The organism is Pseudomonas sp. R3.Fl (assembly GCF_023516765.1).
Lineage (GTDB): Bacteria > Pseudomonadota > Gammaproteobacteria > Pseudomonadales > Pseudomonadaceae > Pseudomonas > Pseudomonas citronellolis.
Genome location: NZ_JAMGSO010000001.1, coordinates 680,934 through 911,619, shown reverse-complemented (window position 1 = coordinate 911,619; position 230,686 = coordinate 680,934). Strand labels below are relative to the sequence as shown.

General features: G+C 68.7%; 166 protein-coding genes, 1 other RNA gene and 1 pseudogene (2 of these 168 only partly in view). 93 read left to right on the top strand and 75 right to left on the bottom strand.

The genetic code is table 11. The annotated features are described in order from the left end of the window. From xdhB to M8R19_RS03625, 3 genes are all read right to left on the bottom strand, one after another. On the bottom strand, positions 1-1,648 hold the 5' portion of the coding sequence (gene xdhB, locus M8R19_RS03635) for a xanthine dehydrogenase molybdopterin binding subunit (protein WP_249917049.1). It extends 743 nt beyond the left edge of the window; 1,648 of the gene's 2,391 nt are visible here — the first part of the coding sequence; the start codon lies at positions 1,646-1,648; its stop codon lies beyond the left edge, outside the window. Further along, positions 1,641-3,104: a xanthine dehydrogenase small subunit gene (gene xdhA, locus M8R19_RS03630; protein ID WP_249917048.1), complete on the bottom strand. Its 1,464-nt coding sequence runs from the start codon at positions 3,102-3,104 to the stop codon at positions 1,641-1,643. Before xdhA ends, xdhB begins: the two co-directional genes overlap by 8 nt. A 546-nt stretch (positions 3,105-3,650) precedes the next feature. Continuing rightward, positions 3,651-4,784, bottom strand: a complete 1,134-nt coding sequence (locus tag M8R19_RS03625; RefSeq protein ID WP_249917047.1) for an alkane 1-monooxygenase — start codon at positions 4,782-4,784, stop codon at positions 3,651-3,653. A gap of 173 nt (positions 4,785-4,957) precedes the next feature. On the opposite strand from M8R19_RS03625, the gene M8R19_RS03620 reads away from it, so the two are divergent. From M8R19_RS03620 to M8R19_RS03595, 6 genes are all read left to right on the top strand, one after another. Next, positions 4,958-5,617, top strand: coding sequence for a GntR family transcriptional regulator (locus M8R19_RS03620; RefSeq protein WP_116424961.1), 660 nt, complete (start codon positions 4,958-4,960; stop codon positions 5,615-5,617). 10 nt (positions 5,618-5,627) lie between these two features. Continuing rightward, a complete protein-coding gene (smc, locus tag M8R19_RS03615; RefSeq protein ID WP_249917046.1) occupies positions 5,628-9,116 on the top strand; it encodes a chromosome segregation protein SMC in 3,489 nt (1,162 codons plus the stop codon). 300 nt (positions 9,117-9,416) lie between these two features. Further along, positions 9,417-10,313: a cell division protein ZipA gene (gene zipA, locus M8R19_RS03610; protein WP_249917045.1), complete on the top strand. Its 897-nt coding sequence runs from the start codon at positions 9,417-9,419 to the stop codon at positions 10,311-10,313. Positions 10,314-10,423: 110 nt separating this feature from the next. After that, a complete protein-coding gene (gene ligA / locus M8R19_RS03605; protein WP_249917044.1) occupies positions 10,424-12,808 on the top strand; it encodes an NAD-dependent DNA ligase LigA in 2,385 nt (794 codons plus the stop codon). Between the two features lie 33 nt (positions 12,809-12,841). Further along, positions 12,842-13,120, top strand: coding sequence for an HU family DNA-binding protein (locus M8R19_RS03600; protein ID WP_009619418.1), 279 nt, complete (start codon positions 12,842-12,844; stop codon positions 13,118-13,120). A gap of 12 nt (positions 13,121-13,132) precedes the next feature. Beyond that, positions 13,133-13,510 (top strand): cbb3-type cytochrome c oxidase subunit 3, encoded by a 378-nt coding sequence (locus tag M8R19_RS03595; protein WP_058489175.1) that lies wholly within the window; start codon positions 13,133-13,135, stop codon positions 13,508-13,510. A gap of 41 nt (positions 13,511-13,551) precedes the next feature. Here the strand turns inward: M8R19_RS03595 and M8R19_RS03590 are convergent, their stop codons facing one another. Then, positions 13,552-13,926, bottom strand: a complete 375-nt coding sequence (locus M8R19_RS03590; RefSeq protein ID WP_074982582.1) for a fimbrial protein — start codon at positions 13,924-13,926, stop codon at positions 13,552-13,554. A gap of 234 nt (positions 13,927-14,160) precedes the next feature. On the opposite strand from M8R19_RS03590, the gene ffs reads away from it, so the two are divergent. The 15 genes from ffs (at position 14,161) to M8R19_RS03510 (ending at position 60,098) form a co-directional block, all read left to right on the top strand. Beyond that, positions 14,161-14,257, top strand: an RNA gene (gene ffs, locus M8R19_RS03585) — signal recognition particle sRNA small type. A gap of 193 nt (positions 14,258-14,450) precedes the next feature. After that, on the top strand, positions 14,451-15,212 hold the full coding sequence (locus M8R19_RS03580) for a response regulator (protein ID WP_307660539.1): 762 nt from the start codon (positions 14,451-14,453) through the stop codon (positions 15,210-15,212). A 337-nt stretch (positions 15,213-15,549) separates the two neighbouring features. Further along, positions 15,550-27,384, top strand: a complete 11,835-nt coding sequence (locus M8R19_RS03575; protein WP_249917043.1) for an Ig-like domain-containing protein — start codon at positions 15,550-15,552, stop codon at positions 27,382-27,384. A gap of 289 nt (positions 27,385-27,673) precedes the next feature. Then, positions 27,674-30,742: an Ig-like domain-containing protein gene (locus tag M8R19_RS03570; RefSeq protein ID WP_249917042.1), complete on the top strand. Its 3,069-nt coding sequence runs from the start codon at positions 27,674-27,676 to the stop codon at positions 30,740-30,742. A 1,140-nt stretch (positions 30,743-31,882) separates the two neighbouring features. Continuing rightward, positions 31,883-42,025 carry an Ig-like domain-containing protein gene (locus tag M8R19_RS03565; protein ID WP_283939438.1) on the top strand — a complete coding sequence of 3,381 codons (10,143 nt, stop codon included), beginning with the start codon at positions 31,883-31,885 and terminating at the stop codon, positions 42,023-42,025. 1,309 nt (positions 42,026-43,334) lie between these two features. Further along, positions 43,335-47,423: a VCBS repeat-containing protein gene (locus M8R19_RS03555; RefSeq protein ID WP_249917041.1), complete on the top strand. Its 4,089-nt coding sequence runs from the start codon at positions 43,335-43,337 to the stop codon at positions 47,421-47,423. 290 nt (positions 47,424-47,713) lie between these two features. Beyond that, positions 47,714-48,970 carry an HlyD family secretion protein gene (locus M8R19_RS03550; RefSeq protein ID WP_249920131.1) on the top strand — a complete coding sequence of 419 codons (1,257 nt, stop codon included), beginning with the start codon at positions 47,714-47,716 and terminating at the stop codon, positions 48,968-48,970. 13 nt (positions 48,971-48,983) lie between these two features. Beyond that, the gene (locus M8R19_RS03545) at positions 48,984-51,128 is read left to right on the top strand and encodes a peptidase domain-containing ABC transporter (protein ID WP_074985396.1); all 2,145 of its coding nucleotides are present in this window, start codon (positions 48,984-48,986) and stop codon (positions 51,126-51,128) included. After that, positions 51,125-52,534, top strand: a complete 1,410-nt coding sequence (locus M8R19_RS03540) for a TolC family protein (RefSeq protein WP_249917040.1) — start codon at positions 51,125-51,127, stop codon at positions 52,532-52,534. Before M8R19_RS03545 ends, M8R19_RS03540 begins: the two co-directional genes overlap by 4 nt. A 352-nt stretch (positions 52,535-52,886) precedes the next feature. After that, positions 52,887-53,279 (top strand): hypothetical protein, encoded by a 393-nt coding sequence (locus M8R19_RS03535; protein ID WP_249917039.1) that lies wholly within the window; start codon positions 52,887-52,889, stop codon positions 53,277-53,279. A 120-nt stretch (positions 53,280-53,399) separates the two neighbouring features. Continuing rightward, positions 53,400-53,717 (top strand): hypothetical protein, encoded by a 318-nt coding sequence (locus M8R19_RS03530; protein ID WP_249917038.1) that lies wholly within the window; start codon positions 53,400-53,402, stop codon positions 53,715-53,717. Positions 53,718-54,011: 294 nt separating this feature from the next. After that, positions 54,012-55,424 carry a TolC family outer membrane protein gene (locus M8R19_RS03525; RefSeq protein ID WP_249917037.1) on the top strand — a complete coding sequence of 471 codons (1,413 nt, stop codon included), beginning with the start codon at positions 54,012-54,014 and terminating at the stop codon, positions 55,422-55,424. Then, positions 55,421-57,586, top strand: a complete 2,166-nt coding sequence (locus tag M8R19_RS03520) for a type I secretion system permease/ATPase (RefSeq protein ID WP_249917036.1) — start codon at positions 55,421-55,423, stop codon at positions 57,584-57,586. The genes M8R19_RS03525 and M8R19_RS03520 overlap by 4 nt, the downstream gene beginning before the upstream one ends. Before the next feature lie 53 nt (positions 57,587-57,639). Then, on the top strand, positions 57,640-58,839 hold the full coding sequence (locus M8R19_RS03515) for an HlyD family type I secretion periplasmic adaptor subunit (RefSeq protein WP_249917035.1): 1,200 nt from the start codon (positions 57,640-57,642) through the stop codon (positions 58,837-58,839). 11 nt (positions 58,840-58,850) lie between these two features. Further along, positions 58,851-60,098, top strand: a complete 1,248-nt coding sequence (locus M8R19_RS03510) for a tetratricopeptide repeat protein (protein ID WP_249917034.1) — start codon at positions 58,851-58,853, stop codon at positions 60,096-60,098. A gap of 190 nt (positions 60,099-60,288) precedes the next feature. Here the strand turns inward: M8R19_RS03510 and M8R19_RS03505 are convergent, their stop codons facing one another. Continuing rightward, a complete protein-coding gene (locus tag M8R19_RS03505) occupies positions 60,289-61,011 on the bottom strand; it encodes a substrate-binding periplasmic protein (protein WP_074985376.1) in 723 nt (240 codons plus the stop codon). A gap of 140 nt (positions 61,012-61,151) precedes the next feature. Here M8R19_RS03505 and dnaX point away from each other — a divergent pair, with 140 nt between their 5' ends. The 4 genes from dnaX to M8R19_RS03485 all read left to right on the top strand — a co-directional run bounded on the left by dnaX (position 61,152) and on the right by M8R19_RS03485 (position 65,768). Then, entirely contained in the window at positions 61,152-63,251 is a 2,100-nt protein-coding gene (dnaX, locus tag M8R19_RS03500; RefSeq protein WP_249917033.1) for a DNA polymerase III subunit gamma/tau, read from the top strand. A gap of 43 nt (positions 63,252-63,294) precedes the next feature. After that, complete coding sequence (locus M8R19_RS03495) at positions 63,295-63,621, top strand: YbaB/EbfC family nucleoid-associated protein (RefSeq protein WP_009619439.1); 327 nt, start codon at positions 63,295-63,297, stop codon at positions 63,619-63,621. Between the two features lie 296 nt (positions 63,622-63,917). Beyond that, on the top strand, positions 63,918-64,514 hold the full coding sequence (gene recR / locus M8R19_RS03490; RefSeq protein ID WP_074985372.1) for a recombination mediator RecR: 597 nt from the start codon (positions 63,918-63,920) through the stop codon (positions 64,512-64,514). A gap of 105 nt (positions 64,515-64,619) precedes the next feature. Continuing rightward, positions 64,620-65,768: an acyl-CoA dehydrogenase family protein gene (locus M8R19_RS03485; RefSeq protein ID WP_249917032.1), complete on the top strand. Its 1,149-nt coding sequence runs from the start codon at positions 64,620-64,622 to the stop codon at positions 65,766-65,768. A gap of 413 nt (positions 65,769-66,181) precedes the next feature. On the opposite strand, the gene M8R19_RS03480 is transcribed toward M8R19_RS03485, so the two are convergent. Next, positions 66,182-67,066 carry an SDR family NAD(P)-dependent oxidoreductase gene (locus M8R19_RS03480; RefSeq protein WP_249917031.1) on the bottom strand — a complete coding sequence of 295 codons (885 nt, stop codon included), beginning with the start codon at positions 67,064-67,066 and terminating at the stop codon, positions 66,182-66,184. Then, positions 67,063-68,647, bottom strand: a pseudogene (locus M8R19_RS03475) (flavin-containing monooxygenase). Before M8R19_RS03475 ends, M8R19_RS03480 begins: the two are co-directional and overlap by 4 nt. Positions 68,648-68,725: 78 nt before the next feature. Between M8R19_RS03475 and M8R19_RS03470 the strand changes: the two are divergent. Continuing rightward, positions 68,726-69,415 (top strand): TetR family transcriptional regulator, encoded by a 690-nt coding sequence (locus M8R19_RS03470; protein WP_009619444.1) that lies wholly within the window; start codon positions 68,726-68,728, stop codon positions 69,413-69,415. Between the two features lie 173 nt (positions 69,416-69,588). On the opposite strand, the gene M8R19_RS03465 is transcribed toward M8R19_RS03470, so the two are convergent. Together M8R19_RS03465 and M8R19_RS03460 are read right to left on the bottom strand one after the other, a co-directional pair. Continuing rightward, positions 69,589-70,419: a metal-dependent hydrolase gene (locus M8R19_RS03465; RefSeq protein WP_249917030.1), complete on the bottom strand. Its 831-nt coding sequence runs from the start codon at positions 70,417-70,419 to the stop codon at positions 69,589-69,591. A 453-nt stretch (positions 70,420-70,872) separates the two neighbouring features. Continuing rightward, entirely contained in the window at positions 70,873-71,802 is a 930-nt protein-coding gene (locus M8R19_RS03460; RefSeq protein WP_249917029.1) for a LysR family transcriptional regulator, read from the bottom strand. A gap of 166 nt (positions 71,803-71,968) precedes the next feature. Between M8R19_RS03460 and M8R19_RS03455 the strand changes: the two genes are divergently transcribed. Beyond that, positions 71,969-73,177 (top strand): acyl-CoA dehydrogenase, encoded by a 1,209-nt coding sequence (locus tag M8R19_RS03455; RefSeq protein WP_058489189.1) that lies wholly within the window; start codon positions 71,969-71,971, stop codon positions 73,175-73,177. A 630-nt stretch (positions 73,178-73,807) separates the two neighbouring features. Here the strand turns inward: M8R19_RS03455 and M8R19_RS03450 are convergent. Next, on the bottom strand, positions 73,808-75,922 hold the full coding sequence (locus M8R19_RS03450) for a putative bifunctional diguanylate cyclase/phosphodiesterase (RefSeq protein ID WP_249917028.1): 2,115 nt from the start codon (positions 75,920-75,922) through the stop codon (positions 73,808-73,810). A 34-nt stretch (positions 75,923-75,956) separates the two neighbouring features. Next, positions 75,957-77,588 carry a methyl-accepting chemotaxis protein gene (locus M8R19_RS03445; RefSeq protein ID WP_249917027.1) on the bottom strand — a complete coding sequence of 544 codons (1,632 nt, stop codon included), beginning with the start codon at positions 77,586-77,588 and terminating at the stop codon, positions 75,957-75,959. A 220-nt stretch (positions 77,589-77,808) separates the two neighbouring features. Here M8R19_RS03445 and M8R19_RS03440 point away from each other — a divergent pair, with 220 nt between their 5' ends. Then, complete coding sequence (locus M8R19_RS03440; protein ID WP_074985353.1) at positions 77,809-78,156, top strand: helix-turn-helix domain-containing protein; 348 nt, start codon at positions 77,809-77,811, stop codon at positions 78,154-78,156. Positions 78,157-78,193: 37 nt separating this feature from the next. Here M8R19_RS03440 and M8R19_RS03435 read toward each other — a convergent pair whose 3' ends face one another. From M8R19_RS03435 to M8R19_RS03425, 3 genes are all read right to left on the bottom strand, one after another. Next, positions 78,194-78,379 (bottom strand): hypothetical protein, encoded by a 186-nt coding sequence (locus M8R19_RS03435; RefSeq protein ID WP_009619452.1) that lies wholly within the window; start codon positions 78,377-78,379, stop codon positions 78,194-78,196. Then, positions 78,348-79,388, bottom strand: a complete 1,041-nt coding sequence (locus M8R19_RS03430) for a TerC family protein (RefSeq protein ID WP_074985351.1) — start codon at positions 79,386-79,388, stop codon at positions 78,348-78,350. The genes M8R19_RS03435 and M8R19_RS03430 overlap by 32 nt, the downstream gene beginning before the upstream one ends. 198 nt (positions 79,389-79,586) lie before the next feature. Continuing rightward, the gene (locus M8R19_RS03425; RefSeq protein WP_249917026.1) at positions 79,587-80,966 is read right to left on the bottom strand and encodes a substrate-binding domain-containing protein; all 1,380 of its coding nucleotides are present in this window, start codon (positions 80,964-80,966) and stop codon (positions 79,587-79,589) included. 166 nt (positions 80,967-81,132) lie between these two features. Here M8R19_RS03425 and M8R19_RS03420 point away from each other — a divergent pair, with 166 nt between their 5' ends. After that, complete coding sequence (locus M8R19_RS03420) at positions 81,133-84,729, top strand: ATP-binding protein (protein WP_249917025.1); 3,597 nt, start codon at positions 81,133-81,135, stop codon at positions 84,727-84,729. Here M8R19_RS03420 and xthA read toward each other — a convergent pair whose 3' ends face one another. Beyond that, on the bottom strand, positions 84,730-85,542 hold the full coding sequence (xthA, locus tag M8R19_RS03415) for an exodeoxyribonuclease III (RefSeq protein WP_061561339.1): 813 nt from the start codon (positions 85,540-85,542) through the stop codon (positions 84,730-84,732). A 149-nt stretch (positions 85,543-85,691) separates the two neighbouring features. Between xthA and M8R19_RS03410 the strand changes: the two genes are divergently transcribed. From M8R19_RS03410 to mgtA, 4 genes are all read left to right on the top strand, one after another. Further along, a complete protein-coding gene (locus M8R19_RS03410; protein ID WP_061561340.1) occupies positions 85,692-86,339 on the top strand; it encodes a GNAT family N-acetyltransferase in 648 nt (215 codons plus the stop codon). 115 nt (positions 86,340-86,454) lie between these two features. Continuing rightward, positions 86,455-88,152, top strand: coding sequence for an autotransporter assembly complex protein TamA (locus M8R19_RS03405; protein WP_249917024.1), 1,698 nt, complete (start codon positions 86,455-86,457; stop codon positions 88,150-88,152). After that, positions 88,149-91,814, top strand: a complete 3,666-nt coding sequence (locus tag M8R19_RS03400) for a translocation/assembly module TamB domain-containing protein (RefSeq protein ID WP_249917023.1) — start codon at positions 88,149-88,151, stop codon at positions 91,812-91,814. The genes M8R19_RS03405 and M8R19_RS03400 overlap by 4 nt, the downstream gene beginning before the upstream one ends. A gap of 221 nt (positions 91,815-92,035) precedes the next feature. Next, positions 92,036-94,756 carry a magnesium-translocating P-type ATPase gene (gene mgtA, locus M8R19_RS03395; RefSeq protein ID WP_249917022.1) on the top strand — a complete coding sequence of 907 codons (2,721 nt, stop codon included), beginning with the start codon at positions 92,036-92,038 and terminating at the stop codon, positions 94,754-94,756. Positions 94,757-95,211: 455 nt separating this feature from the next. On the opposite strand, the gene M8R19_RS03390 is transcribed toward mgtA, so the two are convergent. The 4 genes from M8R19_RS03390 to ssuD form a co-directional block, all read right to left on the bottom strand. Then, positions 95,212-96,222 (bottom strand): alpha/beta hydrolase family protein, encoded by a 1,011-nt coding sequence (locus M8R19_RS03390; protein WP_074985336.1) that lies wholly within the window; start codon positions 96,220-96,222, stop codon positions 95,212-95,214. A 200-nt stretch (positions 96,223-96,422) separates the two neighbouring features. Beyond that, the gene (locus tag M8R19_RS03385; RefSeq protein ID WP_249917021.1) at positions 96,423-98,012 is read right to left on the bottom strand and encodes an ABC-F family ATPase; all 1,590 of its coding nucleotides are present in this window, start codon (positions 98,010-98,012) and stop codon (positions 96,423-96,425) included. A 260-nt stretch (positions 98,013-98,272) separates the two neighbouring features. Continuing rightward, on the bottom strand, positions 98,273-99,802 hold the full coding sequence (locus M8R19_RS03380; protein WP_249917020.1) for an FAD-dependent oxidoreductase: 1,530 nt from the start codon (positions 99,800-99,802) through the stop codon (positions 98,273-98,275). Positions 99,803-99,888: 86 nt separating this feature from the next. Then, the gene (gene ssuD / locus M8R19_RS03375) at positions 99,889-101,025 is read right to left on the bottom strand and encodes an FMNH2-dependent alkanesulfonate monooxygenase (protein WP_249917019.1); all 1,137 of its coding nucleotides are present in this window, start codon (positions 101,023-101,025) and stop codon (positions 99,889-99,891) included. A gap of 879 nt (positions 101,026-101,904) precedes the next feature. Between ssuD and M8R19_RS03370 the strand changes: the two genes are divergently transcribed. Then, positions 101,905-102,408, top strand: coding sequence for a hypothetical protein (locus tag M8R19_RS03370; protein WP_009619475.1), 504 nt, complete (start codon positions 101,905-101,907; stop codon positions 102,406-102,408). Positions 102,409-102,476: 68 nt separating this feature from the next. Here the strand turns inward: M8R19_RS03370 and M8R19_RS03365 are convergent, their stop codons facing one another. Next, a complete protein-coding gene (locus tag M8R19_RS03365; RefSeq protein ID WP_249920130.1) occupies positions 102,477-103,100 on the bottom strand; it encodes a helix-turn-helix domain-containing protein in 624 nt (207 codons plus the stop codon). 8 nt (positions 103,101-103,108) lie between these two features. Then, positions 103,109-103,270 carry a hypothetical protein gene (locus M8R19_RS03360; RefSeq protein ID WP_249917018.1) on the bottom strand — a complete coding sequence of 54 codons (162 nt, stop codon included), beginning with the start codon at positions 103,268-103,270 and terminating at the stop codon, positions 103,109-103,111. A 237-nt stretch (positions 103,271-103,507) separates the two neighbouring features. Here M8R19_RS03360 and M8R19_RS03355 point away from each other — a divergent pair, with 237 nt between their 5' ends. Beyond that, positions 103,508-103,933 (top strand): VOC family protein, encoded by a 426-nt coding sequence (locus tag M8R19_RS03355; RefSeq protein ID WP_249917017.1) that lies wholly within the window; start codon positions 103,508-103,510, stop codon positions 103,931-103,933. A gap of 1 nt (position 103,934) precedes the next feature. On the opposite strand, the gene M8R19_RS03350 is transcribed toward M8R19_RS03355, so the two are convergent. The 3 genes from M8R19_RS03350 to M8R19_RS03340 all read right to left on the bottom strand — a co-directional run bounded on the left by M8R19_RS03350 (position 103,935) and on the right by M8R19_RS03340 (position 106,466). After that, a complete protein-coding gene (locus tag M8R19_RS03350) occupies positions 103,935-104,120 on the bottom strand; it encodes a hypothetical protein (protein WP_143096607.1) in 186 nt (61 codons plus the stop codon). Positions 104,121-104,183: 63 nt separating this feature from the next. Beyond that, positions 104,184-105,314, bottom strand: coding sequence for a helix-turn-helix transcriptional regulator (locus M8R19_RS03345; protein ID WP_116425004.1), 1,131 nt, complete (start codon positions 105,312-105,314; stop codon positions 104,184-104,186). Between the two features lie 102 nt (positions 105,315-105,416). Then, positions 105,417-106,466, bottom strand: a complete 1,050-nt coding sequence (locus tag M8R19_RS03340; RefSeq protein WP_249917016.1) for a 3-ketosteroid-9-alpha-monooxygenase, oxygenase component — start codon at positions 106,464-106,466, stop codon at positions 105,417-105,419. 199 nt (positions 106,467-106,665) lie between these two features. Here M8R19_RS03340 and M8R19_RS03335 point away from each other — a divergent pair, with 199 nt between their 5' ends. Genes M8R19_RS03335 through M8R19_RS03315 form a run of 5 tightly spaced genes read left to right on the top strand, consistent with a single transcriptional unit; the run spans position 106,666 to position 111,889 of the window. Next, on the top strand, positions 106,666-107,481 hold the full coding sequence (locus tag M8R19_RS03335) for an SDR family NAD(P)-dependent oxidoreductase (RefSeq protein WP_249917015.1): 816 nt from the start codon (positions 106,666-106,668) through the stop codon (positions 107,479-107,481). 9 nt (positions 107,482-107,490) lie between these two features. Beyond that, positions 107,491-108,405, top strand: coding sequence for an alpha/beta hydrolase (locus tag M8R19_RS03330; RefSeq protein ID WP_249917014.1), 915 nt, complete (start codon positions 107,491-107,493; stop codon positions 108,403-108,405). Positions 108,406-108,415: 10 nt separating this feature from the next. After that, positions 108,416-109,519, top strand: coding sequence for a 3,4-dihydroxy-2-butanone-4-phosphate synthase (locus tag M8R19_RS03325; RefSeq protein WP_249917013.1), 1,104 nt, complete (start codon positions 108,416-108,418; stop codon positions 109,517-109,519). 1 nt (position 109,520) lies between these two features. Further along, entirely contained in the window at positions 109,521-110,747 is a 1,227-nt protein-coding gene (locus M8R19_RS03320) for an oxidoreductase (protein ID WP_249917012.1), read from the top strand. Between the two features lie 23 nt (positions 110,748-110,770). Next, positions 110,771-111,889 carry an esterase-like activity of phytase family protein gene (locus M8R19_RS03315; protein WP_249917011.1) on the top strand — a complete coding sequence of 373 codons (1,119 nt, stop codon included), beginning with the start codon at positions 110,771-110,773 and terminating at the stop codon, positions 111,887-111,889. A gap of 624 nt (positions 111,890-112,513) precedes the next feature. On the opposite strand, the gene M8R19_RS03310 is transcribed toward M8R19_RS03315, so the two are convergent. The 3 genes from M8R19_RS03310 to M8R19_RS03300 all read right to left on the bottom strand — a co-directional run bounded on the left by M8R19_RS03310 (position 112,514) and on the right by M8R19_RS03300 (position 116,588). Next, positions 112,514-113,494, bottom strand: a complete 981-nt coding sequence (locus M8R19_RS03310; RefSeq protein WP_249917010.1) for a 5'/3'-nucleotidase SurE — start codon at positions 113,492-113,494, stop codon at positions 112,514-112,516. A gap of 76 nt (positions 113,495-113,570) precedes the next feature. Beyond that, positions 113,571-114,944: a DUF1329 domain-containing protein gene (locus M8R19_RS03305; RefSeq protein WP_249917009.1), complete on the bottom strand. Its 1,374-nt coding sequence runs from the start codon at positions 114,942-114,944 to the stop codon at positions 113,571-113,573. A gap of 21 nt (positions 114,945-114,965) precedes the next feature. Further along, the gene (locus M8R19_RS03300) at positions 114,966-116,588 is read right to left on the bottom strand and encodes a DUF1302 domain-containing protein (protein WP_249917008.1); all 1,623 of its coding nucleotides are present in this window, start codon (positions 116,586-116,588) and stop codon (positions 114,966-114,968) included. Between the two features lie 242 nt (positions 116,589-116,830). Between M8R19_RS03300 and M8R19_RS03295 the strand changes: the two genes are divergently transcribed. Beyond that, positions 116,831-118,588 carry an FAD-dependent oxidoreductase gene (locus M8R19_RS03295; protein WP_249917007.1) on the top strand — a complete coding sequence of 586 codons (1,758 nt, stop codon included), beginning with the start codon at positions 116,831-116,833 and terminating at the stop codon, positions 118,586-118,588. After that, a complete protein-coding gene (locus tag M8R19_RS03290; RefSeq protein WP_249917006.1) occupies positions 118,581-119,459 on the top strand; it encodes an SDR family NAD(P)-dependent oxidoreductase in 879 nt (292 codons plus the stop codon). Before M8R19_RS03295 ends, M8R19_RS03290 begins: the two co-directional genes overlap by 8 nt. Positions 119,460-119,778: 319 nt before the next feature. Here the strand turns inward: M8R19_RS03290 and M8R19_RS03285 are convergent, their stop codons facing one another. The 3 genes from M8R19_RS03285 to M8R19_RS03275 form a co-directional block, all read right to left on the bottom strand. Further along, positions 119,779-120,522, bottom strand: a complete 744-nt coding sequence (locus M8R19_RS03285; protein ID WP_249917005.1) for a Mut7-C RNAse domain-containing protein — start codon at positions 120,520-120,522, stop codon at positions 119,779-119,781. Positions 120,523-120,600: 78 nt separating this feature from the next. Continuing rightward, positions 120,601-121,734, bottom strand: a complete 1,134-nt coding sequence (locus tag M8R19_RS03280; protein ID WP_249917004.1) for an LLM class flavin-dependent oxidoreductase — start codon at positions 121,732-121,734, stop codon at positions 120,601-120,603. A gap of 194 nt (positions 121,735-121,928) precedes the next feature. Then, on the bottom strand, positions 121,929-123,113 hold the full coding sequence (locus M8R19_RS03275; RefSeq protein ID WP_074981631.1) for an acyl-CoA dehydrogenase family protein: 1,185 nt from the start codon (positions 123,111-123,113) through the stop codon (positions 121,929-121,931). A gap of 225 nt (positions 123,114-123,338) precedes the next feature. On the opposite strand from M8R19_RS03275, the gene M8R19_RS03270 reads away from it, so the two are divergent. Genes M8R19_RS03270 through M8R19_RS03255 form a run of 4 tightly spaced genes read left to right on the top strand, consistent with a single transcriptional unit; the run spans position 123,339 to position 127,370 of the window. Further along, positions 123,339-123,857 carry a flavin reductase family protein gene (locus M8R19_RS03270; protein WP_074981633.1) on the top strand — a complete coding sequence of 173 codons (519 nt, stop codon included), beginning with the start codon at positions 123,339-123,341 and terminating at the stop codon, positions 123,855-123,857. Between the two features lie 5 nt (positions 123,858-123,862). After that, entirely contained in the window at positions 123,863-125,524 is a 1,662-nt protein-coding gene (locus M8R19_RS03265) for an FAD-binding protein (protein WP_249917003.1), read from the top strand. Positions 125,525-125,536: 12 nt separating this feature from the next. Continuing rightward, on the top strand, positions 125,537-126,292 hold the full coding sequence (locus tag M8R19_RS03260; protein ID WP_249917002.1) for a glucose 1-dehydrogenase: 756 nt from the start codon (positions 125,537-125,539) through the stop codon (positions 126,290-126,292). Positions 126,293-126,305: 13 nt separating this feature from the next. After that, a complete protein-coding gene (locus M8R19_RS03255) occupies positions 126,306-127,370 on the top strand; it encodes a ferredoxin--NADP reductase (RefSeq protein ID WP_249917001.1) in 1,065 nt (354 codons plus the stop codon). A gap of 67 nt (positions 127,371-127,437) precedes the next feature. Here the strand turns inward: M8R19_RS03255 and M8R19_RS03250 are convergent, their stop codons facing one another. Both M8R19_RS03250 and M8R19_RS03245 read right to left on the bottom strand, forming a co-directional pair. Continuing rightward, positions 127,438-127,935, bottom strand: a complete 498-nt coding sequence (locus M8R19_RS03250) for an RES family NAD+ phosphorylase (protein ID WP_249917000.1) — start codon at positions 127,933-127,935, stop codon at positions 127,438-127,440. Continuing rightward, positions 127,935-128,396 (bottom strand): Xre family toxin-antitoxin system antitoxin, encoded by a 462-nt coding sequence (locus M8R19_RS03245; RefSeq protein WP_074981643.1) that lies wholly within the window; start codon positions 128,394-128,396, stop codon positions 127,935-127,937. The genes M8R19_RS03250 and M8R19_RS03245 overlap by 1 nt, the downstream gene beginning before the upstream one ends. A 190-nt stretch (positions 128,397-128,586) precedes the next feature. Here M8R19_RS03245 and M8R19_RS03240 point away from each other — a divergent pair, with 190 nt between their 5' ends. Then, complete coding sequence (locus M8R19_RS03240; RefSeq protein WP_249916999.1) at positions 128,587-129,333, top strand: SDR family NAD(P)-dependent oxidoreductase; 747 nt, start codon at positions 128,587-128,589, stop codon at positions 129,331-129,333. Positions 129,334-129,397: 64 nt separating this feature from the next. After that, positions 129,398-130,969: a FadD3 family acyl-CoA ligase gene (locus tag M8R19_RS03235; protein ID WP_249916998.1), complete on the top strand. Its 1,572-nt coding sequence runs from the start codon at positions 129,398-129,400 to the stop codon at positions 130,967-130,969. A 437-nt stretch (positions 130,970-131,406) separates the two neighbouring features. On the opposite strand, the gene cysN is transcribed toward M8R19_RS03235, so the two are convergent. From cysN to M8R19_RS03220, 3 genes are all read right to left on the bottom strand, one after another. After that, the gene (gene cysN / locus M8R19_RS03230; protein ID WP_249916997.1) at positions 131,407-133,299 is read right to left on the bottom strand and encodes a sulfate adenylyltransferase subunit CysN; all 1,893 of its coding nucleotides are present in this window, start codon (positions 133,297-133,299) and stop codon (positions 131,407-131,409) included. Beyond that, the gene (cysD, locus tag M8R19_RS03225; protein ID WP_249916996.1) at positions 133,299-134,195 is read right to left on the bottom strand and encodes a sulfate adenylyltransferase subunit CysD; all 897 of its coding nucleotides are present in this window, start codon (positions 134,193-134,195) and stop codon (positions 133,299-133,301) included. Before cysD ends, cysN begins: the two co-directional genes overlap by 1 nt. A 111-nt stretch (positions 134,196-134,306) precedes the next feature. Beyond that, positions 134,307-134,777, bottom strand: coding sequence for an SRPBCC domain-containing protein (locus M8R19_RS03220; RefSeq protein WP_249916995.1), 471 nt, complete (start codon positions 134,775-134,777; stop codon positions 134,307-134,309). A gap of 150 nt (positions 134,778-134,927) precedes the next feature. Between M8R19_RS03220 and M8R19_RS03215 the strand changes: the two genes are divergently transcribed. The 8 genes from M8R19_RS03215 to M8R19_RS03180 all read left to right on the top strand — a co-directional run bounded on the left by M8R19_RS03215 (position 134,928) and on the right by M8R19_RS03180 (position 142,728). Further along, positions 134,928-136,043, top strand: a complete 1,116-nt coding sequence (locus M8R19_RS03215; protein WP_249916994.1) for a DUF1214 domain-containing protein — start codon at positions 134,928-134,930, stop codon at positions 136,041-136,043. Then, the gene (locus M8R19_RS03210; protein WP_249916993.1) at positions 136,040-137,203 is read left to right on the top strand and encodes a sulfotransferase family protein; all 1,164 of its coding nucleotides are present in this window, start codon (positions 136,040-136,042) and stop codon (positions 137,201-137,203) included. Before M8R19_RS03215 ends, M8R19_RS03210 begins: the two co-directional genes overlap by 4 nt. 34 nt (positions 137,204-137,237) lie before the next feature. Next, positions 137,238-138,026 (top strand): SDR family oxidoreductase, encoded by a 789-nt coding sequence (locus tag M8R19_RS03205; protein ID WP_074981661.1) that lies wholly within the window; start codon positions 137,238-137,240, stop codon positions 138,024-138,026. 10 nt (positions 138,027-138,036) lie between these two features. Next, positions 138,037-139,008: an acetyltransferase gene (locus M8R19_RS03200; RefSeq protein WP_249916992.1), complete on the top strand. Its 972-nt coding sequence runs from the start codon at positions 138,037-138,039 to the stop codon at positions 139,006-139,008. 789 nt (positions 139,009-139,797) lie between these two features. Continuing rightward, the gene (locus tag M8R19_RS03195; RefSeq protein ID WP_116425026.1) at positions 139,798-140,463 is read left to right on the top strand and encodes a M24 family metallopeptidase; all 666 of its coding nucleotides are present in this window, start codon (positions 139,798-139,800) and stop codon (positions 140,461-140,463) included. Positions 140,464-140,578: 115 nt separating this feature from the next. Further along, positions 140,579-140,923, top strand: coding sequence for a metalloregulator ArsR/SmtB family transcription factor (locus M8R19_RS03190; RefSeq protein ID WP_116425027.1), 345 nt, complete (start codon positions 140,579-140,581; stop codon positions 140,921-140,923). A 22-nt stretch (positions 140,924-140,945) separates the two neighbouring features. Next, positions 140,946-142,229, top strand: coding sequence for an arsenic transporter (locus M8R19_RS03185; protein ID WP_249916991.1), 1,284 nt, complete (start codon positions 140,946-140,948; stop codon positions 142,227-142,229). 28 nt (positions 142,230-142,257) lie between these two features. After that, positions 142,258-142,728 carry an arsenate reductase ArsC gene (locus tag M8R19_RS03180; protein ID WP_069866039.1) on the top strand — a complete coding sequence of 157 codons (471 nt, stop codon included), beginning with the start codon at positions 142,258-142,260 and terminating at the stop codon, positions 142,726-142,728. Between the two features lie 81 nt (positions 142,729-142,809). Here the strand turns inward: M8R19_RS03180 and M8R19_RS03175 are convergent, their stop codons facing one another. Continuing rightward, positions 142,810-143,979 carry a helix-turn-helix transcriptional regulator gene (locus M8R19_RS03175; protein ID WP_074981668.1) on the bottom strand — a complete coding sequence of 390 codons (1,170 nt, stop codon included), beginning with the start codon at positions 143,977-143,979 and terminating at the stop codon, positions 142,810-142,812. Positions 143,980-144,238: 259 nt separating this feature from the next. On the opposite strand from M8R19_RS03175, the gene M8R19_RS03170 reads away from it, so the two are divergent. The 17 genes from M8R19_RS03170 to M8R19_RS03090 all read left to right on the top strand — a co-directional run bounded on the left by M8R19_RS03170 (position 144,239) and on the right by M8R19_RS03090 (position 159,904). Further along, positions 144,239-145,135 (top strand): VOC family protein, encoded by an 897-nt coding sequence (locus tag M8R19_RS03170; protein WP_249916990.1) that lies wholly within the window; start codon positions 144,239-144,241, stop codon positions 145,133-145,135. Between the two features lie 10 nt (positions 145,136-145,145). Further along, entirely contained in the window at positions 145,146-146,027 is an 882-nt protein-coding gene (locus tag M8R19_RS03165) for a CoA transferase subunit A (RefSeq protein ID WP_074981672.1), read from the top strand. Positions 146,028-146,039: 12 nt separating this feature from the next. Beyond that, positions 146,040-146,855, top strand: coding sequence for a CoA-transferase subunit beta (locus tag M8R19_RS03160; protein WP_249916989.1), 816 nt, complete (start codon positions 146,040-146,042; stop codon positions 146,853-146,855). Then, on the top strand, positions 146,852-147,709 hold the full coding sequence (locus M8R19_RS03155; RefSeq protein ID WP_074981675.1) for an enoyl-CoA hydratase: 858 nt from the start codon (positions 146,852-146,854) through the stop codon (positions 147,707-147,709). The genes M8R19_RS03160 and M8R19_RS03155 overlap by 4 nt, the downstream gene beginning before the upstream one ends. Further along, positions 147,706-148,806, top strand: a complete 1,101-nt coding sequence (locus tag M8R19_RS03150; protein WP_249916988.1) for an NAD(P)H-dependent flavin oxidoreductase — start codon at positions 147,706-147,708, stop codon at positions 148,804-148,806. The genes M8R19_RS03155 and M8R19_RS03150 overlap by 4 nt, the downstream gene beginning before the upstream one ends. After that, entirely contained in the window at positions 148,787-149,539 is a 753-nt protein-coding gene (locus tag M8R19_RS03145; protein WP_249916987.1) for an enoyl-CoA hydratase family protein, read from the top strand. The genes M8R19_RS03150 and M8R19_RS03145 overlap by 20 nt, the downstream gene beginning before the upstream one ends. A gap of 16 nt (positions 149,540-149,555) precedes the next feature. After that, positions 149,556-150,722: an acyl-CoA dehydrogenase gene (locus M8R19_RS03140; RefSeq protein WP_249916986.1), complete on the top strand. Its 1,167-nt coding sequence runs from the start codon at positions 149,556-149,558 to the stop codon at positions 150,720-150,722. 11 nt (positions 150,723-150,733) lie between these two features. Beyond that, complete coding sequence (locus M8R19_RS03135; protein WP_249916985.1) at positions 150,734-151,795, top strand: acyl-CoA dehydrogenase family protein; 1,062 nt, start codon at positions 150,734-150,736, stop codon at positions 151,793-151,795. A 10-nt stretch (positions 151,796-151,805) separates the two neighbouring features. Then, the gene (locus M8R19_RS03130) at positions 151,806-152,954 is read left to right on the top strand and encodes an acetyl-CoA C-acetyltransferase (protein WP_249916984.1); all 1,149 of its coding nucleotides are present in this window, start codon (positions 151,806-151,808) and stop codon (positions 152,952-152,954) included. A 150-nt stretch (positions 152,955-153,104) separates the two neighbouring features. Further along, the gene (locus tag M8R19_RS03125) at positions 153,105-153,980 is read left to right on the top strand and encodes an SDR family oxidoreductase (RefSeq protein WP_249916983.1); all 876 of its coding nucleotides are present in this window, start codon (positions 153,105-153,107) and stop codon (positions 153,978-153,980) included. A 195-nt stretch (positions 153,981-154,175) separates the two neighbouring features. Further along, entirely contained in the window at positions 154,176-155,339 is a 1,164-nt protein-coding gene (locus M8R19_RS03120; protein WP_249916982.1) for an acyl-CoA dehydrogenase family protein, read from the top strand. Beyond that, positions 155,336-156,535, top strand: a complete 1,200-nt coding sequence (locus M8R19_RS03115) for an acyl-CoA dehydrogenase family protein (protein ID WP_249916981.1) — start codon at positions 155,336-155,338, stop codon at positions 156,533-156,535. Before M8R19_RS03120 ends, M8R19_RS03115 begins: the two co-directional genes overlap by 4 nt. Before the next feature lie 5 nt (positions 156,536-156,540). After that, the gene (locus M8R19_RS03110; protein WP_249916980.1) at positions 156,541-157,323 is read left to right on the top strand and encodes an SDR family oxidoreductase; all 783 of its coding nucleotides are present in this window, start codon (positions 156,541-156,543) and stop codon (positions 157,321-157,323) included. A 1-nt stretch (position 157,324) separates the two neighbouring features. Continuing rightward, positions 157,325-157,783 (top strand): MaoC family dehydratase, encoded by a 459-nt coding sequence (locus tag M8R19_RS03105; protein ID WP_249916979.1) that lies wholly within the window; start codon positions 157,325-157,327, stop codon positions 157,781-157,783. A gap of 95 nt (positions 157,784-157,878) precedes the next feature. Then, positions 157,879-159,081: an acetyl-CoA C-acyltransferase gene (locus M8R19_RS03100; protein WP_249916978.1), complete on the top strand. Its 1,203-nt coding sequence runs from the start codon at positions 157,879-157,881 to the stop codon at positions 159,079-159,081. Continuing rightward, positions 159,078-159,464, top strand: coding sequence for a steroid Delta-isomerase (locus M8R19_RS03095; protein WP_116425074.1), 387 nt, complete (start codon positions 159,078-159,080; stop codon positions 159,462-159,464). The genes M8R19_RS03100 and M8R19_RS03095 overlap by 4 nt, the downstream gene beginning before the upstream one ends. Further along, positions 159,461-159,904: a nuclear transport factor 2 family protein gene (locus tag M8R19_RS03090; RefSeq protein WP_116425043.1), complete on the top strand. Its 444-nt coding sequence runs from the start codon at positions 159,461-159,463 to the stop codon at positions 159,902-159,904. The genes M8R19_RS03095 and M8R19_RS03090 overlap by 4 nt, the downstream gene beginning before the upstream one ends. A gap of 438 nt (positions 159,905-160,342) precedes the next feature. Here the strand turns inward: M8R19_RS03090 and M8R19_RS03085 are convergent, their stop codons facing one another. The 3 genes from M8R19_RS03085 to bamA form a co-directional block, all read right to left on the bottom strand. Then, the gene (locus M8R19_RS03085; protein WP_249916976.1) at positions 160,343-161,077 is read right to left on the bottom strand and encodes a substrate-binding periplasmic protein; all 735 of its coding nucleotides are present in this window, start codon (positions 161,075-161,077) and stop codon (positions 160,343-160,345) included. Positions 161,078-161,559: 482 nt separating this feature from the next. Next, entirely contained in the window at positions 161,560-161,964 is a 405-nt protein-coding gene (locus M8R19_RS03080; protein ID WP_249916975.1) for a hypothetical protein, read from the bottom strand. Positions 161,965-162,088: 124 nt separating this feature from the next. Continuing rightward, a complete protein-coding gene (gene bamA, locus M8R19_RS03075; protein WP_249916974.1) occupies positions 162,089-164,458 on the bottom strand; it encodes an outer membrane protein assembly factor BamA in 2,370 nt (789 codons plus the stop codon). A gap of 225 nt (positions 164,459-164,683) precedes the next feature. On the opposite strand from bamA, the gene M8R19_RS03070 reads away from it, so the two are divergent. Both M8R19_RS03070 and M8R19_RS03065 read left to right on the top strand, forming a co-directional pair. Then, a complete protein-coding gene (locus M8R19_RS03070; RefSeq protein WP_249916973.1) occupies positions 164,684-165,373 on the top strand; it encodes a response regulator transcription factor in 690 nt (229 codons plus the stop codon). Beyond that, positions 165,370-166,629, top strand: coding sequence for a sensor histidine kinase (locus M8R19_RS03065; protein WP_249916972.1), 1,260 nt, complete (start codon positions 165,370-165,372; stop codon positions 166,627-166,629). Before M8R19_RS03070 ends, M8R19_RS03065 begins: the two co-directional genes overlap by 4 nt. Positions 166,630-166,632: 3 nt before the next feature. Here the strand turns inward: M8R19_RS03065 and M8R19_RS03060 are convergent, their stop codons facing one another. Genes M8R19_RS03060 through M8R19_RS03050 form a run of 3 tightly spaced genes read right to left on the bottom strand, consistent with a single transcriptional unit; the run spans position 166,633 to position 172,316 of the window. Beyond that, a complete protein-coding gene (locus M8R19_RS03060; protein WP_249916971.1) occupies positions 166,633-168,012 on the bottom strand; it encodes an efflux transporter outer membrane subunit in 1,380 nt (459 codons plus the stop codon). Continuing rightward, on the bottom strand, positions 168,012-171,131 hold the full coding sequence (locus tag M8R19_RS03055) for an efflux RND transporter permease subunit (protein ID WP_249916970.1): 3,120 nt from the start codon (positions 171,129-171,131) through the stop codon (positions 168,012-168,014). The genes M8R19_RS03060 and M8R19_RS03055 overlap by 1 nt, the downstream gene beginning before the upstream one ends. Positions 171,132-171,140: 9 nt before the next feature. Continuing rightward, positions 171,141-172,316 carry an efflux RND transporter periplasmic adaptor subunit gene (locus M8R19_RS03050; protein ID WP_249916969.1) on the bottom strand — a complete coding sequence of 392 codons (1,176 nt, stop codon included), beginning with the start codon at positions 172,314-172,316 and terminating at the stop codon, positions 171,141-171,143. A 151-nt stretch (positions 172,317-172,467) separates the two neighbouring features. Here M8R19_RS03050 and M8R19_RS03045 point away from each other — a divergent pair, with 151 nt between their 5' ends. Both M8R19_RS03045 and M8R19_RS03040 read left to right on the top strand, forming a co-directional pair. After that, positions 172,468-173,862, top strand: coding sequence for an ATP-binding protein (locus tag M8R19_RS03045; RefSeq protein ID WP_249916968.1), 1,395 nt, complete (start codon positions 172,468-172,470; stop codon positions 173,860-173,862). Continuing rightward, complete coding sequence (locus M8R19_RS03040; RefSeq protein WP_074981716.1) at positions 173,859-174,527, top strand: response regulator; 669 nt, start codon at positions 173,859-173,861, stop codon at positions 174,525-174,527. The genes M8R19_RS03045 and M8R19_RS03040 overlap by 4 nt, the downstream gene beginning before the upstream one ends. Before the next feature lie 639 nt (positions 174,528-175,166). Here M8R19_RS03040 and M8R19_RS03035 read toward each other — a convergent pair. After that, positions 175,167-176,423 (bottom strand): OprD family porin, encoded by a 1,257-nt coding sequence (locus tag M8R19_RS03035; protein WP_249916967.1) that lies wholly within the window; start codon positions 176,421-176,423, stop codon positions 175,167-175,169. Between the two features lie 382 nt (positions 176,424-176,805). On the opposite strand from M8R19_RS03035, the gene M8R19_RS03030 reads away from it, so the two are divergent. From M8R19_RS03030 to M8R19_RS03000, 7 genes are all read left to right on the top strand, one after another. Then, the gene (locus M8R19_RS03030; RefSeq protein ID WP_249916966.1) at positions 176,806-177,582 is read left to right on the top strand and encodes an IclR family transcriptional regulator; all 777 of its coding nucleotides are present in this window, start codon (positions 176,806-176,808) and stop codon (positions 177,580-177,582) included. A gap of 197 nt (positions 177,583-177,779) precedes the next feature. Further along, on the top strand, positions 177,780-178,832 hold the full coding sequence (locus M8R19_RS03025) for a Gfo/Idh/MocA family protein (protein WP_249916965.1): 1,053 nt from the start codon (positions 177,780-177,782) through the stop codon (positions 178,830-178,832). A 343-nt stretch (positions 178,833-179,175) separates the two neighbouring features. After that, positions 179,176-179,991, top strand: coding sequence for a sugar phosphate isomerase/epimerase family protein (locus M8R19_RS03020; RefSeq protein WP_043271890.1), 816 nt, complete (start codon positions 179,176-179,178; stop codon positions 179,989-179,991). A gap of 82 nt (positions 179,992-180,073) precedes the next feature. Next, the gene (locus M8R19_RS03015) at positions 180,074-180,952 is read left to right on the top strand and encodes a DMT family transporter (protein WP_058490047.1); all 879 of its coding nucleotides are present in this window, start codon (positions 180,074-180,076) and stop codon (positions 180,950-180,952) included. Positions 180,953-181,393: 441 nt separating this feature from the next. Next, entirely contained in the window at positions 181,394-181,732 is a 339-nt protein-coding gene (locus M8R19_RS03010; protein ID WP_249916964.1) for a type II toxin-antitoxin system RelE/ParE family toxin, read from the top strand. A gap of 5 nt (positions 181,733-181,737) precedes the next feature. Then, a complete protein-coding gene (locus M8R19_RS03005; RefSeq protein WP_009622874.1) occupies positions 181,738-182,061 on the top strand; it encodes a helix-turn-helix domain-containing transcriptional regulator in 324 nt (107 codons plus the stop codon). A 117-nt stretch (positions 182,062-182,178) separates the two neighbouring features. Beyond that, complete coding sequence (locus tag M8R19_RS03000) at positions 182,179-183,381, top strand: ISL3 family transposase (RefSeq protein ID WP_249916914.1); 1,203 nt, start codon at positions 182,179-182,181, stop codon at positions 183,379-183,381. A 53-nt stretch (positions 183,382-183,434) separates the two neighbouring features. Here the strand turns inward: M8R19_RS03000 and M8R19_RS02995 are convergent, their stop codons facing one another. Further along, positions 183,435-184,811: an MFS transporter gene (locus M8R19_RS02995; RefSeq protein WP_249916963.1), complete on the bottom strand. Its 1,377-nt coding sequence runs from the start codon at positions 184,809-184,811 to the stop codon at positions 183,435-183,437. 528 nt (positions 184,812-185,339) lie between these two features. Here M8R19_RS02995 and quiC point away from each other — a divergent pair. Both quiC and M8R19_RS02985 read left to right on the top strand, forming a co-directional pair. After that, positions 185,340-187,250 (top strand): 3-dehydroshikimate dehydratase QuiC, encoded by a 1,911-nt coding sequence (gene quiC, locus M8R19_RS02990; protein WP_074981731.1) that lies wholly within the window; start codon positions 185,340-185,342, stop codon positions 187,248-187,250. Between the two features lie 93 nt (positions 187,251-187,343). Further along, on the top strand, positions 187,344-188,009 hold the full coding sequence (locus tag M8R19_RS02985) for a TetR/AcrR family transcriptional regulator (protein WP_043271885.1): 666 nt from the start codon (positions 187,344-187,346) through the stop codon (positions 188,007-188,009). On the opposite strand, the gene M8R19_RS02980 is transcribed toward M8R19_RS02985, so the two are convergent. The 4 genes from M8R19_RS02980 to M8R19_RS02965 form a co-directional block, all read right to left on the bottom strand. Further along, a complete protein-coding gene (locus M8R19_RS02980; protein WP_249920129.1) occupies positions 187,951-189,678 on the bottom strand; it encodes an FAD-dependent oxidoreductase in 1,728 nt (575 codons plus the stop codon). The genes M8R19_RS02985 and M8R19_RS02980 overlap by 59 nt on opposite strands. Before the next feature lie 64 nt (positions 189,679-189,742). Beyond that, positions 189,743-190,063: an NIPSNAP family protein gene (locus M8R19_RS02975; protein ID WP_009622855.1), complete on the bottom strand. Its 321-nt coding sequence runs from the start codon at positions 190,061-190,063 to the stop codon at positions 189,743-189,745. Positions 190,064-190,065: 2 nt separating this feature from the next. Continuing rightward, on the bottom strand, positions 190,066-191,796 hold the full coding sequence (locus M8R19_RS02970; RefSeq protein WP_249916962.1) for an FAD-dependent oxidoreductase: 1,731 nt from the start codon (positions 191,794-191,796) through the stop codon (positions 190,066-190,068). Continuing rightward, on the bottom strand, positions 191,793-192,608 hold the full coding sequence (locus M8R19_RS02965; protein WP_009622850.1) for a shikimate dehydrogenase family protein: 816 nt from the start codon (positions 192,606-192,608) through the stop codon (positions 191,793-191,795). The genes M8R19_RS02970 and M8R19_RS02965 overlap by 4 nt, the downstream gene beginning before the upstream one ends. A 151-nt stretch (positions 192,609-192,759) precedes the next feature. Between M8R19_RS02965 and M8R19_RS02960 the strand changes: the two genes are divergently transcribed. Further along, positions 192,760-193,530 (top strand): IclR family transcriptional regulator domain-containing protein, encoded by a 771-nt coding sequence (locus tag M8R19_RS02960; protein ID WP_249916961.1) that lies wholly within the window; start codon positions 192,760-192,762, stop codon positions 193,528-193,530. A gap of 83 nt (positions 193,531-193,613) precedes the next feature. Further along, entirely contained in the window at positions 193,614-194,357 is a 744-nt protein-coding gene (locus M8R19_RS02955) for a sulfite exporter TauE/SafE family protein (RefSeq protein ID WP_249916960.1), read from the top strand. 458 nt (positions 194,358-194,815) lie between these two features. Here M8R19_RS02955 and M8R19_RS02950 read toward each other — a convergent pair whose 3' ends face one another. The 4 genes from M8R19_RS02950 to M8R19_RS02935 form a co-directional block, all read right to left on the bottom strand. Beyond that, positions 194,816-195,667: a shikimate dehydrogenase gene (locus tag M8R19_RS02950; RefSeq protein ID WP_249916959.1), complete on the bottom strand. Its 852-nt coding sequence runs from the start codon at positions 195,665-195,667 to the stop codon at positions 194,816-194,818. A gap of 4 nt (positions 195,668-195,671) precedes the next feature. Next, positions 195,672-196,112 (bottom strand): type II 3-dehydroquinate dehydratase, encoded by a 441-nt coding sequence (gene aroQ, locus M8R19_RS02945; RefSeq protein ID WP_249916958.1) that lies wholly within the window; start codon positions 196,110-196,112, stop codon positions 195,672-195,674. A 193-nt stretch (positions 196,113-196,305) separates the two neighbouring features. Then, a complete protein-coding gene (locus M8R19_RS02940; RefSeq protein ID WP_069864498.1) occupies positions 196,306-197,145 on the bottom strand; it encodes an aldo/keto reductase in 840 nt (279 codons plus the stop codon). Then, a complete protein-coding gene (locus M8R19_RS02935) occupies positions 197,112-198,881 on the bottom strand; it encodes an FAD-dependent oxidoreductase (protein WP_249916957.1) in 1,770 nt (589 codons plus the stop codon). Before M8R19_RS02935 ends, M8R19_RS02940 begins: the two co-directional genes overlap by 34 nt. A 792-nt stretch (positions 198,882-199,673) precedes the next feature. On the opposite strand from M8R19_RS02935, the gene M8R19_RS02930 reads away from it, so the two are divergent. Continuing rightward, positions 199,674-199,976 carry a LasR-specific antiactivator QslA gene (locus M8R19_RS02930; RefSeq protein WP_249916956.1) on the top strand — a complete coding sequence of 101 codons (303 nt, stop codon included), beginning with the start codon at positions 199,674-199,676 and terminating at the stop codon, positions 199,974-199,976. A 113-nt stretch (positions 199,977-200,089) separates the two neighbouring features. Here the strand turns inward: M8R19_RS02930 and lpdA are convergent, their stop codons facing one another. From lpdA to M8R19_RS02910, 4 genes are read right to left on the bottom strand one after another with little or no spacing between them, the layout of a single operon-like run. Next, positions 200,090-201,496, bottom strand: coding sequence for a dihydrolipoyl dehydrogenase (gene lpdA / locus M8R19_RS02925; RefSeq protein ID WP_249916955.1), 1,407 nt, complete (start codon positions 201,494-201,496; stop codon positions 200,090-200,092). Positions 201,497-201,501: 5 nt separating this feature from the next. Continuing rightward, entirely contained in the window at positions 201,502-202,773 is a 1,272-nt protein-coding gene (locus M8R19_RS02920) for a dihydrolipoamide acetyltransferase family protein (RefSeq protein ID WP_249916954.1), read from the bottom strand. After that, positions 202,774-203,826, bottom strand: a complete 1,053-nt coding sequence (locus M8R19_RS02915) for an alpha-ketoacid dehydrogenase subunit beta (protein ID WP_009622837.1) — start codon at positions 203,824-203,826, stop codon at positions 202,774-202,776. Beyond that, positions 203,823-205,055: a 3-methyl-2-oxobutanoate dehydrogenase (2-methylpropanoyl-transferring) subunit alpha gene (locus M8R19_RS02910; protein WP_074981755.1), complete on the bottom strand. Its 1,233-nt coding sequence runs from the start codon at positions 205,053-205,055 to the stop codon at positions 203,823-203,825. The genes M8R19_RS02915 and M8R19_RS02910 overlap by 4 nt, the downstream gene beginning before the upstream one ends. Positions 205,056-205,327: 272 nt before the next feature. On the opposite strand from M8R19_RS02910, the gene M8R19_RS02905 reads away from it, so the two are divergent. Beyond that, positions 205,328-205,789: an Lrp/AsnC family transcriptional regulator gene (locus M8R19_RS02905; RefSeq protein WP_074981758.1), complete on the top strand. Its 462-nt coding sequence runs from the start codon at positions 205,328-205,330 to the stop codon at positions 205,787-205,789. A 313-nt stretch (positions 205,790-206,102) separates the two neighbouring features. Here M8R19_RS02905 and M8R19_RS02900 read toward each other — a convergent pair whose 3' ends face one another. The 16 genes from M8R19_RS02900 to ccoN (M8R19_RS02825) all read right to left on the bottom strand — a co-directional run bounded on the left by M8R19_RS02900 (position 206,103) and on the right by ccoN (M8R19_RS02825) (position 221,866). Further along, positions 206,103-206,651, bottom strand: coding sequence for an adenine phosphoribosyltransferase (locus M8R19_RS02900; RefSeq protein ID WP_116425067.1), 549 nt, complete (start codon positions 206,649-206,651; stop codon positions 206,103-206,105). A 99-nt stretch (positions 206,652-206,750) separates the two neighbouring features. Then, a complete protein-coding gene (gene anr / locus M8R19_RS02895; protein WP_009622830.1) occupies positions 206,751-207,485 on the bottom strand; it encodes a transcriptional regulator Anr in 735 nt (244 codons plus the stop codon). Positions 207,486-207,643: 158 nt separating this feature from the next. Next, positions 207,644-209,026, bottom strand: coding sequence for an oxygen-independent coproporphyrinogen III oxidase (gene hemN, locus M8R19_RS02890; protein WP_074981762.1), 1,383 nt, complete (start codon positions 209,024-209,026; stop codon positions 207,644-207,646). A gap of 409 nt (positions 209,027-209,435) precedes the next feature. Then, entirely contained in the window at positions 209,436-210,128 is a 693-nt protein-coding gene (locus tag M8R19_RS02885; RefSeq protein WP_249916953.1) for a sulfite exporter TauE/SafE family protein, read from the bottom strand. After that, positions 210,121-210,348: a cbb3-type cytochrome oxidase assembly protein CcoS gene (gene ccoS, locus M8R19_RS02880; protein ID WP_249916952.1), complete on the bottom strand. Its 228-nt coding sequence runs from the start codon at positions 210,346-210,348 to the stop codon at positions 210,121-210,123. Before ccoS ends, M8R19_RS02885 begins: the two co-directional genes overlap by 8 nt. 30 nt (positions 210,349-210,378) lie before the next feature. Continuing rightward, a complete protein-coding gene (locus M8R19_RS02875) occupies positions 210,379-212,835 on the bottom strand; it encodes a heavy metal translocating P-type ATPase (protein ID WP_249916951.1) in 2,457 nt (818 codons plus the stop codon). Then, positions 212,832-213,368 carry a FixH family protein gene (locus M8R19_RS02870; RefSeq protein ID WP_249916950.1) on the bottom strand — a complete coding sequence of 179 codons (537 nt, stop codon included), beginning with the start codon at positions 213,366-213,368 and terminating at the stop codon, positions 212,832-212,834. Before M8R19_RS02870 ends, M8R19_RS02875 begins: the two co-directional genes overlap by 4 nt. Before the next feature lie 143 nt (positions 213,369-213,511). Next, positions 213,512-214,927 carry a cytochrome c oxidase accessory protein CcoG gene (ccoG, locus tag M8R19_RS02865; protein ID WP_074981774.1) on the bottom strand — a complete coding sequence of 472 codons (1,416 nt, stop codon included), beginning with the start codon at positions 214,925-214,927 and terminating at the stop codon, positions 213,512-213,514. A 216-nt stretch (positions 214,928-215,143) separates the two neighbouring features. Next, positions 215,144-216,115, bottom strand: a complete 972-nt coding sequence (ccoP, locus tag M8R19_RS02860) for a cytochrome-c oxidase, cbb3-type subunit III (protein ID WP_116425070.1) — start codon at positions 216,113-216,115, stop codon at positions 215,144-215,146. After that, on the bottom strand, positions 216,112-216,303 hold the full coding sequence (locus M8R19_RS02855) for a CcoQ/FixQ family Cbb3-type cytochrome c oxidase assembly chaperone (protein WP_009622822.1): 192 nt from the start codon (positions 216,301-216,303) through the stop codon (positions 216,112-216,114). The genes ccoP (M8R19_RS02860) and M8R19_RS02855 overlap by 4 nt, the downstream gene beginning before the upstream one ends. A 6-nt stretch (positions 216,304-216,309) precedes the next feature. After that, positions 216,310-216,918: a cytochrome-c oxidase, cbb3-type subunit II gene (gene ccoO, locus M8R19_RS02850; protein ID WP_249916949.1), complete on the bottom strand. Its 609-nt coding sequence runs from the start codon at positions 216,916-216,918 to the stop codon at positions 216,310-216,312. Next, complete coding sequence (gene ccoN / locus M8R19_RS02845; RefSeq protein WP_074981781.1) at positions 216,918-218,360, bottom strand: cytochrome-c oxidase, cbb3-type subunit I; 1,443 nt, start codon at positions 218,358-218,360, stop codon at positions 216,918-216,920. Before ccoN (M8R19_RS02845) ends, ccoO (M8R19_RS02850) begins: the two co-directional genes overlap by 1 nt. Before the next feature lie 332 nt (positions 218,361-218,692). Continuing rightward, positions 218,693-219,622 carry a cytochrome-c oxidase, cbb3-type subunit III gene (gene ccoP / locus M8R19_RS02840; protein ID WP_074981783.1) on the bottom strand — a complete coding sequence of 310 codons (930 nt, stop codon included), beginning with the start codon at positions 219,620-219,622 and terminating at the stop codon, positions 218,693-218,695. Next, entirely contained in the window at positions 219,619-219,810 is a 192-nt protein-coding gene (locus tag M8R19_RS02835; RefSeq protein WP_024128706.1) for a CcoQ/FixQ family Cbb3-type cytochrome c oxidase assembly chaperone, read from the bottom strand. Before M8R19_RS02835 ends, ccoP (M8R19_RS02840) begins: the two co-directional genes overlap by 4 nt. Positions 219,811-219,815: 5 nt before the next feature. Continuing rightward, positions 219,816-220,424, bottom strand: a complete 609-nt coding sequence (gene ccoO, locus M8R19_RS02830; RefSeq protein ID WP_009622815.1) for a cytochrome-c oxidase, cbb3-type subunit II — start codon at positions 220,422-220,424, stop codon at positions 219,816-219,818. Then, positions 220,424-221,866, bottom strand: a complete 1,443-nt coding sequence (gene ccoN / locus M8R19_RS02825) for a cytochrome-c oxidase, cbb3-type subunit I (RefSeq protein ID WP_249916948.1) — start codon at positions 221,864-221,866, stop codon at positions 220,424-220,426. Before ccoN (M8R19_RS02825) ends, ccoO (M8R19_RS02830) begins: the two co-directional genes overlap by 1 nt. A 115-nt stretch (positions 221,867-221,981) precedes the next feature. Between ccoN (M8R19_RS02825) and M8R19_RS02820 the strand changes: the two genes are divergently transcribed. After that, on the top strand, positions 221,982-222,686 hold the full coding sequence (locus M8R19_RS02820) for an alpha/beta family hydrolase (protein WP_349654696.1): 705 nt from the start codon (positions 221,982-221,984) through the stop codon (positions 222,684-222,686). 469 nt (positions 222,687-223,155) lie between these two features. Here the strand turns inward: M8R19_RS02820 and M8R19_RS02815 are convergent, their stop codons facing one another. Further along, a complete protein-coding gene (locus M8R19_RS02815; protein ID WP_074981790.1) occupies positions 223,156-224,721 on the bottom strand; it encodes a methyl-accepting chemotaxis protein in 1,566 nt (521 codons plus the stop codon). 463 nt (positions 224,722-225,184) lie between these two features. Further along, positions 225,185-227,917, bottom strand: a complete 2,733-nt coding sequence (acnA, locus tag M8R19_RS02810) for an aconitate hydratase AcnA (protein WP_249916946.1) — start codon at positions 227,915-227,917, stop codon at positions 225,185-225,187. A gap of 351 nt (positions 227,918-228,268) precedes the next feature. Here acnA and rlmM point away from each other — a divergent pair, with 351 nt between their 5' ends. Together rlmM and M8R19_RS02800 are read left to right on the top strand one after the other, a co-directional pair. Then, positions 228,269-229,321 carry a 23S rRNA (cytidine(2498)-2'-O)-methyltransferase RlmM gene (gene rlmM / locus M8R19_RS02805; RefSeq protein WP_249916945.1) on the top strand — a complete coding sequence of 351 codons (1,053 nt, stop codon included), beginning with the start codon at positions 228,269-228,271 and terminating at the stop codon, positions 229,319-229,321. A gap of 86 nt (positions 229,322-229,407) precedes the next feature. Next, positions 229,408-230,286 carry a MaoC family dehydratase gene (locus M8R19_RS02800; protein ID WP_043313255.1) on the top strand — a complete coding sequence of 293 codons (879 nt, stop codon included), beginning with the start codon at positions 229,408-229,410 and terminating at the stop codon, positions 230,284-230,286. 1 nt (position 230,287) lies between these two features. Here the strand turns inward: M8R19_RS02800 and M8R19_RS02795 are convergent, their stop codons facing one another. Beyond that, a protein-coding gene (locus M8R19_RS02795) for an alpha/beta fold hydrolase (RefSeq protein WP_249916944.1) crosses the window boundary here: on the bottom strand, positions 230,288-230,686 show its 3' portion. 1,161 nt of this gene lie beyond the right edge of the window; only the last 399 of its 1,560 coding nucleotides appear in the window; its start codon lies off the right edge, out of view; the stop codon is at positions 230,288-230,290.

The following is a 230,686-nucleotide window of genomic DNA, read 5'->3' as shown; positions in this document are numbered from 1 at the left end:
TGATGGTCTCGGCGGCGTTCTGCGCGGCCTTGCCGTTGAGGTCGGCGCCGCTGGATGCCGCGGTCGGCGAGGTGTTGGGCACCTTGTCGGTGTTGGTCGCGGTGATCTGCACGCGGTCGATGTCGACCTGGAAGACTTCCGCCACCACCTGCGCCACCTTGGTGTTCAGGCCCTGGCCCATCTCGGTGCCGCCGTGGTTCAGGTGGATGCTGCCGTCGGTGTAGATGTGGATCAGCGCGCCGGCCTGGTTGAGGAAGGTGGCGGTGAAGCTGATGCCGAACTTCACCGGGGTCAGCGCCAGACCCTTCTTGAGGATCGGGCTGGCGGCGTTGAACGCGCGGATTTCGGCGCGGCGCCTGGCGTACTCGGCGCTGGCCTCCAGCTCGGCGGTCATCTCCGCGATGAGGTTGTGCTCGACCTGCTGGTGATAATGGGTGACGTTGCGTTCGTCCTTGCCGTAGTAGTTGCGCTTGCGCACTTCCAGCGGGTCCTTGCCCAGGTGGCGCGCCACCGCGTCCATCACTTCCTCGATGGCGACCATCCCCTGCGGGCCGCCGAAGCCGCGGTAGGCGGTGTTCGATGCGGTGTTGGTCTTGCAGCGGTGGCCGTTGATGGTGGCGTTGCCGAGGAAGTAGGCGTTGTCGGAGTGGAACATGGCGCGGTCGACGATGGAGCCGGAGAGGTCCGGCGAGTAGCCGCAGTTACCGGCCAGGTCCATGTGGATGCCATGCAGCAGGCCATCGTCGTCGAAGCCCACGTCGTACTCGACGTAGAAGGGGTGGCGCTTGCCGGTCATCTGCATGTCTTCGACGCGCGGCAGGCGCATCTTCGCCGGGCGTCCGGTCAGGCGCGCGATCACCGCGCACAGGCAGGCAGGCGCGGCGGCCTGGGTTTCCTTGCCGCCGAAGCCGCCGCCCATGCGGCGCATGTCGATCACCACCTTGTTGAAGGAGATGCCCAGCACCTCGGCCACCAGCTTCTGCACCTCGGTGGGGTTCTGCGTGGAGGTGTAGACGATCACGCCGCCGTCCTCGCTGGGCATCACCGAGGAAATCTGCGTCTCCAGGTAGAAGTGCTCCTGGCCGCCGATGTGCAGGGTGCCCTGGATGCGGTGCGGCGCGCTGGCCAACTGGGCGGCGGAATCGCCGATGCGGTGCTGGTGGCTGTCCAGCACGAAGTGCTTCTTGCGCAGCGCCTCGACCACGTCGAGCACCGGCTCCAGGTCCTCGTACTCGATGATCGCCGCCATGGCCGCCTTGCGCGCGGTCTCCAGGCTGTCGGCGGCCACCGCGATGACCATCTGGCCGAGGTACTCGACCTTGCCGTCGGCCAGCAGCGGGTCGCCGGCCACCACCGGGCCGATGTCCAGTTGGCCGGGCACGTCGTCCTTGGTGATGGCGATGGCCACCCCGGGGAATTCGTAGCAGGGGCTGACGTCCAGCCTGGTGATGCGCGCGTGGGCGCGGTCGCTCATGCGGGCGTAGACGTGCAGCTGGTTGGGGAATTCCAGGCGGTCGTCGATGTACACCGCCTCGCCGCTGACGTGCTTGGGCGCGCTTTCGTGCTTGACGCTGCGGCCGACGCCGGTGGTCAGGTCGGCGCGGAACAGCGCCTGGAGTTCTTCCTGGGTCTTGTGGTGCTTATGCATATGCGGTCACCCGAGTCACGGCCTGGGGCGCTTCCAGTTCGAGGAAGCATTTGCGCAGCAGGTTCTGCGCGGTGAGCAGGCGGTATTCCTTGCTGGCGCGGAAGTCCGAGAGCGGGGCGAAGTCCTCGCCCAGGGCGATTGCCGCGCGTTCGAAGGTGGCGGCGTTGAACGGCTGGCCGAGCAGCGCCGCCTCGCAGGCGCGGGCGCGCTTGGGGATCGCCGCCATGCCGCCGAAGCCGCTGCGCACGGCGCTGATGCGGCAGTCCTCGACGGTGATGCTGAAGGCCGCGCAGACCGCCGAGATGTCGTCGTCCAGGCGCTTGGACACCTTGTAGGCGCGGAATGCCTGGTTGGCCTGCGGGCGCGGGACTATGACCTTCTCGATGAACTCGCCTTCCTGGCGCGCGGTGACCTTGTAGTCGATGAAGTATTCGTCGATCGGCAGTTCGCGGCTCTCGCCGCCCTTGCGCAGCACGATGCGCGCGCCCAGGGCGATCAGCAGCGGCGGCGAGTCGCCGATGGGCGAGGCGTTGCCGATGTTGCCGCCGAGGGTGCCCTGGTTGCGGATCTGCAGCGAGGCGAAGCGGTGCAGCAGCTCGCCGAAGTCCGGGTAGTCGTGGGCCAGGGCCGCGTAGCAGTCGGTCAGCGGCGCGGCGGCGCCCAGCTCGATGCGGTCGGCGAGGACTTCGACGCGTTTCATCTCCTCGACATGGCCGACGTAGATCATCACCGGCAGCTCGCGGTGGAACTGGGTGACTTCCAGGGCCAGGTCGGTGCCGCCGGCCAGCAGGCGCGCCTGCGGGTTGGCGCTGTAGAGGTCGGCCAGGTCGGCGATGGTCAGCGGCAGCAGGCAGCGCTTGTCGCCGCTGTTCAGCTCGGCGGTTTCGCGCGGGGTGATGGCCTTGAGCTGGGCGATGGTCTGCTGCTGGGCGGCGTCGAACTGGTCCGGGCGCTTCTGGCAGCAGGACTGCTCGGCGGCGTCGAGGATCGGCCGGTAGCCGGTGCAGCGGCAGAGGTTGCCGGCCAGCGCCTCGTAGGCCTCGGCCTTGCGTTCCTCCGCGGTTTCGCCGGCGCTGTTCTTCTGCAGGGCGAACAGCGACATGACGAAGCCGGGGGTGCAGAAGCCGCACTGCGAGCCGTGGCAGTCCACCATGGCCTGCTGCACGCCGTGCAGTTCGCCGCGGTGCTTGAGGTCGTCGACCACGATCAGCTGCTTGCCGTGCAGGGCGGAAACGAAGGTCAGGCAGGAGTTGAGGGTGCGGTAGCGGATGCGCTCGGCGCCCTCGGCGCCGACCAGTTCGCCCACCACCACGGTGCAGGCGCCGCAGTCACCGGAGGCGCAGCCCTCCTTGGTGCCGGTCTTGCCCAGGTGCTGGCGCAGGTAGTTGAGCACGGTGAGATTCGGGTCGAGGCGGTCTTCGACACGCAGCTCGCGATTGAGCAGGAACCTGATCAAGGCATGCCTCCAGGCTTTCTTGTTGTTGGGCGGGGCGCGATGGAGGTGAATCTAGGAAAAGCTGACTTTTAAGTCAACAAAAATTCTGATCTTTCGGTCAGCTATTTCCGGCAGAGCGCTTTTTCGTAGGAGCGAGCTTGCTCGCGAACGGGGCTACTTCGCAGCTGGGATGGTTCGCGAGCAAGCTCGCTCCTACAGTTATGGCTGCGGGGCATTGTGTTTACCGGCAGGTGTAGGAGCGGGCCCTGCCCGCGATTCGCGCGCAGGGCGCGCTCCTACATGGGTACGCCATGGCTGATGCAGCGCAGTAACGTAGGGCGGATAACCGTTCGCGGTTATCCGCCGTTTGACCTTGGCCATATCTCGCTCGAAGTCAGCCTGAAGCGCCTGTTGCAGGTTGCGCCAGGCTCGACCACGAAGTTGACGATAAGCACGGTGAAACGGCGTACAACCGCGAACGGTTGTACGCCCTACGCTCCCGGAGGCGCAAAAAAAACGGCAGCCGGGGGTATGTCGGCTGCCGCAAAGGCGTGGAACCCGTTGGAATCAGGCGCGCAGGGTATCGCTCAGCTGGTATTCCTCGCCGGCGTAGTAGGCGCGCACGCGGGGGTTCATCACCGCGCGCCACAGCGGCGGGAACAGCGCCAGGACGATCATTCCGGCATAGCCGTTGGGCAACTGCGGGCTGTCGTCGTAGTGGCGCAGCACCTGGTAGCGGCGCTTGGCGTAGGCGTGGTGGTCGGAGTGGCGCTGCAGGTGGAAGAGGAACAGGTTGGTCAGCAGGAAATTGCTGTTCCACGAATGCTCGTGGGAGGTGCGCTCGTAGCGGCCGTCGTCCAGGCGCCGGCGGTGCAGGCCGTAGTGCTCGACGTAGTTGACGATCTCCAGCAGGGTGAAGGCCATGGCCGCCTGGCCGAGGAAATACACTGCGCCCAGCCAGCCGAAGGCCAGGCTGAAACCGAGCAGGAAGAGCGCGCTGATGACGTACCACCAGATCAGCTCGTTGCGCCAGTGCAGCGCCGGCAGGCCCTTGCGCTTCAGGCGCTGGGCCTCCAGGCGCCAGGCGTTGAGGAAGTTGTGCTTGTAGGCGTGGGGCAGGAAGGCGTACAGGCTCTGGTCGTAGCGCGAGGAAGAGGCGTCTTCCGGGGTGGAGACGTGCACGTGGTGGCCACGCACGTGCTCCACCTTGAACCCGGCGTAGCACACCGCCGCCAGCAGCAGGCCGCCGGCGCGCTGCTCCAGCTGCGGGTCCTTGTGGATCAGCTCGTGGGACACGGTGATGCCGATGGCGCCCATCACCGTGCCCACCGAGAGGATCCAGCCCAGCTTGCCCACCCAGTTCCATGCCTCGTAGTGGGTGATCACCCAGCCGCCGTAGACCAGCATGCCCAGCAGCAGCGGCACGGTCATCAGGCTGAGGAAGCGGTAGTAGCCCTCGCGCTCCAGTGCTGGCACTTCACTGGCCTCGTCGGGGTTGGCCGGGTCGCGGCCGACGATGGCGTCGAGCACAGGGATGACCAGGAACACCACGGCGATGACGAACCAGGCCCAGGCGTTGGGGTGGTCGCTACCGTAGGACCACCAGTAGCTCAGCGGAATGCCGAACACCGGCACCAGCCAGATCCAGTAGCCGGCCTTCTTCAGGCGCAGCATCCAGGCAGGGGAAAGGAAGGCGAACATGGCGCGATTCTCGTTGTAGGATTGTCAGACAATCCTGCGCCCAATCCTTTCTTCGTACGCACCAACCTTCGTTCAGTCGAGCCCCTTGACCGGGGCGTTGCCGGGTAACACCCTGTGTTACACTTCGCGGCCGCAAGCCCCATTCCATCAGCCCTCCAGCGATAAGGACACCCATGACGTTCAAGGCCCCGGACAGCCTGGCTGAGCAGATTGCCCACCACCTCGCCGAACGCATCATCCGGGGCGAGCTCAAGGAACGCGAACGCATCCAGGAGCAGAAGGTCACCCAGGCCCTGAACGTCAGCCGCGGCTCGGTGCGCGAGGCGCTGCTGATCCTCGAACGCCGCCACCTGGTGGTGATACTGCCGCGCCGCGGGGCGCAGGTCTCGGAGCTGTCCGCCAGCCACGTGGAAAGCCTCTACGGCCTGGTCATGGAGCTGTACATCATGCTCGCCAGCGCGGTGGCGCGGACCTGGCGCGAGGAGGGCGACCTGCAGCCGTTCCTGGCCATCCAGCAGCGCCTGATGGAAAGCCTGCAGCGCGGCGACATCGATGCCTTCGTCGAGTCCAGCTTCGACATCATGCGCGCGGCCTTCCCCTTCGCCGCCAACCCCTACCTGCAGGAGACGGTGGAGAACCTGCTGCCGGCCATCAGCCGCACCTATCACCTGGCCCTGGAACGGCGCAAAAGCGAGATGAGCCAGTTCCTCGACAGCTTCGCCCGCCTGCTGCAGGCGGTGATCGACCGCGACGAGGCGGTCATCCGCGAGGTGCTTCTGGACTACGGCCGCCACAACAGCCAGCTGGTGCTGGCTGCCCTGGCCGAACGCTGAGGAGAGCGGCATGCGCCTCAAATGCATCAAGCTGGCGGGCTTCAAGTCCTTCGTCGACCCCACCACCGTCAGCTTCCCGAGCAACATGGCCGCCGTGGTCGGCCCCAACGGCTGCGGCAAGTCCAACATCATCGACGCCGTGCGCTGGGTGATGGGCGAGAGTTCGGCGAAGAACCTCCGCGGCGAGTCGATGACCGACGTCATCTTCAACGGCTCGAACACGCGCAAGCCGGTGACCCAGGCGTCCATCGAGCTGATCTTCGACAACACCGACGGCACCCTGGTGGGCGAATACGCCGCCTACGCCGAGATTTCCATCCGCCGCCGCGTCACCCGCGACGGCCAGAACACTTACTTCCTCAACGGCACCAAGTGCCGGCGCCGCGACATCACCGACATCTTCCTCGGCACCGGCCTGGGCCCGCGCAGCTACTCGATCATCGAGCAGGGCATGATCTCCAAGCTGATCGAGGCCAAGCCCGAGGACCTGCGCAACTTCATCGAGGAAGCCGCCGGCATCTCCAAGTACAAGGAGCGCCGCCGCGAGACCGAGAACCGCATCCGCCGCGCCCAGGAGAACCTGGCGCGCCTGACCGACCTGCGCGAGGAGCTGGAGCGCCAGCTCGAACGCCTGCACCGCCAGGCCCAGTCGGCGGAGAAGTACCAGGAATACAAGGCCGAGGAGCGCCAGCTCAAGGCCCAGCTGGGCGCCCTGAAATGGCGCGAGCTGAACGAGCAGGTGGGGCAGAAGGAGCGGGTGATCGGCGACCAGGAAGTGGCCTTCGAGGCCCTGGTGGCCGAGCAGCGCAGCGCCGACGCCAGCATCGAGCGCCTGCGCGACGGCCACCACGAGCTGTCCGAACGCTTCAATCAGGTCCAGGGCCGCTTCTACTCGGTGGGCGGCGACATCGCCCGCGTCGAGCAGAGCATCCAGCACGGCCAGCAGCGCATGCGCCAGTTGCAGGACGACCTGCGCGAGGCCGAGCGCACCCGCCAGGAAACCGAATCGCACCTGGGCCACGACCGCACCCTGCTGGCGACCCTGGCCGAGGAGCTGGAAATGCTCGCGCCCGAGCAGGAAACCAGCGCCGCCGCGGCCGAGGAGGCCAGCACCCTGCTGGAAGCGTCCGAGACCGGCATGCACGACTGGCAGCAGCGCTGGGACGCCTTCAACCAGCGCAGCGCCGAGCCGCGCCGCGAGGCCGAGGTGCAGCAGTCGAGCATCCAGCACCTGGAGCACAGCCTGGAGCGCCAGGGCGAGCGCGAACGCCGCCTGAGCGAGGAACGCGCGCAGCTGGCCGCCGACCCGGAAGGCGCGGCCATCCTCGAATTGAGCGAACAGCTGGCCGCCGTCGAGCTGCAGCTGGAAGAGCTGCAGGCCGAGGAACTGGAACTGGTCGAGCGCCTGGAGCAGGTGCGCCAGGGTCTGCAGGACGGCAACGCCGCGCAGCACCAGGCCCAGGGCGAACTGCAGCGCCTGAACGGCCGCATCGCCTCCTTGGAGGCCCTGCAGCAGGCCGCCCTGGACCCGGGCGCCGGCGCCGCCGACTGGCTGCGCGAGCAGGGCCTGGAGCAGCGTCCGCGCCTGGCCGAGGGCCTGCGCGTGGAGCCGGGCTGGGAGCTGGCGGTGGAAACCGTGCTCGGCGCCGACCTGCACGCCGTGTTGCTGGACGATTTCGCCGGGCTGCCCTATGCCGGCCTGGAAAAGGGCGAGCTGCGCCTGCTCGACCTGCCGCGCGGCGGCGCCAGTGCCGCCGGCAGCCTGCTGGACAAAGTCAGCGCCGACCACGACCTGTCGCCCTGGCTGGCCGGGGTGCGCCCGGTGGAAAGCCTGGAGCAGGCCCTGGAACTACGCGCCTCGCTGGGCGCCGGGCAGAGCCTGGTCAGCCGCGACGGCTACTGGGTCGGCAAGCATTTCCTGCGGGTGTGCCGCGGCGACTCCGCCGAATCCGGCGTGCTGGCCCGCGGCCAGGAGCTGGAACGACTGTACGCCGAACGCGAAGACCTGGAAGAACGCCTGGCCGCCCTGGAAGAACAGCTGGAAGCCCAGCGCCAGGCCCAGCGCCAGGCCGAGGACGGCCGCGAGCAACTGCGCCGGCGCATCCAGGAGGAAGGCCGCCGCCACGGCGAGCTGAAGGCCGCGCTCTCGGCCCAGCAGGCCAAGGTCGAACAGCTGACCCTGCGCCGCCGCCGCCTCGACGAGGAACTGGCCGAACTGGCCGAGCAACGCGCCATCGAACACGAACAGCTGGGCGAGGCGCGCCTGCACCTGCAGGTGGCGCTGGACGCCATGGCCGAGGACACCAGCCACCGCGAGGCGCTGCTGGCCGAGCGCGACGAGCTGCGCGAACGCCTCGACCGCATCCGCCAGGAGGCCCGCCAGCACAAGGACCAAGCCCACCAGCTGGCGGTGCGCGTCGGCTCGCTCAAGGCCCAGCACGAATCCACCCGCCAGGCCCTGGAGCGCCTCGACGTGCAGGCCGTGCGCCTGGTCGAGCGCTGCGAGCAGCTCAGCCTCAACCTGGAGGAGGGCGCCGCGCCCCTGGAAGAACTGCGCATGCGCCTGGAAGAGCTGCTGGAGCGGCGCATGGGCGTGGAAGAGGAACTCAAGACCGCGCGCCTCACCCTGGAAGACGCCGACCGCCAGCTGCGCGACGCCGAGAAGCGCCGCACCCAGGCCGAGCAGCAGTCGCAGCTGCTGCGCGGCCAGCTGGAGCAGCAGCGCATGGAGTGGCAGGCCCTGACCGTTCGTCGCAAGGCGCTGCAGGAGCAGCTCGGCGAAGACGGCTACGACCTGCACACCGTGCTCGGCACCTTGCCCCACGACGCCGCCGAGAAGGTCTGGGAAACCCGCCTGGAGGAACTGGCCGGGCGCATCCAGCGCCTGGGCGCGATCAACCTCGCGGCCATCGACGAATACCAGCAGCAATCCCAGCGCAAGCGCTACCTGGACGAGCAGAACGACGACCTGGTGGAAGCCCTGGACACCCTGGAAAACGTCATCCGCAAGATCGACAAGGAAACCCGCAACCGCTTCAAGGAAACCTTCGACCAGATCAATGCTGGCCTTCAGGCATTGTTCCCCAAGGTGTTCGGCGGCGGTCACGCCTACCTGGAACTTACCGGCGAAGATCTACTCGATACAGGGGTGGCGATCATGGCGCGCCCGCCGGGCAAGAAGAACAGCACCATCCACCTGCTGTCCGGCGGCGAGAAGGCGCTGACCGCGCTGGCCCTGGTGTTCGCCATCTTCCAGCTCAACCCGGCGCCGTTCTGCATGCTCGACGAGGTCGACGCGCCGCTGGACGACGCCAACGTCGGGCGTTATGCCCGCCTGGTAAAGGAAATGTCCGAGAAAGTGCAATTCATCTATATCACCCACAACAAGATCGCCATGGAAATGGCCGACCAGTTGATGGGCGTGACCATGCACGAACCGGGATGTTCGCGCCTGGTGGCGGTCGACGTGGAAGAAGCCGTGGCACTGGCGGAAGCCTGATGAAGTGCCTCCTGGACAAATTTCGTACAGTATTCGCCAGCGCCGGGCGCTGACTTGTGCTGTACTGGGGGATATGCCTAACCCCTTGATTCGATTGAGGTAAGCCTGATCTTGGGCGGGCTTGGGAAAAGTTGCGATTATTGCTGCGGACAACAGCCGCAGACGGTGTAAAAGTTGTGTCGGGCATGCTAGCTTAATGCCCACTTTGTTACGCGCGAACATACAACTCGAGGTTCGCGTTTTTACCGGGATAGGACATCCCTTTTTCATCATCATTTTTATCAGGGGCACTGGGATTAGATGGATATCGGTCTGCGCGAATGGCTGATCGTCATTGGGCTTATCGTGATCGCCGGCATTCTGTTCGATGGCTGGCGGCGCATGCGGGGCGGAAAGGGCAAGCTGAAGTTCAAGCTGGACCGCCACTTCGCCAACCAACTGGACGACGATGACGACGGCGGCAGCGCCGAGGTGCTGGGCCCCTCGCGGGTGGTCGAGCACCACGAACCTTCGCTGGACGAGCACGACCTGCCCAAGGTCAGCGCCAAGGACGCGGCCCGCGGCAAGCGCCGTGGCGAGCCGCGCCAGGGCGACCTGGCCCTGGACGACCCGGCGCCGAACCTGCTCGGCCCGCTGGACGAGGAAGACTTCCCCGACCCCCTGGCCGAGGCGCCCAAGGAAAAATCCCGCGGCAAGGAACGCAGGAAGGACAGGGAAAAGGACAAGGAGCGCCCGGCGCCCGCCGCCGCCCCGGCTCCGGCTCCGGTGGAAGAAGTGCTGATCATCAACGTGATCTGCCGCGACGAGGGTGGTTTCAAGGGCCCGGCGTTGCTGCAGAACATCCTCGAGAGCGGCCTGCGCTTCGGCGACATGGACATCTTCCACCGCCACGAGAGCATGGCCGGCAACGGCGAAGTGCTGTTCTCCATGGCCAACGCGGTCAAGCCGGGCACCTTCGACCTGGACAACATCGACCAGTTCAGCACCCGCGCGGTGAGCTTCTTCCTCGGCCTGCCGGGCCCGCGCCATCCGAAGCAGGCCTTCGACGTGATGGTCGCCGCCGCCCGCAAGCTGGCCCATGAGCTCAACGGCGAGCTGAAGGACGAGCAGCGCAGCGTGATGACCGCGCAGACCATCGAGCACTACCGCCAGCGCATCATCGAGTTCGAACGCCGCGCGCTGACGCAGAAAAGATAAGCTGGAAGCCTAAAGCTCGAAGCCGGAAGCGACCCCTGTCCTTCCGGCTTTGCTTTTTGGCTTTCAGCTTCTAGCTTCCAGCTTCCAGCCTTTCGCTTATGGCTTCTTCTATGACCACCCAGACCGCCGCCCAACGCATCGCCCAGCTCCGCAGCGAGCTGGACGCGCACAACTACCGCTACTACGTGCTCGACGAGCCCAGCGTGCCGGACGCCGAGTACGACCGCCTGTTCCGCGAACTCAAGGAACTGGAGGCCGAGCACCCCGACCTGGTCACCGCCGAATCGCCGACCCAGCGCGTGGGTGGGGCCGCTGCCTCGGCCTTCGGCGAAATCCGCCACGAAATCCCCATGCTCAGCCTGGGCAACGCCTTCGAGGAACAGGACCTGCTGGACTTCGACCGCCGCGTGCGCGAAGGCCTGGCCGACCTGCTGCCGGGCGGCGACCTGCTCGGCGGCGGTGCCGAGGTGGACTACAGCTGCGAGCCCAAGCTCGACGGCCTGGCGGTCAGCCTGCTGTACGAGAACGGCCGGCTGACCCGCGGCGCCACCCGCGGCGACGGCACCACCGGCGAAGATATCAGCGCCAACGTGCGCACCGTGCGCAACATCCCCCTGCGCCTGCACGGCGAGGGCTGGCCGGCGGTGCTGGAAGTGCGCGGCGAGGTATTCATGTCCAAGGCCGGCTTCGAGGCGCTCAACGCCCGGCAGATGGAAGCCGGCGCCAAGACCTTCGCCAACCCGCGCAACGCCGCGGCCGGCAGCCTGCGCCAGCTCGACCCGAAGATCACCGCCAGCCGCCCGCTGGAGCTGTGCGCCTACGGCTTCGGCCGCGTCGAGGGCGGCAGCCTGCCGGACACCCAGATCGGCATCCTCGAAGCCTTCAAGGCCTGGGGCATCCCGGTCAGCCGCGAGCTGAAGCTGGCCCGCGGGGTGAAGGGCTGCCAGGACTACTACGCCGACATCGGCGAGCGCCGCGACAGCCTGGCCTACGAGATCGACGGCGTGGTGTTCAAGGTCAACCGCATCGACTTCCAGCGCGAACTGGGCTTCCGCGCCCGCGAGCCGCGCTGGGCCATCGCCCACAAGTTCCCGGCCCGCGAGGAACTCACCGAACTGCTCGACGTGGAATTCCAGGTCGGCCGCACCGGCGCCGTGACCCCGGTGGCGCGCCTGAAGCCGGTGCAGGTGGCCGGCGTCACCGTGTCCAACGCCACCCTGCACAACATGGACGAAGTGGCGCGCCTGGGCCTGATGATCGGCGACACCGTGATCATCCGCCGCGCCGGCGACGTGATCCCGCAGGTGATGCAGGTGGTCGTCGAACGCCGCCCGGCCGACGCGCGCCCGGTGCACATCCCCGAGACCTGCCCGGTATGCGGCTCGCAGGTCGAGCGCACGCAACTGGTCAAGCGCGCCAAGGGCCGCGAGTCGGTCAGCGAAGGCGCCATCTACCGCTGCGTCGGCCGCCTGTTCTGCCAGGCGCAGCTCAAGCAGTCGATCATCCACTTCGTCTCGCGCCGGGCCATGGACATCGACGGCCTAGGCGACAAGATCGTCGAGCAACTGGTGGACAAGGGCCTGGTCAAGTCGCCGGCCGACCTCTACCGCCTGACCTACGAGCAGGTGATCGAGCTGGAAGGTTTCGCCGAGGTGTCCAGCAACAATCTGATCAACGCCATCGCCGACAGCCGCCGGCCGAGCCTGGCGCGCTTCGTCTACGCCCTGGGCATCCCCGACGTCGGCGAGGAGACCGCCAAGCTGCTGGCCCGCGCCCTGGGCTCGCTGGAGCGCATCCAGAAGGCCCTGCCGGAGGTGCTGACCTATCTGCCGGACGTCGGCGCCGAGGTGGCCTACGAAATCCACAACTTCTTCGCCGACGAGCACAACCGCAAGGTGATCGCCGAACTGCTCGACGCCGAGCACGGCGTGCAGCTACAGGAGGAGGGCGAGGTGGCTGCCGAGTTCGCCGCCTGCGCCACCCTGGCCGGCTTCATCGACAAGCTCAACATCCCTTTCATCGCCGCCACCGGCGCGGAAAAGCTGGCCAGCCGCTTCGGTTCGCTGGAAGGCATCATCCACGCCGACTGGCTCGACCTGCGCCAGGTCGAACGCCTGCCCGAGCGCGCGGCCAAGAGCCTGCGCGAGTTCTTCGACGACGCCGGCAATGCCAAGCGCACCCGTGAGATCGAGGAGCAACTGCGCGAGTTCGGCATGCACTGGGCGAGCGAGAAGAAGCAGGCCGAGGGCCTGCCACTGGCCGGGCAGACCTGGGTGCTCACCGGCACCCTGGAGGCCATGAGCCGCGACGTCGCCAAGGAGAAACTGGAAAGCCTGGGCGCCAAGGTCGCCGGCTCGGTGTCGGCCAAGACCCATTGCGTGGTGGCCGGCCCCGGCGCCGGCTCCAAGCTGGCCAAGGCCCAGGAACTCGGCGTGGCGGTGATGGACGAAGAGGGGCTGCTGAAGCTGCTGGCCGACCACGGCCTGAACGCCTGAACCCATTCCCAAGACCATTCGGAGAAGCAACACATGGCAATGACCAAGGAACAACTGGTACGCGACATCGCCGAGTCCCTCGACCTGACCCAGGCCTCGGTGCGTGGCGTGTTCGAGCAGTTGGCGCAGATCGTCCAGGACAGCCTGGAGAACGACGGCGAGCTGACCCTGCCGGGCATCGGCAAGCTCAAGGTCAGCGAGCGCGCCGCGCGCACCGGGCGCAACCCGCAGACCGGCAAGAGCATCGAGATCGCGGCGAAGAAAGTGGTGCGCTTCGTCCCGGCCAAGGCCCTGGCCGACAGCCTCAACTGACCGGGGGCGGCGATGGACAAGGCTAGAAAGCAGCGGCTCGCGGGGCTGATCGCCCTGGTCCTGCTGTTCGCCCTCTACGTGGCCTGGACCGAGCGTCCGCAGATCCAGCTGCACTACGACGCCAACGCCAGCGCGCCGGCGAGCTACAGCTTCAAGGAGAACGGCGAGGAAACCCTCTCCGGGGAAATCCAGCCGGGCGCCGTGCTGAACTTCCCGCTGCGCCTGCTGCGCGGCGGCGACTACCGCGTGGCCTTCACCTTCCACCGCGGGCAGGAGAAGTACGCCAGCTTCAGCAGCCGGCCCGGCTTCGAGAAGAGCGACCTCTACCTGGGGCCGAACCTGGAGGTCTCCACCCAGCCGATTCCCGGCGGCATGATCCGCGCCGAATGAGGCTATCCCCCACGCCGCCGGGCGAGTGGGGGAGGGGAAACTCAGAGGTAGGTGATGTTCAGCATCAGCGGCCGCGCGCCGCTGCGGCCGTCCAGGTTGCGCAGCACCAGGTTCATGCCGCCGTCCTGCGCTTCGTTCTCGACGCCGAGGTCGACCTTGCGGCCGTCCAGGTCGGTCACCGCCAGTTGGCGGGCCGCTTCCTGCCCGGACGGTTCGCTGAACGACAGGCGCGAGGTCTCGCCGCAGCCGGCCAGGTCCAGGCGTGCCTGTTGCGTGCTGGCCTGGCTGGTGAAGTCGATGATCTTGCACGGCGGCGAGTAGACGTGCCCGCTGAAGCTGATGGTGCCGCCATTGGCGAAGGCAGTGGAAGAGAGAGACAGGCCCAGGGCCAGAACAGCGAAAGCAGACTTGATCATCGGAATTCTCCCAAAGCGTTGAGGGCTGAAGCGCCGAGGGGGAGTCCTTCCCCTCCACCTCACCAGTGCCATGGCAGTGTGCCACCATGCCGCAGGGCAAAGTGATATCAAAATGCTATTTATGTGTATGCCATCGCGGAATTCACCAGTAAGTGCTTGAAGTGCTTGTAACTTGCGCTGGGCTCGGTACAATGTCGCCGCCCGCCACCTAGGCGGGTTTCGTTATGGTGGCCCTGTCGGTCCCCCCGCAACGATCAGCCGTGAACCCGGTCAGGCCCGGAAGGGAGCAGCCGCAGCGGTGACGTCGTGTGCCGGGGTGTGGCTGGCGGGGCCACCTCCATTTTCGGGGGGCGCTTTTCCTAGCCACAATTCCCCGTGTACGCCTTCCACCTCCCCCCTTTTTGCCTTCGGGCTCGTCTGATTTTTCCCTACGGCATAGCCGACCTCTCTGTTCCTGTCGAACGAACCAGCAGCCGCACGTCGCCCTTGGCCCGCATTGTTTTCCGTCATCCATTGGCACTTGGGTGCCATGTCGGATTTTTCTTATATTGATTAAACAGGCGCTTTTAAGGTGCCGTTTTTCAGGCTCTTCCATTAGATTAGGCAGCCGAGAAAGTTGGCTGTTGTATCGAGTTATCGTCGTTTGTGAGGTTGCCTTGAAAAAGATCAAGATCGTTCTGGCGGATGATCACGCAGTCGTATTGATGGGAGTCCGTGGGATTCTGGAACGTCATCCGCAATATCAAGTGGCATGTGAGGTGCGAACTTCTGGTGAGCTGGTCGAGGCATTGCGACGGGAACATTTCGATATCGCGATCATCGACTTCAGCATGCCTGGGGACGAAGTCTACGGGGACGGTGTGCGCTTCATCGGCTACCTGGTGCGTAACTTCCCCGAGGTGAGGTTCCTGGTCTTCACCATGCTGTCCAACCGCCTGGTGCTGGACCGCCTGTGCGAGCTCGGGGTGCAGGGCGTGGTGCGCAAGGACGCGGGCATGGCCCAGTTGCTGTCGGCCCTGGACGCCCTGTGCAAGGGCCGCCGGGTGCTCAACCCCTGCACCGGCGACGGCGGCGACCTGCACAGCCGCCTGACCTCGCTCTCGGTCAAGGAATACGAGGTGTTGCGACTGTTCGTCTCAGGCTTGCGCGTGTGTGAAATCGCGCGCCTGCTGCGGCGCAGCGACAAGACCATCAGCGCGCAGAAGGCATCGGCCAAGCGCCGTCTCGGCGTGAGCACGGACCAGGAGCTGCTGGCCTGCTGCCTCGAGAAGCATTTCTTCGACTGATAGCCAACGAGCTTCGACCACCTGGAAAAAGCGGGCCCATGCGGCCCGCTTTTTTATTTCCGTTTTTCATCCGTGGCGGTGATTTGGCAGTTCGGTTTTCAGAATGGGTTAAGAATTTTCCGATGGTGTATCGGAATTTATCGGCTTGGGTTGATTCGGGAAAATCCTAATTATTGCCGGTGATTAATTTTTAATGCTTGCCCACCACTGAAAAGGAATTCCCGAGTTTTCTATTGGATGGCCCGGGCTGGATATTACATGGCACTGGGACAATTCCTTTTCGAGTCATCCCGTGTTCACGAAATTGAAGAAACAGCCTTATCAGGCGGGAGCTCACATGGCCGCGATTCAACTGATTGCGAAAAGTTCGGGGCAGGTTACCGATGTCAGCGGCAAGAACCTGTTGTCGCTGGCGCACCCCTGCGTGGTGAAGATCGCGGCCGCGCCTGACAGCATCCAGTCCATCGGCCGAAATGGCGACAGCCTGGTGATCCGTTTGAAGAACGGCGAAGTCATCAATATTGACAATTTCTTCCAGGCCGTGAACGGCGTGCGCCACGACCTGGTGCTGGAGGCCCCCGGCGGCGAACTGTGGCTGGCGGACCAGAACGAGCCCTGGGTGACCACCGAACTGGACTCCATCGAGCAACTGTTGGCGGAACGCAGCGACGACACGTACGCCGTCTTCGGCGTGCTGCCGCTTGCCGGCCTCGGCGCCCTGGGTGTCGGCGGCCTGGCCGCAGCGGCGGGGGGCGGTGGTGGCGGCGGTGGCTCGGACGGCGGCACCGCTACCACCGTCGCCGATGAGAGCGGCAACTGGGCATTCCCGGAAAATACGCTGGAAAACAGCGAGAGCGGCAGCATCACCGAGCCCCCGGGTAATGTCGGCCCGCCGATCGTGACCGAGCCGACTGATGTAATTGCGCCGGAGCCGCCGGTCGTGACTGAGAACAACGGCAATGGTCTGAGCGGCACCGGCGAGCCGGAAGGCATCGTCACTGTCGAGCTGCCGGATGGCAGCACCGTGACCACCGTCGTCGATGAAAACGGCAATTGGGGATTCCCGGAGAACCCGCTGGAGAACGGTGAGTCCGGCAGCATCACCATCACCGATCCCTCGGGCAACGTCAGCCCGCCGACTGTGACCGAACCGGCCGACGTGATCGCTCCGGAACCGCCGGTCATCACCGACAACAACGGCGACGGTCTGAGCGGCACCGGCGAGCCGGAAGGTATCGTCACCGTGGAACTGCCGGATGGCAGCACCGTGACCACCGTCGTCGACGAAAACGGCAATTGGGAGTTCCCGGAAAACCCGCTGGAAAACGGCGAGTCCGGAAGCATCACCGTCACCGATCCCTCGGGCAACGTCAGCCCGCCGACTGTGACCGAACCGGCCGACGTGATCGCCCCGGAGCCGCCAGTCATCACCGACAACAACGGCGACGGTCTGAGCGGCACCGGCGAGCCGGAAGGTATCGTCACCGTGGAACTGCCAGACGGCAGCACCGTGACCACCGTCGTCGATGAAAACGGTAATTGGGAGTTCCCGGAAAACCCGCTGGAGAACGGCGAGAGCGGCAGCATCACCATCACCGACCCCTCGGGCAACGTCAGCCCGCCGACTACTACCGAACCGGCCGACGTGATCGCCCCGGAGCCGCCGGTCATCACCGACAACAATGGCGATGGTCTGAGCGGCACTGGCGAGCCGGAAGGCATCGTCACCGTCGAGCTGCCGGATGGCAGCACCGTGACCACCGTCGTCGACGAAAACGGTAATTGGGAGTTCCCGGAAAACCCGCTGGAGAACGGCGAGTCCGGCAACATCACCATCACCGATCCCTCAGGCAACGTCAGCCCGCCGACTACTACCGAACCGGCCGACGTCATTGCACCGGAACCGCCGGTCATCACCGACAACAATGGCGATGGCCTGAGCGGCACTGGCGAGCCGGAAGGCATCGTCACTGTCGAGCTGCCGGATGGCAGCACCGTCACGACCGTCGTCGATGAAAACGGCAACTGGGAGTTCCCGGAAAACCCGCTGGAAAACGGCGAGTCCGGCAGCATCACCATCACCGACCCCTCGGGCAACGTCAGTCCGCCAACCATCACCGAGCCCGCGGATACGTCCGCCCCCGATATCTCCCAGGCCGAGGCGGGCCTCAGCCTGATCGACGATGTCGGCGCCATCACCGGGCCTATCGCCCAGGGTGGCCATACCGACGACGACCAACCCGAGTTCAAGGGCCAACTGGTCGGCGGCGATGCCGTGCTGGTGAACATCTACGACAACGGCGAACTGATCGGCAGCAGCCTGGTCGCCGCCGACGGCAGCTGGAGCTTCATTCCCACCCAGCCGCTGGCCGATGGCGAGCACAGCCTGCAGGCCAGCGCGATGGATGCCGCCGGCAATGTCAGTGCGATGCTGCCGGCCGACGGCTGGCGCTTCACCGTCGACACCCTTGCGCCCGTCGAGCTGCCGGAGGAGGGCGGCTCGCTGAGCCTGCTCGACGACGTCGGCAGCGTCACCGGCGAGATCGTCCGCGGTGGCGTGACCGATGATGCCAGGCCGACTTTCGGTGGCAGCGGCGCACCGGCCGACATCGTCAGCGTGAACGTCTACGACAACGGCGTGCTGATCGGCAGCGCCAGCGTCAGCGATGGCCAGTGGAGCTTCGAGCCGGCGCTGCCGCTGCTGGCCGGCGAGCACAACTTCCAGGCCGCGCTGGTGGATGCCGCCGGCAACGAAGGGCCGAAGAGCGCCGACTGGCCCTTCAGCCTCAAGCTGACGCCGCCGGCGGCGCCCTCCATCGAGCACGTCATCGACGACCAGGCGCCGATCACCAGCGGTCACCTGCAGCCGGGCGCGCAGACCGACGACCGCAGCCCGACCGTCAAGGGCACCGCCGAGGCGGGCACCGTGGTGCACCTGTACGTCAATGGCAGCGAGGTCGGCAGCGTCGCCACCGACGCCGAGGGCAACTGGTCGATCGACCTGGCCGACCTCGGCGCCGACGGCCTGAAGACCCTGACCGCCAAGGCCGTGGATTCGGCCGGGCAGTGGAGCCCGGCCACCGGCGGCTTCGACATCCTCCTCGACACCAGCGCGCCGGCCACCCCGGACGCGCCGAGCGCCCTGGACAACGTCGGCGCCGTCACTGGCCCCATCAGCGGCGGCGTGACCGACGACAGCACCCCGACCTTCGGCGGCAGCGCCGAGCCGGGCGCCACCGTCACCATCAAGGATCGCGACAACGTGCTGGGCACCGCCATCGTCGACGGCGACGGCAACTGGAGCTTCACCCCGGCCGAGGCGCTGGGGGAGGGCGAGCACAGCATCAGCACAGTGGTCACCGATGCCGCCGGCAACGCCAGCGAGCCCAGCGATGCGCTGGTGCTGGTGGTCGACACCCGGCCGCTGCAGGTCAGCGTGGCCAAGGCGCTGGACGATGCCGGCAGCCTGACCGCCGAGCTGGGCAACGGCGCGGTGACCGACGACCGCACGCCGACCCTGGTGGGCAGCGCCACCGCCGGCGCCCTGGTCACCGTCATGGACGGCGCCAGCGTGCTCGGCTCGGTCGTGGCCGATGCCGCCGGCGCCTGGAGCCTGGAACTGCCGGCGCAGGCCGATGGCAGCTACCTCTACAGCGTCACCGCCAGCAACGGCGCCAACAGCGCCAGCACCCGCTTCGAACTGACCATCGACGGCAGCGCGCCGGAGAAGCCCGGCGCGATCCTCGCCGCCGACAACCAGGGCGACGTCACCGGCCCGATCGACAACGGCGTGACCGATGACAGCACCCCGACCTTCAGCGGCAGCGCCGAGCCGGGCAGCGTCATCACCATCAAGGACGGCGACGAGGTGCTGGGCACTGCCACGGTCGACGGCGATGGCAACTGGAGCTTCACCCCGGCGCAACCGCTCACCGACGGCGAGCACGCCATCAGCGTGAGCGCCAGCGACGCGGCCGGCAACGTCAGCGAGCCGAGCGACGTGCTGACGATCGTGGTCGACACCAGCGACGTGATGGTCAGCATCGAGGCCGCCATCGACGACGTGGGTGAGCCCCAGAGCCTGAGCAACGCCGCGCTGACCAACGACACCACCCCGACCCTGGTCGGCAAGACCCTCGCCGACGCGCTAGTGGTCATTTCCGAAGACGGTGTCGAGATCGGCAGCGTCAGCGCCGATGCCGAGGGCAACTGGAGCTTCCAGCTGCCGGAGCAGGCCGATGGCGAACACAGCTACAGCGCCAGCGTCTCCAATGGTGCCAACAGCGGCAGCGCCGAATTCAGCCTGACCATCGACGGCACCGCGCCGGCGCCTGCGGAGCTGGTGCTGGCCATTGACGACCAGGGCCTGGTCCGCGGCCCGATCGCCGCCGGCGGTGTCACCGACGACGCCCTGCCGATGTTCTCCGGCAGGACCGAGGCCGGCGCCATCGTCACTCTCTTCGATGGCGCCGAGGTGCTGGGCAGCGTCACCGCCGACGCCAATGGCGACTGGAGCTTCACCCCGGCCCAGCCGCTGGCCGATGGCGAGCACAGCATCCGCGCGCAGGTCGCCGATGCCGCCGGCAACACCAGCGAGCCCGGCCCGGCGCTGGCGTTCAGCGTCGACACCGCGCCGGTCAGCGTCAGCGTGATCAAGGCTAGCGACAACGTCGGCGCCAAGCAGGGCGACCTGGCCGACAAGGCGCTCACCGACGACAACCGCCCGAGCCTGGCCGGCACCGCCAGCGCCGGCGCCATCGTCAGCATCCTCGACGGTTCGACGCTGCTCGGCTCGGTGCTCGCCGACGCCGCCGGCCAGTGGAGCCTGGAGCTGCCGGAGCAGGCGGACGGCAACCATGTCTACGACATCCTGGCCACCGCCGCCAACGGCAACGAGGCCAGCACCCGCTTCGAACTGACCATCGACACCCAGGCCCCGGACGCCCCGGCGCTGGTCGTGGTGACCGACAACGTCGGCACGCAGCAGGGCGCCCTGGAGGCGGGCGCCGCCAGCGACGACAGCGCCGCGGTGATCAGCGGCAGCGGCGCCAACCCCGGCGACCTCATCACCATCCACGACAACGGCAGCCCGATCGGCAGCGCCATCGTCGACGCCGACGGCAACTGGAGCTACAAGCCGGAAACCCCGCTGGCCGAAGGCGAGCACGCGATCAGCGCCTCGGCCACCGACGCCGCCGGCAACGAAAGCACGCAGGGCCCAGCGCTGAGCTTCGTGGTCGACACCACCGCGCCGGGCGCGATCACCGACCTGGAATTGCTCGACGACGTGGAAGGCGGCGCCTTCGGCCGCATCGCCCAGGACGAGCCGAGCAACGACGCCACGCCGACCTACAGCGGCCATGTCGAGGGCGGCGCCGTGCTGGTGCGCATCTATGACAACGGCGAGCTGATCGGCTCGGCGAGCGTGGACGAAGCCGGCAACTGGCGCTTCGAGCCGCAGACGCCGCTGGCCGATGGCGCGCACAGCTTCCAGGCCGAGGCCCTGGACGCCGCCGGCAACCTCGGCCCGCGCAGCGAGGCCTGGGATTTCGTGGTCGACACCGCGCTGCCCGAAACGCCGCGCATCACCCGTGTGCAGGATGACTTCGGGTCTCAGCAGGGCGACCTCGACAAGGGCGCCAGCACCGACGACGCCAGCCTGAGCCTCAGCGGCACCGGCAGCGCCGGCGCCACCTTATTCCTCTACGTGCGCCTCAGCGATGACCCGCAGGCGCCCAGCGAACTGCTGGGCTCCACCGTCATCGACGCCAACGGCGAGTGGAGCCTGGCCAGCGGCGATCTCGCCCAGTTCGGCGGCGACGGCATGAAATACTTCTGGGCCAGCTCGCAAAGCCCCTCGGGGCAGATGAACGAGGCGCCCAGCGAGGACTTCCCGGTCGAGCTGCACACCGCGCTGCCGGAAGCCCCGCAACTGCTGGCGCTGCAGACCGAGGCCTTCACCAGCCAGGTCTGCGGCAACCTGACCAGCGACGCCACGCCGAGCATTTCCGGCAGCGGCGCGCCGGGCTCGCTGGTGCTGGTCTACGACAACGGCGAGGCGCTCGGCTCGGCGCTGGTGGACGAGACCGGCAACTGGAGCTTCACCCCGCAAGAGCCGCTGGCCGACGGCCCGCACGCGCTCACCGCGACCCTCACCGACGCGGTGGGCAACGTCACCGAGCCCAGCGCGCCCTGGCTGTTCGTGATCGATACCCTGGCGCCGAACGTCGGCCTGGACATCAACACCGCCGAGCAACTGGCCGGGCAGACCGAGCCGGGGGCGATCGTCACGGTGATCGACAAGGCCGGCGAGGCGCACAGCGTCACCGCCGACCAGAACGGCCGCTGGAGCCTGCAGCCCAACCCGCTGGGCCTGGGCGAGGACGGCAGCATTTCGGTGGCGGACGCGGCGGGCAACCAATCGCAGCCCATCGTCATCCAGGGCGACGTGCTGGCCAGCTACGACCTCACGCGCTACACCAGCCAGGTCAACACCACCGAGGCCGGCCCGCAGGCCAACCCCAGCGTCACCACCCTGGCCGACGGCAGGATAGTGGTGGTCTGGCAGGGCGGCGACACCGGCAGCAACAATGCCGAGGTGTTCATGCAACTGTTCGCGGCCGATGGCGTGACGCGCATCGGCAGCGAGCAGCAGGTCAACCAGCGCAGCAGCTACAACCAGGACAGCCCGCAGGTGGTGGCCCTGGCCGACGGCGGCTACCTGGTGGTCTGGGAGTCCTGGCTGGCCGGCCCGGACACCAGCAACGACGGCATCATGGCGCGCCGCTACGGCGCCGATGGCAGCCCGCTGACCGACGAATTCGCCGTCAACCAGCTGACCGCCGGCGGCCAGCTGTCGGTTTCCGTGGTGGCGCACCCGGGCGGCGGCTACACCATCTCCTGGATCAGCGACCCCGATGGCGGTTCCACCGACAGGATCGTCCAGCGCAGCTTCGATGCCGACGACCAGCCGCTCGGCGGTGACGTGGTGGTGGGCAGCGGCACCGGCTATGGCGCCGAGGGCGCGCCGGCCATGGCGGCGTTCGTCGATGCCGCGCACCAGGGCATGTACGTCACCGTATGGAGCGGCCGCAACGGCCCGGGCGACAGCTCCGGCACCGGCGTCATCGGCCAGCTCCACGCGGCCGACGGCACCCCGCTGGGCGGCAACTTCCAGGTCAACGCCGGCACCGGCAACAACCAGGATTACCCGGACGTGATCACCCTCAAGGACGGCAGCTTCGTGGTGATCTGGGAGGGCAACCCGCCGGGCAGCACCGGCTTCGACGTCTACATGGCGCACTACAGCGTCGACCCGGCCACCGGCGCCGTGCAGCAGATCGGCCCGGGCGACGTGCGCGTCAACACCGGCATCGCCGGCGACCAGTACAAGCCCACCGCAGTGGCGCTGGACGACGGCGGCTACCTGGTCATCTGGGGTTCGGCCGGCGGCGACGGCAGCGGCTCGGCGATCTTCGCCCAGCGCTACGACGCCCAGGGCCACAAGCTGGGCCGCGAGTTCCTGGTCAACCCGACCACCGAGGGCAACCAGGGCTGGGCCGGCGACAACGTCGACATGAAGAACCTGCTGGACGCCACCCTGATGGCCGACGGCAGCGTCTACGTGACCTGGCAGAGCGACAAGGCCGACAACAGCAGCTGGGGCATCGAGGCCACGGTGATCGACATCGACGCCGGCTACTACTCCGAATTCCGCGTCAACGGCACCCTCGGCGGCGCCCAGGACCATTCGGCCACCGCGAGCCTGCCCAATGGCGGCTTCGTGGTGGTCTGGGAGTCGGCCTCGGGCGATGGTTCCAACGACTGCGTCATGGCCCAGCTGTTCGACGCCACCGGCATGCCGCTGGGCGGCGAGTTCGTGGTCAACACCAGCACCGGCGACTTCCAGGGCAAGCCGGCGGTGGCGGTGCTGGCCGACGGCAGCTTCGTGGTCAGCTGGACCAGCTACGCCGGCGGCAGCGACGCGATCATGCAGCAGAAGTTCGGCTACACCTACGACCTCGACGGCAACATCAGCGGCGCGCAGCTCCAGGGCGGCGAGTCCAGGGTCAACGTCAGCGATGCCGACAGCCAGCGCTATTCCAGCATCACCGCGCTGGAAGACGGCGGCTACATGCTCACCTGGAAGTCCTGGGAGGGCGGCGGCTGGCGCATCTACGCCCGCCAGTACGACGCCGACGGCTCGCCGGCCAGCGGCGACCTGCTGGTCAGCGACACCCACTACACCAGCGACATCATCGGCGCCTCCATCAGCACCCTGGCCGATGGCCGCGCGGTGTTCGCCTATGCTCGCAACGTCGGCGGCGGCGACGCCTACTTCCGCATCTACGATCCGCAGACCCAGAGCTTCGGCCCGGAGCTGGTCGCCAACCAGACCACCGCCAACAGCCAGGCCTCGCCCAGCGTGTCGATGCTGGCCAACGGCAACTTCATCGTCACTTGGGATTCCAACGACCACAGCGGCCCCGACCAGTACGGCTACGGCGTCTGGGGGCGGATCTTCGATACCGCCGGCACGCCGCTGGGCAACGAGTTCCTGCTCAGCACCAGCACCGTGGGTGACCAGGCCATGCCGGTGGTGGTGCCGCGCGCGGACGGCAGCTTCGTCGTGGTCTACCAGTCGGCCACCGACGCGGCGCCGGGTGCCGGTACCTGGGGCATCTACGCGCAGTACTTCGACGCCGCCGGCAACAAGGTCGGCCAGGAGCTGCACATCAACCAGTTGGTCAGCGGCGACCAGACTCAGGTCGACGCCACCTTCCTCGACAGCGGCAAGCTGTTCGTCAGCTGGACCGACAATGGCGTCGGCGATGGCAGCGGCAGCGCCATCAAGGGCAGCCTGGTGGACCTCGACGAAACCCTCGGGCTGATTCCGCCGCCGCCGCTGGGCGAGGGCGCCACCGGCCTCGACTACGTGCCGGCCAGCCCGCCGCAGATCAGCGTGCTCAGCGTCGGCCTGGACACCAACAGCGCCGAGCGCCTGGGCGGGCGCACCGAGCCGGGGGCGACCGTCAGCGTGGTCGACGCCGAGGGTGTCAGCCACACGGTGGTCGCCGACGAGTACGGCCGCTGGGACTTCTACCCCAACCCGCTGGCCCAGGGCGAGCAGGGCAGCCTGTCGGCCCATGACGGGGCCGGCCACCAGGCGCCGGCGGTGGCCATCCAGGGCGCGGCCCTGGCCGACTACCAGCTGGACCGCCACACCGTGGAAGTGAACAGCACCGAGGCCGGCCCGCAGACCAACCCGAGCGCGGCGACCCTGGCCGATGGCCGGATCATCGTGGTCTGGCAGAGCGGCACCGGCACCGACGTGTTCATGCAGCTGTTCGAGGCCGACGGGGTGACCCGCGTCGGCAGCGAACAGCAGGTCAACCAGCGCAACAGCGGCGACCAGGACGGCCCGCAGGTGGTGGCCCTGGCCGATGGCGGCTACCTGGTGGTCTGGGAGTCCTACCAGGCGGGCCCGGACTACAGTGGCGACGGCATCATGGCGCGCCGCTATGGCACCGATGGCACGCCGCTGACCGACGAATTCCTGGTCAACGTGGCTACCCCGGGCGACCAGCGCCACCCCAGCGCCGTGGCGCACCCGGACGGCGGCTACACCATCAACTGGACGAGCAACCCCGACTCCGGCTCCACCGACCTGGTGGTGCAGCGCACCTTCGATGCCGACAACCAGCCACTCACCGGCGATGTGCTGGTGGGCAGCGGGCAGGCCTATGGCGCCGAGGGCGCTCCAGCCATGGCGGTGTTCGGCGATGCCGCGCACCGGGGCATGTACGTGACCGTGTGGACCGGCCGCAACGGCCCGGGCGATGCCTCCGGCACCGGCGTCATCGGCCAGCTCTACGCGGCCGACGGCACCGCGCTGGGCGGCAACTTCCAGGTCAACACCGGCGCCGGCAACGACCAGAACAACCCGGACGTGATCGTCCTCAAGGACGGCAGCTTCGTGGTGGTCTGGGAGGGTAACCCGCCGGGCAGCAGCGGCTTCGACGTCTACATGGCGCACTACAGCGTCGACCCGGCCACCGGCGCCGTGCAGCAGATCGGCATGGGCGATGTGCGCGTCAACACCGGCATCGCCGGCGACCAGTACAAGCCCACCGCGGTGGCGCTGGACGACGGCGGCTACCTGGTCATCTGGGGGGCGGCCGGCGGCGACGGCAGCGGTTCGGCGGTCTTCGCCCAGCGCTACGACGCCCAGGGCAACAAGCTGGGCCGCGAGTTCCTGGTCAACCCGACCACCGATGGCAACCAGGCTTCGAACGAGGCCGGCTCGAACGTGCTGGATGCCACCCTGATGGCCGACGGCAACGTCTACGTGACCTGGCAGAGCGACAAGTCCGACAGCAGCGGCTGGGGCATCGAGGGCACGGTGATCGATATCGACGCCGGCTACTTCTCCGAGTTCCGCGTCAACGGCACCCTGGGCGGCGCCCAGGACCATTCGGCCACCGCGAGCCTGCCCAACGGCGGCTTCATCGTCGTCTGGGAATCGGCCACGGGCGATGATTCCAACGACTGCATCATGGCCCAGCTGTTCGATGCCGCCGGCATGCCGGTGGGCGGCGAGTTCGTGGTCAACGCCACGACCGGCGACTTCCAGGGCAAGCCGGCGGTGGCGGTGCTGGCCGACGGCAGCTTCGTGGTCAACTGGACCAGCTACGCCGGCGGCAACGATGCGATCATGCAGCAGAAGTTCGGCTACACCTACGACCTCGACGGCAACATCAGCGGCGCGCAGCCCCAGGGCGGCGAGTCCATGGTCAACGTCAACGACGTCGGCCAGCAGCGCTTCTCCAGCATCACCGCGCTGGAGGACGGCGGCTACATCGTCAGCTGGAGCGCCAACACCAGCGGCACCAGTGGCAAGTGGCAGATATTCATGCGCCAGTACGCCGCCGATGGCTCGCCGGTGGGCGGCGACCGGCTGGTGGGCGACGCCACCTACCACACCACGGCGGGGCCGGACGCGGCGTCCCTGGCGACCCTGCTGGACGGCACCGTGGTGATCGCCTACAACCGCGACATCGGCGGCGCAGCGGGGGTGGAATCCTTCTTCCGCCTCTACGATCCGGCGACCGGGCTGCTGGGCGAGGAAATCCGCGCCAACCAGACCTCGGCCAACAAGCAGTCCTCGCCGGCGGTGTCGAGGCTGGCCAACGGCAACTTCATCGTCACCTGGGATTCCAACGACCACAGCGGCCCGGACCAGTCCGGCACCAGCACCTGGGGGCGCATCTTCGACGCCACCGGCGCGGCGCTGGGCAGCGAGTTCCTGGTGTCCAACAGCACCACCGGCGACCAGTCCGAGCCCATGGTGGTGGCCCGCGAGGGCGGCGGCTTCGTGGTGGTCTACGTGTCGCGCAGCGAGGCGGCGCCAGGCTCCGGCAGCTATGGCGTGTACGCCCAGTTCTTCGACGATGCCGGGCGCAAGGTCGGCCAGGAGCTGCACATCAACCAGCTGGTGAGCGGCGACCAGATGCAGGTCGACGCCACCTTCCTCGACAGCGGCAAGCTGTTCGTCAGCTGGACCGACAATGGCGTCGGCGATGGCAACGGCAGCGCCATCAAGGGCCGCCTGGTGGATCTGGACGAGACCCTCGGGCTGGCCCCGGCGGTGGCCGAGGGCGGCGCCACCCACGTCGACTACCTGCCGGTCTCCGACGCCGTGGGCACTGCCGCCGACGACATGCTCGACGCCCGCGGCTACACCACCGCCAGCGGCGGCGAGGGCAACGACGTCATCCTCATCGACGGCACCGGCTTCGCCCACATCGACGGCGGCGCCGGCTACGACATCCTGGTCTGGGCCTCACGCAATACGCTGGACCTGGGCCAGGTCGCCGACAAGCTGGAGGGCATCGAGGCCATCCGCCTGAGCGAAGGGCTGAGCCAGTCGCTGACGCTGAGCCTGGCCGACCTGCTGAAGGTCACCGAGCCCGACGGCGAGGCCCGGCACAGCCTGAGGATCACCGGCGACAGTGGCCAGAACGGCGTGGTCGACAGCGTCGACATCGACCTCGCGGACTGGGTGCGGCAGGCGCAGCAGGTCACCGAGGGCGCCGTCACCTACGACGTCTACACCTCGAAGAGCGCGTCCTATGCGCACCTGCTGATCCAGGAGGGCCTGTACGTGGTCTGAGCGTCCTGGCGCCGGGGGCGGCTGCTCCCGGCGCACTGGCTCCCTCCTGCGGCGCGAACCTCGTTCGCGCCGTTTTTCATTGCGGCCGGCGCGCCGGCCCGAGTCCGAAAAGCAGCGGGCGGCTTGAGGGATTTCCTAAAAGCCCGCTCCGGGCGGCGAAGTTCCTACGGCTTTAGGGAGTTTCCTAACCCATGCGCCGGCCCGCTGCTCTAGTCTGCCCGCGGTTCGTGGCGAGTACCCATGGCGCATGGGCGATGTCACTTCACTCACTTCGGGGAGAAATTACCAGATGGACGCAATTGAACTGATCGCGAAAAGCTCGGGGCAGGTGACCCCCGTGACCGGCAATGGCCCCCTGAGCCTGTCGCGGCCCGGCGTGGTGAAGATCGCCGCGGCGCCGGAGGACGTCCAATCCCTCAGCCGCAACGGCGACCACCTGCTGGTGCGCCTGAAGACCGGCAAGGTCATCACCGTCGAGAACTTCTTCCAGGGCTTCGATGGCGTACACAACGACCTGGTCCTGCAGGCGCCGGACGGCCAGCTGTGGCAGGCCGGCTACGAAGAGCCCTGGGACGGCATGGAACTGACCCGCCTGGACTCCGTCGATGAACTGCTGGCATTGCAGTCGGACGACCACAACGTCGCTTTCGGCCTGCTGGTGCCGGCGGCGGGGCTGGGCACCATCGGCGTGGGCAACATGCTCACCCAGCGCGACGGCGGTGGTGGCGGCAGCCCGCGTTCGGCGGGGCCGCTGCCGGAAGCCGGGGGGCCAGGCGCGCCGCAGATCCTGTTCAACAACCAGCAGGGCCTGACCGGCACCGCCGAGCCCGGCAGCCTGATCACCCTGATCCGCCCGGACGGCACCACCGAAACCACCACGGCCAGCCCCGACGGCACCTGGAGCTTCCTGCCCAACCCGCTGGAAGACGGCCAGTCCGGCAGCGTCACCGCGTCCAACGAAAGTGGCATCAGCCCGGCGGTGGACACCGGCCCGGCGGACCTGACGCCGCCGAAGGATCCGGTCGTCAGCGAGAACAACGCCAATGGCCTGTCCGGCACCGGCGAGGCGGGTGACACCATCATCCTCACCAAGCCCGATGGCAGTACCGTCACCACCCAGGTGGACGAGAACGGCAACTGGAGCTTCCCGGAGAACCCGCTGGGCAATGGCGAGTCGGGCTCGCTGGTGGAAGTGGACCCGGCCGGCAACCACAGCGGCAGTGTCGATACTGGCCTGGCCGACCTCGAAGTGCCGGAATCGCCGGTGGTCACCGAGAACAACGGCAACGGCCTGGGCGGCACCGGTGAGCCGGAAGGCATCGTCACCGTCGAGCTGCCTGACGGCAGCACCGTGACCGCCATTGTCGATGAGAACGGCAACTGGAAATTCCCGGAAAACCCGCTGGAGAACGGTGAGACCGGCAGCGTCACCATCACCGACCCTGCGGGCAACGTCAGCCCGCCGACTGTCACCGAGCCGGCCGACACCGTCGCGCCGGAACCGCCGATGGTCACCGAGAACAACGGCAACGGCCTGGGCGGCACCGGCGAGCCGGAGGGCATCGTCACCGTCGAGCTGCCCGATGGCAGCACTGTCACCACCGTGGTGGACGAGAACGGCAACTGGGTGCTTCCTGAAAATCCGCTGGAGAATGGCGAGACCGGCAGCGTCACCATCACCGACCCTGCGGGCAACGTCAGCCCGCCGACCATCACCGATCCGGCCGACCTGCTGCCGCCCGTGCTGCCCGAAGGGCTCGACTGGCTGCAACTGATCGACGACGTCGGCGAGGTGACGGGCGAGGTCGCCAAGGGCGGCGTGACCGACGACACGCGTCCCGAAGTGGTCGGCGACTGCGGCGCCGACAGCGATGCCGTACTGGCCTTCATCTACTTCGACGGCACGCTGCTGGGCAGTGCCACCGTCACCGCGGGCAAATGGAGCTTCCCCCTGGAAAGCGACCTCGCGGCGGGCGCCCACCAGTTCCAGGTGGAACTGCAGGACAAGGCCGGCAACCGCAGCGCCAAGAGCGAGCCTTGGGACTTCATCCTGGAGCTTCCCGATGCACCCGAGGCGCCGAGCATCGACTGGGTCCAGGACGACCAGGAGCCGCTGGTGGTCGAACTGCAAGCCGGGGACAGCACCAATGACCGCAGCCCCACCGTCGGTGGCAGCGGCGTGCCGGGCAGCCTGCTGACCCTGTACGTCGATGACAAGGCTGTGGGCAGTGTGACCGTGGGCGAGGACGGCAAGTGGGAAATCGCCATCGCCGACCTGGGCAAGGAGGACGGAACCAAGCGCTTCACTGCCGAGCAGTACGTGGACGGGCAGACCAGCCCGAAGAGCGAGGCGTGGGAGATAGTGCTGGATACCCTGGCGCCGGCCCGGCCGGTCATCGAGCGGGTCTTCGACAACCTCGGGGAGCAGCAGAACGTCGAACCCAATGGCGTGACCGACGACTTCTGGCCGGAGATCAGCGGCCGGGTCGAGGGTGGCGATGCGACGTACATGAAACTCTTCGACAAGGGCATGCCGATCGGAACCGCCACGGTCAACGCGGACGGCACCTGGTCCTTCACCCCCGTCTCGTCGCTGGGCATAGGCCAGCACAGCCTGCAGGTCATCGCGGTGGACGCGGCGGGCAACGAGAGCCCGTTGAGCGACGCCTGGTCCTATGAAACCTACGTGCTTCCGTCGATAGAGCCGAGCATCACCGGCGTCCTGGACGACTACGGTACCAAACTGCAGAAGGAAGACATCACCGACGACAGCACGCTGGTGGTGAGTGGCACCGGGCGCCCGGGGGATGTCATGGAGCTCTACCTGCAACTGGAGGGGGAGGGCGGCGAGCTGAATCGGGAAACCGCCCACCTGGTGGGCTCGGCTGTGGTCGACGCAAAGGGCCACTGGCAGATCGAGTCCGACGACCTGGCCCAGTATGGCGGCGATGGCATGAAGTACCTCTATGCCTCTTCCTATAACGAGGGTGGCGACCGCCCGGCGCCTACCGGGGCATACCCCATCTACCTGGAGGACCCCGCCGCGCCGGAGCAGTTGCGTTCGTTGTCATCGGCGCTGGACGAACCGCGGGAGCCGGGCGTGGCGGAGGGCGAGGGCGCCGGGCTGATCCAGCAGGTGCTCGGCCTGGCCGTGGGCACGGGGGCCGCGCTGCCGGCCGACCCCGAGCCGGACCTGGCCGGGTTGCTGACCGATATCCGGCTGCCGCGACAGGTCCCGTTGGAGGGAGCTGCGCCCGGGGGCGTCACCGAGCCCGCCGGCGAGGTCTTCGCGCTGCTGTCGTCGGGCGAGCGCCTCGACCTGCTCGGCCTGCAGCACAGCCAGCAACTGGTGCTCTGACAGCCGGCTCCCGCCGCCCGCGGCGGGGTTCGTCACGAAGGGCGCGAACCTTGGGTTCGCGCCCTTTTTTGTTCGCGGCGGGCGCTTTCCGGGCCTTGTGAGGGGCTTGCCCTTCGCTTGCGCTGGCCCGAAGGGGAATAACCCAGAGACTTTTGGGTTGGGGGTTTGGTGTAGCGCGCCGCTCCGAGTGCGTTGATGTTTCTTGTTTCGCCCCCTCGGGCGAGTCCCTTTTGTCAAACGCCACAAAAGGAACCAAAAAGGCTTGCCCCGACATACGGGCCCGACAGAGTCGGGCTACCCTCACGAACTCCCCCGCCACGGAGGCCCGCCCCGAGGGTACGTCCCTGTAGCCCGCGGGGCTCTCGCGACATCCATGTCGCATGACCTCCTGAGCGCGGGTTTCGCTCGGCCTTCTGAAGGGGCGTTTCGGTGCGCGCGGATGTTTCTCTGGAAGTCCAAGAGCAAACGCGCTTTTGCTTTTGCTTTTCGTAGGAGCGAGCTTGCTCGCGAACCGTCCGTCACTGGGTTCCCGCATTCGCGGGAATGACGAGGGAGATAAGGAGTTTCAGGATGACTCTAGATTCCCCTCCCACTCCGAACAGCCCCCTCTCCCTTCAGGGAGAGGGCTGGGGAGAGGGCGCTCTTGAACCCAGCACCTAAAGCTCTCGGGAAATCCGTAGGGCGCATAACGCCTACGGCGTTATCCGCCGAATCGCGGACAGAGTCCGCTCCTACGGTTCCAGGGAAGCACGGGCGTAGGAGCGGACTCCGTCCGCGATTGGATTCACCGGCCACGCCGGACGCTCCGGTGGCACGAACAGCCCCCTCTCCTTCCGGGAGAGGGCTGGGGTGAGGGCAACGGACTCCGCCGCTACTCCATCGCCAAACCTGCACTCCGCCCCCCAACCCTCCCCGCAAACGGGGCAGGGTACCGCCACCCCGTGCTTCCACCCACCCCTCAGACATCCACCTGAATGCCCCGGCCTTTGAGGGATTCCTGAAGGGAGGTCGCTGGCGATTTGCCTAGGATCGCCGGTGGGGCATCGCCGGCGGCGCCGGCGCTCATTGCCCGCTGATTTCAGCCTCCCGCACACCGGGTGGCGATGACTGCCAATTGACGATTTGAAGGAGTCTCGGCGCATGACCGACAAGAACTGGAACGACGATCAGGACCGGCCGCAGGCCAGCCTGCCCTTTGCGCAGGACGCATCCGCCGGACAGGATGCGCCCGCGCCGCGTGCGGACAAGCCCCAATTCCTCATCGAGGACGATATCGGCACGCTCAAGGGTGTGGTCGAGTCGGGCGGATATACCAACGACAAGACGCCGACCTTCAAGGGCTCCGGCCTTACGGTGGGCCAGGAAGTGTTCATCCGCGTCGTTCTCGAATCCGGTGAGGTGCAGGAACTGGGCAGCGTCGTGGTGCGCAAGAACGGCACCTGGGCCCTGGACATCGACATGCCGTTCCAGGATGGCGTGGTCGATTTCTACATCACCGTCGACGGCGTCGATTCCGACCCCTACCGGGTGACCTTCGATAGCCAGTTGCCGGAGCCGGTCGAGCTGGAAGAGCCCCTGCAAGTGCTGGCCGGCGAGCGCCCGTTGGCGATGGACGATGGCCAGGTACAGGCCAACGCGCAGCCGAGCTTCGTGGGCAAGTTCGCCGGCCAGGCCAGCGAAGCGGACATGCATGCCGTGCTGCTGGAAATTCACTATGGTACGGAGAAGGTCACTGTCACTGCCGAGATCGGTAGTGATGGCTCCTGGCGCTGTGACTGGCCAGAGGGCCTGGCGGAGCAGGAGGGGAACTATACGCTCAAGTTCTTCATGATTGATGCCGCCGGCAACGTGCATACCGAGGGGGGACAGTACAAGTCCTTCCAGCAACTGGAACTGACGCTCGACCTGACCCCGCCCGACGAGGCCATGGTGAGCTTCACCCTGCACGACGACTTCGGCCCGGTCACCGGCGTCATCGCCGCCGGCGGCAAGACCGACGACACCACCCCGAGGCTCGAGGGCCAGGTGGCGAACGCTGCCGCCACCGGCGTCAAGTGGGTGGAAATCCTCCTCGACGGCAACGTCCTGGCGCGGGTGCTGGTGGATGAGCAGGGCAACTGGGAATACACCCCGGACGCATTGGATTCCGGCGTGCACCACCTCGAAGTCTTCCCGATGGACGCCGCCGAGAACCGTGGCGCCCAGGGCGCCTCCATCGACTTCGAAGTGGTCGGACCGGATGTGCCGCCCTTGTCGCTGCCGGTCATCGACGAAATTCGTGACGACCTGGGCTTGGTCACCGGCCTGCTGAATGACGGTGACGTCACCGACGACACCAGCCTGTCGCTCAAGGGCCACGCCGAGGCCGGCAACCTGGTGCTGCTGTACATCGATGGCGAACTGGCCGCCAGCGTGGTGGCCGACGAGCAGGGCAACTGGACTGCCGAACTGCCGCTGGCCGGCGATGGCGAGCATGTCATCATCGCCAAGGCCCAGGACGACTTCGGTCGCCACAGCGACGAAACCGCCCCGGTGTCCATCACCCTCGACACCATCGCACCGGAACAGCCGGGCATGGTGGATGCCCAGGACAACACCGGCGCCATCACCGGCCCCATCGAGCCGGGCAGCGTGACCGACGAAACCCAGCCGACCCTCAGTGGTTCGGGTGAGCCGGGCGACACCGTGAGCATCCTCGACAATGGCGAGGTGATCGGCACGGTCGTGGTCGATGAAAACGGCCAATGGGAATTCACCCCGGAACAGCCGCTGGAAGAGGGCGACCACAGCATCAGCGTGGTGATCACCGACCCGGCCGGCAATGCCAGCGAGCCCAGCGAGTCGCTGGACTTCAGCGTCGACAGCAGCGTACCGGCCATGGTCATCGACCATCTCGAACTGCAGGACGACTTCGGTCCGGTAGTCGGCGCCATCGCCAACGGCAGCTCCACCGACGACGCCACCCCGACCGTGGTGGGCCATGTCGAAGGCGAAGCCGCCTGGGTGGAAATCTACGATGGCGAAACCCTGCTGGGCACCGCCCTGGTGGACGGCGACGGCAACTGGAGCTTCCAGGCGCCGGAACTGGAGAGCGGCGAGCACAGCATTTCCGCCCGCCCGGTGAGCGCCATCGGCCAGGAAGGCGAGACCAGCGACAGCATCGGCTTCACCCTGGTGGGTGACGAGACGCCGCTGCCGCAACTGCCGGTCATCGATGAAATCCTCGACGACCAGGGCACATTCACCGGCCTGCTGAACGATGGTGACCTCACCGACGACGCCAGCCTGTCGCTCAAGGGCAGCGCCGAAGCTGGCAAGCTCGTGCTGCTGTACGTGAACGGCGAACTGGCCGCCAGCGTGGTGGCAGAGCAGGACGGCAGCTGGAGCGTCGAACTGCCGCTGGTCGGCGATGGCGAACAGGTCATCACCGCCAAGGCCCAGGACGATGCCGGCCGCCACAGCGACGAAACCACTCCGGTATCCATCACCCTCGACGCCACCGCGCCGGACAAGCCGGAACAGGTGGGCGCCGACGACAACGAAGGCGTGGTGCAGGGCCCGATCACCCAGCATGGCGCCACCAACGACAACACCCCGGAATTCAGCGGCCAGGCCGAGCCGGGCTCCACGGTCATCATCAGCGACAACGGCATGCCCCTGGGCAGCGTGGTGGCCGATGCCCAGGGCGACTGGAGCTACACCCCCGAGCCGCCGCTGGCCGACGGTTCGCACAGCATCACCGTGCAGGCCCAGGACGCCGCCGGCAACCTCAGCGAGCCCAGCGACGCCCTGGAATTCAGCGTCTGGAGCGAGGCGCCGCAGGTGAGCATCGACCACGCCCTGGACGACGTCGAGCCGGGCCTGGAGAGCGTGGCCAACGGCGGCGTCACCAATGACCTGCAGCCGACCCTGGTGGGCACCGCCACCGCCGGCGCGCTGGTGGTCCTTTCCGAGGCCGGGCTGGTGCTCGGCAGCGCGGTCGCCGACGCCGAGGGCAACTGGAGCATCACCCTGGACCGTAACCAGTCCGAAGGCTCGCACACCTACACCGCGGAAGTCCGTTGCGCCACCGGCGAGTTCGCCCAGGCCGACTTCGTCCTGGTGATCGACAACAATGCCCCGGACCGCCCGATCCTCGACGCCGTGCTGGACAACGCCGGCCTGGTCCAGGGCGCGCTGGCCAGCGGCGACACCACCGACGACGCCACCCCGACCCTGCAAGGCGGCGAGGCCGAGCCCAACGGCCTGGTCAAGGTCTACGACAACGGCACCCTGGTCGGCAGCACCCTCGCCGACGAGAACGGCGACTGGAGCCTGGAGCTGCCGGAGCTGGCCGATGGCGCCCATAGCCTGACCGTTACCTCCAGCGATGCCGCGGGCAACGAGAGCAAGCCGACCCGTCCGTTCGAACTGACCGTGGACACCGCGGTGGCCGACCTGGTCATCGACAGCATCGAACTGGTCGACGACTTCGGCGAGGTCCAGGGCCTTATCGCCGACGGCGGCAAGACCGACGACACCACGCCGCTGCTGCGGGGCCACGTCGAAGGGACGAATGCCGCCTACGTGGAAATCTACGACGGCGAAACTCTGCTGGGCACCGCCGCGGTGGACGCCCAGGGCAACTGGAGCTTCCAGTCGCCGGAGCTGGAAAGCGGCGAATACGCCTTCAGCGCCGTACCGGTGGACAGCCTCGGCAAGACCGGCGAAGCCAGCGAAACCATCCGCTTCGAAGTGGTGGGCCCGGAGGTCGCCCTGCCGAACGCACCGGCCATCAGCGAAATCCTCGATGACCAGGGTTCGGTCAGCGGCCTGCTGAACGATGGCGACGTTACCGACGACACCAGCCTGAGCGTTAGCGGCAGCGCCGATGCCGGCAACCTCGTGCTGCTGTACGTCAACGGCGAACTGGCTGCCAGCGTGGTAGCCGACGAGCAGGGCAACTGGACTGCCGAACTGCCGCTGGCTGGCGATGGCGAACAGGTCATCACCGCCAAGGCGCAGGATGAAGCTGGCCGCCACAGCGACGAGACTGCACCGGTCAGCGTCATCCTCGACACCACCGCACCGGAACAGCCGGGCATGGTCACCGCCGAGGACAACACCGGCGCCATTACCGGGCCCATCGAGCCGGGCAGCGTGACCGACGAAACCCAGCCGACCCTCAGTGGTTCGGGTGAGCCGGGCGACACCGTCAGCATCCTCGACAATGGCGAGGTGATCGGCACGGTCGTGATCGACGAGAACGGCCAGTGGGCGTTCACGCCTGAGCAGCCGCTGGAAGAGGGCGACCACAGCATCAGCGTGGTGGTCACCGACCCAGCCGGTAACGCCAGCGAGCCGAGCGAGTCCCTGGACTTCAGCGTCGACACCAGCGTGGCCCCGATGGTCATCGATCGCATCGAACTGCAGGACGACTTCGGTCCGGTAGTCGGCGCCATCGCCAACGGTAGCTCCACCGACGACGCCACCCCGACCGTGGTTGGCCATGTCGAAGGCGAAGCCGCCTGGGTGGAAATCTACGACGGTGAAACCCTGCTGGGTAGCGCCTTGGTGGACGCCGAAGGCAACTGGAGCTTCCAGGCGCCGGAACTGGAGAGCGGCGAGCACAGCATTTCCGCCCGTCCGGTGAGCGCCATCGGCCAAGTGGGCGAAGCCAGCGACAGCATCGCCTTCACCCTGGTGGGTGAGGAAACCGATCTGCCGCAGCCGCCGGTCATCGACGAAATCCGCGATGACGTGGGTTCGATCACCGGCCTGCTGAACGACGGCGACGTCACCGACGACACCAGCCTGTCGCTCAAGGGCACCGCCGAGGCCGGCAACCTCGTGCTGCTGTATGTGAACGGTGAACTGGCCGCCAGCGTGGTGGCCGACGAGCAGGGCAACTGGACTGCCGAACTGCCGCTGGTCGGCGATGGCGAACAGGTCATCACCGCCAAGGCGCAGGACGCCGCCGGTCGCCACAGCGAAGAGACCGCTGCGGTCTCCGTCACCCTCGACACCACCGCGCCGGAACAGCCGGGCATGGTGATCGCCGAGGACAGCACCGGCCCCGTCACCGGTCCCATCGAGCCGGGCAGCGTGACCGACGAAACCCAGCCGACCCTCAGCGGTTCGGGCGAGCCGGGCGATACCGTGAGCATCCTCGATAATGGCGAGGAGATCGGCACCGCCACCGTCGACGAGAACGGCAACTGGACGTTCACCCCGGAACAGCCGCTGGAGGACGGCGACCACAGCATCAGCGTGGTCATCACCGATGCGGCCGGCAACGTTGGCGAGCCCAGCGAGGCCCTGGACTTCGTGGTGGATTCCACGCCTGCGTTCGTCACCATCGACATGGCCCTCGACCAGGTCGAGAGCATCACTGGCGAGGTGGCCAACGGCGGCGTCACCAATGACCGGCAGCCGACCCTGGTGGGCACCGCCACCCCGGGCGCGCTGGTGATCATCTCCGAGGCCGGGTTCGTTCTCGGCAGTGTGGTCGCCGATACCGAAGGCAACTGGAGCCTGCGCCTGTCGGTGGGCCAGTCCGACGACGAGCACCACTACACCGCCGAGGTGCAGAGCGCCACCGGCGCCACCGCCCAGGCCGAGTTCAGCCTGGTGATCGACACCAAGGCCCCGGACCGCCCGATCCTCGACGCCGTGCTGGACAACGCCGGCCTGCTCCAGGGATCGTTGGCCAGCGGTGACACCACCGACGACGCCACCCCGACCCTGCAGGGCAGCGAGGCCGAGCCCAACGGCCTGGTCAAGGTCTATGACAATGACGTCCTGGTCGGCAGCACCCTCGCCGACGAGAACGGCGACTGGAGCCTGGAACTGCCGGAACTGGCCGATGGCGCCCATAGCCTGACCGTTACTTCCAGCGATGTCGCGGGCAACGAAAGCAAACCGACCCGTCCGTTCGAACTGACCGTGGACACCGCGGTAGCCAACCTGGTCATCGACAGCATCGAGCTGGTGGATGACTTCGGTCCGCTCACCGGCCTGATCGCCGATGGCGACAAGACCGACGACACCACGCCGCTGCTGCAGGGCCATGTCGAAGGCGAGGCGAAGTACGTGGAGGTCTACGACGGCGAAACCCTGCTGGGCACCGCCGCGGTGGACGCCCAGGGCAACTGGAGCTTCCAGGCGCCGGAGCTGGAAAGCGGCGAGCATGCCTTCAGCGCCGTGCCGGTGGATGCCCTCGGCAAGACCGGCGAAGCCAGCGAAAGCATCCGCTTCGAAGTGGTGGGCCCGGAGGTCGCACAGCCGGAAGCACCGGTCATCAGCGAAATCCTCGATGACCAGGGCTCGGTCAGCGGTCTGCTGAACGATGGTGACGTCACCGACGACACCAGCCTGACCGTCAACGGCAGTGCTGCCGCGGGTGATCTGGTGCTGCTGTACGTCGACGGCGAACTGGCCGCCAGCGTGGTGGCCGACGAGCAGGGCAACTGGACGGCCGAACTGCCGCTGGCCGGCGATGGCGAGCACGCTATCACCGCCAAGGCGCAGGATGAAGCTGGCCGCCACAGCGAAGAGACCGCTGCGGTCTCCGTCATCCTCGACACCACCGCGCCGGAACAGCCGGGCATGGTGATCGCCGAGGACAACACCGGTGCCATCACTGGACCGATCGAGCCGGGCAGCGTGACCGACGAAACCCAGCCGACCCTCAGTGGTTCGGGCGAGCCGGGCGGCACCGTCAGCATCCTCGACAACGGTGAAGTGATTGGCACGGCCGTGATCGACGAAAACGGCCAGTGGGAGTTCACGCCTGAGCAGCCGCTGGAGGAGGGCGACCACAGCATCAGCGTGGTGGTCACCGACCCGGCCGGCAACGCCAGCGAGCCGAGCGAGTCCCTGGACTTCAGCGTCGACAGCAGCGTACCGGCCATGGTCATCGACCGTATCGAACTGCTCGACGACTTCGGTCCGGTCGTAGGCGCCATCGCCAATGGCAGCTCCACCGACGACGCCACCCCGCTCGTGCAGGGCCATGTCGAAGGCGAGGCGACGTACGTGGAGGTGTACGACGGCGAAGCCCTGCTGGGCACCGCCGCGGTGGACGCCGAAGGCAACTGGAGCTTCCAGGCGCCGGAGCTGGCTTCCGGCGAACACGCGATCTCGGTCCGTCCGGTGAACGCCATTGGCCAAGTGGGCGAGGCCAGCGAAAGCATCGGCTTCACCGTGGTGGGCGAGGAAACCCCGCTGCCGCAGCCGCCGGTCATCGACGAAATCCGCGACGACCTGGGCTCGGTCACCGGCCTGCTGAACGATGGCGACGTCACCGACGACACCAGCCTGACCGTCAACGGCAGCGCCGATGCCGGCAACCTCGTACTGCTGTACGTGAACGGTGAACTGGTCGCCAGCACCACCGCCGATGAACAGGGCAACTGGAGCGCCGAGCTGCCGCTGGCCGGCGATGGCGAACACGCCATTACCGCCAAGGCGCAGGATGCAGCCGGCCGTCACAGCGACGAGACCACCCCGGTCTCCGTCATCCTCGACACCACCGCGCCGGAACAGCCGGGCATGGTGACCGCCGAGGACAACACCGGTGCCATCACTGGCCCGATCGAGCCGGGCAGCGTGACCGACGAAACCCAGCCGACCCTCAGTGGTTCGGGTGAGCCGGGCGACACCGTCAGCATCCTCGACAACGGTGAAGTGATCGGCACGGCCGTGATCGACGAAAACGGCCAGTGGGAGTTCACTCCCGAGCAGCCGCTGGAGGAGGGCGACCACAGCCTCAGCGTGGTGGTCACCGATCCGGCCGGCAATGCCAGCGAGCCGAGCGAGTCCCTGGACTTCAGCGTCGACAGCAGCGTACCGGCCATGGTCATCGACCGTATCGAACTGCTCGACGACTTCGGTCCGGTCGTAGGCGCCATCGCCAACGGCAGCTCCACCGACGACGCCACCCCGCTCGTGCAGGGCCATGTCGAAGGCGAGGCGACGTACGTGGAGGTGTACGACGGCGAAACCCTGCTGGGCACCGCCGCGGTGGACGCCGAAGGCAACTGGAGCTTCCAGGCGCCGGAACTGGCTTCCGGCGAACACGCGATCTCGGTCCGTCCGGTGAACGCCATCGGCCAGATCGGCGAGGCCAGCGACAGCATCGCCTTCACCCTGGTGGGTGAGGAAACCGATCTGCCGCAGCCGCCGGTCATCGACGAAATCCGCGACGACCTGGGCTCGGTCACCGGTCTGCTGAACGATGGCGATGTCACCGACGACACCAGCCTGTCGCTCAAGGGCACCGCCGATGCCGGCAACCTCGTGCTGCTGTATGTCGGCGGGGTACTGGCCGCCAGCGCGGTCGCCGACGAAAACGGCAACTGGAGCGCCGAACTGCCGCTGGCCGGCGATGGCGAACAGGTCATCACCGCCAAGGCGCAGGATGAAGCCGGTCGTCATAGCGAAGAGACCGCTGCGGTCTCCGTCATCCTCGACACCACCGCGCCGGAACAGCCGGGCATGGTCACCGCCGAGGACAACACCGGCGCCATCACCGGGCCGATCGAACCGGGCAGCGTGACCGACGAAACCCAGCCGACCCTCAGTGGTTCGGGTGAGCCGGGCGACACCGTGAGCATCCTCGACAACGGTGAAGTGATCGGCACGGTCGTGATCGACGAGAACGGCCAGTGGGAGTTCACGCCTGAGCAGCCGCTAGAGGAGGGCGACCACAGCCTCAGCGTGGTGGTCACCGACCCGGCCGGCAACGCCAGCGAGCCCAGCGAGTCGCTGGACTTCCAGGTGCAGGCCCAGGTGCCGACCCTCAGCCTCGACTCGGTCTACGACGATGTCGAAGGCATTCTCGGCGAGATCGCCCAGGGCGGGCTGACCAACGACGCCCAGCCGATGCTCTCCGGCACGGCCGGCAACGGCGCGGTGCGGGTGCTCATCCATGACGGCCAGACGCTGCTGGGCAGCGCACTGGTCGATGGCGACGGCAACTGGCAGTTCGAGCTGCCGGAACTGGCCGACGGCGAGTACAGCCTGAGCCTGGTGGCCGAAACCGCCAGCGGCACGCCGAGCGAAAGCCTCGAGTGGAGCTTCACCGTCGACACCCAGGCACCGGAGGCCGTCACGGCTCTGGACCTGGTCGACGACGAGCCGCTGATCACCGGCACCATCGAGCAGAGCGGCCTGACCAACGACGCCACGCCGACCTTCAGCGGCCAGGCCATCGGCGCCAAGTGGGTGAACATCTACGACGGCAGCCTGCTGATCGCCAGCGTCTCGGTGGACGCCGAGGGCAACTGGAGCTTCACGCCGGAAGAGGCGCTTTACGAAGGCGCGCATCGCTTCAGCGCCGCCGCCGTGGACGAGGCCGGCAACGAAGGCGAGCGCAGCGTCGGCTGGAACTTCACCGTGGATGTCACCGCACCGGGCCGTGTCACCAACCTGGGGCTGTACGACATGATCGGACCGAACCCCGAGACGGACTGGGGCGATGTGCCGAAGGGCGGGAAGACCGACGACCCCTGGCCGAACTTCTATGGCCAGGTCGACACCTTCGGCGTGAAGTACGTGTACGTCTACGACGATGGCAAGTTCCTCGGCTCGGCCACGGTCAACCAGACCACCCTGGAGTGGGCGTTCGAACCGCGCCTGCCGCTGCAGTCGGGCAAGCACAGCCTGCAGGCTTGCGCAGTGGACGAAGCCGGCAACATGGGCCCGCTCAGCGAGCCCTGGGACTTCACCATCGCCCTGCCGATCGCTGCCGACCCGTCGATCATCAACGTGCGCGACGACGTCGCTGGCGTCTACCTGCAGAAGGAGGACTTCACCGAGGACGTGACTCTGACGGTCAAGGGTTCCTCGCCGCTGGGCACCACCGTGACGCTCTATGCCAACGGTGTAGCGGTGGGCTCGCAGACGGTGGATGAGGATGGTTACTGGTACATCACCACCAGCGACCTGAGCCTCCTGGCCAACCCCGATGGTTCCGTGAGCCTGGTGGCCGCGGCCGAAGGGCTGGCGCCCACCGGTCCGTTCACCATCTTCCTCGAGGACAGCGTGCTGCAACCGCAGGTGCTGGCCGAGCCCCTGGGGGGCGAGGAAGCGCTGATGGCCGGGCTGTTCGCGGCGCTGGAACTGCACCAGGAGCCGGTCGCGCAAGCGCAGCCGCTGTCGTTGCAGGGCCTGCTGCAGGCACCGGCCGGGGCGCAGGCTCCGGGCGTGGCGGCAACCCCGCCGGCAGCCGAGGCGCCAGTGCCCGACAGCGTGCTGGTGAAACAGGACCTGCTGGCGCTGCAACAGCAGCAGCTGGTCTGACCGACCCGGCCCGTCCCGGCGCTTCGGCGCCGGGCGGACCGGTTTTCAGGCGGCATGGGCGCAAGCCCGTGCCGTTTTTTTTCGCCTGAAAAACGCCTTGTCGGATGGGGGAGGGCAAAGCGATATCCGTCGCCATGGCCGGCCGGTGGAATAGCGAGCGGAGGTTCAGTGATGGAGCATCGGCGAAGGCCGTTGCCCTCACCCCAATCCTCTCCCGGAGGGAGGGGGGGCTGTTCGTGCCACCGGAGCGTCCGGCGTGGCCGGTGAATCCAATCGCGGACGGAGTCCGCTCCTACGCCCGTGCTTCCCTGGAACCGTAGGAGCGGACTCTGTCCGCGATTCGGCGGATAACGCCGTAGGCGTTATGCGCCCTACGGACTTCCGACGGGGTTGCGACAGAGGTTGGGGCTCTGCAAAGAGCGCCCTCTCCCCAGCCCTCTCCCGCAAGCGGGAGAGGGGGCCGTTCGGAGTGGGCGGGGAGTTCGGAGTCATCCTGCTACTCCGAACCCCACCCCGTCATTCCCGCGAACGCGGGAATCCAGTGACGGGCGGTTCGCGAGCAAGCTCGCTAGGGTAGCCCGGCTCCATCGGGCCCGTATGCGGGGCAAGCCTTTTTGGTTCCTTTTTGCGGGGGTGGCCTTCCACCGTTTGACAAAAGGGACTCGCCCGAGGGGGCGAAACAAAAAATCTCCGCAGACTCGGAGCGGCGCGCTACACCGAGCCCCCAACCCAAAAGTCTCTGGGTTATTCCCCTTCGGGCCAGCGCAAGCGCTGTTCGCGATGGAGCCGCGTCCCGCGTTCGCGGGAATGACGGGGGGTGGGGTTGGAGTAGCGGTTGAGAATCCGCAGAAGAGCCCCTCTCCCCAGCCCTCTCCCGCAAGCGGGAGAGGGGGCTGTTCGGAGCGGGCGGTGAATTCGAAGTCATCCTGAGACTCCCAGCCCCCTCGTCATTCCCGCGAGCGCGGGACGCGCCACGACCATGCGCCCCTGGAACCATAGGGCGCATAACCGTTCGCGGCTATACGCCGCCGGCCAGAACACCGCTCCCCATGGGGACGCCGAGGCTCCCCCCATCCCGCCATGAACGCCCCGCCCCCTCCGCGAACAACCTTTTCCGCCCCCCACCGACAGCCGCCGACCAATGCCGCCGGACTTTAGGGAGCGCCTTAGATACACGGCAGCGGTGGCCTTTTAGCATCCTCCCTCGCCTGCCGGACGCCCGCACAGACGGGGCCAAGCGGCAGGCCTGCCAAACGAACGGCGGCGGGCCCGGCCCGCCGCCGTTCGACACTAGACTCAGGAGTACCACATGACTGTCAGCAAGAACCTGTCCCGCGAGACGGCCGCTTTCGTGTTCGCCCAGAACGACCCGCTCGAAGTGCCCGTAGCGCCGCCCGCCCCGCACATCAGCTACGTGCTCGACGATGCCGGTACGCCGGCCTACCAGGGCATCGTCCAGCTCAACGGCTACACCGACGACACCACGCCGACGCTGATCGGCAACGGCGCGGCCGCCGGCGACCTGATCAAGGTCTATCACGGTGACCGGGTGATCGGCAGCACCATCGTCCAGGGCAACGGCTCCTGGCGCTTCACCCCCTCCGAGGAACTGCGCGAGGAGGGCGTGCAAGTGCTGCGCGCCACCGCTACCGACAGCAGCAACGGTCTGGAAAGCGACTTCAGCCCGCCCTTCAGCTTCATCCTCGACCTGACCCCGCCCAGCGCCCAGGCCACCATCCAGAACGTTTCCGAAGCCCTGCCCGAGCAACCGCTGGTCACCGCGGACTCCACGCCCATGCTGTTCGGCAGCCTGAGCACCGCCCTGGCCGCCAACGAGAAGCTGCAGATCAGCCTGGACACCGGCGCCACCTGGCAGGACGTCGCTTCCGTCAGCGGCGCCTACTGGCAATACCAGGACGTGCGCGAGCTGCAGAACGGCAACTACACCTACCTGCTGCGCACCATCGACGCCGCCGGCAACCAGGGCGCCATGACCGCCCAGCAGATCACCATCAGCCGCGAGGTGACCCCGCAGCCGGTGGAAGGCATCAAGGTCAGCATCATCGGCATCACCCCGGACACCGGCGTGGAAGGCGACTACATCACCAGCGCCTCGAAGATCACCCTGCTGGGCACCCTCAGCGAGGAACTGCCGGCCGGCGCCAAGCTGCAGGTCAGCGTCGATGGCGGCAACAGCTGGAAGACCGTGCAGGCCTTCGGCACCGACTGGATCTACATCGATCCCAGCGTGCACAACCTCGGCACCCAGGTGCGCTACGAAATGCGCGTGCTGGACGCCCAGGGCAACCCGGTGGCCAGCAGCTACGCGGCCCAGGACGTGGTCTTCGACGCCGGTAACCCGCTGCCGGACATGTACTCCAGCATCGAGCTGGGCACCGACACCGCGGTGGAGATCGCCGGCCAGTACAGCAACGCGCAGAGCGCGCAGAACAACGACTTCATCACCCGTGACAACAGCGTCACCCTGTCCGGCAAGCTCAGCGCCGCGCTGCAGATCGGCCAGCACCTGCAACTGTCCCTGGACGGCGGCAAGACCTGGGAGACGCTGATGTCCAACGGCGGCCAGCTGTGGAGCTACACCAGCGAACCGCTGTCGGCCAGCCAGCAGCTGGGCGTGAAACTGCGGGTGGCCGACAACGCCGGCAACAGCGTCGAGCTGGGCGAGCGCACCCTGGTCGTCGACATCGACTCGCCGGTGCCCTTCGCCTTCGCCCCGCAGTTCGGTACGCAGACCCTCAGCGGCGAGCGCGCCTACTACTCCAGCGCCCAGTACGGCCTGGCCGAGGCCGGCGCCACCGTGGCCCTGGTGCAGGACGTCAACCGCGACGGCCGTTACCAGGAAGGCCTGGACAAGATCGTCGGCTACGCCGTGGCCGGCAACGACGGCCGTTGGAGCTTCGACGCCATCCTGCCCGAAGGCCAGCAGCAACTGGGCTTCGTCACCTGGGACGTGGCCGGCAACAACTCCGGCTTCGGCCCGCAGGTGCTGACCGACGCCCACCGCCCGGTCAACGAGGCCGGCTTCAGCGTCCATGACACCGGCTGGGGCGGCTCGGTCGCCTCGGTGCGCGGCTCCAACACCGCAGCCATGGCCATGAGCGCCGACGGCACCTGGTCGTTCTTCCAGAGCACCGGCTACGCCCTGAGCTCCACCGCCTACAAGAACGCCGGCCACGTGTACAGCGGCCTGGACCGTGACGAGTACCGTGCCAGCTACCTGAGCGAGCCGCTGAAGGTCACTTCGGAGGGCAATGGGCACATGATCTCCAAGGCCACCTTCGCCGACTACAACCGCGACGGCCTGATGGACGTCATCGCCAATGTGAGTGGCAACTCCGCAGACCTGCCGGTATGGACCGCCAAGGCGGACGGCACCTACACCGCAGGCTCGGTCAACAACCCCAACCGGCTGAACATCGGCGGCGTGATCGCCTGGGACGGCAACGGCGACGGCTACACCGACTTCATCGTGGTCGACAACACCATCGGTAGCTGGGGCTTCAACCTCATCCGCAACGACAACGGCGTGCTGAAAGGGGAGCGGAAGGGCAATACCTGGTGGGGTTCCGAGATCAGCGGCGTCGACCTCAACAACGACGGTGCCGTGGACCTGGCCGGTCACAACGACCAGTACGGCAACACCGCCCTGGGTGTATTGCTGACCCAGAGCGACGGCAGCTTTGGCAAGGAGCAGACCTTCGGCAGGATGTTCCGCAGCGATAGCGCCAGCGGCACGGAATACAGCAACCTGGCCACCTCCATGACCTGGGCCGACTTCGACGGCGACGGCGACCTGGACCTGTTCCTGGCCCGCGGCAGCCGCAGCTCCACCGGCTACAACGGCAACTCCGACGACAGCCGCATCTACCTGAACAAGGGCAACGACGCCAGCGGCAAGTGGCTGGGGATGGACAACGACAATCCGCTGTTCTTCAACGACGCCCTCGGCGAGGACCAGCGCGGCAACCTGGTGCACTTCGACGGCGGCCCGTCCTTCGCCGTGGACTGGAACCACGACGGCAAGATGGACGTCATCGAGGCGCCGCGGCAGAACGCCGCCTGGTCCGGCACCAACGGCGGTATGTCGCCGGTGTTGTTCCTCAACCGCGGCAATGGCGACTGGCTGAACAGCGGCCAACTGCTGGGCAACGAGCCCTACGACAACGTCACCGGCGCGGTGGCGGTGGACTACGACTTCGACGGCGCCGTGGACCTGCTGCTGTACCGCACCTCCGGCAAGGACCACCTGGGCATGAACACCAACTCCTCGCCCACGGTGCTGATCCGCAACGAGAACCACGTGGTCGAAGGCACCAGCCTGATCCTGCGCATCCTCGACAAGAACGGCGTGAACAGCTACTTCGGCAACACCGTGCAACTGTTCGACGCGGCGGGCCGCCTGGTCGCCAGCCAGATCCTCAACCCGCAGTCCGGCGTGACCAACGACAGCTCCGGCCTGGTGTACTTCTACGGCCTGGACGCGAACCAGACCTACAGCGCCAAGCTGCTGGCCGAGCCCGCCATCGGCAACGGCAACATGGTCCCGGCCCGCTTCGAAGAGGACCTGGGCCTGATCAACCCGACCTGGGGCAACCTGGTCACCGGCGCCGCCGAGCACGCCTACGTGCTGACCGCCGGCAAGCCGACCGTGAGCTTCGACAGCCAGGGCGCAGGCACTGTGGGCACCGGCTACAACGACAGCTTCATGGCCACCGAAGGCAACGACGTCATCAATGGCGGCGGCGGCTGGAACCTGCTGGCCGACGGCAGCAAGCAGTGGAGCGCCACCCAGGGCCTGGACGAAGTGGACTACCAGTTCGCCAAGCAGGGCGTGCAGGTCAACCTGCAGAGCGGCCAGTCGCTGGGCATGGGCAATGACACCCTGATCGGCATCGAGGCCGTGAAGGGCAGCTGGTACGCCGACGCCTTCATGGACAACGCCGCCAGCAACCGCTTCGAAGGCCGTGGTGGCGACGACATCTATTACCTCTTCGGCGGTGGCAACGACACCCTGGCCTATCGTCCGGTCGATGCCTGGGACGTTTCCGCCGATGGCAGCAACGGCCATGACATGGTGTTCGGCTTCGGCCTTGGCAACGTGCTGAACAACAGCAACGCCGACATCATCGACCTGCGCGGGATGCTCGGCTACGGCGGCCCGGTCAGCCTGGTCCGGGATGACGGCGTGCTGCAGCTGGATGCCTCGTCCCAGGGGCTGCTGGACTACCTGTCGAGCCGCGTCGAGGGCAACAACACCATCATCAGCGTGGACCGCGACGGCATCGGCCAACAGGTCGGCTCCACCGACCTGATCACCCTGATGGGCGTGCGTACCGACCTGCTGAACCTGATCCAGAACCACCAGATCATGGTCTGAGGCCCTGAACCGCCCCGGCGCTTGCGCCGGGGCACCGATTCGTTTTTCAGCGGCGCCGAATTTTCTCCCCCTTGGTGGCGCCGCTTTTTTCTTCCCGGGCGCGAGCAGGCTCGTGACCCCGCATCGGCCCGGCGGCCTTTCTTCGAAGTTCAGAAAAATCTGGCTGATGTAGGTCGTTTTGCTTCCCCAGATTCGGACATCCCCGGTGTTTCCGCCCGTGCTCCGCCGGTAGAAAGACCCATCGCCGAACGACAACCCAAAGGCTCCTGACCTTGAGTACCGAGACACCCCTGTTCCGCACCGAGGCCCTGCAAGGGCAGGGCGCCCACTGGCTGGGCCCGATCATCCTCATACGCCCACTGTCCTTCAGCGTGCTGACCACCCTGGCCACCCTGTTCGCCCTGCTGGTGGCGGGCTTCTTCATCTGGGGCAGCTACACCAAGCGCAGCACCGTGGTCGGGCAACTGCTGCCGGTCAACGGCCAGGCCAAGGTGCACGCGCCGCAGATGGGCGTGATCGTCGAGAAATCCGTCCGCGAAGGGCAGAAGGTCGAACGCGGCCAGACCCTCCTGCGCCTGTCCAGCGAACGCTACAGCGGCCAGGACCAGGCGGTGCAGGCCGGCATCAGCCATCAGCTGGAGGCCAGCCGCGAGTCCCTGGAGCAGCAGCTGGAGAAGCTGCAGCGGCTGCAGGCCGACGAGCGCCGCAGCCTGCAGGCCAAGGTCGTCAGCCTGCGTGAGGAACTGACGACCCAGGCCGCCCAGCTGCAGAGCCAGCGCAAGCTGCTGGCCATCGCCAGCGACGCCGAGGGCCGTTACCGCGGGCTGATGGAGAAGGGCTACATCTCCATGGACCAGTTCCAGCAGCGCCAGGCCGAGTTGCTCGGCCAGCGCCAGACCCTGCAGCGCCTGGAGCGCGAGCGCACGGCGCTGCAACAGCAATTGCGCGAACAACAGGCCACCCTCGACGGGCTCGACGCGCGCCATGCCAACCAGCGCGCCGAGCTGCAACGCCAGCTCAACGGCGTGCGCCAGCAACTGGGCGAGAGCGAAGCCAAGCGCACCCTGCGCATCGTCGCGCCGGAAGCGGGCATCGCCACCGCCGTGCTGGCCGAGGTCGGCCAACTGGTCGACCCCTCGCGGCCGCTGCTGAGCATCGTCCCCGAGAACGCCGAACTGCTCGCCGAACTCTATGCGCCGAGCCGCGCGGTGGGCTTCATCAAGGTCGGCGATACGGCGCGGATCCGCTACCAGGCCTACCCCTACCAGAAATTCGGCCAGCACAACGGCAAGGTGCTGTCCATCTCGCGCACCTCGCTGCCGTACAACGAGCTGGCGGCCATGGCCGGCAGCGTGCCGGGCGTCGGCCAGAGCGGCGAGCAGTACTACCGCATCCGCGTGCGACTGGACGAACAGCAGGTGCGCGCCTACGGCCAGCCGCGCCCGCTGCAGAGCGGCATGCTGCTGGAGGCCGACCTGCTACAGGAAACCCGCAAACTCTACGAATGGGTCCTCGAACCCCTCTACAGCCTGTCCGGCAAACTCTGAGGTATCGCGCCGTATGGCTATCTTCGACTCCCTCGCGCTGCGCTTCGGCCGGCGCCTGCCCAGCATCCAGCAGACCGAGGCCGCCGAGTGCGGCATCGCCTGCCTGGCCATGGTCGCCGGCTACCACGGCAGCCACCACGACCTGCGCGAAATGCGCCAGCGCTTCAACGTCTCGCTCAAGGGCATCACCCTCAAGCAACTGATCGAGGCGGCGCAGCAGATGGGCATGGCCACGCGCCCGCTGAAGCTGGGCCTGGCCGACCTGCCCAAGCTGCGCACCCCGTGCATCCTGCACTGGGACTTCAAGCACTTCGTCGTGCTCAAGTCGGTGACCCGCCGCGGCGCGGTGATCCACGATCCGGCCCATGGCATCCGCAAGGTGGGCGTGGAGACGCTGTCGCGTTCCTTCACCGGCGTGGCCCTGGAGCTGTGGCCCGATGCCGCCTTCGAGAAGAAGGAGGCCAAGCCGAACCTGCGCCTGCTCGGCATGCTCGGCAAGGTCAGCGGCCTGTACCGCTCCCTGGGCCAGGTGCTGCTGCTGTCGCTGGCCCTGGAGGTGTTCGCCCTGGTCAGCCCGTTCTTCATGCAGTGGACCATCGACAACGTCATCCCCAGCAACGACCGCGACCTGCTGACCACGCTGCTGATCGGCTTCGGCCTGATGATGCTGATGCAGCAGATCATCGGCGCCGTGCGCCAATGGGTGGGCATGCACATGGGCACGCTGCTCAACGTGCAGTGGCGGGCCAACGTCTTCACCCACCTGCTCAACCTGCCCACGCAGTATTTCGAGAAGCGCCACCTGGGCGACATCGTCTCGCGCTTCGGCGCCGTCGACAGCATCCAGTCCACCCTGACCTCGGCCTTCCTGGTGGCGGTGCTCGACGGCCTGATGACCATCGCCACCCTGGGCATGATGCTGGTCTACAGCCCGCTGCTGGCCAGCATCGCCATCGTCTGCATGGTGCTCTACGCCCTGGTGCGCTGGGTCTCGTACCAGCCGCTGCGCAACGCCACCGAGGAAGAGATCATCCATGGCGCGCGGCAGCAGACGCACTTCCTCGAAACCATGCGTGGCGTGCGCCCGCTGAAACTGTTCCAGCGCCAGACCGAGCGCCGCGCCACCTGGCTGAGCCTGCTGGTGGAGCAGGTCAACGCCGGCCTGCGCACGCAGAAGCTGGGGCTGCTCTACGGCCAGGTCAACGGCCTGCTGTTCGGCATCGAGAACCTGCTGGTGATCTACCTGGGCGCGAACATGGTGATGGACGGGCATTTCACCGTGGGCGCGCTCATGGCCTTCCAGTCCTACAAGGGCCAGTTCGACAGCCGCGTGGGCAGCCTGATCGACAAGTTCTTCGAACTGCGCATGCTGCAGCTGCAGGGCGAGCGCCTGGCCGACATCGTCCTCGAGGCGCCGGAGCAGGGCGGCAGCGGCATCGACCCCGAACTGCTGCGCCAGCGCGAGTTCGGCATCGAGCTGCGCGGCCTGCGCTACCGCTACTCGGAACACGAGCCCTACGTGCTCGACGGCATCGACCTGGACATCCGCGCCGGTGAGTCGGTGGCCATCGTCGGGCCCTCCGGCTGCGGCAAGAGCACCCTGGTCAACATCATGCTCGGCATCCTGCCGCCATCCGACGGGGCGATCCGCGTGGCCGGCATGGAACTGTCGCAGATCGGCCTCGACGGCCTGCGCAGCGTGGTCGGCACGGTGCTGCAGGACGACAGCCTGTTCGCCGGCTCGCTGGCGGAGAACATCGCCTTCTTCGACCCGGCGATGGACATGGAGTGGGTCATGGAGTGCGCGCGCCTGGCGGCCATCCACGACGAGATCATGATCGCGCCCATGGGCTACAACACCCTGGTCGGCGACATGGGCACGGTGCTCTCCGGCGGCCAGAAGCAGCGCATCCTGCTGGCCCGGGCGCTGTACAAGCGGCCGCAGATCCTGTTCCTCGACGAGGCCACCAGCCACCTCGACGTGGACTGCGAACGCCGCGTCAACGAGGCCATCCGCTCGCTGAACATCACCCGGGTGATGGTCGCCCACCGTCCCGAGACCATCGCCACGGCCGACCGCGTGGTGGTCATCACCGGCGGCAAGGTGGTGGGCGAGCGGGCCGTCGACCCCGGGCTGCTGGAGGGCGAACCGGCATGAAGCGCATCCTCCCGTTCGCCCTGGCGCTGGCCGCGGGCCCCGCGGTCCTGGCCGGGCCGGACGTCTTCCGCACCGAGCGCACGCTGCCCCAGGCGCCGGTCAGCGAGGCGCGGCACGGCGGCGTGCCCTGCCTGTTCAACGGCGTCCAGGCGGAACTGGCGCTGGACGAGGCCATCGAGCGCATGCTCTGCCAGGACCCGCAGACCCGCCAGGCCTGGGCCGAGGCCAAGGTCCAGGCGGCGCAGATGGGCGTCGCCTGGTCGGCCTACCTGCCGCGCCTGGGCGCCAGCGTCGGCGCCAGCGACGGCCGCAGCCGCACCGATTACCTGGACTTCGACGGCGTCGAGACCTCGACCCGCCAGAAGAACCTCGATGCCCGCCTCGACCTGAGCTGGGTGCTGTTCGACTTCGGCAAGCGCCGCGCCGCGTTGCGCAGCGCCCGGCACCTGCTGGTGGCGGCCAACGCCAGCCACGACGCGATACTGCAGAACGCCTTCGTCAACGCCGCCCAGGTCTACTACGACGCCCTGGCGGCCCAGGACGCCCTGGCCGCGGCGCAGCAGGTCAAGGACATGGCCGAGGAGAACTTCCAGGCCGCCGACGCCAAGTACCGGGCCGGCGCGGCGGCGCTTTCCGACCGCCTGCAGGCGCAGACCGCCGCGTCCCAGTCCGAGCTGCGCCTGGTGCGCGCCCGCGGCAACCTGGACAACGCCCTGGGCACGCTGGCGTTGCGCATGGGGCTGGCACCGGACAGCGCGCTGAAGCTGTCCAGCGAGTTGACGCCGATGCCCGATACCGGCTTCGTCGGCGCCATCGACCGGCTGCTGGCCCAGGCGCGCAACCACCACCCCGAACTGATCGCCGCCCAGGCGCGGCTGGACGCGGCCCAGGAAAAGGTCCGCGAGGCGCGCGCCGAAGGCCGGCCGACGCTGGCCCTGACCGGCAGCCTCAGCCATGCGCGCAACGACCTGCCGCTGTCGCTGAACGGCGACACCCGGCAGCGCGATTCGAGCCTGGGCCTGCAACTGAACATCCCGCTGTTCGAAGGCTTCGAACGCAACTACCGGGTGCGTGGCGCGCGGGCCCAGGTCGAGGCCAGCCGCGCGGCCCTGGCCGGTACCGAGCAGCAGGTATCGCTGCTGGTGTGGGGCAGCTACCAGCGGCTGATGGTCGATACCCGCAGCCTGAAGAGCACCGACGCCCTGGTCGAACAATCGCACCAGGCCCTGGAGGTGACCCGCGGGCGCTACCGCTCCGGGGTCGGCAGCATGATCGAACTGCTCAACGCCCTGAGCGCCTACGCCGATGCCCAGGAGCAGCACATCCGCGCCCTGGCCGACTGGCAGAACGCCCGCCTGCAACTGGCGGCGGGATTGGGCCGCCTGGGGTTCTGGGCGCTTCAGTGACGCGCGGCGGCAAGTAGCGGATATTTCCGGCCGGTAAATCAAAGCCGCTTCGGTACGAACCGAAGCGGCTTTTTGCCGTTCGGACGCAGTGAATTATTTATATGTGCGATGCGCGAATTATCTTTCGGACAATTATGCCGCCTGACATTCATAAGAGGGGCTTGTATGAAACTTCCAACTCCGCTGGTTGTATTTTTATGGCCTTTTGCCAGGAAATCTGAATGGCGATTTAGTTCGCCGATTTAAGGTTGTAATGGGTATTTCCATACAGAACAATCACCTGGTCGCGCCACATAAGTGGTAGCGCAGCAAGAAAGCCAACATAAGCACTCAATGTGCAAGGAGTATGAAAATGCAAGAGTTGAACATGCAAGAAGTAGAAATGGTCGCCGGTGCCGGCATCTTCGAAGATGTCTTCGGTCGTATTGGCGCCGCCATCATGCTGATTCCGCTGTCCCTCAGCACCGGCGTGGCGAAGGGCGTGGTAACCGGTGGTTCGGTGGGCGGCATTCTGGGCGTCGGCGTCGCCAGCGGTGCCTTCGGTGGCGTCATCGGTGGCGTTCTCGGCGTTATCCATGCCGTTACCTATGGCCTGGTGAATGGCTGGGGCATGTCGCTGGAAACCTTCAACGCCAACGCCGAAGGTTGGTGGAGCATGAACGTTCCGGCCCCGCAGGTCGGCCAAGGCGGCGGTCTGCTCGGCGGCCTGGTGGGCGGCGGCGGTTCCTCTACCGGCCCGCGTTGATCCGGCATCGAGCCGAATGAATGCCACCGCCTGGCTGGGTGGCATTCCCATCTGTTCGGTGGAACAGGGAGCCTGCCGGTATCCGGCAGGCTCCGCTATGCGCTAGATGATGGAGGCATGATGAAAGAACTCGATGGGCAGGAACTGGAAATGGTCGCCGGCGGAGCCTCCTCCGGTTTCCTCGACAGCATAGGCGGCGCGCTCTTCGGCACCTTGAGCGGTGCGCTGGGGGGCATCACCCAGGGGCTCTCCAGCCTGCTGGGCGGCAACCCGATCGGCGCTATCCTCAACGTCACCGTGGGCACGATCTTCGGTGCCATCTCCGGGTTGTTCACCGGCCTGGCACAAGGGACTTCCTCGCAACTTCAGTCCTTGGGAAATCTTTGGAGCAACCCGTTCTTCGGCAATACTTCCGGCTCTGGAAACGAGCCGCGCTGATATTGTTATTACGGCGCCTTTTCGAAGAAAGCCACTGCCTTGGCAGTGGCTTTTTTTATTGCCGGAAGATGGCCTGTTTTGTTTTCTTTAAATATATCAATCGGAATTTTCTTATTTTTTACGATAAGAGATTTCCTACAAGTCAGGATGGGTTTATCCACTGTCTGGTTATTCGTGTCGCGTAATAGCCTATTGCCCGATCCTTTTGTGGTTCGAGGCTTTTTCAGGATATTCCCGAAGAATGTCCACGACCTGACTCGTAGCATTGCGGCTCGATTTTTCAGGGTGGTTCAGATGTTTCTCAACAAATTGCATTGGGGTGCGCTGGCCTGGCTGGCATTCACCCCGCTGGTGGTCTTCGGCGCGGAGCCGGAGGGCAAGGGCGGCAAGCGCCTGCTCTGCCAGCCCGAATGCGGGTGGCAGGATGCCCCGCGGAAGAAACTGGACCTGTCGGTCGACCACCTGACCCGCGACTGGCAGCCGTCGGACGCCGGGGCGGGGCAGGGCGGCGCCCTGGACCTGTGGCACGCGGTCAGCCTGGCGGTGCAGACCTACCCGTCGATCCGCGATGCCGCGGCCCAGCTCGGCCAGCAGCGCGAGGCCATCAACGTGGCCAGGGCCGGCTACCTGCCGACCATCCAGACTGGCCTGAACACCGGCAAGCAGGGCGCCTACGGCAGCGGCCAGAACCTGTCGCTGTCCGCCTCGCAGATGGTCTACGACTTCGGCAAGGTGGCCAACGCGGTCAAGGGCGCCGAAGCCGGCGTGCAGGTGCAGCGCTTCCAGCTGATGAGCGAGGTGGACGAGGTCGCCCGGCAGTCGGCCCAGGCGCTGATCGAAGTGGCCCGCTACCGCGCCCTGCGCGACAGCGCGCGGACCCTGGTGGACGGCCTGCAGCGCCTGCGCCAGCTGGCCCGGCAGCGCGCCAGCGAAGGCGCCAGCACCCAGGCCGACCTGATCCAGGCGCAGTCGCGGGTGGAGGCGGCCGAGGCCTCGCTGCTGGCCGTCGAGACGCAGCTGCGCCAGCAGAAGAGCAAGCTGCGCACCATGATCGGCCGCGAAGTGAGCGAGGCCGCCGTGGACGTGCCCGCCGAGCGCCTGCAACAGGCCGTGCGGCTGATCGAGCCGAACCCGCGGATGCCGGTCGGCGTGCGCATGGCGGTGGCCGAGCGCGAGGAGGCCGAGGCCCAGCTGTCCCTGGCGCGCTCCAACACGCGGCCGACCTTCACCGTCGACGGCGGCGTCAACAAGTACTTCGGCAATGCCGGCGACATGGCCGGCGAGCGCGTCTACACCCTGACCCTCGGCGTCAAGCACGACCTGTTCGCCGGCGGCGCGCCCTCGGCGCGGGTGCGCGGCGCCGGCCAGGCGCTGCGGGCGGCCGAGGAGCGCCTGCACACCCGGCAGCTGGAGGCCCGCGACCAGTGGGTCGCCCTGCAGGAACAGATGGGCGGCCTCGACGAGCGCCTGCGCGTGCTCGCCGACCGCCAGAAAAGCATCGTCGACACCCAGCGCCTGTACCGCGAGCAGTACCTCTCGCTGGGCACCCGCACGCTGCTCGACCTGCTCAACGCCGAGCAGGAGATCTACCAGGCGCAGAGCGATTCGGTGAACGCCCGCCACGACCTGTGGAGCGCCCAGGTGGCCTTCATCAACGCCACCGGGCGGATGCACGACGTCTTCCAACTCGAGAGTGATTCCCTATGACCGCGCAAGCGCAACGCCCGGAGGCCGTCAGCAGCCCCTGGCTGGAAGCCATGCTGATGGTGGCCCGGCATTACCGCCTGGACGTTTCCGAAGAGCGCGTCCGCGTCGGCCAGCAATGGCGCCAGGACCAGGACCTGGACGGGCAGCTGCAGCACATGGCCCGCGACATGGGCCTGACGCTGCGCGCCGAAGCCTTGGACAAGGGCGTGCTCGACCCCTGGCGCCTGCCGGTGCTGGCACAGTTCTCCGGCGGCCAGGTCGGCATCATCGAAAGCATCGACGGCCAGGGCCGCGTCGGCGTGCGCCTGAGCGGCGAGCAGGGCGTGCTGCAGGCCTTGCCGGCAGAGGAAGTGGTCGAGCGGGTGGAGCGCGTCTACTGCCTGCGCCCGGAAGTCGCGGTGGCCGACGTGCGCGTCGACGACTACATCAAGCCCTACCAGCCCAACTGGTTCTGGAGCCTGGTGCTGCGCGACTGGCGGCGCTACGGCGACGTCATGCTCGCCTCGCTGGTGGCCAACGTCCTGGCCCTGGCCTCCATGCTGTTCTCCATGCAGGTGTACGACCGCGTGGTGCCGGCGCAGTCCGAGCCGACCCTCTGGGTGCTGTTCGGCGGGGTGCTGCTGGCGGTGCTCATCGGTTTCGGCATGCGCCTGGCGCGCACGCACATCTCCGACCTGATCGGCAAGCGCGCCGACCTGCGCATTTCCGACCGCGTCTTCGGCCACGCCCTGCGCCTGCGCAACGAGGCCATGTCCAAGTCCACCGGCTCGTTCATCTCGCAGATCCGCGAGATGGAGCAGGTGCGCGAACTGATCACCTCGACCACCCTGGGCGCGCTGGCCGACCTGCCGTTCTTCTTCCTGTTCCTGGTGGTGCTCTGGTCGGTGGGCGGGGTCATGGCCCTGGTGCCGCTGGCGGTGCTGCCGCTGCTGCTGATCCCCGGCCTGCTGGCGCAGAAGCCGCTGGCGCGGCTGTCCAAGGAAGGCATGCGCGAGTCGGCGATCCGCAACGCCATCCTGGTGGAGGCGGTGCAGGGCATCGAGGACGTCAAGCAGCTGCGCGCCGAGCAGCGCTTCCAGAACCAGTGGAACCACCTCAACGAGGTCTCGGCCACCGTCAGCATGCGCCAGCGCTTCATCTCCGGCGCGCTCATGGCCTGGACCCAGGAAGTGCAGACGCTGGTCTACGTGCTGGTGGTGCTGGTCGGCTGCTTCCAGGTGATGAGCGGCGACATGACCACCGGCGCGCTGATCGGCATGTCCATCCTGTCCTCGCGGATGATCGCGCCGCTGGCGCAGATATCCGGGATCATGTCGCGCTGGCAGCAGGCCAAGGTCGCCCGCGAGGGCCTGGAGGAACTGATGCAGCGCCCGGTGGAAAGCGCCGAGGGCGGCAAGCGCCTGCACCGCCCGGTGCTGCACGGTGACTACCAGCTCGAAGGCGTGCGCTTCCGCTACGGCCAGGACGACAAGCGCGCGGCCATCGAAGTGGGCCAGCTGCGCATCGCCGCCGGCGAGAAGGTGGCCATCCTCGGCCGCAACGGCGCCGGCAAATCCAGCCTGCTGCAGCTGCTGGCCGGCATGTACCGGCCGCAGGAGGGCAGCCTGCTGCTCGACTCGTTGCGCCTGGAGCTGATCGACCCCTACGACGTGCGCCGCGACGTGGCCTTCCTCAGCCAGCAGGCCAACCTGTTCTTCGGCACCCTGCGCGACAACCTGACCATGGGCCGGCCCAACGCCAGCGACGAGGAACTGCTCGAAGCCCTGCGCCTGAGCGGCGCCCTGGGCATGGTGCAGGCGCTGCCCGACGGCCTGGAGCACATGGTCCAGGAGGGCGGCCGCGGGCTTTCCGGCGGCCAGCGCCAGAGCCTGCTGCTGGCCCGCACGCTGCTGCGCCAGCCGCGTGTGCTGCTGCTCGACGAACCCACCGCCTGGCTCGACGAGGTCGGCGAGCAGGGCCTGATCCGCCACCTGGAGCCCTGGCTGGCCTCGCGCACCCTGGTGGTGGCGACGCACCGCCCGGCGGTGCTCAAGTGGGTCGACCGAATCATCGTGGTCGACAACGGCCGCGTCGTCCTCGACGACACCAAGCAGGCGGTGCTGGCCAAGCTCGCCGGCGGGCCGGCGGCCAAGCCCGGCGAGAAGGCCCCGGCCGTCGCCTGAGCCGCCACTGAATTCGCAGAGGACGCGGGCCCTGGCCCGCGTCGGGAGTGATCATGCAAGCCAATTCGATTCAAGCGCCCGGGGCCGCGCCCCTGGCCCCCTACTTCCAGGCGAAGGAGCGCGCGCCGCGCGCCGCCTGGCTGGTCTGGAGCGTGCTCGGCGGCATGCTGCTGCTGTTCGCCTGGGCCTACCTGTTCGAGCTCGACGAGGTCTCCACCGGCACCGGCAAGGTGATCCCCAGCTCCCGCGAGCAGGTGGTGCAGTCCCTGGAGGGCGGCATCCTCGCCGAGCTGCGCGTCAAGGAGGGCGACCGCGTCGACGCGGGGCAGGTGCTTGCCCAGCTCGACCGCACCAAGACCGAATCCTCGGTGGGCGAGAGCGCCTCGCGCCTGCGCGCCGCCCTGGCCATGGCCGCGCGCCTGCGGGCGGAAGTGGACGGCGGCAAGCTGGTGTTTCCGGCTGAAGTGCTGGAGGAGCCTGACCTGGTGAAGTCCGAGACCGCCCTGTACCAGTCGCGGCGCGACAGCCTGCAGAAGAGCCTGAAGGGCATTAACGAGGCCCTGGCCCTGGTCGACAAGGAACTCAAGCTGACCACGCGCCTGGCCGAGATCGGCGCGGCGAGCAACGTCGAGGTGCTGCGCCTGAAGCGCCAGGCCAACGAACTGCAGCTCAAGGCCACCGAGACGCGCAACCAGTACTACGTCAAGGCCCGCGAGGAGCTGGCCAAGGCCAATGGCGAGGTGGAGGCGCAGCAGTCGGTGACCCGCGGGCGCGCCGACTCGCTGACGCGCCTGACCGTGCTCTCGCCGGTGCGCGGCATCGTCAAGGACATCGAAGTGAACACCGTCGGCGGCGTCATCCCGCCCAACGGCCGCTTCATGGTCATAGTGCCGGTGGAGGACCAGTTGCTGGTGGAGGCGCGCATCTCCCCGCGCGACGTGGCCTTCATCCACCCCGGGCAGCGCGCCACGGTGAAGATCAGCGCCTACGACTACGCCATCTACGGCGGCCTGGAGGGCAAGGTGACGCACATCTCGCCGGACACCATCCAGGACGAGGTGCGCCGCGACCAGTACTACTACCGGGTGTTCGTGCGCACCGAGACCGACTCGCTGCAGAACAAGGAAGGCAGGAGCTTCCCGATCTTCCCCGGCATGGTCGCCACGGTGGACGTGCACACCGGCAGCAAGACCGTCTGGGACTACCTGACCAAGCCGCTCAACCGCGCCCGCGAAGCGCTGCGCGAACGCTGAGGAGGGCAAGCATGGCCAAGCAACGCACGCCCAGCTACCGCGAACGCCGCGAGGTCGAGGCCGCCGGCCGGCGCGCCAGCGCCTTCTACGCCCAGGGCCGGCACGAGCAGGCCCTGCAACTGTGCCTGCAGACCGCCCGGCGCTGGCCGCAGCTGGCGGTGGCCTGGACCGACGCGGCGGTGAACTGCATCAAGCTGGAGCGCTGGCAGGAGGCCATCGAACATGCCGGCCGCGCCCTGGCCGCCGGCGGCGACAGCCTGGCGCTGTTCGACGCCCTGTCCCACGCCCATTGCGCCCTGCGCCAGTGGCACCAGGTGCGCCGCCATGGCCTGCACGCGCTGAGCCTGCGCGAGCGCCAGTTCGGCGTCGAACCGCCGATCGCCCATGCCCTGCCGGCATTGCCGCCGCCGCCCAGCGCCGCCACCCGCGAACGCAACGTCATCGCCTTCTCGCTGTTCGGCGCCAGCGCCAAGTACTGCGAGACGGCGGTGCTCAACGTGCTGGAGCAGCCGCGCATCTACCCGCACTGGACCTGCCGCTTCTATATCGACGACAGCGTGCCCGAGGCCATCGTCCGCCGCCTGCTCGACAACGGCGGCCAGGTGGTGCGGGTGGACGAGGCCGAGCGCCAGTGGCCGGGGCCGATGTGGCGCTTCCTCGCCCTGGACGACGCCCAGGCCCAGCGCATCCTGTTCCGCGACGCCGACTCGGTGATCAGCGAGCGCGAGGCCGAGGCGGTGGCCCAGTGGCTGGCCAGCGACAGGCACTTCCACGCGCTGCGCGACAACGGCACCCATACCGAACTGCTGCTGGCCGGGCTCTGGGGCGTCGTCGGCGGGGCGCTGCCGCCGCTGGCGCAACTGGCCCGGCTGTTCTTCGCCGAACCGGTGGCTTCTCGGCATTTCGCCGACCAGCACTTCCTGCGCCGCTACGTCTGGCCCTACGCCCGGCGCAGCCTGCTGCAGCACGACTCGATGTTCGGCTTCCTCGACGCCGCCGGCTTCCCCGGCGGGCCCATGCCGGACGACTTCCACGTCGGCTACGCCGAAGGCTCGCCCCGCTTCGAACTACCCTGCGCCCTGGCCGAAGGCAGCCGGGTGCGCTGGACCCTGTACCGGCGCGAAGGGGAGGGCGAGCAGGCGATCTGCGACTACGCCGCCACGGTGAACGCCGGCGCGGTGCACGGCCACATCCCGGCACGCTACGCCGAGTGGATCCGCCGCGGCGAAGCCCGCATAGCGGTGGCCCCGGAAGCGTAGGGCGTACAACCGTTCGCGGTTGTACGCCGCTTCACCTCCCTCATCGCCAACGCCATGGCCGACCCTGGCGCTCCCTACAAGGATGCCCAGGCTCGCCCCCGAGCGGGGTTCGGCCAAGGCCAAACGGCGGATAACGCGGAGCGTTATTCGCCCTACGCCAGGCCCGACCATGGCGTGTGGCGCACGATCGTCAGCGATAGTGATCGAGAATGCGCTCGATTTCCCCGGAGGCCTTGAGCTCGGCCAGGGCGTCGAGCACCGCCTGGGTCGGCAGTTGCGGATCGTCCAGGACCATGCAGCCCAGTTCGGCCTGGTCGAGCTTGGCTGCGGGGTAGAGGCGGTGCTCGGCCGGCCGCTGGAGGTTGAACCAGTTCAGCGCCACCTCGCTGGACACCGCATAGTCGTAGCGCCCGGCTTCGAGCTTCTTCAGCACCAGCTCCTGGTTGCGTGCATCGTCGCGGTGCAGGCGCCCGCTGGCGAACGACAGCTGCAGGTAGGGGTAGGCATAGCCGAGGACTGTGCCGACGCTTTGCCCGGCCAGCGTGGCGACGTCCACCGGGGCCCGCTCCCGGGCCACCAGCAGATCGCGCTGGGTCATCAGCGGCACGCTCCAGCGGTAGTCGCGGAACTCCTCGCTGAGCCAGGCCGGGGCGATGTAGCAGCGCACATCGATGCTGTGGCTGTGCAGGGCCTGTTCCACCCGGGCCCGCGGCAGGATATGGAAGGACGGGGCCATGCCGACCTTGTCCGCGGTGCGGGTGAACAGCTCGAAGAGGATACCGCCGGTCAGTTGGCCGTCCTCGACCTGCGCCAGCGGCATGGCCCAGCCCTCGATCACCGAGAAACTCAGCTGCCGGGGATCGGCCTGGGCCAGGCCGGCGACCAGCAGGAGGGCGGGGAGGAGTGCGCGCATTCGGGCTCCGGACGTGCGGAAGCAGGACACAATGCCTGTTTCGGAGGGTTCTTGCCAAGCCTGGCCCGGCATCGGGTGCAATTTCCGGTCCTCTTCGCTAGGATTAGCCCACTTCCGCCTACCAGCTGCGATGGATTTCAATGAGTTATCAGGTTCTTGCCCGCAAATGGCGTCCGCGTTCGTTCCGCGAAATGGTCGGCCAGACCCACGTCCTCAAGGCCCTGATCAACGCGCTCGACAACCAGCGCCTGCACCACGCCTACCTGTTCACCGGGACCCGCGGCGTGGGCAAGACCACCATCGCGCGCATCCTGGCCAAGTGCCTGAACTGCGAGACCGGCGTCAGCTCCACCCCCTGCGGCCAGTGCTCGGTGTGCCGGGAGATCGACGAGGGCCGCTTCGTCGACCTCATCGAAGTGGACGCCGCCAGCCGCACCAAGGTCGAGGACACCCGCGAACTGCTGGACAACGTGCAGTACGCGCCGAGCCGCGGGCGCTACAAGGTCTACCTGATCGACGAAGTGCACATGCTCTCCTCGCACTCGTTCAACGCCCTGCTCAAGACCCTCGAAGAGCCGCCGCCCCACGTCAAGTTCCTGCTGGCCACCACCGACCCGCAGAAGCTGCCGGTGACCATCCTCTCGCGCTGCCTGCAGTTCAGCCTAAAGAACATGCCGCCGGAACGCGTGGTGGAGCACCTGACCCACGTGCTCGGCGCCGAGAACGTGCCCTTCGAGGAAGACGCCCTGTGGCTGCTCGGCCGCGCCGCCGACGGCTCCATGCGCGACGCCATGAGCCTGACCGACCAGGCCATCGCCTTCGGCGAGGGCAAGGTGCTGGCCGCCGACGTGCGCGCCATGCTCGGCACCCTCGACCACGGCCAGGTCTACGGCGTGCTCCACGCACTGCTCGAAGGCGACGCCCGGGCCCTGCTGGACGCCGTGCGCCACCTGGCCGAACAGGGCCCGGACTGGGGCGGGGTGCTGGCCGAGATTCTCAACGTGCTGCACCGCGTGGCCATCGCCCAGGTGCTGCCGGACGCCGTCGACAACGGCCAGGGCGACCGCGACAAGGTGCTGGCCCTGGCGCAAGCGCTGCCCGGCGAGGACGTGCAGTTCTACTACCAGATGGGCCTGATCGGCCGCCGCGACCTGCCCCTGGCGCCGGACCCGCGCAGCGGCTTCGAGATGGTGCTGCTGCGCATGCTGGCCTTCCGCCCGGCCGATGGCGGCGCGCCACCGAGGTCACCGCTAAAGGACCTGGGGATCAGCACGGCCACGGCTGATTCCAACCGCAACCCAGTGGCCGGCGCCGCCGTTGCGGCGCCGGCAGCCGCTGCCAGCGTGGCGAGCGTGCCGGTGGTGTCCACCGTGCCCGCCGCCGTTGCCCAGCCGGCACCCGCGCCGCAGCCTGTGGCGGCTCCGGCTCCGGCTCCGGCTCCGGTGGCTGAGGTTGCGCCCGAACCTGCGCCGGCGCCTGTCGTCGAGGCCGCGCCGGCACCCGTCGAGCCCGCCCCGCAGGTCGCGCCCGTCGAGGTGCCCGTAGTCGAAGCGCAAGCCGCCGTGGCTGAACCGGCGCCCGTCGTCGACCTGCCCTGGGAAGAACCCGCCGCGCAGCCGCCGGTCGAGCCCGAACCTGCGCCGGCGCCCGAGCCCATTGCGGCGCCCGAACCGGCGCCTATCGCCATGGCCGACAGCGAGGACGACGACCGCGACGAAGAGCCGCCGCCGGCCGAGGACTACTATGAAGTCGACATGGATTCGCTCAGCTACCTGGAAGGCGGCGACGAGTCGCAGGCCAGCGCCCAGCCCGAGCCCGAACCGGAACCGGCGGCCCTGCCGGCCACGGGCCTGGCCGCCGAGTGGCTGGACCTGTTCCCGCGCCTGGGCCTGGGTGGCCTGACCGCGAGCATCGGCGCCAACTGCACCCTGGTCGCGGTGGAGGGCGACACCTGGCACCTGCACCTGGACCCGGGGCAGAGCGCGTTGTACAACGCCACCCAGCAGCGCCGCCTGAACGACGCGCTGAGCCAGTACCACGGGCGCACCCTGACGCTGGAAGTGACCATCCAGAAGCCCGAGCAGGAAACCCCCGCCCAGGCCGCGGCGCGCAAGCGCGCCGAGCGCCAGCGCGAGGCTGAGCGTTCCATCGAGGCGGACCCGTACGTGCTGCAGATGCGCCAGCAGTTCGGCGCGGTGGTCCGCACCGGTACCATCGAACCCCTGGCGGCGAAGGCCTGAAGGCCGGCGCCCAACCAACCCTGAACGACAGAAGGTGATCGAGATGATGAAAGGTGGCATGGCCGGCCTGATGAAGCAGGCCCAGCAGATGCAGGAAAAGATGCAGAAGATGCAGGAAGAGCTGGCCAACGCCGAAGTCACCGGCCAGTCCGGCGCCGGCCTGGTGAGCGTGGTGATGACCGGCCGGCACGACGTCAAGCGCGTCAGCCTGGACGATAGCCTGATGCAGGAAGACAAGGAAATTCTCGAAGACCTGATCGCCGCCGCGGTGAACGACGCCGTGCGCAAGATCGAGCAGAACAACCAGGAGAAGATGGCGGGCATGACCGCCGGCATGCAGCTGCCCCCCGGCTTCAAGATGCCCTTCTAAGGTGAAGGTGCCGCCCAGCGGGCACCCATGACTGCGTTGCGAGCGGTGCCGGACATGCTCATTTACTGAAGTAAACTCCGCTGTCCGACACCGCTCGCGCCTTGTCCTGAGTACCCTCTGGTCGCCCCGGAACTCCTCCTGCCCCGTAGGATGGGTGGAGCGAAGCGATACCCATCACCACGACCGCATGGGTTTCGTAAACTCGACCCATCCTACGAAAGGCACTTCGGCGCAGCCGGCAAGATAGTTGTGCCTACGACGTTCATCCCTTCCTGAATCCCGAGACCGGTTCCCCCATGAGCTTCAGCCCGCTGATCCGCCAACTCATCGACGCCCTGCGCATTCTCCCCGGGGTGGGGCAGAAGAGCGCCCAGCGCATGGCGCTGCAGTTGCTGGAGCGTGACCGCACGGGCGGGCTGCGCCTGGCCCAGGCGCTGACCCAGGCCATGGAAGGGGTAGGGCACTGCAAGCAGTGCCGCACGCTGAGCGAGGAGGAGCTGTGCCCGCAGTGCGCCGACCCGCGCCGCGACGACTCGCTGCTGTGCGTGGTGGAAGGCCCGCTGGACGTGTTCGCGGTGGAGCAGACCGGCTACCGCGGACGCTTCTTCGTGCTCAAGGGCCACCTCTCGCCGCTGGACGGCCTGGGCCCGGAGGCCATCGGCATTCCCGAGCTGGAAGCGCGGATCAAGGCCGGCAGCTTCGCCGAGATCATCCTCGCCACCAACCCCACGGTGGAAGGCGAGGCCACCGCCCACTACATCGCCCAACTGCTGGCCGGCAGCGGCCTGGTGCTCAGCCGCATCGCCCACGGCGTGCCCCTGGGCGGCGAGCTGGAGCTGGTGGACGGCGGCACCCTGGCCCACGCCCTGGCCGGGCGCCGGCCGATCGTCTAGTTCAGAGGCATCGGGCCGAAACGGCCCAGGCGATGGCGCAAGTCTCGCCTTGAAAACCAAGCAAGCGCTCGGTAAGTTTTCAGGCAACCCGCCTGGAGGCCCGCCATGTCCGCATTCACCGATTACTTCGACGACAGCCACCGCCTGGTCCGCGACTCGGTGCGGCGCTTCGTCGAGCGGGAAATCCTCCCGCACATCGCCGATTGGGAAGAAGCCGAGGAGTTCCCCCGCGAGCTCTACCGCAAGGCCGGCGAGGCCGGCATCCTCGGCATCGGCTACCCGGAAGCCTACGGCGGCAGCCACGAGGGCGACCTGTTCGCCAAGCTGGCGGCCAGCGAGGAACTGATGCGCAGCGGCTCCGGCGGCCTGGTGGCCGGCCTGGGCTCGCTGGACATCGGCCTGCCGCCGCTGCTCAAGTGGGGCCGTGCGGAACTGCGCGAACGCATCGTGCCGCAGGTGCTGGCCGGCGAGAAGATCATGGCCCTGGCGGTCACCGAGCCCTCCGGCGGCTCCGACGTGGCCAGCCTGAAGACCCGCGCCGTGCGCGACGGCGACCACTACCGCGTGACCGGCAGCAAAACCTTCATCACCAGCGGCGTGCGCGCCGACTACTACACGGTGGCGGTGCGCACCGGCGGCGAAGGCTACGGCGGCGTCAGCCTGCTGCTGGTGGAGAAGGGCACCCCCGGCTTCACGGTGGGCCGCAAGCTGAAGAAGATGGGCTGGTGGGCCTCGGACACCGCCGAGCTGTTCTTCGACGACTGCAAGGTGCCGGTGGAAAACCTGATCGGCATGGAGAACATGGGCTTCGCCTGCATCATGGCCAACTTCCAGAGCGAGCGCCTGGCCCTGGCCACCATGGCCAACATGACCGCCCAGCTGGCCCTGGAAGAAGCCCTGAAATGGAGCGCCGAGCGCGAAGCCTTCGGCAAGCCCATCGGCAAGTTCCAGGTGCTCAAGCACCGCCTGGCGGAGATGGCCACCCAGGTGGAGGTCTCCCGCGAGTTCACCTACCGCCAGGCGGCGAAGATGGCTGCCGGGAAGAGCGTGGTGAAGGAAATCTCCATGGCCAAGAACTTCGCCACCGACGTCGCCGACCGGGTGGTCTATGACGCGGTGCAACTGCTGGGTGGCATGGGGTATATGCGCGAGAGCCTGGTGGAGCGGTTGTATCGCGACAACCGCATCCTCTCCATCGGTGGGGGGACGCGGGAGATCATGAACGAGATCATCGCCAAGCAGATGGGGCTCTGAGGGGGCGGGCATTTCGTAGGAGCGAGCTTGCTCGCGAACCCATGGAGTTACCTGGCTGCGCTGGTGTATGGCCGGACCTCGTTCCCTCTCCCTAACCCTCTCCCTGAAGGGAGAGGGGACCGTTGGGCAGAGTTCGGTGTTCTGGAGTCAGCCGGTAACTCCAACGGTTTCCGGCTGAAACCATTCCTTCTCTCGGCACGGACTAGCCCCCTCTCCCTTCAGGGAGAGGGTTGGGGAGAGGGAGCGGAGTCAACCTCAAACACCGCAGCCGCCGGGAAACGCCATTGTTCGCGAGCAAGCTCGCTCCTACGAAGAGCGAAGAGCAATGCACCCCGTAGGATGGCGTTGAGCGAAGCGATACCCATCAAGAAAAAAGCCCGCTCCAAGAAGCAGGCTTCTCCTTTCACCACCCCCTACTTGACCTCATACCCCTCCGGCCGCGCCTTGCCCTTGGGCGCAAAACGCGCCGCCAGACGCATGCTGACGGTAACCACCTTCTGGTACCACACCGGCAACACCCGCAGCATCACATCGATGGCATGTGCATCCGCGCCGATGAGGATGCGCCGTGCGTCACGCTCCACGCCGCGGATGATCACCTGGGCCGCCTTGTCCGGGGTGGTGCGCAGCAGCTGGTCGTTGAACTGCTGGCGCGCGGCGTTGGCGTTCTGCCCGGTGACCTTGGCCAGGCTGTCGTTCATCCGCGCGGTCCGGGCGATGTTGGTCTTGATTCCGCCGGGGTGCACGCAGCTGGCCGAGACCGCGCCGCCTTCCATGTCCAGTTCCTGGCGCAGTGATTCGGTGAAGCCGCGCACGGCGAACTTGGTGGCGTTGTAGGCGCTCATGCCCGGCTGCGAGAACAGCCCGAACACGCTGGAGACGTTGACGACGTGCCCTTCGCCGCTGGCCTTGATGTGCGGCAGGAAGGCCTTGGTGCCGTACACCACGCCCCAGAAGTTGATGTTGGTGATCCACTCGTACTCTTCGTACTCGCTGCCTTCCACGGTGCCGGCATGGGCCACCCCGGCGTTGTTGAACACCAGGTTGACCTTGCCGTGCTCGGCCACCACCTTGTCGGCCCAGGCGTGGACCTGCTCGCGCTCGGCGACGTTGACCACCTCGGTGGAGATGCGCACGCCGTAGGAGGCCAGGGCCTGGCGGGTTTCCTCAAGGCCGCTGGCGTTGACGTCGGCCAGCGCCAGGTGGCAGCCGCGCGAGGCCAGCTCGCGGGCCAGGGCGCGGCCGATGCCGGAACCGGCGCCGGTGATGGCGGCGACTTTGTTCTCGAAGGACTTCATGCCGGGACCTCCTCGGCGCGGGGTTGCTGGGTGACTGCGGTTTCCTCGAACGGCCTGGCCTTCAGATGATAGGCGGCGGCGTCGAAACTGCGGGTGAGCAGGCGGAAGCGCCAGGTGAAGCCCGGCCACAGGGTGCAGTTGCGCCCGCTCACCGGGTGCAGGTACCAGCTCTTGCAGCCGCCGGTGTTCCACACGCTATGGTTGAGCCCGCGCTGCAGCTTGAGGTTCCAGCGCTGTTGCTCGTCTTCCTTGACCTCCAGGCTGAGCAGCTCGCGGCGCTGCATCAGCTTCAGCGCGCCGAGCACGTAGGCGATCTGCGACTCGATCATGTAGACCATGGAGTTGTGGCCCAGGCCGGTGTTCGGGCCCATCAGGAAGAACAGGTTGGGGAAGCCGCGGGTGACGGTGCCCTTGTAGGCTTCCGGGCCCTGCGGCCAGGTGTCCAGCAGGTCCACGCCGCCGCGGCCGAACACGGTGCCGCGGGGAATGGGGTCGTTGGCGGTGAAGCCGGTGCCGAAGATGATCGCGTCCACCTCGCGCTCCTGGCCGTCGGCGGTGACGATGCTGTGCTCGCGAACCTCGCGGATGCCGTCGGTGATCACCGAGGCGTTCGGCGCGGCCAGCGCCGGGTAGTAGTTCGGCGACATCAGGATGCGCTTGCAGCCGATGGTGTAGTCCGGGGTCAGCTTGCGGCGCAGTTCCGGGTCCTTGACCTGCTGGTGGATGTAGCGCACCGCCAGCTTGCCGATCATCTTCATCGCCCAGGGCGCGAAGGTGAAGCCCAGCACGCGGCCTTCGAGCATGCTGTAGAGCGCGCCGCGCCAGAGCTTCTGCACCAGCGGGAAGTGCTTGAAGCGCGCGCGCTCCTTGTCGCTGATGGCGCGGTCGGGCTTGGGCAGGATCCACGGCGCGGTGCGCTGGTAGAGGTCCAGCCTGGCCACCAGCGGCTGGATTTCCGGGACGAACTGGATGGCCGAGGCGCCGGTGCCGATCACCGCCACGCGCTTGCCCTTCAGGTCGTAGTCGTGGTCCCAGTGCTGCGAGTGGAAGGCGTGGCCCTTGAAGCTGTCCAGGCCCTTGAGGTCGGGAGTCGAGGGGATCGACAGGGCGCCCATGCCGGAGACCACCGCCTGGGCGGTGTAGTGGTTGCCGGCGGCGTCGTGCAGGTGCCAGAGGTCGCGCGCCTCGTCCCATTCCAGGCGCTGGATCTCGGTGTTCAGCAGGGTGCGGCCTTCCAGGCGGTACTTCTTCCAGCAGTTTTCCAGGTAGCCGCGGATTTCCGGCTGGCGGGCGAACATGCGCGTCCATTCCGGGTTCGGCTCGAAGGAGAAGGAGTAGACGTGGGACTGCACGTCGCAGGCGCAGCCGGGGTAGTTGTTGACCCGCCAGGTGCCGCCGACGCCGGCGTCCTTCTCGAACAGCAGGAAGTCGTCCTCGCCCTCCTGGCTGAGGCGGATGGCCATGCCCAGGCCGGAGAAACCGGTGCCGATGATGGCCACCTTGCAGTGTCTGACCGCGGCGGTCTTAGGTTGAGTTCCCATTTACCTGGCTCCTGTTATGCTTGTGTGCAGGCGTATACAACTGTCTACGTGGTGCGAATGTAGACATCTGTATACTTCGCGGGCAACCAATCTTTAGGGTGGGCGAGGTGGGGCAAGGATGAGTCTGGAACCGGACGCGGTAACACAACGCCAGGATGCACCGGGCAAGCGCCTGCTGATGGAGGCGGCGCTGCGCCTGGCCTCCAGCCGGCGCAGCCTGAGCAGCATCGGCCTGCGCGAGCTGGCCCGCGAGGCCGGGCTGAACCCCAACACCTTCTACCGTCACTTCGCCGACGTCGATGACCTGGGCCTGGCGATCATCCGCGACATCGCCACCCAGCTGCGCCAGCCGCTGCGCGAACTGCGCCGCGAGGCGGCCGGGCGCGCGCCGGCGGCGGGCGGCGCGGCGGCCACTCCGCTGGGCCTGGATTTCGCCCGCGGCCAGCGGGTGTGCGAGGAGACGGTGCGGCTGTTCTTCGACTTCGTCGAACGCCACCCCGAGGCCTTCATCATCGGCGTGCGCGAACTGCACGGCCCCTCGGCGGTGCTGCGCGAGGCGCTGGGCCAGGTGATGGACGACTTCGGTGCCGACATGGCCGAGGACATCGCCCTGTTCCGCCTGCTGCCGGAGGTGCCGGCGCAGGAGGTGGCGCAGCTGTCGCGGCTGATCAGCCGGCAGCTGTTCCAGCTGTCGCTGGATTACCTGGAATTGCCGGAAGGGCAACGGGGCGAGGTCTGCGCGCTGGCGGAGCGGCAGGTGCTGTTGTTGTTCACCGGGGCGGCGGTGTTGCAGGCGTTGGGGGTGTAGAGCCGCCCGCGCCGAGCTGCTCTTCGTAGGAGCGAGCTTGCTCGCGAACAGATTCCGCTGCGGGGTTTGTTCGCGAGCAAGCTCGCTCCTACGAGAAGCCGGGCTGCACCTGTAGGAGCGCGCCCTGCGCGCGATTCGCGGGCAGGGCCCGCTCCTACAGATGAAGGGGCAGCTCAACCAGCGAAGTCGAGCTTGTCCTTCCAGTACTTCTCCAGCGTCTTGGTGTCGTGGTCGAAGGGATGGAAGCCGGGGCGGAAGTAGTCCAGCCAGGGCAGCACGAGCTGGGTGAAGTAGCCGTTGCGCAGGCCGAACAGGGTGACCAGGCCGTGCTTCCAGCTGCGCCAGTTGAACAGTTGGCGGTCGCGGCGCAGCAGGTGGATCTGGAAGCCGCCGATCACGCCGAGGAAGATCACCGTGGTCAGCAGCATCACCGCGGTGCGGGTGAAGTAGCCGCCGTACACCTGCTGGTAGACGTCGTAGGCCACCGCCTTGTGCTCGTTCTCCTCGATGGCGTGCCACATCCACAGCTTGTACATCTTCGGCGAGCGCATCTGCGTGCTCAGGTCCTCGCGGCGCAGCAGGCGCTCGGCCATGGTCGCGGTGAAATGCTCCAGGGCGCAGGTGATGGCCAGGTCCTGCTTCTTGGTGGTGACCTTGCTGATCGCGCCGAGCAGGTGCTTGATGCGCAGCTCCAGGCGTTCCAGGTCGATGCCGTGTTCCTCGGCGTATTCGTTGTAGGCCGCGTGTTCCTTGGAGTGCATGGCTTCCTGGCCGATGAAGGCGGACACGTCCTTCTGCAACTGCGGGTCCTGGATGCGGTCGCGCACGGCGCGCACGCTGTCGACGAAGAACTTCTCGCCGTAGGGGAACAGCGAGGACAGGTTGTTCATGAAGTGCGACATGAAGGGTTGATCGTCCCACCAGTACTTCGGCGTCTCGGTGAAGCTGAAATCCATGCGCCGGACGGGGAAGTGGGCGCGGAGCGGTTCGGTCTGGACGTTCATGGGCGACTCCTTGTTGTTGTTCGACGAGCCCCGGCGGCGGCATGGACAGGCAGTGGCGCCGGCGGGGCGGAGGGCCTGACACGGTGAATGTGTCATTGGTTGATGTAATTGTTGGAAGGATTGTCGGACAAGGGAGAGGTCCGATCCGGCCATGGCCCGGTGAAATGCGGCCAAGCGAGGGCCGGCCCGACCTTGGATAGGGGGAAAGGGGGGCAGGGGCGGGAGAGGTGTTACCGGGGGCGTAGGGCGGATAACCGTTCGCGGTTATCCGCCGCCTCACCGTGGCCGGTTCTCGCGCGGCGGGGTTCCGGAAACCCTGGCCGATTACGAAATCGGCACTACCGGGCCTATGGTGCGTGGGGCGACGGCGTACAACCGCGAACGGTTGTACGCCCTACAATGCGCGTTTGGGGGGGGCGGCGGGCGTCGAGGTTGCCGGCGGCTCCAGGGGCTTCAGGACTGCTGCGCTTCCCGCGCCTCGCGGGCGGTGACCTGCTGGCACAGCTCGATCAGTTGCTCGCGCATCCAGCGGTTGGCCGGGTCCTGGTCGGTGCTCTCGTGCCAGTACAGGTGGGTTTCCAGCTTGGGCACGTCGCTCACCGGCAGGTCCACGTAGTGCAGGCTGTGGTGGCGGGCGAAGCGCTCGGGCACCGTCACCGCCATGTCGGTCTGCTGCACCACGTTGGAGGCCATCAGGTAGTGCTGCGAGCGAAGGGCGATCTTGCGCTGCAGGCCCATCTTGCCCAGGGACAGGTCGATGTAGCCCAGGCCGCTGCGGCGGCTGGAGATCTGGATGTGCGTCAGCGACAGGTACTCCTCCAGGCTCAGCTTCGGCCTGGCCAGCGGGTGGCCGTGGCGCATGGCGCAGACGTAGCGGTCTTCCATCAGCTTGACGTGGCGCACCTGCGGGTCGGTGTTCAGCGGCGCGTCCACGGCGAAGTCCAGGCGCCCGGCGGCCAGTTCCTTGGTGGTCTCGCGGCGCTTGGAGAGGAAGCTCTCGATGTGCACGTTGGGCGCCTGGCGGCGCAGGCGCTGGAACAGCGGCGGCAGGATGATGGCCTCGGTGAGGTCGGTCATGCTGATGCGGTAGGTCTTGCTCGCCTGCTGCGGGGTGAAGGTGCGGCTTTCCTGCACCGACACGCGCAGCAGCTGCAGGGCGTTGCGCACCGGGCCGATGATGTTCTGCGCCATGGGCGTGGGCACCATGCCCTGGGCGGTGCGCACGAACAGCGGGTCGTTGAAGGTCTCGCGCAGGCGGGCGAGGGCGTTGGACACCGCGGGCTGGGTGATGCCGACGATCTGTCCGGCGCGGGTGAGGTTGGCTTCGGTGTAGATGGCATCGAAGACGATGAACAGATTCAGGTCGACCTTGTTCAGGTTCATCCCGTGGCTCCGCTTGTCATTGTTGTGGCCGGATCATACCCGGGATGGCGGACCATCATGCGGGTTATGAATGTTCATTGATTCGGATAATAGGCTAGGTAAATCGTGCTGCCTGTTCTAGCATCTTCCTCGACACAAGACAAACCCCTGCCAGAAGGTAGCCCCCATGGATTTCGCCTATTCCGCCAAGGTCCAGGATCTGCGTGAACGCGTCACCGCGTTCATGGAAGCCTATGTCTATCCCGCCGAGAGCGTCTTCGAGCAACAGGTAGCCGAAGGCGACCGCTGGCAGCCGACCCAGGTCATGGAGGACCTCAAGGCCCGCGCCAAGGCCGAGGGCCTGTGGAACCTGTTCCTGCCCGAGTCCGAATACGGCGCCGGCCTGACCAACATGGAATACGCCCCGCTGGCGGAAATCATGGGCCGCTCGCTGATCGGCGCCGAGCCGTTCAACTGCTCGGCCCCGGATACCGGCAACATGGAGACCCTCGTCCGCTACGGCAGCGAGGAACAGAAGCGCACCTGGCTGGAGCCGCTGCTGCGCGGCGAAATCCGTTCCGCCTTCGCCATGACCGAGCCGGGCGTGGCTTCCTCCGACGCCACCAACATGCAGGCCAACGCCGTGCGCGACGGTGACGAGTGGGTCATCAACGGCCGCAAGTGGTGGACCTCCGGCGCCTGCGACCCGCGCTGCAAGGTGATGATCTTCATGGGCCTGACCAACCCGGACGCGCCGCGCCACCAGCAGCACTCGATGATCCTGGTGCCCAGCGACGCCCCCGGGGTGAAGATCCTCCGCCCGCTGCCGGTGTTCGGCTACGACGACGCGCCCCACGGCCACGCCGAGGTGCTCTTCGAGAACGTCCGCGTGCCCTACGAGAACGTGCTGCTGGGCGAAGGCCGTGGCTTCGAGATTGCCCAGGGCCGCCTCGGCCCGGGCCGCATCCACCACTGCATGCGCTCCATCGGTATGGCCGAGCGCGCCCTGGAACTGATGTGCAAGCGCGCCACCAGCCGCACCGCCTTCGGCAAGCCGCTGGCGCGCCTTGGCGGCAACATCGACCACATCGCCAACTCGCGCATCGAGATCAACCAGGCCCGCCTGCTGACCCTCAACGCCGCGTACATGATGGACACCGTGGGCAACAAGATCGCCCAGAGCGAGATCGCCCAGATCAAGGTGGTGGCGCCCAACGTCGCCCTGCAGGTGATCGACCGCGCCATCCAGATCCACGGCGGCGCCGGCGTCTCCAACGACTTCCCGCTGGCCTACTGGTACTCCATGCAGCGCACCCTGCGCCTGGCCGACGGCCCGGACGAAGTGCACCGCATGGCCATCGGCAAGTACGAGATCGGCAAGTACATGGGCAAGTGAGTGCCGGTTGGTAGCTGAGGCCCCATGTGGGTCACGGGAACGCCGTTTCTCCGAAGGGGAAGCGGCGTTCTTGCATTCGTGCCTCGCCCGGGTGGTTTTTTGTAGGAGCGAGCTTGCTCGCGAACGGGGTTTCCCGGTGGCGTAGGTGCTGGGCTTGAGAGCGCCCTCACCCCAGCCCTCTCCCGGAGGGAGAGGGGGCCGTTCGGAGTGGGCGGTGAGTCCGGCGTCGTCCTGAAACGTAGGGCGTATAACCGTTCGCGGTTATACGCCGTAACCTAACGGGGTTTCCCCGGTGGCGCAGGTGCTGGGCTTGAGAGCGCCCTCACCCCAGCCCTCTCCCGGAGGGAGAGGGGGCCGTTCGGAGTGGGCGGTGAATCCGGCGTCATCCTGAAATGTAGGGCGTATAACCGTTCGCGGTTATACGCCGCAGCCTAACGGGGTTTCCCCGGTGGCTTAGGTGCTGGGGTTGAGAGCGCCCTCTCCCCAACCCTCTCCCTGAAGGGAGAGGGGGCCGTTCGGAGTGGGCGGCGAATTCGGAGCCATCCTGAAACTCCTATTCCCCCCCGTCATTCCCGCGAACGCGGGAACCCAGTGACTGCCCGGTTCGCGAGCAAGCTCGCTCCTACAGAATCACCCCGCCAACTGCCTCGCCTTCAGCCATGCCGCGAACCCTTCGGCCGGTAGCGGCGGGGACAGCAGGTAGCCCTGGGCCACCGTGTAGCCCTGGGCTTCGAGGATGCGCAGTTGCTCGGGGTTCTCGATGCCCTCGGCGACCACCGTCATGCCCAGGCTGCGGCCGATGTTCAGCACGGCGTCGCTGAGGGTGCGGCTGGTGCTGTTGCTCTCCAGGTCGCGGACGAAGCTGCGGTCCAGCTTCAGTTCCTGCACCGGCAGGCGGTTCAGCCGGGCCAGGCTGGAGTAGCCGGTGCCGAAGTCGTCCAGGGACAGGCGGATGCCCAGTTCGTGCAACTGGTCGAGCACGCCCAGGGTGTCGCTGTCGGCTTCCATCAGCGCGCTTTCGGTGATTTCCAGGGTCAGGTCGGTGCCGTGCAGGCCGTGCTCTTCCAATGTACGCAGCACCGCGACGGGCAGTTGCGGGTCCTGGAAGTCGCCGGCGGACAGGTTGACCGATATCTCCGGCACCTGCAGGCCCGCGTGGCGCCACTCGGCCAGTTGCCGGCAGGCTTCGCGCAGCACCCAGCGGCCCAGTTCGATGCTCAGCCCGCATTCCTCGGAGAGGGGGATGAAGCGCTCCGGGGAGATGTTGCCCAGCTGCGGGTGGTGCCAGCGGGCCAGGACCTCGGTGCCGCGCAGGCGGCCCGCGCGGATGTCCACCAGCGGCTGGTAGTTCAGGTGCAGGCGCTGCCTGGCGAGGGCTTCGCGCAGGGCGCTCTCCAGCGCCACGCGTTCCTGCGCCAGGCGCTCCAGTTCCTCGCTGAAGAACACCTGGCCGCCGCGGCCCTTGCCTTTGCCCTTGGCCTGGTTCATCGCCATCGCCGCATGGCGCAGCAGGCTCTGGAAGTCCTCGCCATCCTCCGGGAACAGGCTGATGCCGATGCTCGCCGACGGGTTGTGGGGCGCGCCGGCGACGCGCCAGGGCGCGTCGAGGGCGGCCTTCAGGCGGGAGAGGTGGACACCGGCCGCCGCGCGGTCGCAGCCCGGCAGCAGGACGACGAATTCGTCGTTGGTCTGGCGCCCGACGTGGTCCTCGTCGCGGCAGGCCTGGCGCAGGCGCCGGGCGATGGTGCGCAGCAGCTCGTCGCCGGAGGGGCGGCCGAAGGAATCGTTGATCTGGCGGAAGCGATCCAGGCCGATGTACAGCACCGCCAGGCCCTGCCGGCGCGCGGCGGCGCCGGCCAGTTCGGCGCTGGCCAGGTTCTGCAGCAGGTGGCGGTTGGGCAGGCCGGTGAGGTCGTCGTAGTAGGCGAGCTGGTGGATGCGCGTGCGCGCCTGGTCGCGCTCCAGCACCAGCGCGCAGAGGTGCGTGCAGATGTCCAGCAGGCATTGTTGCGTCGCGCAGGGCGCCTGTTCCCCCCGGCCGTAGCAGACGAAGCTGCCGATCAGCTGGCCGGCGCTGGAGCGGATCGGCGTGATGCTGCAGCTGCGCAGCTCCGGCGGCAGCAGGTGGCGGTAGGCGGACCACAGCGGATGGCGCTCGACCTCGCCGGCCCAGGCGCCCTCGCTGCCCGGGCCGTCGCCCAGGGGCAGGCCGTCCAGGGCCTGCAGGTAGGCGGGCGGCAGGCTCGGCCCGGCCAGCGGGTGCAGGCGCCCGGCGTTGACGCGCAGGACCGAGGCGCTGGTCCGCGGCAGCAGCCGTTCGATCTCCAGGCAGGCCGCTTCCATCAGGTGTTCCGGCGGCTCGTCGCGGGCCATGCCTTCGAGCAGGCGGTCCAGCAGCACCTCGTGGATTTTCGACTGGGTGATCTCGGTGAGCGCCAGCAGCTGCAGGTCGGGCTCGCCGGTGGCGCGGTTCAGCCCGGTGCTGGCGATGCCGCACCAGATGCGCCGGCCGTCATGGCAGCGCACCAGGGCTTCCACGCGGCCGTTGGCCGCCGGCCGCGCGTCCACCAGTTCGTCGAACGGGCGGCCCACCAGGCTTTCCGGGGCATGGCCGAGCAGCCGGCCGAAGGCGCGGTTGCAGTACAGCAGGCGCTGCCCGTCGTCGTTGATGCAAAGAGCGGTCTCGGCATGCTCCAGGGCTTCGGAGAGCATCCGGGGGAGGTCGGGAATACTGCGGATCGGCATGCTTGCACTCCGGCCTGGTGGTCGAGGAACGGGGCTAGAGCTTGAAGCGCAGCACCATGTCGTTGAGCTCCACCGCCAGGCGCGACAGCTCGTGGCTGGCGGCGCTGGTCTGCTGGGCGCCGGCCGCGGCGCGGGTGGACAGGTCGCGGATGTTCAGCAGGTTGTGGTCCACCTCGCGGGCCACCTGGGCCTGTTCCTCCGCGGCGCTGGCGATGACCAGGTTGCGCTCGCTGATCTGGCCGATGGTCTCGAACACCTGCTCCAGGGTCTGCCCCGAGGCGCGCGTGCGTTCCAGCGTCGCCCGCGAGCGCTGGGCGCTTGCGTTCATGGATTCGACGGCGCGCCCGGTGCCCTGCTGGATTTCCTCGATCATCTGCTCGATTTCCTGGGTCGAGTCCTGGGTGCGGTGCGCCAGGGTGCGCACCTCGTCGGCGACCACCGCGAAGCCGCGCCCGGCTTCCCCGGCGCGCGCCGCCTCGATGGCGGCGTTGAGGGCGAGCAGGTTGGTCTGCTCGGAGACCGCGCGGATCACGTCGAGCACCTTGCCGATGCCGTTGGCCTGGGCCTCCAGCGTCTGCACGTGCTGGGCCACGGCCTGGATGCCGTCGGCCATGGCGCCGATCTCCTCCAGGGTGGTGCGCACCTGGTTGCGGCTCTGCTGGGTGAGCTGGTTGGAGGCCTGGGAGGTTTCCGAGGTGGCGCTGGCGTTGCGCGCCACTTCCTCGGCCGCGCTGGTCATCTCGGTGACGGCGGTGGCCGCCTGTTCCAGCTCGCGGTGCTGCTGGCTCAGGCCCTGGTTGCCGTCCTCGGTCACCGCGCTGAGCTCCTCGGCGGCCGCGGCCAGGCGGCTGGCCGAGGCGGAGATGCCGCTGAGCATGCCGCGCTGGCCGTCCTGCATGTGGCCGAGGGCGCCGAGCAGTTGGCCGATCTCGTTGTCCGCGCCGGCCGCGATGCCTTGGCGCAGGTCGCCCAGCGCCAGCCGGTCGCAATGCTCGCCGGCCTCGCGCAGCGGGGCGAGCACGCAACGGGCGATGAACCACCAGCAGGCGCCGAGCAGCAGCACCGCCAGGCTGGCCAGGGCGATGGCTTCCACGCGCGCCATGGCGTAGCGCTGGTGGGCGTCGAGCATCACCGCCTGGGCGTGCGCCTCGATCCGGCTTTCGAAGGCCAGCAGCGCCTGGTCGAGGCGGTCGTTGGCCTCGCGCGCCTTGAGGTTGCTCTGGATGTAGCCGCTCTCCGAGCCGGCGCGCAGCACCTGCATCTGCTCCACCAGCACCGCGTTGTAGTCGTTGAAGGCCGCCTGCAGCGCCTTGCCCTGGGCCTGCCAGTCCGCCTCCTCGCCATTGGACTGGCTGAAGTGGGCGAAGCTCTCGCCGGCCTCGCGGAACAGTTCCTCGCTGCGCTGCACGCTGACGCGGGCCTTGTCGGCATCGCCGGCGCGCGCTTCGAGGAAGGCGCCGGCCATGGCGATGCGCGCGCGCAGCAGGCGTGCGTAGGCTTTCTGCAACTGGTTGTTGCGCTCCACCGCCACGCGGTTCAGCGACTGGATCTGCTGGTCGCTGCTGCGGGCGCTGTTCCAGCCGGTGAAGATCGAGAGCAGGAGGGCGGCGGCCAGGGCGGCCAGGACGATGAGCATTCCCGTGCGTATTTTCAGCTTGGACAACATTGCGGACTTCCTTTCGTGGCAAACCACCATCGGACCGGCTGCGCCATGGGGGCGAAGTGATGGCAATCAGCCCTATCCTGTTCTCCCGTGAAAAGGAAAGTCAATTAGTCAATGATCTATTAAGAAACATTTGTAGACGTCATGCGTCCTTCAGCCGCACGCAAGCTCCCCTGAAAATGGCTTGAGGCGTTATATCGGATGATGTATGAGGTCAATTCGCATGAAAGGTCGGAACGTGGTCCATGAAGTCGGCGCAGCCATCGCCAACCGCCGCAGGGCCAAGGGGCTGACGCAGGCACAGATAGCAGAGGGGATAGGGGTGGAGAAGGAAACCATCAGCCGCATGGAGAACGGCGTGATATCGCCGACGTTGCATCGCCTGGGGCAGATCGCGGAGATTCTCGAATGCCCGCTGAGCGACCTCTTCCGCAAGGATTCGATCGACGTCGCCGAGCAGGCCGAGGCCATCGGCGACCTGCTTCAGGAGCTGGCGGAAAGCGAGCGGGTGCTGGTGGTGAACCTGATCGGCGAGATCGTCAAGGTGCTCAAGGGCCGGCGCAGCCACTAGCGCCGCTGCGAGCGCCCCGCCGGCGGCGGGCGGGGGCTCAGGTGCGTTCGTTGGGTTCGTCTTCGCCGCGCTGCTGCCACCACTGGCGGCGCACATGCAACTGGGCGGCGAAGGCGCGGGCCAGGGATTCCTGGGAAAAGCGCAGGCCGCGGCGGCCCAGGCGCACCAGCCACCAGGGCCGGCCCTGGACTTCAATGGCCTCGATCTTCACCTCGTCCTGCATGCAGGGTCTCCCGGCTGACGATTTCCAGCTCCTGCTCGCCTGCCTTGCGCGTCTTGAGCAGTGACAGCAGTATGCCACCAGCGAGCAGGCCGAAGGTTACCCCAAGCGAGAGCACGGCGGGAACCTTGCCGATGAAGCCGTGGGCGAAGATCTTCGCGCCGATGAACACCAGCACCAGGGCCAGGGCGTACTTCAGGTAGACGAAGCGGTGGATCATCGCCGCCAGCGAGAAGTACAGGGCGCGCAGGCCGAGGATGGCGAAGATGTTCGAGGTGTAGACGATGAACGGGTCCTTGGTGATGGCGAAGATCGCCGGCACGCTGTCCACCGCGAACACCACGTCGGCCAGCTCGATCAGGATCAGCGCCAGGAACAGCGGGGTGGCGAAGCGCACCAGCTTGCCGCTGGCGTCCGGCTTGCGCACGAAGAAGTGGTGCTCGTGGAGCTGCTCGGTGACGCGGATGTGCTTGCGCAAAAAGCGCAGCACCGGGTTGTTGGCCAGGTCGGGTTCTTCCTCGTGCTTGACCAGCAGCATCTTCACGCCGCTGAACAGCAGGAAGGCGCCGAACACGTACATGATCCACTCGAACTCGCTGACCAGCGCGGCGCCCAGGCCGATCATGATGGCGCGCATGACGATGGCGCCGAGGATGCCCCAGAACAGCACCTGGTGCTGGTAGCGGCGGGGGATGCCGAAGAAGCCGAAGATCATCGCCATGACGAACACGTTGTCCATCGACAGCGACTGTTCCACCAGGAAGCCGGTGTAGTACTCCATGGCGCTGGTGGCGCCGAACTCGTACCAGACGAAACCGCCGAAGGCCAGGCCGCAGCTGAAGTAGCCGGCCGAGAGCAGCAGGCTCTCGCGCACGCCGATCTCGTGGTGGTCGCGCTGCAGCACGCCCAGGTCGAGGAACAGGAGGAGGATGACGATGGCCAGGAACAGCAGCCAGAACCAGGCGGCGGTGCCGAGGAAGGGGGTGTTGAGGAAATCCAATAGGGGTGCCATGCGGGCCCTCTCTTGCTGTCGTTGTCGAAAGTGACTCCGACATGGCGGTCAGCGACCGTCAGAGGGGCCCGGCGTCACGGCGGGAAAAATAACAGAGCGTGGTCGCGAGGCAAGCGGGGGAAGGTAACAAGTTCCTACGACCCATTCACTCCTGCATTACAGCCTAGACCAGCGCCGGGCGCCTTGGGCTGCCTTGGGTCAGTACACCCAGACCTCCACGCGGCGGTTCTTCACCCGGCCTTCCTGGTCGTCGTTGGCCGCCACCGGCAGGGCCGCGCCCATGCCCTCGATGCCGTGGAAGACCACGCCTTCCCTGGCCAGTTCGCGGCGCACAGCCATGGCCCGCAGCTTGGACAGCAGTTGGGCGCGGGCCGGGTCCTGGCGGGCGTCGCCGAAGCCGACCAGCACCGCCTTGCCGTCGAGCTTGTCGTGCTGGCGCAGGTAGGCCAGCAGGCGCTCGACGTCGCGCTGGGCCTTGTTGTCCAGGGTGGCGCTGCCCTCGTGGAAGCGGAAGTTCAGCGACAGCCGCCGGGCCTCGCGGGCCAGGGCCTTGTACTGCTCGGGCATGCCCTCGGCGGGCTGCACGCGCATGGCCTGCACGCGCTGGCCGACGAAGCCGCTGCCGCTGACCAGGGCCTGGCCGCGGTCGCCCTGGGCGAACTGCACCAGGGCCTGGGCCCAGGGGTTGCGCTCGTTGGGCTTGATGTACAGGTACAGGCGGCGCGACAGCGGGTAGTCCTCGGTGGCGATGCTGCCGGGGGAGGGCAGCATCGCCCGCGACTCGCCGTCGGCGATGGCCAGGGCGCGCGCCTTGAGCACCGAGGCCAGGCCGACGAAGCCGATGCCCTGCGGGTCCGCGCCGACTTGTGCCGACAGCGCGTCGCTGGATTCGAAGCGCTGGGCGGAGGCGGCGAGGGCCTTGCCCTGGCTGGCCAGCACCAGTTCCTTGAAGGTATCGAAGGTGCCGGAGTTGTCGTCGCGGGCGTACAGGTGGATGGCGCCGCCGCGGCCGCCGAGATCTTCCCAGGTCTTCACCTCGCCGGCGAAGACCTGGGCCAGTTGGGCGGTGGTTAGCTCGCGCAGCGGGTTGTCCGGGTGCACGACGATGGCCAGGCCGTCGATGCCGATCACCTGCTCGGCCTTGGCGCCGCGCAGGTTGCCCGAGGCGGACAGGGCCGCGGCCTCGGCGTCCTTGATCGGCCGCGAGGCGGCGGCGATCTCGGCGCTGCCGTCCTTCAGCGCGGCGAAGCCGGTGCTGCTGCCGTGGGCGGCGATCTCCACCACGACGTCGCGGCCCTGGGCGTCGCGGGCGCGGACCCGCGTTTCGTTCTGCGCCTGGCCGGGCTCGGCGAGGATGGCCTTGTAGCCCTGTTCCAGCAACAGCCCCTTCACCAGTTCCGGCAGCAGGTGCGCGCCTATGGTGTTGGAGCCCTGGATGCGCAGCACCGGCTGGCCCTCCGGGGCGGCGGGCAGGGCGGCGAAGGCGTGCCAGGGCAGGGCGTAGCAGACGAAGGCGATGATCAGCCAGGCGAGGGTGACGGGCCAGGCGTCCTTGTCGTGGCGCGTGAAGTGCGGCATCGGTGATTCCAGGGCGGTTGCGGACGAGGCCGGGAGCATAGGCGGGCAAGGTTTCAGTGCGGTGACGCCGGGCCTTGCGGGCGCGCCGGGTGGGCGCCGCCGCTTTGGCTATAGTCATTCAGCAGCGGTCCGTCCGGGCTGCCGAGCCATTCCCGCAAGGAGCGCCATGTCCCCAGTACGCGGCCTCATCCTCTGCTCTGCCCTGCTGCTGGGCGCGGCGCCGGCCCTGGCCGTCGACCAGCCGCCGCTGCAACCGCTGACCCTCTCCGGCTACAGCGCGCACATGCCCAATAGCTGGCTGAGCCCCGCCGAGCGGGACTGGCTGGCGCAGCGCGGCCCGCTGCGCGTCGGCGTGGCGCAGGTCGACCGGCCGCCGCTGCAGATCGTCGGCGGCGGCCGCCTGGAGGGCGTCAGCGCCGACTACCTGGGGCTGCTGGCCGGCAGCTACCAGCGCGTCTATGCCTACCCCTCGCGGGAGGCGGCGCTGGAGGCGCTGCGCAAGGGCGAGATCGACATGGTCTGCGGCGGCACCGCCAGCGAGGCCGAGGCCCGCGGCCTGCTGCTCAGCCGCGCCTACCTGCAGGACCAGCCGGTGCTGGTCAGCGACGATGCCCGCCCGTTCGACGCCAGCCGCCCCGGCACCACCCTCGCGCTGGTGGCCGACTACCTGCGCCTGGCCCAGGTGCAGGCGGCCTATCCCAACAGCCGCGTCCTGCTCTTCGCCTCGCCGCTGCGGGCCCTGGAGGCGCTGAGCCTGGGCAACGTCGACGGCATGCTCGGCGATGCGCTGTCGGTGCACTACCTGATCAACATGAACTACCTGTTCAACCTGCGCATCGACAACTTCGCGCCGCTGGAGAGCGCCGGTTTCGGCTTCCTCATGCGGCCCGGCGAGGAGCGCCTGCTCGGCCTGGTGGACCGCGGCCTGGCGCGCATTGACGTGCAGCGCAACGAGGAGATCCTGCGCCGCTGGAGCGCCGGCGAGCGCCTGCGCCTGGGCGGCCAGCGGGTGGTGCTGACGCCGCGGGAAAACCGCTGGCTGGCCGAGCACCCGCGGGTGCCGGTGGTGGTCAACCGCCACAGCGGCTCGCTGGCCCAGGCCGACGCCGACGGGCGCGTCAGCGGCATCGCCCGCGATTACCTGGACCTGCTGGGCCAGCGCTCCGGCCTGCGCTTCGCCTATGCCGCGGTGGACGACTACGCCGACGTGTTCCGTGAGCTGCACGCCGGGCGCGCCTGGCTGACGCCGGTGGTGCCGCCGAGCAACGAGGGCCTGGCGCTGCTGCCACCCTACCTGCGGGCCACCATGCTCCTGGTGATGCGCAAGGACGCGGCGGCCGTCCACGACCTCCACGACCTGGCCGGCAAGCGCGTGTCCATCGCCATCGACCCCTACCTCAACCGCGCGCTGATCGAGCGCTACCCGGACACCCGCCTGGAGTCGGCGGGCAACCAGCGCCAGGCCCTGCGCGAGGTGGCCGAGCAGCGCAGCGAGGCGGCCGTCAGCACCCTGTTCAGCGCCCGCGCGCTGATCGCCGGCGAGTTCAAGGACAGCCTCAAGGTCGCCGGCATACTCGAAGACCTGAGCACCCCCTTCAGCATCGGCGTGCGGCCGGACCAACCGGAGCTTTATTCCATCCTGGAGAAGGCCCAGCTGTCGGTGGACCCGGAGGAGGTGGCCGAGTTGGTACGGCGCTGGGAACCGCGCCTGGCCTCCGGCGGCGGCGACTTCTGGGCCGAGCACCGCCAGGCGATCCTCAGCGGCGCCGCGCTGGCCGGCGCGCTGGTGCTGCTGTCGCTGGTCTGGGGCTTCTACCTCAACCGCCAGGTGCTGCGCACGCGGCGCGCCGAGCGGCGCCTGGGCGCCCAGGTGGGGCTGCTCAACGAATTGATCGAGGCGCTGCCCAACCCGGTCTACCGCCTCGACCGCGAGGGCCACCTGGACCTCTGCAACCAGGCCATGCTGCGCATGTTCGATGCGCGCCTGGAGGGCTGCCTGGGCAAGGCCATCGGCGAGCTGGGCTGGTTCCCCGAGGAGGAGGCCGAGCGCCTGATGCAGGTGCACCGCCAGCAGGTGACCGACGGCGAGATGCCGGCGCCGGGCGACTACGTGCTGCGCCTGCGCGACGGCGATCACTACGTCTACCACTGGGCGGTGGCCCAGCACGATGGCGACGGCGTGGTGCAGGGCGTGATCGGTGGCTGGGTCGACCTGACCGAGCGCCAGCAACTGATCAACCAGCTGGAGCGCGAGCGGCAGCGCGCGGACCAGGCCAGCGCCGCCAAGAGCCAGTTCCTCTCGACCATGAGCCACGAGATCCGCACGCCGATGAACGCCATCGTCGGCCTGCAGGAACTGGTGCTGGAAAAGGCCCGCGGCGGCGTGCTCGACCGCGAGGCGCTGGAAGTGGCGCAGGACGCCGCGCGGGCCCTGCTGATGCTGATCGGCAACGTGCTGGACCTGGCGCGCATCGAGTCCGGGCGCATCGACTCCACGCCGCAGCCGGCGCTGCTGCGCCGCGAGATCGAAGGCGCGGTGGCGCTGTTCGCCGGCCTGGCCACGCAGAAGGGCCTGGGCCTGGACCTGGAAACCGAGGGCGAGCTGGACCACTGGGTGCTGCTGGATGCGCTGCGCTTCAAGCAGGTGCTGTTCAACCTGCTGAACAACGCGGTGAAGTTCACCGAGCGCGGCGGCGTGCGCGTGCGGGCCAGCGCCCTGCGCCAGGGCGAGCGCCTGGAACTGCTGGTGGAGGTGATCGACAGCGGCATCGGCATTTCCGCCGAGGACCAGGCCCGGCTGTTCCAGCCCTTCGTCCAGGTGGAGCAGGGCGCCAGCCGCCAGGGCACTGGCCTTGGGCTGCACATCAGCCAGCGCCTGGTGCAGCTGATGGGCGGCGCCTTCGGCCTGCGCAGCGAGCCCGGCCAAGGTTCCTGCTTCAGCGTGCGCCTGCCGCTGGCGCTCACCGAGGCGCCGCCGGACGCCACGCAACCGGGCGCCAGCGCCAGCGCCACGGGCGCGCTGCGGGTGCTGGCGGTGGACGACCACCCGGCCAACCGCATGGTGTTCCACCAGCAACTGGCGCACCTGGGCCACAGCGCCACCCTGGCGGCTGGCGGCGAGGAGGGCTGGCAGGCCTGGCTGGCCGGCGACTTCGATGCGGTCATCAGCGATTGCCGGATGCCCGGCGTCGACGGCTACGAGCTGAGCCGGCGCATCCGCGCCCACGAGCGGGAGCAAGGGCGGCGGCGCTGCCGGGTGATCGGCGCCACGGCCAACGCCCAGGAGGAAGAAGTGCAGCGCTGCCGCGACGCCGGCATGGACCAGGTGCTGTTCAAGCCGCTGACCCTCGACATGCTGGCCCAGTCGCTGGCCGGCGCGCAGCGCATGGCGCCGGCCGGGCTGGCCGAGCCGGCCGCCGAGGCGACCTTCGACCTGCGCGGCCTGTTCGGCCCGCAGCCGCTGGAGAGCGAGGCGGCGCGGGAGTTCGTGCGGACCCTGGCGCAGGCCAATGCCGGCGACATCGAGCAGCTGCACCAGGCCTGCAGCCGTGGCGACCGCAAGGCGCTGGGCGACCTGGCGCACCGCCTGGCCGGCGCCGCGGCGATCATCGGCGCCGCCGAGGCGGAAGGGCATTGCCGCGCCCTGCAGAGAATCTGCGAAGGCGACGGCGAGGGGTTGGAAGCGCGCCTGGGCCAGGCCGACGCGGCGCTGGCCGGACTGCAGCGCGCGCTGGCCGACTGGCTGGCGCGCGCCGCTGGCTGATCAGCTCAGCTTGAGCCAGATGGGCGCGTGGTCGGAGGGTTTTTCCATGCCGCGGATCTGGTAGTCGATGCCGGCGTCGGCCAGGCGCGGGCGCAGCGCCTCGGAGGCGAGGATGACGTCGATGCGCAGGCCGCGCTTGGGCTCGTCCTCGAAACCGCGGCTGCGGTAGTCGAACCAGCTGAAGCGGTCGTCCACCTGCGGGTGCAACTGGCGGAAGCTGTCCACCAGGCCCCAGGCCTTGAGCTTGCCCAGCCACTCGCGCTCCTCGGGGAGGAAGCTGCACTTGCCGGTGCGCAGCCAGCGCTTGCGGTTCTCCTCGCCGATGCCGATGTCGCAGTCTTCCGGCGAGATGTTGATGTCGCCCATGATCACCAGGCGCTGCTCGGGCTTGAACTGGCTTTCCAGCAACTGCTGCAGGTCGGCGTAGAAGCGCTGCTTGGCGGGGAACTTCACCGGGTGCTCGCGGCTTTCGCCCTGGGGGAAGTAGCCGTTCATCACGGTGATCGGCTGGCCGTCGGCGTCGGCGAAGGTGCCCCAGATGAAGCGGCGCTGGGCATCCTCGCCGTCGTTGGGGAAGCCGTAGCGGATTTCCAGTGGCGCCTGGCGCGAGAGCAGGGCCACGCCGTAGTGGCCCTTCTGGCCGTGGAAGTGCACCTGGTAGCCCAGGGCCTCGATCTCTTCGCGGGGGAACTGGTCGTCGGCGACCTTGGTTTCCTGCAGGCCGATGACGTCGGGCTGGTGCGTCTCGACGATCGCCTTGAGTTGGGCGGGGCGGGCACGCAAGCCATTGATATTGAAAGAGACGATTTTCATCCGCAGCGTCCTGGGCAAAGTGACGATGCTAGCCGCTGGCGCCGGCAGCGGCAAATGCCGCGACGGCCTGGAGGCGGCCGCTGGCGGTGTGGGCGCGGCGCTGCTAGGGTTCGGCTCTGGGCCCAAACACGATAACAAGAGGTGTCCGCATGCCTGAGACGCTCGCCGAAGTCCGCCTGCTGGGCGATTCCTACGCCCGGGAAATCCGCTCGCTGCTCTACCACGCCTACCGCCACGAGCCGACCTTCGCCTACCTGTTCGAAAGCGACCGCCCCGGCTTCGACCAGCGGGTGCGCGCCACCGTGCGCGAGCTGACCAACCGGCACCTGTCCGAAGACCTGCCGGTGCTCGGCCTGGTGATCGACGAGCGCCTGGTGGCGGTGGCGCTGATCGCCCCGCCACAACGCCGCCTGGACATCACCGACAGCTGGGCCTGGCGCATGCGCATGCTGCTCACCACCGGCTTCCGCTGCACGCGGCGCTACCTGGCCTACCACGAGGCCGTGCTCGGCTGCCTGCCGCCGGGGCCCTACCACGTGCTGCCGCTGCTGGGCGTGCACCCGGAATTCCAGGGCCGCCACCTCGGCGAACAACTGCTCGACGCCCTGCATGCCTGGTGCGTCGACGACGTGGATTCCCAGGGCCTGGTGCTGGACACCGGCAACGCCCGCTACCTGGATTTCTACCGCCGCCACGGCTACGAGGAGGTAGGCGAAGTGGCGCTGGGGCCGCTGCGCGAACACGTGCTGTTCCACCCCAATCCGCAGCCGGAAGCGCGCCTGGCCCGCGAGGGCTGATAGCCCCTCGCCATCGCGCAAAGCCGCGGCCCAGGGGCCGCGGCGCTGGATTGTCACGGCCATCGTGCTAGCATCTCGCGCCATGAGACTCCAAGGAACGATTCGGCTAGCGCTGATGGGCCTGCTGTGCTGGATCGGCGCGGCAGTGGCAGCGGAAAGCCAGCTCGATGTACGTATCGACCCCGCCAACTCTGCGCTCAAGGCCAATATCGAGGCCTATGTGGGCAGCGTGGAAGGGCGCGACGAAACCGCCCTGCGACGCCTGCGCCGCACGGTCCAGCAACAGGCCGTGCAGGCCGCCCAGGCGCTGGGCTACTACCAGGCGCGCATTCGCGCGCGGGTACGTGGCGACGCCAAGAACCCGCGCCTGCGCATCGACGTCTCGCCCGGCGAGCCGGTGAAGCTGCGCACGGTCGACATCCGCATCGAGGGGCCGGCGGCTAAGCTGAAGAGCTTCCGCGTGCCCGGCGGCGATACTTTGAAGCCCGGCGCGCAGCTCAACCACGGCACCTACGAGGACGCCAAGCGGCTGATCCAGAACCAGGCCTCGCGCTTCGGCTTCTTCCGCGGCCAGTTCACCCGCCAGCAACTGCGCGTCGACCCCGAGGCCGGGGTGGCCGACATCGAGCTGGTCTACGCCAGCGGCCCGCGCTTCGCCCTCGGCGCGGTCAGCTTCAGCGGCGACTACCCCTTCGACGAGGAACTGCTGCGGCGCATGGTGCCCTTCCGGCAGGGCGAGGCCTACGACTCCGAACTCATCGCCGACCTCAACCAGGCCCTGCAGTCCAGCGGCTACTTCGACGGCGTTCGCGTCGACGCCTCGCCGCTGCAGGCCAAGGGCGCGAGCATCCCGGTGGCGGTCCACCTCACCGCGCGCAAGCCGCGCTCGCTCGGCGTCGGCCTGGGCTTCTCCACCGACGTGGGGCCGCGCGCCAAGTTCAGCTGGACGCGCCACTGGGTCAACCCCCAGGGCCACAGCCTGGGCACCGAGGCCGAAGTCTCCGGGCCGCGGCAGAACGTCGGCGCCTGGTACGAGGTGCCGCTGGACCCGCCGCTGACCGACAAGCTGCGCTTCACCACCGGCTACCAGAACGAAGACCTGGTGGACACCGAGAGCAAGCAGTTCACCCTCGGCGGCGAATGGCTGCGCAAGCTGCCCAGCGGCTGGCAGCGCTCGTTCTCCCTGGGCTGGCTGCACGAGGAATACCTGTTGGGCGACGACTCGGGCAACAGCAGCTTCCTCATGCCCGGCTTCGGCTATTCCATCCTGCACGCCGACAACAAGGTCGACCCCCACCAGGGCTACCGCCTGCAACTGGAGACCAAGGTGGCCAAGGAGGGCCTGCTGGCCGACGCCGACCTGGCCCACGTCAGCGCCATGGCCAAGGGCCTGACCACCTTCGCCGGCGGCCACCGCCTGCTCGGCCGCGCCCAGGTCGGCTTCATCGCCACCAACGACTATTCGAGCATCCCGCCGTCGCTGCGCTTCTTCGCCGGCGGCGACCAGAGCGTGCGCGGCTACGACTACCAGACGCTGTCGCCGAAGAACTCCCAGGGCGACCGCATCGGCGGGCGCTACATGGTCGCCGGCAGCGTCGAATACCAGTACCCGCTGGCCGAAAAATGGCGCCTGGCGACCTTCATCGACCAGGGCAACTCCTTCAACTCGCTGGACTTCCCCTCGATCAAGACCGGCGTCGGCTTCGGCATCCGCTGGGTGTCGCCGGTGGGGCCGCTGCGCCTGGACCTGGCCGATGGCCTGGACGAGGGCGGTGGCTGGCGCATCCACTTCTCCATGGGGCCCGAGCTGTGAAGCGCCTGCTGAAATACCTGGTGGCCGCGCTGCTCGGCCTGATCCTGCTGCTGGCCGTGGCGCTGGCCGCCATCCTCGGCAGCGAGGCCGGCAGCCGCTGGGCCCTGGGCCTGGTGCCGGGCCTGCAGGTGCAGGGCTATGCCGGCCGGCTGGGCGGCGCCTGGCAGGCCGAGCGCCTGGCCTGGAGCGACGGCGCCACCGAGCTGGAGGTCGAGCGGCCGCAGTTCGCCTGGTCGCCCGCCTGCCTGCTGCAAGGCGCGCTGTGCATCGACCGCCTGATCGTCGAGCGCGTGCAACTGCGCCTGGCGCCGGGGCCCGCGGAACCCAGCGAAGGGCCGATCCAGCTGCCGGCGCTGAAACTGCCGCTGGCCGTGCGCCTGGGCGAAGTGCGCCTGGGCAGCTTCCTGCTGGATGGCAACGAACAGGTCAGCAACGTCCAGGCCAGCGCCCACTGGGAGGCCGATGGCCTGCACATCGACGTGCTCAAGGCCGCCCGCGGCGACCTCGCCGTGGACCTGAGCGGCCTGCTCACCCCGCAGGGCAACTGGCCGTTGCAGGCCCAGGGCAGCCTGCGCCTGCCGGCGCCCGGCGAGCAGCCCTGGGCATTGAAGCTGAAGGCCAAGGGCGAACTGCTCGGCCACCTGCTGCTGGAAGCCGACAGCAGCGGCTACCTGCAAGGCCACCTGAGCGGCGACCTGCAACCCCTGGCGGAGAACCTGCCGGCCAGCGCGAAGATCAGCGCCGACGGCTTCCGCGGCGCGGCCGACCTGCCCGACACCCTGGTGCTGAACAAGGTGCAGCTGCAAGCGGCGGGCGACCTGGCCGCCGGCTACCGCATCAGCGGCTCGGCCGTGCTGCCGGGGGAGGGCGGCGACGTCGCCCTGGCCTTGCAGGGGCGTGTTGACGCCAAGGGTGCGGACATCGCCGCGTTGAACCTCATCGCCGCGCCGGAACAGCGCCTGGGCCTGAGCGGCCGCCTCGACTGGCAGGAGGGCTTCGCCGCCGACGCCAAGCTGGACTGGCTGGACTTCCCCTGGCTGCGCCTGTACCCCATGGAGCCGCCGCCGGTCTCCATGCACCGCCTGCAAGCCGACCTGCAATACCGCGACGAGGCCTACCTGGGCAACTTCGCCGCCGAACTCAGCGGCCCGGCCGGCGCCTTCCAGCTCAGCAGCCCGGTGTCCGGCAACCTCGCCGAGGTGCACCTGCCGTCGCTGCAACTGGTCGCCGGGCAGGGCAAGGCCGAGGGCAGCCTGGGCCTGAAGTTTGCCGACACCCTGGCCTGGGATGCGCAACTGAAGCTGAGCGACTTCGACCCGGCCTACTGGGTCGCCGAACTGCCGGGCAAGCTCGGCGGGCCGCTGAGCAGCCAGGGCAGTTACAAGAATGGTGTGCTCGCCGTGCAGGCCAACCTCGACCTGCAAGGGCGCCTGCGCGGCCAGCCGGCGGTCTTCAAGACCGCCGCCAACGGCCAGGGCCAGAACTGGAAGGTCGACGGCTTGGAACTGCGCCTGGGCGACAACCGCATCAGCGGCCAGGCCAGCCTCGACCAGCGCCTGGCCGGGCGCCTGGACATCGCCCTGGCGCGCCTGGGCCAGCTCTGGCCGCAATTGCAGGGCCAGCTGAACGGCCGCCTCGACCTGGCCGGCAGCCTCAAGGCGCCCCAGGGCGAGCTGAGCCTCAAGGGCCAGCGCCTGGCCTTCCAGGACAACGGCGTGCGCAGCCTGGACCTCAGCGCCCGCCTCGACGCCGCCCAGCGCGGCCGCCTGGAGCTGCTGGCCGACGGCGTGCGCGCCGGCGACACGCGCCTGGGCCAGTTCAAGGCCAGCGGCCAGGGCGACCTGCAACGCCAGCAGCTCGACCTGTCCCTGCAGGGCCGCCCGCTGGTGCTGGCGCTGGGCTTCGACGGCAGCTGGAACGGCCGCGACTGGCGCGGCCGCCTGGCCAAGGGCGAGATTCAGAGCGGCGGCCAGGACTGGCGCCTGCAGCAGCCGGCGCGCCTGGAGCGCCTGGCCGACGGCCGCCTGAACCTGGGCGCGCACTGCTGGGCCTCCGGCCCGGCCAGCCTCTGCGGCGGCGAGCAGCGCCTGCTGCCGGAGCCGCAGCTGCGCTGGCAACTGCGCAACTTCCCGCTGGACAGCCTGGCGCGCTGGCTGCCCGAGGACTTCGCCTGGCAGGGCAAGCTCAACGGCGACGTCAAGCTCGACCTGCCGGCCCGCGGCCCCAACGGCAACATCCTGCTGGACGCCGGCGCCGGCACCCTGCGCCTGAAAGAACAGGACCAGTGGCTCGACTTCCCCTACCAGAGCCTGCGCCTGGAAAGCCGCCTGACGCCCACCCGCATCGACAGCAGCCTGCAGTTCCACGGCAACAAGCTCGGCACCCTGGACGCCCAGGCGGTGCTCGACCCGCGGCCGAAGAACAAGCCGCTGAGCGGCAGCTTCACCCTCGCCGGGCTGGACCTGGCGGTGGCGCGGCCTTTCGTGCCCATGGTCGAGACGCTCAAGGGCCGCCTGGACGGCAACGGGCGCATTTCCGGCGGCCTCATGCAGCCGCGCCTGGACGGCGAGCTGCGGCTCTCCGGCGGCGAGCTGTCCGGCGGCGACCTGCCGACGCGCCTGGCCAACCTGCAGGTGCTGGCGCGCATCGCCGGCGAGCGCGTCGACCTCAGCGGCACCTGGAGCGGCGGCGACAAGGGCAACGGCAGCCTGGGCGGCTACCTGGCCTGGAGCCAGGGCCTGGACATGGACCTGGCGGTGCGCGGCACGGACCTGCCGGTGAGCGTCGAGCCCTACGCCAACCTCGAAGTCACCCCGGACCTGGCGCTGCGCATGGCCGACCAGAAGCTCAGCGTTTCCGGCAAGGTGCAGGTGCCGCGCGGGGCCATCGTCATCCGCCAGCTGCCGCCCTCGACGGTGAAGCTCTCCGACGACACCCTGATCGTCGGTGCGCCGCCCAAGGAGCAGGGCGGCCCCCACCTGGCCATGGACGTGGACGTACTGGTCGGCCAGGACAAGCTGACCTTCAGCGGCTTCGGCCTGAGCGCCGAGCTGGCCGGCCAGGTGCACATCGGCGACGACATGGACACCCGCGGCGAGCTGAGCCTGAACAAGGGCCGCTACCGGGCCTACGGGCAGAAACTCAGCATCCGCCGCGCGCGCCTGCTGTTCGCCGGCCCCATCGACCAGCCGTACCTGGACATCGAGGCGATCCGCAAGGTCGACGACGTGATCGCCGGCCTGCGCCTGACCGGCAACGCCGAGCAGCCACGCAGCGAGGTGTTCTCGGAGCCGGCGATGAGCCAGGAGCAGGCGCTGTCCTACCTGGTCATGGGCCGTCCGCTGTCCACCGGCGAGGACAGCAACATGCTCGGCGAGGCCGCACTGGCCCTGGGCCTGGCCGGCAGCGCACCGATCACCGGCGAGGTGGCCAAGCAGCTGGGCATCAAGGACTTCGAGCTGGGCACCGAGGGCACCGGCACCAGCACCAGCGTGGTCGCCAGCGGCCAGCTCTCCGAGCGCCTGAGCCTGCGCTACGGCGTGGGCGTGTTCGAGCCGGCCAACACCATCGCCCTGCGCTACCTGCTGAGCAAGAAGGTCTACCTGGAGGCCGCCAGCGGTTTGGCCAGCTCTTTGGATATCTTCTACAAGCGCGACTTTTAAAGAGCCTGTTCACGATCTCGCGAGCTAGAGCAGAACAAGGCGAAAGCAGGCGAGGGGGCGCAGTTTAGTCCGCTAAATGAGCATCACTCGCCTGCTTTCAACGCAGTTATGCCGACGCGCAGCAGATCGTGAGCAGGCTCTCCCGTCTTCATGGCGTCTTAAGGAACCCCTTGCAGACTCCCGCTGCCGCCGGTCAGGGCGGCAGTGATCGGGGAGTCGTCATGCGTTTCGAACAGATCAGGACCCACCTGCTGGAGTTCCTCAACAAGGGCCTGCCCGCCCGGCAGCTGCGCCGGCTGGTGCTGCTCGACCTGCTGCGCGGCTCGGCGGCCGGGCGCCAGGCGCCGGCGCAACTGGCCCAGGGCATGCTGGAATGGTCGGTGCTGGAGCCGCAGGCGCTGTTCGAGCGCCTGGGCAGCCGCCGCGAGGGCCTGAGCGAGGCCGAGGCCGCCGAGCGGCGGGAGAGCGTCGGGCTCAACGAGGTCGACCAGGAGCGCCCGATGCCCTGGTGGCGGCACCTGTGGCTGTGCTACTGCAACCCCTTCAACCTGCTGCTGAGCGTGCTGGCGCTGGTGTCGTTGTTCACCGGCGACAGCGAGGCGGCGGTGGTGATCGGCGCCATGGTGGGCATTTCCACGCTGCTGCGCTTCGTCCAGGAGAAACGCTCCAACGACGCCGCCGAACAGCTCAAGGCCATGGTCAGCAACACCGCCACCGTGTTCCGCTACCCCGAGGGCGGGCAGGGCGCGGCGCAGCGCCTGGAGGTGCCGATCCGCCAACTGGTGCCCGGCGAGGTGCTGTGGCTGTCGGCCGGCGACATGGTGCCGGCGGACGTGCGCCTGTTCAGCGCCAAGGACCTGTTCGTCAGCCAGGCGGCGCTCACCGGCGAGTCGCTGCCGGTGGAGAAGTTCGCCCAGGTCCGCGACGCCCGCCAGGGCAACCCGCTGGAGCGCGACAGCCTGTGCTTCATGGGCACCACCGTGGTCAGCGGCTCGGCCCGCGCGGTGGTGGTCGGCACCGGCGCGCAGACCTACTTCGGCTCCCTGGCCGAACGGGTGATCGCCAGCGACCACACGCCCACCGCCTTCCAGGCCGGGGTCAACAAGGTCAGCTGGCTGCTGATCCGCTTCATGCTGGTGATGGCGCCCATCGTCCTGCTGCTCAACGGCTTCACCAAGGGCGACTGGCTGCAGGCGGCGCTGTTCGCGCTGTCCATCGCCGTGGGCCTGACCCCGGAAATGCTGCCGATGATCGTCACCTCGACCCTGGCCAAGGGCGCGGTGGCGCTGAGCCGGCGCAAGGTCATCGTCAAGCGCCTGGACGCCATCCAGAACTTCGGCGCCATGGACATTCTCTGCACCGACAAGACCGGCACCCTGACCCAGGACCGCATCGTCCTGGAACGCCACACCGACGCCTTCGGCGAGGTGGAGGACCGGGTGCTGCAGCTGGCCTTCCTCAACAGCCACTACCAGACCGGGCTTAAGAACCTGCTGGACGTGGCCGTGCTCGAACACGTGGAGCTGCGCCAGGCGCTGCGGGTGGACAGCCGCTACCGCAAGGTCGACGAAATCCCCTTCGACTTCGCCCGCCGGCGCATGTCGGTGGTGGTCAGCGAGCGCGACGACCACCACCTGCTGATCTGCAAGGGCGCCCTGGAGGAAGTGCTGGCGGTGTGCGCCTCGGTGCGCGAGCAAGAGCGTGTCGAACCGCTGACCGGCGAGCGCCTGGCGTGCATCCGCGCGGTGGCTGAGGCGCTCAACCAGGACGGCCTGCGGGTGGTCGCGGTGGCCACCCGCGAGCTGCCGACCAACCGCGACACCTACGGCCTGGCCGACGAGCAGGGGCTGTGCCTGGACGGCTACATCGCCTTCCTCGACCCGCCCAAGGAAACCACCGCCCCGGCCCTGCGCGCCCTGGCCGCCAACGGCGTGGCGGTGAAGGTGCTGACCGGCGACAACGAGCGGGTGACGCTGAAGGTCTGCCGCGACGTCGGCCTGCAGGTGGATGGCGTGCTGCTGGGCCCGCAGCTGGACGACATAGCCGACGCCGAGCTGGGCGAACTGGCCGAGCGCACCACGCTGTTCGCCAAGCTGACGCCGACGCACAAGGAACGCCTGGTCCGCGTGCTGCGCGAGCGCGGCCACGTGGTGGGCTTCCTCGGCGACGGCATCAACGACGCCCCGGCGCTGCGCAGCGCGGACATCGGCATCTCGGTGGACTCGGCGGTGGACATCGCCAAGGAAGCGGCCGACCTGATCCTCCTGGAAAAGAGCCTGATGGTGCTGGAGGAGGGCGTGGTGGAAGGGCGGCGCACCTTCGCCAACATGCTCAAGTACATCCGCATGACCGCCAGCTCCAACTTCGGCAACGTGTTCAGCGTGCTGGTGGCCAGCGCCTTCATCCCGTTCCTGCCGATGCTGCCGATGCAGCTGCTGGTGCAGAACCTGCTGTACGACATCTCGCAGATCGCCATCCCCTTCGACGGCGTGGACGCCGAACAGCTGAGCCGCCCGCAGCAGTGGAACCCCGACGGCCTGGGGCGCTTCATGGTGTTCTTCGGGCCGCTGAGCTCGATCTTCGACATCACCACCTTCCTGGTGCTCTGGCACGTATTCGGCGCCAACGCCCCGGCCCACCAGGCGCTGTTCCAGTCCGGCTGGTTCGTCGAGGGGCTGCTCTCGCAGCTGCTGGTGGTGCACATGATCCGCACCCGGCGCATCCCCTTCCTGCAGAGCCGCGCCTCCTGGCCGCTGCTGGCGATGACCGCGGGCATAGGCGCGCTGGCGATCTTCCTGCCCATGGGGCCGCTGGCGCGCTACTTCCACATGCAGCCGCTGCCGCCGGGCTACTGGCCGTGGCTGGTGGCGATCCTGCTGGGCTACATGGGGCTGACCCAGGCGGTGAAGGGGTGGTTCGCGCGGCGGTATGGGTGGTCGTAGGGCTTGAGAGAATCGCGGACGGAGTCCGCTCCTACGGTGCCAGGAAGCACGGTTTTTCGTAGGATGGCGTTGAGCGAAGCGATACCCATCACCACGGCAGCATGGGTATCGCAAGCTCAACCCATCCTACGAAGAGCACCTCGGCGCAAGACAGTTGCTCCTACAGGAAGCACGGGCGTAGGAGCGGACCTTGTCCGCGATGGCCGGATGTTCCGGCGCGGTTCGCGGATAAGATCCGCTCCTACGCTGCTCCACCCGCGCCATTCCCATGTAGGAGCGCGCCCTGCGCGCGATTCGCGGGCAGGGCCCGCTCCTACAGTTCCAGGAAAGCCCCGTAGGATGGGCTGAGCGAAGCGATACCCATCACCACACTAAGCCACATCAAGCCCCTCCGACAGAACACCCTTCGCGAGCAAGCTCGCTCCTACAAACCACACCACCCCCCACGACAAACCTCAGCGCAACATCGCCTGCACCTGCTCCGGCTCCAGCGCCTCGTCGAAGAAGCGCTGTGCATCACCAATCAGGTGGCGATGAATGGCCACCCGGTCCACCCCTTCGGCGTCCTTGCACAGGCCCGGGGTGGCGGCGGTTTCCTCTTCGTTGCAGGGGGCCATGAAGACGAAGTGGCCGGCGCCCAGCAGCACGTGGAAGTCGGCGCTGCGCGGCAGCTTGCGGGCCAGGGCGGCGGCGTTGCGCGTCCAGTCCAGCACCTTGTCGGCGTCGCCGCTGTAGATCAGCACCGGGACGTTCACGTCGGCCAGTTCGCGGCTGCCGAACATCAGCCCCAGCGGCGCCAGCAGCATCACCGCGCCGACCCGCGGGTCGGCCATGGGCGCCAGGTCGTTGCGGTCGGCCAGCAGTTCGCCGCCGGCGCTGCAGGCGTCGCGGTCGTCCGGGCGTTGCGTGCAGTAGCGGCGCAGGCGTTCCAGGCGCGGTTGGGCGCCGGCTAGGATCAGCGCCGTCTCGCCGCCGGCGGAGTAGCCGATCACGCCGATGCGCCGGGGATCGAGCAGCGGCGCCAGACGCTCGTCGGCCAGGGCGGCGCTGATGGCTTCGGACACCTGCAGCGGGCGGCCGTAGAGGTTGCTCAGGGCGCCCAGGCGGCTCTGGTCGTGGAGGTTGTCGCCGGGGTGCAGCAGGGTGACCACCACGAAGCCGCGCCGGGCCAGGGCCAGCACCAGGTCGCGCAGGGCCAGCGGGGTGCCGCCGTTGCCGTGGGAGATGACCAGCAGCGGGTGGCGCCCGGCCACCGCCGGGGCTTCCTCGGCCAGCGGCAGGGTGAACAGGCCGAGGGTGGTGGGGGCGGTTGGCGCCCGCGTCGGGTAGAAGGCGATGGCGCGCATCGGCTGGTGGTCCAGCGGGTCGTCGAGGGTCAGGCGATGGAAACCGACGTTCAGCGTTTCGGCGCCGGCCGCCAGTGAGAAGATCAGTAGCAGAACGCAACAGACGAATCGCCCCAACATGGTGCTCTCCACCCCCAACGCAGCCTCTGGAACGGGCGTTGCCGGGCGCCTGGGCGCGGCCGGCCGCCGCGGTGCGGACATCCTTGCAGGGTACGCGCCAATTTCGCTGGCGTGCGGGGCGGCGGATCGACGGTGGGGAAGGGCGTTGCGGGGAGGGAGGGTGCAGGGGATGCCGGCGCGGCATCCCCTGCGGGGGGGCGTCAGACGATCACGCCCTGGCTGCGCAGGTAGTCGTCGTAGCTGCCGCTGAAGTCGGTCACGCCGTTCTCCGACAGCTCGATGATGCGGGTGGCCAGGGAGGACACGAACTCGCGGTCGTGGCTGACGAAGATCAGCGTGCCCGGGTAGTTCTCCAGGGCCAGGTTGAGCGCCTCGATGGACTCCATGTCCAGGTGGTTGGTCGGCTCGTCCATCAGCAGCACGTTGGGCTTCTTCAGGATCAGCTTGCCGAACAGCATGCGCCCCTGTTCGCCACCGGAGATGACCTTCACCGACTTCTTGATGTCGTCGTTGGAGAACAGCATGCGCCCGAGGGTGCCGCGCACCAGTTGCTCGCCGCCCTGGGTCCACTGGGCCATCCAGTCGAACAGGTTGTAGTCGTCCTCGAAGTCCTCGGCGTGGTCCTGGGCGAAGTAGCCGACGTCGGCGCTGTCGGTCCACTTCACTTCGCCGGCCTGCGGCGGCATCTCGCCGACCAGGGTGCGCAGCAGGGTGGTCTTGCCGATGCCGTTGGGGCCGATGATGGCGATGCGCTCACCGGCTTCCACCTGCAGGCTCAGGTTCTTGAACAGGGTCGCGCCGTCGAAGCCCTGGCTGACTTTCTCGAGGGTCACCGCCTGGCGGTGCAGCTTCTTGAACTGCTCGAAGCGGATGAACGGGCTGACGCGGCTGGACGGCTTGACCTCTTCCAGCTGGATCTTGTCGATCTGGCGCGCACGGCTGGTGGCCTGCTTGGCCTTGGAGGCGTTGGCCGAGAAGCGGCTGACGAAGGTCTGCAGCTCGGCGATCTGGGCCTTCTTCTTGGCGTTGTCCGACAGCAGGCGCTCGCGGGCTTGTTCGGCGGCGGTCATGTACTCGTCGTAGTTGCCCGGGAACAGGCGCAGCTCGCCGTAGTCCAGGTCGGCCATGTGGGTGCAGACGCTGTTCAGGAAGTGGCGGTCGTGGGAAATGATGATCATGGTGCTGTTACGCGCCGTGATGACGTTTTCCAGCCAGCGGATGGTGTTGATGTCCAGGTGGTTGGTCGGTTCGTCGAGCAGCAGCAGGTCCGGGTCGGAGAACAGTGCCTGGGCCAGCAGCACGCGCAGCTTCCAGCCCGGGGCCACGGCGCTCATCGGGCCGAAGTGCTGGTCCAGGGGAATGCCCAGGCCCAGCAGCAGCTCGCCGGCGCGGGACTCGGCGGTGTAGCCGTCGAACTCGGCGAACTGCACTTCCAGCTCGGCCACGGCCATGCCGTCGTCCTCGCTCATTTCCGGCAGCGAGTAGATGCGGTCGCGCTCGGCCTTGACCTTCCACAGTTCCTCGTGGCCCATGATCACGGTGTCGATCACCGAGAAGTCCTCGTAGGCGAACTGGTCCTGGCGCAGCTTGCCCAGGCGCACGCCGTTTTCCAGCATGACCTGGCCGGAGGAGGGCTCCAGCTCGCCGCCGAGGATCTTCATGAAGGTGGACTTGCCGCAACCGTTGGCGCCGATCAGGCCGTAGCGGTTGCCGTTGCCGAACTTGACGGAAACGTTCTCGAACAGCGGCTTGGCGCCGAACTGCATGGTGATGTTCGCTGTGGAAATCAAAGTTTTACCTATCAATGACTGGCGAGCCGCTGGGCCGGTCTGGCAGCGGGCCGATACCGATTCGATACCAATGTTGGCTTTCCGGGCCCGTTGACATGGGCGCCGGGGGAATCCAGCGGACGTGCGCGAAGGGCAGCATCTGGACGCGATGTCCAGGCTTTTGCGCTTGAAGGGCGGGGGACATGCCGGACAGGCCGCGGATTATCTCATAGGTGGGCCTGTCCTTGCATGGCGGGTCGCTTTGCGGTGGTGGCCAGCCGTCAGCCGGGCGTCTGCTGCTCGAAGGCGGCCTCGGCTTCCAGGCTCTGCCGGTCGCGCCCCACGGTGGCGACGGCGAGTGCCTTGCCGTCGCGCCAGTAGGTCACCCGGCAGTCGTGGGCGGCGGGGTCGCCGTCGACGTCGATGCGGTCCCAGCGCTCGGCGTGGCCGACGTAGTTGATGCCGACGTCGTACTGTTGCGTCCAGAAGAACGGCACGGCGGTGAAGCGCTGCTGGTGGCCGAGGATGTTGCGCGCCGCCGTCATGCCCTGGCACTCGGCGACCGCCCAGTGCTCCACGCGGATCGCGTCGCCGCTGCGGGCGTCCGGCCAGCGGGCGATGTCGCCCACGGCGTAGACGTCCGCGGCGCTGGCGCGCAGCCAGGCGTCCACCCGCACGCCCTTGTCCAGCTTCAGGCCGGCGTCGCGGGCCAGCTCCAGCTCGGGGCGGGCGCCGATGCCGATCACCACCAGGTCCGCCGGCAGCGTGCCGCCAGTGGACAGCCTGACCTGCTGCGCCTCGATCGCCGTGACCTCGGCGCCGAAATGGAAGCCCACGTCGTGGGCCTCGTGCAGGGCCCGGAGCATGTCGCCCAGGGCCTCGCCGAAGACGTTCTCCATGGGCCGCGCGCCCGGCGCCACTATCTGCACGTCCAGGCCGCGGCTGCGCAGCGAGGCGGCCACTTCCAGGCCGATGAAGCCGGCGCCCACCACCACGCAACGGCGGGCCGTGGCGCAGCGGGCGATCAGCTCGTCGCAGTCGGCGAGGCTGCGCAGCACGCGGACGTGGGGCAGGTCGGCGCCGGGCACGTCCAGGCGCGCCGGCGCCGAGCCGGTGGCCAGCACCAGGGCGCCGTAGTCCAGTTCCTCGCCGCTGGCGAGGGTCAGTTTCTTGTGCGCCGTGTCGATGTGGCTGACGCGGGTGTTGCAGCGCAGTTCGATGCGCTGACTGGTATAGAAGTCCGCCGAACGCAGTGGCAGCCAGGCGGGGTCGGCGCTGCCGGCCAGGTAGTCCTTGGACAGGTTGGGCCGGTCGTAGGGCGTGGCGGGGTCGGCGCTGAGCAGGGTGATGGGCCCGTCGTAGCCCTCGTGGCGCAGGCCGAGGGCCGCCGCGTTGCCGGCGGCGCCGCCTCCGATGATCACCACTGAGGCCGGTGGCTGCGCGCCGGCCGGCAGGTCCGCTGGGGCAGCGGGCAGGGGCGCGCCGACGTAGGCCTTGCCGTCGTGGCAGTCCACCTGCCAGCGCGGCAGGTCGTCCAGCGCCGGCGGGGCGAGCAGGCGCCCGTCGTGCAGGCGGAAGCAGGCGTGGTGCCAGGGGCAGCGCAGGGTGTCGCCGTCGACCAGGCCCTCGGCCAGGGGCGCGCCGTAGTGCGGGCAGGTGGCGCCTATGGCGTACAGCTGCCCGGCCTGGCGCACCAGCAGCGCCGCTTCGCCGCCGACGTGGCCGGCGAGCGGGCTGCCTTCGACGACGTCCGCCAGGGGCACGCCCTGGGCGAAGTCGGGGCCGGGCGGGGACGATGGATGGTCGCTCATCGCTCTCTCCTCGTCTTTTCCTGAAGGTCACCGCTTCAGGATAGCCCCCCGCGCCCGGGCGGGCGCCTACGCTCGTCGAGGCGCGATCAGGCCGCGTGCTCCTTGCCTTGCCCCGCGCGCACGTCGAAGGCGCCGCCGGTGACCACGCCCTCCACCGTCACCCGGCCCTTGCCCGGCAGCAGCGGGAACACCAGTTCGGCGAAGCGGTAGGCCTCTTCCAGGTGCGGGTAGCCGGACAGCACGAAGCTATCCACGCCCAGTGCCGCGTACTCCAGCAGGCGCGCCGCCACCGTTTGCGCATCGCCCACCAGCGCAGTGCCGGCGCCGCCGCGCACCAGGCCAACGCCGGCCCACAGGTTGGGCGCGACTTCCAGGCGCTTGCGGTCGCCGCCGTGCAGCGCGGCCATGCGCCGCTGGCCTTCGGAATCCATCTTCGCGTAGTTGGCCTGGGCCGCGGCGATGGTGGCGTCGTCCAGGTGGCTGATCAGCTCCTCGGCGGCGGCCCAGGCCTTCTCGTTGGTCTCGCGGACGATCACGTGCAGGCGCACGCCGAAGCGCACCGTGCGGCCATGGCGGGCGGCGCGCTGGCGCACGTCGGCGATCTTCTCGGCCACCGCCGCCGGCGGCTCGCCCCAGGTCAGGTAGGCGTCCACGTGCCTGGCCGCCAGCTCGTGGGCGGCGGGCGAGGAGCCGCCGAAGTACAGCGGCGGGTAGGGCTTCTGCACGGGCGGGAAGAAGTTCTGCGCGCCGCGCACCTGCAGGTGCTTGCCGTCGTGGTCGACGGTCTCGCCGCCGAGCAGGCGCCGCCAGATGCCGAGGAATTCGTCGGAGGCCTCGTAGCGTTCGTCGTGGGAATAGAAGACGCCGTCGGCGGCCAGTTCGGTGGCGTCGCCGCCGGGCACCACGTTGAGCAGCAGACGGCCGCCGCTGGCCTGGTCGAGAGTGGCCGCCTGGCGCGCCGAGGCGGTGGGGTTGCCCAGGGAGGTGCGCAGCGCCACCAGCAGTTTGATGCGCCGCGTCACCGGCACCAGACTGGCGGCGGTCACCCAGGGGTCGAGGCAGCTGGCGCCGGTGGGGATCAGCAGGCCGTCGTAGCCGAGCTGATCGGCGGCCACGGCGATCTGCCGCATGTATTCGTTGGTCGCCGGGCGGCCGCTGTCGGAATGGCCCAGGTAGCGGGTGTCGCCGGAAGTGGGCAGGAACCAGAAGATGTCCAGACTCATGATGTGTCCTCGTTGCCATCGTCGAAAGGGGCAGGGCCCCGTGGGTGCACGCGTGGCGGGGAGTCTTGTTGGAATGGGGCGAACGCTCGCGGAGGGCGCCGACGCCGCGCTGGGATGCAGGCGTGGGATTCGCAGTGGGAGCCGTTGAAGCGCTAGCGGCTGTCAGGCAAGCCCCATGCCAGCGACGCAGGCGCCGTGGCGCGGGGCCTGGCGAGCTGTGGGTGGTGGAGCACTGTTGCTGGGCGAACAGATTGCTGGCTCGCTGTTGGTAAGCGGACAGTTGGTTCCTGCTGGTGCAGGAGAAACGCCATCCTACGGGGACATGCCGTGCCTCGTGGCGCACACGTAGGGCGAATAACGCTCCGCGTTATCCGCCGTTTAGCGGTGATCCCCAGCGGCGCCGAGGTCGGCCTGGGCCTTGTCCGCCCTGCCGGCGGAATCGCGGATGAATCCGCTCCTACAAGGTGCGGAGAAACGCCACCGTAGGATGGGTTGAGCGAAGCGATACCCATCACCGCGACCGCATGGGTTTCGCAGGCTCAACCCATCCTACGAAGAGCATCTCGGTGCGGGGCAGGACGGTTGCTGGATGCCGAGGCAGCCAAAGTGCTCGAGGCTTAGACTCTTTATTCACTACGGTTATTTACTAAGCACTCAAGTGCATATCCATGTTTCTGTTTTCCCTGCCACTTGATCAGCGGCATCTGCCATGGCGTCGAATCCGTCATCACCACGCCGAAAGGCTCCGCGGAACCGGGCTTTTCGTCGTGGCGGGCGAAGCGAACCGGCGCTGGGCCGCCAGCTTGTCCGGCTCGCCGGCCTCCCTAGAATCGGCCCCATCAGCAGTTACCCATTCCGTCCAGTTCAGGGAGTTCCACCATGATGAATGCAATGCAGATGCCGATGAATGCCAACCCGATGATGCCCATGATGGGCATGCCGATGATGATGGCGACTATGCAGTGCGAAATGCAGGACGACGGCATGATGTGCAAGATGATGCCGGCCATGGGCATGGACGCGGCCATGTTCCGCAACAATGCGGAAATGATGGCGATGATGATGAACTGCGGCATGCCGATGATGATGCACTGCGGCAACATGTCGATGATGTGCATGTCCCAGACCGGCATGGCGATGATGCCGATGATGGGCATGATGAACATGATGCCGATGATGATGGGCATGCCCATGCCGTCGATGAAGTGCATGATGGAGTGCTCCATGCAGGGCGACGCCATGATGTGCAAGATGATGCCGATGCAGGGCATGAACATGGAGATGTTCAAGAACTGCTGCATGCTGATGAACAAGATGATGGAATGCGGCATGCCGATGATGATGAGCTGCAACGGCATGCCGATGATGTGCTGCACCTGCTGACCGCGGCGCGCTGAACGAGAAAGGCCCGGTGGGGAAACCCGCCGGGCCTTTTGCTTTGTGCCGCCGCTTCAGTCCAGGCGTTCGGCGTAGGTGCTCACCAGGTAGGCCACGGCCTCGCTGTCGGCCGGGTTGCGGTAGCTGTGCGGCTGGTCGGCGTAGAACAGGATGGAGTCGCCGGTGCCGAGCAGGAAGCGTTCTTCGTTCACCGCGATTTCCAGCACACCCTGGGCCACCACCAGGTTCTCCTGGGTGCCGGGGGCGTGGCCGGCGGAGTGCTCGATGGCCAGGCCGGCCAGACGCAGTTCGTAGAATTCCACCTGGCGCGAGACGTCGAAGGGGAACAGCGCGCGGCTGACGAAGGCGCCGTCGCCGCTGACCAGGCGCTTGCTCTCGCGCGCCGGCAGCAGGGCCACGCCGTCGAAGGCGCGGTCGTCGAGGAAGGCCGCCACCGAGACCTTCAGGCCCCGGGCGATCTTGCACAGCACCTTGATCGAGGGAACGCTGCGCCCGGATTCGATCTGCGCCAGCATCGCCCGGCTCACCCCGGACAATCGGGCCAGGCCGTCCAGGGACAGGTTGCGCTTGCCGCGCAGGCGCAGCAGGTTGTGGGCCACGCGCTGGCCGATGGGGTCGTCGGCCGCCGCCGGGGCGGTTTCGAGGCCCGCCTCGGTGGCATCGGTGGAAAGCGGCAGGCCCACGTTCAGGCCTCGCGGATGCCGTTGTCGCGCTGCTGCTGCACCCACTGGGCGGCGCCGAAGCCGGCGCGGCTCGCGTACATCGCCCACATCAGCTCGGCCATGCGCCGCGCCTGGCGGCGCGTGCGGTAGCGGGCGAGGTCGATGACGTTGTCGGTGCGGTCCATGGCGACTCCTCAGGGAACTGCGGTGAAGGATGGGGCTAGCCTAGCCGGGCTCTTCTTAGAACAAGAAATACTTAATTATTCTTTATTAATTTATTTTTGATCTATGTCGGCAGGTCTTGTGGCCAGGCGGTGAGTCACTCCAGCCAATGGCCAAAATCAAGCGGCCGCACGGGTGCGTTCGGCGCCAGGCAGTCCTAGCATGAACGGATCCCTGTTCGTCGACGCCAGGAGCCACCCATGAGCCTTCGCCCCTTCCACCTCGCCATCCCCGTCCACGACCTGCCCGCCGCCCGCCGTTTCTACGGCGAGGTGTTCGGCCTGGAGGAGGGCCGCTCCAGCGACCAGTGGGTGGACTTCGACTTCTATGGCCACCAGTTGGTGATCCACGAGCACCCGCGCACCACGTCCCAGGAAAATGCCCACTGCAACCCGGTGGACGGCCACGACGTGCCGGTGCCGCACTTCGGCATCGTGCTGGACTGGGAGCAGTGGGAAGCGCTGGCCGAGCGCCTGCGCTCGTTCGACGTGCGCTTCGTGATCGAGCCCTACGTGCGCTTCAAGGGCCAGGTGGGCGAGCAGGCGACCATGTTCCTCCTCGACCCCTGCGGCAACGCCCTGGAGTTCAAGGCGTTCAAGGACATCGGCCAGCTGTTCGCCAGGTAGCTCAGGGCAGCAGGCGCATCACGCCGCCGGGCATGCAGGGCACGCCGGCGCTCAGCCGCGCGTTGAGCTGGGCCAGTTGCTGCGACTGCTCGTGGACCCGCAGCATCAGGTGCGCGCCGGCGAGGCTGGCGGCGAAGACGAAGGCGATCAGTAGCGGAGCGACTTTCACCATGGCAGTGGACCTCATGCGGCGGTTGCTGTCCGGGGTTACGCTAACCGCCGCGCGGGCCCGGCAAATCGTCCGCTCGGACTAGCCCAGGGTGGCCACGCTGCGCAGGATCAGGCGCACCAGCATGGTCTGCCGCGTCACCCCGGTCTTGGAGAAGGTCGAGCGCAGGTGCGCGCGCGCCGTGTTGCGGCTGATGCCCAGTTCCTCCGAGGCTTCGTCGAGGGTCAGGCCGTTGGCCAGCAGCATGGCCAGCTGGGCCTCGGCGGGGGTCAGGTCGAACAGCGCCTTGACGATCTCCTGCGGCGCGCGGGATTCCTGCTCCGGGTCGCTGACGAAGATCACCACCGAGGGGCAGTGCTTGCCCTCGTTCCATTCGCTCAGCGGCACCGAGCGCACGATGATGCCCAGGTCGGCGCGGCCGGAGGGGCGCTGCACGCGCATCGCCTCCACCACCGAGGGCTGCGCGCCCTTCTGCGACTGCAGGGCCTGCTTCACCAGGCGGCGGAACTCCTGGCAGTCGCGCGGGGTGCCGACCTGCAGGCTGTCGCCGCTGATCTTCAGGCCGTCCTTCTCGCGCAGCAGGTGTTCGGCCACCTGGTTGGTCTGCAGGATCTTGCCGCTCTCGTCGAGGATGATGGTGCCCACGGCGAACTGGTCCACCGCGCCGGCGTAGAGGTTGCGCTCGGTCTCGATGCGGTTGATCTGCGTGTGCAGCGCCACCGAGCGCTCCAGGTGCGGCACGAAGTGCGCCAGCAGGGCCTTGTCGGCGTGGCTGAAGCCCGGCGATTCGATGCCGCGGCTGACGCGGATGCGGCACAGGGCGCCGTCGGCGGTGCGGATGTCGGCGCCGAGGATGTGGAACACCCCCACCGGTTCGAGGAAGTTGCGGTAGAACTCCGAGTTCAGCCACTCGTCGCGCTGCACGAACTCATCCAGGATCACCACCTGGCCGCTGGGCAGGTCGACGAAGGGGTCGAGGTTGAAATAGTACTGGTTGTACGAGGCCACCACTTCGGCCGAGCTGCCGTTGGTGTTGACCATCAGGCCTTCGTTCTGGTCGCTGGGCGGACGCAGGATGAAGGTGACGTACTTGGCTTCGAAGAACTGGTTGAGCTCGTTGAGGAAGGACTGCCACGGCGTGGCTTCCAGGGGCCCCTGGTAGAGATTGCCGAGCATCCCGCTGAACTGCTCGAGGGTGAGCGACTGTGCCATCGATTGAACCGTTTCTTATTGTTGTTCTGGAAAGCGCCGCTGAGAGTACGCGGCGCTTTCCGCAAAAGGCAATCCGTCCCCGCAAGGCTGGGGACGGGCGGTTCAGGCCGGCTCGGCCTGGCGCGCGCGGACGATGAAGTCCTTGCGGTCGGCGAGGCCGGCCGGCAGCTCGGCGACGTCGGTGTAGAACTGCTCGTACCACTTGCGCAGCTGGTACACCGGGCCGTCGCCGTCGCACAGCAGCGGGTTGTCGACGCGGGTCTTGCTGTGCCAGATGGCCACGTCCTCGTAGAAGGCCAGGCGCGCCTGCTCGACGTAGGCCTGGGCCATGGCGCGGTTCTGTTCGTCGGAAAGCCCCGGGAGCTTCTTCACCAGCACGCCGTAGCGCAGGGTGAAGCTGTTCTGGTCGATGGGCACGTGGCAGTTGAGCAGGATCGACTCGATCAACTGGCCGTCCATGGCGCCGGTCATCTCGGTGATCTGGTAGGCCGGGCCGTAGTAGGTGGCCACGGTGCGCAGCTCGCTGTCGCCGGACAGGCGCGCGCTGCGGCCGCGCATCACCTGCACCGCCAGGTGGCCTTCGAAGTGGTTGCTGAACTCGTCGATGGGCGCCTTGTGCACGCTGTCGAAATGCGCCATGTCCGAGACGTTGTCCACCAGCTCGCGGCAGTTCGTCTCGATCTTCAGCTCGGCCATCTCCCATTCGGCCCAGGCGTCGTCGTAGCAGGCGTCGATGCGCGGGATGGCCTGCTCGGCGATGGGCGGGTTGCCTTCGGGGTCGTTCCAGACGAACAGCAGGCGGTTCTGCTCCAGCACCGGCCAGGACTTGATCTTCGCCCGCGGCGGGATGCGCTTGGCGTAGGGGATGTCGTTGCACACGCCGTCGGCGCCCCAGCGCCATTCGTGGAACGGGCAGCGCAGGCCGTTGCCTTCCACGCAGCCTTCGCTGAGGTCGGCGCCCATGTGCGGGCAGTAGCCGTCGAGGATGTGCACCTCGCCGTCCTCGCCCTGGAAGGCCACCAGGCGGGTGCCGAAGACATCCAGGCGGTGCGCCTTGCCGTCGCGGTACTGGCTGGCCAGGCCCAGGCAGTGCCAGCCGCGGGCGTAGCGATCCTGCAGGGGCCGGGCTTCGATTCGGTGCAGCGTACTCATTGTTGTTCTCCCATCAGGTTGCCGCAGGCAGAAGGTGGGTGGCGGCAGAGGCCTCCTGCGGATTCTGCAAGCCAGAGCGGCTGCGGCATCGTCTGAACGGACGAGGAGGGCGCCCTAGTCCGGGTGGACGATGTCCCGCGCTGCCCGCCCGGCGATAACAGCGCCAGCCGAACCGACAACAACGACAAACGGAGCAGCGATGAGCGAGCGACAAGGCCAGGTGGCCGTGATCACCGGCGCCGCCAGCGGCATCGGCCGCGGCCTGGCGCAACACGCGGCGGGGCAGGGCATGCGCCTGGTCCTGGCCGACCGCGACGCGGCGGGCCTGCAGGCCTTGGCCGGGCAGCTGCGCGAACAGGGCTGCGAGGTGCTGGCGCAGGTCACCGACGTGGCCCGCGAGGCCGACCTGCAAGCGCTGCGCGAGCAGACGCTGGCGCGCTTCGGCGGCGTCGACCTGCTGTTCAACAACGCCGGGGTGATGCAGACCGGCGCCAGCTGGGAACTCAGCGAGGCGCAGTGGCGGCGCATGCTCGACATCAACCTGCTGGGCGTGATCAACGGCCTGCGCGCCTTCGTACCGGGCCTGCTGGCCCAGGGCCGCCCGGCCCACATCGTCAACACCGCGTCCCTGGCCGGCCTGCTGGCCAGCCCCTTCCTGGCCGCCTACACGGTGACCAAGCAGGCCCTGGTGGCGCTCTCCGAAGTGCTGCACCACGAGCTGGCCGCCCTGGGCGCGCCGGTGGGCGTGTCGGTGCTCTGCCCGGGGCCGGTGGCCAGCCGCATCATGGCTTCCGACCAGGCCGGCGGCATGGCCGGCGCGGCACTGGGTGAGCAGCTGGAGCGCAGCATCCGCCAGGGCATGCCGGCGGACGAACTGGCCACCCTGGTGTTCCGGGCCATCGACGAGAAGCGCTTCTGGATACTGCCGCACCCGGACTTCAAGCCGGCGTTGCAGGCACGCACGCAAAGCATTGTCGAGGAGACCAACCCGGTCTTCCTGCTGGCCGACGTATAAGGAGCGAACATGGCCCTCGATCCGCACATGCAGGTCCTTCTGGACCAATTCGCCGGGGCCTTCGCCCTGGACTTCGAACGGCTCGACGCCGCCACCTACCGCGGCTTCGCCGACCAGGGCCTGGGCGCCTCGCCGCTGGCCGTGGAGGAAGTGCGCGAACTGCGCCTGGCCGACGGGCTGCCGGCGCGCCTGTACCGGCCGAGCGCCGCCGACGGCCTGGCGCTGCTGGTGTTCTTCCACGGCGGCGGCTTCGTCGCCGGCAACCTCGACACCCACGACGACCTGTGCCGCCGCCTGGCCCTGGCCACGGGCGCGGCGGTGGCCTCGGTGGGCTACCGGCTGGCGCCGGAAGCGCCGTTCCCGGCGGCGCCGGAGGACTGCTGCCAGGCCACCTGCGAGCTGGTGGCGCGCGCCGCCGAACTGGGCGTGGATGCCGAGCGCCTGGCCCTGGCCGGCGACAGCGCCGGCGGTAACCTGGCCATCGCCGCCGCGCGCCTGCTGCGCCAGCGCGGCGGGCCGCGGCCGCGGGCGCTGTGCTTGTTCTACCCGGTGACCGACCAGGCATGCGCCAGCGCCTCCTACGGCGAATTCGCCAGGGGCCACTTCCTCGAAGCGCAGATGATGCATTGGTTCTGGCGCCAGTACCTGGGCCAGTGGCCGGCGCCGCTGGATGCCCTGGCCTCGCCGCTGCACGCCGACGATCTCGGCGGGCTGCCGCCGACGCTGCTGCTGAGCGCTTCCCATGACCCGCTGCGCGACGAGGGCGAGGCCTTCGCCGAGCGTGCCCGCGCCGCCGGCGCCGACGTGCGCCTGGTGCGCGCCGAGGGCATGCTGCACGGCTTCGCCAGCTTCGCGCCCTATGCGCCACGCGCCGAGGGTTACCTGAACCAAGCCGCGGCCTGGCTGCGCGACGCCCTGGCCTGAGGAGGCGAACATGGCCCTGGACAGCCCCCTGCACCTGATCGAGGCGCTGCGCCGTGGCCAGCCGGTGGTGCTGGTCGACGGCGAGGACGACGAGGGCGACGGCATGCTGCTGCAGGCCGCCGAATTCATCGACGATGCCGCATTGAACTTCTTCGCCCGCGAGGCCCGCGGGCTGATCTGCCTGGCCCTGACCGACGAGCGCTGCCGCGCCCTGGGGCTGAGCCCGATGACCGCCGGCCCGCGTGGCGAGGGGCTGGGCTTCATGGTCTCCATCGAGGCGGCGCGGGGCATCAGCACCGGCATCTCCGCCGCCGACCGGGCGCGTACCGTGCAGGTGGCGGTGGACCCGGCCAGCGGCCCGGCCGACCTGGTCAGCCCCGGCCACGTCTTCCCGCTGCGCGCGCTGCCCGGCGGGGTGATGAGCCGCGCCGGCCACGCCGAGGCGGCCTGCGACCTGGCGCGCCTGGCCGGGCTGCAGCCGGCGGCGCTGCTGGCCGGCATCCTCGACGAGGACGGCGAGAATGCCCGCGGCGAAAACCTGCGCGCCTTTGCCCTGCGCCACGGCCTGCCGGTGGGCGGCATCGCCGAGCTGATCCACCACCGCATCCTCCACGAGGGCACCATCGCCCGCAGCGCCGAGTACCGCATCGACACCCGCCACGGCCCGTTCCGCGTGTGCGCCTACCACGACGCCTTCAAGGACGTGCTGCACCTGGCCCTGGTGCGTGGCGAGGTCGACCCGGCGCAGCCGGTGCTGGTGCGCGTGCAGGCGGTGGAGACGCTGCGCGACCTGCTTGCCGGCGAGCCGCCGCGCGGGCCGCAGCAATGGAACCTGGACCGCTCCCTGGCGCGCATCGCCGCCGAGGGGCGCGGGGTGCTGGTGCTGCTGGCGCAGCAGGAAAGCGCCGCCGCCATCCTCGACCAGCTGGCCCAGGGGCCGCGCCTGCAGCCGCCGCGCTTCCCTCAGCGCACCCTCGGCGTCGGCGCGCAGATCCTCCGCGACCTGGGCGTGCGCAGGATGCGCCTGATGAGTTTCCCGGTGGCCTACAAGGCGGTGTCCGGCTTCGAGCTGGAAGTCGCCGAGTTCGTCCCCTTCACCGCCCAGGAGGCTTGAGATGACCCCGCAAGACGCGCTGGACAAGGTGCTGAGCCCCACCCGCCTGGCCGGGCTAGGCCTGCGCAACCGGGTGATCAAGACCGCCACCTTCGAAGGCATGTGCCCCGGCGGGGTGCCCGGCGCCGAGCTGGCCGCGCACCACGCGCGCATGGCCCGCGGCGGCGTCGGGCTGACCACCGTGGCCTACTGCGGCGTTTCGCCGGACGGTCTGACCTTCCCCGACCAGATGTGGATGCACGATGGCATCTTCACCCAGCTGCGCCAACTGGCCGACGCGGTACACCGCGAGGGCGGGGCGCTGTCGGCGCAGCTGGCGCACTGCGGCTTCTTCAGCCGCACCCGGCCGCTGAACATCCCGCGCCCGCGCGGGCCCAGCGCCTGCATCAACCAGTACGGGCTGTTCAGCGGGGTGCCCTTCGCCGGCTCCATGGGCAGCGCCGACATCCGCAAGACACTCGACGAATACCGCGCCGCCGCGGCCTTCGTGAAGCGCGCCGGGTTCGACGCCATCGAAATCCACATGGGCCACGGCTACCTGCTCAGCCAGTTCATCTCGCCGGCCACCAACCGCCGCAGCGACGCCTACGGCGGCAGCCTGGACAACCGCCTGCGCCTGCCCCTGGAAGTGCTGGCGGCGGTGCGCGAGGCGGTGGGCGAGGGCTTCCCGATCCTGGCCAAGCTCAACCTCAGCGACGGTTTCGCCGGCGGCCTGGAGATCGACGAGTCGTGCCGTGCCGCGCAGCGCCTGGCCGAGCATGGCCTGGACGCGCTGGTGATGAGCGGCGGCTTCACCAGCCGCTCGCCGATGTACCTGTTCCGCGGCGAAAGCCCGCTGCAGCGGATGATCCCGCTGGAGCGCAACCCGCTGCAGCGCACCGCCATGAAGTGGTTCGGCGGGCGCCTGTTCGCCAGCTCGCCCTACGCCGAGATGTACTTCCTCGACCAGGCCCGGCGGGTGCGCCAGGCCACCGACATGCCGCTGGTGTACCTGGGCGGGGTGAGCACCCGCGACAGCCTGCAGCGGGCCATGCAGGAAGGCTTCGACTTCGTCGCCCTGGGCCGCGCCCTGCTGCGCGACCCGGACCTGGTGCGCAACGTCCGCGAGCGCGGCGAGGGCTACGCGAACGGCTGCAACCACTGCAACCAGTGCGTGGCCAGCATGGCCCTGCCCGGCGGCATCCGCTGCGTGCTGAACCAGCCGGACAGCTTCGCCGCCCACGCCTGAATCCCCAGCACAAGGAGTTGCCGATGAACCTCGGCCACGGCCGGCGCCTGTTGCCCGGCCTGACCCTGCTCGCCGCCCTCGGCGCGGCCCAGACGAGCGCCGCCGACGGCTGGGCGCTGCTCGGCGAACAGCGCCTGGCGCTGCGCCAGAGCTTCCAGTACACCACTGTCGGCGGCCTGTCCGGCATCGACTACGACAGCCGTTCGCAGCGCTTCCTGGCGATCAGCGACGACACCTCCGAGCACGGTCCGGCGCGGGCCTACTGGCTGGACGTGGGGCCGAAGGCGGTGAAGCTGGAGGACGTGATCCTCTGGCGCCAGGCCGACGGCTCCTTCTACCCGAGCAAGGCCCGCCACGCCGGCGGCGCGCCGGGCGAGGTGCCGGACTTCGAGTCGCTGCGCATCGACCCGCGCGACGGCAGCCTCTGGTACACCAGCGAAGGCAACCCCGGCGAAGGCGTGCCGCCCAGCCTGCGCCAGGCCACCCGCGACGGCAGCCTGCTGCGGGTGCTGGCGTTGCCGGCGATGTTCGCGGCCAACGGCGTGCGCGACAACCTTTCGTTCGAAGGCCTGAGCTTCGCCGCCGACGGCGCCAGCCTGTGGCTGGCCATGGAGGGCCCGCTGTACCAGGACGGCGAACCGCCGACGCGCAAGAGTGGCGCTTACGCCCGTTTCACCCAGCTCGACCGCGAGGGCAGGGCGTTGCGCCAGGTGGCCTATCCGCTCGACCCATTGCCGGCGGACAGCAGCCACCCGCGCGACCTGGACAGCGTGTCGGAAATCCTCGCGCTGGACGACGGCCACCTGCTGGTGCTGGAGCGGGTGGTGCTGATCCGCGGCGGCGGGCGCATGGAATCGCGGGTGCGCCTGTACCAGTTGGACCTGGACGGCGCGAGCGACGTACTGAACGTTCCGCGCCTGGCCGGCGCTGACTTCCGCCCGGGGCGCAAACACCTGCTGCTGGACTTCGCCGACCTGCGCCTGCCGCGCCTGGACCTGCTCGAGGGCATGGCCTGGGGGCCACGCCTGGAGGATGGGCGGCGCAGCCTGGTGCTGGTGTCCGACGACAACTTCGACCAGTTCCATCAGGGGCAGGTGACGCAGGTGCTTTGGGTGGGGACGCCGTTTGAGGTTGGGATGTAGGAGCGAGCTTGCTCGCGAATGGGAGTCACCTGTGGCAGTGGTGTTCCGGGGGGGATTCCGTTCCCTCTCCCTAACCCTCTCCCTGAAGGGAGAGGGGACTGTCCTGCGTCAAGCGAAGCATCAGCGCACTCCTACAACTTCCGGCATAAACCTGGCTAGCAGAGCACGCCGAACGGCCCCCTCTCCCTTCAGGGAGAGGGCTGGGGAGAGGGTTACGGACTTAGCTTCCGCTTCAGAGCGAGGCTTGGCACCCAAGGACCAGAGGCATTGCCGGCGACAGCGGTGTAGCGGCGTATAACCGCGAACGGTTATACGCCCTACGCCAGGCTCGACCTTTGCGTAGGGCGGATAACGTTCCACGTTATCCGCCGTTTGACCTTGGCCATAGGACGGAGCGCGGGGTTGCGCCCGCCCCTCACCCTAACCCTCTCCCGGAGGGAGAGGGGACCGTTCGGCGTGCGTGGGTACTCCACAGTTAGCCGGCAAGCGCGAAGTATCCGGCGTAGGCCATGCTCCCCGCCGGCACGACCAAGCTCCCTCTCCCTTCAGGGAGAGGGCTGGGGTGAGGGTGCGGACTCATACCGAAACACCATGCCCCAGACGAGCACCTAAAAAACACCACTTTCAGGGCTTCACCCCCTCCAGCAACCCCTCCGCCCGGCGCTCCCCGTCGCCGCTGCCATTCAGGTCCGTCCCCACCACGCTCAGCACCGCGTAGCCCTGGGTCAGCAGGAAGGCATCCTCCTTGCGCTGGCGTTCGTTCGGCTCGCTCGGCCGCGCCAGGTTCACCCGTGCGCCGTCCTTGTCGCCCTGCACGGCGAAGACGATCGGCGACCAGTCGCTGACCGGCGCGTAGACCAGCCCGCGGACCTCGGCGGCCTGGCGCGCCGGGTAGTTGAGGTTCAGCCCCTGGCCCGCCGGCAGGCCCAGCAGGTTCAGCTTGCAGGCGGCCTTGTCCTTGCCGCCGCTGCAGCGCTGCCGGGCGGCGCGACCGCTGGCCAGAGCGCGGTCGAGCACGCGCACGGCGAGCCGGGCGCTGTCGGCCTGGGCGTCGAGGGTGCGTTGCAGGGCGGCCTTCTGGTCGCGCTGCATCAGCGGCAGGTCGATGGCGGTGGACACGGCCAGGGCCGGCACGCCGCGGCGCATGGCCCAGAGCGCGGCGTTGAGGGTGCCGGACAGCTGGATCAGCGGGCCGGCGTTGTCGCCGAAGTTGCTGCCGGAGACCACCAGGTCCGGCGGGTTGTCCTTGAGCAGCAGGTCGAGGCCGACGTTCACCGCGTCCACCGGGGTGCCGATGGCCATGTTCTTGCCCGCCGGCAGCGCGTAGCCGGCCGGGGCGCCGACGCAGTACTGGCGGTCGGCCAGGCGCTGGATGGCCAGGGCCTGGCCGGGCAGCACCACGCTGGCCGCGCCTATGCCGCTGTTGTCGGTGTCCGGCGCGACCAGGGTGACCTGGTGGCCGGCGGCGCTCAGTGCCTGGTAGACCGCGGCGATGCCCGGCGCGCGGCAGCCGTCGTCGTTGGTCAGGAGGATGTTCAGCGCGCTGGCGTTGCCGGCCAGGCCCAGGCCGGCGAGGGCGATGGCGGTGCGCAGGAGTGGTCGCATGGGGTTTTCCTCGTACAAAGGACCTTCTGCAAAAGACGAAGCCCGCGCGGTTGTCCGCGCGGGCTTCGGGGTGGCCTTACTGGCCGAGCTTACGCATGTTGGCGGCGGTGAAGTAGTTGTCGTCGTACTTGGCGGTGTTCAGTTGCGGCGGCTGTTGCTCGTTGGCCATGCGGTCGGCCAGGTAGGAGCCGGCGATCAGGTCGTGGAACAGCGCGACCCGCGCCTGGTTGACCTGGATGTCGTAGGCGTAGACCGAGGTCTGCATGTTGGTGCGCCACAGCTGGCCGCGGTTGTCGTAGTTGTCGGCCAGGGCGGCGGACCAGCTGTCCTCGTCGAGGTACAGGGTGCGCTTGCCGTAGATGTGCCGTGCGCCGGGCTTGAGGGTCGCCTCCACCACCCACACGCGGTGCAGCTCGTAGCGCATGTAGTCCGGGTTGATGTGGTTGGGCGTGAGCAGCTGCGAGTACTTCACGCTCGGGTCGTCGAGCTTGTAGTTGTTGTACGGGATGTAGATTTCCTTCTTGCCGACCAGCTTCCACTCGTAGCGGTCCGGGGCGCCGTTGAACAGGCGGTCCTCGTCGATGGTGCGGAAGCCGCCGGCGCCGGTCGGGGTATCGTAGCCGACGGTGGGCGCGCGGCGCACCCGGCGCGTGCCGGGCAGGTACTGCCAGCTCTGCCGCGGGCTGGCCACCGGGTCGAAGAACTCGTTGCCGCCGATGATCTCGCCCTTGGAACGCACCGGCTTCAAGGTGGTGATCATGAAGTGGCTCATGATGCCGCCGTCATAGTTCTGCAGCGAGCCTTTGGGGTCGCACCAGGGCGCAAGGATCTGGTAGTGCACGGTCTGCAGCGCCTGGTTGCCGTTGGAGTAGATCACCGCCTGGTCGTACACCGCCTCCTCGCTGTTGGCGCGGGCCTGCAGGGCGTGGTTCCACATCAGCTCGTAGCCGTTCTGGGGAATGGGGAAGGGCGAAGCGCCGAAGGCGTTGCGCACGGCGTTGCCGCCTTCCACCAGCTCGGCGCTGGTGGCGTTGGCCTTGATGTTGGCCTCGACCTTCTCGCTCATGCGGAAGTCGCGGTGCGAGGGGTAGACGGGCATGCGGAAGGTCGCCGGGTAGCGCTTGAACAGCGCGCGCTCGCCATCGGTGAGGCGGCTGGCGTACTGCTCCATGTTCTGCGCGGTGATGACGAACAGCGGCTTCTCGTCGGCATAGGGGTCGGCATAGCGGTCGCCCGGCGTGTAGTTCACCTGCGGCGGCGCACCGCGCCACTTGCCGCTCCAGGCGGGGATGCTGCCGTCGGCGTTGCCGGCCTTTTCGGCGCCCATGGGCGTCAGGTCCTGACCGAGGCGCGCGGCCTCTTCAGGGCTGACCTTGGCCTGCGCCTGGCCGCCCAGGCAGGTGAGCCCGGCGGACAGCAGCAGGGGTAGCAGATAGGGTTTGTGGTTCATGGTCTGGCTCCTCCGGCTGGGTCAGAAGCTGTATTTCGCGGTGAGCGAAAGGTTGTCGCGGTCCGCCAGCGTGGTTTCGCTCGGGTTGCCGAGGAACATGTTGTAGCGGGCTTCGAGGGTGAAGTTGTTCAGGTAGCGCCAGGTGGTGCCGACGGCGAAGCGGTCGTCGCCTTCGCCCATGCCGAAGCTGCCGGGCATGGACGAGTTGCCGTTGACCGCCTGGCTGAAGACGATCGGCACGCTCAGGTCCCAGCCGTTGAACACGTTGTTGTAGTCCAGCGACACGCTGAGGGTGTAGCCCCAGGCGGAGCGGTCGTAGTAGAGCTTGTCGGTGTTGGGCGTGGTGATCGGCACGATGCCGCCGGCGGTGGGCACGAAGACGTTGAAGCTGGGGGTCTTGTCGTTGTCCACCACGCGGTTGTAGCCGACCTCGCCGGTGAGGGTGGTGTTGTCGGCGAAGGGCAGGGTGCCGTAGGAGTGGATGAACGACACCAGCGCCTGGGCCACCTTGGCGCGCACCGGTTGCGGCGTCAGGCCGGTGTCGACCAGCACCGGCTGGCCGTCGCGGTAGCTGATCTCGCCGCTGACGTTGGTGTCGCCGAGCATGCTGGAGAAGCTGGCGCCGTACAGATGGATGTCGTCGTAGAAGCGCGCGCGGTAGGCGCCGGTGTTCCAGTCGGTGAGGAAGTCCAGCTGCGGGCTGTGGTCGCTGAAGCGCAGGTAGTACAGGCCGAACTCGGTGTTGTTCAGCTGCTCCACCGTGTAGGTCAGGGCCGCGCCGTACTGGCCGCTGTTGCCAGGGGTGTCGTCGCCCAGGCGGCGCTGCTGGCCGGTGGAGTCGTTGAAGCCGCCTTCGTCGATGTAGTCGGTGGTGGAGAAGAAGTGCCCGACCGGGGTCAGCTCGTTGCGCTTCCACTGGTACTGGTAGTACAGCTGCAGGCCGAGGTCGTCGGTCAGGCCGTACTGGGCGAACACCTGGCCCACCGGCAGGAACAGCTCCTTGATCTCGATGCCCGGGGTGTTGGCCTTGGTGGCGTCCACCGGGCTCATCGCCCCGGAGATGCCGAAGCCGTTGAACAGGCTCTCGCCCCAGGCCACTACCTGGTTGCCCACCCGCGCGTTGAGGGTGTGGCCGCTCAGGTTCCAGGTGCCGTAGGCGTAGGTGTCGAGCAGGCGCAGGTCGTCGCCGGCCTGGTCGCGGGTGTCGCCGGAGAACTCGTCGGGCTTGGAGCAGCGGCCGCCGGCGAAGCAGTTGGAGGTGCCGGTGTCGTTGTCGTTGCCGCGGTGGTAGACGTCGTCGTAGAAGCCGGTGGCGCGGACGAACAGGCCGTAGTCGTCACGGAAGCGGAAGTCGGCCTCGGTGAGGAAGCTGGCGCGGTTGTTGATGAGGCTGCCGCGGTCGAAGGCGTTGTCGCCGTCGTCGCCGTTGGCGATGGCCGGGTTGGCGCCGCCGTTGGACAGCGCGTGGGCACGCTTCTCGGTACGCCAGGCCAGGCTGTAGCTGACGGTGGTGTCCCAGTTGACCTTGAGGTCATCGTTGAGCTGGTACGACAGCGCCTGCGCCTGGCCGGCCAGGAACAGGCCGGTGGCGCTGATCGCGAGGGCAAGGGGCAACGGCTGGAAGGCGTTTCTTATTCTTGTCATCTCGTCCTCTGCTCGGGCAGGCACGTCCGGCCAGGCCCGGGAACTGTGTTGGCGGGAGGGTGGCGGGGCTGACTATGTGGTCACCCGGCCGCGCCAACATCGTCCGAAGGGACTAAGCCGGCGGGACGTGGGCGGGCCGCTCTGGCGCTAGTCCCATCGGACGATGACCGGCCCCGCGGGCTGCGCGAAGAATCGGCGCTCGAGCGTGGGCGTGGCCCACGCCAGCTCCCGGAGAAAAGCGCATGAACGCAAGGGCGAGCGGCCAGCGGAGCCGCGAGTGGGACCATGAATGCGACGTCCTGGTGGTGGGCAGCGGCGCCGGCGGCATGACCGCCGCGCTGCGTGCCCGCGACCTGGGCCTGGACGTGTTGCTGGTGGAAAAGAGCGACCGCTACGGCGGCACTTCGGCGGTGTCCGGCGGCGGTATCTGGATACCCTGCAACCACCGCATCGCCGCCCTTGGCGGCCAGGATTCGGCGCAGGAAGCGGTGCGCTACATCCGCACGGTCAGCCAGAACGCAGTGGACGACGGCCGCGTCGAGGCCTACGTCGAGCACGGCCGGCGCATGGTCGAATACCTGGAGGCCAACAGCCGGGTGCGCTTCGAGGCGCAACCGGAATACGCCGACTACTACCCCGAGGTGGCCGGCGGCAAGCCGGGCTTCCGCTCCATGGACCCGCTGCCGTTCGACGCCCGCGAGCTGGGCGATGAATTCGTCCGCCTGCGCGCGCCCTCGCCGGGCACCCTGATGATGGGGCGCATTGGCATGACCATGAAGGAAGCGCGGGTGCTGCTGTGCCGCGGCCCCGGCTGGGTCGGCCTGACCCTGCGCATCCTCTGGCGCTACTGGCGCGACCTGGGCGGGCGCCTGCGTTCGCCGCGCGACCGCTTCCTCACCCTGGGCAACGCCCTGGTCGCCGCGCTGCGCCGTTCGCTGCTCGACCGCCGGGTACCGCTGTGGCTGGACACCTCGCTGCAGGCGCTGGTGGAGGAGGGCGGCCGGGTGATCGGCGTCGAACTGCAGCGCGACGGCCGCACCCTGCGCGTCCACGCAAGGCAGGGCGTGGTGATCGCCGCCGGCGGCTTCGAGCGCAACCAGGCGATGCGCAGCCAGTACCACCCACAACCGTCGCAGGCGCAATGGAGCGCCACCCCGCCGTACAACAGCGGCGACGGCATCCGCGCCGGCCAGGTGCTGGGCGCGGCCACCGCGCTGATGGAGCACAGTTGGTGGGCGCCGACCACCTGCGTCGAGGGCGAGGAGAAGCAGCGCGCGCTGTTCGTCGAACGCACCCTGCCGGGCTGCGTGCTGGTGGATTCCGCCGGCCAGCGCTTCGTCAATGAGGCCGCGCCCTACACCGACATCGTCTACGCCATGTACGCCCACGACAGCGAGCAGGCGCGCAGCGTGCCCTGCTGGATGGTGTTCGACGCCGAGTTCCGCCGCAAATACCCCTGCGGCGCGTTGCTGCCCGGCTACGCGCAGCCCGACAGCCGCGTGCCGAAACACCTGCGCAGTTACTACCACAAGGCCGACAGCATCGAGCAACTGGCCGCGCTGATCGGCGTCGACGGCGTGGGCCTCGCGCGCACCCTGGAGCATTTCAACCGCTACGCGGTGCTGGGCCAGGACCCGGACTTCCACAAGGGCGAGTCGCTGTTCGACCGCTACTACGGCGATCCCCACGTGCTGCCCAACCCCTGCCTGGCGCCGCTGCTGAAGGCACCGTTCTACGCGGTGAAGGTCGATGCCGGCGACATCGGCACCAAGGGCGGCCTGCTCACCGACGTGTACGCCCGCGTGCTGCGCGAGGACGGCAGCGCCATCGACGGCCTCTACGCCATCGGCAACTCCGCCGCCTCGGTGATGGGCGCGACCTATCCCGGCGCCGGCTCCACCCTCGGCCCGGCGATGACCTTCGGCTTCCTCGCCGCCGAACACATCCAGCAGCGGGCCGGGCAGGCCCGCGCCAGCAAGGAGGCACAGCACAATGCCTGATCAGACTCCCCGCATCGCCCTGGTCACCGGCGCCAGCCGCGGCGTCGGCAAGGGCATCGCCGAGGCCCTCGGCGCCGCCGGCATGACCGTCTACGTCAGCGGCCGCTCGCTGCAGTCCGGCGGCGCCACCCTGCGCGGCCAGGTGATGCACGGCAGCATCCACGAGACCGCCGAAGCCATCGACGCGGCCGGCGGCAAGGGCATCGCCGTGCAGTGCGACCACGCCGACGACGCCCAGGTGCGCGCGCTGTTCCAGCGTATCGAGGCCGAGCAGGGGCGCCTGGACCTGCTGGTGAACAACGTGGCCTTCATCCACGAGCAACTGATCGACCCGGGCCCGTTCTGGGAGAAGCCGCTGGACCTGGTGGACATCCTCGACGTCGGCCTGCGCTCGGCCTACGTCGCCAGCTACCACGCCGCGCCGCTGCTGCTGAAGGCGCCCGGGGCGCTGGTGGCCTTCGTCTCCTCGTTCGGCGCCGGTTGCTACATGCACGGCCCGGCCTACGGCGCGCAGAAGGCCGGGGTGGACAAGCTGGCGGCGGACATGGCCATCGACTTCGAGCACAGCCGGGTGGCGACGGTCTCCCTATGGCTGGGCCCGCAACTGACCGAACGCACCGCCATCGCCGGCCAGGCCCGCGCCGAGCAGTACGAGGCCTTCCTGGCGATGGCCGAGACGCCGCAGTTCAACGGGCGGATCATCCAGGCGTTGCTGGATGATCCTGGGCTGGCGGAGCTGTCCGGGCAGACGCTGGTCAGCGCAGAGTTGGCGTTGCGTTATGGCATCCGCGAGGCCGATGGCCGCCAGCCGCCGTCGTGGCGCGAGCAACTGGGGGCGCCGCGGGTGCAGCATCCGGCCAGGGTGGTTTGAAGGGGATTGGGAGCGAATGGAGTTACCTGGTGGCTGCTGTGTTTTGGGTTGACTCCGTTCCCTCTCCCCAACCCTCTCCCTGAAGGGAGAGGGGGCTGTCCTGAGCGGTCAGGAGGACAGGCACCATCCTGACACCCCGTCATTCCCGCGAACGCGGAAACCGTAGGGCGTACAACCGTTCGCGGTTGTACGCCGTTACACCCATCTCACCGGCTACGCCATGGTCGAGCCTGGGAGAATGCCGGGTCACGCCAAGCCCGGAATCGAGTGGGCCGGCAGCCAAGGTCAAACGGCGTACAACCGCGAACGGTTGTACGCCCTACGATTCCTGCAACAACGGCTCCAGCAGCGCTTGCATGCTGCGCCAGTGCGAGCCTTCCCAGAACACCCGCTGGCATTGGTCGCAGGCCAGGAAGCGGCTATGCCGCTCGGCTACTTTCGCCGGCACCTTCGGCCGCGCCTGCTCGGCCGGCAGCTCGCGCAGGGGATGGTTGCAGCGCAGGCACAGGCTGAACGGCCGCGCGCTGCGCGCCAGGTCCAGCCGTTCGAAGAGTTCGCCCAGTTGCTCCCGCGGCTTGCGCGCGTGCAGGTAGCAGCCGTGGCTGATGATCCGCCGCTTGAGCAGTTCGCGGTCGCGGGTGAGCACGATGCGGCCCTGGTGCGCGCCTATCTCGGCGATTTCGCCGTCGTCGAAGGCGTTGTGGTAGAGGGTGTCGAAGCCGCTCATGCGCAGCAGCGCCGCCAGGCCGCCCAGGTGTGCGTCGGCGACGAAGCGCAGCACCCGCAGCGGCCGGGCGCGCACGCGCAGCAGCGGGCTGATGTCCAGGCGCTCGAACACCGGGTACACCGCCACGCGGTCGCCGTCGAGCAGGGTGCGTTCGAAGCCCACCGACTCGCCGTTGAGCAGCACCAGCTCGACCTCGGTGTGGGGCACGCCCAGGGCCTCGATCATGTGCTTGACCGTGGCCGCCGGCGGGCAGGCGCAGGCGAACTCGCGCCGGCGGCGGTCGGCGGGGAGGAAGTCGTTGAGCTCCTCGTAGAAGCGGAAGGTGGCGTGGGTCATGCCGGAGAGTATGGCAGGCCGCCGGAAGAAGAACGGGCCTCGTCGAGGCCCGTTATCGGTGCGCGATGCCCTTGGCGGTCAGCCGGCCTGCTGCTTGTTGCGGAAGTAGGGGATGACCTTCTCGCCGATGTTCTTCAGCGTTTCCAGCTGCGCCCACTGCGGCACCGTGCCCATCTGGCAGATGAACAGGATCTCGTCAGCGCCGGCGTCGATCAGCCGCTGCACGTAGCCGATGCAGTCGTTGACCGTGCCGTAGGCGTGGTTGGGGTTCATCATCGCCATGCTCGGGTCGGAGAAGTCCACGGTCACTTCCTCGGAGGCGAAGCGCGAGCGGATCACCGCCTGGCCGTTGCCGTCGACGAAGGTGTCGTCCTGCCACTTGGCCGGGTCCGGGCGCTCGCCGCCGGCGTACCAGTAGGCCAGCGATTCCATGAAGTAGCGCTGGCCGCGGATGCCGATGGCGCGGGCCTGCTCGTTGTCGTCCAGGACGATGGCCGGGCACAGCGCGGCGATGTGGCGGTTGGGGCGGAAGCCGACCTGGTTCTTCTCCTCACGGGTGTCCCAGGCCTCGTGGTACACGGCGACCTTCTTGGCGATCTCCTCGGGGCCGCCGAAGCCCAGCACCAGCGCGCCCATGCCGCGGCCGCCGGCGTTCTTCAGCGATTCGGTGTTGGTGCAGGCCAGATACATCGGTGGGTGCGGGTCCTGGTAGGGCTTGGGGTGGATCGGCCGCTTGGGGATCTTCACGAAGTCGCCGTTATGCTCGATCTCGTCCTGCACGAACATCTTCGGGATCAGGTACATGGCCTCGTCGATCTGCGGCTGCAGGGTGGCCAGGTCGTAGCCGAAGGTGCCGGCCTCCTGCTGGGTGCCGCCCTTGCCCACGCCGAAGTGCACGCGGCCATGGGACAGCAGGTCGAGGGTGGCGATGCGCTCGGCGACCTTCACCGGGTGGTTCATCGCCGGCGGCAGGCAGACCACGCCGTGGCCGATGCCGATGCGCTCGGTCTTGCCGGCGACGAAGGCCAGCATGGTCTCCGGGGCGGACATGTGCGAGTAGTTGGTCAGCGCGGTGTGCTCCACGCACCAGAAGGTGTCGAAGCCCAGCTTGTCGGCCAGCACGGCCTGTTCGACGGTCTCGTCGAAGATGCGGCGGTCGCCTTCGCGGGTGCTGTCCAGCGTCTGCGCTTCGTAGATCAGAGAGAATTTCATGGGGTTCGTCCCTTGTCAGTGTGGCGGGCCGACGGGCTCTGCCTGAAGGCCATGGTCGGGGTTCGCCGGCGCCGCGGAATCGCCCGAACGGACTACGCCGAAACGCCGGAATCGGGGACAACGTAGGATGGGTTGAGCGAAGCGATACCCATCGCCGGGGCAGCGGGCTCAACCCCTCCTACGAAGCCGTTTCGTCAGAGGAAGAAGTCCGTGGAGTCCGCGCCCATGCTCACGCCGCCGAGGTTCCAGGCGTATTTCGCCGGGCTGTTGGCGACGTGCGCGCGGCCGGTGTGGATGTCGCGGAAGGCGCGGTTGATCGGGTGCTCGCGGAAGATCGTCGAGGCGCCGCTGTTGAACATCAGCGCGCCGGCCGCGCGGGCGCACTTGTCCGCCACCAGGGCCGAGTCGTAGCGCATCTTCACCCGCTCGGGCATGCTCAGGCCCTGGCCGTCGCGGGCGCGCTGCATCATGGTTTCGAAGTTGCGCAGCAGCACGGTGCGGCATTCGTCGACGCAGACCATGGCATCGGCCAGGGCCTGCTGGGCGCCGGGGTCCTGGCCCATCTTGCGGCCGTCGTTGACGCCGACGCGGGCGCGGTTGTGCTCGATGAAGCAGTCCACCGCGCCCTGCAGCGCGCCGATGGCCGAGGACGACACCGCGCGCACGAAGATCTGCCCGAACGGCAGGCGGAATAGCGGCGCCGTGTTCACCGCGTTGCCCGGGCTGTTCTGCATGAAGCCGTCGAGGGCGCGGTGGGTGCGGTGCTCGGGGACGAAGGCGTCTTCCACCAGCACGTCGTGGGAGCCGGTGGCCTCCAGGCCCATCACGTTCCAGTTGTCCAGCACCTGGTAGTCGCTGCGCGGTACCAGGAAGGTGCGGTAGTCCGGCGCGCCGCCCGGCTCGCTCGGCGGCACCAGGGCGCCGAGGAAGGCCCACTGGCAATGCTGGCTGCCGCTGGAGAAGCCCCAGCGCCCGGACAGGCGGAAGCCGCCCTGCACCGGGGTGACCTTGCCCACCGGCATGTAGGAGGAGGAGATCAGCACGCTGGAGTCGGCGCCCCACACGTCCTGGGCGGCGCGGTCGTCGAACAGCGCCAGCTGCCAGTTGTGGATGGCCACCACGCCCAGCACCCAGGCCGAGGACATGCAGCCCTCGGCGAGAGTCATCTGCACCTCGAAGAAGTCCTTCGGCTCCAGCTCGTAGCCTTCCCAGCGCGCCGGCTGGAGGATGCGGAAGAAGCCGGCGTCGTGGAAGTCGCGCAGCGTCTCCTCGGGCAGGCGGCCCTGGCGGGCGGCGTCGGCGGCGCGTTCGCGCAGCACCGGCACCAGTTCGCGGGCGCGCTGGCGCAGGCGCTGGCGGATCAGTTCCTGGTCGAGCATCTTGTTGTTCTCCTGTGATCGCCCCGCGCGGGGGCTGTGCTCGGTCCCCGGCGCTCGGCGGCAGGGGCCTTCGCGGGCATTTGGCAACGCCCGCGCGGCGCCCGCATCCCACAAACGGACCATATGCCGCGGCGCCGGGCCGCCTAGTCCCCTCGGACGATGTTGGGCCACCGGGGCGGCCACAGAATCCATCGCACAACAACGCCTACAGCGAGGCCCCGTGCGATGAACCAGGACGAACTCAAAGCCGACATGCTCCAGGCCATGCGCCGCCTGGCCAAGTCGGTGACCATCATCACCACCAGCGATGGCCGCGAGCGTTTCGCCATGTCCGCCACCGCGGTGGATTCGCTGTCCACCGAGCCGCCGTCGCTGCTGATCTGCGTGAACAAGACCGCCTCGCTGCACCGCGTGCTGGAGGCCGGCGCCGACTTCTGCGTGAACATCCTCGGCCAGGAGCAGGAGCACCTGTCGCACCTGTGCAGCGGCCCGGTGAAGGGCGAGGGGCGCTTCGCCAGCGGCGACTGGCGCGCCGCCGAATGTGGCGTGCCCTACCTGGCCGACGCCCAGGCCAGCGTGATCTGCGAGCAGGACGGGCGCTTCGCCTACGGCACCCACACGGTGTTCATCGGGCGCATCCGCGAGATCCGCCACAGCCCGCGGATCACCCCGCTGATCTACGTGAACGGCACCTACACCACCGCCGTCGCCGTGCAGGCGCCGAGCGTGGCGGCGGCGGGTTGACCGGCATGGCCGCCACCCAGCCGATCGCCCCGCTGCGCCTGGCCGAGGGCGCGCCGCCGCAGTGGCACGCCGAGACCGACCTGCTGGTGGTCGGTTTCGGCGGCGCCGGCGCCTGCGCCGCCCTGGAAGCGCGCGAGCGCGGCCTGCAGGTGCTGGCGCTGGACCGCTTCACCGGCGGCGGCGCCACCGCCCGCAGCGGCGGGGTGGTCTATGCCGGCGGTGGCACGCCGCAGCAGCGGCAGGCCGGCTATGCCGACGACGCGCAGGCCATGTTCAGCTACCTGCGCGAGGAGGTCGGCGACGTGGTGCAGGCCGAGACCCTGCGCGACTTCTGCCAGCGCAGCGTCGAGCAGCTGGCCTGGCTGGAACGCCAGGGCGCGCGCTACGAGGCCAGCGTGCCGCCGCAAAAGACTTCCTATCCCAGCGACCGCTACTACCTCTATTACTCCGGCAACGAAGCCGTGCCGGCCTACGCCAGCCTGGCCAGGCCGGCGCCGCGTGGCCATCGCACCAAGGGCCGTGGCATGTCCGGCGCCGCGCTGTTCGGCGCCTTGCGCGCGGCGGCACGGGCCAAGGACGTGCAGCTCTATAGCCAGTGCGAAGTACGGCGGCTGGTGCAGGACGCCAGCGGCGCGGTGGTCGGCGTCGAGGCCTGGCGCCTGCCGCCGGGCAGCGCCGCGGCGCGCCGCCATGCCTGGCTGGGGCGCCTGGCCACGGCCATCCACCCCTACGCGCCGCCGCTGGCCGAGCGCCTGACCGCCGCGCTGCGGCGTATCGAACAGCGCCACGCTCAGCCGATCCTGCTGCGCGCGCGCAAGGGCGTGCTGCTCAGCGCCGGCGGCTTCATCTTCAACCGCGCGATGCTCGCCGAGCACGCGCCGCGCTACCTGGCCGGGCTGCCCTTGGGCACGCCGGGCTGCGACGGCAGCGGCATCCGCCTGGGCCTGGGCGTCGGCGCCGCCGCGCAGCATCTGGACAAGGTCAGCGCCTGGCGCTTCATCAACCCGCCGCTGGCCTGGGCCCGCGGGGTGATCGTCAACGCCGAGGGCGAGCGCTACTGCAACGAGGAGGTGTACGGCGCCAAGCTCGGCCACGCCATGGTGGAAGAGCAGGGCGGCCGCGCCATCCTGGTGCTGGACCGCAACCTGCTGCGCGAGTCCGTGCGCCAGGTCGGGCCGGGCAAGGTGTGGTCGTTCCAGCGCCTGCCGGTGCTGCTCAACCTGCTGTTCAACCGCCGCCGCGGCGACACCCCGGAACAGCTGGCCCAGGCCCTGGGCATGCCGCCGGCGAACCTGCGCCGGACCCTGGAGGAATACGGCCGGGCGGCGCGCGGCGAGCACACCGACGCCTTCGGCAAGTCGCCGGCGATGCTCGCCGACCTCGACGACGGGCCCTGGTACGCGCTGGACCTGTCCTTCGACAGCAAGCTGTATCCCTGCCCGGCCATCACCCTCGGCGGGCTGCGCGTGTGCGAGCGCAGCGGCCGCGTGCTGGACGCCGCCGGGCAGCCCATCGCCGGGCTCTACAGCGCCGGGCGCAATGCCGTGGGCATCGCTTCCAACCTCTACGTGTCGGGCCTGTCCATCGCCGACTGCGTGTATTCCGGCCGCCGCGCCGCCGCCCACGCGGCAGCGCAGGCGCACGCCGCCACCCCCGAAACCGCCTGAAGGAAAACAAGCATGAACCGAGTACAAGGCAAGGTCTGCATCGTCACCGGCGCGGCCAGCGGCATCGGCCGCGAGGACGCCCTGCTGCTGGCCGCGGAGGGCGCCCGCGTGGTGCTCAGCGACCTCAACGAGGAGGCCGGCCGCGCGCTGGCCGCCGAGATCGGCGAGCAGGCGCTGTTCATCCGCCACGACATCGCCAGCGAAAGCGACTGGCAGCACGTGGTGAAGACCACCCTGGAGCGCTTCGGCCGCCTCGACGTGCTGGTCAACAACGCCGCCATCCTCGCCCTGGGCAGCATCGAGGACACCAGCCTGGAGCTGTGGCGCAAGGTGCAGACCATCAACGGCGAGGGCTACTTCCTCGGCTGCAAGTACGCCATCGCGGCGATGAAGGAAAGCGGCGGCGGCTCCATCGTCAACATGTCCTCGGTGGCGGCCCTGGGCGGCATGCCGGCCTTCTGCGCCTACTCCGCGTCCAAGGGCGCGGTGGCGGCCATGACCCGCTCCGTCGCCCTGCACTGCAAGCAGCAGGGCTACCGCATCCGCTGCAACAGCGTGCACCCGGACGGCGTCAACACCCCCATGACCCAGGCCCTGGCCGGCGGCCAGCCGATCCCCCAGGAAGTGCTCGACGCCGACCCCATGAACCGCATGTGCGCCCCGCGGGACATCGCCAGCGTGGTGCTGTTCCTCGCCTCGGACGAGTCGCGCTTCATCAACGGCGCCGAGATCCGCGTGGACAACGCCCAGCTGATCAGCGGCATCTGAACGGAGCATGGCGATGGGCAGTGCGCAGACCCTGGCGCCGCAGGCATCGACCGCCGGCGGCAGCTTCCGCCTGGCGGTCGCCGAGGTGATCGAGGAAACCGCCGACGCGCGCTCGCTGGTGCTGCGCGTGCCGGCGGAACTGGCCGGGCGTTTCCACTACCGCGCCGGGCAGTTCCTCGGCTTCCGCGTGCTGGTCGACGGCAAGCGCCTGAGCCGCTGCTATTCCATGTCCAGCACCCCGGGCCTGGACGACGCGCTGCGGGTCACCGTCAAGCGCGTCGCCGGCGGCCGGGTGTCGAACTGGATGAACGACAGCGTGCGCGCCGGCGATGAGCTGGAGGTACTGCCGCCGGCCGGGCACTTCCACCTGGGCAGCGACGAGCGTGACCTGCTGCTGTTCGGCGGTGGCTCGGGCATCACCCCGGTGTTCTCCATCCTGCGCGAGGCGCTGGCCAGCCGCGCCTGCCGCATCCGCCTGGTGTACGCCAACCGCGACGCGGCTTCGGTGATCTTCCGCGACGCCCTGCGCGAGCTGGTGCGCGAATACGGCGAGCGGCTGCAGGTGATCCACGTGCTGGACGAGCTGCAGGGCTTTCTCGCCGCCAGCGACGTGCGCCACCTGCTGCGTGGCTGGGAACACGCCGAATGCTTCATCTGCGGACCGGGGCCGTTCATGGACACGGTGGAAGGCACCCTGCTGCAGGCCGGTATCGAGCCGGGGCGCATCCACGTCGAGCGCTTCGTCTCGCCGCCGGATGCGGACGAGCAGGCGGCCGTGGCACTGCCCGATGGCGGTGCCTGCGTGGAAAGCCTGGTGGTGGCCCTGGACGGCGCCGAGCACCGGGTGCCCTGCGCGCCGGGCGAGACGCTGCTGGAAAGCTGCCGCAAGGCCGGGCTGGCGCCGCCGGCTTCCTGCGAGGAAGGCTACTGCGGCGCCTGCATGTGCAAGGTGGAGCAGGGCGAGGTACTGCTGCCGCGCAACGACGTGCTCAGCGCCGCCGAGCTGGCCGAGGGCTGGACCCTCGCCTGCCAGGGCCGCGCCGGCAGCCGCGAGGTGCGGGTGCGCTTCCCGGATTGAAGAGGTCGTTCTCGAGTGTGGGGCTGTGCCGCCCCGTTGCAGCCCGGCTTTGGCCGGGCTCTTTTTTTCAGGGCGCCGGTGGGTTGAGCCGGGTGTCCAGGGCGAAGGCCTCCTGGCTGACCAGCTCGTAGGCGCCCTTGGCCAGGGCCGGGCTGAGCAGCAGGTTCCAGCCGTGCGGCACCACCGCCGAGGGGATGAGGATGAACGGGTGGGCGGCGAGCAGTTCGTTGCCGAACACCTGCTGGCCGTGGCTGGGAATGCCGGGCACCAGCCAGTTGCGGTTCGGCAGGCTGCCCGGCTCCACGCGCAGCACCCGGGCGGGGTCGTGGATGCGTGCGCAGGTCAGCACGTGGGGCACCCGGTCCAGCGCGGGGAAGCCCTTGTGCACCGCTACCTCGAGAATGGCCGTGGCGGCGTCCGCGCTGGCGTACACGGCGCGCACGCCCTTGGAGTTCCAGCGCCCGCCGGCCAGTTCGGCGCCGATGCCGCTGTCCCAGCCGTCGGCATGTTCGCGCCGGTCCAGGCGCCAGAGGTACAGCTCGCCGGTCCCTGGCAATGGCTGCATCAGTAGACCCCGTAGTCCAGGCGGGTGAGGAAGTCGTCCACCAGTTCGAAGCCGACCTGGGTGGTCAGCAGGTCGACCGGCGCGTGGCCTTCCAGGCCCAGGGCCGGGGCCATCAGCCAGTCCACCGCGGCGCGGCGCGAGCCCAGCACTTCCTCGGCGCGGCTGAGCACCTTGGCCAGGCGCCAGGCGCTGCTGCTCTGCTCGGCGGACAGCGGCTCGGGGTGCTTGAGGCGGCGCTGCAGGGTGCGCTCGGACATGCCGATGAGCTTGATGAAGGCCTGCCGGTCCAGCTCCATGGATTCGGCGAAGGCGATCACCACGTCCGACGGCAGGCCGCGCTCGATCATCTCGTGCACCTCGAACACGCTGCTGGCGTGCGGCCCCTTGTCACCGTAGAGCAGGCGCAGCGGCTGGTCCGGGTCCTGGGGGAGGCGATAGCGGTTGTCGTTGCCGAGGCTCATGGCGCGGGCACTCCTGGTTTTTGCCACGTGGCGGAAAGTTACCGCCATGTGGCAAAAATAGCCAGGGCCCTTCGCCGAACGGTCGCCGCCCCTTGCGCGCCGGCTAGTCCCATCGGACGATCTCCGGCCGCCGGGGCCCGGCTAGACTCCGGCGCACGGCAAACCGACAACAACAAGCAGAGGTGTGCGAATGAATCGACTGCAAGGCAAGGTCGCGGTGATCACCGGCGCGGCATCGGGAATCGGGCTGGCCTGCGCCCGCTGCTTCGCCGAAGAGGGCGCGCAGGTGGTGGGGCTGGACGTGGGCCAGGCGCCGGAGGGTTTCCCCGGGCTGTTCATGGCCCTGGACGTGCGCGACGAAGCCAACGTGCAGCAGGTGATGGGCGAGGTCGTCGCGCGCCACGGCCGCCTCGACGTGCTGGTCAACGCCGCCGGCGTGGCCAGCCAGGGCAGCGTCACCAGCTCGCCCACCAGCGAATGGCAGCGGGTGCTGGACATCAACCTCACCGGCAGCATGCTCACCAGCAAGCACGCCCTGCCGCAGATGGTCGCCCAGCGCGGCGGCTCGATCATCAACATCGGCTCGATCTTCGGCCTGCAGGGCTGCGACGGCAACACCGCCTACAACGTCGCCAAGGGCGGCATCAACCAGCTGACGCGCTCCATGGCTATCGACTACGGCCACGCCAACGTGCGCGTCAACGGCCTCTGCCCGGGGCTGATCGAGACGCCGATGACGCAGATGGTCCGCGAGCAGGAGGCCTTCCACGCCTTCTTCGCCTCGCAGCACATGCTGTGCCGCGCCGGGCAGCCGGAGGAGGTGGCGAAGGTCGCGCTGTTCCTGGCCTCGGACGACGCCTCCTTCGTCAGCGGGCAGATGATCGCTGTCGACGGCGGCTTCTCCGCCGGCCGCCGCTTCGCCCCGCCGCAGGCCTGAGCCTGCCGCCAGCGGGCCGGCGGCGCGCCGGCCCTTTTCCGCTTTCGTTCGCGAGTTGCCCGCCATGATCCCTGTGCTCTGCGCCCCGACCATTCCCCAGCTGTTGGCCGCCGCGGCGGCGGCCCATGGCGACCAGCCGGCCATCGAGGACGGCGCCACCCACCTGAGCTACCGCCAGCTCGACGGCCTGCGCCGCCGCGCCGCGCGGGCGCTGCTGGCGCTGGGCGTCGGCCATGGCGAGCGGGTGGCGCTGTGGGCGCCGAACCTCTGGGAATGGATAGTCGCGGCCACCGCGCTGCAGAGCGTGGGCGCCGTGCTGGTGCCGCTGAACACCCGCATGAAGGGCGCCGAGGCCGGCCTGGTGCTGCGCGAGAGCGGCGCCAGCGCGCTGTTCGTCATTGGTGAATTCCTCGGCACCGACTACCCGGCGCAGCTCGCCGGCGACGTGCTGCCGGCGCTGCGTCACAGGGTGATACTGCGCGGCGAGCGCGACGGCTGCCTGGGCTGGGAAGCCTTCCTGGCCCTGGCCGAACAGGTGAGCGAGGCGCAGCTGGAGGAGCGCGAGGCGGCGTTGACCGCCGAGGACCTGTGCGACCTGCTGTTCACCTCCGGCACCACCGGCAAGCCCAAGGGCGTGATGACCGCCCACGGCCAGAACCTGCGCCTGGTGCGCGACTGGAGCGAGATGGTCGGCCTGCGCCAGGGCGACCGCTACCTGATCGTCAACCCGTTCTTCCACAGCTTCGGCTACAAGGCCGGCTGGCTGGCGGCGCTGATGCGCGGCTGCTGCATCCTGCCGCAGCCGGTGTTCGACGTGCCGCTGTTGTTGCAGCGCATCGAGCGCGAGCGCGTCACCGTGCTGCCCGGTCCGCCGACTCTCTATCAATCGCTGCTGGCCCATCCGCAGCGCGGCGAGCATGACCTGGGCTCCCTGCGCGTGGCCGTCACCGGCGCCGCCTCGGTGCCGGTGGAAATGGTCCGGCGCATGCGCAGCGAGCTGGGCTTCCAGACCATAGTCACCGCCTACGGCCTCACCGAGACCTGCGGCTTCGTCACCATCTGCCGCCCCGGCGACGACGCAGAAACCATCGCCACCACCAGCGGCCGCGCCTTCCCCGAGGTGGAAGTGCGCTGCGTGGATGCCCTCGGCCAATCGGTGCCGGCGGGGCAGCCGGGCGAGGTGGTGGTGCGCGGCTACAACCTGATGCGCGGCTACTTCAACAACCCCGAGGCTACCGCCGAGGCGATAGACGCCGAGGGCTGGCTGCACACGGGCGACGTCGGCGTGCTCGACGAGCGCGGCTACCTGCGCATCACCGACCGCCTCAAGGACATGTTCATCAACGGCGGCTTCAACGTGTACCCGGCGGAGATCGAGCAGGCCATCCTGGCCTACCCGGGCGTGGCCCAGGCGGCGGTGGTCGGCATCCCCGACGAGCGCCTGGGCGAGGTGGCCATGGCCTTCCTGCTGCCGGCCCCGGGCCAGGCGATAGACCTCGACGCCTTCCTCGCCTGGTGCCGCGAGCGCATGGCCAACTACAAGGCGCCCCGCCGCGCGATGGTGCTGGACGCGCTGCCGCTGAATGCCGCAGGGAAGGTGACCAAGGCGGCGTTGCGGGAGATGGCGTTGGGGTAGGTCATTCCCATGTAGGAGCGCGCCCTGCGCGCGAATCGCGGGCAGGGCCCGCTCCTACGGTGGTGCTTCCCTGTAGAAGCAACGTCTTGCCGGCTGCGCCGGGGCGCTTTTCGTAGGATGGGTTGAGCCTTGGCGAAACCCATGCGGTCGTGGTGATGGGTATCGCTTCGCTCAACGCCATCCTACGAAAAGCCGTGCTCCCTGGAACCGTAGGAGACTCTGTCCGCGATTCTCGGCTGCTGGCTGGAATATCGGTGCCAGGTCTGAGAGCCCCCTCTCCCCAGCCCTCGGCTGCGCGCCCCGCCCTGAAGGGTGAGGGCGCTCCAAAGCCCAACCCCAAAGCCCCAGGCACACACCATTCGCGAGCAAGCTCGCTCCTACGAAAAACAAAGGCCCGCTCCCCGGGCAGGGGAGCGGGCCTCGGCATCCCACCAAACCTACCCCCTCAGCAACACCTCCACTATCCGCTCCGCCGCCGCTTCCGCCGACTCGACCCGCGTATCGACATGGATATCCGGCGCCTCCGGCGCCTCGTAGGGCGAGTCGATCCCCGTGAAGTTCTTCAGCTCCCCGCGTCGGGCCTTCTGGTACAGCCCCTTGGGGTCGCGCTGCTCCGCCAGGCTTAGCGGCGCATCGACGAAGATCTCCAGGAAATTGCCTTCGCCGGCCAGCGCCCGGGCCATGTCGCGTTCGGCGCGGAACGGCGAGATGAACGAGACCAGGGTGATCAGCCCGGCATCGAGCATCAGCTTCGCCACCTCCGCCACCCGGCGGATGTTCTCCACCCGGTCGGCCTCGGTGAAGCCCAGGTCGCGGTTCAGGCCGTGGCGCACGTTGTCGCCGTCGAGCAGGTAGGTGTGCCTTCCCAGGGCGTGCAGCCGGCGTTCCACCAGGTTGGCGATGGTCGACTTGCCGGCCCCGGACAGCCCGGTGAACCACAGCACCCGCGGCGCCTGGCCCTTCAGTGCGGCATGCGCGTCGCGGTTCACGTCGATGGCCTGCCAGTGCACGTTCTGCGCGCGGCGCAGGGCGAAGTGCAGCATGCCGGCGCCCACCGTGCGGTTGCTCAGCCGGTCGATGACGATGAAGCCGCCGGTGTCGCGGTTGTCGGCGTAGGCATCGAAGGCGATGGGGCGGTCCAGGTCGAGGTTGCACACGCCGATCTCGTTCAGCTCCAGGGTGCGCGCGGCCAGGTGTTCCAGGCTGTTCACGTCGACCCGGTGCTTGAGGGCGGTGCAGCTCATGCCCAGGGTGCGGGTGCCGATCTTCATCAGGTAGGGGCGGCCGGGCAGCAGGGCGTCCTCGTCCATCCACACCAGGGTGGCCTCGAACTGGTCGGCCACCTCCGGCGGGGCGTCGGCCAGGGCGATGAGGTCGCCGCGGCTGATGTCGATCTCGTCTTCCAGGGTGAGGGTCACCGCCTGGCCGCAGACCGCCTCTTGCTGCTCGCCGGCGGCGCCGAGGATGCCGCTGACCACGCTGGTCTTGCCCGAGGGCAGGGCGCGGATGCGCTCGCCGACGCGGATGCTGCCGGCGGCGATGTTGCCGCTGTAGCCGCGGAAGTCCAGGTTCGGCCGGTTTACCCACTGCACCGGCAGGCGGAAGGCTGCGCTGCTCTGCCGCGACTCCTCCAGGGGCACGCTTTCCAGGTGCTGCAGCAGGCTCGGGCCCTGGTACCAGGGCGTGTTCGGGCTGGGTTCGAGCATGTTGTCGCCGCACAGCGCCGAGAGCGGGATGCACTGGATGTCGCCCAGGCCGATCTGTGCGGCGAAGGCGCGGTAGTCGCGCTCGATGCGCTCGAACACTTCCTGGGAGTAGCCCATCAGGTCCAGCTTGTTCACCGCCAGCACCACCTTGCGGATGCCCAGCAGCGACACCAGGTAGCTGTGCCGGCGCGTCTGCACCAGCAGGCCCTGGCGGGCGTCGACCAGGATCACCGCGAGGTCGGCGGTGGAGGCGCCGGTGACCATGTTGCGGGTGTACTGCTCGTGGCCGGGGGTGTCGGCGACGATGAACTTGCGCTTGTCGGTGGCGAAGAAGCGGTAGGCCACGTCGATGGTGATGCCCTGTTCGCGCTCGGCGGCCAGGCCGTCCACCAGCAGGGCGAAGTCCAGTGCCTCGCCCTGGGTGCCGAGCTTCTTCGAGTCGACCTCCAGCTGGCCGAGCTGGTCCTCGAACAGCACCTTGGACTCGTAGAGCAGGCGGCCGATCAGCGTGCTCTTGCCGTCGTCGACGCTGCCGCAGGTGATGAAGCGCAGCAGCTGCTTGTGCTGTTGTTGTTCCAGGTAGGGGCGCAGGTCGTCGCCCAGGGCCGCGGGAATGGCGTTCATCAGAAGTACCCCTCTTGTTTCTTCTTCTCCATGGAGCCGGCCGAGTCGCTGTCGATCAGCCGGCCCTGGCGTTCGGAGGTGCGGCTGACGAGCATCTCGCGGATGATCGCCGGCAGGTCGTCGGCGTCGCTGTCGATGGCGCCGGTCAGCGGGTAGCAGCCCAGGGTGCGGAAGCGCACCTTGCGCAGCTCCGGGGTTTCCCCGGCGCGCAGCGGCAGGCGCGGGTCGTCGACCATGATCAGGGTGCCGTCGCGGCGCACCACCGGGCGCTCGGCGGCGAAGTACAGCGGCACGATGGGGATCTGTTCCAGGTAGATGTATTGCCAGATGTCCAGCTCGGTCCAGTTCGACAGCGGGAACACCCGCAGGCTCTCGCCCTTGCGCTTGCGCGTGTTGTACAGGCGCCAGAGTTCCGGGCGCTGCTGCTTGGGGTCCCAGCGGTGCTGCTCGGAGCGGATCGAGAACACCCGCTCCTTGGCCCGCGACTTCTCCTCGTCGCGCCGCGCGCCGCCGAAGGCCGCGTCGAAGCCGTACTTATCCAGCGCCTGCTTCAGGCCCTGGGTCTTCCACACGTCGGTGTGCAGCGCCGAGCCGTGGTCGAACGGGTTGATGCCGCGCGCCAGGCCTTCCGGGTTCACGTGCACCAGCAGCTCCAGGCCCAGGCGCCGAGCGGTCGCATCGCGGAAGGCGATCATCTCGCGGAACTTCCAGGTGGTGTCCACGTGCAGCAGGGGGAAGGGCGGCTTGCTCGGGGCGAAGGCCTTCATCGCCAGGTGCAGCATCACCGCGCTGTCCTTGCCGATGGAGTAGAGCATCACCGGGTTTTCGCACTCGGCCACCACTTCGCGGATGATCTGGATGCTTTCCGCTTCCAGCCATTGCAGATGAGTCAACATCGGTTACCTCCTCGTGTTCGGCCGGACTTCTCTCCGGCGTGGCGCCACGGTAGGTAATGCGCCGTCGCGGCTTCTTCGTCCGAGCAGACGAAAAAACCGCGACGGCCCGTTTCAGCCCTCCGCCCCGTGCAGCGCCTCGGCGTGGGCCTTCAGCGCCAGGGCCACGGCGTCGAAGCCCTGCTTGACCCAGGCGCCGTGGTTGGCCATGACCGCATCGGCGGTGGCGCCGAGGAACTGGTCGGTGGTGTGGTAGCGGCAGCTCTGCGGGCCGGTCTTCTCGATGAGCTGCTCGCGACGCGCGGCGTCCGGGTTGCCGGCGCTGGCGTGCATCTCCCAGGCCAGCAGGTACGGCGGCTCGAAACTGGCGAGCTGCTCGACCACGTGCAGCAGCTCGCCGGGGCGGGAAGGATCGGGCAGGAACAGGTTCACCGGCTCGCCCAGGCGCAGGCTCGACTCGACCTTGACGGTGTAGGGGTTCCACTGCGGGTAGCGGGGCAGGTCGACCAGCACCGACCAGACCAGTTCGGCCGGCGCTGCGATGTCCACGGTCAGCGAGCGGACCAGGTTCTTCTGCGTACTCATGGGGTGTGCTCCAGGTGCGTGTGCCGCACCGCGCGGCGCGCTCGCCCCGATGCTCGGCGCATTCGCCGGCGCGCTCCTCGTCCGAGCGGACGAAGAATCCGCCGCCGGCTCCTCCCTAAGGTCTGCCCAGGCCCACTGGAGGAGACCGACATGCCCACCGACCCCATCGAGCAGGAGGTTGTCAGCGGCGAAAGCTGGACGCGCTTCTGCGAGCAACTGCGCCGCAGCGGCGAGCAGATACTGCGCGCCGAGGCCCCGGCCGACGCGCAGACCCGCGCCGAAGGCTTCCGCTACCTGACGCGCCTGCTGCGCATCGCCCTGGAAATGCACCTGGAGTTCGCCGACGCCGACTTCCCCGGCTTCATCACCCCGTCCCACGAGACCGCCAAGATCGGCGCCGACAACCCGGACAACCTGTACCGCTACGCCCGTCTCAACGGTGCGCAGCGCTACCGCGTCAGCGGCACCCGCGGCAGTGTCGCCTACCTCAGCTTCGGCACCCAGAAGGGCGGCTACGAGACCGACGGCAGGATGATCCAGACCGGCTTCATCGACGCCGGGCAACTGCAGCTGGACGCCGACGGCCGCTTCGAGCTGATCCTTTCCCAGCAGCCGCCGGCCAGCGGCAACTGGCTGCGCCTGGAGCCGGAAAGCAACGCGCTGATCGTCCGCCAGACCTTCCTCGACCGCGCCAGCGAGCAGCCGGCGCAGCTGCGCATCGAGCGCCTGGACGCCGGTTCCGCGCCGCAGCCGCTGGACCCGCAGCGCCTGCAGCAGGGCCTGCAGCGCGCCGCCGGCTTCGTCGAGAACACCGCGCGGCTGTTCGCCGACTGGGCCCAGGGCTACCAGGCCCACGCCAACCGGCTGCCGCCGGCGGACCAGGCGCTGTGCCAGGCGGTGGGCGGCGACCCGAACATCTTCTACTACCACTCGTACTGGGCGCTGGCCGAGGACGAGGCGTTGCTGATCGAGGTGGAGCAGGTGCCCGAGTGCGACTTCTGGAACCTGCAGATCAACAACTACTGGATGGAGTCGCTGGACTACCGCTACCACCGCATCTGCCTGAACAAGCACTCGGCGCAGCTGGACGCCAACGGCGGCGTGCGCCTGGTGCTCAGCGCCCGCGACCCGGGCCTGCCCAACTGGCTGGAAACCGCCGGCCACCCCCACGGCACCCTCTGCCTGCGCTGGGTCGGCGCGCAGCGCCCGGTGCACCCGGGCACCCGCGTGGTCAAGCTCACCGACCTGAAGGAACTGGCGCCATGAACGACTTCTCCGCCCATTGCCTGCTGGCCGAGGCCAGCGCCCGCGCCGGCGGCCTCGATGATTTCGGCCCCGGCGACTACCACGAGGCCCTGGACGTGCTGGCCGCGGCCCTGCGCGACGAGGCCCGGCTTTCCGAGCAGGGCCGCGTGCTGCTGCGCGAGAAGCTGCTGGCGCAACTGGTCAACCGCCTGGTGCTGGAGGACTACTGCAAGCGCCATCCGGAAATCCTCGAACAGCCCATCGACGACCCGCTGGTGATCGTCGGCCTGCCGCGCACCGGCACCACGCTGCTGCAGCGCACCCTGGCGGTGGACGCGCAGTTCAGCAAGGCGCAGTGGTGGGAAACCCGCTACCCGGCGCCGCTGCCCGGCGAGGCCGTGGAGCGGCCGACGCAGCGCATCGAGCGGGCCCGCGCGGAAGTGGCGGGGATGGTCGAGTTCCTCCCGCAGCTGTTGGCCATCCACCCGCTGGACGCCGAGCAGCCCGACGAGGAATTCATGCTCATGGAGCACTCCTTCCTCTGCGCCATGGACTCCTACGTCAACGTGCCGGGCTACACCGCCTGGCTCGACCGCCAGGACCAGGCCCAGGTCTACCGCTACCTCAAGCGCAGCCTGCAGTTCCTGCAATGGCAGCAGGCCCGCCGCGGCATCGCCCCCGGCCGCCGCTGGCTGCTGAAGAGCCCGCAGCACCTGCACACCCTGGAACTGCTGTTCGAGGTGTTCCCGCGCGCCCAGGTGGTGCTCACCCACCGCGAGCCGGGCAAGACCATCCCGTCGCTGGCCAGCTTCATCCATACGCTCTGGCAGCTGTACAGCGACGCGGCCGACCCGCGCGCCGTCGGCGAGCAGTGGAACAGCCGCATGGCGCGGGCCCTGCGCCACACCCTGGCGGTGCGCGAGGGCATGCCGGCGGGGCGCTTCCTCGACGTGCGCTTCGAGGACACCCTCGGCGATCCGCTCGCCGTGGTCGAGCGCATCTACCGCTTCGCCGGCCTCGACCTCACCCCGGCCACCCGCGCGGCCATGGCCCGCTGGCTGGCGGAGAACGGCCGCGAGAAGCGCGCCAGCCACCAGTACGACGCCCAGCGCTTCGGCCTCGACGACGAGCGCCTGCGCCGCGACTACGCCGAATACCGCGCGCGCCACCTCGGCGCCTGAATCCGCCCCCACAAAAGCTCACAGGAGAAACAACATGCTGCTCAAGGACAAGGTCGTGATGGTCTCGGGCATCGGCCCGGGGCTGGGCATCAAGCTGGCCCTGGAGGCCGCCCGCGAAGGCGCCCGCGCCCTGGCCATAGGCGCGCGCAGCGAGGCGCGGCTGGCCGAGGCGCAAGAACGCATCCAGGCCCTGGCGCCGGACTGCCAGGTGCTGCGCCTGGCCACCGACATCACCGACGCCGAGGCCTGCAAGGCCTTCGCCCAGGCCACGCTGGCGCGCTTCGGGCGCATCGACGCGCTGATCAACAGCGCCTTCTCCCACGGCGGCTTCCAGGCCGTGGAGGAGGGCGACAACGCGCCGCTGCGCGAAGCCCTGGAGGTCAACCTGCTCGGCTCGCTGAACATGACCCGCGCCGTGCTGCCGCCGATGCAGGCGCAGCGCGCCGGGGCCATCGTCATGATCAACACCCTGGGCGTGCGCAAGCCCTACCAGGGCGGCGCCGCCTATTCCGCCTCCAAGGGCGCGCTGGCGGCGAGCGTGCGCTACCTCGCCAGCGAGCAGGCGGTGCACGGCCTGCGCGTCAACGCCCTGGCCTGCGGCTGGATGTGGGGCGAGCCGGTGCAGGCGGTGGTGCGCCAGACGGCCGCCGCGCGCGGCGTGAGCGAAGAGCAGGTGCGCGCCGAATTCAGCGCCGGCATCCCCGGTGGGCGCATGCGCAGCGACGAGGAATGCGCCCGTGCCGCGCTGTTCCTGGCCTCGGACTACGCCAGCGCGATCAACGGTGCGCAGCTCGACGCCAATGGCGGCGAGCTGATGGCCTGAGGGCGCCGGCATGCTCGAACATTGCGCCTTCAATGGCGACGCCGACGGCCTCTGCGCCCTGCAGCAACTGCGCCTGGCCGGCGAGCTGGGCGCGGCGCCGCGCCTGGTCAGCGGGGTGAAGCGCGACATCGCCCTGCTGCAGCGGGTGCAGGCCGGCCCCGGCGAGCGCGTCACCGTGCTGGACATTTCCCTCGCGCAGAACCGCGAGCCCACCCTGCGCCTGCTGCAGGCCGGCGCCCGCGTGCGCTACTTCGACCACCACCACGCCGGCGAACTGCCCGCGCACCCGGCCTTCGAATCCTTCATCGACACCGCCGCCGACGTCTGCACCAGCATCTTGGTCGACCGACACCTGCAGGGCCGCCACCACCGCTGGGCGGTGGCCGCGGCCTTCGGCGACGGCCTGGCCGGCCCGGCGCGGGCCCTGGCGCAGCGCCACGGCCTGGCGGCGGAGGAGGTGGCGGCACTGGAGGAACTGGGCCTGCTGCTCAACTACAACGCCTACGGCGAAAGCCTGGCCGACCTGCACTTCGAGCCCCTGGCCCTGGCCGAGGAACTGCGGCCTTACGCCGAGCCGCTGGACTTCGTGCGCCACAGCGCGAGCTTCGCCACCCTGCGCGCCGGCTACGCCGCCGACATGGCCCTGGCGCAAGGCCAGCGCCCCTGGCGCGAAGGCCCGGGCGCATTGCTCTACCGCCTGCCGGGCGAGGCCTGGGCGCGGCGGGTGAGCGGGGTGCTGGCCAACCAGCTGGCCAGCCGTGCGCCGGGCCATGCCATCGGCCTGCTCAGCGCCAAGGCCGGCGGCGGCTGGCTGTTCAGCCTGCGCGTGCCGGCCGCCGCCGAACTGCCGGCCGACGCCTTCTGCCGGGACTTCCCCACCGGCGGCGGACGGGCCCGCGCAGCCGGCATCAACCACCTCGACGACGAACACCTGGAACACCTCGCCAACCAGTTGCTGGAGCGATACCCCACGGCACCGTAGGGCGTACAACCGTTCGCGGTTGTACGCCGCCACACCACGACCCACCGCCCGCTCCAGGGTCGGACTCGAAGCGCCCCGGAGCCACGGCCAATCGGCGTATAACGCGGAGCGTTATACGCCCTACAGGAGTCCCCAGCGACGCCAACCACCTGCCGGAGCGATACCCCACGGCACCGTAGGGCGTACAACCGTTCGCGGTTGTACGCCGCCACACCACGACCCACCGCCCGCTCCAGGGTCGGACTCGAAGCGCCCCGGAGCCACGGCCAATCGGCGTATAACGCGGAGCGTTATACGCCCTACAGGAGTCCCCAGCGACGCCAACCACCTGCCGGAGCGATACCCCACGGCACCGTAGGGCGTACAACCGTTCGCGGTTGTACGCCGCTGCACCATGACCCACCGCCCGCTCCGGGGCCGGGCTCGAAGCGCCCCGGAGCCACGGCCAATCGGCGTATAACGCGGAGCGTTATACGCCCTACAGGAGCCCCCAGCGACGCCAACCACCTGCCGGAGCGATACCCATGGCACCGTAGGGCGTACAACCGTTCGCGGTTGTACGCCGCCACACCACGACCCACCGTCCGCTCCGGGGCCGGATTCGAAGCGCCCCGGAGCCACGGCCAAGCGGCGTATAACGCGGAGCGTTATACGCCCTACAGGCGCCTGTCCCTGCAGGCAATCTCCGATCGGCTGGAAATCCGGCACCCGCGACGACAGTTGCATTCGGCTATCGCTATGTAGAACTCTATACGCCGAAACCCCGAGGACTCCGCAGAGACTGCCCGAATGAATACCGCCGTGTACGCCAAGGAAGCCGTGGGCGCGAACTATGCGCCGGAACTGATGAAATACGCCCAGGCCCGCACCTGGGAGGCCGTGGACGCCATCGCCGCGGCCATCCGCCCGGGGATGAGCGAGTCCGAGGCCACCGCCATCGGCAAGCAGGTGCTGGCCGAGCTGGGCATGCAGCGCATCTGGCACCCGCTGCTGATCCGCTTCGGCGCCAACACCCTGAAGACCTTCAAGCAGCGCTCCGACGGCGACCCTGTGCTGGGCGCGAACGATATCTTCTTCATCGACATGGGCGTGGTCTGGCGCGGCCACGAAGGCGATGCCGGGGCCACCTTCGTGGTCGGCGACGACGCCGAGATGGCGGCCTGCGCGGCGGCGGCCAGGGAGCTGTTCCAGCGCGTCGAGGCGCACTGGCGCGACACCCGCTGCAGCGGCGTGGCGCTGTACGACTTCGCCCATGCCCAGGCCGAGGCGCTGGGCTGGAAGCTCAACCTGGACATCAAGGGCCACCGCGTCAGCGACTTCCCCCACGCCATCTACCGCGCCGGCGACCTGGGCGACTACGCCGAGCACCCCAACGGCGGGCTGTGGATCCTGGAAATCCAGATCGCCCACCCGCACAAGCCCTACGGGGCCTTCTACGAGGACCTGCTGGCCTGACGCACGGCGGGTGCCCTCGGCGGCAACCGCCGGGGGCGTTTGAAGGCGCGCCCGGAGTTGTCTTTTACATATGGAAATCCGTATATTCGGATTTCCATATGTTCTGGTGCCCCCGATGATCGCGCCCCCCGAAGTCTTCAAGTGCCTGGCCGACGAGACCCGCGCCCGCGCCACCCTGCTGATCGCCGAGCAGGGCGAGCTGTGCGTCTGCGAGCTGATGTGCGCGCTGGGCGACAGCCAGCCCAAGGTCAGCCGCCACCTGGCGCAGCTGCGCGCTGCCGGGCTGCTGCTCGACCGCCGCCAGGGGCAGTGGGTGTACTACCGCCTCAACCCGGCGCTGCCCGCCTGGGTCCATGAGGTGCTGCGCGTCACCCTGCAGGCCAACGCCGACTGGCTGAAGGAAAGCGCCGCCCGCCTGCGCGACATGGATGGCCGCCCCGTGCGCGCCAACTGCTGCTGAACCCCTCCCGGAACCCGCCTCGATGCTGCTCGCCGCTGCCGTCTTCCTGTTCACCCTCGTCCTCGTCATCTGGCAGCCCAGGGGGCTGGGCGTCGGCTGGAGCGCCAGCGCCGGCGCGCTGGTCGCCCTGGCCCTGGGCGTGGTGTCGCTGCACGACATCCCCACCGTCTGGGCCATCGTCTGGAACGCCACCGCCACCTTCATCGCGGTCATCGTCATCAGCCTGCTGCTGGACGAGGCCGGCTTCTTCGCCTGGGCGGCGCTGCACGTGGCGCGCTGGGCGGGCGGCAGCGGCCGGCGCCTGTTCGCCTTCTGCGTGCTGCTGGGCGCCGCCGTTTCCGCGCTGTTCGCCAACGACGGGGCGGCGCTGATCCTCACCCCCATCGTCATCTCCATGCTGCTGGCGCTGCGCTTCTCGCCGGCGGCGACCCTGGCCTTCGTCATGGCCGCCGGCTTCATCGCCGACACCGCCAGCCTGCCGCTGGTGGTGTCGAACCTGGTGAACATCGTTTCCGCCGACTATTTCGGCCTGGGCTTCGCCGAGTACGCCGCGGTGATGGTGCCGGTGAACCTGGCCAGCGTCGCCGCGACGCTGCTGGCGCTGTACCTGTTCTTCCGCCGCGACCTGCCGCAGCGCTATGCCGTGGACCAACTGCCGGCGCCGCGGGAGGCGATCCGCGACCCGGCCACCTTCGCGGTCGGTGCCTGGATGCTGCTGGCGCTGCTGCTCGGGCTGTTCGCCCTGGAGCCGCTGGGCATCCCGGTCAGCGCGGTGGCGGCGCTGTGCGCGGCGGTGCTCTTCGCCGTCGCCGCCCGCGGCCATGTGATCTCCACCCGGCGGGTGCTGCGCGAGGCGCCCTGGCAGGTGGTGGTGTTCTCCCTGGGCATGTACCTGGTGGTCTACGGCCTGAAGAACGCCGGCCTCACCGACTTCCTCACCCGCCTGCTGGACGGCCTGGCGGGGCAGGGCGTGTGGGCCGCGGCCCTGGGCACCGGCCTGCTGTCGGCGGCGCTGTCGTCGCTGATGAACAACATGCCCAGCGTGCTGGTGGGCGCGCTGGCGATCCAGGCCAGCGCCGCCGAGGGCGTGGTCCGCGAGGCGATGATCTACGCCAACGTCATCGGCTGCGACCTGGGGCCGAAGATCACCCCCATCGGCAGCCTGGCCACGCTGCTCTGGCTGCACGTGCTGGCGCGCAGGGGCATCCGCATCACCTGGGGCTACTACTTCAGGGTCGGCATCCTGCTGACCCTGCCGGTCCTGCTCGTCACCCTCTCGGCCCTGGCGCTGCGCCTGAGCCTCTGACGTCCGCCACGAAGCGGAGGAGTTCTGCATGCGAGTCCTGTTCATGTGCACGGCCAACAGCTGCCGCAGCATCCTTTCCGAAGCGCTGTTCAACCACCTGGCCCCGGAAGGCTTCGAGGCGGTGAGCGCCGGCAGTTTTCCCGGCGGACAGGTGCTGCCGCGCAGCCTGGCGACGCTGGAGCGTGCCGGCATCGCCACCGAAGGCCTGAGCAGCAAGGGCAACGACGCCTTCGCGGACAACCCGCCGGACATCGTCATCACCGTCTGCGACAAGGCCGCGGGCGAAGCCTGCCCGCTGTACTTCGGCCCGGCGCTGAAAGCCCACTGGGGCCTGGAGGACCCTTCCACGGCGCAGGGCGACGAAGCGCAGCTGGACGACGCCTTCCGCGCCACCCTGGCGCACATCGAGCGACGCTGCCGGGCCTTCTTCGCCTTGCCCTTCGCCAGCCTGGAGCGCGACGGGCTGCAGCGCGAGCTGGCGCGGATCGGCGACCTCTGACTGGCGGTGCGGCGGGCGCGGGACGCGGACGAGGTGCGCCTGATCGCCGGCTACGACCTGTCGATCTTTTGAACCGCCCGTTCAGGCCAGCGAGGCGACGCTGTTGAGCAGCGTCTTCACCAGCTCTGCCTGGCGCGTCACGCCGGTCTTGGCGAACACCCCGCGCAGGTGCGCGCGCACGGTGTTGCGCGACACGCCCAGGGCGTCGGCGGTTTCGTCGAGGGTCAGGCCGTCCATCATCTGCATGGCCACTTCGGTTTCGCTGCGGGTCAGCTGGAACAGGCTGCGCAGCAGGGTGCGCGAGGCCTGGGGCGAGTCGGCGGGGTTGCGGATGAACACCGCCACCGCCGGTTGGCGGGCGTCGCCGCGGCTTTCGTGGTGCAGGGCGATGGGCCGCAGCAGCAGGTTCAGCGGCATGCCGCCGCTGGGGCGGGTGAGGGCCAGGACTTCCACCTCGTCGTCGCGCTCGCGGCGCTGCAGCACGGTCTGGATGGCGCTCTGCAGGTTGCGGTTGTCCTGGCGGGCGAAGGCCTGCAGGCGCTCCTGCCGGCATTCCAGGCCGTCGCGGCTGTCCAGCAGGCGCTGGGCGGCGCCGTTGCAGCGCAGCAGGCGGCCGTGGGTGTCGAGGATGGCGGTGCCCACCAGCAGGCGGTCGATGGTCAGGGCATAGAGGCGTCGCTCGGATTCCAGCTGGTCCACCGTGGAGTGCAGGTCCACCGCCTGCTGCAGGTGCGGCAGCAGCAGTTCTACCAGGGCCAGGTCGGCCTCGCTGAAATCCTCGCCGGCGTGGTCGCGGCAGGCGAACAGCGCGCAGTGCATGCCGCCGGCGCTGAGCATCCGCGCCACCAGCACGTAGCGCAGGTCCAGCGGCGCCAGGTAGTGGCGGTAGAAGTCGTGGCCCAGCCACTGCGGCGTGCCCAGCACCCGGTCAGCGCTGGCGACCTGCCCGGCGGGCCAGTCGAGGAAGGGGCAGATGGCGTAGTAGTGCTCGCTGTAGGAGGGCTCGCCGGGCAGGTGCGGGCCGTGCGCGGAGGCGTTGACGATCAGCCCCGGGCGCTGGTGGTCGGGGTTGCGCAGCACCAGGGTGACGAAGCTGGCGCCGCAGCGCTGGCGCAGGGCTTCCAGCAGGCTGGCCCAGGGCGTGCTTTCCAGGGGGCCGCGGTAGACCAGGTCGAGCAGTTCGCTCAGTGCGGCGGCGCTGATGCCGGCGCGGGCGAACGGATCCCGGGCCGGGGAGGTGGCTGCGTTCATGGGCGCCTCGGGGCTGCTCGTTGTTGTTTGCGGGCGAGCATGGACGCGCCGCGGGGGCGTCGAATCGTCCGTTCGGCCTAGATGGCCAGGGGCCTGCGCGGTGTGTCCGGCGCTGCGCCGGACGGGCGCGCGCAGGCCCCGCCGGGCGCCGCTTTCGCGCTAGTCCCATCGGACGATGTTGGGCCTGCCCGGCGCTGTTTGAATCCCCATCACCAGTGGCCCCTGCGGCGGGCCCGCGACAACGATGAGGAGAGCACCCATGGATATCCGAGGACTGGGCTACGTGACCGTCCTGGCCAGCGACCTGGAGCGCTGGCGCAGCTACGCCGGCCAGGTGCTGGGCATGATGGTGGACGACGCCGCCCCCGAGGGCGCGCTGTACCTGAAGATGGACGAGCGCCACTACCGCGTGCTGGTGCTGCGCGATGGGCGCGACGGCTACGGCGCCAGTGGCTGGGAAGTGGCCGGCAAGGCCGCCTTCGAGCAGGCCATCGCCGAGCTGCAGCGCGCCGACGTGGAGGTCGAGCGCGGCAGCGCCGCCGACTGCGCGCTGCGCAAGGTGCAGGAAGTCGCTCTGTTCCGCGACCCCGACGGCAACCGCCACGAGCTGTTCTGGGGCCCCTGCCAGGACTTCAGGCCCTTCGTCTCGCCGGTGGGCGTCAGCGGCTTCGTCACCGGCGCCATGGGCATGGGCCACGTGGTGCTGCCGGCGCCGGCCTTCGAGCGCTGCCGCGACTTCTACGAGCAGGTGCTGGGCTTCGGCCTTTCCGACCTGATGAAGGTGCGCTTCACCCCCGACCCGCAGGAGCCGGAGAAGCGCATCCACTTCATGCACTGCAACAACGCCCGCCACCATTCCCTGGCGATCTTCGAATGCCCGATCCCCAGCGGCTGCGTGCACCTGATGCTGGAAACCGCCGCGCTCGACGACGTCGGCCGCGCGCTGGACCGCATGCACGCCCAGGGCGTGCAGCTGTCGGCCACCCTCGGCAAGCACACCAACGACCAGATGGTGTCGTTCTACATGCGCAGCCCCGGCGGCTTCGACATCGAGTACGGCCACGGCGGGCTGGAGGTGGACTGGCAGGCGCACACCCCCTTCGAAAGCACCGTGGTCAGCCATTGGGGCCACGATTTCAGCGTCGGCCGGCAGTAAGGAGCACAGCATGGACAAACGCATGACGGCCACCGAGGTGGTCGCCCAGCTGCGCGACGGCATGACCCTCGGCATCGGCGGCTGGGGCCCGCGGCGCAAGCCCATGGCCCTGGTCCGCGAGATTCTCCGCTCAGGCCTCAAGGACCTCACCATCGTCGCCTACGGCGGCGCCGACGTCGGCATGCTCTGCGCCGCCGGCAAGGTCAGGAAGCTGGTGTTCGCCTTCGTCTCGCTGGACTTCATCCCGCTGGAGCCCTACTTCCGCAAGGCGCGCCAGGCCGGCGAGCTGGAGGTGATGGAGATCGACGAAGGCATGCTGCTGCTGGGCCTGCGCGCCGCGGCCATGCACGTGCCCTTCATCCCCACCGCGGTGGGCCTGGGCACCGACGTGCTGACGCACAACCCGCAGATAAAACTGGTGGCCTCGCCCTACGCCGACGGCCGCGACTGGGTCGCCATGCCGGCGCTGAAGCTGGACGCCGCGCTGCTCCACGTCGACCGCGCCGATGCTCGCGGCGTCTGCCAGATCGAGGGGCCGGACCACTACATGGACGACCTCTTCGCCCGCGCCGCCGCCAACACCTACGTGAGCTGCGACGAGCTGGTCGAGCCCGAATACTTCCACGCCAACCCGCAGGCCGCGCGCCAGGTGTTCTGGGAGCGCAACCTCACCCGCGGCGTGGCGCACATCCCCGGCGGCGCCCACCCCAGCGCCTGCGCGCCGCTGTACGGCTTCGACGTGGCGCACCTGCAGCGCTACAACGCCTCGGCCCAGGAGGAGGGCGGCTGGCAGCGCTACTACGACGAATTCATCCGCGACGGCGAGGCGGCCTACCTGGACAAGGTCGGCGGGCTCGACGCGCTCCGCAAGCTGCCCCTGCCGGTGTTCTGACGAGGCCGAACCATGACTGACGCAAACGCTTCCTACAGCCTCGCCGAACTGCTGATCAGCACCGCCAGCGAGTGCTGGCGCGACGACGGCGAGGTGCTCGCCACCGGCATCGGGGTGATCCCCCGGCTGGCCGCTTCCCTGGCCATGCAAAGCTGCAACCGCGACCTGCTGATGACCGACTCCGAGGCCTTCATGGTCGGCGAGCCGGTGCCGCTGGGCGCGCGCAACGGCTACCAGCCGAAGTTCGACAGCTGGATGGGCTTCTCGCGCATCTTCGACAACGTCTGGGGTGGGCGCCGCCACGCGCTGGTGGGGCCGACGCAGGTCGACCGCTTCGGCCAGGCGAACATCTCCTGCATCGGCGACTACGCCCGGCCCAAGGCGCAGATGCTCGGGGTGCGCGGCTTCCCCGGCAACTCCATCAGCCACGCCAACTCCTTCTTCGTGCCGGCGCACAGCCGCCGGGTGTTCGTCGAGGGCGAGGTCGACATGGTCGCCTCGGTGGGCTACAACCCGGCGCGCCTGGCCCGCGGCTGGTCGCTGGACGACATCGACATCCGCCTGGTCGTCACCGACCTCTGCGTGCTCGACTTCCAGGGCCCGCAGCGGCAGATGCGTGTGCGCTCGCTGCACCCCGGCGTGGAGCTGGCCCAGGTGCTGGACAACACCGGCTTCGACCTGGCGCTGCCGGCACGGATTCCGACCACCGCAGCGCCCACGGCGCAGCAGCTGGAACTCATCCGCCGCCTCGATCCGCACAACCTGCGCGCCCGCCAGCTCAAGGACGATCCGCCGGGCGACCGCCGCGCCGCAGGAGCACGGCCATGAACGAGGAAGTCGTGCTCTACGAGGTGCAGGGCCCGCTGGCCCTGGTCACCATGAACCGCCCCGAGTACCACAACGCGCAGAACTCGCGGATGACCTACGCGCTGGACGCGGCCTTCCGCCGCGCCTGCGACGACGACGCGGTCAAGGTCATCGTCCTGCGCGGGGCCGGCAAGCACTTCTCCGCCGGCCACGACATCGGCACCCCGGGGCGCGACGTCGACCAGAGCTTCGAGCGCGCCAGCCTGTGGTACGACCACGTCAACAAGCCCGGCGGCGAGTTCCTCTACGCCCGCGAGCAGGAGGTGTACCTGGGCATGTGCCGGCGCTGGCGCGAGATGCCCAAGCCGACCGTGGCCATGGTGCAGGGCGCCTGCATCGCCGGCGGGCTGATGCTGGCCTGGGTGTGCGACCTGATCGTCGCCAGCGACGATGCCTACTTCCGCGACCCGGTGGTGCGCATGGGCATCCCCGGGGTGGAGTACTTCGCCCACGTGCATGAACTGAACCCGCGCATCGCCAAGGAATTCCTCTTCCTCGGCGAGCGCATGCCGGCCGAGCGCGCCTGGCAGCTGGGCATGGTCAACAAGGTGGTGCCGCGCGACGTGCTGCCGGACGTGACCCTCGACATGGCCCGGCGCATCGCCGAAATGCCGCGCCTGGGCCTGCAGCTTGCCAAGCAGGCGGTGAACAACGCCGAGGACCTGATGGGCAAGCGCGCCACCATGGACATGGTGTTCGGCCTGCACCACTTCGCCCACGCCCACAACGAACTGGTCTCCGGCGACCGCCTGGGCGGCTACGACGCCCGCGCCATGGCCAGCTCCCAGCGCGAGCCGGCGGAGGGCGGCCGATGAGCGCGGACCTGAGCACCCGCGTCAGCCGCCTGCTCGGCTGCCGCTACCCGATCATCCAGACCGCCATGGGCTGGGTAGCCGACCCGCGCCTGGTGGCGGCCACCGGCAATGCCGGCGGCTTCGGCTTCCTCGCCGGGGCGACCATCGAGCCGCAACGCATGGAGGCGGCGATTCTCGAAACCAAGGCGCTGAGCGTCCAGCCGTTCGGCGTCAACTTCCACATGTACCAGCCCAACGCCGGCGAGATCGTCGAGCTGGTGCTGCGCCACGGCGTGCGCGCGGTCAGCTACAGCCGCTCGCCGGGGCCGAAGCTGATCGCCCGGCTGAAGGAGGCCGGGGTGGTCTGCATGCCCACCGTGGGCGCCCTGAAGCACGCGCAGAAGGCCGTGGAGCTGGGCGCCGACATCGTCACCGTGCAGGGTGGGGAGGGCGGCGGGCACACCGGCTCGGTGCCGACCTCGCTGCTGCTGGCCCAGGTGCGCGAGGCCGTGCAGGTGCCGATGGTGGCCGCCGGCGGCTTCCACGACGGCGCCGGCCTGGTGGCCGCGCTGGCCCTGGGCGCCGAGGGCGTGGCCATGGGCACGCGCTTCCTGATGAGCCGCGAGAGCCCGGTGCCCGAAGCCACCCTGGCGCGCTACCTGGGCGTGAAGGACCCGGCGGCGGTGATCGTCAGCCGCGCCCTCGACGGCCTGCCGCAGCGGATGATCCGCAACGAACTGCTCGACGCCCTGGAGGCCGCCGGCCCGCTGCGCCGCCTGCGCCTGGCGCTGCACTGCGCGCTGGCCTACCGGCGCCTGTCCGGCATCGGCTGGGGGCAGATGCTCCAGGCCCTGCGCGAGCGCGGCGAACTGAGCCTGAGCCAGGCGCTGCTGGCGGCCAACGCGCCCATGGTGATCCAGAAGGCCATGGTCGACGGCCAGCCGCAGGACGGCGTGCTGCCGGCCGGGCAGGTCGCCGCGTTGCTCGCCGGCCGCCCGCCGTGCGCCGAGATCATCCAGACCATCGTCGCCCAGGCCGGGGCGCGGCTCGCCGAGCTGGCCCGCCGGGTAGACCCGCAACCATCCCAGGAGAGCCGCCATGCCACCGTTTCGCGCTGACATCCACGAGCACATCGCCGAGCTGGTGTTCGACCGCCCGCCGGTGAACGCCTTCGACTGCGCCGGCTGGGCGGCCATCGCCGAGGCGCTGGAACGCCTGGGCCGCGACGACGCGGTGCGGGTCATCGTCATCCGCGCCGAGGGCCGCGGCTTCTGCGCCGGCGTCGACATCAAGGAACTGGCCGCCGACGGCAACCTGATCGTGGCGGTGAACAAGGGCAACTACGACAGCTTCAAGGCCGTGCACCGCAATCCCAAGCCGGTGATCGCCGCCGTGCACGGCTTCGTCCTCGGCGGCGGCATCGGCCTGTGCGGCGCGGCGGACATAGTCATCGCCAGCGAATGCGCGACCTTCGGCGTGCCCGAGGTGGACCGCGGCGCCATGGGCGGCGGCGCCCACCTGCAGCGCCTGTTCCCGGTGCAGAAGGTGCGCCACATGTACTTCACCGGCGAGCCCATCGACGCCTACGAGGCCTACCGCCTGGGCGCGGTGGAGCGCGTGGTGCCGCGCGAGAAACTGCGCGAGGCGGCGCTGGAGGTGGCGCGCAGGATCGCCGCCAAGAGCCCGCGGATGATCGCCCTGGCCAAGGAAGCGCTGACCGGCATCGAGGACGGCAACCTCGAAGACAAGTACCGCTGGGAGCAGGGCTTCACCCTCGAGGCCTACCGCTCGCTGGACTCCCAGGAAGCGCGCGACTCCTTCGTGGAAAAGCGCGAAGCGCAATTCAACTGACCGCAGGCGACAGCCCATGGACCTGAACTACAACCCACAACAACAGGCCTTCCGCGAAGAGGTCCGCAGCTGGCTCGCGGCCAACGTGCCGAAGCGCCCCTTGCCCTCCTACGACACCGAGGAAGGCTTCCGCCTGCACCGCGAATGGGAGGCACGCCTGCACGACGGCCACTGGGGCATGGTCACCTGGCCGGAAGCCTACGGCGGGCGCGGCTGCGACCTGATCCAGTGGCTGATCTTCGAGGAAGAGTACTACCGCGCCGGCGCGCCCGGGCGGGTCAACCAGAACGGTATCTTCCTGCTCGGCCCGACGCTGATGGAGTTCGGCAGCGAGGCGCAGAAGGCCCGCTTCCTGCCGCGCATGGCGCGCGGCGAGGACGTCTGGGCCCAGGGCTGGTCGGAACCGGGCGCCGGCTCCGACATGGCGGCCATCCGATCGCGCGCCGAGCGCGACGGCGAGCACTTCGTCATCAACGGCCAGAAGACCTGGTCCACCCGCGCGGTCTGGGCCGACTGGCTGTTCGGCCTGTTCCGCACCGACCCGGCTTCCAGCCGCCACCACGGCCTGACCTTCATCCTGGTGCCGCTGGACAGCCCCGGCATCACCATCCGCCCCATCGCCCAACTCGACGGCCTGCCGGGCTTCGCCGAAATCTTCTTCGACGACGTGCGGGTGCCGGTGGAGAACGTGCTGGGCGGCGAAGGCCAGGGCTGGCACGTGGCGATGTCCACCGCCGGCTTCGAGCGCGGGCTGATGCTGCGCTCGCCGGCGCGCTTCCAGGAAACCGCGCGGCGCCTGCTGCAGCTGTACCTGGACAACCGCGAGGCGGCCGACCGCGACCCGGCCATCGGCGAGGCGGTGATGCGCGCCTGGCTCGACGCCGAGGCCTACACCCTGAGCACCTACATGACCGCCTCGCGCCTGCAGCAGGGCGGGCGCATCGGCGCGGAATCCTCGACCAACAAGATCTTCTGGTCGGAGCTGGACCAGCGCATGCACGACACCGCCCTGAGCATCCTCGGCGCCCGCGCCGAACTGCTGCCCGGCGCGCCCGCCGCGGGCGAGGTGGGGCGCTGGCTGGATGGCTTCCTGTTTTCCCTGGCCGGGCCGATCTACGCCGGCACCAACGAAATCCAGCGCAACATCATCGCCGAACGCATGCTCGGCATGCCCCGCGCCTGAGGAGCATGGCCATGGACTTCACCTTCAACGACGACCAGCTGCGCTTCCACGACAGCGTGCGCGCCTTCCTCACCAACCAGGTGCCCCCCGAGCGCCAGCGCGAGCTGTGGGCCGGCGACAGCGGGCGCAGCGACGAACTCTGGGCGCAACTGGCCGGGCTGGGCCTGACCGCCCTCAACCTGCCCGAGGCCTACGGCGGCCTGGGCCTGGACGAAACCGACTGGGTCCTGCCGGCCCAGGAGTGCGGCTACGCGGCGTTGGCCGAACCGCTGCTGGACACCGTGCTGGTCGGCGCGCCGCTGCTGGCCGCCCTGGGCGACGAGCACGAGGCGCTGAAGGCCGACTGGCTGGGGCGCATCGCCGAAGGCCGCGCGCGCCTGGCGGTGGGGCACCCGGACAACCTGCTGGTGGCCGATGCCCACGTCGCCGATCTGTTGATCCTCGGCAGCCATGATGAAGTACACGCCGTGCCGCGTGAGGCCGTGCAACTCACCGGCAACGCGGTGCTGGACCCGGCGCGGCGCCTGTTCGCCGTGGCCTGGACGCCATCCGCCGCCACCTGCGTCGCCCGTGGCGAGCAGGCCCACGCCTTGTGGAGCGCGGCCTTCGAGCGCGGCGCCCTGGCCTGCGCCGCGCAGCAGCTGGGCCTGGCGCGGCGCATGGTCGACCTGGCGGTGGACTATAGCTTCGAGCGCAAGCAGTTCGGCAAGCCGATCGGTAGCTTCCAGGCGGTCAAGCACCTGATGGCCAATGTCGCGGTGCTCATCGAGTTCGCCAAGGGCCCGCTGTACCGCGCCGCGCAGTCCCTCGCCGAGGGCCACCGGCTGGCCGCGCTGCACGTGTCCCAGGCGCGCCTGGCCTGTGCCGAGGCCTCGCAGCTGGCGGCGAAGAACGCCATCCAGGTACACGGCGCCATGGGTTACACCTGGGAGGTCGACCTGCAGCTGTACATGAAGCGCGCCTGGGCCCTGGACAAGGTCTGGGGCGACCGCAGCCTGCACAAGGCGCGGCTGTGCCAGGCGCTGTTCGCCGGCGCTGTCCAGGCCGGCGCCGGCCACACCTTCGGCCGCTGAGGAGAGCGAAATGGCAGAAGCCTACATAGTCGACGCCCTGCGCACGCCCACCGGCAAGCGCAAGGGCGGCCTGGCGCACATCCATGCCGCCGACCTGGGCGCCCACGTGCTGCGCGAACTGGTGCAGCGCAACGGCATCCCCGACGCGGACTACGACGACGTCATCTTCGGCTGCGTCGACACCATCGGCCCGCTGGCCGGCGACATCGCCCGCACCTGCTGGCTGGCCGCCGGCCTCGACCAGGGCGTACCGGGCACCACCGTGGACCGCCAGTGCGGTTCCTCGCAGCAGGCCGTGCACTTCGCCGCCCAGGCGGTGATGAGCGGCACCCAGGACGTGGTGGTGGCCGGCGGCGTGCAGACCATGACGCAGATTCCGATTTCCTCGGCCATGACCGCCGCCGAGCCGCTGGGCTTCGGCGACCCCTTCAGCGGCTCCGAGGGCTGGGTGAAGCGCTACGGCGCCACGCCGCCGAGCCAGTTCCGCTCGGCGCAGATGATCGCCGAGAAATGGGGCCTCGGGCGCGAGGCGCTGGAAGCCTACGCGCTGGAGTCGCACCAGCGCGCGCTTCGCGCCATCGAGGCAGGCCGCTTCGCCCGCGAGATAGTCCCACTGGCCGGTGTGCAGCACGACGAGACGCCGCGCCACACCAGCCTGGCGAAGATGGCCGAGCTGGAAAGCCTGTTCGGCTGCGACCGTGTCACCGCCGGGGTGTCGAGCCAGACCTGCGACGCTGCCAGCGCGCTGCTGATCGTTTCCGAACGCGCCCTCAAGCGCTACGGCCTGACGCCGCGGGCGCGCATCCACCACCTCAGCGTGCGCGCCGACGACCCCGTGTGGATGCTCACCGCGCCCATCCCGGCCACCGAATACGCGCTGAAGAAGGCCGGCATGCGCCTGGACGACATCGACCGGGTGGAGATCAACGAGGCCTTCGCCTCGGTGGTCCTGGCCTGGCTGCGCGAGACCGGCTACCCCCACGAACGCACCAACGTCAACGGCGGCGCCATCGCCCTCGGCCACCCCCTGGGCGCCACCGGCGCCAGGCTGATGACCACGCTGCTCCACGAACTGGAACGCAGCGGCGGCCGTTACGGCCTGCAGACCATGTGCGAAGGCGGCGGCCAGGCCAACGTGACCATTATCGAACGGCTGTAGCGCGCTTCAGCCTCACTCCCCGGAAGCACGGGCAGAGGGCCGGGTACCGTGCCGGCCCGCTGCACGGACGGCCCCCTCTCCCTTCAGGGAGAGGGCTGGGGAGAGGGTGCCGCCGCCACGCCCACCTCAGGAACACCAGGAGTACACCCCATGCCCCTCTGCAAGTCCCGCACCGTCATCATCACCGGCGCCGGAGGCGGCCTCGGCCGCGCCTACGCCCTGGCCCTGGCCGCCGAAGGCGCCAACGTCGTGGTCAACGACATCAACCGCGAAGCCGTAGCCGGCGTGGTAGCGCTGATCCGCGACCAGGGCGGCAACGCCATCGGCGACTGCCACGACATCACCGACTACGCCGAGGCCGGCGAGATCGTCCAGGCCGCCATCGCCGCCTTCGGCGACCTGCACGCGGTGGTGAACAACGCCGGCATCTGCCGCGACCGCATGTTCGCCAGCCTCACCGAGGCCGACTGGGACGCGGTGATGAACGTGCACCTCAAAGGCCACTTCTGCATCGCCAGCCACGCCGTGCGCCACTGGCGCGAGCAGGTCAAGCAGGGCGCCAAGGTCCAGGCCCGCCTGATCAACACCAGCTCCGGCGCCGGCTTGCAGGGCAGCATCGGCCAGTCCAACTACTCGGCGGCCAAGGGCGGCATCGCCGCCCTGACCCTGGTCCAGGCAGCGGAGCTGGCGCGCTACGGCATCACCGCCAACGCCCTGGCCCCGGCAGCGCGCACCGGCATGACCGAGCAGGTGTTCGCCGAGGTGATGAAAAAGCCGGAGGAAGGCTTCGACCACTTCGCCCCGGAGAACGTCGCGCCGCTGGTGGCCTGGCTGGTCAGCGAAGCCTCGCAGCACGTCAGCGGCAGGCTGTTCGAAGTGGAAGGCGGCAAGCTCTCCATCGCCGACGGCTGGCGCCGCGGCCCGGAACGCGACAAGGGCGCGCGCTGGCTGCCGGAAGAAATCGGCGAGGCGGTCGACGCCCTGATCGACTGCGCCACCCCGCCCCAGAAGGTCTACGGCGCCTGACTCCGACGCCGCTGCCGCTTTTCGTAGGAGCGAGCTTGCTCGCGAACAGCCCCGCTGCGAGGCCGGTTCGCGAGCAAGCTCGCTCCTACAGGTACCGTTGTTCCCTGGCTTTTCCTGCCCACGTCCATTCGGACGATTCCCCTCGCACCGACTCCCGCCAGACTGCGGCCATCCGAACCGACAGGGCCGCTTCCCATGGAATTCGCCTTCACCGACGAGCAGCAGATGATCCGCGACAGCGCGGAGAGCTTCCTCGCCGATGCTTCACCCTCCAGCGCCGTGCGCGCGGCCATGGCCGCCGGCGGGCATGACCTGGCGCTCTGGCAGCGCGTTCGCGACGAACTCGGCTGGCAGGCCCTGCTGGTGCCCGAGGCCCATGGCGGCCTGGGGCTGGGCTTCGTCGAGCTGGCCATCGTCCAGGAACAACTGGGCCGGCGCCTGGCGCCGCTACCGTTCTTCGCCAGCACCCTGGCCGTGTGCGCCTTGCGCGTGCTCGGCAACCCGCAACAACAGGCGCGCTGGCTGCCGGGCCTGGCCGAAGGCAGCCTGGGCGCCACCCTGGCCCTGGGCGCCGAAGGCGCGCCCGTGGCCGGTGCCGTGCAGGTGCAGGCGCGTGCCGAAGGCGACGGCTTCGTCCTCGACGGCCGCCTGCGCCCGGTGCTCGACGGCCACAGCGCCGACCTGCTGCTGATTCCCGCACGCCGACCGGGCAGCCAGGGCGAGGAGGGCGTCAGCCTGTTCGCCGTGCCCGCCGCCAGCACCGGCCTGCAACGCCGCGCCTTGCCGACACTGGACCAGACCCGCCAACTGGCGGAAATCGAACTGAACGGCCTGTACCTGCCCGCCGACGCCCTGCTGGGCGAGGCCGGCGGCGCCTGGCCGAAGCTGGAGAAAGTCCTGCAACTGGCCGCCGTGGCCCTGGCCGCCGAGCAGGTCGGCGGCGCCCAGCAGGCCCTCGATCTCACTGTCGCCTATACCCAGGAGCGCCGCCAGTTCGGCCGCCCGGTGGGCAGCTTCCAGGCGCTCAAGCACCGCATGGCGGACATGATGCTGCAGGTGGAATGCGCCCGCTCGGCGCTCTACTACGCCGCCTGCGTGGCCCAGGAGGCGCTGGAGGAGGGCGATGCCGGCCTCGCCGCCGAACTGCCCCTGGCCGCCGCGGTGGCCAAGTCCCACGCCTCGGAAGCCTTCTTCCACTGCGCCGCCGAATCCATCCAGCTGCACGGCGGCGTCGGCTTCACCTGGGAGTACGACCCGCACCTGTATTTCAAGCGCGCCCGCGCCGGCGAGGGCCTGTTCGGCAGCCCGGCCTGGCACCGCGAACGCATCGCCGCGGCCATCCTGGAGGAACGCCCATGAAGATCGGATTCGACGCCGCCGACGAAGCCTTCCGCGCCGAAGTGGCCGCCTGGCTGGCGGACAACCTGCGCGGTGAATTCGAGCCGCTGCGCTTCCGTGGCGGCCCCGGTGACGAGCACTCCTTCCCCGAGGAGCGCAAGGCCTGGGAGCGCAAGCTCGCCGAGGGCGGCTGGACCTGCGTCGGCTGGGCGCAGGAGCACGGCGGGCGCGGCCTGTCGATCAACCAGCAGGTGATCTTCCACGAGGAATACGCCCGCGCCGGCGGCCCCGGGCGCATGGGCCACATCGGCGAAGGCCTGGCCGGGCCGACCATCGCCGCCTTCGGCAGCGACGAACAGAAGCGCCGCCTGCTGCCGGGCATCGTCAGCGGCCGCGAGTTCTGGTGCCAGGGCTACTCCGAACCGGGCGCCGGCTCGGACCTGGCGGCGGTGAAAACCCGCGCCACCTTCGACGCCGCACGCAACGTCTGGAAGATCAACGGACAGAAGGTCTGGACCTCCCTGGCCCACGAATCCGACTGGTGCTTCGTCATCGCCCGCTGCGAGCCGGGCAGCGTCGGCCACCAGGGCCTGGCCTTCCTGCTGGTGCCCATGCGCCAGGCGGGCATCACGGTGAGACCCATCGAGCAGCTGACCGGCACCTCGGAGTTCAACGAGGTGTTCTTCGACGACGCCGAGACCGCCGCCGACAACCTGCTCGGCGCGCCGGGCGAGGGCTGGAAGATCGCCATGGCGCTGCTGGGCTTCGAGCGCGGGGTATCCACCCTGGGCCAGCAGATGCAGTTCCAGAATGAACTGGACGAGATCATCCGCATCGCCCGCGCCAATGGCGCCGCCCGCGACCCGCTGCTGCGCCAGCGCCTGGCCGAGGCCTGGGGCGGGCTCAAGGTGCTGCGCTACAACTCGCTGCGCATGCTCTCCGGCGCCCAGGACGGCAGCCTGCGCCGCGAGGCGCTGATCTACAAGCTGTGCTGGGCCGACTGGCACGCGCGCCTGGGCAAGCTGGCCATGGACGTGCTCGGCGCCGAGGCGGAAATCCTCGACGCCGCGCCCTACGCGCTGAACCACCTGCAGGGCCTGTTCCTGTTCAGCCGCTCGGACACCCTCTACGGCGGCAGCAACGAGATCCAGCGCAACCTCATCGCCGAGCGCGCCCTCGGCCTGCCCCGCGAACCCAAGACGCCCCGCCAGGAGTGACAACGATGCTCAAACCCGAATACGTATCCGGCCGCGGCCTGCTGCGCGGCAAGTCGGTGCTGATCACCGCCGCCGCCGGCGCCGGCATCGGCTTTTCCGCCGCCCTGCGCGCCGCCGAGGAAGGCTGCCGGGCGCTAATGGTCAGCGATGTCCACGAAGGCCGCCTGGCCGAGGCGGTGCAGCGCATCCGCCAGGCCTGCGGGCTGCAGGCGGTGTACGGGCAGGTCTGCAACGTCACCGACGAGGCCCAGGTGCGCGCCCTGGTGGCCGCCGCCGAAGAGCGCCTGGGCGGCGTCGACGTGCTGATCAACAACGCCGGCCTCGGCGGTTCCCGCACGCTGGTGGAAATGACCGATGAAGAGTGGAACCGCGTGCTCGACGTGACCCTCACCGGCACCATGCGCATGACCCGCGCCATGCTCCCGCACATGATGGAGCGCCGCGCCGGGGTGATCGTGAACAACGCCTCGGTGCTCGGCTGGCGCGCGCAGAAGGAACAGAGCCACTACGCCGCGGCCAAGGCCGGGGTGATGGCGCTGACCCGCTGCGCCGCGCTGGAGGCGGCGGAACACGGCATCCGCATCAACGCGGTGAGCCCGAGCATCGCCCTGCACGACTTCCTGCGCAAATCCGCGCCCCAGGAACTGCTGGACAAGCTGGCCTCCACCGAGGCCTTCGGCCGCGCCGCGGAAGTCTGGGAGATCGCCAACGTGATGATGTTCCTGGCCAGTGACTACAGCTCCTACATGACCGGCGAAGTGCTCTCGGTCTCCAGCCAGAGGGCCTGACATGCCGCGCGTCTTCGAACACCCCGAACAATTGCTGGCCTGCGTCGGCGAAACCCTGGGCGAGAGCGAGTGGCTGAGCATCGAGCAGTCGCGCATCGACCGGTTCGCCGAGGCCACCGGCGACCACCAGTGGATCCACGTCGACCCCGTGCGCGCGGCGAGCGGCCCCTACGGCGCCTGCATCGCCCACGGCTACCTGACGCTGGCGCTGGTCAACCTGTTCCTGCCGCAGATAGTCGAGGTGCGCGGCATCGCCATGGGCGTCAACTACGGCTGCGACCGCGTGCGCTTCCCCAACGTGGTGAAGGCCGGCGCGCGGGTCCGCGGCCGCGCCGAGCTGGTCGCCGCCGAGGCGGTGAAGGGCGCGGTGCAGGCGACCATCCGCGTCAGCGTCGAGATCGCCGACGAAGACCGCCCCGGCTGCGTGGTGGACACCATCAGCCGCTACTACCCCACCTAAGGGGCTCTTCGTAGGAGCGAGCTTGCTCGCGAACAGCCCCACTGCGAGGCCGGTTCGCGAGCAAGCTCGCTCCTACAACAACCCGAGGAATCGCAATGAGAGAAGCCGTCATCGTCTCCACCGCCCGCACCGCCATCGGCAAGGCTTTCCGCGGCGCCTTCAACGACACCGAGGCGCCGCTCATGGGCGGCACGGTGGTGGCCGAAGCGGTGCGCCGCGCCGGCGTCGAGCCGGGCGAGGTGGAGGACGTGATCATTGGCGCCGCCGCCCAGCAGGGCACCCAGGCCTACAACCTCGGGCGCCTCTGTGCCATCGCCGGCGGCCTGCCGTCGAGCGTGGCCGGCATGGCCGTGGAGCGCCAGTGCGCGTCGGGGCTGATGAGCATCGCCCTGGCGGCGAAATCCATCGCCTGCAACGAGCTGGACATCGCCGTGGCCGGCGGCCTGGAGTCCATCTCGCTGGTGCAGAACAAGCACAAGAACGCCTACCGCAACCAGTCCCGCGCGGTGCTGGAGCGCGACCCGGCGGCCTACATCCCGATGATCGAGACCGCCGAGATCGTCGCCGCGCGCTACGGCATCAGCCGCGAGGCCCAGGATGCCTACGCCCTGCGCAGCCAGCAGCGCACCGCCGCCGCCCAGCGCGACGGCCTGTTCGCCGACGAGATACTGCCGCTGCAGGTGCAGCGCCTGGTGGTCGACAAGGCAACCGGCGAAAGCCGCCACGAATCGGTGCTGATCGAGCGCGACGAATGCAACCGCGCCGACACCAACCTGCAGAGCCTGGCGGCCCTGGAGCCGGTGTGGCAGGGCGGCCAGTGGAGCGGGGCGGGGCGCTTCGTCACCGCCGGCAACGCTTCGCAGCTGTCCGACGGCGCCTCCGCCTCTCTGCTGATGGAAGCCCGCGAGGCCGAGCGCCGTGGCCTGCGCCCATTGGGCATCTACCGCGGCCTGGCGGTGGCCGGCTGCAATGCCGACGAGATGGGCATCGGCCCGGTGTTCGCGGTGCCCAGGCTGCTCCAGCGCCACGGGCTGAAGGTGGACGACATCGGCCTGTGGGAACTCAACGAGGCCTTCGCCTGCCAGGTGCTGTTCTGCCAGGACAAGCTGGGCATCCCCGACGAGCGCCTGAACGTCAACGGTGGCGCCATCGCCATCGGCCACCCGTTCGGCATGTCCGGCGCGCGCATGGTCGGCCACGCGCTGATCGAGGGCCGTCGGCGCGGCGTGCGCTACGTGGTGGTGACCATGTGCATCGGCGGCGGCATGGGCGCCGCGGCGCTGTTCGAGGTGGCCTGATGGACGCGCAGCTGATCCGCCGGCGCATGGCGCGCTACGTGGAGCTGGTGGATGCCGGCGACATCGACGGTATCCTCGCGCTGTACGCCGACGACGCGGTGGTGGAGGACCCGGTGGGTTCGCCGCCGCTGCAGGGCCTGCAGGCCATCGCCCGCTTCTACCGCGAGGGCCTGGGCCGCGCCGAGGCCAGCGCCCAGCTCACCGGGCCGGTGCGCGTCACCGGCAACGGCTGCGGCGCCATGCCGTTCCGCGTCGACCTCAACTGGAACGGCGAGCCCTGCAGCATCCACGTGATCGACGTGATGGAGTTCGACGCCCAGGGCCGCATCCGTTCGATGAAGGCCTACTGGGGCGAGATGAACCTGGAGCGGAGGCCGGAATGAACCTGGAACAGCGCATCGCCCGCCTGGAGGCCCTGGAAGCCATCCGCCTGTTGAAGCACCGCTACCTCAACGCCTGTGACCTGAAGGACGTGGACGCCATCCGCGCCTGCTTCGCCAGCGGTGCGGTGCTGATCGACTATGGTCCGCTGGGCACCTTCCATGGTCGTGAGCCGTTCCTGGCGCTGTACCGCGAACTGGCCTGCGTGCCGCGGGTGATCGACTTGCACCACGCGGCCAACCCGGAAATCGAGCTGGAAGACGAAGACAACGCCTGCGCGCGCTGGGCGCTGCACTACCAGAACCGTGACGGCGAGACCGGCGCTACGCGGCAGCTGGGTGGGTTCTATCAGGACCGCTACCGGCGCATCGATGGTCAATGGCTGATTGTGGAAACCGTCTTCCGCGCCCACTTCGAAGTCGCCCGGAATGGTTCTTCGTAGGAGCGAGCTTGCTCGCGAACCTAGCAGTCTCTGGGTTCCCGCGTTCGCGGGAATGACGGGGTGGGGTAAGGCGTTTCAGGATGACTCTGAATTCCCAACCCACTCCAAACGGCCCCCTCTCCCTTCAGGGAGAGGGCTGGGGAGAGGACGCTCTTAACCCTAGCACCTACGCCACCAGGAAACTCCGTTTGCGAGCAAGCTCGCTCCTACAGTCACGATGGCATCGGTGCCCCACCAACGGCGTATAACCGCGAACGGTTATACGCCCTACGCTCCCGCGCAGAAATGACGAGGGGGACGTCTCAGGATGACTCCAAACCCCCACCCACTCCGAACAGCCCCCTCTCCCTCCGGGAGAGGGCCGGGGTGAGGGCGCGCAGCCAAGCTTGCCCACCCTCGCCGAACCAACGCACCGCTCCAATAAACAACACCACGGCATCAACGAATCTCCCGCACCAACTGCCATCGCTCCCGCAGGCGCTGCAGCCTGCCCTCGCGGCGCAACTGCTCCAGCGCTGCCTGCCAGCGCGCCACGCGCTGCGGGTCGGTGCAGGGCGAGAAGACGATGTAGGCGCCCTGGCGCAGCAGCGGCATCTGGTAATGCAGCCGGGCCGGTTCGATGCCGGCCTCGCGGGCGAGGGTGGCGACGGTCAGGGTGTCGGCCACCACCAGCTCGGCGCGGCCGCGGTGCAGCAGTTGCATCATCTGCTCCGGCGTGTCCACCCCATAGAGGTTCTGCAGCCCGCGCTGGCGCAGGTAGCCGTAGACCTGCCACTTGCGCGGCAGGACGATGCTGCCGGCCTGGCCCGCCTGCGCCAGGCCGGTCACCGGCGGCACCTCGGGGTGCTCGGAATACAGCGCGCTCTCCACTTCCAGCAACGGCCCCACCCACTGGTAGCGCCATTCCCGCTCGGCGGTGCGCAGCACGGTGAAGGCCCCGGTGTCCGGATGCGCGCCTGCCTCGCGCAAGGCGCGGGTCAAGGGCAGCTGTTCGAAATGCGGGGTATCGCCGGCCCGGCGGGCCAGCTCGCGCACCACATCCACGCCGAAACCATGCAACTCGCCGCCCTCGTTGAACTGCAGGGGCGGGTGCACGTCGGCGAGCATGCGCAGGTCGGCTGCGTGGGCCGCGAAGGCGCACAGGAACAGCAGGCAACCGGGCAGGGACTTCATGGAACAGAGACCTCGAGAACAATGGCAAGGCAGAGCCTATACGCTGGCGAATCGCCTGTCTCGCCGGCTGCGCCGAGGGGCTCTTCGTAGGAGCGAGCTTGCTCGCGAACGAACACGGTGCCATGCGGTTCGCGAGCAAGCTCGCTCCTACGAGAAGCCGTGCCTGTCCGTACGGTAGGAGCGGGACCTGCCCGCGATTTCGCGCGCAGGGCGCGCTCCTACAGGGGAATGGTGTAGGTGGGGCAGCGTAGGAGCGGATCTCATCCGCGAATCGCGCCGGAACCTCCGGCTATCGCGGACAAGGTCCGCTCCTACAGGTTGACGCCGAATTTCTCGTTCGCGCCGGACGGCTCCCTCTCCCTCTGGGGTGAGGGGGCGGGGTCAACCCGAAACACAGCTGCCGCCGGTAAGCACCGTTCGCGAGCAAGCTCGCTCCTACGAGGAGCCGTGTTCGCCCGTGCGGTCGTGGTGATGGGTTTCGCTCAGCCCTGGGGCAGCAGCACCCGGGCCGAGGGGTAGAGGCTGGCGGCTACCTTCTGCAGTTCCGCCGGGCAGACCAGTTCGCTGATCCACGCCAGGCGGCGTACCGGGCCGGGTTTGTCCAGGCGTTGCAGTTCGACGGATTCGAGCATGGCCTTCATGCGCCAGGCGAGGGCGAACAGCTCCTCGATGAAGGGCGGCGCCACCGTGCCCTGGTGTTCCACCGACAGGCCGCTGGGCGCGTGGCGGATGGCCAGGTGGTAGTGGCTGGCGCCGTTGCGCCCGCCGCTGCCGGCGAGGGTGGCGGTGAAGTGCGCGCCGAGGATGCGCGCCAGTTGCCGCTGCACGTCGTGCAGCAGTTGCTGCGGCACTTCTTCCAGCAGCGCGGTGGGGTCGGTCTGGCCCATGGTCGTCCCGGGTTCTGAGTGGCAGGGCGGCGGCCGGGGCGGCCGCCGGAACAGGTGCCGCCAGCATAGGGAAGGCGACTGTGAACTTGGGTTAAGCCGGGGTAAAGGCGGGTAATTGCGTGCCTCAGAAGGTCTGCCCGAGGGAGAACTGGAACACCTCGGTCTCGGCGCCGTCGGGCTTCTTCAGCGGTGTCGCCAGGCTGAAGCTCAGCGGGCCCAGCGGGCTGTACCAGGTCAGGCCGACGCCCACAGACATGGCCATCTGGTCGAGGCTGACGTTGCCGCAGCCCTGGGTGGTGGACAGGTAGCACTTGTCGGCGAAGACGCTGCCGGCATCCCAGAACAGCGTGCTGCGCAGCTGGCTCTGGTCCTTGACGAAGGGCAGCGGGAACAGGTACTCGACGCCGCCGGCGATGAGGATGTTGCCGCCGAACACCTCGGCGTCGCGGTCGGAGTAGTAGGCCTGGCCGGCGCTGGAGTAGTTGCCGGTGGCCGGGGTGCTGCGCGGGCCCAGGGTGCCGTCCTTGAAGCCGCGCACCGAGCCCAGGCCGCCGGCGGTGTAGTTCTCGTAGAAGGGCAGGCCGTCGGTGGAGCCGTAGCCGTTGCCGTAGCCCAGGCTGGTGTGCAGGCGCAGCGAAGTGCGGTCGGTGACCGGGACGAAGCGCTGGGCGCTGTAGTCGAGCTTGTAGAACGACAGGTCGCTGCCGGGCACCGTAGCCATCAGCGTCAGGCTCTGGGAATGCCCGCGGGTGGCCAGCACGCCCTTGTTCAGGGTGGATTCGGACCAGCCGATGGAGGCCTTGAGGTTGTTGAAGCTCTTGCCCTCGCGCTCGATGAAGTCGTAGATCTCGTCGGCGCTGTAGGTGCCGGGGCTGACGGCGTCGTGCTGCAGGGTCAGGCCGTAGGTCAGGCGCGAGGTCTCGCTGATCGGGTAGCCGATGCTGACGCCGGCGCCGAAGCTGTCGAGGGAGTAGTACGACACCTCGTCATCGTCGTCGTAGTACTTGCTGTAGTCGGTGCTGCTGTAGAACAGGTTGTAGCCCAGGCTCACGCCGTCGGTGGTGAAGTAGGGGTTGGTGAAGCCGAAGTTGTACTTGGTCTGGTACTCCGAGCGGGTCAGGCCGATGCTGGTGTAGTTGCCGGTGCCGAGGAAGTTGCTCTGGCTGATGGAGCCGCCGAGGATCAGCCCGGCGCTCTGGGAGAAGCCGACGCTGGCGCTGAGCGAGCCGGAGGCCTGCTCCTCGACGCTGTAGTTGACGTCCACCTGGTCGTCGGTGCCCGGAACGGCCGGGGTCTCGACGTTGACCGTCTTGAAGTAGCCCAGGCGCTCCAGGCGCTGCTTGGACTGGTCGATCAGGTAGGTGCTGGCCCAGCCGCCTTCCATCTGGCGCATCTCGCGGCGCAGCACCGGGTCTTCGGTCTTGGTGTTGCCGCGGAAGTTGATGCGGTTGACGTAGGCGCGCTTGCCCGGGTCGACCCCGTAGGTGATGGACACGGTCTTGTCGTCGTCATGGGCTTCCGGCACGCCGTTGACGTTGGCGAAGGTGTAGCCCTCGTTACCCAGGCGGCGGGTGATCAGGTCGGAGGTGGAGGTCATCACCTTGCGCGAGAACACCTGGCCCGGCTGCACCAGCATCAGCTTCCTGATTTCCTCTTCCGGCACCTTGAGGTCGCCGGTCAGCTTCACTTCGCGGACCTTGTACTTCTCACCCTCGTTGATGTTGACGGTGATGTAGACGTGCTTCTTGTCCGGCGTGATGGACACCTGGGTGGAAGCGATGTCCATGTGGATGTAGCCGCGGTCCAGGTAGTAGGAGCGCAGGCGTTCCAGGTCGCCGGAGAGCTTCTCGCGGGAATACTTGTCGTCGTTCTTGAAGAACGACAGCCAGTTGGTTTCCTTCAGCTCGAACAGGCCGGTCAGGTCCTCGTCGGAGAACACGGTGTTGCCGACCACGTTGACGTGGGCGATGGCCGCCACCGTGCCTTCGTTGACAGTGATCTTCAGCGCCACGCGGTTGCGCGGCTGCGGGGTCACCTGGGTCTCGATGGTGGCCGAGTAGCGGCCCTGGGCCACGTACTGGCGCTGCAGCTCGTTGCGCACGCCTTCGAGGGTGGCGCGCTGGAAGATCTCGCCTTCGGCCAGGCCCGATTGCTTGAGGCCCTTCATCAGGTCCTCGGTGCTGATGGCCTTGTTGCCTTCGATCTCGATGCCGGAGATGGACGGGCGCTCGACCACGTCGATGACCAGCACGCTGCCGTCGCGGCCGAGGTGGATGTCCTGGAAGAAACCGGTACGGAACAGCGAGCGCGAGGCTTCCACCAGGGCGTGGTCGTCGGCCTGGTCGCCGACGTTCAGCGGCAGGGCGGCGAACACGCTGCCGGCGGAGACGCGCTGCAGGCCGTTGACGCGGATGTCGGCGATCTTGAAGCCTGCGGCGTGGGCCAGGGCGGCATTGAACAGCAGGATCGGGAACAGCAGGCGGGTAGGGCGCATCGTGACTTCCAGACAGGCGGTGGCAGGGGGCGCGGACGGTTCGCACGGCGATCGTCCGGGCGCTGCCGCCCGGCCCGGGCTGGCGGCCGATGAGGATAAGAGCGGGCTGTGTTCGGCGCGGTTAACCCAGGGTAAAGATGTGTAAAGTTTGCCCATGCGGCGGTGACAGGGCGCCCCCGCGGAAGGGATCATTGCGCCCTCCAGGCCTTGAACCGCGTGCCCTGCATGATTCCCGTACTGCTGGTCGACGACGACCGCGAACTCACCGAGATGCTCAGCCAGTACCTGGCCCGCGAGGGTTTCCAGGCCACCGCGGTGGGCACTGGCGAGGAGGCCGAGGCCGAGGCCCTGGGCGGCGCCTACGCCCTGGTGGTGCTGGACGTGATGCTGCCGGGCCTGTCCGGCATCGAGGTGCTGCGGCGCATTCGCGTGCGCAGCCAGGTGCCGGTCCTGCTGCTGACCGCGCGGGGCGACAACATCGACCGCATTGCCGGCCTGGAACTGGGCGCCGACGACTACGTGCCCAAGCCCAGTTCGCCCGGCGAGCTGGTCGCGCGGCTACGCGCCATCCTGCGCCGGGTGCAGCCCCAGGTGCCGCTCGGCAGCGCGCCGGAGGCCGTCGGCAGCGGCGCCCTGGCGCTCTGGCCCGGCAAGCGCCAGGCGTTGTGGCACGGCCAGCCGCTGGAGCTGACCGGCACCGAGTTCAGCCTGCTGGAGGTGCTGGTGCGCCGGGCCGGGCAACTGGTCAGCAAGCAGGACCTGTCGCTGGACGCCCTGGGCCGCCCGCTGACCCGCTACGACCGGCGCATCGACGTGCACGTCAGCAGCATCCGCCAGAAGCTCGGCCCGCGCGCCGACGGCAGCAGCTGGATCCAGAGCGTGCGTGGCATGGGCTACCTGCTGATCGTCGAATGAAGCGCGGGCGGCTGTTCTGGAAGCTGTTCCTGGCCTTCTGGCTGGCCAACAGCCTGACCTTCCTGGTGGGCGCCGGCGCCTTCATGTTCGACGAGCTGCGCGGCGACACCCCGGCGCTGCGCTCGCTGCTGGCCACCGAGGTGCGCCTGCTGCAGCGCTTCGGCGAAGCGGCGGGGCGCCAGCTGCTGGAGGTGTCGCCGCAGCAGCCGGACGTCCAGGTCGGCCTCTATGACGCCCAGGGCGCTCTATTGGCCGGGCGCGCCGTGGCCCAGGTGCGCTTCGAGCAGGCGGTCACCAGCCAGGACGGCCATCGCCTGCTGCTGCGCGCCTCGGCCGCCACCACCCTCGACCAGGCGCCGCCGCCGCGCAGCCTGGGCCCATTGTTCACCGGCATGCTGATGAGCGCGCTCTTCGCCCTGCTGCTCAGCCAGTACCTGGCGCGGCCGCTGGCCTGGTTGCGCCAGGCCATGGGCCAGGTCGCCCAGGGCCGCTTCGAGGTGCGCGTCAAGCCGCGCCTGGGGCGGCGCCGCGACGAGATCGTCGACCTGGCCGAGGACTGCGACCGCATGGCCGGGCAGCTCAAGGCGCTGGTGGAGGCGCAGCAGCACCTGCTGCACGACATCTCCCACGAGCTGCGTTCACCGCTGACGCGGATGAGCGCCGCCATCGGCCTGCTGCGGCAGATGCCGGAGCAGCCCGGCATGCTGGAGCGCATCGAGCGCGAGTCGCGGCGCATGGACGAGCTGATCGAGCAACTGCTCACCCTGGCGCGGGCGCAGTCGCGCCAGGACAGCGGCGAATACCGCCTGCTGGACGTCGTCGAGCTGCTGGCGCAGATCGTCGAGGACGCCCGCTTCGAGGCAGCGGGCAAGGGCTGCCAGGTGCGCCTTGTAGCCGAGCAGCCGTTCCTCGGCCGCGCCCACGAGGAGCTGCTCTACCGGGCCTTCGAGAACGTCATCCGCAACGCCGTGCGCTACACCGCGGCGGGCACCGAGGTGCGCGTGGGTGCGAGCCTGGTGGAGGGCGGCGAACGCCTGGTGGTGTGCATCAGCGACCACGGCCCGGGTGTCGACGAGAGCCGCCTGGGGCGCATCTTCGAACCCTTCGAGCGCGGCCCCGACGCCGGCCCCGACGGCTTCGGCCTGGGCCTGGCCATCGCCAGCCGCGCGGTGCAGCTGCACCACGGGCGGATCAGCGCCGAGCCCGCCGAGGGCGGCGGGCTGTTGGTGCGCATCGAGTTGCCGCGCCTGTTCTAAGCGTTAGCCTTGCCAACCGCCGCCTAGCACTTTGTACAGGGTGACACGGTTGACCTGCTCGGCCAGCTCCAGGCTGATCAGCGTCTGCTGCGCGGAGTACAGCGAGCGCTGCGCGTCCAGCACTTCCAGGAAGCTGTCCGAACCCTGCTTGTACAGCGCCAGCGACAGGTCGTAGCTCTTGTCGGTGGCCGCCGTCAGTTCGCGCTGGGCGTCCAGGCGCTCGTTGATGTGGCTGCGCACGGAAAGGGCGTCGGCCACTTCGCTGAAGGCGGTCTGCAGGGCCTTCTCGTAGTTGGCCACGTCGATGTCGCGGGTGATCTTCGCGGCGTCCAGGCCGGCCTGGTTGCTGCCGGCGTCGAAGATCGGCAGGTTGATCGAGGGGGCGAAGCTCCAGGCGCGGCTGCCGGACTTGAACAGCCCGGACAGCTCGCCGCTGGCGCTGCCGCCGCTGGCGGTCAGGCTCACGCTGGGGAAGAAGGCCGCGCGCGCCGCGCCTATGTCGGCGTTGGCCGCCTTGAGCGTGTGCTCGGCGGCGAGCACGTCGGGGCGACGTTGCAGCAGGCTCGACGGCAGCCCCGCCGGCACCGTCACCAGCAGCGCGGCGTCCAGGCCGGTGTCGCCCGGCAGCAGGCTGGCGTCCAGGCGTTCGCCCACCAGCAGTTCCAGGGCGTTGCGGTCCTGCTCGACCTGGCTGGCGTAGCTGGCCGCCTCGGCGCGCGCCGATTCCACCGTGCTGCGCGCCTGCGCCAGGCTCAGCCCGGACTCGCCGCCCAGGCCGTGGCTTCGCTGCACCAGCTCGTAGGTCTTCTGCTGGCTGGCGTGGGTGTCGCGGGCCAGCTTGAGCAACTGCTGGTCGGCGGCCAGAGTCATCCAGGTGCTGGCCACCTCGGCCACCAGGCTGATCTGCGTGCTGCGGCGGGTCTGCTCCAGGGCCAGGTAGTCCTCCAGGGCGGCGTCCTTGAGGTTGCGCAGGCGGCCGAACAGGTCCAGCTCGTAGCTGCTCACGCCCAGGCCGACGCTGTACTGGCTGCTGACCGCCGTGGTGCCGTCGGAGAGGGCGCGCTGGCGGGTGCCCTCGGCGCTGGCCGAGACCGCCGGGAACAGCTCGGCGCGCTGGATGCGGTACTGCGCGCGCTGGTACTCGACGTTCAGCGCCGCCACCCGCAGGTCGCGGTTGTTGGCCAGGGCGCGGGCCACGGTGTCGCGCAGGCGGGCGTCGACGAAGAACTCGCGCCAGTCGACGTCGGCCTGGCTGGCGCCGGCCGGCGCGGCGCCGGGCCATTGCGCCGCCACCGGCGCGGCGGGGCGCTGGTAGTCCGGCGCCAGGTTGACGCAGCCGCCCAGCAGCAGGGCCAGCAGCAGAGGGAGAGGGGAGGTGCGCATCAGGCGTCTCCTTCGACGGTGGCCGGGGCACGGCGCGCAACCAGGCGCTGCACCAGCACGTAGAACAGGGGAATGAAGAACAGGCCCAGCAGGGTCGCCGCGAGCATGCCGCCGAGCACGCCGGTGCCGATCGCCTGGCGCCCGCCGGCGCCGGCGCCCTGGCTCAGCGCCAGGGGCAGCACGCCGAGCATGAAGGCCAGCGAGGTCATCAGCACCGGGCGCAGGCGGATGCGCACCGCTTCCAGGGTCGCGGCGAGCAGGTCCTGGCCGCGGTCGTAGCCTTCCTTGGCGAACTCGACGATGAGGATGGCGTTCTTCGCCGCCAGCCCCACGGTGGTCAGCAGCCCGACCTGGAAGTAGACGTCGTTGGACAGCCCGCGCAGGCCGGTCAGGGCCAGGGCGCCGAGGATGCCCAGGGGCACCACCAGCATCACCGCGAAGGGCACCGACCAGCTCTCGTAGAGCGCCGCCAGGCAAAGGAACACGAAGAGGATGGAAATGGCGTAGAGCAGCGGCGCCTGGTTGCCGGCCAGGCGCTCCTGGTAGGACTGCCCGGTCCAGGCGTAGCCGATGCCCTCGGGCAGCTGCGCCATGATCGCCTGCACCGCGGCCATGGCATCGCCGGAGCTGACGCCGGCGGCCGGCTCGCCGACGATCTCGTAGGCGCCGAAGCCGTTGTAGCGCTCCAGCAGCGGCGAGGCGGTGCTCCAGCCGGTGCTGACGAAGGTGGCCAGCGGCACCATGGCATCCTGGTCGTTGCGCACGTACCAGTCGCCGATGTCCTCGGCCTGCATGCGCTTGTCGGCGTCGCCCTGTAGGTAGACCTTCTTCACCCGCCCGGCGTCGAGGAAGTCGTTCACGTAGCTGCCGCCCAGGGCCACGCTCAGGGTGTCGTTGATGTCGCTGGCGGCCACGCCCAGCGCGCCGGCCTTGCGGTCGTCGATGTGCAGGTCCAGCTGCGGGGTGTCTTCCAGGCCCTGGGCGCGCACGTTGGCCAGGCGCGGGTCCTGGCGGGCCAGTTCGATGAAGCGGTTGCGCGCCGTCAGCAGCTCGGCGTGGCCGAGGCCGGCGAGGTCCTGCAGCTCGACGTCGAAGCCGGAGCTTTCGCCCAGGCCCTGGATGGCCGGCGGGGCGATGACGAAGACGTCGGCATCGATGATCCCGGCCAGCGCCCGGTTGGCCCGCCGCGCCACCGCCGCCGCGCTGTGCGCCTCGCCCTGGCGCTGGCTCCAGTCCTTGAGCTTGATGAAGCCGCGGCCGCTGTTCTGCGCGTTGCCGCCGTTGCCCAGGCCGCGCACGGTGAGCACCGAGTCCACCTCCGGCTGCTGCAGCAGGTAGTCCGTCACCTGGCGGGTGACCGCCTGCAGGCGCTCGTCGGTGCCGCCCACCGGCAGGGTCATCTGCATCATCAGCATGCCCTGGTCCTCCTCGGGGAGGAACGCGGTGGGCAGCTTGTGGAACATCAGCCCGACGCCGGCCAGCACCAGCGCGTAGACCGCCAGCGCGCGCACGGGCCGCGCCAGCAGGTTGCCGACGCCGCGCTGGTAGCGCCGCGAGCCGGCCTCGAAGTTGCGGTTGAACCAGCCGAAGAAGCCGTGCCGCGGCTGGCCGTGGCCGGGCTTGAGCAGGGTGGCGCACAGCGCGGGGGTGAGGGTCATGGCCACCAGCACCGACAGCGTCATGGCGGCGACCATGGTCACCGAGAACTGCCGGTAGATCACCCCGGTGGAGCCGCCGAAGAAGGCCATGGGCACGAACACCGCCGAGAGCACCACGGCGATGCCCACCAGCGCGCCGCTGATCTCGCCCATCGACTCGCGCGTGGCTTCCCGTGGCGACAGGCCGCGCTCGGCGATGATCCGCTCGACGTTCTCCACCACCACGATGGCGTCGTCCACCAGCAGGCCGATGGCCAGGACCATGGCGAACATGGTCAGGGTGTTGATCGAGTAGCCCATCAGCGCCAGCACGCCGAAGGTGCCCAGCAGCACCACCGGCACGGCGATCGCCGGGATCAGCGTGGCGCGCAGGTTCTGCAGGAACAGGTACATGATCAGCACCACCAGGGCGATGGCCTCGAACAGCGTCTTGACCACCTCCTCGATGGAAATCTTCACGAAGGGCGCGGTGTTGTAGGCCACCTCGGCGCGCAGCTGCAGCCGGCTGGGGAAGAACTGCTGCAGCTCGGCCACCTTGGCCTGCACCGCCTCGGCCACGTCCAGGGCGTTGGCGCCGGTGGCCAGGCTGATGGCCAGGCCGCCGGAGGGGCGCCCGCCGTGCTCGGCGACCACGTCGTAGCTCTCGCTGCCCAGCTCCACCCGCGCCACGTCGCCGAGGCTCACCACGGCGCCGTTGCTGGCGTACTTGAGCACCACCTCACGGAACTGCGCCGCGGTCTTGAGCTTGCTGCGCGCATTGATGCTGGCGTTGAGCTGCTGCCCCGGGCGCGCCGGCAGGGCGCCGAGCTGGCCGGCGGAGGTGTCGACGTTCTGCACCTGCAGGGCGCTGCTGATGTCCGAGGGCATCAACGAGTATTGCTTGAGCTTGTCCGGGTCCAGCCAGATGCGCATGGCGTAGCTGGAACCCAGGGTGGTCACCTCGCCGACGCCGCTGACGCGGCTGACCTGGTCGTACAGGGTGCTGGCGATGAAGTCGCTGATGTCGGTGGCGCCGACCTCGGGGTTGTCCGAGACCAGCGAGAGGATGATCAGGAAGTCGCTGGAGGAATTGCGGATCTCGATGCCCTGCTGTTGCACCTCGTCGGGCAGCCGCGCCTTGGCCTGCTCCAGCTTGGTCTGCACCTGCATCTGCGCGGTGTTGATGTCGGTGCCGGCGTCGAAGGTCAGGGTGATGCTGGCGCTGCCCGCCGAACTGCTGCTGGAGGACATGTAGGTGAGGCCGTCCAGGCCGGTCATCTGCTGCTCGATGACCTGGGTCACCGAGTCTTCCATGGTCTTGGCCGAGGCGCCGGTGTAGGTGGCGCTGAGGCGGATCTGCGGCGGCGCGATGCTGGGGTACTGGGCCAGCGGCAGCTGGAAGATGGCCAGGGTGCCGCCGAGCATCACCAGGATGGCGAGCACCCAGGCGAAGATGGGCCGGTCGATGAAGAAGCGTGCCATGGCGGGTCCTCAGTCGCGCGCGTCGTTCTGCGCGGTCAGCTGCGCGTCCAGGGTCTTGACCTGCTGGCCGACGCGGACCTTCTGCGCGCCCTGGACGATCAGCTGGTCGCCGTCCGCCAGGCCCTTGTCGACCCACCAGCGGTTGCCCACCGCGCGGGCCAGGCTCAGCTGGCGCTGCTCGACCTTGCCGTCGACCACCACCAGGGCGCTGGCCTGGCCGCGCTCGTCGCGGGCCACGCCCTGCTGCGGCACCAGGATGGCGTCCGGCTGCACGCCCTCCTGCAGCGTCGCCTTCAGGTACATGCCCGGCAGCAGCAGGCCCTCGGGGTTGGGCACCAGGGCGCGCAGGGTCACGCTGCCGGTGCTCTCGTCGACGCTCACGCCGTTGAAGGTCAGGGTGCCGTCGTGGGCGTAGGCGCTGCCGTCCTCCAGCTGCAGGCTGATGCGCGTGGCGTCCTGCGCCTCGGCGGGGGCGAGCTTGCCCTCGGCCAGCTCGCGCTTGAGGCGCAGCAGGGTAGTGCTGGGCTGGGTGAAGTCGACGTAGATCGGGTCCAGCTGCTGCACGGTGGTCAGGGCGGTGGTCTGCTCGGCGGTGACCAGCGCGCCGGCGGTGACCGAGGAGGTGGCCGTGCGCCCGGAGATCGGCGCGTCGATCCGCGTGTAGCCCAGGTTGATGCGCGCCGTCTTCAACGCGGCCTGGGCCGACTGCAGGCTGGCGCGGGCCTCCAGCAGCGCGGCCTGGGCGCTCTCGTTGTCCTCCGCGCTGATGGCGTCGATCTTCACCAGCTGGGCGTCGCGCCGGGCCTTGAGCTCGGCCGCCTTCAGGGTGGCGCGGGCGGACGTGACGCTGGCCTCGGCCTGGGCCAGGGCGGCCTCGTAGGGCTGCGCGTCGATCTGGTACAGCGCCTGGCCGGCCTTCACCACCTGGCCTTCCTCGAACAGCCGCCGCTGGATGATGCCGCCGACCTGCGGGCGGATCTCCGCCACCAGGTGCGCGCTGGCGCGGCCGGGGAGGGTGAGGCTGAGCGCCTGGGGCGCGCTGCGCACCTGGTAGATGCCGACCTCCTGCAGGTCGGCTTGCGGCGCGGCCGCCTCGTCGTCGAGGCAGCCGCCCAGGGCGAGCAGGCCGGCGCCCAGCAACAGGGCGCGGGCCAGCGAAGAAAGCGGGGGGGCGAGGGGGGACATCCGGGACTCCGATCCAGGTTGGATTCAGCGTCAAGGGTGCTCGGCGAATGTGCAGGCAATGTGCAGAAATCTGGGAGATTGCCCGCCGCGCCTTGAAGGGCCGCGGGGGCCGCGCTTCAATGGCGGCATCCCGACAGAGCCCGGCGGTGCCATGAAAATCAGCCTCTCCAGCAAATTCTTCCTGGCCATGCTGGCGGTCTGCGCCTTCGCCGTGCTGGGCATGGTCTTCGCCGCCTACCTGAGCCTCAGGTACGGCTTCCTCGGCTACCTCAACCAGCAGGCCGAGGAGCGCATGGAACTCATCGTCCCGCGCGCCGAGCGGGCCTTCGCCACCCACGGCAGCTGGGACTTCATCCGCCGCGACCACGAACAGTGGTTCGACATGCTGCGCCCCGACGCGGCGACCCAGGACCGCGACTTCGACCCCAGCCTGCTGACCGTCTCCGACCTCACCGGCGCCTTCGTCCGCTTCGCCCTGCTGGACGAGGCGCAGCGCCTGATCATCGGCTACAAGGCGCCGCCGCGGGAGATGGTCCTGCGGCCGATCCGCCACCAGGGCCAGGTGGTCGGCTGGATGGCCCTGGCGCCGCTGCAGTCGGTGACCAGCGTCGGCGACCGGCGCTTCCAGCTCAACCAGCTGCGCTCCAGCCTGCTCATCGGCCTGGCCTGCCTGCTGGCCACGGCGGTGATCGCCTGGTGGCTCACCCGCAGCCTGCTGCGGCCGATCCGCCAGGTGGCCGGGGCCACCCATCGCCTGGCCGCCGGCGACTACGCCATCCAGCTGCCGGTGCGCTCGGCCGACGAGGCCGGCCAGTTGGCCGCCGACTTCAACCGCATGGCCGCCACCCTGGCCAGCAACGAACGCCTGCGCCGCGACTTCATGGCCGACATCTCCCACGAGCTGCGCACCCCGCTGGCGGTGATGCGCGCCGAGCTGGAAGCCATGGAAGACGGCATCCGCCCCCTGGACGGCACCGCCCTGCGCTCGCTGCAGGCCGAGGTGGGGGCCCTGGCCAAGCTGGTGGACGACCTCTTCGACCTATCCCTGGCCGAGGTCGGCGGGCCCACCTACCGCCGCGAGCGCATCGACCTGCGGGTGCTGCTGCCGGTGGTGGCCGACGCCTTCCGCGCCGGCTTCGCCGAACGCGGCCTGGCCCTGGACGTGGAGCTGCCGGACGAGCCGCTGTGGGTGCTGGGCGACGAGTCGCGCCTGGGCCAGCTGCTGCACAACCTGCTGGAGAACAGCCGGCGCTACACCGACCCCGGCGGCCGCACCGTGCTGCGCGCGCTGCGCGAGGGCGAACGGGTGCTGGTACAGTGCGAGGATTCCGCGCCGGGCGTGGATGCGGCGGCGCTGGAACGCCTGTTCGAGCGCTTCTACCGCGCCGAGCGCTCGCGCAACCGCGCCAGCGGCGGCACCGGCCTGGGCCTGGCGATCTGCCGCGGCATCGCCGAGGTGCACGGCGGGCGCCTGAGCGCCCGGGCATCGAGCATGGGAGGGTTGCTGATGACGCTGGAACTGCCGCAGGCCGGAGACGCGCCATGAGCCAGGGCGACATCCTGCTGGTGGAAGACGAGCCCAAGCTGGCCGCGCTGGTGGGCGACTACCTGCGCGTCGCCGGCTACCAGGTGGAACACCTCGCCGACGGCAACGCGGTGATCCCGGCGCTGCGCGGCAAGGCCTACGACCTGCTGCTGCTCGACCTGATGCTGCCCGGCCGCGACGGCCTGGACATCTGCCGCGAGCTGCGCGGCTTCAGCCGCATGCCGCTGATCATGATGACCGCGCGGGTCGAGGAGATCGACCGCCTGCTGGGCCTGGAACTGGGCGCCGACGACTACATCTGCAAACCCTTCTCCCCCCGCGAGCTGGTGGCGCGGGTCAAGGCCGTGCTGCGCCGCAGCGGCGCCCAGGCGCCGAGCCTGGGCCTGGAGCTGGACCCGCGGGCCTTCCAGGCGCGCTACCTGGGCGTGGCGCTGGACCTCACCCCGGTGGAATTCCGCATGCTCGCCGCCCTGGCCGCCCGCCCCGGCCAGGTGCTGTCCCGCGACCAGTTGATGAACCACATCTACCAGGACCACCGCGTGGTCGCCGACCGCACCGTCGACAGCCACGTGAAGAACCTGCGGCGCAAACTGGCGGCGGTGGCCCCGGGGCACGACCCGATCCGCTCGGTGTACGGCGTGGGCTACAGCCTGGAGGCCGGGTAGGGCGGCGTTTCTCCCGCGCCTCGGGCACACAACCATGCCCCTGCAGGAGCGCGCCCTGCGCGCGAATCGCGGACGGAGTCCGCTCCTACGCGGTTTTCTGGGTTATTCCCCTTCGGGCCAGCGCTTGCGCTGGCCCGAAGGGGAATAACCCAATAGACCGCTGCATCACCCATGGCGCACCAATGTAGGAGCGCGCCCTGCGCGCGAATCGCGGGCAGGGCCCGCTCCTACGGAGAGCCCCACGGCGTGGCCGGCAAGGCAGCCCCGTAGGATGGGTTGAGCGAAGCGATACCCATCGCCGCCATCGCATGGGTTTCGCCAAGGCTCAACCCATCCTACGAAAAGCACCCTGACGCAGTTGGCAAGACAGTTGCTCCTACTTGAACGTGGGTTCGAAAGTGGGTCCAGCGTAGGAGCGGATTCCGTCCGCGATAACCGCGGTTTCCGGCGCACAACCATGCCCCTGTAGGAGCGCGCCCTGCGCGCGAATCGCGGGCAGGGCCCGCTCCTACAGGTGGGCTCGGAGGTGGGCGCATTGTAGGAGCGAGCTTGCTCGCGAACAGACTCCGCTGCGGGGTTCATTCGCGAGCAAGAACCAGGCGTCCCCCTCGATCCTACGAAAAGCGCCCGGTTCGGGCGTTACAACAGATCCAGCGGATAACTCACGATCAACCGGTTCTCGTCGAAGCTGTTGGTCCGCCCCCAATCGCGGCGCATCGTCGAGTTGCGCCACTTCAGGTTCAGCGTCTTCAGCGGCCCGGACTGCACGGTGTAGGCCAGCTCGCTCTCGCGGCCCCATTCGCTGCCGTCGTCGGTGCTGGCGTTGTGCACGTTGCTGCCGTGGATGTAGCGGTTCATCAGCGTCAGGCCGGGCACGCCGAGGCCGGCGAAGTCGTAGTCGTAGCGCAGCTGCCAGGAGCGCTCCTTGGCGTTCTCGTAGCTGGAGTTGTAGCTGTCGTTGGCCAGGGTGCCGCCGCTGGCGCCGTTGACGCGGAACCACTCGTCGTCGCCCATGACCTTCTGCAGGCCCAGGTAGAAGGTGCCGGCGCCGTACTTGGCGGAAAACATCCCCGAGGCGGTGCGGTTGTCCAGGTCGCCGGCGCGGGCGCTGCCGTCTTCCTTGCCCCAGAAGTAGCCGAGGTTGGCACCCAGCACCCAGTCGCCCACCGGCTGGAAGTGCTGCACCTGCAGGTATTGCTGCTGGTAGATGTCCTTCAGCTCGGCGTTCCACAGGCCGACCAGGGTGTGCTCGCCGTTGAAGCGGTATTCGCCGCCGACGAAGTTGAAGCGGTCGGACTTGAACGCCGTGCGGTTGAACAGGCTCATGTCCTCCATGCTGGCGTCGTTGCGCGGGCTGTTTTGGCGGAACTGGCCGCCGTAGAGAGTCAGCCCGGCGAGTTCCTTCGAGGTCACCTGCGCGCCCTGGAAGGTCTGCGTCAGCGAACGGCCGTCGTCGGAACGCAGGATCGGCAGTGCCGGCGCCCATTCGCCGACTTTCAGCTCGGTCTTGGATACCCGCGCCTTGCCGGCCACCGCCAGGCGGCCGAAGTCGTCGGCCGGGCGGCCATCGTCGTGCACCGGCAGCAACTGGGTGCCGGCGGTGCCCTTGCCGCCATCGAGCTTGACGCTGTACAGGCCGAGCACGTCCAGGCCCAGGCCGACGGTGCCCTGGGTGAAGCCGGACTTGAAGTCGAGGATGAAGTTCTGCGTCCACTCCTCGGCCTTGCCCTGGGCGGTGTCGCCCAGGTAGTTGCGGTTCATGTAGAAGTTGCGCAGCGTCAGGCTCGACTTGGCGTCTTCGAGGAAGCCGTCGGCGAAGGCGGGCAGGGTGGTACCGGCCAGGGCCAGGGCGGCGGGCAGGTAGCGGGGAAAACGGCGGATGCAGGGGTAGCCCATGACGATCTCTCTGGAGTCATTGTTGTGGGAGAGGCTTGTGCGGCGCGGCGGGGCGCCGGGAAACGCGGCGCTAGGCGGCTGGGTGGCCCGGCGTTCGCGGATCGAGAGAGGGGCGTGTGCTGTGTGGCATTGCTCTGGACCTTCTTGTAATTGTTCGAGGGTATTCGCGTCCGAGGGCAGCAGGCGCTGCCGGGTGTTTCGGTACGGCTCGATAGTGGAAGGGCGGCGGGCGGCGGACAATCGGCGAAAACGCTTCTTGTGCGAATAGCGAACATTAATTAACTGGTTCGAACATTTAGAGAGGCTATCCGATCCAGCCCGGCGGTTCCCCGGCCCGGTCTATCTCATTAGAATCCGCCGATCCTCGTAGTGGACGACGCCCATGGCCGGTAGCCAGATCGAACGCGCCTTCAGCCTTCTCGAAAGCCTCACCAGCGAACCCCGCGGCCTGCCGATGCAGACCCTCGCCGAGCGCCTGGAGATACCCAAGAGCGCCACCCACCGCATGCTCGCCGAGCTGATCCGCCTGGGCTACGTGCGGCAGAACCCGGAGAACGCCCGCTACCAGCTGTCCACCAAGCTGGTGGCGCTGGGCTTCCGCTACCTGTCCTGCAGCGGCGCCGACATCGTCCAGCCGATCCTCGACCGCCTGGCCCAGGACAGCGGCGAGCTGGTGCGCCTGGGGGTGATCGACGGTAGCCGCCAGACCTGGATCGCCAAGTCCCAGGGCGCCCGCTCGGGGCTGCGCTACGACCCGGACATGGGCCGCGACGCGCCGCTGTTCTACACCGCCTCCGGGCACGCCTGGCTGGCCAGCCTGGACGACACCCAGGCCCTGGAGCTGGTGCGCCGGCAGGGCGTGGGCGACCCCGCCAACTTCGGTCCGCGCGCCCCGCGCAGCGAGGACGAACTGCTCGGCTACCTGCGCCGTGCCCGCGAGCGTGGCTACGCCTGGGTCGAAGAAACCTCGGCACTCGGCACCTCGGCCCTGGCCGCCGTAGTGCACTGCCCGGTGGACCGCCGGGCGATCGGCGTGCTGAGCATCGCCGGGCCCAGCGCGCGCCTGCCGGAAGCGCGCCTGCACGAACTGGCGCCGCTGCTGCTGGCCGCCAGCGCCGAGCTGTCCGCCGCCAGCCAGGCTTCCGACCTCTTCGCCTGATTCCCCTGCTTGCCGGCCTTCCTCCCGCGGAGGAGGGCCGCTTGCGCCTGCCCGGGTGCAATGGCGGTCGATAATCGCCCGCTGCTTGTCGCATTGCGCTTGAGTAAAAATGGAACCTAGTTCTAAATTTGCTCATGCCATTCCATGGAGCCCCGTGCAGCGAGGCTCCAGCACAACAAGCAGAAGAGGAATCCCGCGTGACCGCTCCCTTGCGCATTGCCCTGATCGGCGCCGGCATCATGGGCCGCCAGCACCACCAGCACCTGCTCCAGGTTCCCGCCCTGCAACTCTGCGCGGTGGCTGACCCGGGCCCCGGCGCGGCTGGGTTCGCCGCCGAGTGCGGGGTGCCGTACTACGCCGATCACCGGCGCATGCTGGAAGAGGCGCAGCCGCAGGCGGCGATCATCGCCAACCCCAACAACCTGCACGTGGCCACTGCTCTGGACTGCCTGGCCGCCGGCGTGCCGGTGCTGCTGGAGAAGCCGGTGGGCGTGCACCTGGACGAAGTGCGCGAGCTGGTGGAGGCGAGCCGGGGCAGCGGCGTGTCGGTGCTGGTCGGCCATCACCGCCGGCACAACCCGCTGATCGGCAAGGCGCGGGAAATCCTGGCCGCGGGCGCCCTGGGCCGTCTGGTCAACGTCACCGCGCTGTGGCAGCTACAGAAGCCCGACAGCTACTTCGAGGTGCCCTGGCGACGCGAGCCGGGCGCCGGCTTCCTGCTCACCAACCTGATCCACGACCTCGACCTGCTGCGCTACCTGTGCGGCGAGGTGGCACAGGTGCAGGCCTTCACCGGCAACGCGGTGCGCGGCCTGGTCAACGAAGACAGCGCGGCCATCCTCCTGCAGTTCGAGAGCGGCGCCCTTGGCAGCCTGACCGGCTCCGACGGCGTGGCCGCGCCCTGGAGCTGGGAGCTGGATTCTGGCGAGAGCCCCATCTACCCACGCCAGGTCGATCAGCCTTGCTACCTGCTGGCTGGCACCGAGGGCGCGCTGAGCATCCCGCAACTGCAGCGCTGGCACTACGCGCAGCCGGGCGCCGGCTGGCACCAGCCGTTGCTGCGCAGCAGCGAGCCCTTCACCTCGGGTGAGGCGCTGCGCCGGCAACTGGAGCATTTCGTGCGCGTGGTGCGCGGTGAGGAGCTGCCGTTGACCGACGCGGTGGACGGCGGCCGCACCCTGGCGCTGATCGAGGCCATCCGCGAGGCCGCCGCCAGCGGCCGGGCGTGTGCGCCGGCGCGGGTTGGGTGAGTGAGCCCGTTTCTACGTTGTTTTCTGGGTTCCCGCGTTCGCGGGAATGACGAGTGTGGGGAACCATACTTGCCGACGTCATTCCCGCGAACGCGGGAACCCAATAGACAATTGCTCCTACAGGTTGACGCCGAGCTTCCCGCCCATGCCGGACAGCCCCCTCTCCCTTCAGGGAGAGGGTTGGGGAGAGGGTGCTCTTGAACCTGACACCAGGGCCGCAAACACCGTTCGCGAGCAAGCTCGCTCCTACGAAAAGGAAAGCGCCTCGGCGCGGCCTGCAAGCCACGCGATTCGCGCCCAGGGGGCGCTCCTACAATTCACCTGTGAACCGGATACCGATCCCATGACCGACCGAATCTTCTCCCTCGCCGCCCTGACCGTCCTCGAACTGTCGCCGCCGGACATGGTCGAGGTCGCCGCCCGCGCCGGCTACAGCCACGTCGGCCTGCGCCTGGTGCCGGCCACCGCCGAGGAGCACCACTTCCCGCTGGTGGCCGATGCCGAGCTGCGCCGGCAGACCCAGGCGCGCCTGCGCGACACCGGCATCCGCGTGCTGGACCTGGAAATCCTGCGCCTGAAGCCGGAGACCCGCGTGGCCGACTTCGAGCCCATCCTCGCCGTCGGCGCCGAGTTCGGCGGCACGGAGCTGCTGGTGGCCGGCAACGACGCGGACGAGGCGCGCATGACCGAACGCTTCGCCGAGCTGTGCGAATTGGCCGAGGGCTACGGCATCCACCCGCACCTGGAGTTCATGCCCTGGACCGACGCCCCCGACCTGGCCACGGCCTGGCGCGTGGTGCGCAACGCCGGGCGCGACAACGGCTGCGTGCTGGTCGACGCCTTCCACTTCGACCGTTCCGGCTCCTCGCTGCAGGACCTGGCGCAGCTGCCGGCCTCGCGCATGCGCTATGCCCAGTTGTGCGACGTGGCCGGCCCGCGCCCGGACGACATGCAGGAAATCCTCCGCCAGGCGCGCAACGAGCGGCGCTTCCCCGGCGATGGCGACTGCGACCTGGCGGGCCTGTTGCGGACCTTGCCGGCGAGCGTGCCACTGAGCCTGGAGATCCCCACCCGGCAGCTGCTGGAGCAGGGCGTCAGCGCCCTGGAGCGGGCCAGCCTGGCGCTGGACAAGGCACGCACGGTGCTCGCCCGGCTCTGATGCCGGCAACTGCGCCATTCCCATCCACCCGTTCGCCCGGCACACTGCCGGGCGCCTTGCTTTGTAAACCACGGGAAACCCGATGACCGCCGCCTCCGCGTTGTCCGGCAGCAGCCAGCCCCTGAAGGGCATCCTTCTGGTGGTGCTGGCCACCTCGCTGTTCTCCACCCACGACGCCCTGTCCAAGTACCTCTCCGGTTTCTACCCGATCCTGCTGGTAGTCTGGGCCCGTTACGTGGTGCACACGCTGCTGATGGCCGGCATCTTCCTGCCGCAGTCGGGCCTGCGCGTGCTGCGTACCCGCCGGCCGGGGCTGCAGACCCTGCGCGCGTTGTGTCTGCTGGGCACCAGCCTGCTGTTCACCACCGGCCTGCAGTACATCCCCCTGGCCGAGGCCACGGCGGTCAACTTCCTCGCCCCGCTGATGGTCACCGCGCTGTCGGTGCCGCTGCTGCACGAGAAGGTCAGCGCCGGGCAATGGGCCGCGGTGAGCCTGGGCTTCGCCGGGGTGCTGGCGATCGTCCATCCCGGCGGTGAGTTGTTCACCCCGGCGGTGTTGCTGCCGCTGGGTTCGGCGCTGTGCTTCTGCTTCTACCAGCTGCTGACGCGCAAGCTGGCGGCGGTGGACAGCCCGACCACCAGCAACTTCTTCGCCGGCCTGCTGAACACCGCGTTGACCACGGCGATGGTGCCCTTCGTCTGGCACACCCCGAGTCTTGGCCATGCGCTGCTGATGCTCGCCCTGGGCACCTGCGGCATGTCCGCCCACCTGTTCCTCACCCAGGCCTTCCGCCACGCCGCGCCGGCGCTGCTGGCGCCCTTCGGTTACTGCCAGATCGTCTTCGCCGGGGTGATCGGCTGGCTGGTCTTCAGCCACGTGCCGAGCGCCAGTGCCCTGGTGGGGATTGCAGTGATCTGCCTGAGCGGGTTGGCGGCGGCCTGGATGCAGCGGCGGGGGTGAGGGGGCCGTGTAGGAGCGAGCTTGCTCGCGAAGGGAGTTTTCCGGTGGCGTCGGTGCTGGGTTCAAGAGCCCCTCACCCCAACCCTCTCCCAGAGGGAGAGGGGGCTGTCCTGAGCCGCCGGGAAGTCTGGAGTCATCCTGATACTCCTGGAGCGTAGGGTGCATAACCGTTCGCGGTTATCCGCCTCCGTCCGTGCCACCGATGCGTCCGGCGGGGCCGGTGAATCCAATCGCGGAGCGTCGGACCTAGGCTCTCGCGATGTAGGCAGCTTCCGCTTCTTCTCCAGGGTGATAGCCAGGTGTGCAGCAGCGCACCCCGGGCAGGCGCCCGGTAACCGTACTTTCTTCCCCTCGCACAGACGCCGGTGAGGGGGATTCCATTCCCGAAGCAGCACTCGCCTCGTCTGAGACCTATTGGTAAATGGTAACGATGAGGTTACTATGACGGCCATAGAAGTGGTCGAGTATGTCCGGGAAGACGCGTCCTGCCCCTATCAGGAGTGGTTCGACGCCCTGCATTTCCAGGCGGCGGCCAAGGTTGCCACCGCCAAGGTGCGCATGGCGGTGGGCAACACCTCCAACGTTGGCATCGGCGAATACCGCATCGACTGGGGGCCGGGCTACCGGATCTACCTGGCGAGGGACGGCGAGGCGCTCATCGTGCTGTTCGGTGGTGGCAGCAAGGCCGGCCAGGCAGCGGATATCCGCAAGGCGAAGGCGCTGCATGCCGAGTACAAGCAACGGAAGAAGGCCCGGTTCGGGCCGCAGATGAGAGGGTGATTCCAATGGCACTGACCAGGGATTTCAAACAGACCGTCGTCGCGCGGGTGCAGCGCGAACCGGCATTCGCCACCGCGCTGCTCGACGAGGCCGCTTCGCTGTTCCTCAACGGCGAGCCGGACGCCGCGCGCCTGATCCTCCGCGATCTGGTCAACGCCACCCTGGGCTTCGAGCGCCTGGCGCTGGAGACGGAACGGCCGAGCAAAAGCCTGCACCGCATGCTGTCGGCCTCGGGCAACCCGGGCATGGACAACCTGGCGGCGATCTTCGATGCCCTGCGCCGCACCCTGGGGGTGGAAATCCAGGTGCGGGCGGTGCATGTCGCCTGACGCCGCCCCAAGAAAAAAGGTTCTTCGCGGAGTCTGGGGAAAGAGCGGATTGACAGTCAGGGAAGCGGGTAGATTGGCCGTCGCCAAACGAACCAACCCCCACCCCCTGCTGTCGCCGTGCATCCTATTGATCTTGCTGCTTTCTGGCCAGGCTACGAAGTCATCGCCTGCCACCCATCTGCCGACAGCACCCTGCTGATCGAGCTCAAGCCTCACGCCAGCGCTGTCCCCAAATGCGGGCGCTGCGGTCAGGCCAGTCCATTAATCCACGAACGGCGGATTCGCCGGGTGCGTGATCGCGATCTGTTCGACCAGCGCGTCCTGCTCCAACTGCCGGTGCGCCGCGTCGACTGCCTGCGCTGTGGTCGGGTGACCGAGCGGATCGACTGGCTGGAGCCAGCGTCGCGCTTGACCCAGCGCTTGCGCATCTGGCTCGAGGCTTTGCTGCAATTACTGCCCATCAGTCACGTCAGTCGCCTCGTCGGTCTGCATTGGCACACGCTCAAGCAGCTCGACAAACGTCGTCTAGAGGCCGCAGTCGGTGCTTTCGAGCCGGGTGACGTTCGCCGTCTGGTGATGGACGAGTTCGCTCTTCACAAAGGACATCGTTACGCCACCGTGATCATGGATGCGCAGCGGACACGCGTGCTGTGGGTCGGGCATGGCAACAGCCGCGAGGCGATTCAGCCGTTCTTCGAACTGCTCGGTGAGCGCTGCCAGCAAATCGAGGCCGTGGCGATGGACATGAACACCGCCTTCGATCTGGAAGTAAAACAGCATTGCCCCCGTGCCGAAGTGGTCTACGACCTATTCCACGTGGTGGCTCGCTATGGCCGGGAGGTGATCGACCGCATCCGTGTCGATCAGGCCAACGCGCTACGCCAGGACAAAGCGGCACGCAAGGTAATCAAGCAGAGTCGTTGGTTGCTGCTGCGCAATCGCGAAAACCTCAAGGATCAGCAAGCCGTGCAGTTGCAGGAAATCCTCGAGGCCAACCAGCCACTGGCCACGGTCTACGTGCTCAAGGATACGCTCAAGGAAATCTGGTACGCCCCCAGCGTGCGGGAGGGTTGGCGCCGCTGGCGGGACTGGTTGCGCCACGCCAGGGACAGTGGCCTGGCCCCGCTGCAACGCTTCGCTCGCAATCTGCGCAAATACGTCCGAGGCATCCTGGCCAGCGCTCGCTTCCCCATGCACACCAGCCTGCTGGAAGGGGTAAACAACCGCATCAAGGTGATCAAGCGCATGGCCTATGGCTTCAGGGACTCCGCCTACTTTTTCCTGAAAATCAAGGCCGCCTTCCCCGGGAAAGCGCGATGAACCAGAAAAAAGGCCCCTGCTGGGGCCTTTTTTCATTCTCGGGCATTACCTGTTCAGTGGCTCGCCACCCGCAGGCTGTTCTGCCGCGCGCTGTCGTAGGCGGCTTTTTCCAGCGGCTTGGCGTCAGGCTTTCCCAGGTCTTCCATCGGCAGGCGGTGGGTTTCCGGGGCCAGGTAGGCGGCGAAGGCGCACAGGCAGGTGATGAGGAAGGCCAGGCTGCCGATCAGCATCGGGACGTTGTCCGAGCCGGGCGGGGCGACGGCGGCGAACAGCGCCGGCAGCATGGCGGTGAGCATGGTGCCGATGTTCTGCGCGATGGCCATGGCCGAGACGCGGTAGCGGGTCTGGAACAGCTCCGGGTAGAAGGACGGGAACACCGCGTTGTAGCCCTGGTACACCAGGCCCCACATCAGCAGTGACATGAGGAAGGCCAGCGGCACGTTCTGGATGCTGATGGCGTACAGGTAGCCGAAGGCGAGCAGGCCCGAGCCCAGGGCGCCGACGATCATCGTCGGACGGCGGCCGATGCGGTCGGAGAGATTGCCGACGAAGGGAATGGCCAGCACCGCGACTATGTTGCCCACCACCGGGATCCACAGGTACACGCTCTTGTCGAAGCCTATGCCGTAGGCCGGCTGCACCGCATAGGCCGCGCCGAAGATGGTCGCCACCACCGGGATCACGTTCATCAGCGACATGACCATCACCAGCAGCATCTGCTTCCAGCTGTTGCGGAAGGCCTCGGATATCGGCGACCTGGCCACCTGCTGCTTGGCTTCCTCGTTGACGAAGGCCGGGGTCTCGTGGACTTCGCGGCGGATGATCAGGCCGGCGATCAGCACCACGGCGCTGAGCAGGAAGGGAATCCGCCAGCCCCAGGCGTTGAAGGCGTCGTTGGGCATGAAGTAGGCCAGCGGCAGGAACACCGCGGCGGCCATCACCTGGCCGGCCTGCACGCCCTGCAGGGTGTAGCTGGCGAAGTAGCCGCGGCGGCCGAAGGGCGCGTGCTCGAGGATCATCGAGCTGGCCCCGGAGATTTCCCCGGCCACGGCGAAGCCCTGCACCAGGCGCAGCACCACCAGCAGCGCCGGGGCGAGGAAGCCGACGTCGTGGTAGGTCGGCAGCAGGCCCACGGCCATGGTCGACAGGCCCATCATGAACATGCACAGCAGCAGCACGTTCTTGCGCCCGCGGGTATCACCCCAGTGGCCGAGGAAGAAGGCGCCGATCGGGCGGGCCAGGTAGCCCACGCCGTAGGTCGCCAGCGAGGCGACGATGGCCATCTTCGGGTCGGAGGAGGGGAAGAACAGCTGCGGGAAGATCAGCGCAGCGGCCTGGGCGTAGATGAAGAAGTCGTAGTACTCGAGGGCCGAGCCGATCCAGCCACTGGCGGTGGCTTTCTTGGCTTGGGAGCTGGAGGAAGTCGCCATCGTTGTCTCCGGTTCTTGTTGTTGTCGGTGCCTGCCCGGGCGCCGCGCCCTTCAGGGGCGTGTGCGCTGATCGAACAGGGGCACTGAGGTCGTCGCTAAGGCCCTTGGCCGGGGCCCGTGTCGGAAATGCGCCGGCGGCGCGGCTCAGGGCTGGGGGCGAGCCGGCGTTCGCGCAGGGCTGCAGACGGCGGCGGTGAGGAGGCGTGCAGTCAACATGGGCAGGGACTCTTGTTGAAATTGTTATAGGGCAAGGCGTCTCGCGGGCCAGGGGAGGCATGGCCCTGGTGTGTCGCGGTGAATCCATGGTCGGCCACTGGACGAAAAACCGTCAATTCGCTGATCGGCCTTTTGTTCGCTGATCGAACACAAAACTAACTGGTTCGTACAATTTGCCTTGCCGCTGGAAAATACCCTGCGAATAATCCAATGACCAGCCGTGCGTCCTACGGCTGGCGATATTTCCGAAGGTCGCCGACAGCCGGCGGCCAGGCCATGGCTCGCAGAAGCCAGCAGCACAGGAGCCCCAGCATGCAGCGCTCGATCGCCACCGTCTCCCTGAGCGGTACCCTGCCCGAGAAACTCGAAGCCATCGCCGCCGCCGGCTTCGACGGCGTGGAGATCTTCGAAAACGACCTCCTGTACTACGACGGCAGCCCCCGCGACGTGCGCCAGATGTGCGCCGACCTGAATCTCGCGATCACCCTGTTCCAGCCCTTCCGCGACTTCGAGGGCTGCCGCCGCGAGCGCCTGGCGCGCAACCTGGAGCGCGCCGAGCGCAAGTTCGACCTGATGCAGGAGCTGGGCACCGACCTGGTGCTGGTGTGCAGCAACACCGTCGCCGATTCCCTGGGCGAGCGCGACATCCTCGTCGACGACCTGCGCGAGCTGGCCGAGCGCGCCGGCAAGCGCGGCCTGCGCATCGGCTACGAGGCCCTGGCCTGGGGCCGCCACGTCAACACCTGGCAGCAGGTCTGGGACCTGGTGAAAGCCGCCGACCACCCGGCCCTGGGCGTGCTGCTGGACAGCTTCCACACCCTGTCGATCAAGGGCGACCCCAGCGGCATCGCCGACATCCCCGGCGAGAAGATCTTCTTCGTGCAGATGGCCGACGCGCCCGTGCTGGCCATGGACGTACTGGAGTGGAGCCGGCATTTCCGCTGCTTCCCCGGCCAGGGCGAGTTCGACCTGGCGGGCTTCCTCGCGCCCATCCTGCGCAGCGGCTACAAGGGCCCGCTGTCGCTGGAAATCTTCAACGATGGCTTCCGCGCCGCGCCGACCCGCTCCAACGCCGCCGACGGCCTGCGCTCGCTGCTCTACCTGGAGGAGAAGACGCGCCGCCTGCTGGAGCAGGACGCCGCGCCCGCCGGCGACCCCGGCATCCTCTTCGCGCCGCCGCCGGCCAGCCGCTACGACGGCGTGGAATTCCTCGAGTTCGCCGTGGACGAGAACCTGGGCGCGCGCCTGGGCAACTGGCTGGAGAAGCTCGGCTTCGCCCGCGCCGGCGAACACCGCTCCAAGGCGGTGAGCCTGCTGCGCCAGGGCGACATCAACATCGTGCTCAACGCCGAGCCGTACTCCTTCGCCCACAACTTCTTCGAGGCCCACGGCCCCTCGCTGTGCGCCACCGCCCTGCGGGTGCGCGACGGCGCCCAGGCCCTGGAGCGCGCCCAGGCCTTCCGTGGCCAGCCGTTCCGCGGCCTGGTCGGCCCCAACGAGCGCGAGGTGCCCGCGGTGCGCGCCCCCGATGGCAGCCTGATCTACCTGGTGGAGCCGGGCGCGCCGGGGCAGACCATCTACGACAGCGACTTCCGCCTCGACGCCCAGGCCCGCGCCAGCGGCAACCTGCAGCGCATCGACCACATGGCCATGGCCCTGCCGGCCGACAGCCTGGACAGCTGGGTGCTGTTCTACAAGGCGCTGTTCGACTTCGAGGCCGACGACGAGGTGGTCCTGCCCGACCCCTACGGCCTGGTGAAAAGCCGCGCCATCCGCAGCCGCTGCGGCAGCCTGCGCCTGCCGCTGAACATCTCGGAGAACCGCAACACCGCCATTTCCCACGCGCTGTCCAGCTACCGCGGCTCGGGCGTGCACCACATCGCCTTCGCCTGCGAGGACATCTTTGCCGAGGTCACCCGCGCCAAGCAGGCCGGGGTGCCGCTGCTGGACATCCCGCTGAACTACTACGACGACCTGGCGGCGCGCTTCGACTTCGACGACGAGTTCCTCAGCGAACTGGCCTACTTCAACGTGCTCTACGACCGCGACGCCCAGGGCGGCGAGCTGTTCCACGTCTACACCGAGCCGTTCGAGGGGCGCTTCTTCTTCGAAATCCTCCAGCGCAGGAACGGCTATGCCGGCTACGGCGCGGCCAACGTCGCCGTGCGCCTGGCGGCCATGGCCCAGGCGCGCAGCGGCGCCGCGCGCAAGCCCAAGCTGTAGCGCCCGGGGGCGGCGCGGCAAGCCCCGCGCCGCTTCCCTTGGCGGGGTGGCGAGGCCCATAATCGGCGCTCTCCGTGAGGCTGCGAGCCAACCATGCCGAATGTCGTCGAACCCCTGGACCCCGCCGAAGTGCGTGGCAAGGGCCGCAAGAACAACCCCGAGAAAACCCGCGAGGGCATCCTCCAGGCGGCCATCGCCGAGTTCGTCCAGCAGGGCCTGTCCGGCGCCCGGGTGGACGCCATCGCCGAGCGCACGCACACCTCCAAGCGCATGATCTACTACTACTTCGGCAGCAAGGAGCAGCTCTACGTCGAAGTGCTGGAGAAGCTCTACGGCGACATCCGCCACACCGAGGACAAGCTGCACCTGGCGGAACTGGAGCCGCTGGAGGCGATCCGCCGCACCGTGGAGTTCGCCTTCGACCACCACGACCGCAACGTCGACTTCGTGCGCATCGTCTCCATCGAGAACATCCACCACGGCGAGTACGTGAAGAAGTCCACGGCGATCCGCTCGATGAGCAACAACATGCTGCTGTCGCTGGCCGAAATCCTCCGCCGCGGCGCCGAGCAGGGCCTGTTCCGCGAGGGCATCGACCCGCTGGACCTGCACCTGTTCATCAGCTCGTTCTGCTTCTACCGCGTGTCCAACCGCAACACCTTCGGCGAAATCTTCCAGATCGACCTGGCCGACGAGCAGGTCAAGCAACGCCACAAGCAGATGATCTGCGAGGCGGTGCTGCGCTACATCCAGCGCTGAGCCCGGCCAGCTCCAGGCCGGCGAGGTAGCCGAAGGTCATGCCCGGCCCCAGGGTGATGCCGCCGCTGGGGTAGTGGCCGGCCATCACGCTGGCCATGTCGTTGCCCACCGCGTACAGCCCCTCGATGGCCGCGCCGCTGCCGTCCAGCACCCGCGCGCGGGCGTCGGTGCGCAGGCCGGCGAAGGTGCCGAGGCTGCCGGGCAGCAGCTTCACCGCATAGAACGGACCTTTTTCCAGGGGCCGCAGTGACGGGTTGGGGCGCTGCCGGGCCTCGCCCTGGGCCTTGTTGTAGGCCGAGCGGCCGCGCTGGAAGTCCGGGTCCTCGCTCTGCGCCGCGTGTTCGTTGAAGCGCTTCACCGTCGCCTGCAACTGCTCGGCGTCGATGCCGCAGCGCGCCGCCAGTTTCGCCAGGCTGCGGGCCTTGACCAGGTAGCCGCGGCGTTCGTAGGGCAGGTTCGGGAAGGGCAAGGGCTTCACCCAGCCGATGCCGTAGCGCCGCCGCGCCCGGGCGTCGGCGATCAGCCAGGCCTCGTGGGGCTCGCCCGGCGGCGTGGCGGCGAACAGGGCGTTCATGAAGTCGTGGTAGCAGTCGGCTTCGTTGGCGAAGCGCCGGCCGTCGCGGCGCACACAGATGAAGCCGGGCTTGGCCCGCTCGATCAGGTGCGGGAAGTGGCCGACGCTGCCGTCGCGGCGCGGCACCAGCGATACCGGCACCCAGGCGCCGGCGTGGGCCAGGTCGTCGCGGACCTGCGCGCCTACCGACTCGCCCAGGCGCAGGCCGTCGCCGCTGTTCTGCGGCGGCGCGGCGGAATGGTGCTGCCAGCCGTCCGGGGCGTGGGGCATGAGTCGGGCGATGCGCTCGCGGTCGTGGGGGAAACCGCCGCAGGCCAGCACCACGCCGCGACGGGCGCGGAATTCCAGGGTGTCGCTACGCGCACCGGTCACCTTGCCGCCTTCGTGGAGCAGTTCGTGGATCGGCGTTTGCGTCAGCAACTGCACCTTCAGGTCCAGGGCGCTGCGCAGCAGCCGCGCCACCAGGGCGTTGCCGTTGACCAACTGCGTGCCGCGCCCGTAACACAGGCGCCCGTACCAGTGCCGGGCGATGCGCTTGAGCGCGTAGAGCGCGGCTTTCGGCGAGCGCGTGGCGTCGAGGAAGTTGGCCAGGTCGGCGCCGCCGGCGATGCCCATGCCGGCCAGGCTGACGATGTCCAGCGGCTCGCGCAGGTGGCGCAGCCAGGGGCCGAGTTCGCGGCCGTCGTAGGGCTGGGCGCACAGCGAGCGGCCGCCGGCGGCGGAGCCCTCGCCATCGCGCATGTCCGGCATGCGCGTGCCGCTGAAGAACTGCACGGCGCTGTGGCGCTGGAAGAACTCGACCATCTCCGGGCCGTGGCGGAGGAAGGCGGCCTGGCGCTCGTCCAGTTGCTCGGCATGGACCTGCGCCTTGAGGTAGCGTTCCGGCGCATCGTCCGGCTCGACGCGGCCCTCGGCGAGGGCCAGCGGGTTGCGCGGGATCCACAGCCAGCCGCCGGACCAGGCGCTGGTGCCGCCGAGCTGCGCGGCCTTTTCCGCGACGACCACGCGCAGGCCGTGGTGCGCGGCGCTGACCGCGGCGGCCAGGCCGGCGGCGCCGGAGCCGATCACCAGGACGTCGCAGTCGAGGGTTTGCAAGGTGGGCATGGGCTTTCTCTTGTCGTTATCGGGGCGCGCGGAAGGGCTCCGCGCGCCGGGGCCATCACTGCAGCGGGGAGAAGCCGGTGGGCTTCATCAGCCGCGATTCCAGCTTGAGCACGGCGCCCAGTTCCCGGTTCAGCTTGCCGAACTCGGCCCAGCGCGGGTCGGCGGCCATGCTGGCGCGGCGCTGCATGCGTTCGTCCAGGCTCTCGTAGGCCCACAGGTGCACCACCTGGCTGCATTCGCCGAACTCGGTGGTGAAGAAGCCCACCAGCCTGCCCAGGTGCTCGGTCTGCACCTCGTAGGCGTGGCTGCGGTACAGGGCCAGCCAGTCGGCGAGTTTCAGCGGGTCGATGCTGTAGGTGCGCAGTTCGTAGTACATCGTCAGTGCTCCAGGGTTGCTTGTTGCGAGGCCGGCGCGGCGAGGCGCGCGGCTATGTGGTTGGCCGCCAGCCAGGCGAAGGTCAGGCCGGGGCCGAGGGTGATGCCGGGGCCGGGGTAGGTGCCGTCCATCAGCGAGTTCATGTCGTTGCCGGCGGCGTAGAGGCCGGGGGTCGGCTGGCCGTCGCGGCCGAGCACGCGGGCCTGGCCGTCGGTGACCAGGCCGCGGGCCGAGCCGAGGTCGCCGGTGTGCAGGCGGACGGCGTAGTAGGGCGCCTTCTCCAGCGGCGCCAGGCAGGGGTTGGGGCGGTGGTCCGGGTCGCCCATGTAGCGGTTGTAGCTGTTGCCGCCCTTGGCGAAGTCCGCGTCGACGCCGTTGCGCGCGTTGGCGTTGAAGCGCGCCAGCGTCTGGCGCAAGCCCTCGGCGTCGATGCCGATGGCGCGGGCCAGGGCGTCCGGCGAATCGGCCTGGTACAGGTAGCCGGCTTCCACCAGCGCGCTGTTGTCGACCGGCTTCGGTCGCGCCAGGCCCAGGCCGTAGCGGTTCATGGCGCTGGCGTCGCAGATCAGCCAGCACTCGGTGTTGCCGCTGGCGAACATGCTCTGCACGAAGTGGTGGTAGGAGTTGGACTCGTTGACGAAGCGCCGGCCGCTGCGGTTCACCGCGATCACCCCGGGCTTGGCGCGGTCGGTGACCAGGTGCGGGAAGCGCTCGCGGCCGCCGTCTGCGTGGCGCAGCTCGGAGACCGGCGCCCAGAAGAAGTTCGCCGCCAGGCCCTCGCCGGCGGCGGCACCGACGGCCTCGCCCAGGCGCAGGGCGGCGCCGTCGTTGCATTCCGGCGACATGCTCAGGTGTTCGCTGTCGCTCGCCGGGCGGAAGCGCTCGGCCAGCTTGCCGGCGGCGAAGCCGCCCATGGCGCAGACCACGCCGCCGTGCACGCGGATGCGCTCGATGCGGCCTTCGTGCAGCACCTGCGCGCCTACCACGGCGCCGTTCTCGACCAGCAACTGCTGTGCCTCGCTGTTCAGCCACAGCTCCATGCCCTTGGCGAAGGCTGTGGTGGCCAGGCGCGCGATCAGGGCGTTGCCGGTGGTCAGGCGCGTGCCGCGGTGGTGGCTGAGGCGGTCGACGCCGTAGTGGGCCAGCAGCTTCAGGCAGTGCCACAACGACTTCGGCGAACGGCGGAAGCTGAGGAAATGCTGGATGTCCACGCGGTTCACCATCATGCCGCCGAACAGCAGCATGCCCGGCGGCGGCATGCGCAGGTCGCGGAAACGCTCGCCGAGGTGGCGGCCGTCGTACTCGACCATCTCCAGGGCGCGGCCGAATTCGGTGCCGCCTTCCTCGTCGGGGTAGTAGTCCGGCGAGTGCGGGCGCAGCGCGTAGCGCAGCTCGGTGTTGGCCTCCAGCCAGCGCAGGGCCTGGTGGCCGTTGCGGATGAAGCTGTCCACCAGCTCAGGCTTGTAGCCCGGGCCGATGGTGCGCTGCAGGTAGGTGCGCATGGCTTCTTCGGAATCCTGCGCACCGGCGGCGCGGGCCTGGTCGGTGCCGTAGATCCACACCGCGCCGCCGGAGATGGCCGAGGTGCCGCCGAAGCTCGCCGCCTTCTCCAGCATCAGCACGCGCAGGCCCTGGCAGGCGGCGCTGGCCGCGGCGGCGAAACCGGCGGCGCCGCTGCCCAGCACCAGCAGGTCGCACTCTCGGCTCCAGGCCGGGGCGTTGAGGCTGGTCATGGCTGGATCTCCAGCGGCGTGACGCCCATGAAGGCGCCCAGGTTGCCCAGCTGCGCGAAGGCCATTTCGGCGCCGGTCTGGATGCGGCAGCCAGCCTCGCGGGCGCGCTCCAGCAGCGGGGTGATCTCCGGCTTGGTGACCACGTCGGCCACCAGGGTGTGCGCCTGCAGGCCGTCGAGCAGCATACCCGGCAGCGGCAACTCGCCGGTGCCGCCCATGCCCACCGGCGAGGCGTTGACCAGCAGGTCGAGGCCGGCCAGGTCGTCGCAGCCCACGCCGATGCGCACCTGGGGGAAGAGGGCGCCCAGGCGTTCGACCAGGGCGGCGGCGCGCACCTGGTCGAGGTCGCGCAGGCGCAGCTCGCCGATGCCGGCCTCGCACAGCGCATAGGCGATGGCGCTGCCGACGCCGCCGGAGCCGACCACCAGCGCGCGCTTGCCGGCCGGCTGCAGGCCATGGCGCCGGGCGGCGTTGAGGAAGCCCGCGCCGTCGACGTTGTCGCCCAGCAGGCGGCCGTCGGCCTCGCGGCGGATCACGTTGACCGAACCCAGCGCCTCGGCGCGGGCGCTCAGGCCGTCCAGGCGCGGCGCCAGGGCCTGCTTGTAGGGCACGGTGACCACGCAGCCGCGCAGGTTGTGCCAGCCGCGCAGGGTGGCGACGAAGGCATCGAGGGCGTCGGCGCCCAGGTCGATGGCGATCATCGCCAGGTCGTGGCCGTTGTGGGCGAACCAGGTGTTGAAGTTCTCCGGCGACTTCACCTGTGCGATGGGTGTGCCGACGATGGCGACCAGTTCGGTGGAACCGCGAATCATGCTGACCTCCAGGGGTTCTTGGCGTTGTTCTGCTGGCCAGGGTGCGGCGGCGGGCTGTTGCGCTCAATGCGGTTGACGGCGCTTTAGTGCGGTATTCGCAGTCACAATGCGATAATCGCAACATTCGGTCGAATTACCCGGAGCCCATGCCTTGGAAACCCCCAGCATCCACCCCCGCGACCTGATCGCCGGCCTGCAGAAGGGCCTGGCGCTGATGCAGCTGTTCAGCGCCGAGCGTCCGCGCCTGAGCGTGCCCGAGGCGGCGCGGCTGTCCGGCCTCACCCCCAGCGCCGCGCGGCGCTTCCTGCTGACCCTGGTGCACGAAGGCTTCGCCGAGACCGACAGCCGCCACTACTGGCTGACGCCCAAGGCGCTGCGCATCGGCCAGGCCTACGTGGATTCGGCGCAGTTGCCGCGCATGCTGCGGCCCATCGTCGAGCAGGTGGCGCGGCAGACCCAGGAGCACGTCTCGGTGGGCACCCGCGACGGCGACGAGATCGTCCACGTGGTGCGCAGCCGCTACAGCCACATCGCCTCGCTGTCGATCCGCCCCGGCTCGCGGGTGCCCATGTACTGCACCGCCAGCGGCCGCCTGTGGCTGGCGGCGCTGGGCGAGGCGGAGCTGGCGGCCTATTTCGAACGCAACCCGCCACGGGCGCTGACGCCCTACACGCTGACGGACATGGACGCCTTGCACGCCGAGATCGCCAAGGTCGCCCAGCAGGGCTACTGCGTGGTGGACCAGGAATACGAGATCGGCATGCGCGTGATCGGCGTGCCATTGCTGGACCGCAGCGGGCGCATGCGCGCGAGCCTGGCCATCACCACCCACGCCTCGCGCCTGGGCCTGGACGAGATGCGCCTGCGCTACCTGCCGGCGCTGTACGAGGCCCAGGCGCTGCTGCGCCCGGTGGTGGACTGAGCGGGCGCTGATCGCCCGCGGGGCCTGGCGCAGACGCGTCGACGCGGCATAATCGGCGGCTCCGTGTGCCGACGAGTTGCGTGATGACCCTCGAATTCCTCCTGGTGGCGATCCCCGCCGTGCTGCTCACCGGCGTCTCCAAGGGCGGCTTCGGCGGCGCCCTGGGCGGTATCGCCGTGCCGCTGATGGCCCTGGCCATGCCGCCGACCCAGGCCGCCGCGCTGATGCTGCCGATCCTCTGCATGGCCGATTTCACCGGCCTGCGGCGCTTCTACGGCAAGTGGGACCTGCGCAACCTGAAGATCATGCTGCCCGGCGCGCTGCTCGGCGTGGCGGCGGGCGCGCTGAGCTTCGGCCTGCTCAGCGAGCGCTTCATCGCCCTGCTGATCGGCGGCATCGCCATCGCCTTCGTGCTGCTCAACACCCTGGTGGCCCGCGCCGCCGCCCAGCCGAAACCGGCGGCCGTGGGCAAGGGCGTGGTGCTCTCGGGCATCGCCGGCTTCACCAGCTTCGTTGCCCACGCCGGCGGCCCGCCGGTGATGATGTACCTGCTGCCGCAGCAACTGGAGAAGGTGCGCTACATCGCCACGGTGAACTGCTTCTTCCTGCTGACCAACGCCATCAAGCTGGTGCCCTACGCGCTGCTCGGCCAGTTCACCTGGAGCAACCTGGGGACCAGCCTGCTGCTGGCGCCCATCGTGGTGCTGGGGGTGTGGCTGGGCATCTGGTTGCAGGACAAGGTCAACCATGTGTGGTTCTACCGCATTGCGCGGCTGGGGTTGCTGGCGACCGGGGTGCAGTTGGTTTGGGAGAATTGGCGGGGATAGGGCGCAGGGCTTTTCGTAGGAGCGAGCTTGCTCGCGAACAATGGCGTCAGGTTTGACTCCGGAGCTGGGGTGGAGTCCGCAACCCTCTCCCCAGCCCTCGGCTGCGCGCCCCGCCCTGAAGGGAGAGGGGGCTTGTCCGTGCCACGGCGCAGTTTGGTGTCAGTTGGTGGCGCCGCCGTTTCCGGCTAACTCCAGAACACCCAACTCTGCCCAACGGTCCCCTCTCCCTTCAGGGAGAGGGTTAGGGAGAGGGCGCTCTTCAACGCAAACACCACAGGCCCAAGGAGCGTAGGGCGAATAACGCTCCGCGTTATCCGCCGCCTGACCGTGGTCGAGCGCCCGCTGGTTGTAGAACAGGGCTCCGCTTTGGTGGCCGATGAGACGTCCAGCAGAACCTCGCAGCCGGGCAGGGGACCGGTGTATCGGCGTATAACCGCGAACGGTTATACGCCCTACGCTCAATCCAGGCTGCGGAAGTGGGCTTGCATCCGCTGCGCATCGGCCGGCCGGCCGCTGAACAGTTCGAAGGCCTTCACCGCCTGGAACACCGCCATGGTGCCGCCGTCCAGCGTGCGGCAGCCGAGGCTGCGGGCGTGGCGCAGCAGCTCGGTTTCCAGCGGGAAGTAGATGATCTCCGCCACCCACAACTCGGCGCGCAGCAGGTCCACCGGCAGCGGCGTGCCGGGCAGCTTGGCCATGCCCACCGGGGTGGTGTTGACCAGGCCGTCGGCTACCGCCATGGCGGCCGGCAGGTCGGTGCAGAGCAGCGCCCGGCCATGGCCGAAATGCTGGTTGAGGTTGTTCACCAGGGCCTCGGCGCGGGCCGCGTCCACTTCGTAGACGCTCAGTTGCTCCACGCCTTCGCTGAGCAGCGCGTGGGCCACCGCGGCTCCCGCGCCGCCGGCGCCCAGCTGCACCACGCGGTTGCGCTTCACGTCGGCCAGGCCACGGCGGAAGCCTTCGGCGAAGCCCAGGCAATCGGTGTTGTGGCCGACGCGCTTGCCGTCCTTCAGCACCACGGTATTCACCGCGCCGATGCCGCGCGCTTCCTCGGAGAGTTCGTCCAGCAGCGGGATAATCGCCTGCTTGCACGGGAAGGTGATGTTCAGCCCGGTGAAGCCCAGGCGCTGGGCGCCGTCGAGCAGTTCGGGCAGGGCGTCGAGGTTCAGCTTCAGCTGGTCCAGGTCGATCAGCCGGTACAGGTAGCGCAGGCCCTGGGCGTCGCCTTCGTGCTCGTGCAGGGCGGGGGTGCGCGAGGCCTGGATGCCGGCGCCGATCAGGCCGGCGAGGATGGAAGTCTTCTGGCTCATGGCATCAGCCCCGCAGCAGGTGGGCGAAGTGGTCGAGGGCCAGGCGGTAGCCGTAGCTGCCGAAGCCGGCCAGCACGCCCACGGCGATGCCCGAGACGAAGGAGTGGTGACGGAATTCCTCGCGCTTGTGCACGTTGGACAGATGCACCTCGATCACCGGCAGCTCCACCGCCGCCAGGGCGTCGCGGATGGCCACCGAGGTGTGCGTCCAGGCCGCCGGGTTGATCACGATGCCGGCGCAACGGCCGCGCGCTTCGTGGATCCAGTCGATCAGCTGGCCCTCGTGGTTGGTCTGCTTGAACGCCACCTGCAGGCCCAGCTCGTCGGCGCGCGTTTGGCACAGCGCTTCGATGTCGGCCAGCGTCTCGTGGCCATAGGTGGCCGGTTCGCGGGTGCCGAGCAGGTTCAGGTTGGGGCCGTTGAGGATCAGGATCGGGAGGGGCATGCGGGTGTCTCTTGTAGGTCTTGTCGCCGCTGGAGTGCGGTCATCAGAAAATGTACTAAATGGTTACTTTCGTCAATTGGCTCGCCGGGCTCTGGGTGAAAGCACTGCAAGCCAGGCGCGGCAAGGCCCGGCGCGGTTTCTGGCCGGGCCGGGCGGAAGGAGGGATACGCGGAAGTGTGCGATCAGCGGACGGTCAGTCCCACTTCGGGGCGAATTCCGGGCTGACCAGGCGGACGTTCTTCGGCAGGGCGGCGATCTGCGCGCGGTCCTCGTCGTCCAGGCGCAGGTCGAGGGCGGCGAGGTTGGAGCGCTGGTTGGCCAGGCTGGCGGCCTTGGGGATGGCGGCCACGCCGTCCTGCTCCAGCAGCCAGGCCAGGGCCACCTGGCTGGGCAGCACGCCGTGGCGCTGGGCGATGGCCTGGATCGCCGGCTCCTCCAGCATGCGCCCGCGGCCCAGCGGGGTGTAGGCGGTGAGGGCCATGTCGTGGGCGCGGGCGTAGTCCAGCAGCGCTGACTGGTCGAGCATCAGGTGGTATTCGACCTGGATGGCCGCCAGGGGCGCGCCCAGGGTTTCCACGGTCTCGCGCAGCAGCGCCAGGGGGAAGTTGGCCACGCCGATGGCGCGCGCCTTGCCGCTGTCGCGGGCGGCCACCAGGGCCTCGACGCTGCGCTTGAGGTCGTCGCCGACCAGGCTGCCGTTCTGGCCCGGCCAGTGGATCATGAACAGGTCCAGGTAGTCGCTGCGCAGCGCGCGCAGGCTGTCGTCCAGGGACTGGGCGAGGTCGGCCGGGGCCAGGCGGTCCCACCAGACCTTGCTGGTGACGTGGACGTCCTCGCGGGGCACCGGGCCGTCGGCCAGCGCCTGGCCCACGGCGTCTTCGTTGTGGTAGCCGGCGGCGGTGTCGATGTGCCGGTAGCCCAGCTCCAGGGCCTGGCGCACGGCGGCGCTGCACTCGGCGCCGGTCAGCGGCCAGGTGCCCAGGCCGAGCTTGGGCATGTTCAGGCCGTGGCGGTTGCGGATGCGTGCTTGCATGGGGTGGCTCCTGCTTGGGGTTCGTAGTCGTGGGCGCCGGCGGCGTGGCGGCCGGCGACGTAGCCGAAGGTCAGCGCCGGGCCGAGGTTGATGCCGCCGGAGGGATAGTGGCCGCCGAACACGCTGGCCATGTCGGTGCCGGCGGCGTACAGGCCGGGGATCGGCTGGCCGCCGGCACCGAGCACGCGGGCCTGGCCGTCGGTCTTCAGCCCGGCGAAGGTGCCGAAGCAGCCCGGCTGTACTTTGACCGCATAGAACGGGCCCTGCTCGATGGGCGCGACGCAGGGGTTGGGGCCGGGGTTGGCCGCATCGCCCTGCTTGCGGTTGAAGGCGGTGCTGCCGCGGCCGAAGGCCGGGTCCTCGCCGTTGCGGGCGTGGCGGTTGAAGTCGGCGACGGTCCGCGCCAGGCCCTGCGGGTCGATGCCGCAGAGCTGCGCCAGTTGCTCGATGCTGGCGCCGCGCTTGAGGTAGCCGCTGCGCAAGTGCGCGCCGATGGGCAGCGGCGCCGGGCGCACGTAGCCCAGGCCGTAGCGGCGCAGGAAGCGGTGGTCGCAGACCAGCCAGGAGCAGGGCTCCTGGTCCTCGGGCAGGGCGGCGAGCATCGCGCTGACGTAGTCGTAGTAGCCGTGGGCCTCGTTGACGAAGCGCTTGCCGTTGGCCAGCACGCCGATGATGCCGGGCTTGCCGCGCTCGATGATGTGCGGGAAGTGGCCGACGCTGCCGTCGCGGTGCGCCACCTTCGACACCGGGGCCCAGGCCACGGGTGAGCGCAGGTTCGTTTCGACGCTGCCGCCGGCGGCTTCGCCCAGGCGCAGGCCGTCGCCGGAGCAGGAGGTCGGCGGCAGGGCAAGGTTGGCGTGGCCGCTGGCGTCGCGGGGGAACAGCTGGCGGCGGCGCTCCGGGTCGTTGGGGAAGCCGCCGGCGGCGAGGACCACGGCCTTGGCGCAGATTTCCAGTTCGCCGCGCGGCGTCTTCACCACCGCACCGCGCACGGCGCCATCCTCCAGCAGCAGGCGCTGCGCCGGGCAGGACTCCATCAGGCGTACGCCCAGGTCTTGTGCCGACTTGGCCAGCCGTGCCACCAGCGCTACGCCGTTGACCAGGTGCATGGCACGGCCGTAGCGAGCGAGGTGGTAGAAGTGGGCGAGTACGCGCTTGGCCACGTGGACGAATGCGCGCGGTGAGCGGGTCATGTTGAGGAAGGCGGCCAGGTCGGCGCCGGCCATGATCGGCATGCCGAGAAAGGAGGTCTCGCGCATGGTCCTGCGCAGACGCGGCAGCAGGTCGCCGACCTCGCGGGCATCGTAGGGTGCGGCTATCACCTGGTGGCCGCCGCTGGCGGCGCCGGGGGTGTCGCCATGCATGTCGGGGATGCCGTTGCCATCGGCGAACTGCAGGCGGGTGTGCTGCTCGAAGAAGGCCACCATGTGCGGCGCGGCTTCGAGAAAGGCGTCCACCCGCGCGGCGTCGTAGTAGTCGCCCAGCTCGTTGCGCAGGTAGGTGCGCGGCTGCTCGATGTCTTCCTCGATGCCGGCACGCCGCGCCAGCGGGTTGCGCGGCACCCAGGCCCAGCCGCCGGACCAGGCGGTGGCGCCGCCGAACACCGCGTCTTTCTCCACCAGGATGACCTTCTGGCCGTGCCAGGCGGCAGTGACGGCGGCGGCCAGGCCGGCGGCGCCGGAGCCGATCACCAGCAAGTCGCAGTCGGTGGGCGGCAGGTTCGGGGCAGGGGACATGGGCAGGGGACTCCGCGGGAATTGTTTTTGGAACTTGGTTCCATAATCTTGTTTGGGGCGGAGAGAAGGCAAGCTATCGGGCGCAACTACTGGTCGATAATCGGCCGGAGGGTGGACGTAGGATGGGTTGAGCGAAGCGATACCCATCATTCATCGGGGCGCTGGGCTGATCATTTCCATGCAAGGCTTGGTGGTGGGCTGGGCCTCGCCCCTCTCCCTAACCCTCTCCCTGAAGGGAGAGGGGACCGTTGGGCAGGGTTGGGTGTTCTGGAGTTAGCCGGAAACGGCGGCGTCACCAACTGACACCAAACTGCGCCGTGGCACGGACAAGCCCCCTCTCCCTTCAGGGCGGGGCGCGCAGCCGAGGGCTGGGGAGAGGGTTACGGACGCCAACCCAGCTCCAGAGTCAAACCTGACGCCATTGTTCGCGAGCAAGCTCGCTCCTACAGATATTTCCGGTCCTCCCTGAAAATTGGGAAAGCTCACGCACAAGCCTGCGATACTTCGCCTTGTTGCGCCTGAGTGGGGCTCGCTAGGGTTCGTCCGTCACGGCGATTGCCGTGACCGGGTGTGGAAACCCGGACCAACTATGCAGGCGCGGTAGCGCCATAGCTGTTCAGCTGGCGCTTTTTTGTGCCCGCTGTACGTCGTTCTATGGCGGGCCGTGCAAGGCGGGCTTCGGCCCGGCCGGGTCCTGCATAGCCGGTATTTCCACCCTTGCACGGCCTGCCACCCCAACTGTGGAAAGTTTGGGTGGTGGCTTCCGAACCTATCTATGCAGGAGTGATGGATATGCACCGCCCAGCTTTTACCCGCGCGCACCACCCGACTGAAAAACTCTTCACCACCCACATCCCCGCCGCTGACGGCCAGCCGGCGCTGGAGCTGTTCTGGCTGCAGGACTGCCAGGCCGCCATCGATGCCGGGCAGCGACGCGCCGAGCGCTGGTTGATGGAAAAGGAGCCGGCCAGCCTCTGGGCGGTCCTGCTGGTTGGCCGCGAAGGGCAGGTTCCGGAGGGGCAACGCACGGCGTACGAGGTAGCTTTCCTGGCGCGCTTGCAGCAGCGTTTGTTGGCGCAGGAGGCGGGCAGCTAGCGGCGTGGGTGTGGATGGGTTTCGCAGGCTCAACCCATCCTACGGGTGCCAGGTGTGCGCGACGTAGGATGGGTTGAGCGCAGCGATACCCATCGGCGGGTATCGCAGGGGGCTCAGATATGCAGCGCGTGCCCCAGGGCGCGCAGGGCGGTTTCCTGTACTGCTTCGCCGAGTGTCGGGTGGGCGTGGATGGTGCCGGCTATGTCTTCCAGGCGTGCGCCCATCTCGATGGACTGGACGAAGGCCGTGGAGAGTTCCGATACCGCCTTGCCCACCGCCTGCCAGCCGAGGATGAGGTGGTTGTCCGCACGGGCCACCACGCGGACGAAGCCGTCGTGGGCCTCCAGGGTCATGGCGCGGCCGTTGGCGGCGAAGGGGAAGTTCGCCGTCAGCACTTCGTGGCCGCTGGCGCGGGCCTGGTCCGGGGTGAGGCCGACCACCACCACTTCCGGGTCGGTGAAGCACACCGCCGGGATCGCTGCGGGGGTGAAGGCGCGGCGCTTGCCGGCGATCAGTTCGGCGACCATCTCGCCCTGGGCCATGGCGCGGTGCGCCAGCATGGGTTCGCCGGCGATGTCGCCAATGGCCCAGACGTTGCGCATCGAAGTGCGGCACTGCTCGTCGATCTTCACAGCGCGGCCGTCCATGTCCAGGTGCAGGTTCTCCAGGTTCCAGCCTTCGGTGTTGGGCCGGCGGCCGACGGCGACCAGCACCTGGTCGGTCTCGATCACCCGTTGCTGGCCCTGGCCGTCGCGCAGGCGCAGGCCCTTGCCGTCGGGTTCCAGGCCCACCACGCTGTGGCCCAGGTAGAGCTCTACGCCGAGCTTGCGCAGGGCGGCCGCCACCGGCTTGGTCAGTTCTTCGTCGTAGCTCGGCAGGATGCGCGGCTGGGCTTCCACCACCGTCACTTCCACGCCCAGCTTGCGGTAGGCGGTGCCCAGTTCCAGGCCGATGTAGCCGCCGCCGATCACCGCCAGGCGCTTGGGCAGGGCCTTGGGCGCCAGGGCCTCGGTGGAGGAGATGACCTTGCCGCCGAGCGGCAGGAAGGGCAGCTCCACCGAGCGCGAACCGGCCGCCAGCAGCAGGTGCTCGGTGTGGATGCGCTGGGTGCCGCCGTCGGCCAGGGCGACTTCGACGGTCTTGCCGTCGACGACCTGCGCCCAGCCGTGCACCACGCCCACGCCGTGCTTTTTCAGCAGGGCGGCGACGCCGGTGGTCAGGCGGTCGACGATGCCGTCCTTCCATTCCACGGTGCGCTGGATGTCGATGCTCGGCGCCTGCACGCTGATGCCCAGCGCCGATTTACCTGCGAACTCGCGGGCCTTGAGGTATTCCTCGGCGGCGTGGATCAGCGCCTTGGAGGGGATGCAGCCGATGTTCAGGCAGGTGCCGCCCAGGGCCGCGCCTTCCACCAGCAGGGTGCGGATGCCCAGCTGCCCGGCGCGGATGGCGGCGACGTAGCCGCCGGGGCCGCCGCCGATGATCAGCAGGGTGGTTTCCAGTGTCTGGTTCTGCTTCACGGCGGTCACTCCAGGAACAGGGTGGCGGGGTGTTCGAGCAGGGCGCGCACGGCCTGGATGAAGGCCGCCGCGTCCATGCCGTCGACCACCCGGTGATCGAAGGACGAGGACAGGTTCATCATCTTGCGCACCACGATCTGGCCGTTGAGCACCATGGGCCGCTCGACCATGCGGTTGACGCCGACGATGGCCACTTCCGGGTGGTTGATCACCGGCGTGCTGACGATGCCGCCCAGTGCACCCAGGCTGCTGAGGGTGATGGTCGAGCCGGAGAGTTCCTCGCGGCTGGCCTTGCCGTGGCGCGCGGCCTCGGCCAGGCGCGCCACTTCCGCGGCGTTGCCCCACAGGTCGCGGGATTCGGCGTTGCGCAGCACCGGCACCATCAGGCCGCTGTCGCTCTGGGTGGCCACGCCCAGGTGCACCGCGCCGTAGCGGGTGATGACTTCGGCTTCGTCGTCATAGCGGGCGTTGAGCTGCGGGAACTCGCGCAGGGCCACCACCATCGCGCGGGCGATGAAGGGCAGCAGGGTGAGCTTGCCGCGGCTGGCGCCGTACTTGGCGTTGAGGTGCTGGCGCAGGTCCTCCAGGTCGGTGACGTCGATTTCCTCGACGTAGCTGAAGTGCGGGATGCGCCGCTTGGCCTCGGCCATCTTCTGGGCGATCTTGCGGCGCAGGCCGATGACCTGGATCTGCTGCTCGTCGTGGCGCGCGGCGTAGCCGGAGGCGACCACCGCGCCGCCGTGGGCCAGGTACTGGTCGAGGTCGTCGTGGAGGATGCGCCCGGCGGGGCCGGAGCCCTGCACGAATTGCAGTTCCACGCCCAGGTCGCGGGCGCGCTGGCGCACCGCCGGGGAGGCCAGCGGCTTCTCGCCGGGGGCGCGGCGCGGGGCCGGCGCGGCGGCTGCCGGGCGCGGCGCGGGGGCCGGTTTCGCTTCGGCGCGCGGGGCTTCCCTGAGCGGCTGGGCTTTCGCTTCGGCTTCCGCGGCGGGCGCGCTTTCATGGGCTTTGGCCGCGGCTTCGCGGTGGTTGCCGGCGCCTTCCACTTCCAGGCGCACCAGTTCGCCGCCCACGGCCATCACCTGGCCGGGCTCGCCGCCCAGGGCGAGAATCCTGCCGGAGACCGGCGAGGGGATTTCCACGGTGGCCTTGTCGGTCATCACTTCGGCCAGCACCTGGTCCTCATGGACCTCGTCGCCGACCTTGATGTGCCATTCCACCAGTTCCACTTCGGCGATGCCTTCCCCGATGTCCGGCATCTTGATCACGTGAATGCCCATTCAGACCTCCATGGCACGCTTGAAGGCGGCGCCGACGCGGGCCGGGCCGGGGAAGTAGTCCCATTCCTGGGCGTGCGGGTAGGGGGTGTCCCAGCCGGTCACGCGGGCGATGGGGGCTTCCAGGTGGTGGAAGCAGTTTTCCTGCACCAGCGACATCAGTTCGGCGCCGTAGCCGCAGGTGCGGGTGGCCTCGTGGACGATGACGCAGCGGCCGGTCTTCTTCACCGATTCGACTATGGTGTCCAGGTCCAGCGGCCAGAGGCTGCGCAGGTCGATGATCTCGGCGTCGATGCCGGTTTCCTCGGCGGCGGTCTGCGCCACGTAGACGGTGGTGCCGTAGGTGAGCACGGTCAGCTCGCTGCCCGGGCGGGCGATGGCCGCCTTGTCCAGCGGCACCCGGTAGTAGCCTTCGGGCACCTGGCTCTGCGGGTGCTTGGACCAGGGCGTCACCGGGCGATCGTGGTGGCCGTCGAAGGGGCCGTTGTACAGGCGCTTGGGCTCGAGGAAGATCACCGGGTCGTCGTTCTCGATGCAGGCGATCAGCAGGCCCTTGGCGTCGTAGGGGTTGGACGGCATCACCGTGCGCAGGCCGCAGACCTGGGTGAACATCGCCTCCGGGCTCTGGCTGTGCGTCTGTCCGCCGTAGATGCCGCCGCCGCAGGGCATGCGCACCACCATGGGCACGACGAAGTCGCCCACCGAGCGGTAGCGGATGCGCGCCGCCTCGGACACCAACTGGTCGGTGGCCGGGTAGACGTAGTCGGCGAACTGGATTTCCACCACCGGGCGCAGGCCGTAGGCGCACATGCCCACCGCGGCGCCGACGATGCCGCTCTCGGAGATGGGCGCGTCGAACACCCGCGAGGTGCCGTACTTCTTCTGCAGGCCTTCGGTGCAGCGGAACACGCCGCCGAAGTAGCCCACGTCCTGGCCGAACACCACCACGTCGTCGTCGCGTTCGAGCATCACGTCCATCGCCGAGCGCAGCGCCTGGATCATGCTCATGCTGGTGAGCGCCTGGGCGTTCTCGTGTTGCGGATTCATGGCGTTCATACCCCGAGCTCCTGGCGCTGCCGGCGCAGGTGTTCCGGCAGGTCCTTGTAGACGTCGTCGAACAGGCTGGCGGCGCTGAAGACGTGGCCGTCCACCAGCGAGCCGTGGCGTTCGGCCTCTTTCTGCGCGGCCATCACTTCGGCTTCCAGTTCCTTGTGCAGCGCCTCGTGCTGTTCCTCGCTCCAGATGCCCAGGGCCAGCAGGTGCTGCTTCAGGCGGGCGATGGGGTCGCCGAGGGGGAAGCTGGTCCAGTCGTCGGCCGGGCGGTACTTGGACGGATCGTCCGAGGTGGAGTGCGGGCCGGCGCGGTAGGTGACCCACTCGATAAGGCTCGGCCCATGGCCACGGCGGGCGCGCTCGGCGGCCCACTGCGAGGCGGCGTACACGGCGAGGAAGTCGTTGCCGTCCACCCGCAGCGAGGCGATGCCGCAACCTACGCCGCGGTTGGCGAAGGTGGTGCCTTCACCGCCGGCGATGGCCTGGAAGGTGGAGATCGCCCACTGGTTATTGACCACGTTGAGGATCACCGGGGCGCGGTAGACGTGGGCGAAGGTCAGGGCGGTGTGGAAGTCCGACTCGGCGGTGGCGCCGTCGCCGATCCAGGCCGAGGCGATCTTGGTATCGCCCTTGATCGCCGAGGCCATGCCCCAGCCAACCGCCTGGATGAACTGGGTGGCGAGGTTGCCGGAGATGGAGAAGAAGCCCTTCTCGCGGCTGGAGTACATGATCGGCAGCTGGCGGCCCTTGAGCGGGTCCTGCTCGTTGGAGAGCAACTGGCAGATCATGTCCTTGAGCGGGTAGTCGCGGGTGATCAGGATGCCCTGCTGGCGATAGGTGGGGAAGCACATGTCGCCGTCGCGCAGGGCCATGGTGTGGGCGGTGGCGATGGCTTCCTCGCCCAGGCACTGCATGTAGAAGGACATTTTCTTCTGACGCTGCGCGGTGAGCATGCGGGCGTCGAATATGCGCGTCTTGAGCATCAGGCGCAGGCCGCGCAGCAGCTGTTCGTGGCTGAGCTGCGGGTCCCAGGGGCCGAGGGCGTTGCCCTGGTCGTCGAGCACGCGCACGAGGCTGTAGGCGAGGTCGGCGGTCTGCGCCGGCTCGACGTCGACGTCGGGCTTGCGCACTTCCCCGGCGGGGGACAGGTGCAGGTAGGAGAAGTCGGTCTTGCAGCCCGGGCGCCCGGTGGGTTCGGGGACGTGCAGGCGGAGGGGAGCGTAGTCGGTCATGGTGGGTCTCCAGTTGTGATCGGGGGTGGGGATCAGCAGACGGAAGACGCCGGACCGGGCGGGTGCGACTGGCCTGGTTGGGCGACGGTGCGGGTGCCGCGCGCGGTAGCGCGGCGGGTGCTGACATCACTCATGGTGAGGTCCTCGTTCGTTGTTCTTGTGATTTCAGTATAGGTGTGACCGGCTGGTTTTTTGCTCCAATTTGACTAGCTTTGGACAGAAGATTTAGTGTCTTTGAACTACAAAAACCCTCTTCCGTAGAAGTGAGCGCCATGGCCGACATCGACCGCACCGACCTCAAGATCCTCCGCGCCCTGGCCGACGACGGCCGCCTGAGCTGGCGCGACCTGGCGCAGAAGATCGGCCTGTCGCTGACGCCGACGCTGCGCCGGGTGCGGCGCCTGGAGGAAGAGCGGTACATCCAGGGCTATTTCGCCCAGCTCGACGAGGAGCGCCTGTCCGGGGCCATGAGCGTGTTCGTTTCGGTCACCCTGGAAAAACAGACCGGCGACTACCTGGCGCGGTTCGAGGAAAGCATCGTCCAGGCGCCGCAGGTGATGAGCTGCTTCCAGATGACCGGCGACGCGGACTACATGCTGCGCGTGGTGGTCAAGGACCTGGCGGCCTACCAGGCCTTCCTCACCACCACCCTGACGCAGATTCCCGGGGTGGCCGGGATCAAGTCGGCGTTCGCCTTGAAGTCGGTGCTCAAGCGCTCGGCGCCGCCGATTTGAGGATGTAGGAGCGAGCTTGCTCGCGAATGCCCGCGGCGGAGTCTGTTCGCGAGCAAGCTCGCTCCCACGAAAAGCCGTGCTTGCCTGTAGGAGCGGATTTATCCGCGATTGCGCCGGCAGGGCCGGCGCATATGCCATCGCGGACGGAGTCCGCTCCTACGCGTCATGCCCGTCTTCGAGACAGCCTGTGCGGTCGTGGTGATGGGTATCGCTTCGCTCAACCCATCCTACGGGAAAGCGCCGTGCTTCCCGGCAACCTGTAGGAGCGGGCCCTGCCCGCGATTCGCGCGCAGGGCGCGCTCCTACATGCTCCTCACTGCTCGTCGAGGGCGAAGGCGGTGAGGCTGTAGGTGGGGATGCCGGCGTCGGCCAGTTTGGCCGAGCCGCCGAGTTCCGGCAGGTCGATGATGGCGGCGGCCTCCAGGACCCTGGCGCCCATGCGCCGGACCAGTTGCGCGGCGGCCAGCAGGGTGCCGCCGGTGGCGATCAGGTCGTCGAAGATCAGCACGCTGTCGCCTTCGCACAGGCTGTCGGCGTGCACTTCCAGCAGGGCTTCGCCGTATTCGGTCTGGTAGGCCTGGGCCAGCACGTCGGCGGGCAGCTTACCCTGCTTGCGGAACAGCACCAGCGGCTTGTTCAGTTCGTAGGCGATGATCGAGCCGATCAGGAAGCCGCGCGCGTCCATGGCGCCGATGTGGCTGAAATCCGCCTCGACGTAGCGCTGGATGAAGCTGTCGGCGACGAAGCGCAGCGCGCGCGGCGACTGGAACAGCGGGGTGATGTCACGGAACACCACGCCGGCCTTGGGGAAGTCGGGGACCGCGCGGATCACGGATTTCAGGTCGAGCTGGTTGAGGATCATGCTGGCAAGGTACCTGGTGACTGCTTTGCGAAGCCCCAAAGTATAACGGGCCCGCCACAAGGCGAGCCCGTTTTGCGCGATGACCGGAAGGTCGCGCCTTCAGCTTTCCATCTGGCCGCCGGCCAGGGCGCACAGCTCGATGGAGTCGAGGATGCGCACTTCCTTGCCTTCGGCGGCGATCAGGCCGTTCTGCTGGAAGCGGGTGAACACCCGCGACACGGTTTCCACCGCCAGGCCCAGGTAGTTGCCGATCTCGTTGCGCGACATCGCCAGGCGGAACTGCTGGGCGGAGAAGCCGCGGGCGCGGAAGCGCGCCGAGAGGTTGACCAGGAAGGTGGCGATGCGCTCGTCGGCGGTCTTCTTCGACAGCAGCATCATCATCTGCTGGTCGTCGCGGATCTCGCGGCTCATCACCCGCATCAGCTGGCGGCGCAGCTGCGGCAACTGCTCGGACAGCTCGTCCAGGCGCTCGAAGGGAATCTCGCAGACCGAGGTGGTCTCCAGGGCCTGGGCCGACACCGGGTAGGCCTCGGTGTCCATGCCGGACAGGCCAACCAGCTCGCTGGGCAGGTGGAAGCCGGTGATCTGCTCTTCACCGCCGTCGGTGATGCTGAAGGTCTTCAGCGCGCCGGAACGCACCGCGAACACGGAACCGAAGGCGTCGCCCTGGCGGAACAGGAACTCGCCCTTCTTCAGTGGCCGGCCGCGCTTGACGATTTCGTCGAGGGCGTCCATGTCGTCGTTGTTCAGCGACAGGGGCAGGCACAGCGGCGCCAGGCTGCAATCCTTGCAATGCGCTTGCGGCAGGGCGCGCACCTTGATGGTTTCGGCCATGGTTGATCCTTGGGTGGAAAGGCACAAGAAACGCAAGGGTAACGCACCCAAGGGTTCGGCTGCCAGCTTGCCGGATGGATTTCAGAACATTCCGGCGTTTATTCCGAAACCTTATGTAAAAAAGTCCAGATTCGCACTTAATCTCTAAGCATATTCCTTCAGATAACCCGCGAGAACCGCTGCAGGTTCTGGTGCGGCAGGTAATGGTCGAAGAGCATGCACAGGCTGCGCACCAGCAGCCGGCCGGCGGCGGTGACGTCGATGCCGCGCGGGCTCAGCTCGATCAGGCCGTCCTTGGCGAAGCGCTCCAGCTCGTCCCAGATGTCGGCGAAGTAGCCGTGGAATTCGATGTTGAAGCGTTCCTCGATGCTTTCGAAGTCCAGCTGGAAGTGGCAGATCAGTTGCTGGATCACCGCGCGGCGCACGCGGTCGTCGGCATTGCAGTAGAGGCCGCGGCGGGTGGCCAGCTGGCCGTTGTCCAGGCTGTTCTGGTAGTCGTTGATGTCGGCGCTGTTCTGGCAGTAGAGGTCGCCGATCTGGCTGATCGCCGAGACGCCCAGGCCCACCAGGTCGCAATGGCCGTGGGTGGTGTAGCCCTGGAAGTTGCGTTGCAGGGTGCCGTCTTCCTGGGCGCTGGCCAGTTCGTCGTCGGGCAGGGCGAAGTGGTCCATGCCGATGTAGCGGTAGCCGGCGGCGCTCAGTTGCTCGATGGTGCGCTGGAGCATTTCCAGTTTCTGCGCGGGGGAGGGCAGGTCCTGGACGTTGATGCGCCGCTGCGGCATGAAGCGCTCGGGCAGGTGCGCGTAGTTGAACACCGAGAGGCGGTTGGGCTGCAGGCCGATGACCTGCTCGACGGTGCGGGCGAAGCTGTCGGGGTTCTGCTTGGGTAGGCCGTAGATCAGGTCGATGTTGATCGAGCGGTACTGCAGGGTGCGCGCCGCGTCCATGATGGCGCGGGTCTCGTCGAAGCTCTGCAGGCGGTTCACCGCCTGCTGCACTTCCAGGTCGAAGTCCTGCACGCCGACGCTGACGCGGTTGAAGCCCAGCTCGCGGAGCAGGCCCATGGTCGACCAGTCGGCCTCGCGCGGGTCGATCTCGATGCCGTAGTCGCCGGAGTCGTCCTCCATCAGGTTCAGGTTGGCGCGCAGCTGGCCCATGAGTTCGCGCAGCTGGCCGGGGCTGAGGAAGGTGGGGGTGCCGCCACCGAAGTGCAGCTGTTCCACGCACTGGTCCTTGCCCAGGTGGCGGCTGACGATCTCGATTTCGTGGATCAGCCGGGCGAGGTAGGGCGCGCTGCGCCCGCGGTCCTTGGTGATGACCTTGTTGCAGGCGCAGTAGTAGCAGATGTTGGCGCAGAACGGGATGTGCACGTAGAGCGACAGTGGCCGGTCGGCCTTCTGGCTGTTGCGCAGGGCATGCAGCATGTCGAAGGGGCCCACGCCTTCGTGGAACTGCACGGCGGTGGGATAGGAGGTATAGCGCGGGCCGGACAGATCGTAGCGACGGATCAGATCTGTGTCCCAGCGGATATTGTCGAGCATGCCGCAGTCCCCGAATCAGGCGAGCTTTTCGGCGCAGTCTAGGGAGACTGTGGGAAAAGCCTCTTGACCTGCATCAAGCGGTCGCAGGGGGTACCTCGTTGGAGGGGGGCTTGCTGGTGGGCGGTGGTGCCGGGGTTGGCTCTGGAGTTGGGGTGGAGTCCGTGACCCTCTCCCCAGCCCTCGGCTGCGCGCCCCGCCCTGAAGGGAGAGGGGGCCTGTCCGTGCCGAGAAAGGTGATGGTTTCCGCCGGCAGCCACTGCACTAGCCGGCTAACGCCATAACATCAAACCCTGCCCAACGGTCCCCTCTCCCTTCAGGGAGAGGGTTAGGGAGAGGGCGCTCTTCAGGCCAGGCACCAAAGGTGAAGCCTGTTCGCGAGCAAGCTCGCTCCTACGAAAAGCGCGGGGGATCAGTGCATCGCGTGGCCCATCAGCCACGCCTGGTGCGGGCCGGGCAGGGTCCACAGGCCGAAGAGGATCACCAGCAGGCCGCCGGCCATGCGCACGCTGCGCTTGCGCAGCAGCGCCGTGATGCGTTCGGCGGCCAGCCCGGTGGCCAGCAGCACCGGCCAGGTGCCCAGGCCGAAGGCGAGCATCAGCAGCGCGCTTTCCAGCGCCGAGCCCTGGCTGCTGGTCCACAGCAGGGTGCTGTAGACCAGGCCGCAGGGCAGCCAGCCCCAGAGCGCGCCGAGCAGCAGCGCGCGCGGCACGCTGGCCACCGGCAGCAGGCGGCTGGCGAAGGGCTGGATGTATTTCCACAGGCCGCGGCCGAGGGCCTCGATGCGCGTCAGGCCGCTCCACCAGCCGGCCAGGTACAGGCCCATGGCGATCAGCAGCAGGCCGGCGACCACGCGCAGCGCCGAGGCGAAAGGGGTGCTGGCGATGGCCCAGCCGGCCAGGCCCAGCAGCAGGCCGGCGGCGGCGTAGCTGAGGATGCGCCCGAGGTTGTAGGCCAGCAGCAGCTGCAGGCGGCGCCCGCGCTGTTCCGCTGGAATGGCCAGGGTCAGCGCGCCCATCAGGCCGCCGCACATGCCCAGGCAGTGGCCGCCGCCGAGCAGGCCGAGGATCAGCGCGGACGCCAGCATGGGCGCCAGGTCAAGCATCGCGCGAGTCCTTGTCCCAGGCTTCGGCCTGCGTGTCCCTGGCGCCTTCGGCCTCGTCGATGCCGGCCTGGTGCTTGGGGTCCTCGTCGTCGAACAGGATGCTGTGGGCCGGGCCGTCCATGTCGTCGTACTGGCCGCTGTTCACCGCCCAGAAAAAGATCCAGACGGCGATGGCGACGATGATCAGCGCCACCGGGATCATTACGTAGAGAGCGGGCATATCGACTCCGTTGAAAAGGCCTGCGCGCCTTCAGTGGGCGGCGAGCGGGATGGCCAGCGGCGCGGCTTCGGGGGCCGCTGGCAGGGCGCGCACGCGGGTCAGGCGCAGGGCGTTGAGCACCACGGTCAGCGAGCTGACCGACATGCCGATGGCGGCCCAGGCGGGGGTGATCCAGCCGAGGGCGGCGAACGGCAGCATCAGGCCATTGTACAACCCTGCCCAGACCAGATTCTCGACGATCACCCGGCGGGTGCGGCGGGCCAGGACGAAGGCCTGCACCAGGCTGTCCAGGCGGTTGGACAGCAGCACCGCGTCGGCGCTGGTCTTGGCCAGGTCGGTGGCGCTGCCCATGGCCACGCTGATGTCGGCGGCGGCCAGCACCGGCACGTCGTTGACGCCGTCGCCGAGCATCAGCACGTGGCGGCCTTCGCCGTGCAACTGCTTGAGAATCGCCAGCTTGTCGTCCGGGCGCAGGCCGCCGTGGACTTCGTCGATGCCCAGTTCGGCGGCCACGCTCTGCACCATCGGCGAGCTGTCGCCGGACAGCAGCAGGGTGCGCCAGCCGCGCTCGCGGCAGGCCTGCAGCAGGGCCGGGGCGTCGTCGCGCAGGCGGTCGTCGAGCACCAGCCAGGCCAGCGGGCCGCGCGCATCGCCCAGCAGCAGCCACTGGCCATGCTCATTGGGCATGGCCGGCGCGGGCTGGCCGCTCAGGGCGCAGACGAAGGCGGCCTGGCCGATGCGCAGGCGCTGGCCGTCGACCACGCCTTCCAGGCCCAGGCCGGGGTGGCTTTCCACCGCCTCGGCGGGTTGCGGGGCGCGGCCGAAGGCACGGGCGATGGGGTGTTCGGAACGGTTCTCCAAGGCCGCAGCCAGGGCTAGGCAGCGTTCGCCGCCGAGTTCGCCCAGGGGCTGTACGGCGCGCAGGGTCAGGCGGCCCTCGGTGAGGGTGCCGGTCTTGTCGAAGATCACCGTGTCGATGCGTTTCAGGCCTTCCAGCACGTGGCCGCGGGTGAGCAGCAGGCCGAGCTTGTGCAGGCTGCCGGTGGCCGCGGTGAGGGCGGTGGGCGTGGCCAGGGAGAGGGCGCAGGGGCAGGTGGCGACCAGCATCGACAGGACCACCCAGAAGGCCCGCGAGGCGTCGTGCTGCCACCAGAACAGGCCGACCACCGCGGCCAGCGCCAGCAGCACCAGCAGGAACCATTGCGCGGCGCTGTCGGCGAGCTGCGCCAGGCGCGGCTTGTCGGCCTGGGCGCGCTCCAGCAGGCGGACGATGGCCGACAGCCGGCTGTCGTCGCCCAGGGCCTGCACCTGCAGGGTCAGCGGGCCCTCGACGTTGAGGGTGCCGCCGGTGACGCTGTCGCCGGCCTGGCGCGGCTGCGGCAGGTATTCGCCGGTGAGCAGGGATTCGTCGACGCTGGACTGCCCGGCGAGGATCAGGCCGTCGGCCGGCAGCACCGCGCCCGGCGGCACCAGCACGCGGTCGCCGATGCGCAGTTCGCTGAGCAGGATGCGCTGGCTGTTGCCGGCCTCGTCCAGGCGCAGGCAGGAGGCCGGCAGCAGGTTGACCAGTTGCGCGGTGGCCGCCGCCGTGCGCTCGCGGGCGCGGCGTTCGAGATAGCGGCCGGCGAGCAGGAACAGGGCGAACATGCCCACCGCGTCGAAGTACAGGTCGCCCTTGCCGGTGATGGCGGTCCAGATGCCGGCCAGGTAGGCGCCGCCGATGGCCAGGGACACCGAGACGTCCATGGTCAGGTGGCGCGTGCGCAAATCGCGCAGGGCGCCGCGGAAGAACGGCTGGCAGGAGTAGAAGACGATCGGCGTGGTGAGGAACATCGCCACCCAGCGCAGGATTTCGTGCATCTCGGCGCTGAGGTCGATGTTGAATTCCGGCCAGGTGGCCATGGTCGCCATCATCGCCTGGAACCACAGCATGCCGGCCACGCCCAGCTGGCGCAGGGAACGGCGGTTCTCTTCGGCGAGCTGCTCGGCGGCCTTGTCCGGCTGGTAGGGGTGGGCGGCGTAGCCGATCCGGCGCAGCTCGGCGAGCAGGCCACTGAGCGGCAGCTGGCCGTCGGCCCAGCGCACGTGCAGGCGGTGGTTGGACAGGTTGAGCCCGGCCTCGGCCACCGCCGGCAGCCGGCGCAGGTGTTTTTCGATCAGCCAGCCGCAGGCGGCGCAGCTGATGCCTTCGAGGATCAGGGTGGTCTCGGCCAGTTCGCCCTGGTGCTGGACGAAGGGCTGCTGCACGTCGGGGCGGTCGAGCAGGGCCAGTTCGTCACCCAGTTGCGCCGGCAGCGCCTCGGGGTTGGCGGCTGTCTCGGTGCGGTGCCGGTAATAGCCTTCCAGGCCGCCGGCGACTATGGCCTCGGCCACGGCCTGGCAGCCGGGGCAGCAGAATTCGCGGGTCTCGCCGAGGACCCGGGCGGTGAAGCGGCTGCCGGACGGGACCGGCAGCGCGCAGTGGTAGCAGGGCAGGGGGGCGCTCATGGGCGCTGGACTTCATCCCCCTTGAGGGGTTCGTCGCCGAGGAGGATCTCGCCGTCGGCGATGAGCTTCTCTTCTTCGAACAGGCGCCAGGCCTTGCCATCCTGTTCGCCGAGCAGTTCGACGAAGCGGCGCCCTTCGACGGAGCTGTCCAGGCGGCCGGTGTAGCGGCCCGGCTCGTTGGCCGGCAGCAGGGCGACGTGGCGGTCCTGGGATTCCAGGGTGGGGGAGATCAGGTTGAGGGTCAGCTGCGCCGGCTGGCTATCGCCCTTCAGGCGCACCTCGACCTCGCCGGTGAGCTTGTCCAGGCGCACCTGGGCCTGCATGTGCAGTTGCTGGGCCAGGTGCTCGCGGTCCAGCGAGCGGTTGATGCCCTTGCCGGCCTCGTAGTAGTTGTCGTTGACCAGGGTGTCCTGGTTCTCCACGGCGATGCGCACCATCGTCAGGCTGAGGAACACCGAGGTGGCGAGCATGCCGATGATGATCCAGGGCCAGAGGTGCTTGTACCAGGGTTGTTGTGCGGGCGCCGACTGCATGGGTTTTCTCTCTCGTGGTCCGCGGGGCGGAAGCGGCCTGCCCGAGGGGTGGGCGGCGCGCCTGGGTGGGGCGGATTCTACGTGCTCCGCGTGCCGCTGGCATCCCGCCGCGGGGGCGGGATGCGTTGCGGTTCAGCCGGGGTTCAGCGTACGACCGGGCCGATGAAGCGGCTGTCGGCTTCCTTGCTGATGGACGGCTCGTCCACCGACTGGATGGTGAAGGTGATCTTGTTGGTGCTGGACGGCAGCTTGTCCGGGTCCACCGCCAGTTCCACCGGCATGGCGAGGATGTCGCCGGCGGCCACCTGGACTTCCTTGCGGCCTTCCAGGGTCAGGCCTTCCAGGCCCTTGGCGCCGAGCACGTAGGTGTGGTCGCGCTGGTCCTTGTTCATGATCTTCAGGCTGTAGACGTTCTCGATCCGGCCTTCGGCGTTCTCGCGGTAGAGCACGCGGTCCTTGCTGACGTCGAAGCCCACCAGCGGGCGGATCACGATGGCGGTGGCCAGCAGGCTCATCATCACGCACAGGGCGATGGCGTAGCCGATCAGGCGCGGGCGCACCAGGTGCGTCTTCTGCCCGGACAGGTTGTGCTCGGTGGTGTAGCTGATCAGCCCGCGCGGGTAGCCCATCTTGTCCATGATGCTGTCGCAGGCGTCGATGCACGCGGCGCAGCCGATGCATTCGATCTGCAGGCCGTCGCGGATGTCGATGCCGGTGGGGCAGACCTGTACGCACATGGTGCAGTCGATGCAGTCGCCCAGGCCCTGGGCCTTGTAGTCCAGGGTCTTCTTGCGCGGGCCGCGCTTCTCGCCGCGGCGCGGGTCGTAGGAGACGATCAGGGTGTCCTTGTCGAACATCACGCTCTGGAAGCGCGCGTAGGGGCACATGTAGATGCACACCTGCTCGCGCAGCCAGCCGGCGTTGCCGTAGGTGGCCAGGGTGAAGAAGCCGACCCAGAAGTAGGCCCAGCCGTCGGCCTCGCCGGTGACCAGGTCCATCAGCAGTTCGCGGATGGGGGCGAAGTAGCCGACGAAGGTCAGGCCGGTGACCAGGCCGATCAGCAGCCACAGCGTGTGCTTGGCTGTCTTGCGCAGCAGCTTGTTGCCGCTCATCGGCGCCCTGTCCAGCTTCATGCGCTGGTTGCGGTCGCCTTCGGTGACCTTCTCGCACCACATGAATATCCAGGTCCACACGCTTTGCGGGCAGGTGTAGCCGCACCAGACGCGGCCGGCGAACACCGTGATGAAGAACAGCCCGAAGGCGCTGATGATCAGCAACCCGGAGAGGAGGATGAAGTCCTGCGGCCAGAAGGTGGCGCCGAAGATGTAGAACTTGCGCTCGGGCAGGTCCCACCACACCGCCTGCCGACCGTTCCAGGTCAGCCACACGGTGCCGAAGTAGAGAAGGAACAGGAAAGCGCCGCCGACACGGCGCAGGTTGCGGAAGAACCCGGTGAAGGCCCGGGTGTAGATCTTCTCGCGGGAGGCATATAAGTCGACGTTCTCTCCACCCTTCTTCGCGGGCGGTGTGACGTCTTGCACGGGAATCTGTTTGCTCATCAGTGCGTACCACGGCAGTGGGAGGGCGCCCTGTCGATACATGCCGAAAGGGTCAGGATATGGCTGCACGCTTAAACATGATACGACTTGGCCTAGTGTGCAACGGTGCGACCGTTGGTCGCGTCAGAATATTCGGAAGATTTTTCGTCCCCCGAAATAGAGCGGCGCCGGTAGGAACCGGCGCCGCTGGGTGTTGCGAGGGGAGGGCGGAAGCGCTTATTCGCTCTTCTGCGCATCACCCTGGGACAGGCTGTACACGTAGGCGGCCAGCAGGTGCACCTGGTCGCCGCCGAGGCGCTCCAGCTGGGCCGGCATCTGGCCCTGGCGGCCGTAGCGGATGGTCTGCTGCAGCTGGGAGAAGCTCGAGCCGTAGATGAAGGCGGCCGGGTGCGTCAGGTTGGGCGCGCCCATGGCGGCGGTGCCCTTGCCTTCCGGACCGTGGCAGGCGACGCAGGTGGTGGCGAAGATCTTGCCGCCGTTGGCGACCTGCTCGTCGGTCACGCCTTCGGGCAGCTTGCGGCCGTCCAGCTTGCTGGTGACGAAGGCGGCCACGTCATGCACGCCCTGGTCGCCCAGGACTTCGCCCCAGGCCGGCATGGCGGCGTGACGGCCACCCTTGATGGTGGTCTCGATGTCCGCGGTGGCACCGCCCCAGCGCCAGTCCTGGTCGGTCAGGTTGGGGAAGCCGTAGGCGCCCTTGGCGTCGGAGCCGTGGCAGACCGAGCAGTTGGAGGCGAACAGGCGGCCGCCCATCTTCAGCGCCAGCGGGTCCTTGGCCACATCTTCGATGGGCATGGCGGCGAATTTGGCGAAGATCGGCCCATATTTCTCGTCGGCCTTGGCCATTTCCTTCTCCCACTGGTGCACGCCGGTCCAACCCGGCTGGCCATTGGCGAAGGGCTTGCCGTCGCTGACTTCCTGGTAGCCCGGCAGCAGGCCTTTCCAGTTGCCCAGGCCCGGGTACAGGACCAGGTAGCCGAGGGCGAAGACGAAGGTGGCGACGAACAGCATGAACCACCACTTCGGCAGCGGGTTGTCGTACTCCTCGATGCCGTCGAAGGAGTGGCCGACGGTTTCGTCGGTGGCTTCGCTGCGCTGGCCGCGGCGGGTGGCGAACAGCAGCCAGGCCAGGGCGAAGATGGTGCCCAGGGTAAGTACGGTGACGTACAGACTCCAGAAGGTTGTCATTCTTTGTTGCTCCTAGAAGCTTGTTCTTTCTCGACGTGCTTCATGGCTGCCGGGTCGTCCGCGAAGGGCAGCAGGGCGTCGTCGTCGAAGCGCTGCTTGCGCTTGCCGCTATAGGCCCAGAGCAGTACGCCGATGAAGGCGACCATCACTACGACGGTGCCGAGGCCGCGAATCGTCCCGATATCCATCTGCTGTCACCGTTTGCTCTTGATGATGGTGCCCAGGCCCTGCAGGTAGGCCACCAGGGCGTCCATCTCGGTCTTGCCCTTGACGGCATCGCGAGCGCCGGCGATGTCTTCGTCGGTGTAGGGCACGCCGAGGGTGCGCATGGCCTTGAGCTTGCCTTCGATGTCCTTGCCGTCGAGCTTGTTCTCGACCAGCCAGGGGTAGGCGGGCATCTTCGATTCGGGCACCACGTTGCGCGGGTTGTACAGGTGCGCGCGGTGCCAGTCGTCGGAGTAGCGGCCGCCGACGCGGGCCAGGTCCGGACCGGTACGCTTGGAGCCCCACAGGAAGGGGTGATCCCAGACGCTCTCGCCGGCGACGGAGTAGTGGCCGTAGCGCTCGGTCTCGGCGCGGAACGGGCGGATCATCTGCGAGTGGCAGCCGACGCAGCCTTCGCGGATATAGATGTCACGGCCTTCGAGCTCCAGCGCGGTGCGAGGCTTCATGCCTTCCACCGGCTTGTTGGTCACGTCCTGGAAGAACAGCGGGACGATCTGCGTCAGGCCGCCGATGCTCACGGCGATGACCATGAAGAAGGCCAGCAGGCCGATGTTCTTCTCGACTGCTTCGTGCTTCATCAATGAGCTCCTACGGCGGGAATGCGGGCAGCGGCATCGACTTCAGCAGCGTTGTAGCCACGCACGGTACGGAAGGTGTTGTAGGCCATCAGCAGCATGCCGAAGGCGAAGAAGAAGCCGCCCAGCGCACGGACCATGAAGCCCGGGTGGCTGGCCTGCAGCGCTTCCACGAAGGAGTAGGTGAGGGTGCCGTCGGTGTTCACCGCGCGCCACATCAGGCCCTGGGTGATGCCGTTGACCCACATCGAGGCGATGTAGAGCACGGTGCCGATGGTGGCGAGCCAGAAGTGCGCGTTGATCAGGCCGGTGCTGTGCATCTGCTCGCGGCCGAACACTTTCGGGATCATGTGGTACAGCGAGCCGATGGAGATCATCGCCACCCAGCCGAGGGCGCCGGCGTGCACGTGGCCGATGGTCCAGTCGGTGTAGTGGGACAGCGAGTTCACCGTCTTGATGGCCATCATCGGGCCTTCGAAGGTGGACATGCCGTAGAAGGCGAGGGACACCACCAGGAAGCGCAGGATCGGGTCGGTGCGCAGCTTATGCCAGGCGCCGGAGAGGGTCATCATGCCGTTGATCATGCCGCCCCAGCTCGGGGCCAGGAGGATCAGCGACATCACCATGCCCAGGGACTGCGCCCAGTCCGGCAGCGCGGTGTAGTGCAGGTGGTGCGGACCGGCCCAGATGTACAGGGTGATCAGCGCCCAGAAGTGGACGATGGACAGGCGGTAGGAGTAGACCGGGCGCTCGGCCTGCTTGGGCACGAAGTAGTACATCATGCCGAGGAAGCCGGTGGTCAGGAAGAAGCCCACGGCGTTGTGGCCGTACCACCACTGGACCATGGCGTCGGTGGCGCCGGCGTAGATGGAGTAGGACTTGAACCAGCCGACCGGGATCTCCAGGTTGTTGACGATGTGCAGCATCGCGGTCACCAGGATGAAGCCGCCGTAGAACCAGTTGCCCACGTAGATGTGCTTGGTCTGGCGCTTGACGATGGTGCCGAAGAACACCACGGCGTAGGTGACCCAGACGATGGCGATCAGGATGTCGATCGGCCATTCCAGCTCGGCGTACTCCTTGGAGGAGGTGTAGCCCAGCGGCAGGGTGATGCCGGCCAGCACGATCACTGCCTGCCAGCCCCAGAAGGTGAAGGCGGCGAGGCTATCGGAGATCAGGCGGGTCTGGCAGGTGCGTTGCACCACGTAGTAGGAGGTTGCGAACAGAGCACAGCCGCCGAAGGCGAAGATCACCAGGTTGGTGTGCAACGGGCGAAGTCGCCCGAAACTCGTCCACGGCAGGCCGAAGTTCAACTCGGGCCATACCAACTGTGAGGCGATGAAAACCCCCATCCCCATTCCTAGTATCCCCCAGACCACCGTCATGATGGCGAACTGGCGGATTACCTTATAGTTATAAGCAGTCGGACTGATTGCTGTGCTCATTCTAAGGTTCCACGGTTTTTTTGCTATTTAGGGACAAAAAACGGCGGCAAGTATGTAGAAAGCCACTAGGCAATGCAACGCGCCGGAATAAGCCCCGGAGCCGCTGCGCATGCTGCTTTGAAGGCATTTCTGCCAATGTTTTTCTGGCTTTCTACCGGCGTGGAAACCCTGATAAGCGTAGGGATTCCCCCAATTACTGCCGACTCACGGATGGAATGAGCTTAGTCTTGATCTAGAGCAGTGTGAAGGAATGGCGCGCGCGAGGTGCGACACTTGGTCGCGTAACTGCGCGGAAGTTGCTCGCGCCCGGGCGGGCGCGAGCGGAGGGTGGATCAGTTGGCGTTTTCCGGACGGGAAATGTTGTAGATGTAGGCGGCCAGGACGTGGACCTTGTCCTTGCCCAGGTAGGCTTCCTGCGCCGGCATCTGGCCCTGGCGGCCATGGCGGATGGTCTGCTGCAGCTGGGCGAAGCCCGAGCCGTAGATGAACGCACCCGGATGGGTCAGGTCCGGCGCGCCCAGGGCGGCGGTGCCCTTGCCTTCCGGGCCGTGGCAGGCGACGCAGGTGGTGGCGAAGAGTTTCTCGCCATTGGCCACCTGGGCATCGGTCACGCCTTCGGGCAGCTTGCGGCCGTCCAGCTTGGTGGTGACGAACGCGGCCACGTCATGCACGCCCTGGTCGCCCAGCACCTCGCCCCAGGCCGGCATCACCGCGTGGCGGCCGCCGAGGATGGTGGTCTGGATGGTTTGCGCGTCGCCGCCCCAGCGCCAGTCCTGGTCGGTCAGGTTGGGGAAGCCCATGGCGCCCTTGGCGTCGGAGCCGTGGCAGATCGAGCAGTAGGTGGCGAACAGGCGTTCGCCGGTCTTCATGGCCTGCGCGTCCTTGGCCACGTCTTCGACGGACATGGCCGAGTACTTGGCGAAGATCGGCGCGTATTTCTCGTCGGCCAGGGCCTGCTCGCGTTCCAGCTGCTTGACCTGGGTCCAGCCGCCGTCGTAGCCGGGCAGCACGCCTTTCCAGTTGCCCAGGCCCGGGTACAGGGCCAGGTAGCCGACGGCGAAGACGATGGTGCCCACGAACAGCAGGAACCACCAGCGCGGCAGCGGGTTGTCGTATTCCTCGATACCGTCGAAGGAGTGCCCCATGGTCTGGTCGGTGGCGCCCTTGGTCTCGCCGCTGCGGGTGGCGAAGACCAGCCATAGCAGGGCGATCAGCGATCCGACGGTCAGTACGGTGATGTACAGACTCCAGAAGGTAGTCATGCTTTGTTGCTCCCAGAAGCTTGTTCATGCTCGGCGTGGCGCAGAGCCTGCGGATCGTCGGCGAAGGGCAGCAGGGCGTCGGCGTCGAAGCGTTGCTTGCGCTTGCCGCTGTAGGCCCAGAGGGTGACGCCGATGAAGGCGAGCATCACCACGACGGTGCCGAGGCCGCGGATGGTTCCGATGTCCATGGCCATCACCGCTTGTTCTTGATCGCTGTGCCCAGGCCTTGCAGGTAGGCCACCACGGCGTCCATCTCGGTCTTGCCCTGGACGCTCTCGCGGGCGCCGGCGATGTCCTCGTCGGTGTAGGGCACGCCGAGGGTGCGCATGGCCTTGAGCTTGCCTTCGATGTCCTTGCCGTCGAGCTTGTTCTCGACCAGCCAGGGGTAGGCCGGCATCTTCGACTCCGGCACCACGTTGCGCGGGTTGTACAGGTGCGCGCGGTGCCAGTCGTCGGAGTAGCGGCCGCCGACGCGGGCCAGGTCCGGACCGGTACGCTTGGAGCCCCACAGGAAGGGGTGGTCCCAGACGCTCTCGCCGGCCACGGAGTAGTGGCCGTAACGCTCGGTCTCGGCGCGGAACGGACGGATCATCTGCGAGTGGCAGCCGACGCAGCCCTCGCGGATGTAGATGTCGCGGCCTTCCAGCTGCAGGGCGGTGTAGGGCTTCATGCCTTCCACCGGGGTGTTGGTCACGTCCTGGAAGAACAGCGGGACGATCTGCGTCAGGCCGCCGATGCTCACGGCCACGGCCATGCACAGGGCCAGCAGGCCGACGTTCTTCTCGAGTACTTCGTGTTTCATCAGTGGGCTCCTGCGACGGCGGGAATCTGGGCGGCCGCTTCAGCTTCCTCGGCTTTGGAGGAGGCGATGGTGCGCCAGGTGTTGTAGGCCATGATCAGCATGCCGCTGAGGAACACGGCGCCGCCGATCATGCGCACCACGTAGCCCGGGTGGCCGGCGGCGAGCGCTTCGACGAAGGAGTAGGTGAGGGTGCCGTCGGCGTTGACCGCACGCCACATCAGGCCCTGGGTGATGCCGTTGACCCACATGGAGGCGATGTAGAGCACGGTGCCGATGGTGGCCAGCCAGAAGTGCGTGTTGATCAGGCCCACGCTGTGCATCTGCTCGCGGCCGAACACTTTCGGGATCATGTGGTACAGCGAGCCGATGGAGACCATGGCGACCCAGCCGAGGGCGCCGGCATGCACGTGGCCGATGGTCCAGTCGGTGTAGTGGGAGAGGGCGTTGACGGTCTTGATGGCCATCATCGGGCCTTCGAAGGTGGACATGCCGTAGAAGGCCAGGGACACCACCAGGAAGCGCAGGATGGGGTCGCTGCGTAGCTTATGCCAGGCCCCGGAGAGGGTCATCATGCCGTTGATCATGCCGCCCCAGGAGGGCGCCAGGAGGATCAGCGACATCACCATGCCGAGGGACTGCGCCCAGTCCGGCAGGGCGGTGTAGTGCAGGTGGTGCGGGCCGGCCCAGATGTACACGGCGATCAGTGCCCAGAAGTGCACGATCGACAGGCGATAGGAGTACACCGGACGCTCGGCCTGCTTGGGCACGAAGTAGTACATCATCCCCAGGAAGCCGGCGGTGAGGAAGAAGCCCACGGCGTTGTGGCCGTACCACCACTGGACCATGGCGTCGGTGGCGCCGGAGTAGATGGAGTACGACTTCATGAAGCTGACCGGCAGCTCCAGGTTGTTGACCACGTGCAGCAGCGCCACGGTCAGGATGAAGCCGCCGAAGAACCAGTTGCCCACATAGATGTGCTTGGTCTTGCGCTTCACCAGGGTGCCGAAGAACACCACGGCGTAGGCGACCCAGACGATGGTGATGAGGATGTCGATCGGCCATTCCAGCTCGGCGTACTCCTTGGAGGAGGTGTAGCCCAGCGGCAGGCTGATGGCGGCCAGCAGGATCACCAGCTGCCAGCCCCAGAAGGTGAAGGAGGCCAGGGTGTCGGAGAACAGGCGTACCTGGCAGGTACGCTGCACCGCGTAGTAGCTGGTGGCGAACAGGGCGCAGCCACCGAAGGCGAAGATCACGGCATTGGTGTGCAGCGGGCGCAGGCGTCCGAAGCTCGTCCACGGCAAGCCGAGGTTGAGTTCCGGCCACACCAGCTGGGCGGCGATGACGACGCCGACCAGCATGCCGACGATTCCCCAGATCACCGTCATCACGGCGAACTGGCGGACCACCTTGTAGTTATAAGCGGTCTGATTGGTTGTGCTCATGGTATATGGGCTTCCATCCACGGTTATGGGCTAGCCCATCCCGGCGGGTTCCTTACGGCGAACGCCGCCCCTCCCCCAGGGACAGGTACTAATTACGCAACTAGCGGAGCGAAGAATGGATAAACCCCGGAAACCGAATATTGATTTTGATCAATCGCCCTCGGCGGCCGGCCCGGCGGGGGAGTGTGGCGCTTTGTCGCTGCTGTGGAACCGGCCGGTCGGCACGGTGTCGGCAACCCTCGTCCTGGCCCATGGCGCCGGCGCACCCATGGACAGCCCGTTCATGGACGAAATAGCCCGGAGCCTGGCCGCCCGGGGCGTGGCTGTGGCGCGTTTCGAGTTCCCCTACATGGCCGCCCGCCGCGAGGACGGCCGCCGGCGCCCGCCGAACCCGCAGAAGCAGCTGCTGGAGTGCTGGCGCCAGGTGTTCGAGCAGGTGCGTGGGCAGGTGCAGGGCACGCTGGCCATCGGCGGCAAGTCCATGGGCGGGCGCATGGCCAGCCTGCTGGCCGACGAACTGGGCGCCGACGCCCTGGTGTGCCTGGGCTACCCCTTCTACGCCGTAGGCAAGCCGGAGAAGCCGCGGGTGGCCCACCTGGCCGAACTGCGCACGCCGACGCTGATCGTCCAGGGCGAACGCGACGCCCTGGGCGGCCGGGCGCATGTGGCGGGATACGTGCTGTCGCCGGCGATCCGCGTCGAGTGGCTGGCGGCGGCGGACCATGACCTGAAGCCGCTGAAGGCGTCAGGTCTGACTCATGAGCAGCATCTGGAGAGCGCGGCGGAGGTGGTGGCGGGGTTTCTGGAGGGGCTTTCGTAGGGGCGAGCTTGCTTGCGAATGGCGTTCTGCCGGTGGTTTCGGTACCCGGCTTGACCGCGCGCCCTCTCCCTAACCCTCTCCCTGAAGGGAGAGGGGACCGTTGGGCAGATGCTGATGTTTCGGCGTTAGCCGGCTAGCACAGAAATTACCGGCTGAAACCATTCCTCCTCTTGGCACGGACAAGCCCCCTCTCCCTTCAGGGAGAGGGCTGGGGAGAGGGTTACGGACTTCAGCGTAGCTCCGAAGCTGAACCAGGCGACGCTCTGTTCGCGAGCAAGCTCGCTCCTTCCATGGAGCGTAGGGCGAATAACCGTTCGCGGTTATCCGCCGCCTGACCTTGGCATCCAAACACTGCGGACTTGAACCCGAAGCACCTGCTTGAGGGCGCTCCGCTCCCGGCCACGGAGCCGGATAGATGAGGGGTGTATCGGCGTACAACCGCGAACGGTTGTACGCCCTACGCCAACACTCAGCGGTTGAACCGCTCCACCAGCGAATACTGGCTCTGCGCCGTCCCCGTCAGCTCCTCGCTCAGCAGCGCGGTGCGCTGGGCCTCGTCGGAGGTCTGGTCGGCCAGTTGAGCGATGGTGGCGATGTTGCGGTTGATCTCCTCGGCCACCGCGCTCTGTTCCTCGGCCGCCGCGGCGATCTGGTTGGCCATGTCGGCGATGTTGGCTACCGAGTCGCTGATGCCCGACAGCGCCTGGTCGGCCAGCAGCACCCGCTCCACGCCTTCGTCGGCCTGGCGGCGGCCGACTTCCATGGCGCTCACCGCGCCCTCGGCGGTTTGCTGCAGCTTGGCGATCAGGCCGTGGATCTGCTCGGTGGATTCGGCGGTGCGCTGGGCCAGCGAGCGCACCTCGTCGGCCACCACGGCGAAGCCGCGGCCCATCTCGCCGGCGCGGGCCGCTTCGATGGCGGCGTTGAGCGCCAGCAGGTTGGTCTGGTCGGCGATGCCCTTGATCACGTCGACCACGCCGCCGATCTCGTTGCTGTCCTGGGCCAGTTGGCTCACCGCCAGGCCCGTCTCGCCCACCGAGGCGGACAGGCGCTGGATGGCCTCGCGGGTCTCGCTGGCCACGCTGCGGCCGCGGCGCGTCAGCTCGTTGGCCTGGCGCGTGGCGTCGGCGGTGCGCTGCACGTTGTTCGCCACTTCCTGGGTGGTGGCGGCCATCTGGTTGACCGCGGTGGCCACCTGCTCGGTCTCCACGCGCTGGCGTTCCAGGCCGGAGGAGCTGTGGTGGGCCAGGGTATCGGCCTGGCGGGCCTGGGCGGTGAGCTGCTCGGCGGTGTCCTGCAGGCGCGTCAGGCAGGTCTTCAGGCGCGCTTCCTGGCTGAGGATGGACATTTCCAGGCGCGCCTGGGCGCCGCGGCTGTCGGTGTACATCTGGGCGATCAGCGGGTCCGAGGTAGTCTGCTCGGCCAGGCGCAGCAGGCGCTTGAGGCCGCGCTGCTGCCAGCCCAGGCCGGCCAGGCCGAGGGGGACGGCGAGCAGGGCGGCGAGGGCGAAGCCCCAGTGCGAGTCGAGCCAGACGCCGATGAGGAAGGCCACCTGGCTGATCAGGATGAACGGCAGCCAGTCCAGCAGCACCGGCAGCCACAGGTCGCGGCGCGGGATCGCCGGCTTGCCGGTGTTGATCCGCTGGTACAGGGCCTGGGCGCGCTCCACCTGCTCGGCGGTGGGGCGCACGCGCACCGACTCGTAGCCGACGATCTCGTCGCGCTCGAAGATGGGCGTGACGTAGGCGCTGACCCAGTAGTGGTCGCCGTTCTTGCAGCGGTTCTTGACGATGCCCATCCACGGCTTGCCGTTCTTCAGCGTGGCCCACATGTGGGCGAACACCGCGGGCGGCACGTCCGGATGGCGCACCAGGTTGTGCGGCGAGCCCACCAGCTCGTCCCGCGCGAAGCCGCTGATGTCGATGAAGGCATCGTTGGCATAGGTGATCACGCCACGGCTGTTGGTGGTGGAGATCAGGCGTTGTTCCGCCGGGTAGGTGCGTTCACGCTGGGTGATGGGCTGGTTGTTGCGCATTCAGGGCAAGGTCCACGAAGAAGGCAATGTGACGGTTTTGTTATCGGCCGGAATCAACGGAAGTTGAAGCCTTGTTCGATATTTGGCGTGGGAATATTGGCAGTGGACGATATCAAAATGCTACTTGTCACATAGTCGTAAGAGATTTTCCTATGAGCTCATAGGTTTTGTCCGTCGGACCTGGCCCGAATGAAAGGCGCGGGCACGGCTTCTCGTAGGAGCGAGCTTGCTCGCGAACAGACTCCTCTGCGGGGCTCATTCGCGAGCAAGCTCGCTCCTACAAGGGGAGTATGGTGCGAAAGGGGAAACCGTAGGAGCGGGCCCTGCCCGCGAATCGCGCGCAGGGCGCGCTCCTACAAACACCGCGCTCCGTAGGATGGGTTGAGCGAAGCGATACCCATCACTGCAACCGCATGGGTTTCGCAAGCTCAACCCATCCTACGAAAGCGTCCTCGCGCAGCCCTCAGATCAAACTACGCAGCACGTAGTGCAGGATCCCCCCGGCCTTGAAGTACTCCACCTCGTTGAGGGTATCGATGCGGCACAGCACCTCGAAGCTGTCCTGCTTGCCGTCCTCGCGGGTGACTTCCACCTTCAGCGTCATGTGCGGCTTCAGCTCGCCGTCCAGGCCGCGGATGTTCAGCACTTCCTTGCCGGTGAGATTCAGCGCCTTGCGGTCCTGGCCGCCGGTGAACTGCAGCGGCAGCACGCCCATGCCCACCAGGTTGGAGCGGTGGATGCGCTCGAAACTCTCGGCGATCACCGCCTTCACCCCCAGCAGGTTGGTGCCCTTGGCCGCCCAGTCGCGGGACGAGCCGGTGCCGTACTCCTTGCCGGCGATGATCAGCAGCGGCGTGCCCTCGGCCTGGTAGCGCATGGCCGCGTCGTAGATCGCCAGCTTCTCGCCGCTGGGCACGTGCAGGGTGTTGCCGCCTTCCTCGCCGCCGAGCATCTCGTTCTTGATGCGGATGTTGGCGAAGGTGCCGCGCATCATCACCTCGTGGTTGCCACGCCGCGAGCCGTAGGAGTTGAAGTCGGCGTAGGCCACGCCGTGCTCGCTGAGGTAGCGCCCGGCGGGGCTGTCCTTCTTGATGTTGCCGGCGGGGGAGATGTGGTCGGTGGTCACCGAGTCGCCCAGCACCGCCAGCACCCGGGCCTTGTCGATGTCGGCGACCTTCGGCGGGGCGTCGGCGATGTGCTCGAAGAACGGCGGGTGCTGGATGTAGGTGGAGTCGGCCTGCCAGGTGTAGGTCTGTGCCTGCGGTACCTGGATGGCGCGCCACTTCTCGTCGCCCTGGAACACTTCGGCGTACTCCTTGTGGAACATCGCCGTGTCCACCTTCTGGATGGCCTCGGCGATTTCCTGCTGGCTCGGCCAGATGTCCTTCAGGTACACCGGCTGGCCGTCCTTGCCGGTGCCGAGAGCGTCCTTCGACAGGTCCAGGCGCACGCTGCCGGCCAGGGCGTAGGCGACCACCAGGGGCGGGGAGGCCAGCCAGTTGGTCTTCACCAGCGGGTGCACGCGGCCCTCGAAGTTGCGGTTGCCGGAGAGCACCGAGGCCACCGTCAGGTCGGCCTGCTGGATGGCCTTCTCGATGGGCTCCAGCAGCGGCCCGGAGTTGCCGATGCAGGTGGTGCAGCCGTAGCCCACCAGGTCGAAGCCCAGTTCGTCCAGGTACTTCGTCAGGCCGGTGGCCCTGAAGTAGTCGGTGACCACCTTGGAGCCGGGCGCCAGCGAACTCTTCACCCAGGGCTTGCGCTGCAGGCCCTTTTCCAGCGCCTTCTTGGCCAGCAGCCCGGCGGCCATCATCACGCTGGGGTTGGAGGTGTTGGTGCAGGAAGTGATGGCGGCGATGACCACGGCGCCGTCCTGCAGGTTGTGGGTCTTGCCTTCGTGCTGGTAGTCGACGCCCTGGCTCTCGGCGCTGCCCACCGCGGCGCCGCCACCGCCCTCATTGAGCAGGTTGGCGATTTCCGGGCTGCGCGCGGCCTTGGGCTGCAGCGCGAGGAAGTCGGCGAAGGCCTTGCCCACCTGGCCCAGCGGCACACGGTCCTGCGGGCGCTTGGGCCCGGCCAGGCTGGCCTCGACCTCGCCCATGTCCAGTTGCAGGGCGTCGGTGAACACCGGCTCGTGGCCCTTTTCGCGCCACAGGCCTTGGGCCTTGCAGTAGGCCTCCACCAGCTGGACCGTCTCTTCCGGGCGGCCGGACAGGCGCAGGTAGCCCAGGGTGATCTCGTCCACCGGGAAGAAGCCGCAGGTGGCGCCGTATTCCGGGGCCATGTTGGCGATGGTGGCGCGGTCGGCCAGGGGCAGGTCGGCCAGGCCGTCGCCGTAGAACTCGACGAACTTCCCGACCACGCCCTTCTGCCGCAGCATCTGGGTGACGGTGAGCACCAGGTCGGTGGCGGTGATGCCTTCCCTGAGCTTGCCGGTGAGCTTGAAGCCGACCACTTCGGGGATCAGCATCGACACCGGCTGGCCGAGCATCGCCGCCTCGGCCTCGATGCCGCCGACGCCCCAGCCGAGCACGCCCAGGCCGTTGATCATGGTGGTGTGCGAGTCGGTGCCGACCAGAGTGTCGGGGAAGGCGTAGGTGCGCCCGTCCTCGTCCCTGGTCCACACGGTGCGGCCCAGGTATTCCAGGTTGACCTGGTGGCAGATGCCGGTGCCCGGCGGCACCACGCGGAAGTTGTCGAAGGCGTTCTGGCCCCAGCGCAGGAAGGCGTAGCGTTCGCCGTTGCGCTGCATCTCGATCTCGACGTTCTCGGCGAAGGCGGCGTGGCTGGCGTAGCGGTCGACCATCACCGAGTGGTCGATGACCAGGTCCACCGGCGACAGCGGGTTGATCTTCTGCGGATCGCCGCCGGCCTTGGCCATGGCGTCGCGCATGGCGGCCAGGTCGACCACCGCCGGCACCCCGGTGAAGTCCTGCATCAGCACCCGCGCCGGGCGGTACTGGATCTCGCGGTCGGAACGGCGCTCCTTCAGCCAGCCGGCCAGGGCCCGCAGGTCGTCGGCGTTGACCGTGTGGTTGTCCTCCCAGCGCAGGAGGTTTTCCAAAAGCACCTTGAGCGACTTCGGCAGCTTGTCCAGGTCGCCGAGCTGCTTGGCGGCTTCCGGAAGGCTGTAGTAGTGGTAGGTCTTGCCGCCCACCTCCAGGGTGCGCAGGCTGTTCAGGCTGTCCACTGCGGGCATGACGTTCTCCTCAGGCTGGATTCTGCCGGTGATCGACGGCACAGCTCCGATACTGCTGGTCCGATACTGGTGGAAAGCCCGGGCGGATTTCCCGGCTTGGCACGAAAGGAACGCAGATTGGCAGTCATCTTCTGCATATCGGGCGGCATCCTGGCGACTTCCGGCATGCGCTCTCCGGGGCACGGCAAGCCCTGGATCGCGACTTCGGAACTCTCAAACTAGACCGCTGCGCGCGGTCCTGCCATGGGTTCTGGACCTTTTGCCGCACCCGGGGGTTCCCCTGGCGTGCGGCGAATCCGGGTGAAAGCCGGGCGCGCAGCGACTATAGTGCGCGGCCAAGGAGACACCCCGATGAACACCCTGCTACTGCATTGCCGCCCGGGCTTCGAGAACGAGGTCTGCGCGGAGATTTCCGACCTGGCCGCGGGCCTGGACGTGGCCGGCTACGCCCGCGCCAAGCCGGCCACCGCCTATGCCGAGTTCGTCTGCCAGGAGGCCGACGGCGCCGACCGGCTGATGCGCCACCTGCGCTTCGCCGAGCTGATCTTCCCGCGCCAGTGGGCCCGCGGCACCGGCTTCGTCCAGCTGCCCGAGCAGGACCGCATCGGCGCGCTGCTGGAGGAGCTGGGCCCGTACCCGCTGTGCGGCAGCCTGTGGCTGGAAGTCTTCGACAGCAACGACGGCAAGGAACTGTCGACCTTCTGCCGCAAGTTCGAGAAGCCCCTGCGCGCCGCCCTGGTCAAGGCCGGCAAGCTGCGCGAGGACCCGAGCCTGCCGCGCCTGCTGCTGACCTTCCGTTCCGGCCGCGAGGTCTTCGTCGGTCTCGCCGAGCCGCGCAACAGCGCCATGTGGCCGATGGGCATCCCGCGCCTGCGGTTCCCCCGCGAGGCGCCCAGCCGCTCCACCCTCAAGCTAGAAGAGGCCTGGCACCACTTCATCCCGCGCGGCGAATGGGACAAGCGCCTGGCGCCGAACATGCTCGCCGTCGACCTGGGCGCGGCGCCCGGCGGCTGGACCTGGCAACTGGTCAATCGCGAGATGCGGGTGATCGCCGTGGACAACGGGCCCATGGCCGAGAACCTGATCTACTCCGGCCTGGTGGACCACCAGCGCGCCGACGGCTATGTGTTCCGCCCGCGGCAGATGGTCGACTGGATGGTCTGCGACATCGTCGAGAAGCCGGCGCGCACCGGCTGGCTGATCGACACCTGGATCGGCGAGGGCCTGTGCCGCGAGGCGGTGGTCAACCTCAAGCTGCCGATGAAGCAGCGCTACGCCGAGGTGCGCAAGATCCTCGAACGCCTGCGCGAGAGCTTCCGCGAGCGCGGCCTGCGCGTGGCCATCGGCTGCAAGCAGCTGTACCACGACCGCGAGGAAGTCACGGTGCACCTGCGACGCCTGTAGGCGCCTGCGACCCGCGACCTTCGGCGACTTGCCGTTGCGCCGCGCAGCGACCATGCTGTGCGGCGCACCCCCTCCCGGAGCCGCTCGTGAAGCGAAAGTTGCCCTCGCTGCTGGGCAGTTACAGCCGCATGTTGTTGCCACGCCGTGGCCTGGGCCGCGGCGAGCGCCTGCCGAACCTGGCCATGGACAGCCGCAGCCTGCGCTTCGACGCCCGCCACCTGCGCGCCTACCGCCAGCACTTCGGCCTGGACCCGGCGCTGGGCGTGCCGCTGCTCTACCCGCAGGTGATCAGCCTGCCGCTGCACCTGCGCCTGCTCAGCCGCTCGCGCATGCCGCTGTCGATCCTCGGGCTGATCCACCTGCGCAGCCACATCCAGCGCTACCGCATGCTCGATGAGGACGCCCAACTGCAGCTGGACTGCCGCATCCTCACCAGCCGGCGCAGCCCGCTGGGGCTGGAGGTGGACGTGGCGACCGAGGTCTGGCACCACGACATGCTCTACTGGCAGTCGATCACCACCTACCTGCGCCGCGGCGACTTCCTCGACGACCACGCCGAGCCCGACGCGCTGCCCGAGCGCGCCCAGTGGCACACCCTCGACGTGCCCGCGCACCCCGGTGTGCAGTGGCGCGTGCCGAAGATCGCCGGCTGGCGCTACGCCGGCCTGAGCGGCGACTTCAACCCGCTGCACCTGTCGCGCCTGATGGCCTCGCGCTACGGCTTCGGCAAACCCTTCGCCCACGGCATGTGGAGCCTGGCGCGCAGCCTCACCGGCCGGCGCCTGGCCGAGCAGGTGCGCCTGGACGTGCACTTCAAGGCGCCGCTGCCGCTGGGCAGCCAGGTGCGCCAGAGCCACCGCCGCCTGGGCCACAAGGAACAGTGGGCGCTGCTGCCGGTGGACGGCGGCGACGAGCCGATGCTGCTGGCCCAGCTGGACGAGGCGCCCGCCGGGCCGCTGCGCTGATTCAGCGGCCGGCCGCCAGGCGCGGCTGCAGCGGCAGCAGGGCGGGCAGCTGCACTTCGCCCTGCAGGTCCACCGCGGCGAACTTCCAGGAACCGTTGAACAGGTACTGGCCGCTGAAACCGCTGACCAGCAGGCCGATCTCGTCCCCCGCCGCCAGGCTGGCGCTGACCGCGTTGAGCCGCGTGGCGCCCTGGTTGAGCAGCGGCTTGACCTGCTCGTCCAGCACCCGCGTGCGGCCGTCCGCGCCACGGATCGCCAGCGAGGCGAACAGCAGCGCCTGGTCGCCCGGGCCGAGCGGCCGGGCCAGGCGAATCTCCGCGCTGCCGAGCAGGGCGCTGGGTTCGACGACCTGCTGCAGCGGGATGAAGGTGCGGGGCTGCAAGAGGCCGCTGCTGACCGG

Coding starts and splice junctions, on each gene's coding strand:
- M8R19_RS03625 (WP_249917047.1), bottom strand. CDS start 4,784: ATGTTCGCCTTCCTTTCCCCTGCCTGGATGCTGCGCCTGAAGAAGGCC.
- M8R19_RS03620 (WP_116424961.1), top strand. CDS start 4,958: ATGACGTTCAAGGCCCCGGACAGCCTGGCTGAGCAGATTGCCCACCAC.
- smc (WP_249917046.1), top strand. CDS start 5,628: ATGCGCCTCAAATGCATCAAGCTGGCGGGCTTCAAGTCCTTCGTCGAC.
- zipA (WP_249917045.1), top strand. CDS start 9,417: ATGGATATCGGTCTGCGCGAATGGCTGATCGTCATTGGGCTTATCGTG.
- ligA (WP_249917044.1), top strand. CDS start 10,424: ATGACCACCCAGACCGCCGCCCAACGCATCGCCCAGCTCCGCAGCGAG.
- M8R19_RS03600 (WP_009619418.1), top strand. CDS start 12,842: ATGGCAATGACCAAGGAACAACTGGTACGCGACATCGCCGAGTCCCTC.
- M8R19_RS03595 (WP_058489175.1), top strand. CDS start 13,133: ATGGACAAGGCTAGAAAGCAGCGGCTCGCGGGGCTGATCGCCCTGGTC.
- M8R19_RS03590 (WP_074982582.1), bottom strand. CDS start 13,926: ATGATCAAGTCTGCTTTCGCTGTTCTGGCCCTGGGCCTGTCTCTCTCT.
- M8R19_RS03575 (WP_249917043.1), top strand. CDS start 15,550: ATGGCCGCGATTCAACTGATTGCGAAAAGTTCGGGGCAGGTTACCGAT.
- M8R19_RS03570 (WP_249917042.1), top strand. CDS start 27,674: ATGGACGCAATTGAACTGATCGCGAAAAGCTCGGGGCAGGTGACCCCC.
- M8R19_RS03565 (WP_283939438.1), top strand. CDS start 31,883: ATGACCGACAAGAACTGGAACGACGATCAGGACCGGCCGCAGGCCAGC.
- M8R19_RS03555 (WP_249917041.1), top strand. CDS start 43,335: ATGACTGTCAGCAAGAACCTGTCCCGCGAGACGGCCGCTTTCGTGTTC.
- M8R19_RS03545 (WP_074985396.1), top strand. CDS start 48,984: ATGGCTATCTTCGACTCCCTCGCGCTGCGCTTCGGCCGGCGCCTGCCC.
- M8R19_RS03540 (WP_249917040.1), top strand. CDS start 51,125: ATGAAGCGCATCCTCCCGTTCGCCCTGGCGCTGGCCGCGGGCCCCGCG.
- M8R19_RS03535 (WP_249917039.1), top strand. CDS start 52,887: ATGCAAGAGTTGAACATGCAAGAAGTAGAAATGGTCGCCGGTGCCGGC.
- M8R19_RS03530 (WP_249917038.1), top strand. CDS start 53,400: ATGAAAGAACTCGATGGGCAGGAACTGGAAATGGTCGCCGGCGGAGCC.
- M8R19_RS03525 (WP_249917037.1), top strand. CDS start 54,012: ATGTTTCTCAACAAATTGCATTGGGGTGCGCTGGCCTGGCTGGCATTC.
- M8R19_RS03520 (WP_249917036.1), top strand. CDS start 55,421: ATGACCGCGCAAGCGCAACGCCCGGAGGCCGTCAGCAGCCCCTGGCTG.
- M8R19_RS03515 (WP_249917035.1), top strand. CDS start 57,640: ATGCAAGCCAATTCGATTCAAGCGCCCGGGGCCGCGCCCCTGGCCCCC.
- M8R19_RS03510 (WP_249917034.1), top strand. CDS start 58,851: ATGGCCAAGCAACGCACGCCCAGCTACCGCGAACGCCGCGAGGTCGAG.
- M8R19_RS03505 (WP_074985376.1), bottom strand. CDS start 61,011: ATGCGCGCACTCCTCCCCGCCCTCCTGCTGGTCGCCGGCCTGGCCCAG.
- dnaX (WP_249917033.1), top strand. CDS start 61,152: ATGAGTTATCAGGTTCTTGCCCGCAAATGGCGTCCGCGTTCGTTCCGC.
- M8R19_RS03495 (WP_009619439.1), top strand. CDS start 63,295: ATGATGAAAGGTGGCATGGCCGGCCTGATGAAGCAGGCCCAGCAGATG.
- recR (WP_074985372.1), top strand. CDS start 63,918: ATGAGCTTCAGCCCGCTGATCCGCCAACTCATCGACGCCCTGCGCATT.
- M8R19_RS03485 (WP_249917032.1), top strand. CDS start 64,620: ATGTCCGCATTCACCGATTACTTCGACGACAGCCACCGCCTGGTCCGC.
- M8R19_RS03480 (WP_249917031.1), bottom strand. CDS start 67,066: ATGAAGTCCTTCGAGAACAAAGTCGCCGCCATCACCGGCGCCGGTTCC.
- M8R19_RS03470 (WP_009619444.1), top strand. CDS start 68,726: ATGAGTCTGGAACCGGACGCGGTAACACAACGCCAGGATGCACCGGGC.
- M8R19_RS03465 (WP_249917030.1), bottom strand. CDS start 70,419: ATGAACGTCCAGACCGAACCGCTCCGCGCCCACTTCCCCGTCCGGCGC.
- M8R19_RS03460 (WP_249917029.1), bottom strand. CDS start 71,802: ATGAACCTGAACAAGGTCGACCTGAATCTGTTCATCGTCTTCGATGCC.
- M8R19_RS03455 (WP_058489189.1), top strand. CDS start 71,969: ATGGATTTCGCCTATTCCGCCAAGGTCCAGGATCTGCGTGAACGCGTC.
- M8R19_RS03450 (WP_249917028.1), bottom strand. CDS start 75,922: ATGCCGATCCGCAGTATTCCCGACCTCCCCCGGATGCTCTCCGAAGCC.
- M8R19_RS03445 (WP_249917027.1), bottom strand. CDS start 77,588: ATGTTGTCCAAGCTGAAAATACGCACGGGAATGCTCATCGTCCTGGCC.
- M8R19_RS03440 (WP_074985353.1), top strand. CDS start 77,809: ATGAAAGGTCGGAACGTGGTCCATGAAGTCGGCGCAGCCATCGCCAAC.
- M8R19_RS03435 (WP_009619452.1), bottom strand. CDS start 78,379: ATGCAGGACGAGGTGAAGATCGAGGCCATTGAAGTCCAGGGCCGGCCC.
- M8R19_RS03430 (WP_074985351.1), bottom strand. CDS start 79,388: ATGGCACCCCTATTGGATTTCCTCAACACCCCCTTCCTCGGCACCGCC.
- M8R19_RS03425 (WP_249917026.1), bottom strand. CDS start 80,966: ATGCCGCACTTCACGCGCCACGACAAGGACGCCTGGCCCGTCACCCTC.
- M8R19_RS03420 (WP_249917025.1), top strand. CDS start 81,133: ATGTCCCCAGTACGCGGCCTCATCCTCTGCTCTGCCCTGCTGCTGGGC.
- xthA (WP_061561339.1), bottom strand. CDS start 85,542: ATGAAAATCGTCTCTTTCAATATCAATGGCTTGCGTGCCCGCCCCGCC.
- M8R19_RS03410 (WP_061561340.1), top strand. CDS start 85,692: ATGCCTGAGACGCTCGCCGAAGTCCGCCTGCTGGGCGATTCCTACGCC.
- M8R19_RS03405 (WP_249917024.1), top strand. CDS start 86,455: ATGGGCCTGCTGTGCTGGATCGGCGCGGCAGTGGCAGCGGAAAGCCAG.
- mgtA (WP_249917022.1), top strand. CDS start 92,036: ATGCGTTTCGAACAGATCAGGACCCACCTGCTGGAGTTCCTCAACAAG.
- M8R19_RS03390 (WP_074985336.1), bottom strand. CDS start 96,222: ATGTTGGGGCGATTCGTCTGTTGCGTTCTGCTACTGATCTTCTCACTG.
- M8R19_RS03380 (WP_249917020.1), bottom strand. CDS start 99,802: ATGAGCGACCATCCATCGTCCCCGCCCGGCCCCGACTTCGCCCAGGGC.
- ssuD (WP_249917019.1), bottom strand. CDS start 101,025: ATGAGTCTGGACATCTTCTGGTTCCTGCCCACTTCCGGCGACACCCGC.
- M8R19_RS03370 (WP_009619475.1), top strand. CDS start 101,905: ATGATGAATGCAATGCAGATGCCGATGAATGCCAACCCGATGATGCCC.
- M8R19_RS03360 (WP_249917018.1), bottom strand. CDS start 103,270: ATGGACCGCACCGACAACGTCATCGACCTCGCCCGCTACCGCACGCGC.
- M8R19_RS03355 (WP_249917017.1), top strand. CDS start 103,508: ATGAGCCTTCGCCCCTTCCACCTCGCCATCCCCGTCCACGACCTGCCC.
- M8R19_RS03350 (WP_143096607.1), bottom strand. CDS start 104,120: ATGAGGTCCACTGCCATGGTGAAAGTCGCTCCGCTACTGATCGCCTTC.
- M8R19_RS03345 (WP_116425004.1), bottom strand. CDS start 105,314: ATGGCACAGTCGCTCACCCTCGAGCAGTTCAGCGGGATGCTCGGCAAT.
- M8R19_RS03340 (WP_249917016.1), bottom strand. CDS start 106,466: ATGAGTACGCTGCACCGAATCGAAGCCCGGCCCCTGCAGGATCGCTAC.
- M8R19_RS03335 (WP_249917015.1), top strand. CDS start 106,666: ATGAGCGAGCGACAAGGCCAGGTGGCCGTGATCACCGGCGCCGCCAGC.
- M8R19_RS03330 (WP_249917014.1), top strand. CDS start 107,491: ATGGCCCTCGATCCGCACATGCAGGTCCTTCTGGACCAATTCGCCGGG.
- M8R19_RS03325 (WP_249917013.1), top strand. CDS start 108,416: ATGGCCCTGGACAGCCCCCTGCACCTGATCGAGGCGCTGCGCCGTGGC.
- M8R19_RS03320 (WP_249917012.1), top strand. CDS start 109,521: ATGACCCCGCAAGACGCGCTGGACAAGGTGCTGAGCCCCACCCGCCTG.
- M8R19_RS03315 (WP_249917011.1), top strand. CDS start 110,771: ATGAACCTCGGCCACGGCCGGCGCCTGTTGCCCGGCCTGACCCTGCTC.
- M8R19_RS03310 (WP_249917010.1), bottom strand. CDS start 113,494: ATGCGACCACTCCTGCGCACCGCCATCGCCCTCGCCGGCCTGGGCCTG.
- M8R19_RS03305 (WP_249917009.1), bottom strand. CDS start 114,944: ATGAACCACAAACCCTATCTGCTACCCCTGCTGCTGTCCGCCGGGCTC.
- M8R19_RS03300 (WP_249917008.1), bottom strand. CDS start 116,588: ATGACAAGAATAAGAAACGCCTTCCAGCCGTTGCCCCTTGCCCTCGCG.
- M8R19_RS03295 (WP_249917007.1), top strand. CDS start 116,831: ATGAACGCAAGGGCGAGCGGCCAGCGGAGCCGCGAGTGGGACCATGAA.
- M8R19_RS03290 (WP_249917006.1), top strand. CDS start 118,581: ATGCCTGATCAGACTCCCCGCATCGCCCTGGTCACCGGCGCCAGCCGC.
- M8R19_RS03285 (WP_249917005.1), bottom strand. CDS start 120,522: ATGACCCACGCCACCTTCCGCTTCTACGAGGAGCTCAACGACTTCCTC.
- M8R19_RS03280 (WP_249917004.1), bottom strand. CDS start 121,734: ATGAAATTCTCTCTGATCTACGAAGCGCAGACGCTGGACAGCACCCGC.
- M8R19_RS03275 (WP_074981631.1), bottom strand. CDS start 123,113: ATGCTCGACCAGGAACTGATCCGCCAGCGCCTGCGCCAGCGCGCCCGC.
- M8R19_RS03270 (WP_074981633.1), top strand. CDS start 123,339: ATGAACCAGGACGAACTCAAAGCCGACATGCTCCAGGCCATGCGCCGC.
- M8R19_RS03265 (WP_249917003.1), top strand. CDS start 123,863: ATGGCCGCCACCCAGCCGATCGCCCCGCTGCGCCTGGCCGAGGGCGCG.
- M8R19_RS03260 (WP_249917002.1), top strand. CDS start 125,537: ATGAACCGAGTACAAGGCAAGGTCTGCATCGTCACCGGCGCGGCCAGC.
- M8R19_RS03255 (WP_249917001.1), top strand. CDS start 126,306: ATGGGCAGTGCGCAGACCCTGGCGCCGCAGGCATCGACCGCCGGCGGC.
- M8R19_RS03250 (WP_249917000.1), bottom strand. CDS start 127,935: ATGCAGCCATTGCCAGGGACCGGCGAGCTGTACCTCTGGCGCCTGGAC.
- M8R19_RS03245 (WP_074981643.1), bottom strand. CDS start 128,396: ATGAGCCTCGGCAACGACAACCGCTATCGCCTCCCCCAGGACCCGGAC.
- M8R19_RS03240 (WP_249916999.1), top strand. CDS start 128,587: ATGAATCGACTGCAAGGCAAGGTCGCGGTGATCACCGGCGCGGCATCG.
- M8R19_RS03235 (WP_249916998.1), top strand. CDS start 129,398: ATGATCCCTGTGCTCTGCGCCCCGACCATTCCCCAGCTGTTGGCCGCC.
- cysN (WP_249916997.1), bottom strand. CDS start 133,299: ATGAACGCCATTCCCGCGGCCCTGGGCGACGACCTGCGCCCCTACCTG.
- cysD (WP_249916996.1), bottom strand. CDS start 134,195: ATGTTGACTCATCTGCAATGGCTGGAAGCGGAAAGCATCCAGATCATC.
- M8R19_RS03220 (WP_249916995.1), bottom strand. CDS start 134,777: ATGAGTACGCAGAAGAACCTGGTCCGCTCGCTGACCGTGGACATCGCA.
- M8R19_RS03215 (WP_249916994.1), top strand. CDS start 134,928: ATGCCCACCGACCCCATCGAGCAGGAGGTTGTCAGCGGCGAAAGCTGG.
- M8R19_RS03210 (WP_249916993.1), top strand. CDS start 136,040: ATGAACGACTTCTCCGCCCATTGCCTGCTGGCCGAGGCCAGCGCCCGC.
- M8R19_RS03205 (WP_074981661.1), top strand. CDS start 137,238: ATGCTGCTCAAGGACAAGGTCGTGATGGTCTCGGGCATCGGCCCGGGG.
- M8R19_RS03200 (WP_249916992.1), top strand. CDS start 138,037: ATGCTCGAACATTGCGCCTTCAATGGCGACGCCGACGGCCTCTGCGCC.
- M8R19_RS03195 (WP_116425026.1), top strand. CDS start 139,798: ATGAATACCGCCGTGTACGCCAAGGAAGCCGTGGGCGCGAACTATGCG.
- M8R19_RS03190 (WP_116425027.1), top strand. CDS start 140,579: ATGATCGCGCCCCCCGAAGTCTTCAAGTGCCTGGCCGACGAGACCCGC.
- M8R19_RS03185 (WP_249916991.1), top strand. CDS start 140,946: ATGCTGCTCGCCGCTGCCGTCTTCCTGTTCACCCTCGTCCTCGTCATC.
- M8R19_RS03180 (WP_069866039.1), top strand. CDS start 142,258: ATGCGAGTCCTGTTCATGTGCACGGCCAACAGCTGCCGCAGCATCCTT.
- M8R19_RS03175 (WP_074981668.1), bottom strand. CDS start 143,979: ATGAACGCAGCCACCTCCCCGGCCCGGGATCCGTTCGCCCGCGCCGGC.
- M8R19_RS03170 (WP_249916990.1), top strand. CDS start 144,239: ATGGATATCCGAGGACTGGGCTACGTGACCGTCCTGGCCAGCGACCTG.
- M8R19_RS03165 (WP_074981672.1), top strand. CDS start 145,146: ATGGACAAACGCATGACGGCCACCGAGGTGGTCGCCCAGCTGCGCGAC.
- M8R19_RS03160 (WP_249916989.1), top strand. CDS start 146,040: ATGACTGACGCAAACGCTTCCTACAGCCTCGCCGAACTGCTGATCAGC.
- M8R19_RS03155 (WP_074981675.1), top strand. CDS start 146,852: ATGAACGAGGAAGTCGTGCTCTACGAGGTGCAGGGCCCGCTGGCCCTG.
- M8R19_RS03150 (WP_249916988.1), top strand. CDS start 147,706: ATGAGCGCGGACCTGAGCACCCGCGTCAGCCGCCTGCTCGGCTGCCGC.
- M8R19_RS03145 (WP_249916987.1), top strand. CDS start 148,787: ATGCCACCGTTTCGCGCTGACATCCACGAGCACATCGCCGAGCTGGTG.
- M8R19_RS03140 (WP_249916986.1), top strand. CDS start 149,556: ATGGACCTGAACTACAACCCACAACAACAGGCCTTCCGCGAAGAGGTC.
- M8R19_RS03135 (WP_249916985.1), top strand. CDS start 150,734: ATGGACTTCACCTTCAACGACGACCAGCTGCGCTTCCACGACAGCGTG.
- M8R19_RS03130 (WP_249916984.1), top strand. CDS start 151,806: ATGGCAGAAGCCTACATAGTCGACGCCCTGCGCACGCCCACCGGCAAG.
- M8R19_RS03125 (WP_249916983.1), top strand. CDS start 153,105: ATGCCCCTCTGCAAGTCCCGCACCGTCATCATCACCGGCGCCGGAGGC.
- M8R19_RS03120 (WP_249916982.1), top strand. CDS start 154,176: ATGGAATTCGCCTTCACCGACGAGCAGCAGATGATCCGCGACAGCGCG.
- M8R19_RS03115 (WP_249916981.1), top strand. CDS start 155,336: ATGAAGATCGGATTCGACGCCGCCGACGAAGCCTTCCGCGCCGAAGTG.
- M8R19_RS03110 (WP_249916980.1), top strand. CDS start 156,541: ATGCTCAAACCCGAATACGTATCCGGCCGCGGCCTGCTGCGCGGCAAG.
- M8R19_RS03105 (WP_249916979.1), top strand. CDS start 157,325: ATGCCGCGCGTCTTCGAACACCCCGAACAATTGCTGGCCTGCGTCGGC.
- M8R19_RS03100 (WP_249916978.1), top strand. CDS start 157,879: ATGAGAGAAGCCGTCATCGTCTCCACCGCCCGCACCGCCATCGGCAAG.
- M8R19_RS03090 (WP_116425043.1), top strand. CDS start 159,461: ATGAACCTGGAACAGCGCATCGCCCGCCTGGAGGCCCTGGAAGCCATC.
- M8R19_RS03085 (WP_249916976.1), bottom strand. CDS start 161,077: ATGAAGTCCCTGCCCGGTTGCCTGCTGTTCCTGTGCGCCTTCGCGGCC.
- M8R19_RS03080 (WP_249916975.1), bottom strand. CDS start 161,964: ATGGGCCAGACCGACCCCACCGCGCTGCTGGAAGAAGTGCCGCAGCAA.
- bamA (WP_249916974.1), bottom strand. CDS start 164,458: ATGCGCCCTACCCGCCTGCTGTTCCCGATCCTGCTGTTCAATGCCGCC.
- M8R19_RS03070 (WP_249916973.1), top strand. CDS start 164,684: ATGATTCCCGTACTGCTGGTCGACGACGACCGCGAACTCACCGAGATG.
- M8R19_RS03065 (WP_249916972.1), top strand. CDS start 165,370: ATGAAGCGCGGGCGGCTGTTCTGGAAGCTGTTCCTGGCCTTCTGGCTG.
- M8R19_RS03060 (WP_249916971.1), bottom strand. CDS start 168,012: ATGCGCACCTCCCCTCTCCCTCTGCTGCTGGCCCTGCTGCTGGGCGGC.
- M8R19_RS03055 (WP_249916970.1), bottom strand. CDS start 171,131: ATGGCACGCTTCTTCATCGACCGGCCCATCTTCGCCTGGGTGCTCGCC.
- M8R19_RS03050 (WP_249916969.1), bottom strand. CDS start 172,316: ATGTCCCCCCTCGCCCCCCCGCTTTCTTCGCTGGCCCGCGCCCTGTTG.
- M8R19_RS03045 (WP_249916968.1), top strand. CDS start 172,468: ATGAAAATCAGCCTCTCCAGCAAATTCTTCCTGGCCATGCTGGCGGTC.
- M8R19_RS03040 (WP_074981716.1), top strand. CDS start 173,859: ATGAGCCAGGGCGACATCCTGCTGGTGGAAGACGAGCCCAAGCTGGCC.
- M8R19_RS03035 (WP_249916967.1), bottom strand. CDS start 176,423: ATGGGCTACCCCTGCATCCGCCGTTTTCCCCGCTACCTGCCCGCCGCC.
- M8R19_RS03030 (WP_249916966.1), top strand. CDS start 176,806: ATGGCCGGTAGCCAGATCGAACGCGCCTTCAGCCTTCTCGAAAGCCTC.
- M8R19_RS03020 (WP_043271890.1), top strand. CDS start 179,176: ATGACCGACCGAATCTTCTCCCTCGCCGCCCTGACCGTCCTCGAACTG.
- M8R19_RS03015 (WP_058490047.1), top strand. CDS start 180,074: ATGACCGCCGCCTCCGCGTTGTCCGGCAGCAGCCAGCCCCTGAAGGGC.
- M8R19_RS03010 (WP_249916964.1), top strand. CDS start 181,394: ATGACGGCCATAGAAGTGGTCGAGTATGTCCGGGAAGACGCGTCCTGC.
- M8R19_RS03005 (WP_009622874.1), top strand. CDS start 181,738: ATGGCACTGACCAGGGATTTCAAACAGACCGTCGTCGCGCGGGTGCAG.
- M8R19_RS02995 (WP_249916963.1), bottom strand. CDS start 184,811: ATGGCGACTTCCTCCAGCTCCCAAGCCAAGAAAGCCACCGCCAGTGGC.
- quiC (WP_074981731.1), top strand. CDS start 185,340: ATGCAGCGCTCGATCGCCACCGTCTCCCTGAGCGGTACCCTGCCCGAG.
- M8R19_RS02985 (WP_043271885.1), top strand. CDS start 187,344: ATGCCGAATGTCGTCGAACCCCTGGACCCCGCCGAAGTGCGTGGCAAG.
- M8R19_RS02975 (WP_009622855.1), bottom strand. CDS start 190,063: ATGTACTACGAACTGCGCACCTACAGCATCGACCCGCTGAAACTCGCC.
- M8R19_RS02970 (WP_249916962.1), bottom strand. CDS start 191,796: ATGACCAGCCTCAACGCCCCGGCCTGGAGCCGAGAGTGCGACCTGCTG.
- M8R19_RS02965 (WP_009622850.1), bottom strand. CDS start 192,608: ATGATTCGCGGTTCCACCGAACTGGTCGCCATCGTCGGCACACCCATC.
- M8R19_RS02955 (WP_249916960.1), top strand. CDS start 193,614: ATGACCCTCGAATTCCTCCTGGTGGCGATCCCCGCCGTGCTGCTCACC.
- M8R19_RS02950 (WP_249916959.1), bottom strand. CDS start 195,667: ATGAGCCAGAAGACTTCCATCCTCGCCGGCCTGATCGGCGCCGGCATC.
- aroQ (WP_249916958.1), bottom strand. CDS start 196,112: ATGCCCCTCCCGATCCTGATCCTCAACGGCCCCAACCTGAACCTGCTC.
- M8R19_RS02940 (WP_069864498.1), bottom strand. CDS start 197,145: ATGCAAGCACGCATCCGCAACCGCCACGGCCTGAACATGCCCAAGCTC.
- M8R19_RS02935 (WP_249916957.1), bottom strand. CDS start 198,881: ATGTCCCCTGCCCCGAACCTGCCGCCCACCGACTGCGACTTGCTGGTG.
- M8R19_RS02930 (WP_249916956.1), top strand. CDS start 199,674: ATGCACCGCCCAGCTTTTACCCGCGCGCACCACCCGACTGAAAAACTC.
- M8R19_RS02920 (WP_249916954.1), bottom strand. CDS start 202,773: ATGGGCATTCACGTGATCAAGATGCCGGACATCGGGGAAGGCATCGCC.
- M8R19_RS02915 (WP_009622837.1), bottom strand. CDS start 203,826: ATGAACGCCATGAATCCGCAACACGAGAACGCCCAGGCGCTCACCAGC.
- M8R19_RS02910 (WP_074981755.1), bottom strand. CDS start 205,055: ATGACCGACTACGCTCCCCTCCGCCTGCACGTCCCCGAACCCACCGGG.
- M8R19_RS02905 (WP_074981758.1), top strand. CDS start 205,328: ATGGCCGACATCGACCGCACCGACCTCAAGATCCTCCGCGCCCTGGCC.
- M8R19_RS02900 (WP_116425067.1), bottom strand. CDS start 206,651: ATGATCCTCAACCAGCTCGACCTGAAATCCGTGATCCGCGCGGTCCCC.
- anr (WP_009622830.1), bottom strand. CDS start 207,485: ATGGCCGAAACCATCAAGGTGCGCGCCCTGCCGCAAGCGCATTGCAAG.
- hemN (WP_074981762.1), bottom strand. CDS start 209,026: ATGCTCGACAATATCCGCTGGGACACAGATCTGATCCGTCGCTACGAT.
- M8R19_RS02885 (WP_249916953.1), bottom strand. CDS start 210,128: ATGCTTGACCTGGCGCCCATGCTGGCGTCCGCGCTGATCCTCGGCCTG.
- ccoS (WP_249916952.1), bottom strand. CDS start 210,348: ATGCCCGCTCTCTACGTAATGATCCCGGTGGCGCTGATCATCGTCGCC.
- M8R19_RS02875 (WP_249916951.1), bottom strand. CDS start 212,835: ATGAGCGCCCCCCTGCCCTGCTACCACTGCGCGCTGCCGGTCCCGTCC.
- M8R19_RS02870 (WP_249916950.1), bottom strand. CDS start 213,368: ATGCAGTCGGCGCCCGCACAACAACCCTGGTACAAGCACCTCTGGCCC.
- ccoG (WP_074981774.1), bottom strand. CDS start 214,927: ATGAGCAAACAGATTCCCGTGCAAGACGTCACACCGCCCGCGAAGAAG.
- ccoP (WP_116425070.1), bottom strand. CDS start 216,115: ATGACAACCTTCTGGAGTCTGTACGTCACCGTACTTACCCTGGGCACC.
- M8R19_RS02855 (WP_009622822.1), bottom strand. CDS start 216,303: ATGGATATCGGGACGATTCGCGGCCTCGGCACCGTCGTAGTGATGGTC.
- ccoO (WP_249916949.1), bottom strand. CDS start 216,918: ATGAAGCACGAAGCAGTCGAGAAGAACATCGGCCTGCTGGCCTTCTTC.
- ccoN (WP_074981781.1), bottom strand. CDS start 218,360: ATGAGCACAGCAATCAGTCCGACTGCTTATAACTATAAGGTAATCCGC.
- ccoP (WP_074981783.1), bottom strand. CDS start 219,622: ATGACTACCTTCTGGAGTCTGTACATCACCGTACTGACCGTCGGATCG.
- M8R19_RS02835 (WP_024128706.1), bottom strand. CDS start 219,810: ATGGACATCGGAACCATCCGCGGCCTCGGCACCGTCGTGGTGATGCTC.
- ccoO (WP_009622815.1), bottom strand. CDS start 220,424: ATGAAACACGAAGTACTCGAGAAGAACGTCGGCCTGCTGGCCCTGTGC.
- ccoN (WP_249916948.1), bottom strand. CDS start 221,866: ATGAGCACAACCAATCAGACCGCTTATAACTACAAGGTGGTCCGCCAG.
- M8R19_RS02820 (WP_349654696.1), top strand. CDS start 221,982: ATGGATAAACCCCGGAAACCGAATATTGATTTTGATCAATCGCCCTCG.
- M8R19_RS02815 (WP_074981790.1), bottom strand. CDS start 224,721: ATGCGCAACAACCAGCCCATCACCCAGCGTGAACGCACCTACCCGGCG.
- acnA (WP_249916946.1), bottom strand. CDS start 227,917: ATGCCCGCAGTGGACAGCCTGAACAGCCTGCGCACCCTGGAGGTGGGC.
- rlmM (WP_249916945.1), top strand. CDS start 228,269: ATGAACACCCTGCTACTGCATTGCCGCCCGGGCTTCGAGAACGAGGTC.